Genomic DNA, 162,754 nt, shown 5'->3' on the forward strand with positions numbered 1-162,754 from the left:
CGTTTCCGACTCTATCAGACTCTTTCGTGTCCGATTCCCGGTCGAAGCGGGCCCCCTGCAGAGCAGGAGAATTTTTACTGCGCTTTCCAGTTCTTCGCTTTCGCGTTTCCCTTTCCGGCGGTTCCAACCTTACCAGATTCTTTTTCGTTCCGTTTCCGGTCCGAATTTGAATTCTGATGGCCGTCGGAGTGGCCTTTGCCTTTCGGCTGACTCGACTTTACCAGAAGCATTCAGCCGAGTTAATCGGCCTCGTGATTCGGAATAAGAGAATCAATGGCTCTGCGGAAATTCAATTTCCGGTGGGAGCGAGGAAGACACTAACTGTTGGGATCGGACCTGTCCAGTCCGACGCAACCGTTAAAATCTACCTCCCCTGGCCGACCATGTCAACGGTCTTTCGGGGCGAACAGGAGACTAGCAGGTCAGCGGGGGCGTACGCACATCAGGCAGCGACCGGGAGCTCAGCGCTGCGTTCCGTGGGGTCGACGTCGCCCCGGTCGCCTGCTCGCGCTGCTCGGCCGCCCAGGATGTAGACGTACGCGAGGAAGGCCAGCTCGGCCGCGATGCCGATGGTGATTCGCCCCCAGGTCGGGAGATCGGAGGGGGTGACGAAGCCTTCGATGACTCCCGAGACAAACAGGACCAGGGCGAGGCCGATCGCCATGCCGATCGCGGCTCGGCCCTGTTGGGCGAGGGCTGAGCGGCGGGTGCGCGGGCCCGGATCGATGACTGTCCAACCCAGGCGCAGACCCGTACCTGCTGCGACAAAAACGGCGGTGAGTTCGAGCAGGCCGTGCGGGAGGACCAGCCCGAGAAAGGTGTCGAGCCGGCCGGCTGAGGACATCAGACCGATGCCGACGCCGAGGTTGAGCACGTTGACGAAGAGGATCCAGATCACCGGGATGCCGAGGAAAGCGCCCAGGACCAGGCACATGGCCGCGGCCTGGGCGTTGTTCGTCCATACCTGGGCGGCGAACGATGCAGCCGGGTGGCTGGAGTAGTAGGTCTCGTACTCCCCGCCCGGGCTGGTCAGGCGGCGGAGGTCGTCCGGAGCCGCGATGGCCGACTGAACTTCCGGATGCATGCCGATCCACCAGCCGATGACTGCGGCCAGCAGCGTGGAGAGGACGGCCGTGGGTATCCACCAGTGCCTGGATCGGTAGACCGCGGCGGGGAAACCGGCGGTCAGGAAGCGCGCGGCGTCGCGCCAGGACGCTCGGCGGGTGCCCGTGACCACGGATCGGGCACGGGCCACGAGCTGGGTGAGGCGCGCGGTGAGCATCGGGTCCGGGGCGCTGGACTGGAGGAGGGAGAGATGGGTGGCCGTGCGCTGGTAGAGCTCGACGAGTTCGTCGGCTTCCGCGCCGGTGAGCCGGCGCCCGCGGTGCAGGAGACGGTCCAGGCGGTCCCACTCGGTGCGGTGGGCGGTCACGAAGACGTCGAGGTCCATGGTCGGCTGCTGCTCCAGGCATGGGTGCGTACGGGTTCGTACTACGGCGGCGCGCTGCGGGTCAGCTTGGCAGACTGAGGTCCCGAGGGGCAGGGAAGATCGGCGAAGGATGGGGCGGCGATGAGTGAGCTCGTGACCGGGGACGCGGTCGTGCTGGGGCTGCGGCCGGCGAAATTGCCGAGCCGGGCGCTCGCGCTGGCCATCGATCTTGCCGTGGTGGGGGCGGCGTTCGTCCTGGTGTCGATCGGGCTGGCCATTGCGACGGCGACGCTGGATGACGCGGCACTCGCGGCGATATCCGTCGCGGCCTTCCTGCTGGTGCTGGTCGGAGGGCCGATCGCGGTGGAGACGCTCAGCCATGGGCGTTCCCTGGGGAAGCTGGCGTGCGGGCTGCGGGTGGTCCGGGACGACGGGGGGCCGATCCGCTTCCGGCATGCACTGGTGCGCGGGGCCATGGGAGTCGTCGAGATTCTGATGACGCTCGGGGTTGTCGCCTGTATCGCTTCGCTGGTGTCGGCGCGGGGGCGGCGGCTCGGGGATGTGTTCGCGGGGACGCTTGTCGTACGGGAGCGGGTGCCTGCGGGACGAGCGGCTGCTGTGCCGCCTCCGCCGCCGTGGCTGGTCGGACGGTTCGCGGGGCTGGATCTGTCGGCGGTGCCGGACGGTCTGTGGCTGGCGATACGGCAGTACCTGACGCGGATGCATCAGCTCGACGCGCAGGTGGGCCGGTCGATGGCGGAGCGGCTGGCCGGGGAGCTGGCGACGCGGACCGGGGTTCCGGTGCCCGAAGGGGTGCCCGCAGGGGCGTATCTGGCGGCGGTGGTGAACGAGCGGCAGGCGCGGGATGCGCAGCGAGTGTTCGTCGCTGCTCAGGACGGTGCTGCGCAGGCGGGGAGCGGGGTCACGGGGGCGAGTGGGGTTGATGCTTCTGTGCCGGCGGTGGGGTCCGGGCCGTCCGTGGGGGGCTCGGGGGCGGGTGCTCCCGTGGTCCCGGTGGTGGAGGAGGGCGGGGCGGCTCCTGCTGCGACGGGGTTCGCGCCGCCTGCCTAGCGAGGCGAGGGCGGGGACTCCAGGTCTTCGAGCTCGATCCCGGGGGCCGAGAGGACGACGTCGCCGGCGATGTGAACGGTGTGCTGCTCACCGGTGTCCAGGGCGCTGACCTGGTATTCGTCCACCGTCAGAGGACCGTTGTCAGTGGTGTGCGCTTCACTGTTCATCAGGGCCCAGGACTGGTCGACGGTGCGGGGGGCGAGGACCGGGTCCGTGAAGGCGACCAGGCGGACGCGGGTCGCGGGGGAATCGGGGGTGAGGCGCAGCAGTCGTGAGGTCGCGATGAGGAATGCGGGGGATGTGCCGGCGAAGGCGTGGGCGCGCACATTGCCTTCGGTTGCATGAGTGCCGGTCGGGTCGGTACGGACCCAGGTGACGCCTTCCAGGGCGGCGCCGCGGACCTGCCAGCTCGCGGCGTGGAGTTCGAGGCGGATGGGGCGGCCCAGTTCGTCGAGGGTGAGGTCGACGGAGCCGAGGTGGTCGCCGGAAGGGGCGGTGGTCTGGGAGACGTAGCGCCAGCCGGAGGGGCCGGGGGCGCACTGGAAGTGTTCTTCGCCGAGGAGGGTGTGATCGTGAAGATCATGGAGCGAATATCGGCCGCGGGGCATGGGGTCCTTCGAGGTTCCTCGGGCTGAGCGGTGCGGTACGGGGCAGGCCCCCGACACGGGGGTGCGGGGGCCTGCGCTCGTAGCTGCTGCTGAGGCTGTTCCGTCTGTCAGCGGCCGGTCGTCACTGACCGGTGGTGATGTGCGCGGTCGCTGACGGGCGGGATCAGTAGCGGTAGTGGTCGGGCTTGTACGGGCCTTCGGTCTCGACGCCGATGTAGGCGGCCTGCTCGGGGCGGAGCGTCGTCAGCTTCACGCCGAGCGCGTCGAGGTGGAGACGGGCGACCTTCTCGTCCAGGTGCTTGGGCAGCACGTAGACGTCGGTCGGGTACTCCTCGGGCTTGGTGTACAGCTCGATCTGGGCCAGGGTCTGGTCCGCGAACGAGTTGGACATCACGAACGAGGGGTGGCCGGTGGCGTTGCCCAGGTTCAGCAGGCGGCCCTCGGACAGCACGATGAGGACCTTGCCGTCGGGGAACTTCCAGGTGTGGACCTGCGGCTTGACCTCGTCCTTGACGATGCCGTCGATCTTCGCCAGGCCGGCCATGTCGATCTCGTTGTCGAAGTGACCGATGTTCCCGATGATGGCCTGGTGCTTCATCTTGGCCATGTCGGTGGCCATGATGATGTCCTTGTTGCCCGTCGTGGTGACGAAGATGTCGGCCTTGTCGACGACCTCGTCGAGCGTGGTCACCTGGTAGCCGTCCATCGCCGCCTGCAGCGCGCAGATCGGGTCGATCTCGGTGATGATCACGCGGGCGCCCTGGCCGCGCAGCGACTCCGCGCAGCCCTTGCCGACATCGCCGTAGCCGCAGACGACCACGGTCTTGCCGCCGATGAGGGTGTCGGTGGCGCGGTTGATGCCGTCGATCAGGGAGTGGCGGCAGCCGTACTTGTTGTCGAACTTGGACTTGGTGACGGCGTCGTTGACGTTGATCGCCGGGAAGAGGAGGGTGCCGTCGCGGTGCATCTCGTACAGCCGGTGCACACCGGTCGTGGTCTCTTCGGTGACACCGCGGATCTCGGACGCCAGCTGGGTCCACTTCTGCGGGGACTCGCCGAGGGTGCGGTTCAGCAGGGTGAGGATGTGGCCGTACTCCTCGCTGTCCGCGGTCGACGGGTCCGGGGCCGCTCCGGCCTTCTCGAACTCGACGCCCTTGTGGACGAGGAGGGTGGCGTCACCACCGTCGTCGAGGATCATGTTCGGGCCGCCGGTGGGGGTGTTCGGCCAGGTCAGGGCCTGCTCCGTGCACCACCAGTACTCTTCGAGCGTCTCGCCCTTCCAGGCGTAGACCGGGACGCCCGCGGGGGCGTCCGGGGTGCCGTTCGGGCCGACGGCGATGGCCGCGGCGGCGTGGTCCTGGGTGGAGAAGATGTTGCAGGAGGCCCAGCGGACCTGGGCGCCGAGGGCGACCAGGGTCTCGATCAGCACGGCTGTCTGCACGGTCATGTGCAGCGAACCGGTGATGCGGGCGCCGGCCAGCGGCTGCGTGGCGGCGTACTCCTTGCGGATCGACATCAGGCCGGGCATCTCGTGCTCGGCGAGGGTGATCTCCTTGCGGCCGAAGGCCGCGAGGGAGAGGTCGGCGACCTTGAAGTCCTGTCGATTGGCGACCGTCGTCATAACGGGCTGCTCCTCGTGGTGGGTGTCGAGGTGGGCACGGCTGGCTCTGCGGCGGCGGGCACACGAATGCCCGGGCGCTCGCAGCGCAGTCCGTCGGAGGCCCTCTCTCCCTCGGCCGGTCCGCGTATACGGACCGATCGACCGCCATCAGCAGCGACGTCTGACACTGCCATCGAATCTACACCGATCGGCCCAGTCGCTCCCAGCCCGCCCACGGTGGGAGTGGCTGGGGCGGGCATACCGGGGGTCGGCGGGAGGGTCTGTGAGGGGTGGTTGGGAGAGGTGTACGTGGGTGGGTCAGTGGCCGGAAGCCGTCGGGGTGTCCGGGGTTCCGTCGGAGGTGTCCGAGGTCGTGCCGGGAGCGGTGTCGCCAGTCGTGTCGGGGGCTCCACCTTGGGTCTTGCCGGGGTTGGTACCGGCTGCGGCGGCGGCCTCGCTGTAGATGTCCGGTTCCAGATAGATGACCCGGGCGATCGGGACGGCTGCGCGGATGCGGGTCTCGGCGGCGTTGATGGCATTGGCCACTTCGGTGGCTGTGTCGTCGTGCTGCACCGCGATCTTGGCGGCGACGAGCAGCTCTTCCGGGCCGAGGTGGAGCGTACGCATGTGGATGACGCCGGTGACCGTGTCGCCGTCGACGACCGCGGCCTTGATCTTCTCGACCTGGTCGGTGCCGGCGGCCTCGCCGAGCAGCAGGGACTTCGTCTCGGCGGCCAGCACGATCGCGATGACGATCAGCAGGACGCCGATGCAGAGGGTGCCGATGCCGTCCCAGACGCCGTTGCCGGTCCCGATGGCCAGGCCGACACCGGCGAGGGCGAGGATCAGGCCGATCAGGGCGCCGAAGTCCTCCAGGAGGACGACGGGGAGTTCGGGGGCCTTCGCGCGGCGGATGAACTCCTTCCAGGAGAGCGATCCGCGGGTCTCGTTGGACTCCTTGATGGCCGTACGGAAGGAGAAGCTCTCGGCGATGATCGCGAAGACGAGCACACCCACCGGCCAGTACCAGGCCTCGATCTCGTGCGGGTGCTTGATCTTCTCGTAGCCCTCGTACACGGCGAACATGCCACCGACCGAGAACAGCACGATGGAGACGAGGAAGGCGTAGATGTAGCGCTCGCGGCCGTAGCCGAAGGGGTGCTGGGGGGTGGCCTCGCGCTGGGCCTTCTTGCCGCCGAGCAGCAGCAGGCCCTGGTTGCCCGAGTCTGCGAGCGAGTGGACGCTCTCCGCGAGCATCGATGACGAGCCACTGAACAGGAACGCCACGAATTTGGCCACTGCGATCGCGAGGTTGGCTCCGAGTGCCGCCACGATCGCCTTGGTTCCGCCTGACGCACTCATGGGTGCCTGGTGTCCCTTCTTCGGTGCTGCGGCCCTGGCGCCGCGGTACGGCCGGACATTGTTGCAGCCGCTGGTGCGGACGGTACGTCAGGCCACCACTGTGGCGCGGAACAGAGTTCCCGTACCGGACACTTCGACCTTCTCGCCGGAGGGTACGAAGACCGAGGCCCCGGGTGCGAGACCGAGCGTGCCCGCCTTCGGGGCGCCCGCGGTGCAGAGCAGGATCTGCGGGGTGTCCCTGGTCAGGTCGACGGGGTCGGCGCCGGGCGACAGGTCGAAGCGCGAGAGCCGGAATTCGTCCACGGGCGTCTCGTACAGCTCCTCGCCGGACGGGGACGCCTCGGGGCGCAGGACGCCGGGGTCGGTCGCCTCGAAGCGGACGATGCGCAGGAGTTCGGGTACGTCGATGTGCTTGGGCGTGAGTCCGCAGCGCAGCACATTGTCCGAGTTGGCCATGATCTCGACGCCGAGGCCGTCGAGGTAGGCGTGCGGGACGCCCGCACCGAGGAACAGGGCTTCGCCGGGCTGGAGTTCTACGTAATTCAGCAGCATCGCCGCAATGACACCGGGGTCGCCGGGGAAGTGGTGGGCGATCCGGGCGTACGGGGCGTGGGCACCGCCGAGGCGTTCGGCGGCAGCGGCCGCCCGGTTCACCGTTTCGGCCATCTCAGCCGGGTCGGCGCTGAGGATCGCGGTGAGGACCTCGCGCAGGGCTGCCTCTTCGGGGTGGGCGCCGAGGAGGTCGACGTACGGCTTGAGGGAGTCGACGCCGAGTGCCGCCATCGCCTCGGCCGCCTCGGTGGGCCTGCGGAAGCCGCACAGGCCAGCGAAGGGGGTGAGCGCGCAGATCAGCTCGGGCTTGTGGTTGGCGTCTTTGTACGTGCGGTGGGGTGCGTCGATCGGGACGGATCGGCGCTGCTCGTCCTCGTAACCCTGCTTGGCCTGTGCGAGGTCGGGGTGGACCTGGAGGGAGAGCGGGGCGCCCGCGGCGAGCAGTTTGAGCAGGAAGGGCAGGCGGGGGCCGAACTTTTCGACGGTGGGCCGGCCCAGTTCGCGCTCCGGGTCGGCGGCGATGACGTCGGTGAGGGGCTGCTCGGGGGCGGCCTCTCCGGTGCCGGTTGCACGGGTGAGGCGGGAGGGGGCTCCGGGGTGGGCGCCCATCCACATCTCGGCCTGGGGTTCGCCGGTGGGGGCGATGCCGAGCAGCTCGGGGATGGCGGTGGTGGAGCCCCAGGCGTAAGGGCGCACGGTGTTGGAGAGCCGGTCCATGAGTTCGTCCTTGTGAGATGCGTGGATCGGGAGTGACGTATCGGGGGGCTTATCGGGGGGGGTGTGGTGCGGGCGTGCTCGGACCGTCAGGCGCGGGCTGCCGACGCGAGTGCCAGGTAGACGGCGGCGAAGTCGGTGACCGCGAGGAGTTCGGCGAGGGCTTCGAGCTCGGTGCCCTCGTCCGGTTCGAGTTCGCTGATCGCCGTGTCGTGGCCGAGGGCCAGTTCGCGGGCGGCGGGGCCGGCGCTCAGGCCGCCGGTGGGACGGTCGCGGAGCAGTACGACGCGGGCGTGCAGGGGCTCCGGCTCGTCGACCCGGTCGCGGAAGAAGTCGTCGGGGTCGGCCCCGGCGGCGAATGTGCCCGCCAGCAGCGCGCCGTGGGCGGGAAGCGCCTCGGGGAGCTCGGCGGCGAGGGCCGGGCGGCCGGACAGCTCGGCCAGGACGGCGGCGAATCTGCGGCCGACCGGGGCCGCGGCGTCGCCCTCCGTCCAGATGAGGGGCAGGCTGTCGGCGAGTTCGGCAGCGAGGGTCTTGGCCGGGTTGCTGTACGTGGCGATGGCCGGACCGCAGCGTTCCGCAGTGCGGTCGAGGCGGTCGGCAACGCCCTGCAGCGCCTCGGCGGGTGCGGTGACCAGGCCGACCCGGTCGAGCAGCACGAGCAGCGGGGTGAACAGGGCCCAGAGCGTGCCGGGGCCCGCGGCCGACGTCTCGGCGTCGTACTCGCCGTGCGGGGCGGAGGCCATCGGTACGACGAGTCCGTGCGCGCCGTCGATCGCCTCGCGCAACGGTGACTGGCGGGGGGCGACGGCGACGACGCTGCAGCCGCGGCGGTACGCCTGTTCGGCGAGGAGGGAGAGGCCCGGCTCGGAACCGTCGGCCGTGACGATGAGCAGCAGGTCCACGGAGCCGGCCCAGCCGGGCAGCGTCCAGCGCATCGCGCCCGCGGCGGGGGCGACCCCGGTGGGGTGGATGCGGGTGACGGGCGCGGAGGCGCCTGCCAGGGCGGTGATCAGGTCGGCGACGCCGGACGCGGCGGTACCGGAGCCCGCGACGAGTACGGCGCGGGGGCGGCCTTCCGGGTTCAGTGCGGCGATCCCGGCCTCCGCCGCGTGCCGGGCGGCGGTACGGACCCGGGCCCCGGCCTCGGCGGCGCCGCGGAGCAGGCCGCGGCGGTCGGCTCGGGCCAGGGATTCCGGGGCGTCGAGCAACGACTCGTCGAGCATGGGGACGGTCCTCCGATCACGTGCTGATCACCGTGCGGGGTGCGGCGCGGATGCCGTTACGCGGGGCGGCGGGCCTCGTCGACGAGGAGGACGGGGATGCCGTCCCGTACCGGGTAGGCCAGCCCGCAATCCGTGCCGGTGCAGACCAGCTCGGGGCTGTCGGCTGCCGACCGGTCGTCGAGCGGAGAGTGACAGGCCGGGCAGGCGAGGATCTCCAGAAGGCCGGCTTCGAGCGGCATGGGGTGAGTCCCTTCAAGCATTCGAACAAGCGGTTCGGGGGCGCGGATCGGGCGACGTCAGCCTACCGCCGGGGGGTGGGGGGCGCGGCCGGGGCCAAGGGGCGGGGTGGGCGCCTGCGGCGGGACTGTCCCCTACGCGCCCCTTCTCGAAGCCGGGGCGCTGCCCCAGGCCCCGCTCCTCAAGCGCCGGAGGGGCTGGGGTGTACGCGGGGTGCTGCCCCGGACCCCGCGCCTCAAACGCCGGCGAGGCTGAAAATGTCCTCAACCGCCGGACGGGCTGGAGGTGCCGGACGGGCTGATATTGCCCTACGAGGCCCGGACCAGTGCCAGCACCTCGTCCCGTACCGCCGTCATCGTCTGCTCGTCGCGGGCCTCGACGTTCAGGCGCAGCAGGGGTTCCGTGTTGGAGGCCCGGAGGTTGAACCACCAGTCCGGGCCCGTGACCGTCAGACCGTCCAGGTCGTCGGTCGTGACGCCGTCGCGGGGGGCGAAGGATTCACGTACCGCTGCCGTGCGGCCCGGCTGGTCGGCGACCGTGGAGTTGATCTCGCCGGATCCGGCGTAGCGGTCGTACTGGGCAACCAGTTCCGACAGTGTGCCCGGCTGGCCGCCCAGCGCGGCCAGGACGTGGAGTGCGGCGAGCATGCCCGTATCGGCGTTCCAGAAGTCGCGGAAGTAGTAGTGCGCGGAGTGTTCGCCGCCGAAGATCGCGCCGTGTTCGGCCATCTCCGCCTTGATGAAGGAGTGGCCCACGCGGGTACGGACCGGCGTGCCGCCGTTCTCGCGGACGACCTCGGGGACCGAGAGGGACGTGATCAGGTTGTGGATGACGGTGCCCTTGCCGCCGTTGCGGGCGAGTTCCCGGGCCGCGACCAGGGCGGTGATCGCGGACGGGGAGACGCCCACGCCCCGCTCGTCGACGACGAAGCAGCGGTCGGCGTCGCCGTCGAAGGCGAGGCCCAGGTCGGCGCCCTCGGTCACGACGCGCGCCTGGAGATCGACGAGGTTCTTCGGGTCGAGGGGGTTGGCCTCGTGATGGGGGAACGTGCCGTCGAGCTCGAAGTACATCGGCACGAGGTCGACCGGGAGGTCCGCGAAAACGGTGGGGACGGTGTGGCCGCCCATGCCGTTGCCCGCGTCGACCACGACCTTCAGCGGGCGGACCGCGGACAGGTCGACCAGGGACAGCAGGTGGGCCGCGTAGTCGGTGAGGGTGTCGCGCTCGGTGACGGTGCCGGGGGTGGCGGCCGGTTGCGGCACGCCGGTCTCGGACCACTTCTCGACCAGGGCGCGGATCTCGAAGAGCCCGGTGTCCTGGCCCACGGGTGCGGCGCCCGCCCGGCAGAGCTTGATGCCGTTGTACTGCGCCGGGTTGTGCGAAGCGGTGAACATCGCGCCGGGGAGGCCGAGGCTGCCGGAGGCGAAGTACAGCTGGTCGGTCGAGCAGAGGCCGATCAGTGTGACGTCCGCGCCGCGCGCCACGGCGCCGCGTGCGAAGGCTCCGGAGAGGCTGGGCGACGAGGGCCGCATGTCGTGGCCGATCACGATCGCGTCCGCGCCCGTCACCTCGACGAACGCCGCCCCGAACTGCTCGGCCAGCGATTCGTCCCACTGGTCGGGTACCACTCCGCGCACGTCGTACGCCTTGACGATCTGCGACAGATCAGCAGCCACGGGCCGGTCCTCCTGAGATTTCTTCGGACCGCCCAAACTACCCGGCGGCCGTTCAGGCGGACCGCGGGGTCTTGAGGTGGTGCGGTGCGGCGGGAAGGCGGGGTTGGGTGCCGGCCGCTCAGGGCAGCATCCAGCCCAGCACCGTCGTGCTCTGTGCCAGCACGATCAGGCACATCACAAGCAGCAGTCCCAAACTCCACGGCAGCACCTTGCGCAGCAGGTCCCCCTCGCGTCCGGCCAGGCCGACCGCCGCGCACGCGATCGTCAGGTTCTGTGGGGAGATCATCTTGCCGAGCACCCCGCCGGAGCTGTTCGCCGCGGCGAGCAGCTCCGGCGAGAGGCCTGATTCGCGTGCTGCCGAGACCTGGAGTGCGCCGAAGAGGGCGTTCGCGGAGGTGTCGGAGCCGGAGACCGCGACGCCGAACCAGCCCAGCACCGGCGAGAGGAAGGCCAGCCCGGCGCCTGCCGCGGCCACGAACTGTCCGATCGTGCCGGCCTGCCCGGAGAGGTTCATGACGTACGCGAGTGCCAGTACGGAGGTCACGGTGAGGATCGCGTACCGCAGTTCATGCACCGTGCCCGCCCACTCGCGCGCCGCCTCCCGGGGCCGTACGCCGAGCACGACGGCGGTGACCAGGCCGGCCAGCAGGACGAGGGTGCCGCCGGTGGCGATGACCGGGAGCGTGAAGAGGTTGGCACCGACCGGTTTGCCCGCCGGGTTCGCAACATCGAGGAAGGGCCAGTCGAAGACCCGGGTCGCCTCGGCCAGCAACTCCTTGACCGGCGGGATCTGGGCGACGGAGAAGACGGCGACGATGAGGGCGTACGGGGCGTAGGCGCGCAGCATTTCGCGGCGCGGGTCCTCGTGGTCGAGGTCCTCGCTCCGTACGCCCGTCAGGACTGCCGTACGCACCGGTTCCTCGGCCGGCCTGCGTGCCCCGGGGACGGCCATCAGCGCTGCCGCGCCCACGAGCGCGGCGGCGATGTCCGCGAGTTGGGCGGAGACGTAGTTGGACACGGCGAACTGGGCCACGGCGAAGGCGACTCCGCAGACGAGCGCGGGCAGCCAGGTCTCGCGCAGTCCGCGCCTTCCGTCCACCAGGAAGACCAGGATCAGCGGTACGACGAGGGCGAGAAGTGGGGTCTGGCGGCCTACGACCGAGGCGACGTCGTCCAGTGGCAAACCGGTGATCTGGGCGAGCGTCACCACGGGGGTGCCCATGGCGCCGAACGCGACCGGTGCAGTGTTGGCCACGAGCGAGACGACGGCCGCCTTCACCGGGTCGAAGCCGAGCGCCACCAGCATCACAGAGGAGATCGCGACGGGCGCACCGAATCCGGCGAGAGCTTCGAGGAGCGCGCCGAAGCAGAAGGCGATGACCAGCGCCTGGATGCGAGGGTCGTCGGAGAGCCTGCCGAAGGAGCGACGGAGGATGTCGAAGTGCTGGGTACGCACCGTCATCCGGTACACCCAGAGGGCGTTGACGACGATCCACATGATGGGGAAGAGCCCGAAGAGTACGCCCTGGGCGCCCGCGGAGAGGATCTGGCCGAGGGGCATGCCGTACGCGAGCGAGCCGACGGCGACCGCGACGGCGAGGCCGATGAGTCCGGCGCGGTGCGCCCGCATCCGGACCGCCCCGAGCAGCACCAGCACGGTGACCAGGGGAAGGGCCGCGACCAGAGCGGACAGGGCGAGCGAATCGGCTACGGGTTCGAGTTGCTGGACAAACACACAGGCCTCCCCGGATTCCGTGATGCGGAAAGCTGTTTCTCACGAGTGAAGAGATAGTCGTGTCCACGACAAGTTTCGGTCAATGACCTGTACGCGAAAACTTGAACGGGAAATCACGAGCGGGGCGCACCGAGCGGCACGCCGTACTCAGGAGTCCGGTGAGCGCAGCACCCGCAGATGGCCGCGGCGCGCGACCCCCATCGGGTTCGCGGCCTGCGGGCCGCCACCCCTGCCGTCGGCGCCACGGTCATGCGGCCGCGCCGCTTCCCGTACGGCATTGGCAAGCGCTTCGAGGTCGTCGCCGCTGGGGCGCGTAGGAGCGGAGGGGTCGGAAAGCCTGACGACCTCCCAGCCACGTGGTGCGGTCAGCCGCTCACTGTGCTCGGCACAGAGGTCGTAGCAGTGGGGCTCGGCGTAGGTGGCGAGCGGGCCGAGGACCGCAGTCGAGTCGGCATAGACGTACGTCAGTGTCGCGACGGCAGGGCGGCCGCACGCGGTGCGCGAACAGCGACGTACAGGGCTCACGATGTTGGACGGTACCGCACTCTTGAGCGGGCTGCGACGACTCTCCCTCAGGTCACCCCACCGTGTCGCCCTGCGACCTCCGGCACAACCGCCTGCCGGGCAGTCCTTCTGACCTGCGCAGGAACCCGGAAGCGCAGTCCGTACCGGCAACGATTCCGGTCACCACTCGGCACAAAAGCTGTCATTCAGCAGGAGATCAATGGTCAGGAGCGGGGCCTGAAACGGGCTCCTGTTTGGCCGGATTGTTCAGGATTGGACATACCGACGCCCTGTCAGGGAACAGCGATCCGCCTGCCCCGCGGAGAGTTACCCTGCGTCAGTGATGGACAGTCCCGTACCTCCCCACCCGTCCGAGCCGCGCCCACACCGTCGTGACCGCCATGGCCGCGGCATGCGCGGGCCCGTCGCCCCGCCCCAGGTGCCGCTCTCGGCCAGCAGGGCGGAGAACTTCCGTGATCTCGTGCAGGACTCGGTGGAACGGCTGGAGCGGCGCTGGCCGCAGCTGGCCGATGTCGACTTCATGGTGCTCGATGTGCCAGGGACGCAGGAGGAGACCGTACCGCTGGGGCATGCGGTCTCCGCGGAGAAGGACCGGCCCGCGCAGATCGTCATCTACCGGCGGCCCGTCGAGATCCGCACCAAGAACCGCGACGAGCGCGCCCTGCTGGTGCACGAGGTCGTGGTGGAGCAGGTCGCGGACCTGCTCGGTCTTTCGCCCGAGTCGGTCGATCCGCGGTACGGACAGGAGTAGGGCCGGTCGCCCCGGCGGACGACCGGCCCCGCCCGTGCCGCCCGCTCAGTCGTCCAGGACCGACAGGTCCTGCTCGGCCGCGGGCACCTCGACCGTTCCGTCGTCGTCCGGCAGGGTCTGCACGGTGAACATCTGGATGCCGTCCTGCGGCAGGGCGAGCGTGCGTGCGGCGTGGACCGGGCCGCCCGACTGCGTCTGGACCGTCAGCGCGTAGCTGCCCTTGAGCCCGGACGGTACGGGCGGGGTGACCGCGAGCGTCGTGCCGCCCTTGACCGTGTACGTCTTGACGGTCTGTTCGCCGCCCTCGCTGCCCGCGGAGGCGGTGACCTTCACGGTGGCTGTGGCGCCCGGCGCGGTGAGCGAGAGGGTGGAGCCCTTGGCCCGGTTGTCGGCCGCGGTCGCCTGTGCGCCCACCGGGCCGGTCGCCGGGATGTAACCGACCTCCTGCCCGTCGCCCTTGCCGCGGACCACGCGCAGCGCGGCCACCACCGGAGTGCCCTTGCCGCCCTGGGCCGGGGTGAGCAGCAGGGAGCCGGCTTCGCCCCTGGTGATGTCCTTCAGGTCGACGCCCGCGGTCATCCCCGACTTGACGTGGAGGTCCTCGTGTCCGGCCGGGGAGATCGCGCCGTTCTTGCCGAGCAGTTTGACCGTCAGATCGGCATCGTCGTCGCCGGGTGCGAAGGCGACCAGGCGCACCGAGGTGGCGTCCGCCGGGATGCCGGGGAGCACCAAGGTGCCCGCCGGGTCGGCCGAGGCGGCCAGCCAGTCGCTGCCGGTCTCCTCGTCCGCGGTCCTGACGACCGCGCCGACGCGTCCGGTACGGGTGGTGACGTGGACGGTCACATCCTCGGCCACCTCGCTGGTCAGCGTGGAGATCAGGACCGGGACGCTGGACCGGGCGGGCACCGTGATGCCCTCGCCCACATCGGACTTGAGGGTGCCGTCCGGACCGTACAGCTCGATGTCGGCGACGGCGGCGGTGTCATCCGGGTTGGTGAGGTGGACGTAGTCCTCGCGGGACTTCGCGGTGCTCGCGGCCGGGAACCAGAAGTCCGTGTCGGGCCCGGTGCAGCTGACGCCGAGCAGGCCGCGGGAGCCGCCCGCCTCGACCGTGGTGGTCTGCTGGGTGGTCCAGCCGGGGGCCAGGCGGCCGGTGGCGGTGCCGACCAGTGCGGGGGCGTCGGCGCCGGACGCGTCGGCGGTGGCCGGTTTGCCGGGCTCCTTGAGGGAGACGACCGGCTTTCCGGAATCCGCCTTCTTCTTGTTTTCCTTGTCCTTCTTGTCCTTGCTGCCGTCCTCGTCCGTGGTGTCGTCGGCCGTCGTGGACGTGGACTGCTTCAGTTCGGCCGTACCGGCCTCGCCGCCACTGCCGCCGGCCGGGGTGAAGGACGTGTACGTCGTCTCCGCGAGTTCCGAGAGACCGGGCGCGGGGCAGAGCAGGCTGGACCGTTCCACCGGCAGCCGGGAGGCGGCCTTCGCCTCCGTCGTGCCCCCGTCGCCGGGCGCGGTGAGCGCGGCGAATCCGGTGACGGCTGCGAGGGCGACGGTGCCCGCGATGAGGGACAGGCTGGTGGACTTCACTCGGACTCGCCTCGCGATGCGTTACCGGTCGGCCACGGGTTCTGGCCCGGGGCGGGGTTCTCGTCGGGGTTGTGCGGGTCGTACTGGCCCTGTTGGCCGCCCTGTTGGCCGTAGTGGGCCTGGGGGTCGTACGGAACCTGCGGGTCGTACTGCGGTGGCTGCGGGGCGTACTGGGCCTGCGGGTCGTACTGCTGCTGCGTGTAGCCGTACGGGTCGTAGGCGTTCTGCTGGTACGGGTCGGCGGTCGCCTGGTGCTCCTGCTGCGTGCCGTACTGGCCGTCCTGGTACTGCTCGCCCTGGTACTGCTGGTAGTCGGCGTCCTGGTACTGCTGCGCGTCCCATTCGCCGTACTGCTGCTGCGGCACCGCCGCGTACTGACCGCTGTCGGTCTGCGGGGCGAACACGTCCTGGCCGTCGGCCTGCGGGGCGAACACGTCCTGGCCGTCGGCCTGCTGCGGATGCGCTTCGGCCGTCTGCTGTGCGGGGATGTACTCCCCCACCGCCTCCTCGGCGCTCCCGGCCTGCTCCGACTCGGCCTCCGCCTCCGCCTGGGCGGCCGCGCGCAGCCTGCGTGCCCGGCGTCCCTCGCCCGCAACCGGTTCCGCGGGAACCGGCATGGCCTCCTCGGGCAGGTCGTCGTCGATCTCCCGGCGGCGGCCGGGCAGGGCGAGGACCACCAGGACCAAGGCCAGCGCGGCCTGGGCCCAGATCCAGGCGGTGTGGGTGAGCGGGGTGTTGTACGTGAGGTCCAGCGTGCCGCCCTCGGCGGGGAGCTCGAAGCCCTGGGCCCAGCCGTCGACGGTCTTCCGGGTCAGGGCGCGCCCGTTGAGCGTGGCCTCCCAGCCCGGGTCGGCGGCGTCGGCGATCCGCAGCACCCGACCGGAGCCGCCTGCCGGAATCCTGGTGTGCGCCTCGATGGGGAGGGAGCCCACGGGCAGCGGTTCGTCGTCGGCGCCGGACGGGATGATCATGACGCGGGCGACCTGCCGGTCGACCCGCCACAGCGCGCTGCCGTCCAGCTGGCTCAGCCGGCTGAGGCCCGGGGTCGCGTCGAGGACCCGGCTCATCTCCTTCGGAGCGCCGTCCCGCACCAGTACGTAACGGATCGCGAATCCGCTGAGCTGGCTGCCCTGGTCGGCGCCGGAGCCCGCGACCAGATTGGCGACGACCTTGTCGAGGTGGCTGTTGCTGCCGCCCGCCTCGGCCAGTTCCGCGTCACCGAGCCGCGCGCCGGAGCCGCGTACCAGGGTGTACGAGACGGCGGCGGGCGATGTGCCGCCGAGGACCAGGGTGCGCGGCTGGTCGCGGGTGGCACTCTCCTCCGCGACGAACGCGGGCACCTGCACCGGGTCACGGCGCTCCAGCGGGCCCGCGGCGCCGCCGATCATCCAGCCCGCGGCGGCCAGCACCGGGGCGAGGCCCGCGGCGAGGGCGATCAGTGCGGCGACGGGCTGGCGCCAGCCGAAGCTGAGCTCGGCGACGCGTACCCGAGCACCGTCCGCGCCGACCAGCGCGGCGACGATCAGCGCGATGCCGTAGACGAGGGTGGCGGGGCCCGCCCATCCCGAACCGTTGGCGAGAGCGGCGAAGACCAGCGCCACGAGCGCGACGGCCCACGCGGTGCGTACCGCGAACTGCCGCTCCCCGCGCAGCAGCGCCGCCAGCGCGGCGAACACGATGCCGAGCAGCAGCACGCCGCCCGCGGCCTTCGGGCCGCCGGGGCTGATGCCGAGCAGGTCGAGTGCGGAGGCCGTGCCCGTACCGAACTCCAGGCCCGCCTCCTTCAGGAAGCCGGACGGGCTGGTGAGGAGCGAGAGCGACCAGGGCGCGAGAACGAGCAGCGGGGTGCCGATCGCGGCGAGGAAGCGGAGCCCGTACGCGGCGATGTCGTCGCGGCGCAGTGCCAGCACACCGATGCCGAGGACCACGGCGAGCGGCCAGACGATGGGTGTGAAGGCCATCGCGAAGGTGAGGAGCAGGGTGTACGCCCAGGTGGCGCGCCAGCTGCCGCGTGCGTCGCCGCCGGCGCGTATGCCGTGCGCGGAGACGGCGGCGCGGGCGATCAGCGGGAGTAGGACGGCCAGTACGGCGGTGCCGAGGCGGCCCGTCGCCAGGGCGCCGGTCGCGGCGGGCAGGAAGGCGTACGCGATGCTCGCCCAGGCCCGCAGCAGCCTTGATTCGAGCAGCGGCCGGGAGACGAAGTACGCGGTGAGTCCGGCGAGCGGGACCGAGCAGACCAGCAGCAGCGTGAGTGCGAAGCCGGTCGAGCCGAGGAACAGCGCGGACAGGGCCGAGATCACGGCGAGGTAGGGCGGTGCGGTCTGTGTGCCGCCGGTACCGACCGCGTGCCAGCCGTCCGCGTACTTGCCCCACAGGTCAAAGACGTCGGCGGGCGCGGGCAGCAGTGCGCCGCCCGCCAGCGCTCCGCCGCCGAGCAGGCCGCGGCAGGCGACGAGCGAGACGAACAGCAGGACGGCAAAGAGCACCGGACCCGGCTTGCGCCCGATCCGCTTCAGCCGCGCGAACTGCTCGATCTCCAGGAAGTCGGCGTCGTCACCGCCGGGACCGGACTCCACGACGCCGTGCCGTGAGCCGCCCGAGTCGGCGTCGGAACCACTGCCGAAGTTTCCGGCGACCTGCTCGACGGTGGCTCGGACGGTGGCGCCGGGCGGCGGGAAGAGGCCGCGCAGTTCGGCCGGGTCGACGGCGCCCTTTCCGCGGCTGCGCCGGGCCGAGAGGATCCGTCCGGGGCGCAGCAGGGTGCCGAAGAGCCCGGCGACCTCGTCGAGGGCCTGGCCTGGCACCTTGCCGACGAGATAGGCGAGGGTACGCAGCAGAGTGCCGAGGACGAGCCGGAGCATCACCCAGGGCAGGGCCTTGGCGTGTGCGTTGACCAGCATCGTGTAGACGGCGCCGGCCTTGTCGACGCGGTGCGGGGAGGCGACGAAGCGTCCTGCGCAGTCGATGGGGCGACGCTCGCGGGCGGAGGCCTCGGCGTGTCTGAGGATGGCGTCGGGGGCGACGAGCACCCGGTGTCCGGCGGTGTGCGCGCGCCAGCACAGGTCGACGTCGTCACGCATCAGCGGGAGCCTGCGGTCGAACCCGCCGAGCTCCTCCCAGACGTCACGGCGGATCAGCATGCCCGCAGTGGAGACGGAGAGCACGGTACGGACCTGGTCGTGCTGGCCCTGGTCCTGCTCGCGCCGGTCGAGTCCGGTCCAGCGGCGACCGCTGTTGGCGATGGAGACGCCGACTTCGAGCAGCTGCTTGCGGTCGTACCAGCCGCGGAGCTTGGGGCCGACGATCGCTGCGTGCGGGTCGGCTTCGACGACGCGCAGCAGCTCGGCGAGCGCGTCGGGCTCGGGTGCGCAGTCGTCGTGGAGCAGCCAGAGCCACTGCACCGGTTCGCCGTGCGGCAGTTCGGGCAGGTCGTAGGCGTCGTCGCGCCAGGTCCTGTTGACGGGATCCCAGCTGCTGGGGCGCTTCAGGTACGGCAGGTCCTCGGGGGTGAGGACGCCGGCCGTGCGGGTCGCCTCGTCGACGGCGGTGCCGAAGCTCGTACGGCGCGCGAGATGCAGGACGCGTTCGGCGCCGAGCGCCTCGGTGACCAGGCGCGCGGAGTCGTCGGCGCTGCCGGTGTCGGCGGCGACGGCGTTCTGTACGGGACGTTCCTGCCCGAGCAGCCCGGCGAGCGCGTCGGGCAGCCAGCGTGCGCCGTCGTGGGAGACGAGCACGGCGGTGACGACATGCCGGGGGAACTCTGGGGCGGCGGCAGCCGCGTACGGCGCCGTCGATTGGCTGTGCACGGACATCGAGGTACGGGCCCTCCGGCCGGGTCCGGGGGGCGTCCCCCCGGGGGCTGCATCGGTGTACACGCGCGCTCCGTCGGGGCGTTGGCGCGTCTCGGACGGGGCCCCACACTAACGGTACGGATAACCGCGGTGCCGCCGAGCGGTTGAACGAGGGCGGCGACGGGGGCGGTGGTGGAGCGGCGGCGGGCACAGCGATGGCCCGTCGCCTGCAGGGGGGTGCAGGCGACGGGCCATGGTCGGTCGCGGTCCGGTGGGCGGCCGGTGCGCGCTTCGTGCGCGGTGTTTCAGTTGTTCCGGTGGTCCGCGGTCAGACAGCGGCCTTCTTCAGGCGGCGCCGTTCACGTTCCGAAAGGCCGCCCCAGATTCCGAAGCGTTCATCATTGGAAAGCGCGTACTCAAGGCATTCGGAGCGGACTTCACAGGCGAGACAGACCTTCTTGGCCTCGCGGGTGGATCCGCCCTTCTCGGGGAAGAAGGACTCGGGATCGGTCTGGGCGCACAGTGCGCGCTCCTGCCAGCCGAGTTCCTCGTCCGCGTCCTCGACCAGCAGTTGCTGGAACAGCTCGGTCATGTGCGCCCCTCGTCTGTCTCTTGCGTCCCCGTGATGCAGCCGTTACTGATTGCGGCCGAACGACACGAGTGAAATTACAAGTGTGTAGCTCCAGGCCAGTCAAGCGAAGATCTGCTATTGGCCCCGGTATTCACTCTGCGGAACCAAGGGTATGCGGAAAGTGTGCAAATCACCAAAAACCTGACATATGCCATGGGCCTCACCGCGCCGCCCCTCTCACCGAGTGAGACGACCGGGGCCACCTTCATGTTTCGATTCGATCACCGAAGCGATCAAGATCACAGTCGGGTCACGAGGCTCCAACGGCGTTTACGGACGCGGTTGATGCGCCACATCTCCGCCCCGATGGCTGCACAAACCTTTCTCTGCCTCCAGTAACCGGATGAGGTGAAACATTACCCCCAAATCGGGCACTGGGTTGACAGCTGAGGATCGAGCCGGTCTCCTTGATTGCATGCCAGCGACCGCAGCGATGTACGCCACCCACGTCCGTGGGTTCCGCACCGCTGTCCAGGCGCGCTGTTGCTGTTCCAGCTGTCACAGCTGTTGATGCCACAAGGCACCGGCTCTGATCCAGCTCCTCTTTGCAGAGCTTCTCGCAGAGCGTCTCCGTAGAGCTTCTTCTCTGCCCTTCCGCGGCTCTCCGGTCTCCGAGACACCCCGCACATGCACCCCCCATGCCGAGGAACCACCGTTTCCATGAACAGCGACAGCGACCTTCAGATCGCCGGCGACATCCTTGAGGTCCAGCACCTCCTCAAGCCGGCCCGCGAGCACCCCTCCACCGTGGCCGAGTTCGTCGGACTCGCCCGCAGCATCGCCGCCGACCGCGCCCAGTGGGCGCCGCTCGTCCGGTACGACACCACCACCCGCTGGTACCACCGGCTGCGCACCGTTCCCCAATCTCTCGGCTCCGCTCAAGCAGGGGAGACCCCACTTGGTTACGAGGTCTGGCTGCTCAGCTGGGTGCCCGGCCAGGGCAGCGGACGCCACGACCACGGTCCGTCCTCCGGCGTACTGACCGTCCTGGACGGCCGGTTGACCGAGCACACCGAACGCGGGACACGGGTGCTGGACTCCGGCGCGCAGCGCGTCTTCGCGCCCGGCTATGTGCACGAAGTGGTCAATGACTCCCTCGAACCGGCCGTCAGTCTGCACATCTACTACCCGGGTCTGACCGAGATGCCGATGCACGCGGCGCAATGCGCCCCGGCGGCTGTGGATGTCGTACCCGCCTGACAAACTGCTGTGCATGCGCATTGTGGTTCTGGCCGGCGGTATCGGTGGTGCTCGTTTTCTGCGTGGCCTCAAGCAGGCCGCGCCCGACGCGGACATCACGGTGATCGGCAACACCGGTGACGACATCCATCTGTTCGGACTGAAGGTCTGCCCCGACCTCGACACCGTGATGTACACCCTCGGCGGTGGCATCAACGAGGAGCAGGGCTGGGGGCGTACGGACGAGAGCTTCCAGGTCAAGGAGGAGCTCGCGGCGTACGGCGTGGGGCCCGAATGGTTCGGGCTCGGCGACCGCGACTTCGCGACGCACATCGTCCGTACGCAGATGCTGGGCGCGGGCTATCCGCTGAGCGCCGTCACCGAGGCGCTCTGTGCGCGCTGGAACCCGGGGGTCCGGCTGCTGCCGATGTCCGACGACCGGGTCGAGACGCATGTCGCGGTCGACATGGACGGCGAGCGCAGGGCGATCCACTTCCAGGAGTACTGGGTGAAGCTGCGCGCCTCGGTCGAGGCGCAGGCGGTCGTGCCGGTCGGCGCCGAGCAGGCCAAGCCGGCGCCGGGCGTGCTGGAGGCCATCGCCGAGGCCGATGTCATCCTCTTCCCGCCGTCCAACCCCGTCGTGTCGGTGGGGACGATTCTTGCCGTGCCCGGGATCCGGGAGGCGATCGCCGAGGCCGGGGTGCCGGTCGTCGGCCTCTCCCCCATCGTCGGGGACGCGCCCGTGCGCGGCATGGCGGACAAGGTGCTCGCCGCGGTGGGCGTCGAGTCGACGGCGTCGGCCGTGGCCACGCACTACGGTTCCGGGCTGCTCGACGGATGGCTCGTCGACACGGTGGACGCCGGGGCGGTCGACGAGGTGGAGGCCGCGGGCATCCGCTGCCGTTCCGTGCCGCTGATGATGACCGATGTCGACGCGACGGCGGAGATGGCCCGGCAGGCGTTGGTGCTGGCCGAGGAGGTACGGGCGTGAGCGCCGAGTCCTCCCCTTCCTCCGGTTCCTCCCTTTCCTCCCCGGCGCCGTCCTACCGGGTCTGGGCGCTGCCCGGGATGCCCGAGGTGCAGACCGGGGACGACCTGGCGAAGCTGATCGCCGCCACCGAGCCGGGGCTGGTCGACGGCGACGTCCTGCTGGTCACCTCGAAGATCGTCTCCAAGGCGGAGGGCCGGATCGTCGAGGCCACCGACCGGGAGTCGGCGATCGATGCCGAGACGGTACGGGTGGTGGCGCGGCGCGGCACGCTGCGGATCGTCGAGAACCGGCAGGGTCTCGTCATGGCCGCGGCCGGGGTCGATGCCTCGAACACCCCTGCCGGAACGGTGCTGTTGCTGCCCGAGGACTCGGACGCTTCGGCGCGCGCCATCCGGGACGGGCTGCGGGACACCCTCGGCGTCGAGGTCGGGGTCGTCGTCACGGACACCTTCGGGCGCCCTTGGCGCAACGGGCTGACCGATGTCGCGATCGGGGCGGCCGGGGTCCTGGTGCTGGACGATCTGCGCGGCGGTACGGATGCGCACGGCAATCCGCTGAGCGCGACCGTGGTCGCCACCGCCGATGAGCTGGCCTCGGCCGGTGATCTGGTCAAGGGCAAGGCTTCGGGGCTGCCGGTCGCGGTGGTGCGGGGGCTGGGCCATGTCGTGGACCCGACGGATTCCGCGGGCGGTGCCCGGGCGATGGTGCGGGTCGCGGCCGACGACATGTTCCGCCTGGGTACGTCGGAGGCGGTACGGGAAGCGGTGACCCTGCGGCGTACGGTGCGCGAGTTCACCGACGATCCGGTGGACCCGGGGGCGGTTCGGCGGGCCGTGGCCGCGGCGGTGACGGCGCCGGCGCCGCATCACACGACGCCGTGGCGGTTCGTCCTGCTGGAGTCCGAGGAGTCGCGGACCCGGCTGCTCGACGCGATGCGGGACGCCTGGATCGCGGATCTGCGCCGGGACGGCCGGAGCGAGGAGTCGATCGCGAAGCGGGTGCGGCGGGGCGATGTGCTGCGCCGGGCGCCGTATCTGGTGGTGCCGTGCCTGGTGATGGACGGCTCCCACACGTACGGGGACGAGCGGCGGGACACCGCGGAGCGCGAGATGTTCGTGGTTGCCGCGGGGGCCGGCATTCAGAACTTCCTGGTGGCGCTGGCGGGCGAGCGGCTCGGCTCGGCGTGGGTGTCGTCGACGATGTTCTGCCGGGATGTGGTGCGTGAGGTGCTGGAGCTGCCTGGGTCGTGGGATCCGTTGGGGGCGGTCGCGGTGGGGCGGGCGGCGGCCCAGCCTGTGGCGCGGGTGGGGCGGGGTGCGGAGGGGTTTGTCGCAGTGCGGTGAGGCGGGGGTGGGGTGCGTTTCCGTGGGGGCCGTGGCCAGGGGGTGATTCCCCTGCCTACCCGCCCCTTCCCCTGAACCGGGGCTCCGCCCCAGGCCCCGGTCCTCAAGCGCCGGACGGGCTGGAAATGCCGGACGGGTGCGGGATCACGTGGAGCTCCGCCCCACACCCCGGTCCTCAGGCCCCGGACGGGCTGGGGGTGCCGGGCGGGCTGGGAATCCCTCTCCCGTTACAGGCGGGCGATGTCGCCCCGGGGCATTCGAGGGGCCCGGCGGGGTGGGGTGTGGCCCGATAGGAGGATGAGGCGGGTGGCTCGGTGGCGTTGGCCCTCGTAGGGGGTGAGGAGGGCCAGCATTTCTTCGTCGTCGGCGTTTCTGTTGTCTGCCAGGGCGTGGCCGACGATGCCGGGGAGGTGGAGATCGCCGACCGTGACCGCGTCCGCCGCGCCGTTTGACCGTTGGAGGGTCTCGGCCGAGGTCCAGGGGCCGATGCCGGGGATCAGTTCCAGGCGGGCCATGGCCTCCGGGAGCTCCATGGCGGCCGCCTCCTCCAGGCGGCGGGCCACACGTACCGCGCGCAGGATCGTGGCCGAGCGTTTGGCGTCGACGCCTGCGCGGTGCCATTCCCAGGACGGGATCAGCGACCAGGTGCGGGCGTCCGGCATGACGTGCAGGCCGAGGGCGGTGAACGCGGCGTGGTCCGTGGGGCCGGGCGCCGGGGTGCCGTGCTTGCGGACCAGATAGCGCCAGGCCCGGTATGCCTCGTCCGTGGTGACCTTCTGTTCGAGGATCGACGGGATCAGGGACTCCATGACCAGGCCGGTGCGCAGCAGGCGCAGGCCGGGGCGGCTGTGCCGGGTCAGGGCGAGCAGCCGGTGACGCGGGCGGAAGGCGTCCGGGTCGTCCATCGCGCCGAGCAGCGTCGGGAGCTGGTCCAGCAGCCAGGGTGCGCCCGGTCCCCAGGCCGTCGCCCCGATCCGGCCGTCCCGGGCCGAGACGCGGAGAGTGCCGGGGCCCGCGGGTGTGCGGCCGGCCCGCCAGACCGCGCCGTCCCGGGTCATCCGGAAGGTGGGGTCGGCGGGGCCGCGGCGCAGCGGGCCGAGGACCAGGCGCAGGTCGAGCGGGCCGGGCGGGGTCCAGTCGCGGGTCAGCGCGTCCGTCGCCGGGGCCGCCGTCTGGTGGGGGACGGCCGCGCGAGGGGCGCTGCGGGGTGCGAATCGTCCTGCCACGGTGAGGTCCTCGGTCGTCGGGGGTGCCTGTCGAGGGTAAGCGCAGTGGCGGGTGCCCGGGGTTATTCGTCGGACGAGAAGCGCACCGCGGCGTCCGGCAGGACCGCCCCGCACCAGATGCGGATGCCGTCGCGCAGTTCGTTGTCGGCGCCGATCCGGGCCCCGTCCCCGATGACCGCGCCGGTCAGCACCGTGCGGCTGCCTATCCTGGCGCCGGCTCCGACCAGCGAGTCCGTGATCACGGCTCCTGGTTCGACGACCGCGCCGGCCAGCACCGCGGAGCCGTCGATCCGGGCTCCTTCGCCGATCAGGGCGCCCTCGCCGATGACCGTACCGCCGCTGAGTTTGGCGTCGGCGGCGACGGAGGCCGTCGGCAGGACGAGCTGGTCGCCGCACCGGCCGGGCACGGCCGGGGACGGGGCGCGGCCCAGGACCAGGTCTGCGGAGCCGCGTACGAAGGCCTGCGGGGTGCCGAGGTCCAGCCAGTACGTGGAGTCGACCATGCCCTGGAGGTGTGCGCCGGAGGCGAGCAGTCCGGGGAAGGTCTCGCGCTCGACGGAGACCGGCCGGCCGGCCGGGATGGTGTCGATGACCGACCTGCGGAAGATGTACGCCCCCGCGTTGATCTGGTCGGTGACGATCTCCTCGGGCGTCTCGGGCTTCTCCAGGAACGCGGTGACCCTGCCGCTGTCATCCGTCGGTACGAGGCCGAAGGCGCGCGGGTCCTCGACCCGGGTGAGGTGGAGGGAGACATCCGCTCCGGAGGTGGTGTGCGAGGCGACCAGCGCCCGGATGTCGAGGCCGGTGAGGATGTCGCCGTTGAAGATGAGCACCGGTTCGTCGGGGCCCGCGGTGAGCCGGGACGCGACGTTGCGTATCGCTCCGCCGGTGCCGAGCGGTTCGCGTTCGGTGACGTACTCGATGTGGAGGCCGAGCGACGAACCGTCCCCGAAGTACGGTTCGAAGACCTCTGCCAGATATGACGTCGCGAGCACGATGTGCTCGACCCCGGCAGCCCGGGCACGCGCCAGCTGGTGCGTGAGGAACGGGACGCCCGCTGCCGGAACCATGGGTTTGGGAGTGTGCACCGTGAGCGGGCGCAGCCTGGTTCCCTTGCCGCCGACCAGGAGGATCGCTTCTCTTGCCTCTGTCACAGCGCTGACTCTGCTTCCTGGTGGGGCCTGGCCTGGTTTCGGCTGGCCAGTGTATGCAGACCGGTCCGATCGTCCCCGGTCAGCAGCCCCCAGCGGTCCGCAGCAGCCTTTCGCGGTGTTCTGTTCAGCGGCCCTGCAGATGGGCGGAGCTGGTCCGGGCCGAGCCGAGCTTCTTGTAGAGACGCGCTCCGGGGCATTCGGTTGCGAAGCCGTCCCGATGGCCGGAGATGACGTTGAGTTTGACCTTCTTTCCCTTCTTGAACTTGTTCCCGCCGCCCGAGACGAGCGTGGTCTTGCCGCTCGGGTCGGCCCCGAACAGGCCGAGCTTCCAGGCGGTGAGCTTCGCGACGGCGTCCACCGCGGCGGCGGGAGGGTTCGATGCGGTGAAGGTTCCGAGCACCGCGATGCCCACGGTGTCGGTGTTGAAGCCGAGCGTGTGCGCTCCCAGGACGGCCTTTGTCACGCCTCCGGCACGCCCTTCGTAGATGTTTCCGCACTTGTCGACGGCGAAGTTGTAGCCGATGTCGCGCCAGCCGCCGCTCTTGACGTGGTAGCGGTAGATGCCGCGCAGGACCGAGGGCGCCTGGGAGCACGTGTAGTTGTTGCCCGTGGCGCTGTGGTGGATGAACGCGGCCTTGACGGTCTTGGTGTACACGAAGGCGCGCTCCCTGAGCTTCTCGTCGGCGCCCCAGCCCTTGCGGGTGATGATGCGCGGCCGGGGGCCGATGTACGGCTGGGCGCCGGGCACGAGTCCGGCCTCCTCCTCGCTGCGTGCCTCGGTCTCCGCCTTGCTCAGGGCGGGAAGCACGCTCGCGTCGAGCGGCGCGGTGCGGTCGTCGCCGGTATCCCCGGCATCCCCGGCGCCCTCGGGGCCTGCTGCGGGGAGCTGCTGCGGGTCCTTGCCGGGGTCGACGAGTTCGAGGCGCAGCCCGGTGGGCAGCGGTACGGCGGGGGCGTTCCGGTCCTGCGGGTCGGTGGTGTCCGGGCGTGCGCGGACCGCGACGCCGTCCGAGTCGCCGACCCAGAGCGGGGCGGTGGAACCGCGGACGGTGCCGGATTCGCGCTCGGCGGTCCCTGGGTCGGCGCCGTGCTCGGCGTTGTGCGTCTCCAGGTCCTGCCAGCCCGACCAGCGGGTGGTGCCGGTGGCGCGGGTGCGGACCTGGACGGTGCCGTGGAGTTCGGTGTCCGGGTCGTCCCAGACGACGCCGACCAGGGAGAAGGGGTGGACCTCGCGTTCGGGCAGCCCCTGTTCGGCGGACTCGGCGGTCCGGGTGGGATCGCCGGTGGCCCGGCCGGACGGTGCCGGCAGGTACGACATCGGCAGGGACTGCGTCGAGCCCGCCACATCGGAGGGCTCGGCGGACTCGGCGGGGGCGGTGGGGGTGTCGGGGGCCGCGCCCGCGGGCACGGCCAGCGGCAGTACGAGTACCGCCGCACAGGTGACACCGATCGAGGATGCAAGGAAGGCACGCATACGAACGATCCTGGTCATACTCCGACAACTACGGCTACCGGGGTATCTCCGCACAATTGACGGGCCGTCTGCCGAACCGGTGCATCCGGCGCCTGTTGGCCCCGCCCGGCCCGGCTCCGCCGCGTACCCTTGCGCGGATGAACGCCACCGACCGCACCCCCGCCGACCTGCTGCGTTCCGCGCTCGCCGCGGACCCGGCCCGCCCCTTGGTCACTTTCTACGACGACGCCACCGGAGAACGCGTCGAACTGTCGGTGGCCACCTTCGCCAATTGGGTGGCCAAGACCGCCAACCTTCTGCAGGGCGACCTCGCCGTGGAACCCGGCGACCGGCTCGCCCTTCTGCTGCCCGCACACTGGCAGTCCGCGGTCTGGCTGCTCGCCTGTTCCTCGGTCGGTGTGATCGCCGATGTGCAGGGCGACCCGGCCGGCGCCGACCTCGTCGTCAGCGGCCCGGACACCCTGGAGGCCGCGCGCGCCTGCCGCGGCGAGCGGGTCGCCCTGGCGCTGCGCCCGCTGGGCGGCAGGTTCCCGCAGGCACCCGAGGGTTTCGCGGACTACGCGGTCGAGGCGCCGAGCCAGGGCGACCGGTTCGCCCCGTTCGCACCCGTGGACCCGGAGGCTCCCGCGCTGGCGGTGGGCGGCGCCGAGCTGACGGCGGCGCAACTGGTGGCGCGGGCCCGCGAGGATGCGGCCGGTCTGGGCCTGACCGCCGGGTCGCGGCTGCTGACGGGACGTACGTACGACAGCTGGGAAGGCCTGAGCGCGGGGCTGTTCGCGCCGCTGGCCGCCGGGGGGTCCGTGGTCCTGTGCCGGCATCTGGGGCAGCTGGGCGAGGACGGTCTGGCGAAGCGCGTCGAGAGTGAACGGGTCACCAACACCGCGGTATGACAAGCGCCCTGAGGGCCACTCATACGGCCCATACCGGGTCGAGTCCTCAGGACTGCGCGTCAACTCCGGTACATGATCGGCGGTACAGACCACTCGGGACACAACCAAGCGTGAGGTTCAGCCGTCTACTCCTGCGACCGGCGGCCCAGCGCGCCGCCGAACGTGAAGGATGGACGCAGACGTGAGCGAAAGCGCCGGCCCGCCGGACGACTCCGACGACTCGGCTGCGGGCGAGGGCAAGTCGCAGGCCGGGGACGGCTCCGGCGCCGGCCCGGAGTCCCTCGCCGAGCACCGGCGCCTCTGGCTGCGCTGGACCGCGCTCGGCGTCTCGCTCGTCGTCCTGGCCGCGTCGGGCCTCGGCTGGTGGCTGTACCAGAAGCTCGACGGCAATATCAGGACCGACACCTCGACGGCCGCCGAACTCAAGGCGTACGACCGGGAGCGGCCTGCCACCGTGGTGCACGACGCGGAGAACATTCTGCTCATCGGCTCCGACAGCCGGGCCGGTGACAACCGCAAGTACGGTCATGACGACGGCGGCAGCCAGCGCTCGGACACCACGATCCTGCTGCACCTCGCCGCGGACCGGAAGAGCGCCACCGCGATGTCCCTGCCGCGCGATCTGATGGTGGAGATCCCGGTCTGCCACAAAGCGGACGGTACGTCCACGAAGAAACAATTCGCCCAGTTCAACTGGGCCTTCGAATTCGGTGGCACCGCCTGCACGACCCGTACGGTCGAGAAGTTGACCGGCATCCGGATCGACCACCAGATGGTCGTCGACTTCAACGGCTTCAAGGACATGGTCGACGCCGTGGACGGTGTCGAGGTCTGCCTCAAGAAGCCGGTCAATGACACCGACGCCCATCTGAAGCTCCCCGCCGGGCGCCACAAACTCAACGGCGAGCAGGCGCTGGGGTACGTACGGGCCCGCAAATCCATCGGCAACGGCAGCGACACCGAACGCATGGACCGCCAGCAGCAGTTCCTGGGCGCGCTGGTGAACAAGGTGCAGAGCAACGGCGTCCTGCTCAATCCGACCCGCCTCTACCCGGTGCTGGACGCGGCCACCAAGGCGCTGACCACGGACCCGGGCCTGGACAGCCTCAAGGACCTGTACGAGCTGGTGCGCGGCCTGCGCAACGTACCGACCGACAAGGTGCAGTTCCTGACCGTGCCCCGGCAGCCGTACACCGCCGACCCGAACCGGGACGAACTCGTCCAGCCCGACGCGAAACGGCTTTTCAAGCGGCTGCGCGAGGACACTCCGGTGGCCGTGGTCCCGGCGGACCGGCTCAAGGGCGACGACGGGAAAAACAATGCCGCGACGGATACACCGGACGCCGCGGGCCCGAGTCCCACACCGACCTATTCGGGCAACAACGCGGCGGCGGACCTGTGCAAGCAGTAAAGCAATTCCCAAGCAAAAGCCGGTGATCGGCGCGTAATGAGCAGAATGACCAGTTGTAAGGAGCGTGGAATTTGTCACGCTCGTCGCTCGGCGCCGAACCGGGCCGATAGTGTGACGCGATCCGGTGCTTCCGGCCGCCAGGCCGCGCACTTCGGAGCGAAAGATCGAGCGCCTGATCGGGGGAGGCGCCTCGCGTGGCACCGACGGAGGACTCAAGCAACCGTGGATGCGCAAAGCCGTGGGCGGGCGGATGAATTCGACCCCGCAGACCAGTGGGTCCTCAACCCGCACACCGGTGATTACGAACTGCGACTGAATCATTCCGGAGGGGATTCGACCGGCGTTTCCCAGCCGTCCGGCCCGCGCGTCCCCCGTCGCAGAGAACCGGTCCGCGACGGTGGCGGCGAGCGCCGGGGTCCGGCCCGTGACGGGCGCGGGACCGCTCCGCGCCGCGAGGTGCCGGGGCAGCGCAGCCGCCGTTCGGCCAATGGCCCGCGCGGCCAGGAGGGTTCCGGCCGCGGCGAGACGTCCGGCCGCCGCAGCCGCAAGGCTCCCAAGGCGCGCCGCAAGAAGGCGTTGCTGTGGACGGGCGGCGTGATGGCCTTCGTGCTGGTCGGCCTGTCGGTGGGCGGGTACGCGCTGTACCAGCACTTCAACGGCAACCTGAACACCGTCGACGTCGGCGACGCCGGCAACAAGAACGTCGTCAACGCCGACGCCCCGGTCAACATCCTGATCATCGGGACCGACAAGCGCACCGGTAAGGGCAACGAGGGATACGGCGACAAGGGCAGCGTGGGCCACGCCGACACCAACATCCTCTTCCATGTCTCCAAGGACCGCACCAACGCGACGGCGCTCAGCATCCCCCGCGACATGATCACCGACATCCCGGACTGCACCACCATCCAGCCGGACGGCTCGGAGAAGGTCATTCGGGGTACGCAGAACGTCCGCTTCAACGAAAGCCTCGGCCAGGAGGGCCGCAACCCGGGCTGCACCATGGATACGGTCAAGGAGATCACCGGCCTGAAGGTCGACCACTTCATGATGGTCGACTTCAACGCGGTGAAGGAGCTGTCCACCGCGGTCGGCGGCGTCAAGGTCTGTCTGGCCAAGCCGGTCAAGGACAAGGACTCGCATCTGAACCTGTCGGCGGGTGAGCACAAGATCCAGGGCGAGGACGCCCTGGCGTTCGTGCGGACCCGGCACAGCTTCGGCAATGAGAGCGACCTGGACCGGATCAAGGTCCAGCAGCAGTTCATCGCCTCGATGATCCGGCAGATGCAGTCGGACGACACCCTGACCAGCCCGACCAAGCTGTACAAGCTGGCGGACGCGGCGACCAAGGCGCTCACCGTGGACTCCGGCATCGGCTCGGTGAAGAAGCTGACATCGCTGGCCCAGGAACTCGGCAAGGTCAACACCAAGAACATCACCTTCACGACGGTGCCGGTGCTGGACAACCCGGCCGAGAAGATCCATGCCACCGTCGTGCCGGACCCGGCCAGGGCCGACCCGCTGTTCGCCATGATGCGTGAGGACACCTCGCTGACCGAGGTGAAGTCGCAGAAGAAGGCCGCGAAGAGCAAGCAGGACGCGCTCCTCAAGGGCACCAAGGCCGCCGCGGCCGACGTACGCGTCGATGTGTACAACGGCGGCAAGATCCCCGGTGCCGCGCAGACGACCGTCGCCTGGCTGCAGAACAACCAGGGCGTACTCAAGTCCACGAACAAGGCCAACGCCCCGGCGAAGACCGCCAGGACGACGCTGGAGTACGCACCGAACCAGGCGGACCAGGCCCGTGCGCTGGCCGCCATGATGGGCCTGCCCGGCTCGGCCCTGAAGAAGGGCACCACGGACGCCGAAGGGCTCCAGGCGATGGTGCTGACACTGGGCGCCGACTTCAAGGGCGCGGGCATTCCCATCGCCGGACCGGCAAAGGCGCCGGCAGACATACAGCAGGCAAACGCCGCCAAGGCAGAGTGCGCCAAGTGACACCGGGTCACTGCGCCACACCACGAGTCTGAGCAGCAGGGGGGTCCCGGTGGAACGGAGCAGTACGCCCGGGGAGGGGACGCGACCACGCGTCCGGCACGCCGGCCAACACGGCTGGGACGACGGGCTCTACGAGGATGCCCCGGAGAAGGGGCCGGACTCCGGCACGTCCGGCCGACGGGCCGCCCCGGCGGACAGCGGCCATCGGCGCGGCGGTCCCAAGCGGCGCGGCAAGAAGGGCAAGCGCCGTGTGCTGCGCTGGGTGGCTGCGGTTCTCGCGCTGTTCATACTCGGCGGCGCGGGCGCCGGATACCTCTATTACGAGCACCTCAGCGGGAACCTCAAGAAAGAGGACCTGAACATCGGCGACAAGAAGATGGCCGAACACAAGGCCAATGCCGCCGGTCAGACCCCGCTGAACATCCTGCTCATCGGCTCGGACGCGCGGGACTCCAAGGAGAACCAGAAGCTCGGCGGGGCCAAGGACACCTTCGGGGCGCCGCCGCTGGCCGATGTGCAGATGCTGCTCCATCTCTCCGCCGACCGCAGCAACATGTCGGTGATCAGCATGCCGCGCGACACACTGCTGAAGATCCCGAAGTGCACCGACCCGAAGACGAAGCATGTCTACCCCGCGACCACGGGCCTGGCGATGACCAACGCGACGCTCGGCCGCGGCGGTCCCGGATGCACCGTGGCCACCTGGTACGAGCTCACCGGCATCACCATCGACCACTTCATGATGATCGACTTCGCCGGTGTGGTCTCGATGGCCGACGCGATCGGCGGCGTCCCGGTCTGTGTCAAGGGCAACGTCTACTCCCACACGAGCACCGGCAAGGGCTCCGGGCTGAAGCTGGAGAAGGGCACCACGAAGGTCAAGGGCAAGCAGGCCCTTCAGTGGCTGCGGACCCGCTACGGCTTCGAGGACGGCACCGACCTCGGCCGCACCCACGCCCAGCACATGTACATGAACTCGATGGTCCGTGAGCTGCGCAAGGGCACCAAGCTCACCGACCCGGGCAAGCTGACAGACCTCGCCGAGGCGGCGACCAACGCGCTGACGGTCGACAAGGGCGACAAGGGCCTCGGCAGCCCCAAGAAGCTGTACGACCTCGCGGGCGAGCTCAAGAAGCCGCCCACCAAGCGCATCACGATGACGACGATGCCGAACGTCTACGGAACGGGCGTGAACAAGGGCCGGGTGCTCCCCAAGCCCGGCGAAGCCGATCAGCTGTTCCAGATGGTCCGCGACGACATCCCGCTCGACGGCAAGGCGTCCAAGCGCAAGGCCCCGGCCGCCAAGAAGCCCACGTCGCCCGTCGCCGAGATCCCGGTCAGCATCCGCAACGGAACCCGCACCGACACCGAGTACCCGGTCAAGGGCCGCGCGACAGCGGTCAAGGAGCTGCTGACCGGAAAGGGCTTCACCCAGACCACGGTCGACACGCAGAACACCGCGGCGGCGGCGCGCACCGGGGTGCTCTTCCCCAGCGTGGACATGGAGGGCAATGCCCAGGCCGTCGCCAAGGCGCTCGGTATCCCGCTGACGGCGGTGAAGAAGTCGACCGACGTCTCGGGCATCACGCTGACCGTGGGGGCCGACTGGCGCGAGAACGGGGACTACCCCGCGTCCAGCGCCAAGGAGAAGACTCCGGAGAGCGCCCGCGCCCTGAACGGCGACGACGAAACGGCCTGCATGGACATCCAACCGGGCTTCGGCTGGTAGCTCGGGACCGGGCACAACGCACTGTGGGGGCCTTCCGGCACATCGGAAGGCCCCCACACCGTGTCGGCAGCTACACCGTGACGGCCGGGCGCCGGCTGGCGATGACCTTCTTCGCGAGCGAGCGCGGGCTCGTCAGGAAGCCGTACCCCCACGACATGTGCATGGTCGCCAGAGCCACCGGGATCTGTGCCCGCGCCTTCAGCGACAGACCCTTGCCTGCCGGTACGGACCCGGCGACGATCGCCGCGGCGTACCCGGCGGGGACGACGAACGCCCACGGGGTGACGGCCGCACCGACCACGATGCCCGCCGCGATCGCGCAGACGGCGGCGGGCGGCGCCAGGTAGCGCAGATTGATCGAGCCGGAGTGGTAGCGGGCGACGACGTGCCGCCAGCGGCCGTAGTCCTTGTACTGCTTGGCCAGCGCCTTGATGGAGGGCCGCGGCCGGTACTGCACCTTCAGTTCGGGCGAGAACCAGATCAGACCGCCCGCCTCGCGGATGCGGAAGTTCAGCTCCCAGTCCTGGGCGCGGATGAACTCCACGTTGTAGCCGTCCGCCTTCTCCAGGGCCTCACGGCGGAAGACACCGAGATATACGGTCTCCGCCGGGCCCGCCTGGCCGCCGGTGTGGAAGGCCGCGTTGCCGACGCCGATCTTCGACGTCATGGCCGCGGCCACGGCGTCCTCCCAGGCGTTCTCGCCCTCGGCGTGCATGATGCCGCCGACGTTCTGCGCACCCGTCTCCTCCAGGAGGCGGACGGCCGTCGCGATGTAGTTCGGCGAGAGCATGCCGTGACCGTCGACCCGCACGACTATGGGGTGGCGAGAGGCCTTGATCGCGGCGTTGAGAGCGGCGGGGGTGCGGCCGGTCGGGTTCGGGACGGTGTGGACGCGGGGGTCCTCGCGTACCAGCTCCGCGGCGATCTCGTCCGTACGGTCCGTGGAGGGGCCCAGCGCGATCACCACCTCCATCTCACCTGCGTACTCCTGCTCCAGGATGTGCCGGACGGAGTTCCTGAGATGGCGTTCCTCATCGAGCACCGGCATGATCACGGAGACGGCGGGGTGCTGCGCGGCAGACATGATGGTCCTCGGGTGGTCCTCGGGGGCGCCGGGGGTTCGCACCCCACCAGGCGGCGTTATTCGGCCGCCACGTTACCGCGAATGGGGGACACCGGCGCGCGCCACCGGGTCGCTTCGCGGAGTGCAGATCATATGGGCCTACTGTGCGAACGGTCCCCCTTGCACCGCGGAGGTTCCCCCCGTGCCCACGCCGCACCCCTCCCCCCGTTCGCCGCGCTCCCGCCCGGTTCCGCCGCAGCGCAGGTCCAGAAAGCAGGACGAACGGCCACGCTGGGGCATGCGGGTGGTGACCGGTCTCTCCGTGCTGGTGCTCGGGGCCGGCGGCATCGGCCATGCGGTGGTGACCAGCCTGGAGACCGGGATCGACCGGGTCGACCCGTTCAAGGACATGAAGAACCGGCCCCGCGGGGGCAATGGCATGAATCTGCTGCTCGTGGGCACCGACGGGCGCGACAAGATCACCCGGGAGGAGAAGGAGAGGTACCGGCTGGGCGGTGCGCCCTGCAACTGCACCGACACGATCATGCTGGTGCATCTGTCGGCGGACAAGGAGCGCGCGAGCATCGTCTCGCTGCCGCGGGACAGCTACGCCGAAATCCCCGAGCACAAGGACCGGAGCACCGGCCGGATCCGCGCCGCCCACCCGGTGAAGCTGAACGCCGCCTACGCCGAGGGCGGGCCGGGTCTGACCGTGCGGGCCGTCGAGCACATGACGGGCGTCAAGATCGACCACTACCTGGAGGTCGACTTCACCAGCTTCATGAAGACGGTGGACACCCTGGGCGGGGTGCAGATCTGCACGGCCCGGCCGCTGAAGGACTCGTACACCGGTCTCGTTCTCCCCGCGGGCACCCATGATCTGAACGGCGGGCAGGCGCTCCAGTACGTGCGCTCCCGGCATGTCGACGGGGCCGCCGACCTGGGCCGGATGCAGCGCCAGCAGAAGTTCCTCGCCTCGCTGATCAAGCAGGCGACCCGCAGCGGTGTGCTGCTGAATCCGGTGAAGTTCCGGGACGTCGCCTCGACGATGCTGAGGTCGGTCCGGGCCGACAAGGGGTTCGGTACGGAGCAGATGCTGGAGCTCGGCCAGGCGATGCGCGGCTTCTCCCCCGCCTCGTCCGAGTTCGCCTCCGTACCGATGGGGAACGTCGCCTATCCGGTCAAGGGCATCGGCACCACAGTCAGGTGGGACGAGCGGAAGTCGAAGAAGCTCTTCCAGGCACTGCGCGACGACCGGCCGCTCGCCCCGGAGCGGCCCGAGCAGCCGAAGGACGTGGTGAAGGTCGGTGTCGCCCCGCGGCAGATCCGGGTCCAGGTCTACAACGGGACCTCGAAGGACGGGCTCGGCAAGGCGGTCGACGACGCACTGCACGCCACCGGTTTCAACACCACGCGGGCCCCGCTGAACGGGAAGCCGCAGGATCTCAAGCGCACCCTGATCACCTACGACCCGCGCTGGGACCTGTCCGCGAAGTCCCTGGCCGTGGCGTTGCCCGGGGCCGAGCTGCGGGTGGTGCGGGGGCAGGGCCCCACGATGAAGGTGACGGCGGGCCCGGACTTCGAGAAGGTGCAGCGCGTGCGGGCCGAAGAGACGAACCGGGGCGAGTTCGGCACGGTCACGGGCGATCAGGTGGCCTGCCCGTGACCGCGGGCGCGTCTGCCCGTGACCGCGGGTGAGCCGGGGCTCAGTCCTCGATGCCGTCCGCTATGCGCTTCTCGCGCAGTTCCTTGATCGCGCGGCGTCGGGCGAGGCGGTGGGTGCGCCGGATCTGCGCCTCCTGGTAGCGCCGCTTGTCGCGCCCCGTCTCCGGGATGACATGCGGTACGGGGCGCGGCTTGCCGTCCGCGTCGACCGCGGCGAACACCAGATACGCGCTGCCGACCTGCTGGGCGGGGGTGGATTCGTTCCACCGCTCGGCCATGACCCGGACGCCGACCTCCATCGAGGAGCGGCCCGTCCAGTTCACCTGGGCGCGGACGTGAACAAGGTCACCCACGCGGACCGGCTCCAGGAAGACCATCTCGTCCATCGAGGCCGTCACCGCGGGTCCGCCGGAGTGCCGGCCGGCCACGGCGCCCGCCGCGTCGTCGACCAGTTTCATGATCACGCCACCGTGCACCGTGCCCAGCAGATTGGTGTCGTTGCCGGTCATGATGTGGCTGAGGGTGGTCCGGGAAGCGGCGGTCGGCTTGCCCGGAATGTTGCCCTCCGGGCGCGGGGCCTGATCTGTCATGACGTCCACCTTATTGCGGGGCCGCGGAGCCGCAGACATTGCATCAGCTTGGCAACAGCCGTGGCCCGATATCTCACACCCTCTGTAATACCGGCACGCCCTGACTGCACACTGGACCACATGAGCGACAGGCCCGGTGGATGGACCGACGACAACCGCGATGACCGCTACGGGCGGGGCAGCGACAGCGCCCAGCCCGAGGGCGCCCGCGTCATGCGGAACGTCCAGCGGAACCCCGTACCGCCCCAGCAGCGTCCCGCGCCGCCTCAGCAGTATCCGACGGCGCCGCGGCAGCGCCGGCCCGAGGCACCGCAGTACCCCGGCGGCTACGACGAGGACCCGGGGTACGACAGCGGTTACAACACCGGCCAGGTCTACGGCGGCGGCCACGGTGGCGGTGGTCAAGGTGGCGGCCGGGGTGACAGCGGTTACGTCCAGGGCCGGCCCGCGCCGGACTGGCGACGCCGAATAAAGGTGGGCGCCCTGACCCTCGTGGTCGTGGTGCTGGCCGTCTCCGTCGGCACGTACTTCTGGGCCGACTCCAAGCTCAAGCGCGAGGTGGACCTCTCCAAGGTCATCGAGCGGCCGAAGGGCGGCGACGGCACCAACTATCTGATCGTCGGCTCCGACAGCCGCGCGGGCATGACGGCCGAGGACAAGAAGAGACTCCACACCGGCTCCGCCGAGGGCAAGCGGACCGACTCGATGATGATCCTGCACGACGGATCGAACGGGCCGACGCTGGTCTCCCTGCCGCGTGACTCCAACGTCGAGATCCCTTCGTACAAGGGCTCCGACTCCGGCAAGCTCTACCCGGCCCGCGGCCGCTTCACCAAGCTGAACGCCGCGTACGCCGAGGACGGGCCCGAACTTCTCGTCCGTACCGTCGAGTTCAACACCGGACTGCACATCGACCACTACGTCGAGATCGGCTTCGGCGGCTTCGCCAAGATCGTGGACGCGATCGGCGGGGTGGAGCTCGACATCCCCAAGGCGTTCAAGGACAAGTACTCCGGCGCCGACTTCCAGGCGGGCAAGCAGACCCTCGACGGCCAGCAGGCCCTCGCCTTCGTCCGCACCCGGCACGCGTTCGCGTCCGACCTGGACCGTACGAAGAACCAGCAGAAGTTCCTCGCGGCGCTGGCGAGCCAGACGGCGACGCCGTCCACGATCCTCAACCCGTTCAAGCTGTACCCGACGATGAGCGCCGGGCTGGACACCCTGACCGTGGACAAGGACATGTCGCTGTGGGACCTGGGCCAGATGTTCTTCGCGATGAAGGGCGTCACCGGCGGTGACGGCACGTCGATGAACATGCCGATCTCGGGATCCACCCACGGGAACCTGGTCTGGGACAAGGCCAAGGTCAAGCAGTTGGTGGAACAGCTCGACAACGACGAGAAGGTCACCGTCTCCGACAACTGACGGCAGGCAGGTGCAGGGCCCGGACGGTTCGCCGTACGGGCCCTGCTCCATGCCGGGTCCGGGTCCGGGAAGCCCGGCCCGTCCGCGCCGTCACTCTTGCGGCCTGCGCCCCTGGGCCAGCACGGCCACATGCGGCAGCGCCAACCGGCCGTCGTCCGCCACGAATTCGGTGCACAGCGCGTCGTACTCCCGCTTGGCCGCGGCCACCCCCGCCGGCCCGCGGCTGTTGACCAGCTGCCCGATGGCGGCCACACCGGCGGCCGGCCCGGCCCACCAGTCCTCCGCCCCGACGCGGTGGTCCCAGGCCAGCGCCTCACTCCGTACGCCCCCGAGACCCGCCGCCTCCAGCAGCACGCCCAGACCTTCCCGGGTGCGCGGGAAGTTGTGCTCGGGATCGACGGTGGCCAGCCACTGGGGCCGGGTCAGCCCCGCCGCCTCGGCGGCCCGCCCGATCAGAGCCTGGCCGGGCGCGCCCGGCACCTGCCAGATGGTGACGGCAACCCGGCCGCCGGGCCGGGTGATCCGGCGCAGCTCGGCCAGGGCGTCCAGCGGACGGCCGACGTGGTTGAGCACGAAGTTCGCCACGACGGCATCGAACTCGCCATCGCGATAAGGGAGTTGCGGAAGCACCCCGCACCGGACATCGGCCCCGGGTACGGCACGCCGGGTCAACTCCACCATTCCGGGATCGGCGTCCACGGCCCGTACGACCGCACCGCGCCCGACGGCCGCCGCCGTCACGCTGCCGCTGCCGCACCCCACATCGAGCACCCGCGTTCCCGGCCCGACCCCGGCTCCGTCCAGCAGCGCGGGCACCGCATGGGCGCACAGCCGCGCGAAGGTCCGCGCATAGCTCTCGGCCCGCCCGTCCCAGATCCGCCGCTCGCTCACGTCGAACGCGGTCATCGCACACCTCCCGCGGGCCCCTGCGGCTCGACCTCGTCCAGATCCTCGTACAACGCGTCCAGGACCCGCCCCGTGGGCTCGCCCTCCGGTGTCAGCTCGGCCAGGCACCAGCCGGGCAACTCCTGCTCGATCTCGGGCGGAAGGTCGTCGTCGGCCGGGTCGGCCAGTCCGTAGAGAAGGCCGAACGCGGTCTCCTTCGCCACCTCGCGGGCTATCTCCCCCAGGTCGCCGGGGCTCAGACCGAGAGCCAGCGCCCGCTCGACGGCACCACCCGCGAGCCCGTCCTTCCGGTAGGCCTCGACCCAGTCGGGGGCCGCCGTACTCCACCCGTCGATGTCCTGCCAGACCATGCGCAGGAACCGGTAGCGGGCGAGCTGCGGAATGTTCTCCTCGGCCTCGGAGCCGGCCCAGCCCTCGGCGTCGTCGGCGCCGAGCGCGGTGAACAGGCCGGTGAGTTTGTCGATGTCGGTCATGGAAGGGGAAGGTACGCCACGAGGCCGCAGAGCCGGGCCGCCCCCGGCCGCAAGTGCTCTACCGGAGAAGAAGCTCCACGGCGTGGACCATCCGCCTGAACGATCTGCTCCCCTCCGCCACTGCGCGCAGGTCCATCACGCCCGAGAACTTGGCCTGATGCAGCGTCTCCTTGCAGGACTCCCGCATCAGTCCTTCCAGCTGACTCCTGGCCCCTCTTCTGGCTTCGGGATCAGCCGGCGCCACCGCGTCGTCCTTAGCCGCCACCGCGGCCGCTCGCCGCGGCGCTGCTCAGCAATACCGAAGAGCGGGCCCCGGGCCGCGATGTTCCCGTACGTCCGGGCCGCGGCGAACGCGTCCGCCTCAGTGACCAGGGACACCGGATCGTCCCGGTGCTGCACATTGATGACGAGGTGATCCGGCGGTGCCTGATGGTGATCACTCATGCACCCGGTGCGCCGAGACCGCCGGTGGAAGGTGCGGTAAATACGGGAAACCGGTCATCCCGGCGCCGGTGGTCGGCACCGGGACGACCGGTCTCCCTGGTACGCGTTACGGACTGCGGGTGCCGGTTACGGCAGGTTCCGCGCCATGACGATCCGCTGGACCTGATTCGTGCCTTCATAAATCTGCGTGATCTTCGCGTCGCGCATCATCCGCTCCACCGGGTAGTCCCGCGTGTAGCCGTAGCCGCCGAGCAGCTGGACCGCGTCCGTGGTGATCTCCATCGCGACGTCGGAGGCGAAGCACTTGGCCGCGGCGCCGAAGAAGGTGAGGTCGCTGTCGAGGCGCTCGGACTTGGCGGCGGCCGAGTAGGTGAGCTGGCGGGCCGCCTCCAGCTTCATGGCCATGTCGGCGAGCATGAACTGGACGCCCTGGAAGTCGCCGATCGGCTTGCCGAACTGCTTGCGCTCCTGGACGTAGCCCTTGGCGTAGTCGAGGGCGCCCTGGGCGATGCCGAGGGCCTGTGCCGCGATCGTGATGCGGGTGTGGTCCAGGGTCTTCATCGCGGTGGCGAAGCCGGTGCCCTCCTCGCCGATGATGCGGTCGGCCGGGATCCGGACGTTGTCGAAGTAGACCTCGCGGGTCGGGGAGCCCTTGATGCCGAGCTTCTTCTCCGGGGCGCCGAAGGAGACACCCTCGTCCGACTTCTCGACGACGAAGGCGGAGATGCCCTTGGAGCGCTTGGTCGGGTCGGTGACGGCCATGACCGTGTAGTACTCGGATTCGCCCGCGTTGGTAATCCAGCGCTTCACACCGTTGAGCACCCAGAAGTCGCCGTCGCGCACGGCCCTGGTCTTCATGCCCGCCGCGTCGGAACCCGCGTCGGGCTCGGAGAGGCAGTACGAGAACATGCCGTCGCCCTTGGCGAGCGGGCCCAGGTACTTCTTCTTCAGGTCCTCGGAACCGGAGAGGATCACGGGGAGCGAGCCGAGCTTGTTCACGGCCGGGATGAGGGAGGAGGAGGCACAGACGCGGGCCACCTCCTCGATCACGATGACCGTGGCGAGGGCGTCGGCGCCCGCGCCGCCGTACTCCTCGGGTACGTGCACCGCGTGCAGGTCCGCGGCGGTCAGGGCGTCCAGCGCCTCCTGCGGGAAGCGCGCCTCCTCGTCGACCGCTGCCGCGTGCGGGGCGATCTTCGCCTCGGCGAGCGCACGCACCGTCTCGCGGAGCATCTCGTGCTCCTCGGCCGGACGGTACAGGTCGAAATCGGTCGAACCCGCCAAGACGCTCACTCCCCATAAATGCTAACTACCGTTAAGTAACCCAATTTTAGGGCGCCGCTCCCGCAATGGCCTATGCAAAGCGTGCGTGAGCTTCACGACAGGGGTGGGAGAAGCTGCGCAGGCAGCCGGAAACCGGGCCTTCGGGGGTCCGACTATGCTCGTTCACCGTTCGTCTGTCCGCATCTCTCAGGAGCATTACATGGCCCTCAGGATCACTGTGATCGGCACCGGCTATCTCGGCGCCACCCATGCCGCGGCCATGGCGGAACTGGGCTTCGAAGTGCTCGGCCTCGATGTCGTGCCCGAGAAGATCGAGATGCTGAGCGCCGGCAAGGTCCCGATGTACGAGCCGGGCCTCGAAGAACTGCTCCGTAAGCACGTGGAGGGCATCGAGGGAGCCACCGGACGGCTGCGGTTCACCACCTCGTGGGAAGAGGTGGCGGCCTTCGGCGATGTGCACTTCGTCTGCGTGAACACTCCGCAGAAGCACGGCGAGTACGCCTGCGACATGAGCTACGTCGACAGCGCCTTCGAGTCGCTGGCACCGCATCTGACCCGGCCCGCCCTGGTCGTCGGGAAGTCGACCGTGCCGGTGGGTTCGGCGGCCCGGCTCGCGGCGCGGCTGGCGGAGCTGGCGCCGGTGGGTGCGGATGCGGAACTGGCCTGGAACCCGGAGTTCCTGCGCGAGGGCTTCGCCGTGAAGGACACCCTGCATCCGGACCGCATCGTCGTCGGCGTGACGAGCGAGCGGGCCGAGAAGCTGCTGCACGAGGTGTACGCGGTGCCGGTCGCCGAGGGGTCGCCGTTCGTGGTGACGGACTTCCCGACCGCCGAGCTGGTGAAGACCGCGGCCAACTCCTTCCTGGCCACGAAGATCTCGTTCATCAACGCCATGGCGGAGGTCTGCGAGGCCGCCGACGGCGATGTGAAGAAGCTGGCCGAGGCGATCGGGCACGACGAGCGGATCGGATCCAAGTTCCTGCGGGCCGGGATCGGCTTCGGCGGCGGCTGTCTGCCGAAGGACATCCGGGCCTTCATGGCGCGCGCCGGCGAGCTGGGCGCGGACCAGGCGCTGACCTTCCTCCGCGAGGTCGACTCGATCAACATGCGGCGTCGCGGCCACATGGTGGAGCTGGCCCGGGAGGCCGTGGGCGGCGATTCGTTCCTCGGCAAGCGGGTGGCGGTCCTGGGCGCGACGTTCAAGCCGGACTCGGACGACGTACGGGACTCGCCGGCGCTGAACGTGGCCGGGCAGATCCATCTGCAGGGCGGCCAGGTCACGGTCTTCGACCCGAAGGGCATGGGCAACGCCCGGCGGCTCTTCCCGACCCTCGGCTACGCGGACTCGGCGCTGGACGCAGTGCGCGGCGCGGATGTGGTGCTGCATCTGACGGAGTGGCGCGAGTTCCGCGAGCTGGACCCGGCGGCGCTCGGCGAGGTCGCGTCCCGCCGGATCATCCTGGACGGCCGCAACGCGCTCGACAGCGAGCTGTGGCGCGAGGCCGGCTGGACGTACCGGGCGATGGGCCGCCCGAAGGCCTGACGCCGTCTCCTAGCCGCGCTTCGCGCGATAGGTGCGCATTTTGGCGCGGGCGCCGCACACCGACATGGAACACCAGCGGCGGCGCCCCGCCGGGCTGCGGTCGTAATAGGCCCATTGGCAGTCCTCGGCCTCGCACGCCTTGAGCCGGGCCCAGGTGCCGTCGGCCGCCGCGGTGGCGATGGCCGCCGCGACGCGGGCGGTCAGGCCGGCCGGTTCGGCGGCGGGCCGCAGTGAGGCGCCGCCCGCCGCGTCCACGGTGACGCGCAGGGGCGCTTCGGCGAGGAGCCGGTCGAGCGGGGGCGCTGCGGCGCCGTCCGGCGGGCGGTGGCCGGCATGGGCGAGGCAGGCGGTACGGAGCGCCTCGCGCAGGGCGCGGGCGTCCGGGACATCCGGCTCGGCGAGAGAGAAGGCGGCACGCCCGTCCGCCGTATCGAGAGTGTCCGCACCGGTCTCGATGTCCAGTGTGTTGACCAGGGCCTCGATCAGCGCGAGTCCACCGGGCGCGGAATCCTTCGCATTCATGGTTGCGACGTTACCTCTAGTGCGGCAGCATGCAGTAACGGTTACCTGTTGACGCGAAATAAGGGTAACCCGCCCGTGCTCGAAGGACTCGAAGGAGGAAGTGTCATGGCTGTCGCCACACTGGGTGCCGTCGTTCTGGACTGCCCCGACCCCGTTGCGCTCGCCCGTTTCTACGCCGGGCTGCTCGGCGGGAAGGTCGAGGACGGCGGCGAGGACTGGGTGGAGCTGACCGGCGGCGCGGCCACACCGCTCGCGTTCCAGGCCGCGCCCGGCTTCGTACCGCCGCGGTGGCCGCGTCCGGACGCCTCGCAGCAGTTCCATCTGGATCTGACCGTGCCGGATCTGGACGCGGCGGAGCGGGAGGTGCTCGCGCTGGGTGCGACCGTGCTGGATGCAAAGGACCGGGAGCGGAGCTTCCGGGTGTACGCGGATCCTGCGGGGCACCCGTTCTGTCTGTGTGCGGGTTAGTTACCGGGGGCGTCCGGTGGCGTCTTTGTCCTCAGTTGCCGGACGGGCGTGAAGGGGCCCGGCCGTCCAGCTGCTCGATCGTGGCGTGGGACGGGGCCCGGTGCGTGCTCAGCTCGCGTGCGACGTCCTCGGCGTCACGCAGCACCCGTACCGCGTTCTGCCAGGTGAGCTTGGCGAGATCGGCGGTGGACCAGCCGCGGCCGAGCAGCTCCGCGATCAGGTTCGGGTAGCCCGCGACGTCCTGGAGGCCCTCCGGGAGGAAGGCGGTGCCGTCGTAGTCGCCGCCGATGCCGATGTGGTCGATCCCGGCGGCCTCGCGCATGTGGTCGAGGTGGTCGGCGATCGTCGCCACGGTGGCCATCGGGCGCGGGCTGGCCGCTTCGAAGGCGGCGTGGATCTTCATGGCCTGCGCGGTGGTGTCGAGGTGATGCAGGCCGTGGGCGCGCATGTTCTCGTCCGCGGCGTGGGTCCAGGCGACGGCCGCCGGGAGGACGAACTTCGGTACGAAGGTCGCCATGGCGATGCCCCCGTTGGCCGGGAGCCGGCCGAGGACGTCGTCGGGGATGTTGCGCGGGTGGTCGCAGATCGCGCGCGACGAGGAGTGCGAGAAGATCACCGGCGCCGTGGAGGTGTCGAGCGCGTCGCGCATCGTGGTGGCCGCCACATGGGAGAGGTCCACCAGCATGCCGGTGCGGTTCATCTCCCGTACGACCTCGTGGCCGAAGGGCGAGAGACCGCCGACGCCCGGCTCGTCCGTCGCCGAGTCCGCCCACGCGATGTTGTCGTTGTGGGTCAGCGTCATGTAGCGGACGCCCAGGGTGTGCAGGGCGCGCAGGGTGCCCAGCGAGTTGTTGATGGAGTGGCCGCCCTCGGCACCCATCAGGGAGGCGATACGGCCCTCGGCGCGGGCCGTCTCCATGTCGTCGGCGGTCAGGGCGCGCCGCAGGTCCGCGGGGTAGCGCTCCAGCAGCTCGGTGACCACGTCGATCTGTTCGAGGGTGGCGCTGACGGCTTCGTCGCCCGCGAAGTCGGACCGTACGTAGACGGACCAGAACTGGGCGCCGACGCCGCCCGCACGCAGCCGCGGGATGTCGGTGTGCAGATGGGCGGACTGGTCGGTGGCGATGTCACGGGCGTCCAGGTCGTAGCCGACCTGTTCGCGCAGCGCCCACGGCAGATCGTTGTGGCCGTCGACGACGGGGTACTCGGCAAGGAGTTCCGCGGCCTGTTCCAAATGACCCATAGACGCCACGCCTACTTCCCGAAACCGAAGGAGTCGGCGCCCTCGACCTTGCTGCGCAGCCGCTTGCCCTTCTCCGTCGCCTGGTCGTTCAGCTCCTGCAGGAACTCGTTCATACGGGCCTGCAGCTCGCTGTCGTGGGCGGCGAGGATGCGTGCGGCGAGCAGGCCCGCGTTGCGTGCGCCGCCGACCGAGACGGTCGCGACCGGGACACCGGCGGGCATCTGCACGATGGAGAGCAGGCTGTCCATGCCGTCCAGGTACTTCAGCGGGACCGGCACGCCGATGACCGGCAGCGGGGTGACGGAGGCGAGCATGCCGGGCAGGTGGGCAGCACCGCCCGCACCCGCGATGATCGTCTTGAGGCCGCGGTCCGCCGCGTTCTCCCCGTACGCGATCATTTCGCGCGGCATGCGGTGGGCGGAGACGACGTCGACCTCGTAGGGGATCTCGAACTCGTCGAGGGCCTTGGCCGCTGCTTCCATGACGGGCCAGTCGGAGTCCGAGCCCATGACGATGCCGACGACCGGCGCGGCGGTGGCGGGGGAAGTCATTCGGTGATCGTTCCTCGCAGGTAGTCGGCCGCGTGCCGGGCGCGCTCGCGCACGTCCGCCAGGTCGTCGCCGTAGGTGTTGACGTGTCCGACCTTGCGGCCGGGCTTCACGTCCTTGCCGTACATGTGGATCTTGAGCTGCGGGTCGCGGGCCATGCAGTGCAGATACGCCTGGTACATGTCCGGGTAGTCGCCGCCGAGCACATTGGACATGACCGTCCAGATGGCGCGGGGGCGCGGGTCGCCGAGCGGGAGGTCCAGGACGGCCCGGACGTGGTTGGCGAACTGCGAGGTGATCGCGCCGTCCTGGGTCCAGTGCCCGGAGTTGTGCGGGCGCATGGCCAGCTCGTTGACCAGGATGCCGGGCTTCCCGTCGGGTCCACGTGTCTCGAAGAGTTCGACGGCGAGGTGGCCGATGACGCCGAGCTCGGAGGCGATACGGAGAGCGAGCTGCTGGGCCTCGCCCGCGAGCCGCTCGTCCAGCTCCGGGGCCGGGGCGATGACCGTGTCGCAGACCCCGTCGACCTGGATCGACTCGACGACCGGGTAGGCGACGGCCTGGCCGTGCGGCGAGCGGACGATATTGGCCGCCAGCTCCCGTACGAAGTCGACCTTCTCCTCGGCGAGGACCGCGACGCCGGCCCGGAAGGGGCCGGCCGCGTCCGCCTCGGAGCGGACCACCCAGACGCCCTTGCCGTCGTAGCCGCCGCGGACCGTCTTGAGGATGACGGGGAAGCCCCCGACCTCTTCCGCGAAGGCCACGACGTCGGCCGGGTCCTTCACGATGCGGTGGCGGGGGCAGGGCGCGCCGACCTCGGTGAGCTTCGCACGCATCACCCCCTTGTCCTGGGCGTGCACCAGCGCATCGGGTCCCGGGCGTACGGGAATGCCGTCCGCCTCCAGGGCCCGCAGGTGTTCGGTCGGTACGTGCTCGTGATCGAAGGTGATCACGTCACAGCCGCGCGCGAAGGCACGCAGCGTGTCCAGGTCGCGATAGTCGCCGACGACGACTTCGCTCACCACCTGGGCCGCCGAGTCCTGGGGAGTGTCACTGAGGAGCTTGAACTTGATGCCGAGGGGGATGCCCGCCTCGTGGGTCATACGGGCGAGCTGACCGCCACCGACCATGCCGACTACCGGGAACGTCACTCCTCCAGGGTATCCGCCGCCCCGGTGATCTTCCGACGATGCCCTCCGCCTGCCCCGCAGCGGCGGGCACGTCACAGCATCGCCACACCTGACAGGGCATCCACAGGCAACCCCTGGACGGGCTGGATAGCATGACTGGGTTGACGTAACCGACAGATGGGCTGAGCGATCACCATGAGCGAACGGGGCGCACTGCGGACCCGGCTGGATCTGCTGGCCCGGGAGGTCGCCAAGTTCGGCGCGGTCGGCGCACTCGGCCTGGTGGTCAATATCGCCGTATCCAACCTGCTCTGGCGCACCACCGACCTTCAGGTGGTGCGGGCAGGTCTGCTGGCGACGCTCGTCGCCATCCTCTTCAACTACGTCGGCTTCCGCTACTGGACGTACCGGGACCGTGACAAGAGCGGACGGGCCCGCGAGCTGACGCTGTTCCTGCTGTTCAGTGCGGTGGGTGCGGTCATCGAGACCGGTGTGCTGTACGCGGCGACGTACGGGTTCGGGTGGACCAGCCCGGTCCAGAGCAATGTCTTCAAGATCCTCGGGATCGGCATCGCGACGCTGTTCCGGTTCTGGTCCTACCGGACGTGGGTGTTCAAGGCGCTGCCCGCGAAGGAGACCGTGCTGAGCGCGGAGGGGTTCCTGAAGCAGGGGCGTACGGAGCAGGCGCCGCGGGTCGAGGTCGATTCGGTGCGGCGGTAGCCGCCCGCCGCACACGCTCACCGCACCGGGCGTTCCGGTTCCTGTCTGCTCAGGGCCACCCGGCTCAGGAACAGGGCGAAGACCGCCGGCTGCTGCTGGAGCAGTTCGAGGCGTCCGCCGTCCGCCTCCGCGAGGTCCCTGGCCACCGCGAGGCCGATGCCGGTGGAGTTGCGGCCGCTGATCGTCCGCTCGAAGATCCTGGCGCCGAGGTCGGGGGGCACGCCCGGACCCTCGTCCGTGACCTCGATCACCGCCTGATTGCCGGTGACCCGGGTGCGCAGCGCGACCGTACCGCCGCCGTGCATCAGTGAGTTCTCGATCAGTGCGGCCAGTACCTGGGCGACCGCGCCCGGCGTACCGACGGCCCGCAGCCCCTGCTTTCCGGAGCGGACGATGGCACGGCCCTCGCTCCGGTAGGCCGGGCGCCACTCCTCGATCTGCTGCTTGACGACCTCGTCGAGGTCGAAGACGACGGCGGAGCCGGTACGCGGATCGCGGGCGTTGGTCAGCAGCCGCTCCACCACGTCGGTGAGCCGCTCGACCTGGGTGAGGGCGATGTTCGCCTCCTCCTTCACCGTGTCCGGGTCGTCGGTGACCGAGATCTCCTCGATCCGCATGGAGAGCGCGGTCAGCGGCGTACGGAGCTGGTGTGAGGCATCGGCGGCCAGCCGGCGTTCCGCGGTCAGCATCCGGGCGATCCGTTCGGCGGAGGAGTCCAGGACGTCGGCGACCCGGTCCAGTTCCGGCACTCCGTACCGCTTGTGGCGCGGGCGCGGATCGCCGGAGCCCAGGCGTTCGGCGGTCTCGGCGAGGTCGGTCAGCGGCGAGGTCAGTTTGTTTGCCTGGCGTACGGCGAGGAGCACGGCCGAGACGATGGCCAGCAGCGCCACGGCACCGATGATCATCAGGGTGCGGCCGACCTCACGGGTGACGGCGGAGCTGGACTCCTCGACGGTGACGCGCTCGCCCTGCTCCCCCTCGGCGGTGCTGGTGATCACCCTGCCGGTGGGACGTGTACCGACTTCGAGGGGGGCGCGTCCGGGGATCTTGACCAGTGCGTAGCGCTTGCTGGAGATCTGCCCGGCCAGCAGAGTGGAGTTGATCCGCTCCGCCCCCAGGAGCCGGCTCTCGACGACGCTGATCAGCCGCAGCGCCTCGGAGTCGACGCTCTCCTGGGCGCTGTTGCTGATGGTGCGGCTCTCGACGATGACGAGGGAGACGCCGAAGACGGCGATCACCACGAGCACCACGGCGAGCGTGGAGTTGATCAGTCTGCGGCGCATGAGTGCTTCTGTACGTCAGCTCTTCTCGAAGCGGAAGCCGACGCCCCGTACGGTCGCGATGTAGCGAGGGTTGGCCGCGTCGTCGCCGAGCTTCTTGCGGAGCCAGGAGATGTGCATGTCGAGGGTCTTGGTCGACGACCACCAGGTGGTGTCCCAGACCTCGCGCATCAGCTGGTCACGGGTGACGACCCGGCCGGCGTCGCGGACCAGGACCCGCAGCAGGTCGAACTCCTTGGCGGTGAGCTGGAGTTCCTCATCGCCCATCCAGGCCCGGTGCGACTCGACGTCGATCCTGACGCCGTGGGTGGCGGGCTGCGGAGCGGGCTCGGTGGCGCCGCGGCGCAACAGGGCCCGGACGCGGGCGAGCAATTCGGCCAGGCGGAAGGGCTTGGTGACGTAGTCGTCGGCGCCCGCGTCCAGGCCGACGACGGTGTCCACCTCGTCGGCGCGGGCGGTCAGCACCAGGATCGGCACGGTGTGGCCTTCGGCACGGAGCCTGCGGGCAACTTCGAGGCCGTCCATCCCGGGCAGGCCCAGGTCGAGTACGACCAGGTCGATTCCGCCCTGGAGGCCGGCGTCGAGAGCGGTCGGACCGTCTTCGCGGACCTCGACCTCGTAACCCTCCCGACGCAGGGCGCGGGCCAGCGGCTCCGAGATGGATGCGTCGTCCTCGGCGAGCAGTACACGGGTCATGGAGTGATGGTAGTCCGCGCAGGGCGGGTGCTGTGAGGTGATCGAAAAGCCCTGCGGGTCCGCAAGGAAAACGGAGAGGGACCTTCGAATATGGGAGTGTGGCTCCACCGCTACCTGTGATCCATCTCTCAAGTCCATTCATATCCGGCTGTGTCGTGTCGTATGGTTGCTCGACGCCTGTAGCACTACTCAAGGACCCTTGGGCAGCTTTTAGCGCCGAGGGTCTCTTTTGTTCTGCCGGCTGGTACCCGCCAGCCGTGAATTCAGTGAATGACCTGTGGCCGGGCCCGGAGCGCGAGGATGCGCACCGGGCGTGGATCCCGATGCGGTCGGTCCCCCGTCTCCTTCAGCCGGCTCCTCGATGAGTCCGGCGGTCGGGACGAATCCCCTGTCAGGCGTGGGGGTGGGGCGTGGCCGTGCCGGTGCCGGCCTCCCCCCACCGGGCGCGTAACGCTCACGAGGCGTCGCGTCCCGAGCAAGCAAGGATCGACCATGGCGTCCAGCCTGACGAAGGACTCGGCCAGTACTTCCGGTTCCGAGAAGACCTTCTTCGGCCACCCCCGCGGCCTGGCCACTCTCTTCATGACCGAGATGTGGGAGCGTTTCAGCTACTACGGCATGAGGGCCCTGCTCCCCCTCTACCTGATCGCCCCCAACGGGCTTCACATGAACCCGGCCACGGCCACGGCGATCTACTCGGTCTACCTGTCGCTGGTCTACCTGCTCGCCATGCCCGGCGGCTGGTTCGGCGACCGTGTCTGGGGTCCCCGCAAGACCGTCGCCGTCGCCGGTACGATCATCATGATCGGCCACCTGGCGCTGGCGCTGCCCTCGCAGGGCACCTTCTTCGCCGGTCTCGGACTGGTCGCCATCGGCTCCGGTCTACTGAAGTCCAACATCTCGACGATGGTCGGCCACCTCTACGACGGCCCGGACGACCCGCGCCGCGACGGTGGCTTCACGATCTTCTACATGGGCATCAACGCGGGTGCCTTCGCGGCGCCGCTGATCATCGGCACCGTCGGTGAGAACGTCAACTGGCACCTGGGCTTCGCGCTCGCCGCGGTCGGCATGGGGCTGGGCCTCGCCCAGTTCATGATGGGCACCCGCCACCTGAACGAGCGCAGCCTCGTCGTCCCGAAGCCGCTGTCCGCCGCCGAGCGGGCGAGCACGCTGCGCAAGGGCATGATCTGGCTGGCCGTCGCGGCCGTCTTCTACATCATCACGGTCGTCACCGGCGTCTACACGCTCAACTGGATCCTGGTCCCCATCACCGTCGCGGGCCTGATCATTCCGGTCGTCGTCCTGGCGCGCATCAAGCGCGACAAGGAACTCAGCGCCACCGAGCAGTCGAAGATGTCCGGCTACATCTGGTTCTTCGTCGCCGCCGCCATCTTCTGGATGATCTACGACCAGGGCGGTTCGACGCTCGCGATCTTCGCCGACTCCTCGGCCGAAAACAGTGTCCTCGGCTGGAACTTCCCGGTCTCCTGGTACCAGTCGGTCAACCCGGTCCTGATCATGGCGCTGGCGCCGCTCTTCGCCGCCTTCTGGCTGTCGCTGAACCGCCGCGGCAAGGAGCCCAGCACCATCGTGAAGTTCAGCTCCGGCCTGGTGCTGGTCGGTGCGTCGTTCTTCCTCTTCCTGATGCCGCTGACGATCGCGACCGACGGCCACAAGGCCGCCGCGATGTGGCTGGTCGCGATCTACTTCGTCCAGACGGTCGCCGAGCTGACACTGTCCCCGGTGGGTCTCTCCGTCACCACGAAGATGGCTCCGGCCAAGTACGCCAGCCAGATGATGGGTGTCTGGTTCCTGGCCGTCACCGCCGGTGACTGCACCACGGGTCTGCTCTCCATCGCGGGTGTGGAGCTCAACGGCACCGGCGTGGTCGCACTGCAGGCCGCCCTCGCCGTGGCCGCGGGTGTCGCGATCTTCATGTACCGCGGCAAGGTCAAGCAGCTCATGGGCGACGTGCACTGACGCACTGAACCCGGCTGTACGAAGGGCCGCTGCACCGACACGTCGGCGCAGCGGCCCTTCGCATGTGTCCATCCCTACGCGTGTATCCGTACGGAGCTCAGCTCACCGGGTGCCGCGCAGCCTGCGCCACGGGGTGAAGGTGAACACGGCGCCGCCCAGCAGGATCGCCGTCCCCGCGACCAGGCCGAGTGCGCGCAGGGTGCCGTTGTCCTCGGCCCCGGTGGCGGCCAGTCCGCCGCCGGAGTCCGTGCCGCCGGCCGTGGAGCCGGTGGAGCCCGTGGTGGTGCCACCGGTGGCTCCGCCCTGCTGAGCCGTGGTGTCGAGTTCCAGCGACGGGGTCACCGAACCCTTGACCTTGCAGGGGATGTTGATCTTCGAGGAGCCCAGGGTGACATCGATCGTCAGGGTGCCGGGGCTGAGCGTGGACTTCCCGGACGCGCCCGGCTTGTAGGTGCCGGTCATGTCGGACAGATCGACCGGCTTGCCCTGCTCCAGCGGTTCGGCGTTGGCGGGTCCGGTGACCTTCACCGAGCCCTTGTCGGCGCCGCCGATAACGACGTCCATGGACGGCTTGAGCGCACCGGCGGGCAGCGCGGCGGGGCTGTCCATCACACCCTTGGCCGTCTTGACCGTGAGCGCGTAACTCCCGCCGCTCTTCTTGGCGTTGATCGTCACCTTGGAGGCGATGTCGGGCGGTCCCGGGGACGTACAGGTGAAGTTGACCGAGACCTCCTTGCCGGGGAAGTCGGTCTGGCCGCTGCCGCCGCCGGAGCCCGAGGTGGTGCCGCCCGCGTCGGTACCGCCCGCGGTCGTGCCCCCGGAGTCCGTGCCACCGGCGGTCGTACCGCCCGCGGTCGTCGTACCGCCCGCGGTGGTGGAACCGGTGGTGGAGCCGCTCGTCGTACCACCCCCGGTCGTGGATCCGCCGCCGTCCGTGACCTTGATGGTGGCGCCCGGCTGCACCGTCTCCTTCGGGGTGCACTTGGTGTCCGTGGAGATCGGCTTGGAGACGTTGATGTTGTACGCGTCCGGTGTCAGCGTGATCTCACCGGCCTTCTCCAGCTTGAGCGTGCCCTTCATGTCGGGCAGCACCATGGCGCTGTTCTTGGGGATCGGCGGGTTCTGCCGCGGCCCTTCCATCTGCAGGGTGCCCGTGGCCGCGCCGCCCACCTTGATGGTGCCGGTCGGCTTGACCGTGTCCTTCTCCAGGTCGAGGACGTCGGGGTTCCTGGAAGCGGCCTCGACCGTCTTCCACACCACCTCGACGCTGTCCCCGACCTTCGCCTCGGCCGGCGCGGTCAGCTGCACCTTGGTGGTGCCCTGCACGGGAGGCAGTCCGGAGATGGGCGGGGGAATGCACTCCGTCTTGTACGAGATGTCGGCGGCCTGCGCCGGGCTCGCGGCCAGCAGCATGCCCGCGCCGCCGAGCATCATCGCGACTCCCGCCGCGACCGTCCTGCGTTGCGTACTCACGAATGTCCCTTCGTCGTCGGTCTGTTCTCTGACGGTGCGGAATCAGGTGTGAACCACGGCAGCGCGGCCGTGGTCGTGGGCGGAGCCGTGGGGCTCTCGGCGGGCGCCGGTGCGCGGCGCAGCTTCGGAAGCCTGGCGGTCACATCGGCCAGTTGTGGGTGGCGGTGGCGCCCGGCGCGGACCGGGGTGCGCGAGGTGCGGGGCCGTACCTTGTCGACGATCGTCATGCCGATCCGGAACACCGCGGCCGGTACGACGACGCACAGCAGGATCCAGAAGAGCGTGACGCCCCAGGGGCGGCCGACCCCCCACGGCTGTTCGGCCAGCACCTTGCTGCCGTACTTCAGCGAGACCTGGTAGTCGCCGTGGGCGCCCGCCGTCAGTTCGACCGGCAGCTTGATCTGCGCCTTGCGGCCGGACTCGATGGTGCCGCGCCACTGCCGCTCCTCCCACTGCGGGGCGAAGACGCCGTGCGCGGTGCCGACCTGGAAGACCGGGTCCTTGACGGGAGCGGAGCCGAGGTTGCCCACGGTGAAGACCAGCTGCCGGGAGGGCGGGGCGCCGAACCAGGTGAGGATTCCGCTGTCGCCCTCCAGCCGGGTGGTGGCCAGCACCGCGAGCCTGCCGCCCTCGGTCTCCTTCGGCAGCGCGGCCACCGGGTGGCCGGCGACGGCGAACACGGCGTCGGCGGTGGCCTGTTCCCCGGTGACGGTGGCGACATGCACCACGCAGGGGCAGGGTGCGGGCGGCTCGGCAACCGGCATCTTCTTGCTGAAGTCGCCCTTGGTGCCGGTGGTGACGGCCCGGCCCTCGGCGTTGGCGCAGGAGTTGGTGCCGCCGATCACACCGCGGTCCGGCGTGGACTGTCCGCAGACCAGCAACATCAGCAGCGTGTCCGGGCGCCATCCGCTGCCCTTGGCGGTGATCTCACCGCCCTTGCCGGCCTGCTGCTTGGAGAGGGTGACCACGGGCTTGGCGTCCGCGGCCCTCGTGCCCGTCGCGTCGGCGCCGGTCGCGGAGAGCATCAGCAGGGCGGGCAGCAGTGCGCCGAGCAGCGCGGCCGCCCACCGGTGGCTGCCGCTCCAGTGTGATGCCGGTCCGGCCTGTCCAGTCACGATTCCGCTCCCGCCTTCACCAAGTGCCTTCTTCCGAAGTGCTGTTGATCTCCCGAGGACGGTCCGGACCAGCCGCCGTCGCCATCGCCCGCCGGCCGTCTGCGTGAGCGCCGGAGCCGGTACGCGTACGCGCCCGCGGCAACGGCGGCCAGGAGCAGCAGCGCGCCGCCGGTCACCGGCGCCCACGGGACGAAGACCGCACGGGCCGTCGCCTCGCTGTGCGCGCCGCCCGCCGCCGTGACGCGCAGCCGTACGGTCACCGAGTCGAGGGCCGGGGCGTCCCGCCAGGGTTCACTGAGCCTGACGCGCTGTCCGGGCAGCAGTTCCACCGGCAGCGTCCGGGCCTCGCGCCGCAGCAGCGTCCCGAACACCCCGTCGGCGGCGACGGCAAGGCGCGGGGTCAGGACCGCGTTGCCGCGGTTGACCAGCGTGTAGTGGATGGTCCGCCCGGACACGGTGACGTCCTCGACGGTGAGCGCGGCCAGCGTCGGCCCGCCGACCCGCAGTTGGACTCGTACGCCCACCGAGCGGTCGCCGCTCTGCACGACGATGGCGCCGGGGTGGTCGCCGGGCGTCGCGGTCATGGGCACCGTGACGGAGAACGGCACATCGGCGCGGGTGCGGGCCGGCACGGTCACTTCGGCGGCGGCCGTACGCAGCCAGGCGCCGGTCCCGGTGGAGCCCTTGCCGCCGCGTACCGCGAAGCCGCCGTCCTCGGCGTTGTACGCATCGGCGCCGCGCAGCCGCACGGTGACCGGGGCCCTGCCGGAGTTGGTGACGGAGAGCCGGTCCTGGAGGACGGTGCCGGGCGCGCCCTCCAGGTAGAAGTACGGTCTGCCGCCGTCCGTGCCGAAACCGCTCACCACGGGCTGCGCCGTCCACGACGTGGTGCTCGCGGGCGTCGGCGTCCGGGCCGCGGCACCGGCCACCGGGGTCATGGCCAAGGTGAACAGCAGTACGGCGAGGGCGAGTCGGGCGGCGTGGCCGGTCGACGACGGCATGGGCGGCTCCCTGGTGCGTGACGGCGGCGGGATCGTGGGACGCGGCCTTTCTTGCGGATCCGGCGGAATCGTGGGCCGGGTGTTTCTTCCGGATGCGGCCCGGTCCGGAGGAAACGCCCTATCGGCCCACGGCTCCCTGCCCGCGCCTGGTCAGCCAGAGCACCCCGGCCGCACCGGTCAGCAGCACCGTGCCGCCGAGCGTGCCGAGCGCCACGGCCGAGTCGAGCGGACCGGTCTTCGGCAGCTGCCCGCCGTTGTCCGGGGTGCTCTGTGCGTTGCCCGCGGCCGTCACATCGAGCTGGAGCGATGGCCCCGGGTTGTTGGAGGGGGTGCAGGTCGTGGTCGTGCCGAGCGCCTTGATGGTCAGCACACCGGCGGTGAAGTCGACCTTGCCGCTCTTCTTCGGGGTGTACGTACCCGACAGGTCACTGATCTTGATGGGGGTGTTGGCGGGTATGGCCGCGGAGTTCGGCGCGCCGGAGACCTGGACCTGGCCCGGGTCGGCGCCCCCCACCTTGATGACCGCGCTGGGGTTCATCGCACCCTTGCCCAGTTCGACGGGGCTGGACGAGACGCCCTTCTGGAAAGACATCGTGAGCTTGTAGCCGCCGCCGCTCTTGACGCTCTTGATGTCGATGGGAGACACGGCACTCTTGTCCCCGATCGGGGTCTTGCACTGATAGTCGACGTCCACGACCGTGGCGTGGGCGGCGGGCGCGGCCATCAGCACCACCGTGCCCGCCAGCGCGGACGCCAGCGCGAGAGCTGTTCGCTTCTGGTAGGACACCTTGAGTTCCCCTCATGCCGGAAGTCGCCGCGCGCCGGCTCTCACCGACGCAAGTTACTGACGACACATCAGATCGGGCGCTCAAGGTACGCCTGGGGCCTTGTGGAGGGAAGACAAAGAGCGCGCCGATCCGGCGCGCTCTTCAAAGGTGCAAATGCGGGGCCGTGCGCCCCATGTCCCGAACGAGGGACTACGCGGGGGCCGCCAGTTCCGCCCAGACGGTCTTGCCTGCTCGGCCCGCCACCCGCAGGACGCCCCAGTCCAAACAGAGTCGCTGCACGATGAACATGCCGTGCCCACCGGGCCGGCCGGCCCGGTGCGGGGTGCGCGGCGCGGGCTGTCCCGCACCCGAGTCGACGACCTCCACCCGGAGCACCTTCGCCGTGCAGGCGATACGCAGTTCCTCGGGGCCGTCCGCGTGCAGACAGGCGTTGGTGACCAGCTCGGAGACGACCAGCAGGACGTCCTCGGCTGCGGCCCGTCCGTCGGCGCTCGTGGCGGGGAGCCAGCCCCAGTCGTGAAGCGCCTGGCGGGCGAAGTCGCGGGCCGTCGGCACGATGCCGGCGACTCCCCTCAGCGACAACGTGCGCCACTGCCGCTCGGCCGGCTCGGGGGAGGCCGCACCGGCGCCCGCGTCCGCGCGTGCGCCCACGCCGGCGTCCTCCGGCTCGCGGCCGCGGTCGCCCGGCGGATGCTGCCGGGTGGTGCTCATCAGCGCTTCACCTCACCGATTCACCATGTCGCCATTGAACAGTTACAAGTACAGATACAGAGTGCGCGGGGCGCCCACGGCTCCGCCGGATGTCTTCTGCCCGGCCGAATCGTGACAACACCCACTTCATCTACGCGGATCGCGTGACACGGGCAACACATGAGGCACCCGGGGCCGCGAAACGCGCCACGATCACGTATCCAGGGCCGCTTCGAGGGAGTCGTGGACGGTGAAGACCGCCTCGGCCCCGGTGATCTCGAAGACCCGCGCCACCACCGGCAGCATTCCGGCCAAATGGACCCCTCCCCCGGCCGCCTCCGCCTTGAGGCGGGCACCGAGCAGCACATTGAGCCCGGTGGAATCACAGAATTCGAGTCGCGAGCAGTCGACCACCAGGCGCACTCGCCCTTGCTCGACCGCGCTCTCCAGGGGTTCCCGCAGCAGATCCGCCGTGTGGTGATCCAGCTCACCCACCGGCGTCACGACCTCGCTGCGCCCCTCGGTACGGGTCTCGACATGAAGTCGACCCCGGTTCGCACTGCCGACCGTCCCGCGGTCCATGCCCGTCCCTCTTCGCCGTCGTCACTGCCTGCGTCACTGTCTGCGTCTTAGCGTGCGCAGATTCGATGTAGCCGTCGCTGACGTTCTTGAAACAGTACGCGTTCCGTACGCCACGTGGTACCCGAAGACCTCAACAAACAGGACAAATAGCCACAATTAGAGCTTGTAACTGCCCGTCCGGACCGGGTAAGGGTAGGGGGACACCCAAAACACGGCCGGCTTTGGAGGCGCCGCTTCACCGCAGGAAACACGTATGGGCATCGGCAGCCATATGCCGAGAACGATGGAGGCGACCATGTCACCCCGGCTCGACGGACCGCGTACCCACGATGCGACGTCAGCATGTCCTCAGGGACTGACCCACTCAGACTCCCCTGCCGCGAACGCCGGAGACGGCACGCGCAGCAGCAGCACCGACGTCATCGGCGTCGATGATTACGGCATCACCGACGGTCTCGAAGGACTTCCCGAGATCCCGCCCTACAACGAGGTGGGGCCGCTGGATGCCAGGGCCCTGTCGAAGACGCTCTTCGGGCGGCTCGAATCCCTCGAAGAGGGCACCCACGAGTACTCGTACGTCCGCAATACGCTCGTCGAACTGAACCTGGCCCTGGTCAAGTTCGCCGCCTCCCGGTTCCGCTCCCGCAGCGAACCGATGGAGGACATCATCCAGGTCGGCACCATCGGCCTGATCAAGGCGATCGACCGCTTCGAGCTCAGCCGGGGCGTCGAGTTCCCGACGTTCGCGATGCCGACCATCGTCGGTGAGATCAAGCGCTTCTTCCGCGACACCAGCTGGTCCGTGCGCGTCCCGCGCCGACTGCAGGAGCTGCGGCTCGACCTGGCCAAGGCGGGCGACGAGCTCGCCCAGAAGCTGGACCGTTCACCCACCGTGGGCGAGCTCGCCGACCGCCTCGGCATCACCAATGACGAGGTCGTCGAGGGCATGGCCGCGAGCAACGCGTACACCGCGAGCTCGCTGGACGCCAAGCCCGAGGAGGACGAGCACGAAAGCGCGCTGGCGGACCGTATCGGCTACGAGGACCACGGACTCGAGGGCATTGAGTACGTCGAGTCCCTGAAGCCGCTGATCGCCTCACTGCCGCGCCGCGACCGCACGATCCTCTCGCTCCGGTTCGTCGCCAACATGACGCAGTCGGAGATCGGTGAGGAGCTGGGCATCTCCCAGATGCATGTGTCGCGGCTGCTCTCCCGCACGCTGGTCAAGCTCCGGAGGGGCCTGACGCTGGAGGAGTGAACGGGACCGTCGCGTGCCCGTGGAACACCTGCGCGGCGCACCGCGAGCCCCTTGCGGAAGGACCCGCCCGGTAAAGGGCGGGTCCTTCCGCATGTTTGACGCCGCGTCACGGGCACCGTGTCATGGGCGCCGCGTCACAGGCACCGTGTCACGGGCGCCGCGTCACAGGCACCGTGTCACGGGCGCCGCGTCACAGGCACCGTGTCACGGGCGCCGCATCACGGGTTCCCGGCCGTAGTGACCAGGGATCAGACGACGCGTCGGCCGTGCTGCCAGACCGCGTGGACCAGCGGAACGCCGGGCCGGTAGGCGAGGTGGACGTGGCTGGGCGCGTCGAGGAGGACCAGGTCGGCGCGGGCGCCGGGGGCGATGCGGCCGATGTCCGTACGGCGCAGGGCCGCCGCGCCGCCCGCGGTGGCGGACCAGAGGGCTTCGTCCGGGGTCATGCCCATGTCGCGTACGGCGAGGGCGATACAGAAGGGCATGGACGACGTGAACGACGAGCCCGGGTTGCAGTCGGTGGAGAGCGCGACGGTGGCGCCCGCGTCGAGGATGCGGCGGGCGTCCGGCCAGGTGGCGCGGGTGGAGAACTCGGCGCCGGGGAGCAGGGTGGCGACGGTGTTGCCCTGGGCCAGGGCATCGACGTCCGCGTCCGTGAGGTGGGTGCAGTGGTCGGCGGACGCGGCGTCGAGCTCGACGGCGAGCTGGACGCCGGGACCGTAGCTGAGCTGGTTGGCGTGGACGCGGGGGTGCAGGCCCTTCGCCATGCCCGCGGTCAGGATCGCGCGGGCCTGGTCGCCGTCGAAGGCGCCCTTCTCGCAGAAGACGTCGACCCAACGGGCGTACGGGGCACAGGCGTCGAGCATCGCTCCGGTGACCAGGCCGACGTAGCCGGCCGGGTCGTCGGCGTAGTCCGGGGAGACGATGTGGGCGCCGAGGTAGGTGACCTCTTCGGTGTGCCGGGCCGCGATGCGCAGGGCGCGGGCCTCGTCCTCGACGGTGAGGCCGTAGCCGGACTTGGTCTCGAAGGTGGTGGTGCCCTGGCGCAGCGCCTCGGCGAGGTAGCGGGCGACGTTGGCGGAGAGTTCGTCGTCGGTGGCGGCGCGGGTGGCGGCGACCGTGGTCCGGATGCCGCCCGCGCTGTAGGGGCGGCCGGACATCCGGGCGTTGAACTCCTCGGTGCGGTCGCCCGCGAACAGGAGGTGGGAGTGGGAGTCGACGAAGCCGGGGATCGCCGCCCGGCCGCCCGCGTCGACGGCGTTGTCAGTGGCGGGTGCTTTGCTTGACTCACCGGTCCAGACGACCCGGTCGCCCTCGATGACGACGGCCGCGTCCTGGATCAGACCCAGGGGGGAATCCGCGCGGAGGGAGGGGTCGTTGGTGACCAGACTGGCGATGTTGGTGATGGCGGTCGTCGTCATCGGGAGACTGCTCTCCTTGTGTATCGGCTTGCGGGGCGGCCTGTCGTCGGGCTTGCGGGGCGCCGGTCAGGGCGCCCCGCACGGTGGTCTCCGGATCGACGGTCTCCGGGTCGGTGCGCTCAGCGGTGCAGTGCGCCGATGGCCGAGGCGAGCGCTGCGGGGACGTCCTCGACCAGCGTGTGCTGCCCGTCGCGGACGATGTGCCGGCCTGCCACGACCGTGTGCCGCACATCAGCTGCGGAGGCGGCGAATACGGCTGCTTCGGCAGCAAGCCGGGGCACCGGTCCCGCTGTTCTGACGGAATCCAGGGCGACGGTCGCCAGATCGGCGGGTGCACCGGGTTCGAGGGTGCCCGCCCGGGGCCGGCCGAGCGCGGCATGTCCGTCGACGGTCGCGGCGCGCAGCAGCGCGGCCGCCGTCCAGTGACCGCGCACCCGGGTGCGCAGGCGTTCGTTGAGCTCCATCGCCCTGGCCTCTTCGAAGAGGTCGATCACGGCGTGACTGTCGCTGCCGAGGGAGAGCGGCGAGCCGGCGCGCTGGAGGGCGACGGCGGGACCGATTCCGTCCGCGAGGTCGCGTTCCGTGGTGGGGCACATGCAGGTGCCGGTCGCCGAGGAGCCGAGGAGCGCGATGTCCTCGCCGGTGAGGTGGGTGTTGTGGATGCCGGTGGTGCGCGGGCCGAGGACCCCGTGGTCGGCGAGGAGCCGGGTGGGCGTGCAGCCGTGGGCGGCAAGGCAGGCGTCGTTCTCCGCGGTCTGCTCGGAGAGGTGGACATGGAGCGGGGCCTGCCGCTCCTCGGCCCAGGCGGCCACGGTGGCGAGCTGTGCGGCGGGGACGGCGCGTACGGAGTGGATGGCCGCGCCGATCAGGGCGTGGTCGCCGCCCTTGAGGAGGGAGGCGCGTTCGGCCCAGGCATCCGCGGTGGTGTCGGAGAAGCGCAGCTGATGCGGGTCGGGCTCCTGGTACTGGGTGGGGCGCCGGCCGAATCCGGCGGAGAGATAGGCGGTGTCCAGCAGCGTGATCCGGATACCGGCCTCGCCCGCCGCCGCGATCAGCGCCTCGCCCATCGCGTTCGGGTTGCTGTACGGGGTGCCGCCCGGCGCGTGGTGCAGATAGTGGAATTCGCCGACCGCGGTGATGCCGGCCAGGGCCATCTCGGCGTACACGGCACGGGCGAGGTCGTAGTACGAATCGGGGGTGAGCCGGGAGGCGATCTGATACATGGTCTCGCGCCAGGTCCAGAAGGTGCCGGAGCCGACCTGGACGGTGGAGCGCAGGGCGCGGTGGAAGGCGTGCGAGTGGGTGTTGGCGAGCCCGGGAAGGGTGAGCCCGCGCAGCACGGTGGCGCCCGGCGGCGGGGTGGCGACGCCGGTACGGACGCCCGCGATGAGTCCGCCGGACACGTCCAGGGCGACGCCCGGCTCGACATGGGTGCCGAGCCAGGCGTGGGACAACCAGTACGTCACGGTGACGGGCCTGCCCGTCGGCTCCGTTGTCAGCTGCACGCGAGACCTTCCAGTACATCGGCGAGAGCGATCACCCCGGCCACGCAGTCGTCCTCGGCGGCGTGTTCGGCCGGCGAGTGCGAGATCCCGGTGGGGTTCCGTACGAACAGCATGGCGGTAGGGACCGAAGCGGACAAAATACCCGCGTCGTGTCCGGCGCCGGTACCGAGGACGGGTACGGCGCGGTCGGCGTCGCCCCGGCCCGTCAGGATCTTGCCGAGCTCGTCGCGCAGGGCGTGCTCGAACTCCACGACGGGCGTGAAGGACTCCCGTACGACATCGAGGTCGATCCCGGCCCGCTCGGCGTGTTCCCGGGCGGCCCGCTCGATGCCGCCGACCACGGCGTCGAGGCGGTCCTGGTCGGCGGCGCGGGAGTCGAGCCAGCCGCGGACGAGGGAGGGGATGGCGTTGACACCGTTCGGTTCGACGCTGATCTTGCCGAAGGTGGCGACGGCTCCGGCGAGCTCCGCCTCGCGGCGGGCGGCCAGCACGGTCTCGGCGTACGTGAGCATCGGGTCGCGCCGGTCGGCCAGCCGGGTGGTGCCCGCGTGGTTGGCCTCGCCCCGGAAGTCGAACCTCCAGCGCCCGTGCGGCCAGATCGCGGAGGCGATGCCGACCGGGTCGCCGGTGAGGTCGAGGGCGCGCCCCTGCTCGACATGGAGCTCGACGAACGCACCGATACGGGCGAGCCGTTCGGGGTCCGGGCCGATGGCGTCGGGGTCGTATCCGGCCGCCTCCATGGCCTGCGGCAGGGTGATGCCGTCACCGTCGCGGAGCCGGTGCGCCGCCTCGGCGGTCAGCTGTCCGGCGGCGAGCCGGGAGCCCACACAGGCGAGCCCGAAACGGGCTCCCTCCTCGTCGCCGAAGTTGCTGATGGCCAGCGGCCGGGTGAACTCCGCTCCCCTGCGGCGAAGTTCGTCCAGCGCGGCGAAGGAGGAGATCACACCGAGCGGCCCGTCGAAGGCGCCGCCGTCCGGTACGGAGTCGAGATGCGATCCGGTGACGACGGCATCCCCGGCGAGGGGGTCACCGAGCCAGGCCCACTGATTGCCGTTCCGGTCGACCTCGTAGGTGAGCCCGCGCGCCTCGGCCTGCGCCCGGAACCAGGCGCGGCAGTCGGCATCGGCCCCGGTCCAGGCGTAGCGGCGGTAGCCGCCGCTGTCCTGGTGCAGGCCGACCGGCAGGAGTTCGCGCCACATGGCCTGGAACGACGGTGCGCCGTTCCCGGCTCCGCCCCTTTCCCGGGTCACTGCCCCACCGCCGTCCTCCCGGGTCACTGCCCCTCCGTCATCGGCACGCGCACGCCCTTGTCCGCGGCGACGGACTCCGCGATGTCGTACCCGGCGTCGACATGCCGGATGACGCCCATGCCCGGGTCGTTGGTGAGCACCCGGCGGATCTTCTCGCCCGCCAGCTTCGTACCGTCGGCGACGGTCACCTGCCCGGCGTGGATGGAGCGCCCCATGCCGACGCCGCCGCCGTGGTGGATGGAGACCCAGGAGGCCCCCGACGCCACATTGACCATGGCGTTCAGCAGCGGCCAGTCGGCGATCGCGTCGGACCCGTCGAGCATGGCCTCGGTCTCCCGGTACGGGGAGGCCACGGAGCCGCAGTCCAGGTGGTCGCGCCCGATGGCCAGCGGAGCGGCCAGCTCGCCGGAAGCCACCATGTCGTTGAACCGCTCGCCGGCCCGGTCGCGCTCGCCGTAACCAAGCCAGCAGATCCGGGCGGGCAGTCCCTGGAAGTGGACGCGCTCGCCGGCCATCTTGATCCAGCGGTGCAGCGACTCGTTCTCCGGGAAGAGTTCGAGCATCGCCTTGTCGGTCTTGTGGATGTCGGACGCCTCACCGGACAGCGCGGCCCAGCGGAACGGCCCCTTGCCTTCGCAGAAGAGCGGCCGGATGTAGGCGGGAACGAAGCCCGGGAAGTCGAACGCCCGGTCATAGCCGACGAGTTGGGCCTCACCGCGGATCGAGTTGCCGTAGTCGAAGACCTCGGCCCCGGCGTCCATGAAGCCGACCATCGCCTCGACGTGCTTGGCCATCGACTCCCGCGCGCGCTGCGTGAAGTCGGCGGGCTTCTCGGCGGCGTACGAGGCCATGTCGTCGAAGTCGACACCGAGCGGGAGGTACGCGAGCGGGTCGTGCGCGCTGGTCTGGTCGGTGACGATGTCGATCGGCGCACCCTCGGCGAGCATCCGCGGCAGCAGCTCCGCCGCGTTGCCCAGCAGACCGATGGAGAGCGGCTTGCGGGCGTCCCGGGCCTCGGTGGCCAGCTGGAGCGCGTGCTCCAGGGAGTCGGCGCGCACATCCAGGTAGCGGTGCTCGATGCGGCGCTCGATGGCGCGCGGGTCGCAGTCGATACAGATCGCGACGCCGTCGTTCATGGTCACCGCGAGCGGCTGGGCGCCGCCCATGCCGCCGAGTCCGGCGGTCAGGGTGATCGTGCCGGCCAGCGTCCCGTTGAACTTCTTGGCCGCGACGGCGGCGAACGTCTCGTACGTGCCCTGCAGGATGCCCTGCGTACCGATGTAGATCCACGATCCGGCGGTCATCTGGCCGTACATGGTGAGCCCGAGCGCCTCCAGGCGGCGGAACTCCTCCCAGTTCGCCCAGTCGCCCACCAGGTTGGAGTTGGCGATCAGTACGCGCGGCGCCCACTCGTGCGTCTGCATGACGCCGACCGGGCGCCCGGACTGGACGAGCATCGTCTCGTCCTGCTTGAGCGTCTGGAGCGTGCGCACCATCGCGTCGAACGAGCGCCAGTCCCGGGCCGCCTTGCCGGTGCCGCCGTAGACGACGAGCTTGTCGGGGTGTTCGGCGACCTCGGGGTCGAGGTTGTTCTGCAGCATGCGCAGGGCGGCCTCCTGCTGCCATCCCAGGGTGCTCAGTTCCGTACCGCGCGGTGCCCGTACGGGGCGGGGTCCTGACATGGCAATGCCTCCTCGCAACTTGTAAATCTTCTATTCACATCCTGCTGGTCTGAATACTCGTAGTCAACAGCCCCGCGCCGATGCTTGGACGAACAGCACCGGACCGCCCCGCGCACAGGGCGCCCCGACGCAGCTCCGGCGCGCACTTCGAAGATCCCTTGCGCATGTACCTATGGAAAATGCCAGAACCCCTACCTGGGACGAGCACGTTGCGTAGCCTCGGGGTCACAGCCGTACGCCACGTCGGGAGGGGAGTGCGCGTGCCCGGAATCGACGAGTGCCTGCTCGAAGTCATGAGGCTGCCCGGCGCCCGCGGCGCCGCGGTGGTCGACTGGACGAGCGGCCTCGCCCTCGGCACCATCGGCGAATCGCCGAACGGCGACCACGAGGCCACCGCCGCGGAGACGGCCGAGGTCGCGAGAATGGCGGCCGAGCAGCCCGCCTTCGCGGTGGAGGCCATCGGACCGTCAGCCGAGTTACCGGAAAAGGCCGTTACGGGAGCGCCGCCCCCGGTGGAGGACGTCATCGTCACCACCCGCGCCGGGTACCACGTCCTCCGCTTCGTCGAGACGGCCTTCGACAGCAGCGTCTTCGTCCATCTCTGGCTCGACCGCTCGGAAGGCAATCTGGCCCTCGCCCGGATACGGCTGGGCGAGATGGCCGAGCGGCTGGTCCTGGCATGAGAACGACCGCCCCCGCCCCGGTCACGGCCCTCTCGCCCATGCTGCAGCGCCTCGCCGCCGAACGCGCCACCGGCGCCCTGATGCGCGACCGCGGCACCCTCTATCTCGCAGAGGGCCAGGTGGTGCACGCCGAGAGCCCGGCGACGCCCGGCATCGACGTCCTGCTCACCACGGGCGGCGCCCTGCACCGCGACGGCTGGTGGGAGGCGGTCGCCAGGGCGGGCGCCGGGCAGCGGGTCGGCCGCTATCTGGTGGACAGCGGGCGGGTGCCCGGCGGGGCGCTGGAGCTGTGCCACCTGGGCGCGCTGTACGACGCGGCGTTCTTCGCGCTCGCCCCCACCCGGACCCCGGCCCGCTTCCGCTACGGGGTCTCCCACTGGATCGGCCCCGTCCGCCCCGTCCCCGTCGATGCCGTGCAGCGCGAGACGCTCCGGCGCCGGGAGCTGCTGGAGCGGATCTGGCCCGACGCGGTGACCGACAGCGCACCGCTCGTACGGACGGCCCATCGGGTCGACGCACCCGTCCCGCCCGGCCGGCGCCGCGTGCTCGATCTCGTGGACGGGGCGCGTACCGCATCGGACATCGCCCAGGAGCTGGGCAGGCCGGCGTTCCACGTCCTGGTCGATCTGCGGCGCCTGGCCGCGGCCGGACTGGTCGAAGCGGCAAGGGAGTCGCCGGCCGCGGCCGACTCCGGCCGGATCGCGCTCCCCGAGGTCACGGCCGACTCCGACGTTGCGCTGCTGCGCCGGCTCCGAGACGCATTGGAGGCCCTGTGATACGCGCGCTCAGACAGCGTGCCGGAAGGAGACAGTTGATGGTGCCCGAGGCCGAAGCGCAGGATGTCCTGGCCGAGCTCCAGCGGTTACGGGCCCGGGTCCCACTCCTCTCCGGCGCTCTGGCGGCCAGCACCGACGGTCTCGTCCTGGCCCATGACACCCCGGGCGTGGAGGCGGAGGGCGTCGCCGCGCTGACCGCGGCCGGGCTCGGCGTCGCGATCCGGATGGCGGAGGCGACCGGCCGGGGCGGCTTCCGTGAACTTCTCGTACGGGGCGAGACCGGCTACATCGCGACCTACGCCGCAGGCTCCTCGGCCGTCCTCACGCTGCTGGCCGAGGACCGGATCAACGTCGGCAGGCTCCATCTGGAGGGCCGCCGGGCCGGCACCCGCATCGGTGAACTGGTCGACACCGCACTGGAACGCGCCGCACACCCGGCGCCCCCGGCCCGCGCCCCCGAGCAGCACCCCTCGCAGCCCGGACCGCTGCCGCACCGCACGTAACACCACATGCCCCGTAAACAACCGACGGATCCGGTCACCTCGGCCGGCCACCAGGAGAGGAAACGAGCACTCATGGCGAACACCGAAGCGTCATTGAAGGAAGCGATGACGTCCATCGAGGGCACCCTCGGTGCCGCCCTCGTCGACTACACCAGCGGAATGGCGCTGGGCACCGTCGGCGGCGGCAAGGACTTCAATCTGGAGGTCGCGGCCGCGGGCAACACCGATGTCGTACGCTCCAAGCTCCGCACCATGGAACACCTCGGCCTCCAGGACGAGATCGAGGACATCCTGATCACGCTCGGCACCCAGTACCACCTGATCCGGCTGCTCAAGGCCCGCGGAAGCAACGGCCTGTTCCTGTACCTGGTGCTGGACTCGGGCCGCGCCAACCTGGCGATGGCCCGCCACCAGCTGAAGCGGATCGAGGCCGAGCTGGAGGTCTGACCCGGCGGCCTCAGCGCAGGCGCCGTGCCCCGCCGGGCGCGGCGTCACCCGCCATCGGACCGGTCGTCCGATACCCCTTCACCTGCTTGCCCGCGGGCCGCCCGCGCTCCGCCCAGTCGGTCCGCACCCAGTACAGGGCGTCGTCCCGGCGCTCACGCTGCCCGATCCTGACGGCCTTGATCCAGAGCCCGGCCCCCGCGCCCGCGAGCACCAGCCCGCCGGCCCCGGGCAGCGCGAACGCGCTCGCCACCGCTACGAGGAACGCCCCGAGCAGCCACCACCGGTGCCCGCGCCGCCAGTTGCGTACGGTCACGGCCCGGTCCTGGAGAAAGTCGGACCGCCCGGCGCGGGTGGCGCCCCTGGCCAGTTCCGCGTACCGCCGGCTGCGTACGAGCGCCACCACGGCCGCGGTGATCAGGAACAGCGCCGCTCCGGCCAGCAGCCCGATCCGGCGTCCGGTGAGCCCCGGCACCAGTGCGCCGATCGCCGCGGCGAGCAGTCCCGGCCACCACAGCGGTGCCGCTCCGGCCCGTACGATCACGGCCACCCTCGCCAACGACTGCGCTTCGCGCCCCACGTCCGTGCCCCTTCCGGCAGCTCCTCTGATCCTTCTGGGCCCGGAGGTTAATAGCCGTAGATGAGCGACGCCTGAGAATCGTCGAGGGTGGTGGGGCGGCTCACTCGACGAACAGCCCCCGCGCCGCAGCCCTCGCGTCGAACTCCTCCAACCGCGCCTGCGCATCGGGCAGGTCGTCGCACATCGCCTCCAGCAGCACCCGGCCCAGCAGCATGGGCGCGCACGCGGTGTCGAAGGCGAGCCCGGTGCCGACGGCTGCCGGGATCAGCAGGTCACTGTGCTTGGCCACCGGAGCGAACGGCGAATCGGCGACCGACACCACGGCCAGCCCTTGTTCCTGGGCGTACGCGAGGGCGTCCACGACCTCCTTGGGATGCCGGGGCAGCGCGAAGCAGATCAGAGCGGTGGCGCCCGCCCGCCGCGCGGCGTCGATCCGGTCGTGCAGCATGCTGCCGCCCTCGTCGAGCACCCGGACATCGGGATGGACCTTGGCCGCGAAGTACCCGAACCCGCGCGCCTGCGACGATGCCGCGCGCAGTCCGAGCACGGGGAGCGGCCGGGAGGCGGCGAGCAGCCGCCCCGCCCGCTCGACCGGCCCGGGGTCGGCAAGCAGCTCGGCGAGGTGCTGCAGATTCTCGATCTCGCCGAGAACGGCCTGCTGGTACTCGTTGTACGTACGTTCGCCCACCCCCTCACCCGGCTCGGCGGGCCCCGGCGCGACATCCCGCAGATACCTCCGCAGCGCCGGATACCCGTCGAACCCGAGGGCGACGGCGAACCGGGTGACGGACGGCTGACTGACCCCGGCCAGCTCGGCCAGCTCGACACTCGACAGGAACGGCACCTCGGCGGCCCTGCGCACCATGGAGTGCGCGATGCGCCGTTGCGTCGGCGTCAGCCGGTGCCCCTCGAAGAGCTGCTGCAGTCGTGCGGCAGGGCTGCTCTCGCTCATACCGTCCCCCTCCAAAGTCCTGTGTACTGGTCGATCAGCTCCCCGGCCGCGACTTTTACATCATCGGTGAGCGGCCGGTCCGCGAGGTCGTCGTTGAGACAGGAATCGGCGAGCGCGAAGGCACGGCCCACCGGAAGATCCGGATCGGGACGCAGATCCCGCTGGCGCAACGCCCTTACGGCGGCGACCAGTTCGCAGCCCACGACGTGCCGGTACGCGCCGCAGGCCCGCAACGTCTGACGGGCGGCGAGCGAGGCGAAGCTGGCCTGCTCCTCGACACCGCGGGACAGGACGGCATGGCCGAGCGATGCGGGGGCGGAGTAGGTGCGCAGATCTCCGAGGGCTGCCCCGGCCGCGTACTCCAGGATCATCACGCCGGACGAGGCCGGTTCGCCGTCCGCGAGGAAGGGCCGCAGACGGGTGAGGGCCGGCTCGTTGAGCGCCGAGAGCCGGGAGGTGGAGAGCCGGGCGACCTGGGTCACGGCGAGCCTGAAGTGGTCGAGTGCCAGGGCGAGCTGGGCCAGGTAGAAGCCGCCGTGGTGGTAGGCGGCCGGGCTGTCGTTGGCACCGGCGTCCGGGCAGATGAGCGGATTCTCGGCGGCGGCGTTGATCTCGACGGCGAGAACCCGTTCGAGGGCGTCGGCGGCGTCCTGTGCGGGCCCGTGGATCTGCGGCAGGCAGCGGAAACCGTACGGGTCCTGGATCCGGCCGAGCGGTGGTCCGGGGCGCTCCGGGACGCCGAGCAGCTCCCGCATCCGGGCCGCGACATCGTAGGAACCGGGGTGGGGGCGGGCCGCGTGGACCGGTTCCGCGTAGGCCTCGTACGAGCCGTCGACGGCGAGCAGGGAGAGCGCGGCAACGACCTGGGTGGCGGTGACCAGGCGGCGCAGCTCGTCGAGGGCGAGTGTGGCCTGTCCGAGGGTGAGGGCGTTGCTGCTGATCAGGGCGAGGGCGTCGTTGTTGTCGAGCGGCTGGGGCTCGGGGGCGGCGCCGGGGCCCTGCCAGGGGTGTTCCCCGGCGAGGGCGAGGCCGGCCTGGGCAAGGGCCGCGATGTCGCCGGTGCCGACCGAGCCGAATTCGTTGACGACCGGGTGCGCCCCGGCCTCCAGCGCCTCGCAGAGCGCGGTGACGACGCTGGGCCGCAGCCCGGCGCCGCCCGCGAGCAGCTGGTTGGCGCGTACGGCGAGCATGGCCCGGACCTCGCGGGCGGGCAGCGGTTCACCGATCGCTCCGGCGTGACTGCGCAGCAGCCGCAGTCCGTGGCCGGCTGCCGCCTCGGTGGGGACGGCCTCGTTCCGGTTGGCCCCGACGCCGGTGGAGCGTCCGTAGACCCGCCCGGTGGCGGCAAGCTCCCGGGCGGCGCTCCAGGACCGGTCGACGCGCTTCATCGCCTCACCGTCGGGGACGGGACGGGCGGTGCCGTGGGCGAGCCGGACGACATCGGAGACCGGGAGGGTCTGGCCGTCGAGGACCACGACGCCGACGGAACCGGGAGCTCCGGGAGAGCCGACGGTCCCGGACACGGAGTCCTCGGAGTCCACCAGGTGGGACGACATCATGCGCGAACTCCTCCTATCCGGACACTTTGTCTCGCTCTTCGGGTCTCTGTAACCAGTGTTTTACCCCGAGGCATTGACAACCTATTCAGTAACGAAGAACTCTGCATGACTATATGCAGCCGGGGCAAGGGACGACTGATGATCAAATTCGACGCAGTGAACAAGCGCTTCCCGAACGGCACGACGGCAGTTCACGACCTCAGCCTCACCATGCCGGAGGGCGGCATCACCGTCCTCGTCGGCTCTTCCGGCTGTGGTAAGACCACCACCCTGAGGATGATCAACCGGATGGTCGAGCCGACCTCCGGCACCATCCGGCTCGGCGGCAAGGACATCCTCGAATCGGACGCCGCCGAGCTGCGGCGAGGCATCGGGTACGTCATCCAGCAGGCCGGCCTCTTCCCGCACCGCACGGTCCTCGACAACATCGCGACGGTCCCTCTTCTGCTCGGCCGCGGCCGCAGGGCCTCCCGCGCCAGGGCCGCCGAACTCCTGGAGACGGTCGGGCTGCCCGCCGAGGCCGCCAAGCGCTATCCGCACCAGCTCTCCGGCGGCCAGCAGCAGCGGGTCGGCGTGGCCCGCGCACTCGCCGCGGACCCGCCGGTGCTGCTCATGGACGAGCCGTTCGGCGCGGTCGACCCCGTCGTACGGACCCAGCTCCAGGACGAGCTGCTGCGCCTCCAGAAGGAGCTCGGCAAGACCATCGTCTTCGTCACCCACGACATCGACGAGGCGGTACGGCTCGGCGACCGGATCGCCGTCTTCCGTACCGGCGGCCATCTGGTGCAGTGCGCACCGCCCGCCGAGCTGCTCGCCCGCCCGGCCGACGACTTCGTCGCCGACTTCCTGGGTGCCGAGCGCGGACTGAAGCTGCTGTCGCTGAGCACCCTCGCCGATCTGCCGCGCCGGCCCTCGGCGACGGTGCGGGCCGACGAACCGGCCGCCGCCGGGGACAACGGCTCCGACTGGCTGCTGGTCGTCTCCGCCAAGGGTGAGCCGCTCGGGTGGCTCGACAGCCGGACCGCACCGGCGGGCCCGGCGGGCGACGCCCCGCTGCTCCCCGTACGCCCCCTGCGCGACACGGACTCGCTGCTCTCGGCACTCAACGAGTCGATCGCCTCACCGACCGGTCTGATCGCCCGGATCGACACCGCCGGCGTACTGACCGGGGTCACCACGCGCGAGGCCATCCACGACCTTGCGGGCGCGGCCCACACCACCGCCGCCGCGCAGAAGGCCGTCACACAGAAGACGGCCGTCGCGACATCGGCCGTGGACGGCAGCTCATGACCATCGAGTGGGCGTGGATATCCGACCACGCGAACGACCTGGTCTCCCTCAGCGCCTCCCATCTGCAGGCCGCGCTGACCGCCGTCCTCCTCGGGCTGCTGATCTCCCTGCCGCTGGCCGTGCTCGCCCACCGGGTGCGCCCGCTGCGCGGAGCCCTGCTCGGCCTCTCGAACGTCCTGTTCACCATCCCCTCCATCGCGGTCTTCGTCCTGCTGCTGCCGGTCTCGGGGCTGACCCGCACCACCACCGTCATCGGCCTGACCATCTACACGCTGGTCGTGCTGTTGCGGAACACCGTCGAGGGACTGGACTCCGTACCCGTGAAGACGCGTGAGGCCGCCAGGGCGATGGGGGCCCGCCCGCTGCGGATCCTGCTGACGGTCGAGCTGCCGCTCGCCCTCCCGGTGATCATGGCGGGCGTGCGGATCGCCACCGTCATGTCGATCTCGCTGGTCAGTGTCGCCACGTACATCGGCGACGGCGGTCTGGGCCAGCTCTTCACCGACGGCTTCCAGCGGAACTTCCCCACCCCGGTGATCGTCGGTGTGGTCCTGACCCTGCTCCTCGCGCTGGTCGCGGACGCGGCGCTGGTCGCGGTGCAGTACGCGCTCACCCCGTGGACACGGAAGCAGAGGGCCTGACATGTACGAACTCTTCGCGGACCTCGGCCACTGGCTGACCGGCAGCGAGCAGTGGACCGGCCAGGACGGCATCGCCCATCGCCTCGCCGAGCACCTCCAGTACTCGCTGATCGCCACGCTGATCGCCACGGCGATCGCGCTCCCGGTCGGTCTGCTCATCGGGCACACCGGGCGCGGCGCCTTCCTCGCCATCAATCTGTCGTCCTTCGGCCGGGCCCTGCCGACCGTCGGTCTGGTAGTGCTGGTCTTCCTGGCCGGCGGCCTGTCCATGACCCCGGTGTACGTGGCGCTGGTCGCCCTCGCCGTCCCCTCGATCGTCACCAACACCTACGCCGGGATGACCGCCGTCGACCCCGATGTGAAGGACGCGGCCCGCGGCCAGGGCATGCGCGGTCTCCAGGTGCTGTGGCACGTCGAACTCCCGCTCGCCCTCCCGCTGATCATGACCGGGCTGCGGCTGGCGCTGATCCAGGTCGTGGCCACCGCCACCATCGCCGCCTACGTCAGCTTCGGCGGACTCGGCCGCTATGTCTTCGACGGTCTCGCACAGCGCGACCTCGTTCAGGTGCTGGGCGGCGCGGTCCTCGTCGCGGTCGTCGCCGTCGTACTCGATCTGGCGCTGTCCGGGCTCCAGCGCGTCCTCTTCCGCCACCGCTCCGCCTGAGGAGAACCACCACTCATGACCTCCATGAACCGAAGGACCCTGCTCGGCGGCCTCCTCGCCGCGGCCTCCGTCCCCGCACTCGCCGCCTGCAGCAGCGGAATCACCTCGCTCGACGGACAGGGCGGCAGCGGCGGTGGCGGTGGCGGTTCGAGCTCCGGTGGCATCACCATCGGCACCGCCAATTTCACCGAGAACCAGATCCTCGGCCATCTGTACGCCGCAGTCCTCGGCGCCGCCGGCGTGAAGACGACGGTCCGCGCCAACCTGGGCACCCGCGAGATCCTCATCCCCGCGCTGAAGGGCGGCGACATCGATCTTTTGCCCGAGTACCAGGGCGCCCTGCTGCACTACCTCGACCCGAAGGCGACCGCCACCGAGGAGGGCGAGATGCAGAACGCGCTCGCCGTCGCCCTGCCCGCGGGTCTGCAGATCCTCCCGTACGGCATGGCCGAGGACTCCGACGCCTTCGCCGTCACCCGCGAGACCGCCCGGAAGTACGGCCTGTCCTCCCTCGCCGATCTGGCGAAGCACAACGGAAAGCTGGTCATCGGCGCGGCCCCCGAGGTCAAGAAGCGGACCGTCGGGGCCGTGGGCCTGAAGGACGTGTACGGCGTCACCTTCAAGGAGTTCAAGTCGCTGGACTCCTCCGGCCCCTTGGTGAAGGGAGCCCTGCGAAAGGGCGATGTCGATGTCGCCAACCTCTTCACCACGGACACGGACATCGCGGCCGAGGGCTGGGTGGTCCTCTCCGACCCCAAGAACCTGGTTCCCGGCCAGCACATCGTCCCGCTGATCGCCGACCGGGCCGCGGACTCCACGGTCCGTAAGGCCCTGGCCCGGCTGGGCGCCGCACTCACCACCGAGGACCTCACCGCACTCAACCGCCTGGTCGACAAGGACAAGAAGGACCCCGAGGACGTCGCACACGACTGGGCGAAGCAGCACGGCCTCGTCAAGAAGGGAAGCTGACCGATGGCTGGACTGCTCGAACAGCGCTCCATCGATGTCGTGCCGGACAACGAACGTCACGGCACCGCCTTCAGCCAGTTCACGCTCTGGCTCGGCGCGAACCTCCAGATCACCGCCGTCGTCACCGGCGCGCTCGCCGTCGTCTTCGGCGGTGGCGCGTTCTGGTCGGTCATCGGCCTGGCGCTGGGCAATCTGCTCGGCGGAGCCGTGATGGCCCTGCACTCCGCGCAGGGCCCGCGCCTGGGACTGCCGCAAATGATCCAGTCCCGCGCGCAGTTCGGGGTCAAGGGCGCAGTGGTCCCGCTGGCCCTGGTGATCGTGATGTACGTCGGCTTCTTCGCCAGCGGCAGCGTGCTGGCAGGTCAGGCGGTCGGGGAGCTCACCCACCTCGGCGAGACGCCCGGCATCGTCATCTTCGCGCTGGTCACCGCCGTGATGGCAGCGATCGGCTATCGCGTCATCCATATGCTCGGCCGGGTCGCCGGCGTGATCTGCGCGGTCGCTTTCGTCTATCTCGGCATCCGGCTGCTCGACCGCATCGATCTCGGCGCCGTCCTCGCCGACCGCGCCTTCGATCTGCCGATGTTCCTGCTCGCGGTCTCGCTCGCCGCGTCCTGGCAGCTGGCGTTCGGCCCGTACGTCGCCGACTACTCCCGCTATCTGCCACGTACGACCAGCACCCGCGCCACCTTCTGGTGGACGCTCTCCGGCACGGCGGTCGGCTCCCAGTGGTCCATGATCTTCGGCGTGCTGGTCGCGGCCACCGCCGGGGACGCCTTCCTGGCGGGCCAGGTCGGCTATGTCGTCGCCCTGGGCGGGACCGGCCTGATCGCCTCGTTCCTGTACTTCGTGATCGCGCTCGGCAAGCTGACCATCAACGTCCTCAACACCTACGGCGGCTTCATGTCGTTGGTGACCAGCATCAGCGGTTTCCGTGGTCAGAAGACCCTCTCCCCGCGCGGCCGGGCTCTCTACATCACGGGCATCATGCTTGTCGGCACGGCCGTCGCCCTGCTCGGCAAGGACAGCTTCCTCACCTCCTTCAAGGACTTCCTGCTCTTCCTGCTGACCTTCTTCACCCCGTGGTCGGCGATCAACCTGGTCGACTACTACCTGATCTCGCGGGAGCGGTACGACATCCCTGCCCTTGCCGATCCGCGCGGACGGTACGGCGCATGGCGCTGGGACGCCCTGGCGGTCTACGGGATCGGGCTGGTCGCCCAGCTGCCGTTCCTGGCGACACACTTCTACACCGGCCCGCTGGTCGGGCCGCTGGGCGGCGCCGACATCTCATGGGTGATCGGCCTGGTCGTACCGGCACTGCTGTACTGGCTGCTCGCCCGCCGCAACACCACGCACATCCCGGAACATACGATCCTCCCCGCCCAGGTACCCGCAGGCGAGAGCAGCGGGGCCGGCACCACCGGCGCGGCGGCCACCCGCCCCTAGGACCTCTCGTTCGGATCATGCCGGGCTCGGCGAAAGAGGGGGGGTAGCCCCACTGCCCGCGACGCCCCCGATTCGTACGGTAAAGGACATGGAAACCCCTGACCCTGAGCTGAAGAGCGAGCTCGATGCCACCCTGCATGCCCGTAGTGAACTGGGGTCGGATTACGAGTCCGCGCTCGTCGAGTCATTCCTGGAGAAGGTCGAGCAGCGTCTCGACACCACGCTCGACCGCCGTGTCCGGCGCCATCTCGCCGAGCAGCAGGTGAGCGTCGCCAGGGGTGCACGCCCGTCGCAGCCCATGGCGAATTTCGGCGAGCGCTACGGCTTCGGGATCATCTCGCTGATCCTGGCCATCCCGCTGTCGGCGATCGGCTCCGCGACCGCGGGTACCAGGGGCCTGGTCGTCGCCTGGCTCGGCATCGTCGCGGTCAACGCCGTGCACGCCGCCCGCAACTGGCCCTGGTTCCAGCCGCGTTCGGGGCGCACGGAGTCCGACTGGGAGGACTGAGGGCCGCGGGCCGCGGGACGCGAGGCACTACGCCTGGCGGGTGGGCAGCACGATCAGCTGGCGCAGGTTGATGTGGCGCGCGCGACTGGTGGCGTAGGCCACGAGGTCGGCGATCTCGTCGCTCGACAGCCCCCCGAGCGCGTCGAACATGCCGTCGAGCTGCCCGCTCAGCTCGGCGTTGTCGATGTGGCCGCCCAGTTCCGTGTCGGTGAGCCCCGGCTCGATGTTCGTGACGCGGACATCGCGCGGTCCGAACTCCGTGCGCAGCGACGCCGACAGATACGTGAGTGCGGCCTTCGTCGCCCCGTACACCGCGTAGTTGGGGAACGTGACGTGCGCGCCGATGGACGAGATGTTCACCAGGTCCGCGGTGCGGCCGTCGGCGGCCGCCGCCACCAGGTCGGATGTGAAGGCCCGGATGATCCGCAGGGCTCCCGTCACATTGGTGTCGAGCATCCGCTGCCACTCGTCCGTCCGGCCGGCGTCCACCGGGTTCGGCAGCATCACACCGGCGGCGTTGACCACCAGGTCCACCTGCCCGAACGTGCTGTGCACCCGCTCGGCCGCGGCGTCCACGGACGCCTGGTCGGTGACATCGGCGGTGACGGCGAGCGCCTCACCGCCCTCCGCCTTGATCGTGGCGGCCAGCTCCTCCAGCCGCTCCGCGCGCCGGGCCAGCAGTGCGACCCCGACTCCCTGGGCGGCGAGCAGCCGGGCGGTCGCGGCACCCATGCCGCTGGCGGCTCCGGTGATGACGGCGGTGCGGCCTGCGAGGGTCTCGTACGACATGTCCGTACTCCTTGCGCTCTTCAGGACCGGGGCGTTTCCCCGGGCCCGGTGCCACTCTGCGCGGCTGCCGCCCGGCTACCCAGGGATGCGTTGTTCCTGGGTCTGCCAGTACCAGGTTCGGCGCCCGCGCTTCTTCTACGATCGGTGTCATGGACGGCGACCTCGGTGATTTCCTCCGCTCACGGCGAGCCCGCATCCAGCCCGAGGACGTGGGGCTGAACGCGTACGGCGGCCGACGGCGGGTGCCCGGACTCCGGCGCGAGGAGGTCGCGCAGCTCGCGGGGGTGAGCGTCGACTACTACATCCGGCTGGAACAGGGGCGCGGCCCGAGCGTCTCGGACGCCGTGCTCGACGCGATCGCCCGGGTGCTCCAGCTGGACGAGACGGAGCACACGTATCTGCGTACGGTGGCGCGCCCGAAGCCGCGCGCCTCGGCCCCGGCCGCCACCCAGCGGGTCCGCCCCGGTCTGCGCCTGCTGCTGGACACGCTCGGCGGGGCCCCGGCGTTCATCCTGGGCCGCCGGATGGACGTCCTGGCGTGGAACGCGCTGGGGGACGCGGTCGTCGGCTACTCGCGGATGCCCGTGGCAGAGCTGAACATCCCGCGCCAGGTCTTCCTCGACCCGGCGACGCGCGAGCTCTATCCGGAGTGGGCCGCGGTGGCGGCGGAGACGGTCGCACATCTGCGACTGGACGCGGGACTGCACCCCGATGACAAACAACTGGCCACGCTGGTCGGCGAGTTGTCCATGAAGAGCGAGGACTTCCGCCGGCTGTGGGCGGACCACCAGGTGAAGGCGAAGACGTACGGCGTCAAGCGCATCGACCACCCGGTCGCGGGCGCGCTGACCCTCCCGTACGAGACGCTCGGCGTGCCCGGCGACCCCGGCCAGTCCCTGGTGGTCTACACCCCGGAGCCCGGCAGCGAGACCGCGGAACGCATCGCGCTGCTGGCGAGCTGGGCTGCCGCACCGGCCGGGTGAAGCACCGCCGGGGGCGCGAACGGCGCCCTGCCGGTCCTCGCACATGTCTGCGCGTATGTCCGCGCACATGGGTGTCGCACATGTCCGCGTGTATGTCCGCGCACGCGGATGCCGTGCATGTCCTCGCACATGGTTGTATCGCGGGGACCGCCGCACCCCCGGTTTCCCAGGGGGCGGGACGACGACGGTCCCCGCGAGGGACACGGTCCGGGTCAGGGCCGGTCACCGCGTCCTGGCGACGGTGGAGGTCCGGGAGCCGCTCCGTAGTCCGTGTCGCCGTATGGGTGCCGGCGGGTTTCCCTGCCGACACCCATCAATGTGCCGGACTCGTGTTAAGCGGGTGCTGCGGGTACGTGTCGCGCTCGTACCGTTTTCGCGAAGCCCGGCCTCCCGGACCGCTACGGCTTGCCGGCCGCCGCGTCCTTGGCGAGGAACGCCAGCAGGTCCTGCCTGCTGACCACGCCCTTCGGCTTGCCCTCCACCAGCACGATCGCCGCGTCCGACGCGTTCGTGCCGCCGAGCACCGACATCAGGTCCTCGACCGGTTCACCGGAGCCGACCTGCGGCAGCGGCGGCGACATGTGCTTCTCCAGCGGGTCGGAGAGCGAGGCGCGCTGCGCGAACAGCGCGTTCAGCAGCTCCCGCTCCACCACCGAGCCGATGACCTCGGCGGCCATCACGTCCGGGTGGCCCGCGCCCGGCTTCACGATCGGCATCTGCGAGACGCCGTACTCGCGCAGGACGTCGATCGCCTCGCCGACGGTCTCCTCGGGGTGCATGTGGACGAGCGTCGGGATCGGGCCGTCCTTGTGGTCGAGTACGTCCCCGACGCGCGCGGACGGGCCGGTGTCCTCCAGGAAGCCGTAGTCGGCCATCCACTCGTCGTTGAAGATCTTGCTCAGGTAGCCGCGGCCGCTGTCGGGCAGCAGGACGACGACCACATCGTCCGGGCCCAGTCGCTTCGCGACCTCCAGGGCGGCGACGACCGCCATGCCGCAGGAGCCGCCGACCAGCAGGCCCTCCTCCTTGGCGAGGCGGCGGGTCATCTGGAAGGAGTCCTTGTCGGACACGGCGACGATCTCGTCCGTGACCGTGCGGTCGTACGCGCTCGGCCAGAAGTCCTCGCCGACGCCCTCGACGAGGTACGGACGCCCGGAGCCGCCGGAGTAGACCGAGCCCTCCGGGTCCGCGCCGACGACCTTGACCGAGCCGCCGCTGGTCTCCTTCAGATAGCGGCCGGTGCCGCTGATCGTGCCGCCGGTGCCGACGCCCGCGACGAAGTGGGTGATCTTCCCGTCCGTCTGCTCCCACAGCTCCGGACCGGTGGTCTCGTAGTGCGAGCGCGGGTTGTTCGGGTTGGAGTACTGGTCGGGCTTCCAGGCTCCCGGTGTCTCGCGGACCAGCCGGTCCGAGACGTTGTAGTACGAGTCCGGGTGCTCGGGGTCAACGGCCGTCGGGCAGACGACGACCTCGGCACCGTAGGCGCGCAGCACATTGATCTTGTCCGTGGACACCTTGTCCGGGCAGACGAAGATGCACTTGTATCCCTTCTGCTGGGCAACGATCGCCAGACCGACGCCCGTGTTGCCGCTGGTCGGCTCGACGATCGTGCCGCCGGGCTGCAGCTCGCCGCTCTGTTCGGCGGCCTCGATCATGCGCAGGGCGATGCGGTCCTTGACCGAACCGCCGGGATTGAAGTACTCGACCTTGGCCAGGACCGTCGCCTGGATGCCGGCCGTCACACTGCGCAGCCTCACCAGCGGGGTATTGCCTACGAGGCTGATCATCGAATCGTGGAATTGCACCGTGTACTCCGGGGTCTCCGAGATGGTGCGGCCAGCGTATGCGTACGGGGACGGGATTGGGCGAAGCGATTGAGCGACGGTCGCCGCGGGGCAGTTAGCTGTATGTACGGCGGTACGGCAACGAGGAGGTGGACCGGACTGTGTCAAGGGCAAGGGTGGCACGGCGGATCGCAGCGGGCGCGGCCTACGGCGGCGGCAGCATCGGGCTGCTCGGCGCGGCGGCGGTAGGCGTACTGCTGGCGGAGGTCCAGCTGGCGAAACGGCAGGTGGGCGGCGGTATCGCACCGGTTCCGCCGAGTGCGGACGGACGGTACGGGGTGGCGTTCACCGGCCCCGCCGACCCGTTGCGGCTGGGGTTGCTGGGTGATTCGACGGCGGCCGGGCAGGGGGTGCACCGGGCCGGGCACACACCGGGGGCGCTGCTCGCATCGGGGCTGGCGGCGGTGTCCGAGCGGCCGGTGGATCTGCGCAATGTGGCGCAGCCGGGTGCCCGGTCGGACGATCTGGAGCGGCAGGTCTCGCTGCTGCTCGCCGACCCGTCCAGTACGCCCGACGTCTGCGTGATCATGATCGGGGCGAACGATGTGACGCACCGGATGCCGGCCACCCAGTCGGTGCGCTGTCTGACCACCGCGGTGCGCAGGCTGCGTACGGCGGGTGCGGAGGTGGTGGTCGGCACGTGCCCGGATCTCGGCACGATCGAGCCGGTCTACCAGCCGCTGCGCTGGCTGGCCCGGCGGGTGAGCCGGCAGCTGGCGGCGGCCCAGACGATCGGTTCGGTGGAGCAGGGCGGGCGCACGGTGTCGCTGGGCGATCTGCTGGGGCCGGAGTTCGAGGCGAATCCGCGGGAGCTGTTCGGGCCGGACAACTACCACCCGTCGGCGGAGGGGTACGCCACGGCGGCGATGGCGCTCCTGCCCACGCTCTGTGCGGTGCTCGGGCTGTGGCCGGAGTCCGATCGTCTGGACGGGGCCCGGCGCGAGGACATGCTGCCGGTGGCCAAGGCGGCCTCCCAGGCGGCCAGGGAGGCCGGTACGGAGGTCACGGGGGCCCGGGCGCCCTGGGCACTCCTCAAGCACCGCAGGCGGCGGCGTCTGCCCGCGGCCACGGATCCCCGTCCGCACCCGGAGACGCACGAGGAGCCACGGGGGGATTCGCAGGCGGACGCGCACAAGGAGCCGCGCAAGGAGCCTTATGGAGAGTCGCACGGGGAGTCGCACAACCTCCCGGCCAATTGATCGACTGAGCGGTCGCTTAGAAAAGAGGTCGGCGTCACATGCGCTGCCCGGTGACCCAGCAGCTACGTACAGGTAACTTCCAAGTCAGAACCTGCCAGAACCCGCCTTCCAGCCCTCATGGAGCCGCGTGATGCCCGAAGCCGTGATCGTCTCTGCTGCCCGTTCCCCCATCGGCCGGGCCTTCAAGGGTTCGCTGAAGGGTCTGCGCTCGGACGACCTGACCGCCACGATCATCCAGACCGCGCTGGCCAAGGTGCCCGAGCTGGACCCGAAGGACATCGACGACCTGATGCTCGGCTGCGGCCTCCCGGGCGGCGAGCAGGGCAACAACCTGGGCCGCATCATCGCCGTACAGATGGGCATGGACCACCTTCCCGGCTGTACGGTCACCCGCTACTGCTCGTCCTCCCTCCAGACCAGCCGGATGGCGCTGCACGCCATCAAGGCCGGCGAGGGCGATGTCTTCATCTCGGCCGGTGTCGAGATGGTGTCCCGCTTCACGAAGGGCAACTCCGACAGCCTGCCGGACACGCACAACCCGCTGTTCGCCGACGCCGAGGCCCGCACCGCGGCCCGCGCCGAGCGGGGCGGCGACGACTGGCGCGACCCGCGCGAGGACGGCCTGGTCCCGGACGCGTACATCGCGATGGGGCAGACCGCGGAGAACCTGGCCCGGCTCAAGGGCGTCACCCGCCAGGACATGGACGAGTTCGGCGTCCGCTCGCAGAACCTCGCCGAGGAAGCCATCAAGAACGGCTTCTGGGAGCGCGAGATCACCCCGGTCACCACCCCGGACGGCACGGTCGTCTCGAAGGACGACGGCCCGCGCGCGGGCGTCACCGTGGAGGGCGTGCAGGGCCTGAAGCCGGTCTTCCGCCCCGACGGCATGGTCACCGCGGGCAACTGCTGCCCGCTCAACGACGGCGCCGCCGCGCTCGTGATCATGTCCGACACCAAGGCGCGCGAGCTGGGCCTGACCCCGCTGGCCCGGATCGTCTCGACCGGTGTCTCCGGCCTCTCCCCCGAGATCATGGGATACGGACCGGTGGAGGCCAGTAAGCAGGCGCTGAAGCGCGCCGGGCTGACCATCGACGACATCGACCTGGCCGAGATCAACGAGGCGTTCGCCGCCCAGGTGATCCCCTCCTACCGCGACCTCGGCCTGCCGCTGGAGAAGGTCAACGTCAACGGTGGCGCCATCGCCGTCGGCCACCCCTTCGGCATGACCGGCGCCCGGATCACCGGCACGCTGATCAACAGCCTGCAGTTCCACGACAAGCAGTTCGGCCTGGAGACCATGTGCGTGGGCGGCGGCCAGGGCATGGCGATGGTCATCGAGCGGCTGAGCTGAGCTGCAGCGGAGGGTAGGGGTCGCCTGAGGTACGAAGGCGGCACCTGCCCGCAGCGGAAGCGAAGCGAACGCGACCACACGTCCGAGCGGCTGAGCTGAGCTGCAGCGGAGGGTAGGGGTCGCCTGAGGTACGAAGGCGGCACCTGCCCGCAGCGGAAGCGAAGCGAACGCGACCACACGTCCGAGCGGCTGAGCTGAACGGGTCCTGACATAGCCGTCAGCCGGCTCCCGGCCGGCGACGTGGCCGGTTCCGAGCCCCGACCGTGACCGAATCTCCCCCAGGATGTGACCTATCTCCTGGGGGAGAGTCATTCCCGCAGGTCACACCCGTAACAGGGTTAAACCCCAGGCCCAAAGACCTGTCCAATTCGTGACGTAATGCACTGACACCGGGCGCAGGTAGAGGACAAGCTGAGGTAGGAAGTCGGGGGATCGATTGAAACCGGGAGTATGTCAGTGAGCGCCATGTCTCTTGCCCTGTTGCTGACCACCGCCGCTGCCACGGCCGTCGGCGCTGCTGCTCTGCACGCTGCTCACGGGCTGCGCAAGCAGATCACGGCCCTTCGTACGGAGCTGACCACGGCCCGCATCCACGGCGCCACCGTGCCCGCGCAGAGCCGCAACGACGCGACCCCGGCCGCCGAGATACGCGCGGCCGTAGCCGAAGCACTTGCCGAGGAGCGGGAGCGCGAGCTCGCCGAGGCCCGTGCCTTCTGGGCCACCCAGGAAGCGCGCGATGCCGCCGACGCCCCGTCCCTGCTGGGCGGCCTGGCCGGGATCGGTGAGGATGCGCCGTTCTTCATGCCGCGCCAGGCCGACTTCGCGGGCCTTGAGGCGATGGACCTCGACGCCACCGAGGCGCTCGAAGAGCTCACGGAACTGGCCGAGCTGGCGGACATGACCGAGCTGCCCGAGACGGCGGAGTTCGCCGAGGACTCCCCCGAGCTGGCCGCGGCCCGTCGCCGTCACCCCTCGCACCCCGACTTCGTACCGGTGCAGACCCCGGTCGTCACCGACCACGAGCGCACCGTGAACCGCCTCGAGGAGCTCGCCGACAGCCGTACGGAACTCGCCGATGTGCGCCCCGGCCCGCTCGGCACTCTCGATGTCTATGTCTTCGCCGACGGCACCACGCTCTGTATGACCCCCGGCCACCGCGAGACGGCCGAGCGCCTCGCCGAGTCGCTGCTCGCGGGTGAGCACCCGGTACTGCTGGGCGGCTCCGGTGTCTCCGGCGCGTACGCCCTGACCTTCTCCTGCGGCAAGGAGAACGTCTACATCCTCGCCGACCGCGTCATCGCCTCGTTCTAGCCCCCGGGGCATTCGGGCAGAGCGGCTCTCGCCGGCCGCCGCCCGCCCGCCGCTACGCGAACGCCCGCGCAGCCGCCTCCGTCACGAATTGCACGGCCTCGTCCAGCTCAGCCGACGGGGCCGTTTCCAGTGCCACCGCCAAGTCGCGCCCCGCTACGGTGAGTTGGTCGGCGATCGCGAAGATCCCGGCGTCCGGCATGATCCGCGGCTCCCGGTCCGGCGCCTCGATGCGCTGGGCCCGCAGCGCCAATTCCCTGGCCGTTGCCAGCCCTTCGGCAGCCGCTCCGCGCTGCAGACGGCTCTGCGGGGCAGCGCGCAGCCGGTCGGCGAATCGGTCCACGGCGGTGGTCAGCGGGGTCGTATCGAGCACTCCGCGACCCTACGCGCCCTCCCGGGATGGTTGCCAACGGGCCGATGCTCGGGCACGGTGTCGGGAAGGACCAGCAACGCGCAATGCGTCGGAGGCGCCGATGTCCCAAGTCTTCTCCGAAGAGACCCATCGCAATCTGCTCTCCCGAATCCCCCGCTGCACCGGTCGTGAAGTCTCCGACTGGCTCCGCACCGTAGAGGAAGGCCCCGCTCTCCGCTTCGAGGAGAAGGTCAGCTGGCTGCGGAGCGAACACGACCTCGCTTACGGACACGCGAAGGCGATCATCCACGAGTACGACCTCAGAAGGGCCGCGCGCAAGCTGCTCTAGGCACACGTGAGAAAGGGGAACGGCCCGCAGGCGCTGCCTGCGGGCCGTTCCGTTCCCGTTCTGTCCCCCTTGCGGGGGCTGTGCGTCAGTCGTCGCCGCTGAGGATGGAGAGCAGACGCAGCATCTCCAGGTAGATCCACACCAGGGTCATGGTGAGGCCGAAGGCCGCCAGCCAGGACTCCTCGCGCGGGGCGCCGAACGCGATGCCGTCCTCGACCTGCTTGAAGTCCAGGGCCAGGAAGCACGCACCGAGGACGATCCCGATGACGCCGAAGAGGATGCCGAGGCCACCGCTGCGGAAGCCCAGGCCGTCGCCGCCGCCGAAGACGGCGAACAGCAGGTTGACCACCATCAGGAGCATGAAGCCCATGGCGGCGGCCATCACGAAGCCGTAGAAGCGGCGGGTGACGCGGATCCAGCGCATCTTGTACGCGAGAAGCACACCGGCGAAGACACACATGGTGCCCATCACCGCCTGCATCACGACGCCCGGCCCGATGTACGTGCTGACCGCGCTGGAGATCACTCCGAGGAAGACACCCTCGAAGGCCGCGTACGAGACGATCAGCGCCGGGACCGGCTTGCGCTTGAAGGACTGGACTAGCGACAGGACGAACGCCACCAGGGCGGCGCCGATCGCGATGCCGTAGGACTTGCCGAGGTTGGCCTCGTCGACCGGCAGCAGGGCCCAGGCGAGCGCGGCGCCGAGCACCACGGTGCCCAGCGTGATCCCCGTGCGCGTGACGACATCGTCGATCGTCATCGCGCCGGTACGCGCCGGTGCCTGCGGGACGCCGTACTGGGTGTCCTGCTGGGCGTAGGGGTTGGTGGCGTACGGGTTGGCGGCGGTGCCCTGCGCGTACGGGTTGGCACCCGCTGCGGGGGCCCCGGCCTGCGGTGCCGCGTTGAAGCCCGCGTATCCGTTGTCGCGGCTGAAGCCCCGTCGCGAGAAGACCGGGTTGCTGCTCCTCATCTCACTCCTCCATGGCCACCCTGCGCGGCCTTCCCACAAGAGTAATGGGTAGGCAAAAGAATCAGACTAGTGCTTGGGGAGGATCTTTGCGGAAGCCGTCCGGGGCCGGACAGGACACCAGGGCCTGTCCGGGTCGGTGGCGGGTAACGGGATGGAGCGCCGTGGGTGTGTGCGGGTGAGGGAAACCACTCTCGCGAGCGCGTGAACGATCAAGGGCATCGAGCCGTCTCGCCCGCTCGGCCTCATGCGCGAAGTGGTGCCCGGAACCGGACTCGAACCGGTACGCCCCCGAGGGGCAGCGAGGTTTAAGCTCGCCGTGTCTGCATTCCACCATCCGGGCCTGGCGCGCGGCTCCGCGTTGGCACATGACCCTATCCGGGGACTTCCTCCGATCAGCGGATCAGTGGCGCGATGTTGTCTTATTTTATTGACCGTTTGAGGGGTCGTCAGCACTCACGAGAGGGCATCACCACATGCCTGGGCGGGATAGCGGGTGCGGCGACCGGCAATCAGGTTTGACGGAAAGTCGCCGCACCCGGACGGCGCATTCGCCAGGCGCGCGCCAGTGATCGCCATGGGCACGCCACCCGGCTGAGCGACGGGGCCGGGCGATGCGACCGGGCAACAGGGCCGGGCGGATGGTCCTCAGGGTCGGTGTCATACCGCAGGAGGACGCAGGGGCCCCTCGGTGCGACTCAAGACGGCCCCTGGAACGGGCACGGGGGCTGACGACCCGCGGCGGTACGGCGGTGACGATGGAGGGGTTCCCAAGGCAACCGAACGCCACCCCGGACGAAGCCCTCGGCCGGAGCCCGAATCAGGAGATTCCCGTGACCACCACTTCCACCGCACACCGCGTCACCACGGTGGCTGCCCGCGCCACGGATCTGTCGAAGGTCTACGGAGAGGGCGAGACCAGGGTGACGGCCCTGGACCGGGTCTCCGTGGACTTCCCGCGAGGCGAGTTCACCGCGATCATGGGCCCGTCCGGCTCCGGCAAGTCCACGCTGATGCACTGCGTGGCCGGCCTCGACAGCTTCAGCAGCGGTTCGGTACGGATCGGCGAGACGGAGCTGGGCTCCCTCAAGGACAAGCAGCTCACCCAGCTCCGCCGGGACAAGATCGGCTTCATCTTCCAGGCGTTCAACCTGCTCCCGACCCTGACGGCGCAGGAGAACATCACGCTCCCCATGGACATCGCGGGCCGCAGGCCCGACGCCGAGTGGGTGCGCAAGGTCATCGACATGGTGGGCCTCTCCGACCGGCTGACCCACCGGCCGACCGAACTCTCCGGCGGCCAGCAGCAGCGCGTCGCGGTGGCCCGCGCCCTGGCCTCGCAGCCGGAGATCATCTTCGGCGACGAGCCGACCGGAAACCTGGATTCCCGCTCCGGCGCCGAGGTCCTCGGCTTCCTGCGCAACTCGGTGCGCGAGCTGGGGCAGACCGTGGTGATGGTGACCCACGACCCGGCGGCGGCCTCCTACGCGGACCGGGTCATCTTCCTCGCGGACGGCCGGATCGTCGACCAGATGATGCACCCCACCGCGGACGGGGTCCTCGACCGGATGAAGGCGTTCGACGCCAAGGGCCGCACCAGCTGAAGCCCGCCCTTCCCCGCGCCCCTTTCCGGAACCCCTCCCCATCCCAGGACTGACAGACATGTTCCGTACCGCCCTGCGCAATGTGCTCGCGCACAAGGCCAGGCTGCTGATGACCGTCCTCGCCGTGATGCTCGGCGTGGCCTTCGTCTCCGGCACGCTGGTCTTCACCGACACCCTCGGCAACGCCCTTCGCAACCAGTCGGCGAAGAGCTACGACGACGTCGCCGTGGCCGTCACCACCTACGCCGACCAGCGCGACGAGAAGACGCCCGGCATCACCGCCGCCACCCTGAAGAAGATCCAGGGCCTGGACGGCGTCGACACCGCCACCGGCCGGGTCTCCGGCTTCGCCGGGGTCGCCGACCCCGACGGCAAGCTGATCGGCAACGGCTGGTCGAACACCGGCGGGAACTACTCCCCCGGCAAGAACGGCAAGGACTCCGCGTACACCTTCGTCGACGGTACGGGCCCGGTCGCGGCCGACCGGATCGCGCTCGACAAGGAGACCGCGAAGCGTGGCGAGTACCACGTCGGTGACCGGGTCCGGGTCGCCACGAACGGGCCGGTGAAGGAGTACACCCTCTCCGGTGTCTTCACCACCGAGGACGGCGCGGTCAACGCGGGCGGCAGCCTGGTCCTCTTCGACACCGAGGTCGCCCAGAAGCTCTACCTCAGGCCCGGCATGTTCAGGGACGCCAACGTGTCCGCCGCGCCCGGAGTCTCCGCCGAGAAGCTGCTGGCCGGAGTGAAGCCGCTGCTGCCCAAGGACGCCGAGGCCAAGACCGGCCAGGCGCTCGCGGACGATCAGGCCAAGCAGATCGAGAACGGTCTGAGCGGTCTCAACGGGATGCTGCTCGCCTTCGCCGGCATCGCCCTGTTCGTCGGTGTCTTCCTGATCGCCAACACCTTCACCATGCTGGTGGCCCAGCGCACCAAGGAGCTGGCACTGATGCGCGCCGTCGGCGCCTCCCGCCGCCAGGTCAAGCGTTCGGTGCTCCTCGAAGCGGCCGTCGTCGGCATGATCGCCTCGGTCGTCGGCTTCGCCCTCGGCCTCGGCCTCGCCACCGGACTGCGCTCCGCGATGGGCCTGTTCGGCGGGAAGATCCCGGCCGGACCGCTGATCATCTCGCCCACCGCGGTCATCGCCGCGTTCGCCGTCGGTGTCCTGATCACCGTGCTGGCCGCCTGGCTGCCCGCCCGCCGGGCCGCCAAGATCCCGCCGGTCGCGGCGATGAGCAGCGTGCACGCGACGGCCACCGTCAAGTCCCTGGTGCTGCGCAACTCGATCGGCGCGGTGCTCACCCTGCTGGGCGGGGCGGCGATCGTGGCGGGCGCGGCCAAGTCCGGATCGACCGGCCGGACCGTCATCGCCGTGGGTGCCTTCCTCACGCTGATCGGTGTCATCGTGCTGATCCCGCTGCTGTCGCGGCCGGTGATCGCGCTGGTCCGCCCGCTGCTGAAGCGGCTGTTCGGGGTCTCCGGCAAGCTGGCCGCGCAGAACGCGGTCCGCAACCCGCGCCGTACCGGTGCCACCGCCTCCGCGCTGGCGATCGGCCTCACCCTGGTCACCGGCATCTCGGTCCTCGGCGTCACCCTCGGCCAGGCGGTCGACCGGATGACCACGGACAACATCAAGGCCGACTACATGGTGACGATGGCGAGCGGCGGTCCGCTCGACGAGTCGGCGCTCACCGCCCTGCAGAAGGCCGACGGGGTCTCGGCGGTCTCGCCGCAGCAGGCCACCTCGCTCGAGGTCAAGGGCGAGTACCACTCCGCGTCCGCCGTCACCCCCGGCGATGTGCAGAAGCTCTTCGCGCTGCCGACCGTCTCCGGCTCGATCGACGCGCTGGACAAGGGCGAGATCGCCGTCGACGAGAAGACGGCCAAGTCCAACGGCTGGAAGACCGGCGACACCCTCCGAGTGAAGTTCGACGACGACAAGAAGGGCGAGCTGAAGGTCGGGGCGGTCTTCGAGGGGAACGAGCTCCTCTCCCCGGTCCTGGTCCCGAAGAACGTCGCCGATGCACACGGCAGCGTGTCGGACATCCGCGAGATCTGGCTGAAGATGGACGGCGGCGCGAGCGAGGCCAACGAGCAGGCCCTGGTGAAGGCTCTGGGTGACAACCCGGGGATGAGCATCATGGACCGCCAGGACATCCGTGACATGTTCGGCGGCTCGGTCAACCTCGCGATGAACATCATGTACGGGCTGTTGGCGATGGCCCTGATCATCGCGGTGCTCGGGGTCATCAACACCCTGGCGATGTCGGTCTTCGAGCGCCAGCAGGAGATCGGCATGCTGCGGGCGATCGGCCTGGACCGGCGCAGGGTGAAGCGCATGATCCGGCTGGAGGCCGTGGTCATCTCGCTCTTCGGTGCGGTGGTCGGTGTCGTGCTCGGCATGTTCCTCGGCTGGGCGATCGGGCAGACCCTGGCGTCGGACATCCCGGAGTACGCGCTGGTCATCCCGTGGGACCGGATCGCGGTCTTCCTGGTGCTGGCAGGGGTCGTGGGTGTGCTGGCCTCGCTCTGGCCGGCCCGCAGCGCCGCGAAGCTGAACATGCTGACGGCGATCAAGACCGAATAGCGGCCGTCCGAGACCGGGACGGGATGGCCGAGGGCCGGTACGCGCAGCGCGAAGCTGCGGGTACCGGCCCTCGGTGCTTCCCATCCCGGTCTCGGACGGTGCCGGTGTCAGCCGGGTGCTGACGCCGTCCAGTCGCGAGCCCGCAGCGGCATGCGGGCGGCCCCGCCCTGTGCCGGGCGCACCACGAGGATCTGGTTGACGCCGATCTTGTTGTGCTCGAAGGAGAGGGCGGAGGCGGCCATGTAGAGGCGCCAGACCCTGGCCCGTCCCGGCGAGCTCATCCGGACCGCGCGGTCCCAGTTCTTCTCCAGGTTGGCGACCCAGCTGCGCAGGGTCAGTGCGTAGTGTTCGCGGATCGACTCGACGTCACGTGCCTCGAAGCCGGCTTCTTCGAGGGTGGCCACAGTCCGTCCCACCGGGGCCAGTTCGCCGTCCGGGAAGACATAGGCGTCGATGAACTCGTCCACGTGGTACGCGGACTCGTCCTTCTCGGGGCGGCGGGCGATCTGGTGGTTGAGCAGCCGGCCGCCGGGCTTGAGGAGTGCGTAGAGGGCGTCGGCGTATTCGCGGAAACGGACGGAGCCGACGTGTTCCGCCATGCCGATGGACGAGATGGCGTCGTACGGGCCATCCCTGACGTCCCGGTAGTCCTGGACCCGGATCTCGATCCGGTCGGTCAGGCCCTCTTCCGCGATGCGCTTCCTGGCGTAGGCGGCCTGCTCGACGGAGAGGGTCACTCCGGTGACCCGGGCGCCGTACTCGCGGGCCGCGTGGATGGCCATGGAGCCCCAGCCGCAGCCGACGTCGAGGAGGCGGTCGCCCTCCTTCAGCGCGAGCTTGCGGCAGACCAGGTCGAGCTTGTCGCGCTGGGCGTCCTCAAGACTCCCGTCGTCCTCCCAGTAGGCGCAGGAGTAGACCATGGACGGGCCGAGGACCAGTTCGTAGAAGTCATTGCCCACGTCGTAGTGGTGGCTGATGGCCTCCTTGTCGCGGCGCTTGGTGTGGAGGGTGCCGGTGCGGCGGCGTACCTCCTCGGGCGGTGGGGGCGGCGGGGGCCAGGGGCCGGCGAGCTGCAACAGCCCCTTGCCGAAGGCCCGCACCTTCGGGTCGCGGACCGGGTGGACGCTGTCCTTGGCCTCCGCGCCGCGGTCCCAGATCAGCGAGGCCATCAGATCCAGGCCCTCGTACAGATCGCCTTCGATATCGAGCTCGCCCGCCACCCAGGCGCGGGCCAGGCCCAGTTCACCCGGCTTCCAGAGCAGCCGGCGCAGCGCGCGGCGGTTCCGGATGACGAGGACAGGGGCATCGGGCGGTCCTGATTCGCTGCCGTCCCAGGCCCGGATACGGACCGGCAGCCCTTCTCCCAGCAACTCCTCGGCGAGAGCGGTCAGCCGCATTGCGGCGTCTGCCATGGCGCACACCTCCGTGATGGTGTTCCCAATGTGCCCAAACATGCCCAAACATGCCTGCAACCACGCCGGACACCCGCGGCGCCACGACGAGGTACTTCCCCGTCAACAGTCTGCGAAGCGCACCCCATCCCGCTACAGCGCAACGGAACGGCAAAATACCTGCATGACACACGTATCTGCTGATGCGCCGCCCGCGAGCCCCGCACGGTGGCCGGATACAGCCGAAGGGGCCGCCCGCACCACGGATGGCGGACGGCCCCTTCGGGCGTTGTGCACGTACAGCGCGGGCGAGTGGACCCGCGGGCGGGCTAGGAGGCCTTGGCCTTCTCGCCCTCGGCCTTGGCGACGGCCGGTGCCGGGGCCGGCTTGGCGGCCTCGTAGAACTCCTCGCGCGGCGTCTCCATGGCGCCGAGCGAGACGACCTCGCGCTTGAGGAACATCGCAAGGGTCCAGTCGGCGAAGATCCGGATCTTACGGTTCCAGGTCGGCATCGCCACGCCGTGGTAGCCACGGTGCATGTACCAGGCGAGACGTCCCTTGAGCTTGATCTTCATCTTGCCCATGACGATCATCGCAACGCCCTTGTGCAGTCCCAGACCGGCGACCGCACCCTTGTTGGCGTGGCTGTATTCCTTCTGCGGGAAGCCGCGCATCCCGGAGATGACGTTGTCGCCGAGGACCTTGGCCTGACGCAGCGCGTGCTGGGCGTTCGGCGGGCACCAGGCGTTCGGGTTGCCGGCCCTGCGGCCGACCATGTCCGGAACCTGGGCGTTGTCGCCCGCGGCCCAGATGTAGTCGGTGCCCTGCACCTGGAGCTTCTCGGAGGTGTCCACGTGACCGCGCGGACCGAGCGGCAGACCGAAGCGGGCCAGCGCCGGGTTCGGCTTCACGCCGGCCGTCCACACGATCGTGTTGGAGTCGACCTCGAGGCCGTTCTTCAGCACGACATGACCGTCGACGCAGGAGTCCATGGAGGTCGAGAGGAAGACCTCGACGCCACGGGACTCCAGGTGCTCCCGGCCCCAGGTGCCCAGCTTCGGGCCGACCTCGGGAAGGATCTTGTCGGCGGCGTCGACGAGGACGAAGCGCATGTCCTCGCGCTTCACGTTCGTGTAGTACTTCGCCGCGTCGCGGGCCATGTCCTCGACCTCGCCGATGGTCTCCGCGCCGGCGAACCCGCCGCCCACGAAGACGAACGTCAACGCCCGGCGGCGGACGTCCTCATCGGTCGTCGAGTCGGCCTTGTCCAGCTGCTCGAGGACGTGGTTGCGCAGGCCGATGGCCTCCTCGATGCCCTTCATGCCGATGCCCTGTTCGGCGAGGCCGGGGATCGGGAAGGTGCGGGAGACCGCGCCCATCGCGATGACCAGGTAGTCGAAGGGCAGCTCGTAGGCCTCGCCGACGAGCGGCGCGACCGTGGCGACCTTGCGGTCCTGATCGATGGTCGTGACGCGGCCGGTGAGAACCTCGGCCTTCGGCAGTACGCGTCGCAGCGGGACGACGACATGCCGAGGCGAGATGCTGCCGGCGGCGGCTTCGGGGAGGAAGGGCTGGTAGGTCATGTACGACCGGGGGTCGACGACCGTGACGGTCGCCTCGCCGTAGCGCATCTTCTTCAGAATGCGCCGAGCTGCGTACAGGCCTACGTACCCACCGCCTACTACGAGGATCCTGGGACGCTCCGTGGTGCTCATGCCATCGAGTATCCACCCCCCTCGGGGGGCACGCTCGTGAGCCCCTTCACAAGGTATGGCCCACCCTCTGCTACACTTCGCCGCCCACGTGACCGAGGTCATGGCGCCGGAGGGGAACCACAGTGTGGTGGCGGACGTTGTTCACCGCCTGTGAGCTGGCCCTTGAGCCTCCGGGCCGGGTGAACCACCGCCCTGATTCACACTCCGGCAACGCGTCCGGAACAGTCCCGTATCGACACGGAACGACCCCGCGAGCGACCCTGGATGCCCATACGGACCAGAACTGCCCTCCACGGGGCCGAATTCCTTGTGAAGAAGTTCACGAACTTCGTTGCGACGTGTCTCGCGGGGCACCCCCCGGGTGGCCCACGAGGGCTCAAAAGTGCAGGCCGGAGTGCGCATGAGCGCCGTTCCCGCACCCTGCGGAAGGCCCGCCGCACACCGCCCCCGCACGAGCGGACCTACGCGATCGACCAGCCGATTCCGTCGAGGATGTCGTGCTCGCTGACGACGATCTCCTGGGCCCCGGTCCGCTTCATCACGGCGAGCAGGATCAGCGCCCCCGAGGTGATCACATCGACCCGTCCCGGATGCATCGCGCCGATCGCGGCCCGCTCGGCGTGGGTGGAGGTGAGGAGCCGTCCGGTGATCTCCTGGACCTGGTCGAGGGAGATCCGGGAGTGGTGGATCGCCTCGGAGTCGTACTCATCGAGCCCCAGGGCGATCGCGGCGACCGTGGTGACCGTCCCGGCGAGGCCGACGAGGGTGGCGGCCCCGGTGAGCGGGACGCTCTCCTCGGCGAGATCGAGAGCGGCGTCGATGTCGGCGCGGATCTCGGTGATCTGACCGAGGGTCGGCGGGTCGCTCACGACACCGTCGTGCACGAGGTGCCGCTCGGTCATCCGTACGCAGCCGATGTCCACGGAGCGCGCGGCCTGCACATGGTCGTCGCCGACGACGAACTCGGTGGAGCCGCCGCCGATGTCCACGACGAGATACGGCTTCGCGAGGTGATCGCGGCCCGCGAGCTCCTTGGTGGCGCCGGTGAAGGAGAACTCCGCCTCCTGGTCGCCGCTGATCACCTCGGGCTCGACGCCCAGGATGTCCAGCACGCCACGGACGAACTCGTCCCTGTTCTCCGCATCGCGGGAGGCGGAGGTGGCGACGAAGCGTATCTTCTGCGCCCCGTGCTCCTTGATCACCTCCGCGTACTGGCGGCATGCGGCGAACGTCCGCTCCAGGGCCTCGGGCGCGAGCCGGCCGGTGCGGTCGACGCCCTGGCCGAGGCGGACGATCTCCATCCGACGGTCGAGCTCGACGAGCTCACCGGTGGACGGATCCGCGTCGGCGACGAGCAGACGGATGGAGTTGGTACCGCAGTCGATGGCGGCCACGCGGGTCATGAATGCTCCTGTGGAATCAAGCCCCTCCGGCGATTGAGGAGCGGGGGTCCGGGGGACGGAGGCCCCCGGGGACGGTCAGGCCTCGTCGCCCGCGTCCGCGGACTGGCAGGGCGTCACGCACGGCCCCTTGCGCCACCACTCCGGCAGCATCGCGATCGCCTCGTCGCCGAGCGGATTCACCCCCGGCCCCGCGGCCAGCGAGTGCCCGACCAGCACGTGCAGGCACTTCACCCGGTCCGGCATGCCCCCCGCACTCGGGAAGCCCTCAAGCACCTCGATGGCGTCGCGCCGGGCGATGTAGTCCTCGTGCGCCACCCGGTACGCGGCGGCCAGCTCGGGGTCCGTACCGAGGCGCTCGGTCATCTCCTTCATGACGCCGTTCGCCTCCAGCGTGCCGATCGCGGACGCGGCACGCGGGCACGTCAGGTAGTACGTCGTCGGGAACGGCGTACCGTCCTCCAGCCGGGGCTGCGTCTCGACCACGTCCGGGTTGCCGCACGGGCAGCGGTGCGCGATCGCGCGCAGGCCGCGCGGCGGGCGGCCCAGCTGCTGCTGGAACGCGGCGATGTCCGCCTCGGTGGGAGCGGTGGACTCGGTCTGCGGAGGGGGGGTTTCCATGCCTGCCTAGGTTCTGATCGGGCTGCTCGAACTGCGGTTCTGCAGATGGATGAAGAGAGTCAGTCGCGGTCGGCGCTGTCGACGCCGTCCCAGAGGTTGGAGTGCCACGGCCGGCCGGACTCGTCCGTCTCGCCGTTGCGCTCCTTGACCGCGTCGGGGTCGATCACCGTGTAACCGGTCTCCCCGGGGAGAAGGTAGTGCAGGTGCTTGCGGGCCAGCTGCCTGATGTACGCATCGTCCTGGAGGCGCGCCTTCTCGTCGCGCAGCTCCTCGGTGCGGGCCTGGGCCTCCTGCGCCATACGCTCCTGGTCGGCGATCTCGTCCCGCTGCGACACGTACTGCCGCATCGGATACGCGAGCGCGACCACCAGGGAGCAGACGACGAGGGCGAGGAAGGCCGCCCGGCCGGTGAGCCGGGAGCGGCGGGCCTGACGGCGGTTCTGCGACCGGTAGACGCGGGCGGCGGTCTGCTCGCCGAGCAGCCGCAGCCGGGTCGCAGTGGAGAACCGGTCCCGGTCCTTCGCGGCCATGTCTCCGCCTCCCCATTACGCACGTCCGTCCCCGCACACGGTACGGGACCGAGTGCGGGGACGGACGGAGGCCGGTGCCTGCGGCCCGTGACGGGCCGTTGAATCAGCCCTTGAAGCGCGGGAACGCCGAGCGGCCCGCGTACACCGCGGCGTCGTCGAGGATCTCCTCGATGCGCAGCAGCTGGTTGTACTTGGCGACGCGGTCCGAGCGGGCCGGGGCGCCGGTCTTGATCTGGCCGCAGTTCACCGCGACGGCGAGGTCGGCGATGGTGACGTCCTCGGTCTCGCCGGAGCGGTGGGACATCATGCACTTGAAGCCGTTGCGCTGGGCCAGCTCGACGGCGTCCAGGGTCTCGGTCAGCGAACCGATCTGGTTGACCTTGACGAGCAGGGCGTTGGCGGAGCCCTCCTCGATGCCGCGGGCCAGGCGCTCCGGGTTGGTGACGAACAGGTCGTCGCCGACGATCTGCACCTTGGCGCCGAGCTTCTCGGTGATGACGTTCCAGCCGGCCCAGTCGTCCTCGTACAGCGGGTCCTCGATGGAGACGAGCGGGTACGCGGAGACGAGCTCCTCGTAGTACTCGGTCATCTCGGCGGCCGAGCGGGACTTGCCCTCGAACTCGTACTTGCCGTCCTTGTAGAACTCGGACGCGGCGACGTCGAGCGCGAGCGCGATGTCCTTGCCCGGGGCGTAGCCGGCTTCCTTGATGGCCTCAAGGATGAGGTCGAGCGCGGCACGGTTCGACTCCAGGTTCGGCGCGAAGCCGCCCTCGTCGCCGAGACCGGTCGAAAGACCCTTGGTCTTCAGGACCTTCTTCAGCGTGTGGTAGACCTCGGCGCCCCAGCGCAGGGCCTCGGAGAAGGACTCCGCGCCGATCGGGGCGATCATGAACTCCTGGATGTCCACGTTGGAGTCTGCGTGCGACCCACCGTTGAGGATGTTCATCATCGGGACGGGCAGCAGGTGCGCGTTCGGGCCACCGAGGTAGCGGAACAGCGGCAGGTCCGAGGCCTCGGAGGCGGCGTGGGCGACGGCCAGCGAGACGCCGAGGATGGCGTTGGCGCCGAGCGAGCCCTTGTTCTCGGTGGCGTCCAGGTCGAACATCGCCTGGTCGATCAGCCGCTGCTCGGTCGCGTCGTAGCCGACGAGCTCCGGACCGATCTGCTCGATCACGGCGAGGACGGCCTTCTCCACGCCCTTGCCGTGGTAACGGTTGGGGTCACCGTCGCGAAGCTCAATGGCCTCGAACGCACCGGTGGAGGCGCCGGACGGCACGGCAGCACGACCCGTGCTGCCGTCGTCGAGGCCAACCTCGACCTCGACCGTGGGGTTCCCCCGGGAGTCGAGGATTTCCCGGGCTACGACGACGTCGATGGACGGCACGAGGCATCTCCTTCTGGGATATGACACTGGTTGTGCAGGGTCACTTTGGCCTTGCGACAAGAGCCTAACCGGCCCGGCCCGCTCAGTCGGACGACCGCCCGTCCCCTGGGACGAAAAAGGACCCAAGAGCGCGCAGTACCGGGCAAACAGCCAGAATTTTACTGGCCAGTAACTACAACAGTTGAACGATCACCCATAGTCGCGCTCCCTACATAGGGGGTACCGCGTCACGCAGAAACCCCGGCCCGGCGCGTACGGGGGATTGCGCGCCGGGCCGGGGTGCTCGGGGAGGAGTGAGCCTGGACTACTTCGTCAGGTGCAGCTGCTGACCCGGGTAGATCAGGTCGGCGTCCTTGACGATGTCCTTGTTCAGCTCGAACAGCTGCTGCCAGCCGCCCTTGACCTTGTGGTCGGCGGCGATCTTGCTCAGGGAGTCGCCGGAGGCGACCTTGTACTCGCCGTCGCCCCTCTTGACCTTCTCGCCGGTCGGCGTGGTGACGGTCTTCTTCGACTCGGCCTGCGGGGCGGCGGAGCGGTCCGAGCGGGAGGCGGCGGGGGTCTCGGTGCGCTCGGCCTTCTTCGGCTGAGCCTGCTGCTTCGGCGCGGCCGGGGCGCTCTTCTGCTCGGTGGCGCCGGAGCCGGTGTCGACACCCGGGTCGACACCGTCGTTGGTCAGATTGCCGGCACCGGCGCAGCCCCAGGCACCCGGACCCTGCATGTCGAGAAGCTTCTCGGCGATGGCGATCTGCTGAGCCTTGGTGGCCAGGTCGGCACGGGAGGCGTACTGCGTACCACCGGCGGCGGCCCAGCTGGACTGCGAGAACTGCAGACCGCCGTAGTAGCCGTTGCCGGTGTTGATGGACCAGTTGCCACCGGACTCGCACTGAGCGACGGCATCCCAGGTGGCGACGGAGGCGGCGGAGGCGCCGGTCGCGCCCATCAGCGGAACGGCGACGGCGGTACCGGCGACACCCGCGAGCGTGACGATACGGACGGCCTTGGACGGGCGGCGGTGCTTGCCCTTGCTGGAAAACAGCATGGAACTTCTCCTCACCGACGCCTACGAGGTGAGCTGTCGGGTTCGGGCCAAGTGAGTTGCCCGGTCGCACGTCCTAGCACGCGACTTCACCCCAAGCCGGTCCTGATGCGTCTCTCGACGATCGGGCCCGGCGCTTACCTGGGTCCCCCGCTCCTGCCTACGGCGCTTTACGCGTCTGTTCCCTTCGACCGACGGCAGGATTCGGCGTGACGGTCGACGGGGCCCGCGGTGCGAGCGGTTCCGACCGTAAACATACGCAACCCTCACATTCAAAGACGGACACATCGGGCAATTCGCCCTTACTTGCATCTGGGGAACTGTCGTTTTCGCAGGTGAGGGCGGTGCGGAAGGGTCCCCTGGGCGCGACACGCCAGTTGACGCAAAGAGACCCATGTCTCACTTACGCATAAGCGGACATAGGTCCCTGAACTACCCCGGTTTTTGAGGCTCTTTTAGCTGATTTTCAGACCGCTCTCACTCGGCCTTCACGCCGAGATCGAGGCTCTGGCCAGGGAGGATGAGATCCGGGTCGGAGCCGACGACATCCTTGTTGGCCTCATAGAGCGCGGGCCAGCCACCAGGAACCTTCTGTGCATCAGCAATCGCCCAGAGGTTGTCGCCTGGGTGCACGGTGTACGTACCGTCGGCGACGGAAGCGCCCGCGTCGCGTGCGTCGGCGTCACCACGGGAGGCGTGACGACCCGCCTCGCGGCCACTGCCGCCGTTCGCGTCCTGGCTCCCCTCGGGGGCCGGCGCGCCACGGTGCTTGCCACCGACACCGTCGGACGAGTCAGATGAATCGGATGAATCAGACGCCTCGGAGGACGGCGTGGCCGACTCGGTTGCCGAAGGCTTCGGGGACGGCTTGGCCTTGCCTGCAGGCTTGTCGGTGCCGCCCGAGCCCTTCGAGCCGTCCGTGCCGTCCGAGGCGCTGTCCGACGGCGTGGCGTCATCGGACGGGGCCGCCGACGCGCTGTCAGCCGGCTCCGTGCCCTCTGTCGGCTCGGCGGAGGGCGCGGAGCCCGGGTCGACACCCGGCAGCGTCCCGTCCACCGCGAGGCCGGAGATGACCGCACAGCTGGGCCACGCCTGCGGGCCCTTGTCGTCCAGGACCTTCTCGGCCACGGCTATCTGCTGCGAGCGGCTGGCGAGGTCGGCACGCGAGGCGTACGACTCGCCGCCGTACGCCTTCCAGGTCTCCTGCGAGAACTGCAGGCCGCCGTAGAAGCCGTTGCCGAGGTCGGCGCTCCACATGCCGCCGCTCTCGCACTCGGCCACCCGGTCCCAGGTCGTGGCGTCGGCCGCGTGCGCACCGGCCGCGCCGAGCAGCGGGATGGCGATGGCCGATCCGGTCACGCCCGCGGCGACGACGATGGCGGGTGCCTGACGAGGGCGACGGTGTCTGCCGTTCGCGGAGCCCATGGGGTTGCCTTCCGTGTGACTGACGAGTGACTGGTGAGTCGAACGGTGAACCTAGCGGGACTCGAACGTGTGTCACAAGTCGATGCAGCGCAGATCACGTGAAAGTCACAGAGTTGACAGAGTGTCACCTTGCGTCGGGGCGCCCCCTGGTTCGAACTCCACGGGCAGCGTGCGCAGTCCGCGCATGATGAGTCCGCCACGCCACCGCAAATCGGTAGGTTCCACCGCAAGGCGCAGGTCCGGAAGGCGCCTCAGAAGCGTGGCGAGCGCGGTCTGTCCCTCCAGCCGGGCGAGCGGTGCTCCCAGGCAGTAGTGGAGGCCGTGCCCGTATCCGAGGTGCTGATTGTCACGCCGTGCGAGGTCGAGCGTGTCGGGGTCCTCGAAGCGTTCCGGGTCGCGGTCGGCGGCGGCGAGCACGACGAGTACGGGGTCGCCTGCCGCGATGTCCTGTCCGCCGAGCGTCAGCGGCTCGGTGGCGAACCGCCAGGTCGCCAGCTCCACCGGGCCGTCGTACCGCAGCAGTTCCTCGATCCCGGCCTCCAGCAGATCGCTCTCCCCCGCGTCGAGGGAGCGCTGCAGCCGCTCGCGCTGTGCGGGGTTGCGCAGCAGCGCGTACATCCCGTTGCCGATGAGGTTGACCGTCGTCTCGAACCCGGCGAAGAGCAGGATGAAGGCCATGGCCGCGGCCTCGTTCTCGGTGAGGTGCTCGCCGTGGTCGCTGGCCCGGATCAGCCCCGAGATCAGGTCGTCCCCCGGGTTCTCCCGCTTGCGGTGGATCAGTTCGGCGAGATAGCCGCGCATCTTCTTCACCGACCTGGCCACCCCGCCGCGCGGCCCGCCGCCGTGGCGGATCATCATGCCCGCCCAGTCCCGGAAGTCGTCCTGGTCCTCGCGCGGGACGCCGAGCAGATCGCAGATCGCGTAAATGGGAAGCGGGAACGCGAAGTCATGGATGAGGTCCGCCTTCCCCTCCGCGATGAAGCGGTCGATGAGGCGGTCCGTCAGTTCCTGCACCCGCGGCGCGAACTCGGCGACCCGGCGCGGAGTGAACGCCTTGGACACGAGGCGGCGAAGCCGGGTGTGGTCGGGCGGGTCGATGTTCAGCAGATGCGTCATCAGCTCCGCCTTGCGCTCGCCCGGGATGCCCGTCTTCCCCTTGGCGTGTGCCGGCTCGGCGTGGTGCGCCGGGTTCTTGGAGAGCCGCATGTCGGCGAGCGCCTGCCGGGCATCGGCGTACCGGGTCACGAGCCAGGCCTCGACTCCGCTGGGCAGCGCGGTCCGGTGCACGGGGCTGTGCTCGCGCAGCCAGGCGTAGGCGGGGTACGGGTCGGTGGCGAACTCCCAGGTGAAGAGTTCGGGGGCGGCGGGCTGATCGGCAGGGCAGGCGGCGGGGGGATCGGCTGGGCGGTCGGCGGGGCTGTGGTTCACCCCCCGACGTTATCCGTTGCCCTCCGCCGCCCGGATGGCGTCCCGGTAGACGCGGCCCGCGGCCCGCAGCGCGGCCTCGGGGTCGATGCCGTCCTGTTCGGCGCGTACGGCGAGGGCGAGGAGCTCGTAACCGATGCCGTCGCCCGTGGGGAGCGCCACATCGAGCCCTGCGGTACGGACCCGGCCGGCCAGTTTCGCCGCGAGCGCCAGACCGGGCTGGCCGAGCGGGACTCCGTCGGTGACCGAGTCGCGCTGCTTCTCGATGGCCTTGGTCCGCAGCCAGTGGGCGTGCACGTCCTCCGGGGTCTCGGCGGTCTCGTCGCCGAAGACGTGCGGGTGGCGGTGGATCAGCTTCTCGACGAGGGTCGCGGCCACGTCGTCGACGGAGAACGGCTCGTCCCCATCCTCGGGTCGGCCTTCCTCCGCGATCCGGGCATGGAAGACGACCTGGAGGAGTACGTCCCCGAGTTCCTCGCGCAGCTCGTCGCGGTCGCCGTCCTCGATCGCCTCGACGAGTTCGTACGCCTCCTCGATGGCGTACTTGGCGAGGCCCTTGTGGGTCTTCTGCGAGGTCCAGGGGCATTCGATGCGGATCCGGTCCATGACCTGGACCAGATCGAGGAGCCGGGCGCCCGGCAGATCGTACGAACCGGGCAGCAGCTCCAGATTCGGCATCTGCACCCGCCCCGAACCGGCGAGCCGGGCCAGCCCGTCGGTCAGCGGCTGATTGCCCTCGCCGCTCGTGAGGACGACGACGCTCCGGCCGCCCGCGCACGCGTCGACGAGCTCCTGCGCGGTGGGCGCGGAATGCTCGACGGTGACGCCCGCCTCGCGCAGATACGGCAGCTGCGGGTGGTCCTGCTCGGCACAGAGCACCCGGTCGGCGGCGTGCAGCGTCTGCCATGCGGGCCAGGACAGGAGTCCGGGCGCGACGCGGTGGCTGGCGGTGAGCAGGACGATACGGCCGGGGTCTTCAGCGTTCACCGTTCGAATCTACCCCGGTCGGTCCGGTCGCCGTTTTCCGCAGTCTTCTAGGCGCCGGCCTCGGCGCCGGCCTCGGCGGGCTTGGTGACCTGGGTGATCCAGGGGGCCTTGTAGTTGGCGAGCTGGGTCTGCTTGTCGTCCCAGGCGCCGTAGCGCGGATTGACGTCGACCTTCAGTGCCTTCGACGCCTTGCTGAGCGCATCGCCGACGGCCTTCTGCCCCTCGGGCTGCTGCAGGTCGGCGCCGAGCGCCTGGGCCAGCTTCGTCAGCTGGACCTGCTCGCGCAGGACGGCGTCGATCTGGTCGGGGGCGACCCAGCTCTGCTGGAGCATCGCCGTCCGCAGCTGTGCCTCTCCCCCGGACTGGGCGGCCGCAGCCTTCCGCATCTGCTGGATCTCGTTGCGGTTGACGCTCACGCCCGCGTCCTGCGCGGCCCGGTCCAGGACCCGGTCGAAGATCAGGCTGTGCAGCTTGGCCCGGCTGAGCTGCCCGGACTTGTCGATGAGCTGCGAGGCGTCCTTCGAATCGCGCTGGGCCTCGCGTACCGCCGCCACCTGGCCCTGCAGCGTCGACACCTCGATCCGGTCCCCGCCGACGAGGGCGGCGGCGCCCGGGTGGGCCTGGCTGCCGCAGGCGGTCAGGAGTGGGGCGCCGGCGAGCAGGGCGGCGGAGACGGTGAGCGCGGTGCGACGGCGGCGGTGCAAAGGAACCTCCCGGGGAGAGTTTGTGCATCAGTGCACAAGACCTTGCGGTGATCGATGTTAGGCAGTGGATGTGGTTGGGGCCACTGGTTCGACCAACGATTCGGAAGGAGTTGGGGATGTGGGCCCCTCAGGGGCACCCGGCGATGCCCGGCAGCGATGCCCGGCGGGCAACGCCTTGGGGCGCTCAGGACACGCGTTCGGCCGCCGGGGCCCCGCTGTCCGGGCGCAGCATGATCGTGCGCGAGACGACGAACGTGATCGGGATGGCCGCCGCGGCCGCGACCAGCGGCGCGTACCGGCTGCTGAACCCGGCGAGGTCGACCAGCAGATAGACACCGCCGGTCGTGATGACGAAGTTGGCGGCGTTGGTGAGCGGGAAGAGCAGGAACTTCCGCCAGGTGGGGCGGGTGCGGTAGGTGAAGTAGGAGTTCAGGAAGAAGGAGCCGGTCATGCTCAGTGCGAAGGCGACCACATGGGCGGCGATGTACGGCAGCCAGGTCAGCAGGACGAGGTAGCAGCCGTAGTACGTGCCGGTGTTCACGACTCCCACGAGGGCGAATCGGACCATCTGTGCCTTGACCGTCATCGGCGTACGAACTCCTGGGGTTCCCGTATCGACTGCGGCGCCGCCCGGGTGTTCGTGGCCTTCACCAGGAAGTGCGGGCGCCGCTTCACCTCGTAGTAGATACGGCCGACGTACTCGCCGACCACCCCGACCATCACCATCTGGACCCCGGCGAGGGCGGTGACCACGACGAGCAGGGTGACATAGCCGGGGGTGTCGACCCCTCTCACCAGCGCGACACCGACGATCCACGCCGCATAGGCGAAGGCGACGGACAGCAGCAGCATGCCCAGATAGAGCGCGGCGCGCAGCGGTTTGTTGTTGAAGGAGAGAAGCCCGTCGAGACCGTAATTGAGAAGCTTTCCGAAGGTCCAGGCGGAACGGCCCTGTTCACGGACGGCATTCTCGTAACTGAATGTCGTGGTACGGAATCCCACCCAGGCGAAAAGGCCCTTGGAGAACCGGTTGTATTCGGTGAGTTCCAGTACGGCGTCGACGGTGCGGCGGGACAGCAGCCTGAAGTCGCCGACGCCGTCGACCAGTTCCACGTCCACCAGCCGGTTGATCAGCCAGTAGTAGGCGCGGGCGCTGACGGTGCGGGTGACACGGTCGCCCTTGCGGGTGCGGCGGGCGATCACCTGGTCGTAGCCGTCCGCGTGCTCCTTGAGCATCCGGCCCACGAGCTCCGGCGGGTGCTGGAGGTCGGCGTCCATGATGACGACCGCGTCGCCCTCGGCGTGCTGGAGGCCGGCCAGCATGGCGGCCTCCTTGCCGAAGTTGCGGCTGAAGGAGACATAGCGGGCCCGCGGATCGGCGGCGGCCAGCTCCTGGAGGATCACCAGGGTCCGGTCCGCGCTGCCGTCGTCGACGTACACCAGCTGGAATTCATGTCCCAGCCGGGTCATTTCGTCCGTGACTCGTTCATGGAAGCGTTCGAGGATCTCTTCCTCGTTGAAACAAGGCACCACCAGCGAGATCAGCACGGATGTACATCACCCCGTCCACGTGTCGGAATCCGATGCTTCATGTGGCCGTTGGGCGTCCATCAAGTGAACTGACCCATTTCGACCGGAATTTATACGTTCGAGGCTGGCATATTCCTGCGTATGCCGACTTTCCGTCCCCGCCTGCGTGCGGGCTCGCTCGCCGCACTGCTCACCGTCGCCGCCGTCTGTGCGGGTGACGCCTGGGCGCGCAGCTTTCCGTTCGGTCCGCACACCCGGAGCGTCAACGACCTGGGCAATCAGTTCGTCCCGTTCCACGCCCGGCTGTGGGACCTGCTGCACGGGAGCGCCGACGGCGGGGTGCTGCTCAACTGGTCGTCCGGGTACGGGACAAGCTTTCTGCCGGATCTCGGCACCTATCTGACCAGCCCGTTCGCCCTGCTCGTCGGGGTCTTTCCGCGCGACCGGATGGATCTCGCGGTCTATGTGGTGACGGTCCTGAAGATGGCGTCGGCCGCGGCGCTCATGGCCTTGTTGCTGCTGACGCTGCGCGGCGGGAGCTGGTGGGCGGCGGGGGTGCTCGGTGGTTCGTACGCGCTGTGCGGCTGGTCGGTCGTCGAGGCGTCGTACAACCCGATGTGGCTGGACGGTCTGGTCGCCCTGCCGGTGCTCTGTCTGGCCGCCGAGTGGGCCAGGGCGGGGCGGCACCGGATCGCCGCGCCGCTGCTCGTCGCGGTGATGTGGGCGGCCAACTTCTACACGGCCTACATGGCGACGCTCGGGGCCGCGCTGGTGCTTGCGGTGCGGCTCTTCACGGAGCGGGACGACCGGCGGGCGGTGGGCCGGGGGCTGGTGCGGGCGGTCTGCACGGTCGGGATCGGTATCGGTCTCTCCGCGCCCGTCCTGATTCCCGTCTACCTGGGGACGAAGCATGCCTACCCGGGCTGGGACCGGACGTTCGCGCCGGCCGCCTGGCCCGATGTGCTCGCGCGGCTGCTGCCCAACACGTACAGCTTCTTCACCCCGGCGCTCTTCCTCGGCACGGGCACCCTGCTCCTGGCCTGTGCGCTGGCGTTCCAGCGGTCCGTGCCGCGGCGCGAGCGGTGGGCGTGGGCGGGGCTGGTGGCGGGCGTCGCGCTGTCGTTGCAGTGGGGGCCGACGCATCTGCTCTGGCATGCGTTCGCCACGCCCAACGGCAGTCCGTACCGGCAGACGTTCGTGCTGGCCGGGCTGGTGGTGATCGCCGCCTGGATCTCGGTCTCGTACGACTGGCCGGGGTGGCGGGCGCTGCTCGGCGGGGGCGCGGTGCTGGTGCTGATCGCGGCCGGGGCGGGCTTCAGCGGTCTGGTCACGCGGTGGACGTATCCGCTGTTCGCAGCCGGTCTGGTGGCGGCAGCGGTCGCGCTGCTGCTGGTCGGCCGTGGCCGGAGGTTCGCGGTGCTCGCCGCCGTGCTGCTGATCGGCGCACAGGCCGGTCAGGCCGCCGCGACCACCGCGTTCGCCGACCGGCAGAAGCTGTACCGGCTCGACCACTACGCGCCCTGGGGCGAGCGGCAGCGGATACAGGCGGCGGCGGTCGCGGGCGCCGATGGCTGGCCGCGCTATCGCACCGACCCCGGCCGGGAGCAGACCACCGCGAACGATCCGCTTCTGGTGGGCGGGCAGGGCGCCGCGTACTACAGCAGCCATACGCCGGCCGTGCTGACCCGCACACTGCGTGCGCTGGGCGGCGGGTGGACGTCGGGCGGCCGGGCCGTGCAGAGCCTCGACAACCCCGTCACGGACGCGATCTTCTCGGTCGGCGCTCGGGTGCGCGGGCCGCGCGATCCTCACCAGACGTGGAACGCCCCGGACGACCGGCCGGTGACGGTGAGCCGTGAGGAGGCACCGCCGCTGGTGACGGTACGGCGGTCGGTCGGGCCCGTTGCGTTCGGCCGGTCGCCGTTCCGCAACCAGGAGGAGCTGCTCGGTTCGACGGTCTATACGGTGCCGTCGACGGTGCTGCGCGCGGCTGGGGGTGGCGCGGTGGCGGACCGGGGTGCGTACGACTACCGGGTGGGACGCGGTACGTACACGCTGACCGCCCACTGTCCGGCCGCCTCGGAGGCGTATCTGTGGACGCCCGACCTGTTCGGCTCGGCGCGGCTCGGTGCGGGCCCGGAGATCGGACTCAAGGGGCAGCTCCCGGCCCGGCGCGCCCCGGTGGAGCGCCTGGGGACGGCGGGCGGGAGCGCGCCGGTGGTGGTCACGCTGACCTCCGTACGCGAAGGAACCGTGCCGCACGAGGCGATCGGCTGCCTGGACCGGGCCCGGCTGGCCTCGGCGGTCGACGGGCTGAAGCGCACGGGTGCGACCGCCGTCCATGTCACCGCCGACGGTATACGGGCCGAACTGCCGCCCGGCAGCACCGGAACGGTCGTGATCGCCGCGCCCCGCATCGCGGGCTGGAGCTGCCAGGGGCGCCCTGCCGGCAGCTACCTGGGCCTGGTCTCCGCACCGGTCCCCGCCAACGGCACCTCCGTCGACTGCACGTTCCGGCCCCCCGGCCTGCGGGCGGGTGCGACGGTGGGCGCGGGCGCGGGCGCCGTGCTCGCGCTCGGCGGGGCGGCGCTCGCGTACCGGCGGCGGGGGGACCGGGACCGGGCGGAGAGGACCTAGCTAGCTGCCCACGATCGCGACCGGGGCGTCCCAGGCGTTCCGGTCGATCGTGAGCGTGCCCCCGGTGTGCGTCACCTTCTTGTTGACGGCGTACTGGTGGCCACGGCGGTGCCCGGTGTACAGCGTCGAGGCGTACGGGAAGCCCGTGGTAGTGGAGTACACGTCGTCGTAGCGGGCGTACCAGAGGATCTCCGGCAGGTCCGTGCGGTTCGTGGCGTTGGCCACGACGGCGGCGCTGGAGTTGCTGAAGCCGTAGAAGCCGGACCAGTACCCCTTGGCCTTGACCGTCTTGTCGAACGACCGGATGTAGGCGAGCACCGTGTTCACGCAGGAGGTGTTCTTCGGGTCGAAGTACTCCATGTCGAGGTAGACCGGGCTGCCCGGCTTCATGCCGAGCGCGGCCTCCTTCGCCACGGCGTCGTTGGCGTCGGTGACGGCCAGCGAGGTGGCGTTGGCGGCGGTCATCTTCTCGGGGTTGGCGCTCGTCTGGCACGGCGGCTGCGCGCCGACGTACAGCGGGACCAGCTTCCATCCGGTGGCGCTGACGGACTTCACCCAGGAGGCGGTGAGGTTGGGCTGTGCGCAGCCGCGGTTCTTCCCGCCGACATACACGGCGGCACCGTGGTAGACGGAGGAGCTGTACCAGCCCTTCATGGTGGTCAGCGAGGGTGCGGTGCAGGTGTCGAAGACATGCCCCGTGTAGATCTTCGGCGCGGGCCTGGAGACCGTGGTGGCGGTTGCGGCCTCGGCGGCGAACGCGCCACCGGCGAGAACGGCCACGCCTGCCACGGCCATGGAGATGCGGCGGCGCTTCTTGGATATGCGGTGAGAAGGCACAGAGACCTCGACAGTGCTCGAAAGAAGTGAGAGGCCGACGGGGCAGGCGAGTTGTCAGCCGCCCCGGCGGCAGATCACAGTCTCACGTCGCAGTCGGCCTTCGCCCCCGACTGCGGTCTCCGTGGCAATCCATTGCGGAAGCTTGGCGTGTCCATTACCTCGCTGCTCGCCTCGTCGCGACCATCAACGGCTCCACCGCTCCCTCAGCCGCCGTGTACCTCCACCTGGCGGTCGAGGCGGCGGCGCAGCTCCACCGGCAGCGGATGGTGCGGTCCGTACGCCCGCTCCGTGTCGTACAGCAGCCCCTGCAGCTGTACGCGCGCCGCCACATGGTCGCCGACCGCGAGCAGCAGGTGCCCGATCCGGTTGCGGATCTCGAAGGAGCGGGCCGGGTCGTTGCCCGTGGCGTGGTGGTTCTCGTAGTACGGGAGAACCGCGCGGTACTCCGCGAGCGCGGCGGCCGGTTCGCCGAGCTGCTCCAGGCACTGGGCCGCGTCGTAGCGGAACTGGAGGGTCTGCGCGTCGGCCGGGCCTGCCTCCGCCGCGCGGTCGTCGGCGAGGCGGCGCAGTTCGGGCAGGGCGCGGCGGTACTGGCCGTCGTCCATCAGCGTCGCCGCGTACTGCTTGCGCAGGATGCGGACCACGGCGGAGTCCTCACCGTGCTGTTCGGCCGCGGCCGGGAGGATGGAGCCGAGGATGTCCACGGCCTGGGTGATGCGGCCCTCGCCGAGCAGCTTCTTGACGTCGTCGACGGCGGCGGCGACATCGGGCCGGTTGGCCGCCGGGGAGGGCGGGGCCGGAGGCGGGGGCGGGGTGGTGGCGCGGTCGGGCCACGGGGCGTGCGGGCGCAGGAAGGGGCGGGTCGGGTCGAGCGGTCCTGTGGGGAGCCCGGCGCCCCGGGTGGGGAGCAGCGGGGCGAGGTGTTCGTACACCTCCTGGGCGCCGGACGGGCGGTGCTGCGGGTCCTTGGCCAGCAGCCGCAGCACCAGCGCTTCGAGCGGCTCGGGGATGTCGGGCCGGATCCGGCGGACCGGGAGCGGTGGCTCGTAGAGGTGGCGGTGCAGCACACCGAGGGCGGTCGATCCCGCGAACGGCACGTCGCCGCTGAGTAGTTCATGGAGGAGCACGCCGAGTGCGTACAGATCGGTGTACGGGCCGACGGCGCCGCCCATCGCCTGCTCGGGGGCCATGTAGGCCGGGGAGCCGATCGGCGAACCGGTGTGGGTGAGACGGGTGGTGTCGGTGTCCAGCACGGAGGCGACGCCCAGGTCGAGGACGGTGACGGTGCCGTCCGGACGCACCATCACATTGCGGGGCTTGAGGTCGCGGTGGACGATCGGCACCGCGTGCACGGCACAGAGGACGGCGCAGAGCTGGGCGGCGACCGCGACGGACCACTGCCAGGGGTACGGGTCGTGCTCGGCGAGATGGTCGGCGAGGTCGGCGCCCTCGACGTACTGCATGACGAGGTACAGGTCGTCGCCGTCGCTGCCCGCGTCGTGGACGGTGACCAGGCCCGGGTGGTCGACCTGGGCGGTGACCCGGCACTCGCGGACGAAGCGGCGACGCAGCTCGTCCGCGGCCTCGCTGCCGATGGGGCCGGTGACCCGGTCGGGGCGGAGCAGCTTCACCGCGACCCGGCGGTCCAGGCGCTGGTCGTAGGCCGTCCAGACCTGGCCCATGCCGCCCTGGCCGAGGATGGTCGCCAGCTGGTACCGCCCGCCGATGAGGCGTCCGCTCACCGTCCCTCCTCCTTGCGGAGGTAGTCGCTCAACTCATCGAGTTCGGCGCGAACCTGGTCGATGCGCTGGGGCTGGGTCTGGGGCTGGGGCTGGGGCTGCGGGTGCGGGTGCGGCTGGGGTGAGGGGTGTGGTTGGGGCTGCTGGTATTGCTGCGGTAGTGCGGCAGGCGGCTGCATCGACTGCCCTGCCTGCATCGGCTGACGCAGTGGCGGCTGTTGTACGGGCATGGGCGCGGAGGCGGGCACGTGCACCGGCACCGTGGGCGCGTATCCATACCCTGGCGCCGAAGGCGCGTACCCGCCCATGAGGTTCCGCTTCGTGAGCTGTTCGTAGTGACGGATGTCCCCGACCAGGTAGTACGCGGGAGCGGCCACCATCACCAGCAACAGCAGCGGTATGAGGACGTTGTCGATGCCTGCGGGCTCGTCGTTGCCGTCCCTGCCGAGGATCGGCAGGAGTACACAGACGAACACGAAACCGGCCCCGGTAAGCCACCAGTCGGACGTCCGGCGGCGCACGATCGCGAGACGGAGCAGCGGGCTCCACAGCAGCAGTCCGAGCGAGCACACCGAGAGCACGATGAACAGCACACGCATCGAGACGATCCAGGCCCTGCTGGGAACCCGGCGCGGCGGCGTCGGCGGATGACCCGGGGCGTACATGGCTGCTCCTGGAGACCTGGTCGTTGAACGTCCGCGCACACGCTCCGTGTGCACAGATCCGAGCGTAAAGGGCGACACCGACAACGGGCCCCGGGTTGTACGGAACCGTTGTGGTTCAGCTCACTTCGGCGTGACCGTGCCGTCCGTCAGCCCGTCGTACATCCCCTGGACCAGCTGTCCGCCGAGCCGGCCGGCCAGCCGCAGCGCGTCCTCGAACTCGGCCAGGGCGCGGAACCGTTCCCCGTACCGCTGCTGCTCCGCCGGCGGCAGCCGGGGCAGTTGGAGGCGGCGGGCGTCCAGCCGGGTGGCGGTGGAGGCGTAGCTGCTGGCCTGGCGGTTGTTGGCGGTGCCGCGCAGGAAGCCGGCAAGGAACCAGGGGTCGAGGGCGGCCGGATCGGGGCGCAGCAGCTGGAGGTTGCGGCCCAGTGCGGCGCCCGCGGTGGCGTCGTCGATGACGCGGGCGACGGAGCCGCCGCCGAGTACGGGGACGACGACATCGCCCGGTTCGACGAGGACCGGCTCCTCGGGGGGCCCGTCGGCGGGGAGGCTTCCCGAAGGGGCGGTGGAGCCAAGGACGTCGTGTTCCGTGAGGACGGGGGTCGGGCCGGTGCCGGAGCCGCCGGTGCGGAGCTGGAGTGCGCCGGCGCGGGCGAGTTCGCCGACGGTGGTGAGCGGCCAGTGGGCCGGGTCGGAGAGGGTCACGGCCGGCGGGGTGAGGGTGCCGGTGAGACCGAGCGTCTCGGTGAGCCGTTCCCGTACGCGGATCAGTTCGGCCGGTCCGCCCACGGCTGCCGGGGGCGGCAGATGGCGGGCGGGGGCCAGGTCCACGTCGTCGTCGAGGAGTTCGATGACGGGGACGGCGCGGCTGACGCCCGGGCGGGCCCCGAGCGGATGGCCGGGGTCGGTCCGGTCCGCCCGGCCGGGCCTGCCTGTACCCGTGCCTGCGCCCTCGCCCTCGCCCTCGCCCTCGAACGACTGCCAGGCGTCGAGCACGGCGCTGCGCACCGCCTGCCAGTCGAGCCGGTCGCGCCCGCCCGACGGGGCGGCGGCCGCCGGGCCCGACGAGGGGGATTCTGCGGGTTCGGCGGTGTCGACCAGCAACAGTTCGGGCGAGGGATGCAGGCCGCTGCCCGGCTTGCGCAGCACCCAGAGGTGGAGCGGGATGCCGTACGGGGGTGCGGCGCCGGCGGGGAGCGCGATGACGGCGCGCAGGGCTCCGCGGCGCAGCAGATCGGCGCGGATCCGGCGGCCGGAACGGCGCGAAGCGGCGGCCGGGGGCATCAGCAGTACGGCGGTGCCGCCCTCGCGCAGATGGGTCAGGGCGTGCTGGACCCAGGCCAGTTCGGACTCGGTACGGGCCGGGAAGCCGTACTCCCAGCGCGGGTCGTAGGCGAGCTCGTCGTGGCCCCAGTTGCGTTCGTTGAACGGCGGGTGGCAGAGCACGGCATCGGCGGCGAGCTGCGGGAAGGCGTCGGCGCGCAGGGTGTCGCCGGTCCGTACCGCGAGGGCGCAGCTGTTGTCGGTGTCGGTGTGCAGGGCGAGCCTCAGTGCGGTGAGCGCGGCGAGGTCGGGGTCGGTCTCCTGTGCGTACAGGGCGGTCGGGCGGCCGACGGCACGCAGCAGGGCGCCGGTGCCCGCGGCGGGGTCGAGGACCGTGCGGGCGGGCTGTTTCCCGGTCTCCACCAGGGCGGCCATCAGTTCGGCGAGTCCGGGCGGGGTGAGTGTGTACTGGCGCGGGTTGGCATCCAGTTGGCGGCCGAGCAGGAACTCGAAGGTCTGCCGGGCCCCGGTCTCGGCGGCGAGTTCCGCGGCGCCGCGGAGCAGCGGAATGGACGGAAGCAGTTCCGCGCGGCCGGGGGTGTGAACAGCCCGTCCGGCTTCCGCGGCCGGCCCAAAGCGGGCGGCGAGCACGTCGTTGAGGGCGAGGGACAGCACCCCGGCCATCCGCTCGTCCGACACGGCGGTGATCTCCGGCCAGGCGGTGGGGCTGTTCCGCAGGAGCAGCAGGGCGCAGCCCGCGTGGACCAGGGCGGGGACCGCACCGGCCGGGTGTCCTGCGAGCTGCTGCCAGACCCGTTCACGGAGTGGGACCTCGGCGAGTTTCCCCTGGTCGCGCAGCCACTGCTCGACCTCGGGCAGCGCAAAGGACGGGCTCGTCTCGGTGCCGCCGACGGGCTTGGGGAAATCGGCGTGGCGACGGCGCCAATTGCTGACGGCCGCGCGCCCCACGCCCGCGAGCCGTGCGATCCCGGCCGCGGTCACCTCTGTCGAGTTCTCCGGCACTGACTGTCTCCCTGGTCCTGGCACTCGCCTTGTGCGGTGTCGGCGAGCATACCGACACCGTTCACGCGACATCGATTCACAGCGTGCATCAACCCGTCCATCGTGAACCGTGTTGACTCGGTTCACAAGCTCTGCTGTTATTGACCTGTCGCTACACGAGAGCGACGCACGGAACCGCTCACCACCCATCTCTGCATTTGCCGGAGGGCACAGCCATGTCCCAGTTCACACAGCCGCCGCAGTCCCCGCAGCCGTACGCCCCCGCCCAGACGCCGGGCATGCGCCCGGCCCGCAACGGACTGGGCATCGCCGCTCTCGTCCTGGGTGTCATCGGCGCCGTCTCGGGCCTGATCCCGTTCCTGTTCTGGCTGGCGGGCATCCTCGGCGTCATCGCCCTGATCCTGGGCCTGGCCGGCCGGGGCCGGGCCAAGCGTGGCGAGGCCACCAACAAGGGCATGGCGACCTTCGGCGCCGTCCTCGGCCTGATCTCGCTGATCCTCGCGGTGGTGGGCGCGGTGATCACGTTCAAGGCCGTGGACGATGCGGTGAACGACCTCAACAAGGCGGTGTCGGACACCACGGCCTCCGCGAAGCCGAAGCCCGGCAGCGACAGTTCCGCCAAGAACGAGGGCGCGGACAAGAAGAAGGACACCGGCAAGGCGCTGGAGGCCGGTGACTCGGCCGTGTACGACGACGATCTGACGGTCACGGTCGGCGACGCCACGTCGTACACCCCGGACACGTACGCCGCCGGACACACCAAGGGCAACAAGGCCTACCGGGTCGCCGTCGTCATCGAGAACGCGGGCAAGGAGAAGTTCGACTCCGCGCTCGTGAACGTCACGGCCCGCGCCGGCCAGGACGGTGTGGACGCCGAGCAGATCTTCGACGGCAAGGTCGGCAAGGGCTTCAGCGGCACGGTCCTGCCGGGCAAGAAGGTCACGGTCCAGTTCGCCTTCGACGCCCCCGCGGACGCCAAGAACCTGACCGTCGAGGTCAACCCCGGGTTTACGTACGACGCCACCCAGTGGGACCTGAAGCTCTGACCTTCCCCCTCGACCGGAGCCGACCACCATGCGCCCACTCGTCCGCACCGCGGCAGCCGCTCTCTGCACCGCGACAGCACTCGGCCTCACGGCGGCCTGTGACACGCTCTTCGACGATGCACGAAGCGCCGCTCCCTATGCACGGCTGACCGGCCCCGAGGTCGTCAACAAGGCCCTCGCGGCGACCCGGGGCGCCAAGTCGGTACGTATGACGGTGGAGACAACCTCCCCCGAGGGCCCGGTCGAGGCGTACGTCGCCACGGACATCAGGGGCGAGTGCACGGTCACGCTGTCCATGGGCGCGGCGGGCACCATGGAGCTGGTGCGGACGGGCGGCACGGTCTACACCCAGTCCGACGCCGCGATGCTGCGGGCGGTCACCGCTCCGGACGACCCGCACCGGAACACCGCCGCCGACATCAAGAGGCTCACGGGCCGCTGGGTGAAGCCGCCCGCCGGAGACCGGCACACGAAGCCGGCCCTGCGCTACTGCGACCGGGAGGTGCTCCTCGGCCTCCTAGCGCCGAAGAGCGGAACGGCCCGCAAGGGAGAGACGGCGACGCTCGACTCCGGCGTACGTACCCTGACCGTCACCGGCAGGGCAGACGACGGGAAGTGGACGGCAAATGTCGCGACGGACGGCAGGCCGTATCTGATGAAGCTGCATTTCCCGCAGGGCGGAGCAGGACGCAACACCGGCCCCGTAACGGTCGAGTTCTCCGCCTTCGACAAGCCGTTCACGGCAAGAAAGCCAAAGATCTGAAGCACCCGAAGCAGACGACAGGACAACGGAACCCGCCCCACCCCGGGGCGGGTTCCGTCCGCGGATTCACCCGCCGCACTGCTCCAGCATGGCCTTCTTGTCGGCGGTGGTGACGGGAAGTCCGTACTTCAGGGACACCTGCGCGAACCGCACCGCGTACGAACAGCGGACCGGCTTGTACGGCGGCAGCCAGGACGCGGGCCCCGAGTCCCGCTTGGCGTTGTTGGCCGGGCCGTCCACCGGGATGAGGTTGAGCGGGTCGTTGGCGATCTGCTGCCGCTTGGCCTCGTTCCAGCGCGCGGCGCCCATCTGCCAGTCGTACGACAGGGGCATGACGTGGTCGATCTGGACCTTGGTGGCCTGCTGCTTGCGCCAGTCGATGACCGAGCCGGTGTACGGGTCCTTGAGAGTCATCGACACGACCACACAGTCCGAACCGGAACGGAACTTCACGTCCTTGCCATCCCTGGCGAGGAGGTCATTACGGGTTATCTCTACCTCCTTCCCGAGTGCGATGCACATGAGGCACAGCCATAACCCCTTTCTGTCCCTCGCCGTTATCAGTCATGCCATGAGGCACATGAGTGACACCGGAGACAGGAAGCAGATCCCTTGACGTTACGTACAGAGAAGGCCGTCTCGCCTACCACCGGAGAGATCACCTGGCTCCTGGTCGACGAGGAGACCTACACGCCTCATCCCGAGGCCCGCGAGTTCTCCCTGTATCTACGCGGAGCCGGGCGGTCACCGCAGACACAGCGCGCGTACGTCCCCAGAATCGGTCGCTTCCTCAATTGGTGTGCAGAGCGGGGCACCGAATGGAAGACCGTCCGGCTCGGGGACATGAGCCTGTTCAAGTTCCACGTCGAGCGGACACCGACCCAGTACGGGCGGCCTCCGTCCGGCAAGACGGTCAACGCCACGCTCACTGCGGTGTGCGAGTTCCTCCGCTTCTGCGCCGTCCAGGGGCACGTGGATCACGAAATCGCCGCGCGTCTCAGCGAGCCGCGCTTCCTCGCACACGCCCCGGCCGGCTTCGATCCCGGCGAGGGCGGCCAGCACCTGATGGTCAAAACCCGCGTCCTGAAGGCGCCGGAGATCGAGCGGGCACCACAGACGCTCACCGGCGCCCAGACGAAACAGGTCCTCGACGCCGCTCGCACCGCGCGTGACCGGCTGCTGCTGACCGTCCTGGTGGAAGCGGGCCTTCGCATCGGCGAGGCGCTCGGACTGCGGCGTGAAGACATGCATCTGCTCCCCGACTCCACACACCTCGGCTGCCGGACCGGCGGTGCGCACCTGCATGTCAGGCCCCGTCAGGACAACGTCAACGGGGCGCGGGCCAAGGCCGGGCGCCCTCGCATGGTTCCGCTCACACCGGAAGTGGTGCACCGATACCGCGATCACCTCGCCGAGCGTGAACAGGTAGTCGACTCCGCCGACTGTGACTACGTCTTCCTCAACCTCGTCGGCGTCCACGCGGGGCGTCCGCTCTCGTACTCCAATACCAAGCAAGTGATTGAACGGATCGGGAGGCGCTGCGGTCTGACCGCCCGGCCGCACATGATGCGGCACACAGCCGCCACCCGCTGGATCCGCAACGGGGTCACCCCGGACGTCGTACAGACCCTCCTGGGGCACGCCTCCTCGGCTAGCACGGCCGTGTACCTGCACGCCCAGGACGAGGATCTCCGCGCAGCCGTCGCGGCCGTCGAAGGTCTCGCGCCGGAGCTACTGCGATGACCATCGTGCTCCTCCGATCCACTGCCGTTCCCCCCGTCCCCGTTGATCCTGAGTGGCCGTCGTGGCTCGCGGCACGTCTCCCCTCGGGCTGGCGCACAGATGAATGGGACCCCGTTCAGGCACTGTTCACTGCCGATCCCGGCAACCCGACAACCAGCGTGTTCATCTGCTCCGTGGTCGCCTGTGCCACTCATGTGGCGAGCAACGGATCCCGCTGCGACGCCTGTCGGAAAGCCCGGTATCTCCTGGGGAACCCCGCGGACTTCGACACCACGCACACCCCAGACCTGTCCCGCCGCAGGCCCAACACCTCCGGGTCGAGGCCGGGCGTCTCCCAGTTCTCGCTCGCGGATGTGAGCCCTGCGGTCCGCCAGGAGCTCCTGTACGGGCTCCAGCAGCGCGACGACGCCGGGATCAGCCTGATCCCCCAGCGGGTACGCCGCATTCTGGCCGGCCTCCCCGCCGGACTCGGCTCTCTCCTCGACCTGGACGCCTCCTTCCCCTCCGGGCTTCCGGCTGCGACCGCCGGTGTCCTGAACGGTGTTCTCCTGCACGTCCGCCGCGCACGCGTCGAGTTCGAGGGCACCGATCCGACCTCGGGCGACGTATGGGAGTGCGCCCTCATCGGGCTGACGGCAGGGCGCGGTCGCAAGTACGCCGCTGTCCACGGCGACATCGACTTCCGCCCGGTACGGCAGCGTTGGCTGCGGGAACTGGTCAAGGAGTACGGCCGCACGGCACGCCCCAACGTCATGGATCTACGGCAGACCGTTTACGCGGCGACCATCGCGTCCTCCGCGCTGGCAGGCCGCCCCCACGGGAATGAGCCGGGGCTTCTCGCCATGGCTGACATGAACGCCGTAGTGGACATGTTCCGAATCACCAAGCGTCCCGAGGACGGTCACGACTACTCCACCAGCCACCGCAGAGCCCTGCTCCGCCACTGGCGCACGTTCCTGGAATACGCCCGTCAGGCCGGGATGATGGACCATGTGCCCGGCGGATTCGCGCTCAACCCCCGCTTCCACAGCATCGCCGCCGTGGAAGTGACCGAGGACGATCTCAGCCGCGCGATCCCCGAGCACGTCATCGCCCAGCTCGACGTGCACCTCGGTCTGCTGGGCACCTCGACGGGATACGCGAGCGGCGGCTGGACGGCCGCCGACTTCGCGCGGATGTACCAGGTGGTCTACGCGGTCCTCCGGGACACCGGCCGACGTCCGGGCGAGGTCACCAGCCTGCACCGCGACTGCTTGGAGCGGGTCGACGGCAAACCGACGCTGATCTACGACAACCACAAACGGCGACGCCACGGCCGTCGGCTGCCGATCTCGGAGAGCACCGCCCAGTTGGTCGAAACCTGGCAGAAAGAGCTCGATGCGCTACCGGCCGTGCCAGCCTGCGCCCAGTGGCTTTTTCCCTCACCGGGACAGCGCAACCGTCCACGCCGCGGGCATCTGAACACTTCGCATTTCTGCAACCGGATCTTCCGGAACTGGGTCGACGAGCTGATCCCTGACCTTGTGGACGACCGGCTCGACGAGGACGGCACCCCGCGCGCCTACGACCGGACCCGGGTCGTCCCGTACGGCTTCCGGCACGCGTACGCCCAGCGCCATGCGGACGCGGGCACCCGCCCGGACGTCCTGCGGGAACTCATGGACCACCGTTCGCTGGACGTGACCATGGGCTACTACAAGGTCTCCCTCAGCCGAAAGCAGGAGGCCGTGCGCACGGTCGCGGCACTCGCCGTCGACCGGCACGGAGCAGCCCGCGGATTCGGCGATCCCCTCGCCTACGAGGTGGAAAGCGTCGGGGTTCCCTACGGCGGCTGCACCGAGCCGAGCAACGTCAAGGCCGGCGGCGGGCACTGCCGCATCCGCTTCCAGTGCGCCGGATGCGACTTCTACCGACCTGATCCCTCCTACCTCCCCGCCCTGGAACAGCAGATCGCGGACCTGCGGGCCGACAAGGAAGCCGCCCTGGCGATGGAGGCCGCCGACTGGGTCGTGCGCAATCTCGACGACCAGATCCGCGCCTACTCGAAGTCGGCCGACGAGATGCGACGAAAGCTCGACGCGCTGCCCGCCGAGGAGCGGGCCGCCGTCGAATCCGCCTCACGCGAGCTGCGCAAGGCACGTTCGGCAGCGGCCTTCATCCCTCTGCAGGCGCTGACGACACGGAGCTCCGAATGAAAATCCCTGCTGCTTCCAGCGGCAACGACCGGAACGCCCGGGTCGAGCGCCTGCGCGTCAGCCGTGCCAAGGACAGCGAAGACAAGACCAGGCGTGCACTGGACGCCGTGGACGGCCTTCTCCGCTCGGGACGACGGATCACCGTCACCCAAGTGGCACGGGAAGCCTCGGTGTCCACGTGGTTCGTCTACAACCAGCCTCAGGTGCACCAGGCCGTTCAGGACGGCATCACCGCCCAGCGAGCGCGGGGGCGCCAGAACTCGCTCATTCCGGAGGCATCTCAGGTGTCTCAGGCCGGGTTGCGGACGGATCTTGCGCTGGCCCGCGAAGAGATCAAGGACCTCAAGAAGGAGCGCGATCGGCTCCGTAACCGGGTCAGGCTGTCTCTCGGCGCCGAGTTGGAGGGCGTGAACCGGAATGAGCTGATCGAGCGGGTACAGCAGATCGAGCAGCGGAATACCGCGCTGGAGCAAGCGTTGTCAGAGGCCAGGGATCAGATCGCCGCCCTGGAGGGCCAACTGCGTGAGGCGGAGGACGACCTCACCGCCGCGCGAGCCAGTCTTCGCCGTGCCATGCGGTCCGTTCCGGCCCCGTAGCCCGCGCTCTACTGCCGCCCGCGGCTGTCCGGCTTGAGTGTCGTCTGCCGGACAGCCGTGAGAGGCGGAGTCAGAATGGGGGATCGTTGAAGAGCGAGCCGGTCCAGACAGGTGAGACCGGCTCGGAATCGCGCTGCTGAAGGAGTACGACGGCGTCGTCGACGCGACCCAGGTCGATGAGGTGGCCGGCAAGGTCGTTGCTGTTCGCAGGGGCGTGCTGTTCGAGAACGGCAACAGCCTCCTCGGTGCGTCCGGCGCCGGCGAGCAGCTCAGCGATGTGCGGCGCCGCGTACGAGGTGGCGCCCTCGGGGTGGGAGCGGGCCCGTGCGATCGCTTCGTCGACGCCGTCGCGGGCGGCGATCAGCGGCAGCCGTATCCAGTACAGGTCCCAGTGCTCCTCGCCCCCGCGGGGGGCGGCGAGGGCGTCGAGGTGCGCCAGGCCATCCTCGGGGCGGCCCTGGTCGAGGCACAGGTCGGACAGAGTGTGGAGGATCCAGTCGTCCCCATTGTGGGCATCGGCCTGAACACGCATCACATCGATCGCTTCGTTCCCCCGACCGTGCCGTGCCAGGAGCTGCGCCAGTTGCACCGCGCCGTGGCACTGGTGGGCCTGTGAGTCGCCCGACTGCCGGTACACGGCGATCGCGCCTTCCACGTCACCGCGCTCCTCCAGCACCTCGGCCAGGCGCCGCGCGGCAAGGTACTCGGTCAGCGCGTACGCACGCAGTTCCTCGATCCGATCGTGTCTCGCCAGCAGGTCGGCCAGCTGATCTCGGTTGTTGACGGAGGTGATGTGCCGAGTGTGCAGCAGGGCGATCGCTTCGTCGATGCGGCCCTGGCGTTCACGGATGGTGGCAAGCAGCCCGATTGCGTTGTCGGGGTCGAGACCGCGGCAGCACCATGGGCTGTCACACCGGTGCTGGGCCGGGATCCGGGCAGCAAGCAGCGCGGCGATGTCTTCGTCCCGGCCTGCCCCTTCGGAGATGTCGACCAGAGCGGTGGCAAGAAGCCGGTCCTCGATCCCGGCGCTCAGCCGAGTGACCGCCTCGTCCGTACGCCCGTGCCGGGCCAGCAGGCGCGCGAAAAACTCCAGCGGGAGCCCTCCCGTGCTCGCGTACGGGCGGGCCAGCGCGATCGCCTCCTCTGCCCGCCCCCAGCTCTCCAGCAGTTCCGCCTGGGTCCGGGCTGCCGGCCACCAGCCCGTGGCAACGTATGGAGCAAGCACCTCCAACGCCTCGGCTTGCCGACCCTGGTCACCGATCAGCCGCGCCCATGCCCGTGCGCAGAACCATTCCCCACAACGGGCCTGGACCTCCACCTCCTCACCGTGGCCGAGCTCAAGAAGCCGGGAGACCAGGAGAGGAGGAATGCAGCCGGACAATGTCCGGGCCTGATGGTCGAGATCGGCAGCGTCCATGACTGCGCACCTTAGCCACCGCGTCCGACATCGCCCCCTGCAGCCCCTGGCCGGGACGGTCATCGGGATGCTGTCAGCCTTGGCACTGCTTCAACATCGTCGCCCTATCCGCCGTCGTCACCGCGAGGTCGTACTTGAGGGCCACCTGTGCGAAGCGGACCGCGTACGAGCAGCGGATCGTCTTGTTCGGCGGCAGCCAGGACGCGGGCCCCGAGTCCCGCTTCGCCGAGTTGGCGCGCCCTTCGACGGGAAGCAAATTGAGCACGTCGTTCGCCAGTTGCTTGCGCTTGCTCTCCGGCCATCGGGCGGCGCCCATCTGCCAGCTGTAGGACAGCGGGACCACGTGGTCTATCTGCACCTCGGTGGCCTTCGCCTTCTTCCAGGCGATGTCCTTGCCGGTGTAGGGGTCGTACAAGTCCATCGAAACGACCACGCAGTCGGAACCAGCTCGGAACTGGACGTTCCGACCGTGGAGTTTCAGCAAGTCGTTGCGCGTGTCACAACCATTCCTCGCCAGCGGTACCCCGTCCGCCGTATCCATCCACGCATAGCCGTACTCGTCCCGGTCGTAGCCCGTCTTCGGCCCACGGCCCTTCGTGGTGAGCTCTTCGATGGTCTTGCGCGCCTTGGACTTGTCCGCCTCCGATGTGAGGGCGGCGAGCCCCGGCTTCGTCCCGTCGGGATTCGTCAGTGGGCTCACCGCTCGCCCGGCAGCGGCGTCCGGTCCAGATCCTGCGGAGGTTCCACCCGGCTCCAGGTCGTCGCAGCCCGCGACAAGCACGGCGGCAACAGCGACCGTAAGCACGGCTTTCTTCCCGCGAGTCCGCAGGAGCCCGTGACCCATGTGCCTCTCACTATGCACAGCCGATCACACCCTGCATACGCTGCGAGAACAGCCCCATCACAGCGCGAACCATAGAGATAATACGGGTGTCGCAGCCGTTCCTCGCCAGCGGTATCCCGTCGATCGAGTCCTTCCACGCGTAACCGAACTTGTCGCGCGCGTACCCGGTCTTCGGCCCCCGCCCCTTCGTCGCCACCTTCTCGATGATCTTCCGGCCGGCCGCCTTGTCCGCCTCGGAGGTGAGCGGCGCGAGCCCCGGCTTCGTACCGTCGGCGTTGTCGAGCGGGCTGGCCCCGAGGCCAGTGACGGCCTGTCCGCCGCCCTCCGCCCCGCTGCCCTTCTGCCCGGTCCCGGAGGCCGCCTGCTCGGGGTCGCAGCCGGCCAGGGCCAGCACCGCCGCCACGCCGAGGGCGGGCAGCATCACTCGGTACGTGCGGGGAGATATCACTCGAAGCCGTCCTGACGGGGAGAAAGCCGAACTCGGGAATCGTACGGATGTCTTCCCCGCTGACGGGCGTTCATGAGTGCGCTTCCGTCAGGATGCGGCCGGAATCACACCGCTCGCCCTCTCACGCCTTCCCGATGCCCAGCGTCGTTTCGGACGGCAGCAGTCCGGAGCCGATCGCCGCCACCCAGAGCGGCCCCAGCAACTCGACGAGCCGCCCCCGCGCCTCCTCACCGAGCGCCCGCCACGGGGCGACGGCCGCCTCGTCCGTACGCCGCTCGACTTCGGTACGCAACGCACGCCCCGCCTCGGTCGCCGTACCGTCCTCCATCAACAGCCCACGCTTCACGAGCCGCTGACGAGCGGCCCGCCACTCCGCGTCGCCCCACCCCCGGCTCGCGAACACCTCCGGGCGCGCCGCGCCGATGGCCGCGAATGAGACCAGGGACTCGACGGGATCGAGCTCTGCATCGCCGAGCGCGGCAACATGCCCGTCCCCGCGATGCTCCCGCAGGATCGTCGCCGCCTGCCAGAGCACCAGATGCGGTTCGTCCGGCCAGGGCAGGACGGCGTTGGCCGCGGCGAGCGGCCGGCCGGCCACGTCTGCGGCCTCGGCGGCACGTCGCACAAGCGCGGCAGCCTCGGCAAGCTCCGGACCGGCAGCCTGCTCCCCCAGCAACGCCCGGTACACACGGTCGACCGCTCGGGTCCGGGCCGCGAGCACCACACCGGGAGAGGCGACGGACCAGGCAGCGGGGACGTACTCACGCACCATCCCCGGACTGAAGCTGTAGAAGGTGTCGACCACCCGGCCGGCACCGACCTCCCCGAGCGGCGCGGCGCGCCAGGCGAAGTAGCTCGGCCAGCGCTCATCGGTGCGGCAGCCGAGCGCGGCGGCCTCCTCGAATGCCTCCGGCGCGTAGTACAGAACAGCGTGCAGGGGTTCCAGGAGGTGCCACATCCGACGCACCCGGCCCAGCTCCTCGGACATGTCTCCGCCCTCCGCAGTGTCACGCATCTTGTCGCTGACTAGATGCCCAGAGTGCCCTTCGTCCATCGAACTTGTCAATGACTAGATTCCGCGTAATCTGCTGCACATGACCAGCGAGCGCACCTACCACCACGGCGACCTGCGGCGGGCCGTCCTCACCGCCGCACTCGACGTCATCCGCACCGAGGGCCCGGGCGCGCTGAGCCTGCGCGACCTGGCGCGCCGGGCCGGCGTCTCCCACGCGGCCCCCGCCCACCACTTCAAGGACCGCACAGGCCTGCTCACCGCCATCGCCACCGAGGGCTACACCCTCTTCGCCGACGCACTGGCCGACGCCCCGGACCTGAGGGAGCGCGGCGTGCGGTACGTACGGTTCGCCACCGACCACCCGGCCCACTTCCAGGTGATGTTCCAGCCGGACCTCTACCGCGCCGACGACCCCGAACTGCTCGCAGCAAAAGCCCGTGCTTCGGTGGAGCTGCGTGCGGGCGTCACCGGCCTCCCCGCCGCCGGACGCGGCGACGACGCCCGGCTCGCGGGCGTGGCCGCCTGGTCCCTGGCCCACGGTTTCGCCACCCTGCTGCTCAGCGGCAACCTGAGCGGCCCGGTGGGCGCGCGGGATCCCGAGGCGGTCTTCCGATCACTTACGGGGCTGTTGTTCGCGCCGACGAATCCTGCCAACGAGTGACCGGCCAGGGCGGTGAGGCGTGTTTCGGCCATCGGAGAGCCTGTACCTGACGGGATCCGGAGGGCTGGGGGCCCTCGTGGTCTGGCCAACGGTCTTGCCGTTCCGGCCTGATCGGGTGCGTCGCTGAGCGGTGGAGTCGTAGAGTCCACGGCCATGTCCATCGACTTGAACCGGCCGCCGTTGTGGCGGAACCGGCAGTTCGCTCTCCTGGCTTCCGCGCGAGCCATTTCGGTTCTGGGCAACGGCTTCGCCCGCGTGGCGCTGGCGTTCGCAGTGCTGGCTCTGCCGGGTGCCGGTCCAGGGCGATTGTCGTTGGTCCTGGCTTGTCAGGCGGTGCCACAGCTGGTTCTCATCTTGTTGGGCGGCGTGATCGCGGATCGGATGTCACGTTCCCGGCTGATGGCGATGGCCGATGTGGTCGGTGCTGCGGCATACGGCGGGTTGGCGGCCCTGGTACTGGCAGGCCATGCCCCGCTGCTGCTGATGTGCGTGCTGGCTGTGGCTGCGGGCACGGCTACGGCGCTGTTCGCTCCGGCGATGGACGGGGTGGTGCCCCTGGTGGTGCCGGCCGAGCAGCTTCAGCAGGCCAACGGATTGCTGCGTGTGGGTATGAACATCTCGTTGCTGTTGGGCTTGGCCCTGTCGGGGGTGACGGTGGCTTGGCTGGGCGCCGGCTGGGCACTGGCGTTGAATGCCCTCTCATTCGTGGTCAGTGCGGTGCTGACGTCGTTGCTGGGAATCGGTGAGCGTCCGAGGAAGAGGTCCTCCGGCTGGGCGGATCTGCGAGAGGGGTGGCGGGAGTTCTCCTCCCGGCAGTGGCTCTGGGCCGTGGTCTGCCAATACGCCGTCGTTATAGCCGCGTTGAACGCCAACGTCGGCGTGCTGGGTCCGCTGGCGGCCGAGCATCATCTCGGTGGCGCTCGCGCCTGGTCGGTGATCGTCGCTGCGCAAGCCCTCGGAGCTGTCGCGGGCGCGGGTCTGGCGGCCAAGGTGCGGGTTGAGCGGCCGATCCTGGTGGCGGTTCTGGCCACATTGCCGTCGGCCGTGCCGATTGTGCTGTTGGGGCTCGGGGCTCCGGTGTGGCTGATCGCGGTGGCGATGTTCGGGTCGGGCGTCTCCTCCGATGTCTTCGGGGTGCTGTGGTCCACCACGATTCAGCGGGAAGTGCCGGAGGAGGCTTTGTCCAGGGTCAGCTCGTACGACTGGTTCGGTTCGCTCGCGTTCGCTCCGCTGGGCTTGCTGGTAGCGGGGCCGGCTGCTGATGCATGGGGTACGGACCGGATGCTGTTTACTTGCGCCGCTCTGATTGTCGCGGCGACCTTGGGAGCCTTGCTGGCTCCGCAGGTGCGCACTCTTCGTGCCCCGGCGCGGGCTGAGCGACCTACGGCAACGGATCACTCGGTGATCCGCGGGGCTGTAGACACGGAAGCCACGGGCGAGGAAGCGGCGGGTTAGCCCGCCGGCCGAGGGTCGGCCGTCCCGCCGCACTCAGGCGTTACTCAGGCGTTGCGGCCCTCTGGTCGAGGACATAAAGCTGTGCGTGTCGGAACTCGCCACCAATGCGTTGCTGCATGGCGCGCCACCCTGGCGCGAGTTCTGCGTCGGCCTCCACCGGGGCAAGGAGCTGGTCCGGCTGGAGGTCCGTGACAGCGGGCCCGGTCAGCCGGCGGTCCAGCGCCCCGGCGACGACGCCTGCTCGGGGCGCGGGTTACGCCTCGTGGGCGAGCTCGCCGACGACTTCGGGGTCGATGATCACGTCGTCGGCAAGACCGTGTGGCTGGTCTTCAAGACCGTAGCCGCGCCCGATCCGGCGCCCCTCACGACCCCAGAATCGTCGTGAGGAACTCCCCCGTCCACGCCAGCAGTTCGCGGCCGACGACCGGCTTGCCACCGATCTTTCCGGTGGTGGGGCGTGGGACCAGGATCTGGTGGATGGCCGGCTTGATGATCGTCTTCGGGTAGAGGCGCTTCAGGCGGAGCTCCTGCGATTCGCGCAGCTCGACCGGGGCGAACCGGATGTTGGAGCCCTGGAGCACGATCTCGCCGACGCCGCAGGCACGGGCCAGCATGCGCAGGCCCGCGACCAGGAGCAGGTTCTCGACCGGCTCGGGGAGCTTGCCGTAGCGGTCGGTGAGTTCCTCGCGGACCGCCCTGATGTCGTCCTCCGTGTTGGCCGCGGCGATGGCGCGGTACGCCTGGAGGCGCAGCCGCTCGCCGGGGGCGTAGTCGTGGGGGACGTGCGCGTCGACCGGGAGCTCGATCTTGACCTCCAGGGGCGGCTCCTCCTCCACGCCGCCTTCGAGGGAGGCGCGGTAGTCGGCCACCGCCTCGCCGACCATGCGTACGTACAGGTCGAAGCCGACGCCCGCGATGTGGCCGGACTGTTCGCCGCCCAGGAGGTTTCCGGCGCCGCGGATTTCGAGGTCCTTCATCGCCACGTACATGCCCGCGCCCATCTCGGTGTGCTGCGCGATCGTGGCCAGACGCTCGTGGGCCGTCTCGGTGAGGGGCTTCTCCGGGGGGTACAGGAAGTAGGCGTAGCCGCGCTCGCGGCTACGGCCGACGCGGCCGCGCAGCTGGTGGAGCTGCGACAGGCCGAAGTTGTCGCCGCGCTCCACGATCAGGGTGTTGGCGTTGGAGATGTCGATCCCGGACTCGACGATCGTCGTGGACACCAGGACGTCGAACTTCCTCTCCCAGAAGTCCACCACCACCTGCTCCAGGGCCTGTTCGGACATCTGGCCGTGGGCGGTCGCGATCCTCGCCTCGGGGACGATCTCGCGCAGGCGCGCGGCGGCGCGGTCGATCGACTCGACGCGGTTGTGGATGTAGAACGCCTGGCCCTCGCGGAGCAGTTCACGGCGGATCGCCGCGCCGATCTGCTTCTCCTCGTACGGGCCGACGAAGGTGAGGACCGGGTGGCGCTCCTCGGGGGGCGTGGTGATCGTCGACATCTCGCGGATGCCCGTCACGGCCATTTCGAGCGTACGGGGGATGGGTGTCGCGGACATGGTGAGGACGTCCACGTTGGCGCGGAGTTTCTTCAGCTGTTCCTTGTGCTCGACGCCGAAGCGCTGCTCCTCGTCGACGATGACCAGGCCCAGGTCCTTGAACCTCGTCTCGGAGGAGAAGAGGCGGTGGGTGCCGATGACCAGGTCGACGGAGCCCTCGCGGAGTCCTTCGAGAGTTGATTTGGACTCGGAGTCGGACTGGAAGCGGCTCAGCGCCCGTACGCTGACCGGGAATTGGGAGTAGCGCTCGGTGAACGTGCCGTAGTGCTGCTGGACAAGGAGGGTGGTCGGGACGAGGACAGCTACCTGCTTGCCGTCCTGGACCGCCTTGAAGGCCGCCCGTACCGCGATCTCCGTCTTGCCGTAGCCGACGTCACCACAGATCAGCCGGTCCATCGGGACGGACTTCTCCATGTCCTCCTTGACCTCGGCGATGGTGGTGAGCTGGTCGGGCGTCTCCGCATACGGGAAGGCGTCCTCCAGTTCGCGCTGCCAGGGGGTGTCGGGGCCGAAGACATGGCCGGGCGCCGCCATCCGCGCCGAGTAGAGCTTGATCAGGTCGGCGGCGATCTCCTTGACGGCCTTCTTGGCGCGCGCCTTGGTCTTCGTCCAGTCGGCGCCGCCGAGCCGGTGCAGGGTGGGTGCCTCGCCGCCGACGTACTTGGTGACCTGTTCCAGCTGGTCGGTCGGGATGTAAAGGCGGTCGCCGGGCTGGCCTCGCTTGGCGGGGGCGTACTCGACGAGGAGGTACTCGCGGGTGGCGCCCTGCACGGTGCGCTGCACCATTTCGATGTAGCGGCCCACACCGTGCTGTTCGTGGACGATGTAGTCGCCCGTCTCCAGCGTCAGCGGGTCGATCGTCTTGCGGCGGCGGGCCGGCATCCGGCCCAGGTCCTTGGTGGCGGTGCGCTGACCGGTCAGGTCCGTCTCGGTGAGTACGGCGAGCTTGAGCGCCGGGTCGACGAAGCCGTGGTCGATGGCGCCGCAGGAGACATGGACGAGGGACGGGGAGATCTCCGCCAGGTCCGGGTCGAGGCGGGCCGCGATGCCTTCGCCGCTCAGCACCTCGACGGTACGGGAGGCGAGTCCCTGGCCCTCGGTGACGTACACCGTGCGCCAGCCGTCGGCGATCCAGCCCTTGGTGTCGGCGAGCGCGCGGGCGGTGTCGCCGCGGTACGACTCCGGGGCGTGCATCGTGAGCTTGAGGGTGTCCTCGTCGAGCTCGTCGTCCGCGGCGAACGGGGAGACCGACCACCACATCATCTCCAGCTCGCGGGCCCGGTCGCGGACGTCCGCGATGCCCCACAGGGAGGCCGCGCCGACATCGATCGGAGCCTCCCCGCCGCCCGCGGTCGCCGCCCAGGACGCCTGGAGGAACTCCTGGCTGGTGGCGACCAGGTCGGCCGCCCTGGTGCGGACCCGCTCCGGGTCGCAGACCAGCGCCATCGAACCCTTGGGCAGTACGTCGAGCAGCAGCTCCATGTCGTCGACGAGGACCGGGGCGAGGGACTCCATGCCCTCCACCGCGATCCCCTCGGCGATCTTGCCGAGCAGCTCGCCCAGCTCCGGGTGGAGTTCGGCGAGGGCCGCGGCCCGCTCGCGCACCTCGCCGGTCAGCAGCAGCTCACGGCAGGGCGGCGCCCACAGCCCGTGCTCGGCGATCTCCAGCGACCGCTGGTCGGCGATCTTGAAGTAGCGGATCTCCTCGACGTCGTCGCCCCAGAACTCCACCCGAAGGGGGTGCTCCTCGGTCGGCGGGAAGACATCCAGGATGCCGCCGCGCACAGCGAACTCGCCGCGCTTCTCCACCAGTTCGACCCGGGAGTACGCGGCTGCCGCGAGCGCGTCGACCGTCTTGCCGAGGTCGGCGCTCTGCCCGATGCGCAGCGCTACGGGTTCCAGGTCGCCGAGCCCCTTGACCTGTGGCTGGAGCACGGAGCGGACCGGTGCGACGACGACGCTGACCGGGCCGGTCTCCGGGTCGTCCTTCCTCGGGTGCGCCAGGCGCCGCAGCACGGCGAGGCGGCGGCCCACGGTGTCGGAGCGGGGCGAGAGCCGCTCGTGCGGCAGGGTCTCCCAGGACGGGAACTCGGCGATCGTGTCCGGCGGCAGCAGGGTGCGCAGCGCGGCCGCCAGGTCCTCGGCCTCCCGGCCGGTCGCGGTGACGGCGAGCACGGTCCGCCCGGCCTCACGGGCCAGCGCGGCCACGGCGAAGGGACGGGCGGCGGGCGGGCCGACGAGGTCGACGTGCATCCGGTGGCCGTCGGTGGCGGCCTTCACCGCTTCGGAGAGTGCCGGGTCACGTACGACGACATCCAGCAGGCCGTGCAGGCTCATGAAGGGCTTCCGTCCGGGTAACGAGGGCGAGGTCTGACAGCCGGCTGCTGCCAGGGGGCAACGCGAAGGGGCAACACGAAGGACCCGACACGTCTCACGGGCCGGGGGTTCCCAGCGTACGACTCCCATGTGACAGCCGCGTGCGCAATCCGGCTCAGCGGGTCGGATCCAGCCCGGCGGGCCGGATCCGACCCGGCCCGTGCAGCGGGCACGCGCCGGGCCGGCAGCTCTGCCCTGCGCCCATGGTCCGCGCGCCCCGGGCCCGGGGCCCGGGGCGCGGGGCCCGGCAACTCCACCCCGCGCCCCGCGCCGTACGGACACGAATCCGGCCCCGGAGTGTTTGGAGGAACACCCCGGGGCCGGATCCAGTCATCCTACGTCGGCCGTCACCCTCGCTATTCCGTGGCGATCGCGTTCAGGACGTTCATCCTGCCCGCCCGGAACGCCGGGACCAGGGCCGCGAACAGGCCGACGAAGGCCGAGGCGACGAAGACCGTGAGGATCGTCGGCCACGGGATCTCCAGGACGCCGAGGCCCTCCAGAGCCAGCAGCTTCTGGGCCGCCGTGCCCCAGCCCATGCCGAGGCCCAGGCCCAGCAGGGCGCCGAAGACCGCGATGACCACAGACTCCAGGCGGATCATCCGGCGCAGCTGGCGGCGGGAGAGGCCGATGGCGCGCATCAGGCCGATCTCGCGGGTCCGCTCGACCACCGACAGGGCCAGGGTGTTCACCACACCGAGCACGGCGACGATGATCGCGAGTGCCAGCAGGCCGTAGACGATGTTCAGCAGCCGGCCGATCTGGTCCTTCAGCTGCTGCTTGAAGTCGGCCTGGTTCTTCACCTCGTACTGCGGGTACTTGGCGAGGGCGTCCTTGAGCGCGGCGTACGCCTCCTTCTCCTTGCCGTCCGCAGCCTTCGCGAACATGATCATGTTGTCCGGCAGGGCGTCGGCGGGGACGTACTGCGCGGCGGTCGTGATGTTGGTGTACATCGCGCCCTTGTCGATGTTCACGTCGTCCGAGGTGATCGCGGCGACCTTCAGCTTCGCGCTCTCGCCGCCCTTGAACGCGACGGTGAGCCGGTCACCGACCTTGATGTGGTGGCGGGTGGCGTAGCCGTCGCCGACCGACATGGCGTCCTTGCCGTAGGCGTCGGCCAGGTTGCCGGAGACGGCCTCGCGGCGGACGTCGTCCTTGTACGTCGGGTCGGCGGCGACCAGGCCCTCGTCCTCGGTGGTGCCGTCGGGGGCGGTCAGCTCGGCGCTGACGACCTTGTAGTCGGTGAGGTGCTCGATGTCCGGCACGGTCTCCAGGGCCTTCACGGCCTGGTCCACGATCAGTGTGGGCGTGTTGCCGGACGCCTGGACGATGAAGTCCGCGCCGACCGACTTGTCGAGTTCCTCCGTGGCCGAGGCGACCATGGAGGAGCCGACGACGGAGAGGCACGCCACCAGGGCGAGGCCGATCATCAGGGCGGCGCCGGTCGCTCCGGTGCGGCGCGGGTTGCGCAGGGCGTTGCGCTCCGCGAGCCGTCCGACGGGGCCGAACATCCGCAGCATGACCACGCTCAGCACCCGGACCACGAAGCCGGCCAGCAGTGGGCCGATCACGATGAAGCCGATCAGGGTGAGGACCACGCCCACCCCGAGGAAGAGCGAGCCTTCGCTCGACTTGTCGGCCCGCGTCGCGGCGAGGAGCGCGGCGCCACCGGCGAGGGTGAGGACCAGGCCGATCGCGGCCCGGACCCGGCCCGCGCGGCCGTCCGCCGGGGTTCCGGCGTCGCGCAGGGCGGCCATCGGGGAGATCTTCCCGGCCCGGCGGGCCGGGATGTACGCGGCGACGACGGTGACGATGATGCCGAGCGCGAGGCCGACCACCGGGGTCGTCCAGGCGACCGTGAGGTCCTTGGTGGACAGGTCCATGCCCATGGCGCCCATGAGCTTCATCAGGCCGACGGCGAGGCCGACACCGGCGCCGACGCCGAGGACGGAGCCGACGATGCCGAGGAACAGCGCCTCGATCAGCACGGACCGGTTGACCTGCTTGCGGCTGGAGCCGATGGCCCGCATCAGGCCGATCTCGCGGGTGCGCTGGGCGACCAGCATCGAGAAGGTGTTGACGATCAGGAAGATGCCGACGAGGAAGGCGATCCCGGCGAAGCCGAGCATCGCGTACTTCATGACGTCGAGGAAGGAGCCCATGGAGTCCTTGTTGGCGTCCGCGGCCTCCTTCTGGGTCTGGAGCTTGTACGCGGAGGTGTCGCCGAGCGCCGTGGCGACGTGTCGCTTCAACTGCGTGTCGGTGACGCCGGATTCGGCGGTGACGGAGATGAGGCTGAAGACGTCGGGCCTGCCGAGCAGCTTCGTCTGCGCGGTGGCGGTGTCGAAGTAGACGATCGCCGCACCGGGGTTGGTGACCTTGAAGGTGGCGATGCCGCTGATCTTCGCGTCGATGTCGCCGGTGGCGGCGATGGTGCGCAGCTCGTCACCGATCTTCAGGCCGTGCTTGTCGGCGGTGTCGGCGTCGACCATCACCTCGGTCGGGCCGCGCGGTGCGTGGCCGGAGGTGATTTCCATCGAACGCAGGTCGTTCTTCGTCCAGTTGCCCGCGATCGTCGGGGCGCCCGTCGTCGAGCCCATGTTCTTGTTGTGGCTGTCGACGACGGTGACGGACATGCTGCTGACCGCGCCCTCGGCGTCCTTCACACCGGTGGCCTTGCCGACCTGCTCGACGGCGGAGGCGGGGAGCGTGACGGGCTTGCCGTTCTCCGGGAGCCGGTCGTTGTCCTCGGGGCTCTTGGGGCTGACGGTGACATCGGCCGACGTCGCGGCGAAGAGCTTGTCGAACGTGGTGTTCATGGTGTCGGTGAAGACGAGCGTGCCGCACACGAACGCCACCGACAGCAGGACGGCGACGGCGGAAAGCGCCATTCGTCCCTTGTGCGCGAAGAAGTTGCGCCTCGATGTCTTCCAGACGGTCATGACGTCCGCCCGCGCGAGTCGAAGTCCTTCATGCGGTCGAGGACCTGGTCGGCCGTCGGGTCCAGCATCTCGTCGACGATGCGTCCGTCGGCGAGGTACAGCACCCGGTCCGCGTAGGAGGCGGCGACCGGGTCGTGGGTGACCATGACGATGGTCTGGCCCAGCTCGTCGACCGACCTGCGCAGGAAGCTCAGCACCTCGGCGCCGGCCCGCGAGTCCAGGTTTCCGGTGGGCTCGTCGCCGAAGATGATCTCCGGCCGGGCGGCGAGCGCCCTGGCCACCGCGACGCGCTGCTGCTGGCCGCCGGAGAGCTCGGTGGGCCGGTGCTTCAGCCGCTCGGCGAGACCGACTGTCTCCACGACCTGCCGCAGCCAGGCCGCGTCGGGCTTGCGGCCCGCGATGTCCATCGGCAGCGTGATGTTCTCCAGCGCGTTGAGCGTCGGGAGCAGGTTGAACGCCTGGAAGATGAAGCCGATCCGGTCCCGGCGGAGCTGGGTGAGCTTCTTGTCCTTGAGCCCGGTGATCTCGGTCTCGTCGAGGTGGATCTGACCGGAGGTCACGGTGTCCAGGCCGGCCAGGCAGTGCATCAGGGTCGATTTGCCGGAGCCGGACGGACCCATGATCGCCGTGAACTGCCCGCGGGCGATGTCCACATCGACATGGTCGAGCGCGACGACCCGGGTATCCCCCGCCCCGTACGCCTTGACGACCTGCCGCGCTCGCGCAGCGACGGCCGTACGCCCTCCAGTGCCCCCGTGCCTGGGAATGGTTACAGCCGATGTCACGGTTTTTCTCCTATGCCGGTCAGTGTCTGCCGGTCGGCGTTTGCCGGTCGGCGTTCGGGATGTCGCGGGTGCACCTGCGAAGTGTGGTGTTCCGAGGGAGCCCGGCGCGCTGGTGCACAGCGCAGTCTTCGGGTGGGGTTTTCCCCACCGCGCCCCCTGCGGTCAGCCGCATTCACGGTGGGAATCAGCCGCTTTTCGCGGTGTAGGAACACGGTAAGGAACGGGCCCGGGCCGTCACGTCCTCCGCCGGGAGGAACCGCCCCTGGGCAAAACTGAGGACCGTCCCCTAGGGGTCTCGGCCCCCGGGTGGAGACCCGCCTCAGGGACTGGACCCATGGGTGCACGCGCCGGAGCCCGCAGCGACCTTCAAAACCGTCCGCCGGCTGCGGCATCCTCCCCGCCGGGATCCACGGGTGAGACAGTGTCCCGAGAAAATACATGCAGGGGGAAGGAATCTTGGTGAGCGGCGCGGGCGGCAATGCGGGCGGCAGTACCGAAGCGGTATCCGGGTCCGGGGTCGGCCGGGCCCCCTCCCCCGCGACGCCGCCCGGACGCGGCCCGGTGGTCGCCGCCCTGATGCTCGGGATGGCTCTGTCGGCCATCGACGGCACCATCGTCTCCACCGCGGTTCCGCAGATCGTCGGCGACCTCGGCGGCTTCTCCGTCTTCTCGTGGCTGTTCTCCGGCTATCTGCTGGCCGTGACGGTCTCCCTGCCGGTGTACGGGAAGCTCTCCGACACCTTCGGCCGCAAGCCGGTTCTGATCGCCGGCATCGCCCTCTTCCTGTTCGGCTCGGTGCTCTGCGCCGCCGCCTGGAACATGGCCGCGCTGATCGCCTTCCGGGTCGTCCAGGGCCTGGGCGGCGGCGCCCTGCAGGGCACTGTGCAGACCATCGCCGCGGACCTCTATCCGCTCAAGGAACGCCCCAAGATCCAGGCCAAGCTGTCGACCGTATGGGCCACATCGGCGGTCGCGGGGCCGGTGATCGGCGGACTGTTCGCGGTGTACGCCGACTGGCGCTGGATCTTTCTGATCAATCTGCCGATCGGAGCCCTCGCGCTCTGGCTCGTCGTACGTCACCTCCACGAGCCGTCCCGCACCCGCCGGGCGGCCGGCGCGCCCCGCCCCCGTATCGACTGGGCAGGCGCCCTCGCCGTCTTCGCGACCGGCGCCCTGCTGCTGACCGCGCTCGTCCAGGGCGGGGTCGCCTGGCCCTGGTTCTCCGCCCCGTCCCTCGGGCTGCTGGCCGGCAGTGTCGTGCTCGGCGCGCTGACCGTCGTCATCGAGCGGCGGGCCGCCGAGCCGATCATTCCCGGCTGGGTCTGGCGTCGGCGGACCATCGCGTCGGTCAATCTGGCACTGGGCGCGATGGGGCTGCTGATGGTCGCCCCCACGGTCTTCCTGCCGACGTACGCCCAGTCGGTGCTGGGTCTCGGCCCGATCGCCGCCGGTTTCGTGCTGTCCGTGATGACCCTGAGCTGGCCGGTGTCTGCGGCGTTCTCCAACCGCGTCTACAACCGCATCGGCTTCCGCCACACCGCGATCATCGGCATGAGCTGCGCCCTGCTGATACTGCTCGCCTTCCCGTTGCTGCCGTATCCGGGCGAGCCCTGGCAGCCCGCCCTGATCATGCTGCTGCTGGGCGCGGCGCTCGGGCTGTTCCAGCTGCCGCTGATCGTCGGCGTCCAGTCGACGGTCGGCTGGGCCGAGCGCGGTACGACGACCGCCTCCGTACTCTTCTGCCGCCAGGTCGGCCAGAGCGTCGGCGCCGCGCTCTTCGGGGCCGTCGCCAACGGGATCCTCGCCTCCCGGCTGGCCGCCGCCCCGGTCCCCGGGCTGCCGGACGACCTGGATGCGATCTCGCACGCCCTGGACGGCCCGGGCAGGCTCTCGGCCGCGGCGACGGACTATCTGCGGCGGGCCGTCGACGCCGCCGTCGACCACGTCTACCTCGGCGCCGCCGGGGCCGCGGCGCTCGCCCTGCTGGTGCTGGTCTTCGTGGCCCCGCGCCGCTTCCCGGTCCTCACCGAGGAGCCGGACAGCGACGCCCCGGCGGCGTAGCCGTCCGCATCGCGCTGGGGACAGAGGTACTCCACTCGGCGAGACCTCACGCAACTGAGCCATTACCGTGGGTAGTTCAGGCCAATGTCTCCCCAACTGCCATACCCGCGAGTAATGTTCGCGCTTCCGACAGCACACCCGCACTCCTGCCTTGCCGTCCAGCCCAGGACCCGAGCCATGCAAGGAGCAGCACCCAGATGTCGTACGGAAGCCCGCCCCCATCCCCGTACTCCTCCTGGCCCGGACGGCTGCCGAAGCCGTCCCGGCGGCATCAGCCCCCGCCTCCGCATGACCCCGAATACCTGCTCCCCTGGCAGAGTTCGGAGCCCTCACCGCCCCCGGAGCGGCCGGCCGCGCCCACCGCTCCCGCGCCCGTCCCGGGCCGCCACGGCGATCTGCGCCGGCTGCGCACCGCGTACCGGCTGCTGCGGCGCATCGCGACCCTGACCGCACTCGGCTACTTCGTCGCCTTCCTGCTGCTCTCCGGATTCGCCAAGGACCTGATGGACCGCCCCCTGTTCGGCGGTCTCAACATCGGCCTGGCGCTGGGGCTCTGTCAGCTCCCCGTGACACTGCTCGCCATCGTCCTGTACGAGCGGACCGCCCGGAGCACGGTCGATCCGCTCGCCGCCCGGCTCCGAAGAACAGGAGCGGCCCGGTGAACGGATTCGACGATTCTGCACAGTCGATGTCCCTGGTGGCCTTCCTGGCCGTGGCCAGCATCGCCCTGCTGCTCTGTGTGATGACCGGCCCGGACCGCGACGACCTCGACGAGTTCTACACCGGTTCCCGCACGCTCTCGCCCCTGCAGAACGGCCTCGCACTCGCGGGCGACTACCTCTCCGCGGCCACGGTTCTCGGCACCACCGGCATCATCGCCCTCACCGGCTACGACGGGATGATCCTCGCCCTGAGCATCACCCTCTCGCTCGTCCTGCTGATGTTCCTGCTGGCCGAACCGCTGCGCAACGCGGGCGGGTTCACCATGGGCGACCTGCTCGTACGCCGCGCCCCCGGCCGCGCGGTCCGTATCACCGCCTGCGCGGCCACCATCGCCGCGCTCGTTCCGATGATGGTCGTCCAGCTCGCGAGCAGCGGCGATCTGCTCTCCTTCATCCTGGGGTTCGACAGCTCCGGGTTCCGCACCGGCGCCATCATCGGGCTCGGCATCCTGATGATCGGTTACTCGGCGATCGGCGGCATGAAGGGCACCGCGCTGATCCAGATCGTGAAGACCGTGGTCCTCTTCGTCGCCGCGTTCACCATCTCCGTACTGATCATGAACCGCTTCGACTGGGACACCGGCGCCCTGCTCTCGGCCGCCCAGGCAGGCAGCGGCGCGGGGGCCGCGTATCTGCGCTCGGGGCTCCAGTTCGACGGCAGCGGACTCGACATGGTCAGCTCCGAACTGACCGTGGTGCTCGGCGCCGCCTGTCTGCCGCACGTCACCATGCGCATGACGAGCGCCCGCTCCACACAGGCCGTCCGCCGCTCACTGTCCTGGGCGGTCGCCGTGGTCGCCGGGCTCTGTCTGCTGCTCGTCGTGATCGGTTTCGGTACGGGGGCGCTCGTCGGCCACGACCGCATCACCGCCGCCGGAGCGTCCGGAAACAGCTCGATCCTGCAGGTCAGCGGGGTGGTCGCGGGCGGTGGACAGCTGGGCGCGCTGGTCGTCACAACGATGACGACGGCGATCTTCCTGACTCTGCTCGCCTCGGTCGCCGGAATGATCCTGGCCTGCGCCAACTCCCTCGCGCACGATCTCTTCGCCCACGGCCTGCACGGGGTGCGCGACCCGGACAGGAAGCCGCTGCCGGGACTGTCCGAAATGCGTACGGCACAGGCCTCGGCGGTCGTCGTCGGGCTGCTCGCCACCACACTCGCCGTCGTGGCCAGGCACTGGAACGTACAGGCGCTGGCGACGCTCTCGTTCTGTGTCGGTGCGTCGGCGCTGGCCCCGGCGCTCGTCTACAGCATGTTCTGGCGGCGCTTCACCCGTACCGGCCTGCTCAGCACCCTGATCGTCGGCACCGTCACCGTCATGGTGCTGATCACCGGCACCAATCTGGTCTCGGGCTCGCCCTCTTCGGTCTTCCCCGAATACGACTTCAACTGGTTCCCGTACACCACGACCGGGCTCGTCTCCATCCCGGCCGGTTTCCTGGCGGGATGGCTGGGAACGGTGCTCCCCCGTTACACGGCGGCCGAGGCCCGCCGCCGGTATGACGGGGAGGAGTCGCGAATCCTGGCGGGCGCCCCGCAGAAAACGGCGACCCGCCCCTGAAACACCCCCGTGCCCGAAGGCCCTGGCGGTCGGTCTCAGTCCTCCGTCGGGGCCCCCCGCCCGGTGAGCGCCGCGAGTGAGTTCCGTACGTGCGTCATGTGTGCCTGGACCTCCTCGCGGCCCTCCTCGTGCTCCCGCAGGATCCGCTCCGTCTCCCGGACCACCCGCTCCTCACGGACCCTGGCCGCCGCGATCAGCTCCGCACCCTGCGCCTCGGCGTCCTCCTGGCCGTGCCGTGCGGCCTCCTCGGTCTGAGCCAACGCCCGCCGTGCCTCGGCCAGGCGGGCCTCCGCCTGCTCGGTCAGCTCGTCGTGGTGCACGGCCTGCGCGGCATCGGCCTCCGACACTTCACGTTCGGCCGTCTTCCACCGCTCGGAGTGCTCCTGCTCCTGGTGCGCGACGACGCTCGCGGTACGGCGACGCGTCTCAGCCATCACGGACTCCGCCTGCTCCCGCACCTCCACGGCCTCCTTGCGGGCCTCGGCGACGGTCTCCTCTGCGGTGCCCCCGGCCGTGGCCAGCGTCTCGTCGGCGTGCTTCCCGGCCGCCGCCCGCATCGCCTCGGAGTCCGCGCGCGCCGACTCGCGGAGCCGGCGGCCCGCCTCGTCCGCCGCGTCCCGCAGCGCCTGCGCCGCTTCCTGGGCGGCGCCCCGTACGGCCCGGTCCTCGCTCTCGGCCAGCGCCAGGATCTGCCGGGCGCGCTCACCGAGCGATTCGTAGTTCTGCGGGGCCAGCTTGACGACGGCCTCGCTCAGCCGGACCGATTCGGCCGAAAGCTCCTCCACCAGCTCGGTCAGCCGGGACACCTGCTCCCACGCCACGTCCCGCTCGGCCGACAGCTCGGCCACGGTGCGGTCCACCTGCTCCGGACGGTAGCCACGTCCCCGTACGCCGACGAAGCCATGCGCGGGCACCGGTGCAGAACTCATCCTTGAAGCCTCTTTCCGACTCTCCGACCACCAGCAATATGTCAAGGATGCGGCAATCGGTACAGAAGTCGGAATCGTTTCGCTGCTTTCCGGACGGAAGCGATGGGCATCACAGACGGCAAAAAGCGCGGCGCCCGGCCCCCCTGTCGGGAGCCGGGCGCCGTCCGCAGAGGCTGCCGGGTCAGATCAGCCCGTCCCACATCTGCTCAAGGAGTACGGACCACCAGCTCTCCGGCGACGCCAGCGCCGCCGCGTCCAGCGCCACCAGCTGGGCCTGGAAGTCGACCGTCCAGCGGCCCGCCTGCTCCGGGTTGAGCCCGAAGCGCAGCCGCCACATCCGGCCGAGCAGCGCCATCGAGCGCTGGAACTCCGGCAGCCCCGTGTTCACGAACTGCGGCGCCACCGACTGCCCGCCGGGTCCTGCCTCGACCGGTACGGCCACGATGTTCGCCGTGCCGTACTGGACACAGATCGCCCGCCCGAAGTCGGACCCCATCACGAGGTACGACCCCGCGTCGGGTGCGGCCTGCACCTGCCGCTGTGCGGCCAGCTCGGCCAGCGTCGGCACCACCGGCTGGCCCGGCTGCGCCCAGAAGAACGGCCCGAAGTCGGCGGGCAGCCCCGCCCACACCAGCGTCCGTGCCACGGTCTCGGGCACACCCTGACGGGACACCGCGCGCTGGTCGAAGCGGAGGATGCCCTGCGGCCCGAAGGTCTGCAGCAGTTCCTCGGCGATGGCCTCCGACGGCACCGGCATCGCGGGCGGCATCTGCGGCAGCGGAGCCCGCACCGGCGCGGGACGGGCCGGCCCGTCCGCCACCTGATGCAGCTCACCCTGATGAGTGAGCAGATGCTGCATGCCCTGCTGGCGGCTGGCGTGATCGGTGCCGTACGGGGCGACGCTGGTGATCCGCACCTGCGGCCAGGTCTCGCGGATCATCCGCGCGCAGTAGCCACCGGGCAGCTCGCAGGACTCCAGCTCGGTGTGCAGCTCGATGACCTGCTGCGGCGGCACGTTCATGGCCCGCAGCTCGTGCAGCATCTGCCACTCGGGGTGCGGGGTGCCGGGCGCCGAGCGGCGGATCAGCTGCTGCTCGCTGCCGTCGGGCGCGCGGTAGCGCAGCACGGCCTGGTAGCCGGGGCCGATGGTCGGCTGACCGGTCGGCGCCTGCGGGTATCCGTACGCCGGGGGCGGCGGGGTGTGCTGATTCGGCGGTACGGGGCCAGGGGCGCCGCCCTGCGGCGTTCCCGGCGGGCCGGGAGGACCGGGCGGCTGCGGCGCGGACGGCCCGACCTGACCGGGGCCCGCGAGCATCGTCGCGGCATGGTGCACACCGCCACCGGGCGGCGGCGGCGTCGAACCGGGAGGCGGCATCGGCGCACCGGGCGGACCGGGAGGCGCGGGCGGCTGGGGTGCTCCGGGGCCGCCCATGCTCGGGTCGGCAAGCATCGTCGCCGCATGGTGCACACCGCCACCGAGCGGCGGCGGCGTCGAACCGGGAGGCGGCATCGGCGCACCGGGCGGACCGGGAGGCGCCGGCGGCTGCGGGGCTCCGGGGACTCCGGGCGGCCCCGGAGGCGCGGGCGGCTGCGGTGCACCCGGACCGCCCATGCTCGGGTCGGCAAGCATCGTCGCCGCATGGTGCACACCGCCACCGAGCGGCGGCGGCGTCGAACCAGGAGGCGGCATCGGCGCACCGGGCGGACCGGGAGGCGCCGGCGGCTGCGGGGCTCCGGGCGGGCCCAGCTGGGAGACGAGCTGCGTCGGCAGGTACCCGCCCGCCGGGGCACCGGGCGCACCTGGTCCCGAGGGCGGCGGCACGGGCGCACCCGGCCGGGCACCCGGGGTGCCGGGGGCACCGGGCGGCGGCGGGGTCGTAGAACCGGCCCCGCGCGAACCGCGCGCACCGCGCGGCGGCACCACGGCCTTACTGGTGGCCGCATCCGCGATGTCACCGGCCCCGGGGCCAGGAGCACTCGGTCCACCCGGCCCACCCGGAGCAGGTGCTCCGGGTGCGGGTGTGCCGATTCCCTGCTGGTCCAGGCCGGGGACGATCGCCGTCCGGGGCAGGCGGCTGCCACCGGACATCAGGGCGGTCGGCGCATCGGCCGGTACGACCGGCGGCGGGGTGCCGTCGTCGTCGGCGCCCGAGAGCGGCGGTGCGAACACCGTGGCCGGCAGGGGCACCGCACCGTCGTCGGAGCCCGCGTTGGTGTCGGTGCCGGCCCAGGGGGTGGCCCCGGCGGGCACGTTCGGCGGGGATGCCGGAACGCCGTCGTTGGCGGTGGGCTCGTACGCGACCGGCCCGCGAGCAGCGGGGGCGACGGGAGGCGGAGTGGCCGAAGGGACCGACGGGGCTGACGGGGCTGACGGGGCCGAAGGGACCGCGCCCGTGTCCCGGTCCGCCCGCCGGTCCGGGATGCCCAGCTTGTCGGCCGCTTCCTGGAGCCACTCCGGGGGGCTCAACAGGAAGGACGTCTGGTTCAGATCGATGCGCTGCGGCGGCTCCGGAGCGGCCGGTGCCGCATCAGGTGCGCCGTACTCCTCCTCGTACCGCCGGATCACCTCGCCCACCGGCAGTCCCGGCCACAGGGTGGCCTCACCGCTGTCCCTGGCGATCACCAGCCGCTGCCGGCCACCGTCCGAGACCGGACCCTCGGCGCGGTCCTCGCCCCACACCACGAAGCCCAGCTCGAACTCCCGTACCCGCACTTCGCGGTGCTGGTACGCGGGCACGTCGCCGTTGATCCACTCGTCCGCGCGCTCCTGCGCCTGAGCAAAGGTCACCATCGCGCTCACCCCTCCACCGGGACGGCCCGCGCGAAGCCGCCGTCCACCATCAGGTTCGCCACGGTCTCCAGCTCCGGCGGGTTGCCCGCCAGACGCTGCAGGAAGGCGTCGAAGTCGCCGCCGCACGGCAGCAGCAGCCGGTCCACCCGTTCCTGCACGTTCCATCCGTCCTGGTCCCGGGCGTCGTCGTACGCGCAGAACCAGACCGAGCCGACACCGTTGCCCCTCACCTTCACCGCGAGGATGCCGCCCTGGACGAAGCCGACGCCCAGGTAGTCCTTGGTGAGGTGGTCCCGCAGGCACTTGTTGACGTACACCAGGTCGTTCACGGCGGCCTCCTCGCGCACCGTGAAGAACGGCTGGTCGACCAGGAGACCGAGCTCCGCGTCGAGCGCCGCACCGACCGGGGCCGAGCCGCCCGCCGCCTTGAGGAACGAGCGGTAGGCACCGGGCAGCCGGTAGCCGAGGTCCTCCTCGACGCCCAGGATCTGCTGCTCGCTCACCGCGACGGCGCCCTTGGGCAGCCGGAAGTGCGCGGGCCGGGTCTCCTGCAGCGGGCGGGTGCCGCGCTTGTTCTGGTCGACCGCGGTGGCGGCGAGGCCGCCGTGGTGCCTGAGCAGCGCCTTGACCTCGACCGGGACCAGCTCCATGCGCCGGCCGCCGGGGGCGTGGTGCCAGGTCCAGCCGTGCGGGGTGGCGACCGCGGGGATCGTGTCCCACAGCTCGTGGCCGCTCGCCGCCAGCGCCGCGTTGGCCGAGACGTAGTCGGTGAGCCGCAGTTCGTCGACGCCGAAGCCCTGCGGGGGCTCGGCGATCTCGGCGGCGGCGCGAGCGTACGGCGCGAAGTCCGGGCTGCCGTTCTCGTCCATGCGCACACCTCTGGGGTGGCGGGACGCCCGGACCGGGTCCGGGAAATGCACGAGCTGCCCGGCGTAGGCCGCGTTCGGTGGCGCGGCTTGCTGCCCGAGCCGACCTGTCGTCATGGCGGTTGCCCCCTGCTGCGTCTGACTGGTGAGGACCGACCTGCCCAAGGGGGGCGGTCCGGGCACAGCCTATGCGGTGGCGCAAGAGCGGGTCTCGCCCGTACGCCACCCCTCTTCTCTTCCGTCACGAACCGTCACAGCGGCGTGACGGACAAGCGATGCTCCTGCCACCGCGGCGCGACACGGAGGCGCGTTTCCCCGCCCCAGCTTCCCCACCAGCCGGGACATTTGGCAGGCTGTCACCGCAACTCGGGGGCGTGCACATCGCGCAGCTACCGCTGCGGGCACGGGAGGGAAAAGCACCATGCACAGCGCACGAACAGTCACATCCGGGGATCCGCGCCTCAGCTGGAGCAGCACCGGGACCAGCCGCACACCCCGTCTGCACCACCGCCGCGACGGCATCCTGCCCGCGGTGGCCGCGGCGCTGTCCGTACGCGGTGAGACGCTCACCTGCACGGCGGGCAAGGGCGACCAGCCGCCCGTACTGCACCCGCTGGTCCAGGACTTCCTCGATACCCTCACCAGCGGCCAGCGCGAACGCTTCACCGGCCGCTGCCCCGAGGCGATACTGCTCTCCCGACAGCTCACCGCGGCGGAAGCCGGCCGTTCCAAGCGGGCCCAGCGCAAGCCGCTGACCAACGGCGAGGCCCGCCGCGCCCTGAAGCACTCGCGGCTCACCGCACGGCGCATCCGTGAGGACGGCGACCCGTTGCACGGCAGTTACGCGCCGCCGTGCCGCTCCTGTACGGCGATGCTCGCCCACTTCGGCGTACGTCCCGTCGACCTCACGACCACCGGGGCGGCGACCACCGCCGAGAAGGGCTGACCGCGCGCCGATGCACGACCGAACCGACCTACCCGAACAGGCGGGCCCCGCGGACCGCGACCGCCATGCCTCGACCCGCTTCCCCGTCGACATCGACGCCGCCCTGCGCGCCGCGGGCTGGCAGCCCGGCCGCTGGGACATCCGGCAGGCCGAGGAGTGGGCCGACGCCCTGCGCTCGCACGCGTCGCCCGCCGGTCATCAGCACGCGGTCTTCCCGGCGGCCGTGGAGGCGTGGGCGGAGTTCGGCGGACTGCACATCACGGCGTCCGCGCCGGGCCGGCAGATCGCACCGGCCTCGGTGCGCATCGACCCGCTGAGCGGGCTGCATCTCGCCCGCACGCTCGGCGACCTCGGCCGGGCGCTGGAGACCGAGGTCAGCCCGCTGGGCGAGGAGGGGGACGGGCAGGCGGTCCTCGCGATCGACACGGCGGGACGGGTGTACAGCATCGATCACACCGGGGACTGGTACCTCGGCCCGGACATCGACCAGGCGCTGGCGACGCTGGTCGGCGGCATCCAGCCGGAGCGGCTGATCTCGGGCTGAGCCCGCCTCCCCCATCCGTCCGGTCGACCGGTCTCCACCGCAGCGGTTCCGTCCTCAAACGCCGGACGGGCCGGGGCTGTCCGCCCGGCACGATCGGGCCCGGCCGTGCCCGGTGACCATTTTGTCCTCGACCGCCGGACGGGCTCGATGCTCAAGCCCGTCCGGCGATCGAGGACAAAACCGTTGCCCACGGGGCCGGCACACATCGCGGGCCGGGCCGCAAAATCAGGCCGCCCCCCGGTCCGGCAGCACCGCCGACACCCGGAAGCCCCCCGCATCCGTCGGCCCGGAGACGAAGACTCCGCCGAGTCCCAGCACCCGCTCCCGCATGCCGACGAGCCCGTTGCCCCCGCTCGGCAGCCCCGCGTCCGCCGTGGTGGCGTCCGACGGGCCGTTCTCCACCTGCATCGCGACTTCCGAGCCCCGGTGCGCGAGCCGCACCCACGCCTTCGCACCCGCCGCGTGCTTGTGCACGTTCGTCAGGGCCTCCTGCACCACCCGGTACGCGGTCTGCTCGACCTCGGGGGCGTACGGGCGGGCCTCGCCGTCCACCGAGAGTTCCACGGTCATGCCGGCCGCCCTGGACTCCCCGACCAGGGTCTCCACCTCGTGCAGCCGGGGCCCGTCCTCCGTGGCGGCGGCCGCCGCGGCTGCCGCCGCCCGGCCGACCGAGGCGAGCGGCACCTTCGCGGACCGGGGCGCCATGACCTCCCCGCTCCGCAGCACGCCGAGCATCTCGCGGAGCTCGGTCAGCGCCTGGCGGCCCATGTCGCCGACCAGGGCGGCGTTCCGTACCGCTTTCGCCGGGTCCTTCGGCGCGACGGCCTGGAGCGCGGCGGCGTGCACGACCATCAGGCTGACCCGGTGGGCGACCACGTCATGCATCTCGCGGGCGATCCGGTGGCGCTCCTCCGTACGTGCCCACTCGGCCCGTTCCTCGGCCCGGTCGGCGAGCAGCGACAGCTCCCGCTCCAGCGAGTCCGCCCGCTCCCGCAGGCTCTCCATCAGCCGCCGCCGGGCCCCTATGTAGAGGCCGAACAGCACGGGCGGTGCGGTGAGCCCGAGCGACATGAAGAGGGAGAGCAGCGGTACGTACCAGTCGTCGCGGCCGAAGTCGGTCTGCTGGGAGACGCTCTGCTGCAGCCGTACGTACGTGACGATGAACGTCCCCATGAAGGACATCCCCATCAGCACCGCGGTGATTCTTCGCGGTACGTCGGAGGCGGCCAGCGTGTAGAGGCCGACCAAGCCCATCAGGAAGCCCATCTCGGCGGGCGTCGTCGCGATCGACACCAGCACCACGGCGATCGGCCGGCGCCGCCGCACCACCAGTACGGCCCCCGCGAGCAGCCCGAACACGACGCCGACCGGCACCGGCAGCCCGGTGTCCCCGGCGAACTCCACCCCTTCCAGTGCGCATTCCAGCGCCGACAGGAGCGCGAGCCCCACGTCCAGGGCGACACTGCGCCGCCGTTCCCACCACCAATAGTCGCGGGTGGTCGCACCCGCGGCTTCCCGGTATGCCCCCGTTGCGGTCATGCCGTCCAGCCTACGGGCGGGCGCACCTCATTTTCGGGCGACCTGGACAGCACGCACGGATCGGGGCACCGTGACCCGTCGCGTCCGGGGCCGGTGGTACGGCATAGTGTTGTCTGCCCGGTCGACGACCTGACGGTATGTCCAGTCGATCGGCTTTGCTGTCCCCTGTGGTGTAACGGCAGCACAGTGGCTTTTGGTGCCATTTGTCCGGGTTCGAATCCTGGCAGGGGAGCTTCTGCGAGCGGGCCCCGACCAGTGCGGTCGGGGCCCGCGCCCATGTCGGTCCAGAGGTGCCCCGGTATCCTTCGGGTGTCCACCACCCGAAGCCGAAGGGCATTTCCGTGAGCTCCGAACGCCCGGCAGCCGTCGTAGTCCTCGCAGCGGGTGAGGGCACCCGCATGAAGTCGAAGACCCCCAAGGTTCTGCACGAGATCTCCGGGCGCTCGCTCGTCGGACATGTCGTCGCCGCCTCCCGCGAACTGGAACCAGAGCACCTCGTCGTGGTCGTCGGCCACGAGAGCGAGCAGGTCAGCGCGCATCTCACCGCTGTCGACGACCGCCTGCGGACCGCCTACCAGGCCCAGCAGAAGGGCACCGGAAACGCGGTGCGCGTCGGTCTCGACGAGCTCGGCGGGACCGTCGAGGGCACCGTGATCGTCGTCTGCGGCGACACCCCGCTGCTCTCCGGCGAGACGCTCACCGCGCTCGCCGCCACCCACACGGCCGACTCCAACGCCGTCACCGTGCTGACCGCCGAGGTCCCGGACTCCACCGGCTACGGCCGGATCGTCCGCGACCCGGCCGACGGAGCGGTCACCGAGATCGTCGAGCACAAGGACGCCACCGACGCCCAGCGTGCGATCCGGGAGATCAACTCCGGGGTCTTCGCCTTCGACGGCCGGCTGCTCACGGACGCCCTCGGCAAGGTCCGTACCGACAACAGCCAGGGCGAGGAGTACCTCACCGATGTGCTCTCCATCCTGCGCGAGGCCGGACACCGGGTCGGCGCCTGCGTCGCCGACGACCACCGCGAGATCCTCGGCATCAACAACCGGGTCCAGCTGGCCGAGGCCCGGCGCCTGTTGAACCAGCGGCTGCTGGAGCGGGCCATGCTCGCCGGTGTGACCGTCGTGGACCCGGCGTCCACGCTGATCGACGCCACCGTCACCTACGAGCGGGACGCGATCGTGCACCCGGGCACCCAGCTGCTCGGCACCACGCACCTCGCCGAGGACGCCGAGGTCGGCCCCAACACCCGGCTCACGGACACCGTCGTGCGCGCGGGCGCACGCGTGGACAACACGGTCGCGGACCTGGCCGAGGTCGGCGAGGGCGCGACGGTCGGCCCGTTCGCCTATCTGCGGCCCGGCACCAAGCTCGGCCCGAAGGCCAAGGCCGGTACGTACGTGGAGATGAAGAACGCCACGATCGGCGAGGGCACCAAGGTCCCGCACCTGAGCTACGTCGGCGACGCGACGATCGGCGATCACACCAACATCGGTGCCGCCAGCGTCTTCGTGAACTACGACGGTGTGGCCAAGCACCACACGACGATCGGCTCACACTGCCGTACCGGCTCGGACAATATGTTTGTGGCGCCCGTCACGGTCGGGGACGGCGTCTACACCGCGGCCGGCTCGGTCATCACCAAGGACGTACCGCCCGGTTCGCTCGCCGTCGCCCGCGGCCAGCAAAGGAATATCGAGGGCTGGGTGGCCCGCAAGCGTCCGGGAAGTGCCGCCGCACAGGCAGCTCAGGCCGCCACCTCGGAGCACGACGGCGAAAGCTGACCGGAAACGGGTACGCCGCGCACGGCGTACCGTGATAGATGCTCACCCCATTTCGGCTGGCTCGTTGCACATCGGGACACATGCGTGCAGCGCCAGGAACACGTCTGAGGAGACTGTGCTGTGACCGGGATCAAGACGACCGGCGAGAAGAAACTGATGTTCTTCTCCGGCCGCGCCCACCCCGAGCTGGCCGAGGAGGTTGCACACCAACTGGGTGTCGGCCTCGTGCCGACGAAGGCCTTCGATTTCGCCAACGGTGAGATCTACGTCCGCTTCCAGGAGTCCGCCCGCGGCGCCGACTGCTTCCTGATCCAGAGCCACACCGCTCCGATCAACAAGTGGATCATGGAGCAGCTCATCATGCTGGACGCGCTGAAGCGCGCCTCGGCCCGCTCCATCACGGTGATCGTGCCGTTCTACGGCTACGCCCGCCAGGACAAGAAGCACCGCGGTCGCGAGCCGATCTCGGCCCGTCTGGTCGCCGACCTGATGAAGACGGCGGGTGCCGACCGCATCCTCACCGTCGACCTGCACACCGACCAGATCCAGGGCTTCTTCGACGGCCCGGTCGACCACCTCTTCGCGCTGCCGATCCTGGCCGACTACGTCGGTGCCAAGGTCGACCGCTCGAAGCTGACGATCGTCTCCCCGGACGCCGGCCGCGTGCGCGTCGCCGACCGCTGGTGCGACCGCCTGGACGCCCCCCTCGCCATCGTCCACAAGCGCCGTGACAAGGACGTCGCCAACCAGGTGACCGTCCACGAGGTCGTCGGCAACGTCAAGGGCCGGGTCTGTGTCCTGGTCGACGACATGATCGACACCGGCGGCACCATCTGCGCCGCCGCCGACGCCCTGTTCGCGCACGGCGCCGAGGACGTCATAGTGACGGCCACGCACGGTGTGCTCTCCGGTCCGGCCGCGGACCGTCTGAAGAACTCCAAGGTCAGCGAGTTCGTCTTCACGGACACCCTGCCGACCCCGGGCGAGCTGGAGCTCGACAAGATCACGGTGCTCTCGATCGCCCCGACGATCGCCCGCGCGGTGCGCGAGGTCTTCGAGGACGGCTCGGTCACCAGCCTCTTCGAAGAGCAGTAAGCAGAGCAGTAAGCAGCACCGCCCAGAAGATCCACTTTGGGTGCGGCCTCCCCGCCGGGTAGACTCAGCGAGTTGCTCGGCGAGGGAGGCCGTACTCATATGTACGGCGGTCCGTTATCGACGCGCTCTTCGTAGCAGGCCTGTCGTGGGCCGGGTGACCATCCAGTTTTCGTCATCCCACGAGGAGTGCAGTCATGGCCGAGATCAAGCTCGCCGCCCAGCCCCGCACCGAGTTCGGCAAGGGCGCCGCCCGCCGCGCCCGTCGTGACAACCAGGTCCCCGCGGTCGTCTACGGCCACGGCGCCGAGCCGGTCCACGTCACCCTGCCGGCCCACGAGCTGCTCCTTGCGCTCCGCACCGCCAACGTCCTGATCGGTCTGGAGCTCGACGGCAAGGACGCCCTGGTCATCCCCAAGGCCGTGCAGCGCAACCCGCTCAAGGGCAGCATCGAGCACGTCGACCTGCTGACCGTCAAGCGCGGCGAGAAGGTCAACGTCGAGATCGCCGTGCACGTCGAGGGCGAGCTGGCCCCGGGCGGCAACCTCCTTGAGTACGTGCAGAACACCCTGCTCGTCGAGGCCGAGGCCACCCACATCCCCGAGTCCGTCACGGTCTCCATCGCGGGCCTGGACGCCGGCGACTCGATCCTCGCCAAGGACGTCCCGCTGCCCAAGGGCTCCGTGCTGGCCGGTGACGAGGAAGCCGTCGTGCTCCAGGTCGTCGCCGCGCAGGCCGAGGAGCCGACCGCCGAGGCCGCCGAGGCCGCGGGCACCGAGGCCTGAGCCTCGCCTCCCTGCTTCACTGACGGGGCGGCGGTTCCTTTTTCGAGGGCCCGCCGCCCCGTTTCCCTGTAACCGGGCCATCCGGAACCATCCGTACGCGAGGAGACCGAGCGCAGATGTCCGACGCCACCGAACCCTGGCTCATCGTGGGCCTCGGCAACCCCGGTCCCGAGTACGCGGCGAACCGGCACAACGTCGGCTTCATGGTCGCCGACCTCCTGGCCGAGCGGATCGGCGGGAAGTTCAAGCGGGCGCAGAAGGCCCAGGCGCAGGTCGTCGAGGGCCGCATGGGCCCGCCCGGACCGGAGAACCGCCGGGTGATCCTGGCCAAGCCGATGTCGTACATGAACCTCTCCGGCGGCCCCGTCACCGCGCTGCGCGACTTCTACAAGGTGCCGACCGACCACATCGTGGCGATCCACGACGAGCTGGACATCGACTACGGGACGCTCCGGCTGAAGCTGGGCGGCGGCGACAACGGGCACAACGGGCTCAAGTCGATGACCAAGTCGATGGGCGCCGACTACCACCGGATCCGGTTCGGGATCGGACGGCCACCGGGCCGGATGCAGGTCGCGGACTTCGTGCTGAAGGACTTCTCGTCCACCGAGCGCAAGGAGCTCGCCTACCTCGTGGACCGGGCCGCCGACTCGGTGGAGTGCCTGCTCGCGGAGGGTCTGGAGCGCGCGCAGAGCGCGTACAACTCCTGACTTCCACAACATTCGCAGCGCGCACAACTCTGACATTCCCGCCGGTACCCCGGCGATTTTCGGCCACAAGTTGACCAGGGGCGCCGCTCTGCCCAAAGATCGCTCCCCATGAAGCGGAGCTCCTCCCACCGCGCCCTGGTCTACGCCCGCAGCGCCGCCATGGGCTGTGTCGTCCTGCTGCTGCTCGTCGCGGGCGTGCTCTCCTCCTGGAGTTCGGCGCACCACATCGTTCTGGCCAAGGGCCGCGAGCACGGCACCATGACGGTCACGGGCTGCGGCGCCGATGTCTGCACCGGACCTTTCGCGCCGTCCGGGCAGGCCGCCGCGCGCCCCCGGGTGACGATCGAGAAGTCCGTCGCGGCGCGGCGGGGCGACAGCTTCCCCGTCGTCGTGAAGCCCGGCACGGACGATGTCGTACGCACCGGACCACCCGGCTTCCTGCATGCCTGGGTGCCACTAGGCGGTGCGCTGTTGCTGGCCGCCCTGGTGATCGGCGGCGGTCTGCGGCTGCCCCGGATCGCCTGGGGCACCGGAATCGCGGGCGCGACCCTGCTGGTGGCGACGTTCATCGCCCTCTGAGCAGGGCCGCACCCGCGCCCCGGCGGCTCAGCCGGTGTTGCGCAGACCCGCGGCCACACCGTTCACGGTGAGCAGCAGGGCCCTGGCGAGCAGCGGGTCCGCTTCCTCGCCGCGTGCCGCCGCCTCGCGCTGGCGGGCCAGCAGCGAGACCTGGAGATAGGAGATCGGGTCCAGGTAGGCGTCCCGGATGGCGAAGGTCTGCTGGAGCACCGGGCTGGTGCCGAGCAGCTCGGTCCCGCCGGTGACCCTCAGGACCTCCTGGACAGTGAGTGCGTGCTCGGCCTCGATGTCGGCGAAGACATGCTTCAGCTCGTCCGGGACGAGCGTGTCGACATAGTGGCGGGCAATCCGCAGATCGGTCTTGGCGAGCGTCATCTCCACGTTCGAGATGAAGTTCCGGAAGAAGTGCCACTGCTCGTGCATCTCGTCCAGAACGGTGTCCGGACCGGCCTCGCGCAGCGCCTTGAGCCCGGAGCCGACGCCGTACCAGCCGGGCACGATCTGCCGTGACTGGGTCCAGCCGAAGACCCACGGGATGGCCCGCAGTCCGTCCAGACCGGCGCCGGAGTCCGGGCGGCGCGACGGACGCGATCCGAGGTGGAGCTCGGCGAGCTGGTCGACCGGGGTGGCCGCGAAGAAGTACGCGGGCAGGTCCGGGTCCTCGACAAGCTTGCGGTACGCGTCGTGCGCGGCGTCGGAGACGGTGTCCATCGCCGCGTCCCAGCGTGCGAGGGCCTCGTCGGACTGGCGGGGTGCGGTGTGCAGCGCGGAGGCCTGGAGGGTGGCCGCGACGGTCAGCTCCAGGTTCTCCCTGGCGAGCGCCGGGATGAGGTACTTGTCGGAGATGACCTCGCCCTGCTCGGTCACCTTGATCTCGCCTTCGAGGGTGCCCCACGGCTGCGCGAGGATCGCGTCGTGCGAGGGACCGCCGCCGCGGCCGACGGTGCCGCCGCGGCCGTGGAAGAGCCGCAGCCGTACGCCGTAGCGGTGCGCGACGTCACGCAGCCGGCGCTGCGCCCGGTGGATCTCCCACTGCGAGGTGGTGATGCCGCCGAACTTGGAGGAGTCGGAGTACCCGAGCATGACCTCCTGCACATCGCCGCGCAGGGAGACGAGACGGCGGTACGACGGGTCGGCGAGCATCTCGTCGAGGATGACGTCGGCGGCGCGCAGCTCGTCGGTGGTCTCCAGGAGCGGCACGATGCCGATCTTGGCCCAGCCGCCGTGCAGGTCGAGCAGTCCGGCCTCACGGGCGAGGACGGCGGCGGCGAAGACGTCGTCGGCGCCCTGGCACATCGAGATGATGTAGGACTCGATGACCTCGGGGCCGAAGCGCTCGAAGGCTTCCTTGACGGTGTGGAAGACGCCGAGGGTCTTCTCGCCCGCGGCGTCCAGCGGGGCCGGGGTCGGGGCGAGCGGGCGGCGCGAGCGGAGCTCCTTGGCGAGGAGCTTCTGCCGGTAGTCGCGCGGCATGTCGGCGTAGCGCCAGGATTCCTCGCCGAGCCGGTCGAAGAGCTGGCCCAGCGCGTGGTGGTGGGCGTCGGCGTGCTCGCGTACGTCCATGGTGGCGAGCTGGAGACCGAACGCGGAGAGCGTGCGGATCGTGCGGTCCATCCGCCCGTCGGCGAACAGTCCGCCGCGGTGCTCGCGCAGCGAGGTCTGGATGAGTTCCAGGTCGGCGATGAGCTCGGCGGTGCCGAGGTAGTCGCAGCCGGGGCGGTGCGGGGTCCCGCTGGCGAGGCGCTCGCGGGTGTTGACGAGCTTCTGCCGGATGCAGGTGGCCTTGAGGCGGTACGGCTCCTCGGCGTTCAGCCGCTTGTAGCGCGGGCTGATCTCGGGGAGGTGTTCCAGGTCGGCCTGGAGCGAGATCAGCAGCTCGTCGGTGGCGCCCGTGTAGCGGATGGAGTTGGAGAGCTGTCCGCGCAGGTGGTCGACGAGCTCCAGCGCGTCGGTGATGCCGTGCTCGTGCTGGAGGATCAGCACTTCCCGGGTGACGTCGGGCGTCACGTTGGGGTTGCCGTCGCGGTCGCCGCCGATCCACGTACCGAAGGTGAGGGGGCGGGTGCCCGCGGGCAGCTCGACGCCGACCCGCTCCAGCTCGGCCGCCAGGTCTTCCAGTACGTCTCCGACGGCGCCCGTGTGCAGCTCGTCGAGGTAGTAGATGGCGTTACGGGCCTCGTCGGCCGGTTCGGGCCGGACCACGCGCAGCTCGTCGGTCTGCCAGATGAGGTCGATGTTCTCGGCGAGCCGCAGGTCCTGGCGGCGCCGGTCGGCGTCGATGACGGGCGTGTCCAGCAGCTCGGCGATGCGGCGGAGCTTGTTCAGCACGGAGCGCCGCGCGGCCTCGGTCGGGTGCGCGGTGAAGACGGGCCGTACGTTGAGGTTCTTGACGGTCTCGCGCAGGTGGACCGGGTCCGCGTCCTTCAGCCGGTCGGCGGTACGGGCGAGGAGACCGCCCTCGGCGGCTCGCCGGTCACGCATCTCGTGGGCGCGGTGGACCTGCTCGGTGACGTTGGCGAGGTGGAAGTAGGTGGAGAAGGCGCGCACGAGCTGCGCGGCGGTCTCCAGGTCCGTTTCGCCGAGGAGTTCGGCCGCGGCCTCGCCGTCGGTACGGGTCAGGGCGCGGACCCGCTCGACGAGGTCGAGGAGTTCCTGGCCCTCCTGGCGTACGAGGGTCTCGCCCAGCAGATCGCCGAGGCGGCGGATGTCGGCGCGCAGCTCGGGGCTGGCGGCGGGGGTCTGGTCGGCACTGCTCACAGTGTGCGGCTCCTTGCAGTGAATGAGAAGGTGCGTCGCATAGCGACTCCCAACAAGGGTGGCGGTGAGAGACGGGCGGGCGGGGATCTCCGGGGCCCGACGCTGGCAGCGGTGCTGACGCCACCCCCGGGAAAGCAGAGTGCGGACCGCGCTGTCCGACCCCACCAGGATAGGTGTCCACTCCGTCGGCGCCGCTCGCGCCCCGATCGGGTTTCCCCTTCATGGGCAGCCCGTCGCGGTCTCGTGCTGCGGGCCTCCGCGCTGCCATACTTACGTAGCCGTAGGTTACGGATGCGTAGCCAGAGCTATCCGTCGTACTCCTCATCCCCAGGGGACTCCCCATGAACACCAGCCCCGCTGCGATCGACGACGCCCAGCCACCGGCGGCCGCCGGTCAGGCCCCTCCCTCCGCCACGCTCGGCGGGGACAACAAACGGTCGATCGAACAGATCGCCCTTCTGCTGTTCATCGTGGTGCCGTTCGTGGCGCTGGTCGCGGCGGTGCCGCTGTCCTGGGGCCGAGGCGTGAGCTGGCTCGATCTGGGTCTGCTCGTGGCGATGTACTACATCGGCTGCCACGGCATCACGATCGGCTTCCACCGCTACTTCACCCATGGCTCCTTCAAGGCGAAGCGCCCGCTCCGCATCGCCCTGGCCGTCGCGGGTTCGCTGGCCGTGGAGGGCCCGCTGGTGCGCTGGGTGGCCGACCACCGCAAGCACCACCGCTTCTCCGACGCGGAGGGCGACCCGCACTCGCCGTGGCGTTTCGGCGAGACCCTCCCCGCCCTGATGAAGGGCCTGTGGTGGGCCCACATCGGCTGGATGTTCGACGAGGAGCAGACCTCGCAGCAGAAGTACGCCCCCGACCTGGTCAAGGACCCGGCGATCCGCGGGATCTCCCGTCACTTCCTCACCTTCACGATCGCGTCGCTGGCGCTCCCGCCACTGGTCGGCGGTCTGGTGACGATGTCGTGGTGGGGCGCGGCGACCGCCTTCTTCTGGGGCTCTCTCGTACGGGTGGCCCTGCTGCACCACGTCACCTGGTCGATCAACTCCATCTGCCACGCGGTCGGCAAGCGCCCCTTCAAGTCCCGTGACCGGTCCGGCAACGTGTGGTGGCTCGCGGTCCTGTCCTGCGGCGAGTCCTGGCACAACCTGCACCACGCGGACCCGACGAGCGCGCGGCACGGCGTACTGAGGGGCCAGATCGATTCGAGCGCCCGGCTGATCCGCTGGTTCGAGAAACTGCGCTGGGCGTACGACGTGCGCTGGCCGGACTCCGCCCGGATCGACTCCCGCCGTATCGACTCCCGGCGCGACCCCGCGCGCGCCGACGCGGCATGATTGACGACGTGGCGACCGACTCCAGCACCAGCAGCGAGAACAACCGTCCCTCCTCCGCCCGGCGCACCCGCCGGGTGAGGATGACCGGCAAGGAACGCCGCGAGCAGCTGCTGGACATCGGCCGCACCCTCTTCGCCGACAAGGGCTTCGAGGGCACCTCGGTCGAGGAGATCGCGGCCCGGGCCGGCGTCTCCAAGCCGGTCGTCTACGAGCACTTCGGCGGCAAGGAGGGCCTGTACGCCGTCGTGGTCGACCGCGAGATGCGCCAGCTCCTCGACATGGTCACCGGCGCCCTGACCGCGGGCCACCCCCGCGAACTCCTGGAACAGGCCGCCTTCGCCCTGCTCGACTACATCGAGACGTACACGGACGGCTTCCGCATCCTGGTCCGCGACTCCCCCGTCGCCCAGTCGACGGGCACCTTCGCCTCGCTCATCAGCGACATCGCCACTCAGGTGGAGGACATCCTGGGCCTGGAGTTCAAGGCCCGCGGCTTCGACCCGAAGCTGGCCCCGCTGTATGCCCAGGCACTGGTCGGCATGGTCGCCCTGACCGGCCAGTGGTGGGTCAACGCCCGCAAGCCGAAGAAGGCGGAGGTCGCGGCGCATCTGGTGAACCTGGCCTGGCACGGCCTGGAGAACCTGGAGTCGAAGCCGCGGCTGATCGGGCACCGCAAGAGCTGAGCGGGCGACTGAGGGGTCGGCGCCCAAGGACTGGCCCGACTGGTCGGCCGGATCGGTTCGTACGGGGCAACCGGGGCGGGCGAACTCTCGGAAGCAGATCTCCGCGTCCACGTCCTCGGCCTGCCGCAACAGTGCCTGGCAGACGTCGGCGTCCAGCACATCGCCACTCTGCTCACCGACACCGGCCGGGCCGCGGTGATCCTCCCCGGCAACGTGCTCTACGAGGGTGGGCGTGGCACGGAGATCCGCCGCCAGTTGCTGCTCCGCTACGACCTGCATACCGTCCTGTGCCTGCCCCCAGGAATCTTCTACGCGGGCGGGGTGAAGGCCAACGTCCTCTTCCTGGCTGGTCGAGACGGCCTGCACCGACCAGCACCCGGTGGTGCGGGTCTACGAGCTGGACCCGGTGTCCAAGACCTATGCCCTGACCGGGATCCACCACGACCGGCACAAGACGGGTGCCCCGTTCCCGGTCGACATCGACATCACACCGGGCGCCCTGAACGAGCTGTAGAACTCACCCAGCCACCGGCTCCAGGAACTCCAGCCGGTTGCCCACCGGGTCATGGCTGAAGAAGCGCCGGTGCCCCGGCAGTTCGCCGTCCCAGTGCACCTCTGCGCCGCGCTCCTCCAGTCGTGCCGCGTAGGCCTCGATGCCCGTGACGCGCAGGCCCGGGTGGGCCTTCTTCGCCGGGCGGAAGCCGGGCTCGATGCCCAGGTGGAGCTGGACCGGGCCGGCCTGGAACCAGCAGCCGCCGCGGGCCGCGAGTGCGGGGGGCTTGGCGAGTTCCGTCATGCCGAGGGTGTCCACGTAGTACGTGCGCAGCGCGTCCTCCGAGCCTGCCGGAGCGGCCAGTTGGACGTGGTCGACGGCAGTGATCATCACTTCTCCTTGCGGGCCACGGCGAAGACGCGGCGGAACGGGAAGACCGTGCCGTGCGGGCCCCTGGGGTAGGCGGTGCGCAGCCGGTCGCGGTATTCGGTGAGGAATGCTTCGCGGGCCTCGGGGTCGTCGGCCAGGGCGGCCAGGACGGGGCGCAGGCCGGTGCCCTTCACCCAGTCGAGTACCGGGTCCTCACCGTGCAGCAGATGCAGATACGTGGTCTCCCAGACGTCCGCCGTGACGCCGGGGGCCGTCAGCGCATCGAGGTAGGCGGCAGGGCTGAGCACCGCGTCGGCGTGGCGCAGCTCGCCGGCCAGACGGTCGCGCCAGCGCGGGGACTCGGCGAGTTCCCGCATCAGGACATGGCTGGGCCGGCCGAAGTTGCCGGGGACCTGGAAGGCGAACGTACCGCCGGGGGTGATCGCGTCCAGCCAGAGCGGGAAGCGGGCGGTGTGGTCCGGGACCCACTGGAGCAGGGCGTTGGAGACGATCAGGTCGTACGGCTCCGCGGGGGTCCAGGTCGTGGCGTCGGCCTCGGCGAAGTCCAGGAGGGGGCCGGCGTGTGCGCGGGCCTGCTCCAGCATCTGCGGGGAGTTGTCGTAGCCGGTGATCCGGGCCTTCGGCCAGCGGTCGGCGAGGAGGGCGGTGACGTTGCCCGCTCCGCAGCCGAGGTCGGCGATACGGGGTGCGGGGGCGGCCGGAGGCTCTGCGATGCGGGCCAGGAGGTCGCGGAAGGGGCGGGTGCGGTGGTCCGCGTGGCGCAGGTACTGCTGCGGATCCCAGGTGGGTGCGGTCATGGGACCAGGATCACGCCAGAAGTATCTTGATGTCAAGACACTTGAATTCAAGAGACTTCATGTCGACAGACCCTCTACACTGATCCACATGGAGGACGAGGTCGACCGACTGGTCGCTGCATGGCGCCGAGAGCGCCCCGACCTCGACGTGGAACCACTCGAGGTGCTCAGCCGCGTCTCCCGCCTGGCCCGCCATCTGGACCGGGCGCGCCGGATCGCCTTCTCCGAGCACAATCTGGAGCCGTGGGAGTTCGACGTACTGACGTCCCTGCGCCGCGCAGGCGCTCCCTACCAGCTCTCCCCCGGCCAGCTGCTCACCCAGACCCTGGTCACCTCGGGCACGATGACCAACCGCATCGACCGGCTGACCAAGAAGAACCTCGTCGAGCGGCTCCCCGACCCCAGCGACCGCCGCGGCGTGCTGGTCCGGCTCACCGCCGAGGGGCGCGACAGGGCCGACCAGTCGCTGGCCGGCCTGCTCGCTCAGGAACGCGCCATTCTGGGCGAGCTCTCCGGCCACCAGCGTGGCGAACTGGCCTCGCTGCTACGCCAGTTGACCGCCCCGTTCGACAACATCCCCGGCTAGCTCGGCCGGTCCGACACCCGCCCGTCGGGCCAGTGCGACCGCGGCCAGCGTCGAGTGCACGCCCAGCTTCCCCAGCACGTTCTGCATATGCGTACGCACCGTGTGCGGGGAGAGGTAGAGCCGCTCCGCCACCGCCTTGCGGCCCAGACCCGCCACCATGCAGCGCAGCACCTCGCGCTCGCGCGGGGTCAGCGACTCGACCAGTTCCTCGCTCTCGGTGCGGTGCTTGCGCGCCGCCGTCAGCTCCCGCAGCACGCCCGTGAGCAGGGCCGGGGGCAGATGCGTCTCGTCCCGCAGCACCCCCCGGATGACCGTGAGCAGCCGTTGCAGCGAGCAGTCCTTGGCGACCCAGCCCGAGGCCCCGGCCTGCAGCGCCAGCGCGGCCCGGAGCGGGTCGTCCTTCTCGGCGAGCACCACCGTGTGCACCGAAGGCTGGCCCGAACGGACCCCGGCGACCAGCGAGATGCCGTCCACCGGGCCGTCCTCCCCGCTGCGGGGGACCGGGACGGGTGCCCGGCGGCCTCCCGCCGCGGCCAGGATGCCCAGTTCGGCATCGATCAGCATCACGTCATAGCCGCGTCCCTCGGCGGCCGCCCGTTCCAGACATCGCAGCGCGGCGGGGCCACTGCCCGCCGCCGCCACTTCGACGTCCGGCTCGGCCGCGAGCGCCGCTGCGAGCGACTCGGCGAAAATACGGTGGTCATCCACCACGAGAACCCGGATACGAACCACAGGCACCCCCATGCCGCCTCTGTTGCTGGGCCACCCCCGGCCCGACGAAGGGACGGAACGGCGCGGGTACGGCCGCCCGGATCGGGAAAATGAACCGCAGTCCCACGGCCGCCGCCGTGTTTCGACTGCAACCCACCCCGGGCGCCGTACCCGACTGTCTCGTACCCCTGAATCAGCACCGGCCCCCACCGGTGCTGTGCATCAGGGTACGGCCGGGGCGTCGGTGCGGAAGGCAATTCGCAGAACTGACCGGCTCTGCTCCGTAGGCTCTGGTACATGTTCCGTCTTGAGACAGAAGTGGACAAAGGGCGGCGCACCCTGCTCGGCCGACGACTGCGCGACGACAACACAGCCGGCTCCCCGCAGCTCCGCGCGCTGCGCTCCGACCCCGCCGGGCAGGAACTCCCCCTGGAAGTATGGGTGCTGGACGAGCAGGGCGCCGTCGCCGGTGGTCTGACCGGCCGCACCTGGGCGCACTGGCTCCATGTGGACCTTCTCTGGGTCGACGCCCGCCATCGCGGCTGCGGCCTCGGCTCACGGCTGCTCGCCGAGGCGGAACGGGTGGCCGGGGCCGACCGGGCCTGCACCCGCTCCCGGCTGGAGACCTGGGGTTTCCAGGCCCCGGACTTCTACCGGAAGCGGGGCTACGAGGTGAGCGGGCAGGTCGAGAACTACCCGCCCGGAGTCACCGAGTTCATCCTGACGAAGCACATCGGCTGAGGCACCGGGCAGAAAACCTCAGCCGATGCACCGGGCAGAGAACCTCAGCCGATGCGTCGGGCACCCGCCGAAGGAACGGCGGGGAAGATCCGCGGCGCCGCGTACCCCGCCGAAGCGAACGCCTCCAGCACGGACTTGGCGACCGTGTCCGCCTGCGCCTCGTCCACCAGCACGATCGCCGAGCCGCCGAAGCCGCCGCCGGTCATCCGCGCACCGAGCGCCCCGGCCTCGCCCGCCGCCGACACCACCAGGTCCAGCTCCGGGCAGGAGACCCGCAGATCGTCGCGGAGCGAGGCATGCCCCGCGTCGAGGACCGGGCCCGCGGCCCGCACATCGCCCGCGTCGAGCAGCGCGATGACCTGCTCCACCCGCTCGTTGTCGCTGACCACATGGCGTACGTAACGCACCACGGACTCGTCCGCACCGGCCTCGGCCAGGGTGTCCAGGGCCGCGCCGAGACCCTCGTACGGCAGCTCGCGCAGCGTCCGCAGGCCGAGCGCGGCGGCCCCCGCCTCGCAGCCGGCCCGCCGCTCGGCGTACGCGCCGTCGCCGAGCGCGTGCTTGACCTGGGTGTCGACGACCAGCAGTCGCAGCCCGTGGGCGGCCAGGTCGAAGGGAACCTGGCGCTGGGTGAGGTCGCGGGTGTCGAGGTACAAGGCGTGGCCCTCGGTGCAGCAGGCGGAGGCCATCTGGTCCATGACCCCGCACGGCACGCCGACGAACGCGTTCTCGGCGCGCTGGCCGATGACCGCCAGCTCCGACGCGGAGAGCCCCAGTTCGAAGAGGTCGTTCAGAGCCAGCGCGGTGACGACTTCGAGGGCCGCGGACGAGGAGAGCCCGGCGCCGGTGGGAACGGTGGAGGTCAGCTGGATGTCCGCCCCGGTGACCGGGTGACCGGCCTCGCGCAGCGCCCAGACGACTCCGGCCGGGTACGCCGCCCAGCCGTGTCCCTGGTGCGGGGCCAGCTCGTCGACGCGGAGCCGGACGACACCGCCCGGTACGTCGGTCGAGTGGAGCCGCAGCTCGCCGTCGGTGCGGCGGGCGACGGCGGCCCGCGCGGTGTGCGGCAGCGCGAGCGGCATCACGAAACCGTCGTTGAAGTCGGTGTACTCGCCGATCAGGTTGACCCGGCCGGGCGCCGCCCAGACTCCTTCGGGGGCACTCCCGTACAGCTCGGTGAAGCTGGCGGTCAGCTCACTGTTCTCGGTCATGGGGTGGTGGGCTCCTCTCGGCGGGCGAACGTCCAGGCGTCGGAGACGATTCCGGTCAGGTCGGCGCGCGACGGCGTCCAGCCGAGCCGCTCCCTGGCGGTGGTGGCGGAGGCGACCAGCACGGCGGGGTCACCGGCGCGGCGCGGGGCCGCGGTCTCGGGGACCGGGTGGCCGGTTACCTCGCGTACGGTCTCGATGACCTCGCGCACCGAGAAGCCGTTGCCGTTGCCGAGGTTGCAGATCAGGTGCTCGCCCTCGGTGGCCGCGTCCAGGGCCAGCAGGTGGGCCTCGGCGAGGTCGGCGACATGGATGTAGTCGCGGACGCAGGTGCCGTCGGGGGTCGGGTAGTCGTCGCCGTACACGGAGATCGACTCGCGCTGCCCGAGGGCGACCTGGAGGACCAGCGGGATGAGGTGCGACTCGGGGCTGTGCCGCTCCCCGCAACTGCCGTACGCCCCGGCCACGTTGAAGTAGCGCAGCGAGACCGCGGCCAGTCCGTGCGCGGCCGCCTCACCGGTGATCATGTGGTCGACGGCGAGCTTGGTGGCGCCGTAGGGGTTGGTGGGTGCGGTCGCGTCGGACTCGGTGATGGGGGTGGTGACCGGTTCGCCGTAGGTCGCGGCGGTGGAGGAGAAGACCAGGGTCCGTACCCCGGCGTCCCGCATCGCGGCGAGCAGCGCCATGGAGCCGCCGACGTTGTTCACCCAGTACTTCTCCGGGTCCGTGACGGACTCGCCGACCTGTGAGTACGCGGCGAAGTGCAGCACCCCGTCGTAGGAGGGGTCCAGCCACTTCGCCGCGTCCTGGATGCGGCCCTCGATGAACTCGGCCCCGGCCGGGACGCCCTCCCGGAACCCGGTGGAGAGGTCGTCGAGGACGGTGACCGTGTGACCGGCCTCCAGCAGATGCTGGGCGACCACGCTGCCCACATAACCCGCGCCACCCGTGACCAGGTACTTCTTCTGGGACTTGCTCACTCGCTCGCTACCTCTCGCAGTCGCTGGGCCGCGGCCTCCGGCGGCACATCGTTGATGAACACATTCATGCCGGATTCGGAACCCGCGAGGAACTTCAGCTTGCCGGAGGTGCGTCGGATGGTGAAAAGCTCCAGATGGAGCCCGAAGTCCTCCCGCCCGGGGACTTCGAACGGGGCCTGGTGCCAGGCCGAGATGTACGGGGTCGGCGGCTCGCCGGGGCCGAAGATCCGGTCGAATCGCCTCAAGAGTTCCAGATAGATCTGTGGGAACTCTGTGCGCGCGGCCTCGTCGAGTTCCCGCAGGTCGGGAACGCGGCGGCGGGGGTGGAGGTGGACCTCGTACGGCCAGTGCGCCGCGTACGGCACGAAGGCGACCCAGTGCTCGCCGCTGATGACGATCCGCGAGCCGTCCTTCTCCTCGCGGGCCACGACGTCGTCGAAGAGGTTGCGGCCGGTCTCGGCGCGGTGGGCCTCCATCGAGCGGAGCATCAGCTCGGTGCGCGGGGTGACGAAGGGGTAGCCGTAGATCTGTCCGTGCGGGTGGCCGAGTGTGACGCCGATCTCGGCGCCCCGGTTCTCGAAACAGAACACCTGCTTGACCTGCGGCAGTTCGGCGAGTTCGGCGGTGCGGTCGGTCCATGCCTCCAGGACCAGGGCGGCCTGGTCCTCGGTGAGGTCGGCGAACGACGCGTCGTGGTCGGAGGTGAAGCAGACGACCTCGCAGCGGCCGGAGTCACCGGCGAGCGAGGGGAAGCGGTTCTCGAAGACGGCGACGTCGTAGTCCGCCTCGGGGACCTCGCTCAGCCGGCCGTCCCGCGAGGGGCAGAGCGGGCACTCGTCGGCCGGCGGGTGGTAGATGCGGCCCTGGCGGTGCGAGGCGATGGCGACGCTGTCGCCGAGGAACGGGTCACGACGGATCTCGGACGAGGTCGACACGGCATCGAGGGGCCGCCGGTCGACGGCATCGCGCACGACATCGTCACGGCTGTCGTAGTAGAGCAGCTCCCGGCCGTCGGCGAGCGTCGTAACCGTCTTCTTCACCAGGTTCCTCCAAACATAACCAAACACAATGAACCACAAGCCAACAGACGCGTCAATGAGCCGGTCCCGAACGATGCCCTCCTGCACCGCTTTCCAGCTCAGTGCCGCACGCCAGAACAGCTTCACCGCGAGTCGGCCTCAGCAGCGAGGCATCCCCTTCCTGTCCGACCGGGGCCATGTCTTCCGCGCCATGGAGGACGAGGATCCCGGCCCCACCGAACACCGGCCGGGATCCGCAGCAGGTGAACAATTCGCACCATCGATGGCCCTGACAGTCGCACTCATATGCGACAGTTAGTGCAATATCGATCAACTGGAATCGTGCTGCGGTCAGTCATCGACGGGCGCCCCACCGTCGACGTTGTGCAGCTCCGCTATGCGTTTCGTCTCGAACCTGGGCCCGGTCAACGCCTCGCGTTGCAACGGGCGTTCGGCTGTGCGCGAGTGGTGTTCAACGACTGCCTGCGGGCCCGGAAACAGGCCCACGAGCAGGGCCTGCCGTATCCGACCTCGGGAGAGTTGTCGAAGCGGTTCATCACCGAGGCGAAGAAGACTCCCGAGCGGTCGTGGCTCGGGGAGGTCTCATCGGTGGTGCTCCAGCAGTCGCTGCGGGACCTCGATACGGCGTACCGCAACTTTTTCGCAAGCGTCAAGGGAACCCGTCGGGGTCCGAAGGTCGGCGAACCGCGGTTCAAGTCGAAGCGAGACAGCCGCCAGTCCGTGCGGTTCACCGCGAATGCCTGGTGGTCGATCACGCCGGACGGGAAGCTGAACCTGCCGAAGATCGGCCCGGTACGGGTCCGCTGGTCCCGCACCCTGCCCTCGGTCCCCTCCACTGTGACGATGATCAAGGACGCGGCCGGCCGCTACTGGGCCAGCTTCGTCGTGGAAACCGACCCGGCAGCGGAGGCCCTGCCTCCGCTCGACCGGGACCAGGGCATCGACCTGGGGCCCACTCACTTCGCCAGGGAGAAAAGCGCCCCCGCTCGCGGCGGCGAGGATGCCAATCGTTCTGATCGGAGGAACACCATGTCCGACCTGCGCAAGGAAGTCTCCGAACTGGAGCAGAAGTCCGCGACCGCGGCCCGTCTCTTCGACATCCGACGGATCATCGGCGGCCTTTTCGTGATCTACGGCGTGATCGTCACCATCGCCGGGATCAACCCGTCCGACGCGGACCTGAAGAAGGCCCAGGGCGTCCACATCAACCTGTGGACCGGCCTGGCCATGCTGGTCCTCGGGCTGTTCTTCCTGGTCCGGCTCAAGCTGCGCCCGGCGCAGGCGCCGGCTGACGGCCCGGACCCGGCCGACGGCTGACATACCGCGTTCAGCAGGGGCCCGGCGGCATCACCCGATGCCGCCGGGCCCCTGCTTGTCGAGCGGCACCGCCCGGTCCAGCAGCCCCGTGCGGGCCGCGAGCGCCGCGGCCTCCAGCCGGGAGCCGACGCCCAGCTTCATCAGCACCCGCTGCACATGCGTACGCGCGGTGCTCGACGCGATCCGCATTCCGGCCGCGATCAGCCGGGTGTCCTCGCCCTCGGCGACCCGCACCAGGACCTCGACCTCGCGCGGGGTGAGCATCTGCAGCAGCCGCTGTCCCTCGTCGTCCGGCGCCGCGGCCGGATTGAGCAGCTCGGCGAAGGCGCCCTGGAGCAGTTGCGGCGCCACCGCGGCCTCCCCGGCACGCGCCTTGACCATCGCCCGTTCGACGCCCTCCATGCGCTCGTCGTGCCGGACATATCCCGCGGCGCCCGCCGCGAACGCCGCCGCGATCCCGCGCGGGCTGGGTACGGGGCCGAGCACCACCACGGCCACCTGAGGGCGCTCGCGCCGGATCCGAACGATCGGGTCGAAGGCGCCGGGTTCGGCCGGTGCCGCGGTGCCGAACAGGCAGACGTCGGGAGCCCTGCTGACCACGAGCTCCGCCGCTCCCGTGGTCGGCGCGGCCGCCGCGAGCACCCGGTGGCCCCGCAGTTTCAACGCCGAGGCGAGCGCCTCGGCGAGCAGTCGGTGATCATCGACCACCATGAGCCGCACGCCCATCGAGCACACCCCCATAGCACCGGCGCCAGGCCCCCCGGCCCGCCCTGACCCGGCAAGCTACACGCTTGTTCGACGTTCCGGACCCCTTACCCGGCAGAAGACCCCAGGAGTGTCGGATTATGTGCCGTTGGGCTGTTCTACGGGCGGAAAACGATCGGCCCTGCCGGTCGAATGATCGACCGGCAGGGCCCGGGTGACAGGTACTGCGTACGGATCAGCTGGTGACGAAGGAGACGGCGAGGTATTCCCTGCCGTCCAGCGAGCTTCCCGTCGTTTTGCTGACCAACGTCTGGGAGATGTACAGCCGGCCGGCGGAGTAGAGCATTTCGGAGTAGTCCCCGGAGAAGCTGCTCTCCGCGTCACGGACGGACTCCTCGCTCGGGTTCTCCATCAGCACGGTCTGCTTGAAGGTGGCGCCGTCGATGGAGACGATCTGGCCGCCCTTGTCGTACGGGGGCGTCTTGTACGCGATGATGTTGCCGCCGTCCATGCGGATGGGGAACATCGTGTAGCGGTCGCCCGCATCGGCCCGGTCACTGGTCGGCTTGCCCGTGGTGAGGTCGAAGGAGACGATCTCGTTGGTGTCGCCGTACTCGCCGGTGCCCTCGTGGTCCTCGGTCGGCACATAGATGCGGTTGTTGCCGACGGCCAGCTTCTGGCAGCTCTCGACCTCGGTGGAGGCGCAGCGCGCGGCGTACTTCTCGCCGTCCGCCGCGATCCGGGTGAGCAGCTTGCCGGTGGAGGCGTCGATCGAGAAGAAGTCGGAGATGCCGCTGCCGTCACCGGCGGTGTCGCCGACGTCGGCCGCGACGACCAGCGGCTTGGTGGAGACGATGCTCGCGTAGTCGACACCGGGCGGCATCTTGTACGAGGAGAGCGGGGCGCCGGTGGTCGGGTTCAGCGCCTGGATGACGAGCTGCGGGTCGTCGTACGTACCGCACTGGCGAACGACGGCGAGCGCCTCGCCACCGGCGTAGCCCGAGTCGTAGCAGCCATCGGTGGAGACCTTGGGCTTCCAGCGCTCGGCGCCGGTGTTCAGGTCGAACGCCGCGCCGCCCTCGGTGCCGGCCGCGGCGACCGTGGCGCCGCTGAGCGTGATCTCGGAGTACCTGAGCGGCGCGTCACCGTTGCTGGCGGTGGTCACCGACTTGCTCCACATCAGCTTGCCGGTGTTCAGGTCGATCGCACCGACCTGGTTGCACGGCTGGTACTTATTTGCCTTGGTCGGCTTGGCCGCCTCGAAGGCGATGGCCGTCTTGTAGTCCTTGGACATGTGCCGGGAGGCGGCGCAGAGCTGGCCTGCCAGCGGGATGGACCACAGCTTGGTGCCCTTGACCGCGTCGTAGCCGACGATCTCGTTCAAGCCGGTCTTCACATACGCCTTGTCGGTCATCCAGGAACCGTCGACCTTGGTGACGTCGGTGACCTTCGGCTCCGGCAGCTGGAAGGCGACCTTGGACTTGGGGTCCGCCGGTGCCTTCTCCTTGCCGCCGCCACCGACAGCGCCGCCCTGACCGCCCTTGCCCTCGGTGGTGCCGCCGCTGGACTGGGACGCCTTGTCCTGCTTGCCGTCCCCGCCGCTGGAGGCGAACCATATGCCCCCGGCGACGATCAGTACGACGGCGACCGATGCGGCGACGATGATCTGCATCTGGGTGGTGAACTTCTTGCCCCCGTTCCCGTTCTGCTGCGGCGGGTACGGCTGCTGCATCGGGGCGGTCGGGTAGCCGTACCCCTGCTGCGGCGGCTGGCCGGGCGGCAGGCCCTGCGGGACGCCGTAACCCTGCTGCGGCTGGCCGGGCACGGGCGCCTGCGGGTAGCCGTAACCGGGCTGGGGGGGCTGACCCTGCGGGTAGCCGTAGCCCGGCTGCGGGGGCTGGCCCTGCGGATAGCCGTAACCCGGCTGCGGGGGCTGGCCCTGCGGATAGC

General features: G+C 70.3%; 137 protein-coding genes, 2 tRNA genes, 6 pseudogenes and 1 riboswitch. Of the genes and pseudogenes, 61 read left to right on the forward strand and 84 right to left on the reverse strand.

Going from position 1 to position 162,754, the window contains the following annotated elements:
- Positions 1-442: 442 nt before the first annotated feature.
- Positions 443-1,450, reverse strand: coding sequence for a stage II sporulation protein M (locus tag ACGFU7_RS27655; protein ID WP_393699172.1), 1,008 nt, complete (start codon positions 1,448-1,450; stop codon positions 443-445).
- 120 nt (positions 1,451-1,570) lie between these two features.
- On the opposite strand from ACGFU7_RS27655, the gene ACGFU7_RS27660 reads away from it, so the two are divergent.
- Complete coding sequence (locus ACGFU7_RS27660; protein WP_393699174.1) at positions 1,571-2,500, forward strand: RDD family protein; 930 nt, start codon at positions 1,571-1,573, stop codon at positions 2,498-2,500.
- Here ACGFU7_RS27660 and ACGFU7_RS27665 read toward each other — a convergent pair.
- From ACGFU7_RS27665 to ACGFU7_RS27705, 9 genes are all read right to left on the reverse strand, one after another.
- Complete coding sequence (locus ACGFU7_RS27665; protein ID WP_393699176.1) at positions 2,497-3,108, reverse strand: hypothetical protein; 612 nt, start codon at positions 3,106-3,108, stop codon at positions 2,497-2,499. The genes ACGFU7_RS27660 and ACGFU7_RS27665 overlap by 4 nt on opposite strands.
- A 163-nt stretch (positions 3,109-3,271) precedes the next feature.
- Positions 3,272-4,729 carry an adenosylhomocysteinase gene (gene ahcY, locus ACGFU7_RS27670; protein ID WP_393699178.1) on the reverse strand — a complete coding sequence of 486 codons (1,458 nt, stop codon included), beginning with the start codon at positions 4,727-4,729 and terminating at the stop codon, positions 3,272-3,274.
- Positions 4,730-5,026: 297 nt separating this feature from the next.
- Entirely contained in the window at positions 5,027-6,070 is a 1,044-nt protein-coding gene (locus ACGFU7_RS27675) for a cation diffusion facilitator family transporter (RefSeq protein WP_393699180.1), read from the reverse strand.
- A gap of 87 nt (positions 6,071-6,157) precedes the next feature.
- Positions 6,158-7,339, reverse strand: coding sequence for a mannose-6-phosphate isomerase, class I (gene manA / locus ACGFU7_RS27680; RefSeq protein WP_393699182.1), 1,182 nt, complete (start codon positions 7,337-7,339; stop codon positions 6,158-6,160).
- 86 nt (positions 7,340-7,425) lie between these two features.
- A complete protein-coding gene (locus tag ACGFU7_RS27685) occupies positions 7,426-8,562 on the reverse strand; it encodes an SIS domain-containing protein (protein WP_393699184.1) in 1,137 nt (378 codons plus the stop codon).
- A gap of 56 nt (positions 8,563-8,618) precedes the next feature.
- Entirely contained in the window at positions 8,619-8,801 is a 183-nt protein-coding gene (locus ACGFU7_RS27690; protein WP_030927015.1) for a Trm112 family protein, read from the reverse strand.
- Between the two features lie 306 nt (positions 8,802-9,107).
- A complete protein-coding gene (locus ACGFU7_RS27695; protein WP_393699186.1) occupies positions 9,108-10,475 on the reverse strand; it encodes a phosphomannomutase/phosphoglucomutase in 1,368 nt (455 codons plus the stop codon).
- Between the two features lie 118 nt (positions 10,476-10,593).
- Entirely contained in the window at positions 10,594-12,210 is a 1,617-nt protein-coding gene (locus tag ACGFU7_RS27700) for an L-lactate permease (protein WP_393699188.1), read from the reverse strand.
- Positions 12,211-12,357: 147 nt separating this feature from the next.
- Positions 12,358-12,735, reverse strand: coding sequence for a DUF3499 domain-containing protein (locus ACGFU7_RS27705; protein ID WP_393699189.1), 378 nt, complete (start codon positions 12,733-12,735; stop codon positions 12,358-12,360).
- 322 nt (positions 12,736-13,057) lie between these two features.
- Here ACGFU7_RS27705 and ACGFU7_RS27710 point away from each other — a divergent pair, with 322 nt between their 5' ends.
- Positions 13,058-13,486 carry a metallopeptidase family protein gene (locus ACGFU7_RS27710; RefSeq protein WP_393699361.1) on the forward strand — a complete coding sequence of 143 codons (429 nt, stop codon included), beginning with the start codon at positions 13,058-13,060 and terminating at the stop codon, positions 13,484-13,486.
- 45 nt (positions 13,487-13,531) lie between these two features.
- Here the strand turns inward: ACGFU7_RS27710 and ACGFU7_RS27715 are convergent, their stop codons facing one another.
- From ACGFU7_RS27715 to ACGFU7_RS27725, 3 genes are all read right to left on the reverse strand, one after another.
- Positions 13,532-15,067, reverse strand: a complete 1,536-nt coding sequence (locus ACGFU7_RS27715) for a DUF5719 family protein (RefSeq protein WP_393699191.1) — start codon at positions 15,065-15,067, stop codon at positions 13,532-13,534.
- On the reverse strand, positions 15,064-18,879 hold the full coding sequence (locus ACGFU7_RS27720) for a glycosyltransferase (RefSeq protein ID WP_393699192.1): 3,816 nt from the start codon (positions 18,877-18,879) through the stop codon (positions 15,064-15,066). Before ACGFU7_RS27720 ends, ACGFU7_RS27715 begins: the two co-directional genes overlap by 4 nt.
- Positions 18,880-19,186: 307 nt before the next feature.
- Positions 19,187-19,450: a WhiB family transcriptional regulator gene (locus tag ACGFU7_RS27725; protein ID WP_030927001.1), complete on the reverse strand. Its 264-nt coding sequence runs from the start codon at positions 19,448-19,450 to the stop codon at positions 19,187-19,189.
- 699 nt (positions 19,451-20,149) lie between these two features.
- On the opposite strand from ACGFU7_RS27725, the gene ACGFU7_RS27730 reads away from it, so the two are divergent.
- The 3 genes from ACGFU7_RS27730 to ACGFU7_RS27740 are packed head-to-tail and all read left to right on the forward strand — an operon-like array spanning position 20,150 to position 23,002.
- Positions 20,150-20,689 (forward strand): cysteine dioxygenase, encoded by a 540-nt coding sequence (locus ACGFU7_RS27730; protein WP_393699194.1) that lies wholly within the window; start codon positions 20,150-20,152, stop codon positions 20,687-20,689.
- A gap of 13 nt (positions 20,690-20,702) precedes the next feature.
- Positions 20,703-21,659, forward strand: coding sequence for a 2-phospho-L-lactate transferase (gene cofD, locus ACGFU7_RS27735; protein ID WP_393699196.1), 957 nt, complete (start codon positions 20,703-20,705; stop codon positions 21,657-21,659).
- Positions 21,656-23,002: a coenzyme F420-0:L-glutamate ligase gene (locus ACGFU7_RS27740; protein ID WP_393699197.1), complete on the forward strand. Its 1,347-nt coding sequence runs from the start codon at positions 21,656-21,658 to the stop codon at positions 23,000-23,002. Before cofD ends, ACGFU7_RS27740 begins: the two co-directional genes overlap by 4 nt.
- A gap of 227 nt (positions 23,003-23,229) precedes the next feature.
- On the opposite strand, the gene ACGFU7_RS27745 is transcribed toward ACGFU7_RS27740, so the two are convergent.
- From ACGFU7_RS27745 to ACGFU7_RS27755, 3 genes are all read right to left on the reverse strand, one after another.
- Entirely contained in the window at positions 23,230-24,228 is a 999-nt protein-coding gene (locus tag ACGFU7_RS27745; protein WP_393699199.1) for a DNA-3-methyladenine glycosylase family protein, read from the reverse strand.
- A gap of 62 nt (positions 24,229-24,290) precedes the next feature.
- A complete protein-coding gene (locus ACGFU7_RS27750; protein ID WP_393699200.1) occupies positions 24,291-25,382 on the reverse strand; it encodes a sugar phosphate nucleotidyltransferase in 1,092 nt (363 codons plus the stop codon).
- A 124-nt stretch (positions 25,383-25,506) separates the two neighbouring features.
- Positions 25,507-26,856 (reverse strand): peptidoglycan recognition protein, encoded by a 1,350-nt coding sequence (locus tag ACGFU7_RS27755; protein WP_393699202.1) that lies wholly within the window; start codon positions 26,854-26,856, stop codon positions 25,507-25,509.
- Between the two features lie 137 nt (positions 26,857-26,993).
- Here ACGFU7_RS27755 and ACGFU7_RS27760 point away from each other — a divergent pair, with 137 nt between their 5' ends.
- The 4 genes from ACGFU7_RS27760 (at position 26,994) to ACGFU7_RS27775 (ending at position 32,884) form a co-directional block, all read left to right on the forward strand.
- A complete protein-coding gene (locus ACGFU7_RS27760) occupies positions 26,994-27,746 on the forward strand; it encodes a TIGR03089 family protein (RefSeq protein ID WP_393699204.1) in 753 nt (250 codons plus the stop codon).
- 169 nt (positions 27,747-27,915) lie between these two features.
- Positions 27,916-29,157 (forward strand): LCP family protein, encoded by a 1,242-nt coding sequence (locus tag ACGFU7_RS27765; RefSeq protein WP_393699206.1) that lies wholly within the window; start codon positions 27,916-27,918, stop codon positions 29,155-29,157.
- 222 nt (positions 29,158-29,379) lie between these two features.
- The gene (locus ACGFU7_RS27770) at positions 29,380-31,155 is read left to right on the forward strand and encodes an LCP family protein (RefSeq protein WP_393699208.1); all 1,776 of its coding nucleotides are present in this window, start codon (positions 29,380-29,382) and stop codon (positions 31,153-31,155) included.
- Between the two features lie 49 nt (positions 31,156-31,204).
- Positions 31,205-32,884 (forward strand): LCP family protein, encoded by a 1,680-nt coding sequence (locus ACGFU7_RS27775; RefSeq protein WP_393699210.1) that lies wholly within the window; start codon positions 31,205-31,207, stop codon positions 32,882-32,884.
- Between the two features lie 70 nt (positions 32,885-32,954).
- On the opposite strand, the gene ACGFU7_RS27780 is transcribed toward ACGFU7_RS27775, so the two are convergent.
- A complete protein-coding gene (locus ACGFU7_RS27780) occupies positions 32,955-33,968 on the reverse strand; it encodes a glycosyltransferase family 2 protein (protein ID WP_393699211.1) in 1,014 nt (337 codons plus the stop codon).
- Between the two features lie 277 nt (positions 33,969-34,245).
- On the opposite strand from ACGFU7_RS27780, the gene ACGFU7_RS27785 reads away from it, so the two are divergent.
- Positions 34,246-35,613 (forward strand): LCP family protein, encoded by a 1,368-nt coding sequence (locus ACGFU7_RS27785; RefSeq protein ID WP_393699363.1) that lies wholly within the window; start codon positions 34,246-34,248, stop codon positions 35,611-35,613.
- A 40-nt stretch (positions 35,614-35,653) separates the two neighbouring features.
- On the opposite strand, the gene ACGFU7_RS27790 is transcribed toward ACGFU7_RS27785, so the two are convergent.
- Complete coding sequence (locus ACGFU7_RS27790) at positions 35,654-36,202, reverse strand: acyl-CoA thioesterase (RefSeq protein WP_393699213.1); 549 nt, start codon at positions 36,200-36,202, stop codon at positions 35,654-35,656.
- A 120-nt stretch (positions 36,203-36,322) separates the two neighbouring features.
- Here ACGFU7_RS27790 and ACGFU7_RS27795 point away from each other — a divergent pair, with 120 nt between their 5' ends.
- Complete coding sequence (locus tag ACGFU7_RS27795) at positions 36,323-37,627, forward strand: LCP family protein (RefSeq protein ID WP_393699215.1); 1,305 nt, start codon at positions 36,323-36,325, stop codon at positions 37,625-37,627.
- Positions 37,628-37,717: 90 nt separating this feature from the next.
- On the opposite strand, the gene ACGFU7_RS27800 is transcribed toward ACGFU7_RS27795, so the two are convergent.
- From ACGFU7_RS27800 to ACGFU7_RS27815, 4 genes and pseudogenes are all read right to left on the reverse strand, one after another.
- Positions 37,718-38,533, reverse strand: a complete 816-nt coding sequence (locus tag ACGFU7_RS27800; RefSeq protein WP_393699217.1) for a class I SAM-dependent methyltransferase — start codon at positions 38,531-38,533, stop codon at positions 37,718-37,720.
- Positions 38,530-39,006, reverse strand: a complete 477-nt coding sequence (locus ACGFU7_RS27805) for a hypothetical protein (protein ID WP_393699219.1) — start codon at positions 39,004-39,006, stop codon at positions 38,530-38,532. The genes ACGFU7_RS27800 and ACGFU7_RS27805 overlap by 4 nt, the downstream gene beginning before the upstream one ends.
- A 255-nt stretch (positions 39,007-39,261) precedes the next feature.
- Positions 39,262-39,450 (reverse strand): annotated as a pseudogene (locus ACGFU7_RS27810) (DUF5954 family protein); the annotation flags it as partial.
- A gap of 126 nt (positions 39,451-39,576) precedes the next feature.
- Positions 39,577-40,734 carry an acyl-CoA dehydrogenase gene (locus ACGFU7_RS27815; protein WP_393699220.1) on the reverse strand — a complete coding sequence of 386 codons (1,158 nt, stop codon included), beginning with the start codon at positions 40,732-40,734 and terminating at the stop codon, positions 39,577-39,579.
- Between the two features lie 199 nt (positions 40,735-40,933).
- Between ACGFU7_RS27815 and ACGFU7_RS27820 the strand changes: the two genes are divergently transcribed.
- The gene (locus ACGFU7_RS27820) at positions 40,934-42,277 is read left to right on the forward strand and encodes a UDP-glucose dehydrogenase family protein (protein WP_393699222.1); all 1,344 of its coding nucleotides are present in this window, start codon (positions 40,934-40,936) and stop codon (positions 42,275-42,277) included.
- Between the two features lie 9 nt (positions 42,278-42,286).
- Here ACGFU7_RS27820 and ACGFU7_RS27825 read toward each other — a convergent pair whose 3' ends face one another.
- Positions 42,287-42,799: a CGNR zinc finger domain-containing protein gene (locus ACGFU7_RS27825; RefSeq protein ID WP_393699223.1), complete on the reverse strand. Its 513-nt coding sequence runs from the start codon at positions 42,797-42,799 to the stop codon at positions 42,287-42,289.
- 105 nt (positions 42,800-42,904) lie between these two features.
- Here ACGFU7_RS27825 and ACGFU7_RS27830 point away from each other — a divergent pair, with 105 nt between their 5' ends.
- Positions 42,905-43,267 (forward strand): VOC family protein, encoded by a 363-nt coding sequence (locus tag ACGFU7_RS27830; RefSeq protein ID WP_393699225.1) that lies wholly within the window; start codon positions 42,905-42,907, stop codon positions 43,265-43,267.
- 31 nt (positions 43,268-43,298) lie between these two features.
- On the opposite strand, the gene ACGFU7_RS27835 is transcribed toward ACGFU7_RS27830, so the two are convergent.
- The 3 genes from ACGFU7_RS27835 to ACGFU7_RS27845 are packed head-to-tail and all read right to left on the reverse strand — an operon-like array spanning position 43,299 to position 46,209.
- Positions 43,299-44,510, reverse strand: a complete 1,212-nt coding sequence (locus ACGFU7_RS27835; protein WP_393699226.1) for a dipeptidase — start codon at positions 44,508-44,510, stop codon at positions 43,299-43,301.
- Between the two features lie 11 nt (positions 44,511-44,521).
- On the reverse strand, positions 44,522-45,061 hold the full coding sequence (gene purE / locus ACGFU7_RS27840; RefSeq protein ID WP_393699228.1) for a 5-(carboxyamino)imidazole ribonucleotide mutase: 540 nt from the start codon (positions 45,059-45,061) through the stop codon (positions 44,522-44,524).
- Entirely contained in the window at positions 45,058-46,209 is a 1,152-nt protein-coding gene (locus tag ACGFU7_RS27845) for a 5-(carboxyamino)imidazole ribonucleotide synthase (RefSeq protein ID WP_393699230.1), read from the reverse strand. The genes purE and ACGFU7_RS27845 overlap by 4 nt, the downstream gene beginning before the upstream one ends.
- Before the next feature lie 174 nt (positions 46,210-46,383).
- On the opposite strand from ACGFU7_RS27845, the gene ACGFU7_RS27850 reads away from it, so the two are divergent.
- Complete coding sequence (locus tag ACGFU7_RS27850; RefSeq protein WP_393699231.1) at positions 46,384-46,908, forward strand: GtrA family protein; 525 nt, start codon at positions 46,384-46,386, stop codon at positions 46,906-46,908.
- 17 nt (positions 46,909-46,925) lie between these two features.
- On the opposite strand, the gene ACGFU7_RS27855 is transcribed toward ACGFU7_RS27850, so the two are convergent.
- Complete coding sequence (locus ACGFU7_RS27855) at positions 46,926-48,191, reverse strand: ATP-binding protein (RefSeq protein ID WP_393699233.1); 1,266 nt, start codon at positions 48,189-48,191, stop codon at positions 46,926-46,928.
- Positions 48,192-48,206: 15 nt separating this feature from the next.
- Complete coding sequence (locus tag ACGFU7_RS27860) at positions 48,207-48,884, reverse strand: response regulator transcription factor (RefSeq protein ID WP_327367803.1); 678 nt, start codon at positions 48,882-48,884, stop codon at positions 48,207-48,209.
- 492 nt (positions 48,885-49,376) lie between these two features.
- Here ACGFU7_RS27860 and ACGFU7_RS27865 point away from each other — a divergent pair, with 492 nt between their 5' ends.
- The gene (locus ACGFU7_RS27865) at positions 49,377-50,867 is read left to right on the forward strand and encodes an oligopeptide:H+ symporter (protein ID WP_393699235.1); all 1,491 of its coding nucleotides are present in this window, start codon (positions 49,377-49,379) and stop codon (positions 50,865-50,867) included.
- Positions 50,868-50,969: 102 nt separating this feature from the next.
- Here the strand turns inward: ACGFU7_RS27865 and ACGFU7_RS27870 are convergent, their stop codons facing one another.
- The 6 genes from ACGFU7_RS27870 to ACGFU7_RS27895 all read right to left on the reverse strand — a co-directional run bounded on the left by ACGFU7_RS27870 (position 50,970) and on the right by ACGFU7_RS27895 (position 56,516).
- Positions 50,970-52,298 carry a hypothetical protein gene (locus tag ACGFU7_RS27870; protein ID WP_393699365.1) on the reverse strand — a complete coding sequence of 443 codons (1,329 nt, stop codon included), beginning with the start codon at positions 52,296-52,298 and terminating at the stop codon, positions 50,970-50,972.
- A 38-nt stretch (positions 52,299-52,336) separates the two neighbouring features.
- Positions 52,337-53,455, reverse strand: a complete 1,119-nt coding sequence (locus ACGFU7_RS27875) for a hypothetical protein (RefSeq protein ID WP_393699237.1) — start codon at positions 53,453-53,455, stop codon at positions 52,337-52,339.
- Positions 53,452-54,456 carry a hypothetical protein gene (locus ACGFU7_RS27880; RefSeq protein WP_393699238.1) on the reverse strand — a complete coding sequence of 335 codons (1,005 nt, stop codon included), beginning with the start codon at positions 54,454-54,456 and terminating at the stop codon, positions 53,452-53,454. The genes ACGFU7_RS27875 and ACGFU7_RS27880 overlap by 4 nt, the downstream gene beginning before the upstream one ends.
- A gap of 118 nt (positions 54,457-54,574) precedes the next feature.
- Positions 54,575-55,243, reverse strand: coding sequence for a peptidase (locus tag ACGFU7_RS27885; protein WP_393699239.1), 669 nt, complete (start codon positions 55,241-55,243; stop codon positions 54,575-54,577).
- A gap of 190 nt (positions 55,244-55,433) precedes the next feature.
- Complete coding sequence (locus ACGFU7_RS27890; protein WP_393699241.1) at positions 55,434-55,955, reverse strand: ATP-binding protein; 522 nt, start codon at positions 55,953-55,955, stop codon at positions 55,434-55,436.
- A gap of 192 nt (positions 55,956-56,147) precedes the next feature.
- Complete coding sequence (locus tag ACGFU7_RS27895) at positions 56,148-56,516, reverse strand: STAS domain-containing protein (RefSeq protein ID WP_393699242.1); 369 nt, start codon at positions 56,514-56,516, stop codon at positions 56,148-56,150.
- Between the two features lie 295 nt (positions 56,517-56,811).
- On the opposite strand from ACGFU7_RS27895, the gene ACGFU7_RS27900 reads away from it, so the two are divergent.
- Positions 56,812-57,774, forward strand: coding sequence for an RNA polymerase sigma factor SigF (locus ACGFU7_RS27900; RefSeq protein WP_393699367.1), 963 nt, complete (start codon positions 56,812-56,814; stop codon positions 57,772-57,774).
- Positions 57,775-58,022: 248 nt separating this feature from the next.
- Here ACGFU7_RS27900 and hutI read toward each other — a convergent pair whose 3' ends face one another.
- From hutI to hutU, 4 genes are all read right to left on the reverse strand, one after another.
- Positions 58,023-59,195, reverse strand: a complete 1,173-nt coding sequence (gene hutI / locus ACGFU7_RS27905) for an imidazolonepropionase (RefSeq protein ID WP_393699244.1) — start codon at positions 59,193-59,195, stop codon at positions 58,023-58,025.
- Between the two features lie 119 nt (positions 59,196-59,314).
- Positions 59,315-60,700 (reverse strand): formimidoylglutamate deiminase, encoded by a 1,386-nt coding sequence (locus tag ACGFU7_RS27910; protein WP_393699245.1) that lies wholly within the window; start codon positions 60,698-60,700, stop codon positions 59,315-59,317.
- Positions 60,691-61,899: an allantoate amidohydrolase gene (locus ACGFU7_RS27915; RefSeq protein WP_393699368.1), complete on the reverse strand. Its 1,209-nt coding sequence runs from the start codon at positions 61,897-61,899 to the stop codon at positions 60,691-60,693. Before ACGFU7_RS27915 ends, ACGFU7_RS27910 begins: the two co-directional genes overlap by 10 nt.
- 74 nt (positions 61,900-61,973) lie before the next feature.
- Positions 61,974-63,632 carry a urocanate hydratase gene (hutU, locus tag ACGFU7_RS27920; RefSeq protein WP_393699246.1) on the reverse strand — a complete coding sequence of 553 codons (1,659 nt, stop codon included), beginning with the start codon at positions 63,630-63,632 and terminating at the stop codon, positions 61,974-61,976.
- 260 nt (positions 63,633-63,892) lie between these two features.
- Here hutU and ACGFU7_RS27925 point away from each other — a divergent pair, with 260 nt between their 5' ends.
- From ACGFU7_RS27925 to ACGFU7_RS27940, 4 genes are all read left to right on the forward strand, one after another.
- On the forward strand, positions 63,893-64,315 hold the full coding sequence (locus ACGFU7_RS27925; protein WP_393699248.1) for a hypothetical protein: 423 nt from the start codon (positions 63,893-63,895) through the stop codon (positions 64,313-64,315).
- Positions 64,312-65,091 (forward strand): winged helix-turn-helix domain-containing protein, encoded by a 780-nt coding sequence (locus ACGFU7_RS27930; protein WP_393699249.1) that lies wholly within the window; start codon positions 64,312-64,314, stop codon positions 65,089-65,091. Before ACGFU7_RS27925 ends, ACGFU7_RS27930 begins: the two co-directional genes overlap by 4 nt.
- Positions 65,092-65,129: 38 nt before the next feature.
- Positions 65,130-65,594 (forward strand): roadblock/LC7 domain-containing protein, encoded by a 465-nt coding sequence (locus tag ACGFU7_RS27935; protein WP_393699250.1) that lies wholly within the window; start codon positions 65,130-65,132, stop codon positions 65,592-65,594.
- Between the two features lie 72 nt (positions 65,595-65,666).
- Positions 65,667-66,041: a hypothetical protein gene (locus tag ACGFU7_RS27940; RefSeq protein ID WP_393699251.1), complete on the forward strand. Its 375-nt coding sequence runs from the start codon at positions 65,667-65,669 to the stop codon at positions 66,039-66,041.
- A gap of 10 nt (positions 66,042-66,051) precedes the next feature.
- Here the strand turns inward: ACGFU7_RS27940 and ACGFU7_RS27945 are convergent, their stop codons facing one another.
- The 3 genes from ACGFU7_RS27945 to ACGFU7_RS27955 form a co-directional block, all read right to left on the reverse strand.
- Complete coding sequence (locus tag ACGFU7_RS27945) at positions 66,052-66,588, reverse strand: hypothetical protein (protein ID WP_393699370.1); 537 nt, start codon at positions 66,586-66,588, stop codon at positions 66,052-66,054.
- A 130-nt stretch (positions 66,589-66,718) separates the two neighbouring features.
- Complete coding sequence (locus ACGFU7_RS27950; RefSeq protein ID WP_393699252.1) at positions 66,719-67,570, reverse strand: MurR/RpiR family transcriptional regulator; 852 nt, start codon at positions 67,568-67,570, stop codon at positions 66,719-66,721.
- Entirely contained in the window at positions 67,567-69,126 is a 1,560-nt protein-coding gene (locus ACGFU7_RS27955; protein ID WP_393699371.1) for an aromatic amino acid ammonia-lyase, read from the reverse strand. Before ACGFU7_RS27955 ends, ACGFU7_RS27950 begins: the two co-directional genes overlap by 4 nt.
- A 141-nt stretch (positions 69,127-69,267) precedes the next feature.
- Here ACGFU7_RS27955 and ACGFU7_RS27960 point away from each other — a divergent pair, with 141 nt between their 5' ends.
- The 6 genes from ACGFU7_RS27960 (at position 69,268) to ACGFU7_RS27985 (ending at position 74,650) form a co-directional block, all read left to right on the forward strand.
- Positions 69,268-70,419: an ABC transporter ATP-binding protein gene (locus ACGFU7_RS27960; RefSeq protein WP_393699253.1), complete on the forward strand. Its 1,152-nt coding sequence runs from the start codon at positions 69,268-69,270 to the stop codon at positions 70,417-70,419.
- Positions 70,416-71,060, forward strand: coding sequence for an ABC transporter permease (locus ACGFU7_RS27965; RefSeq protein ID WP_393699254.1), 645 nt, complete (start codon positions 70,416-70,418; stop codon positions 71,058-71,060). Before ACGFU7_RS27960 ends, ACGFU7_RS27965 begins: the two co-directional genes overlap by 4 nt.
- 1 nt (position 71,061) lies before the next feature.
- Entirely contained in the window at positions 71,062-71,724 is a 663-nt protein-coding gene (locus tag ACGFU7_RS27970) for an ABC transporter permease (RefSeq protein WP_393699256.1), read from the forward strand.
- Positions 71,725-71,748: 24 nt separating this feature from the next.
- The gene (locus ACGFU7_RS27975) at positions 71,749-72,693 is read left to right on the forward strand and encodes an ABC transporter substrate-binding protein (protein WP_393699373.1); all 945 of its coding nucleotides are present in this window, start codon (positions 71,749-71,751) and stop codon (positions 72,691-72,693) included.
- 3 nt (positions 72,694-72,696) lie between these two features.
- Positions 72,697-74,142: a purine-cytosine permease family protein gene (locus tag ACGFU7_RS27980; protein ID WP_393699258.1), complete on the forward strand. Its 1,446-nt coding sequence runs from the start codon at positions 72,697-72,699 to the stop codon at positions 74,140-74,142.
- An 88-nt stretch (positions 74,143-74,230) separates the two neighbouring features.
- Positions 74,231-74,650 (forward strand): hypothetical protein, encoded by a 420-nt coding sequence (locus ACGFU7_RS27985; RefSeq protein ID WP_393699260.1) that lies wholly within the window; start codon positions 74,231-74,233, stop codon positions 74,648-74,650.
- 27 nt (positions 74,651-74,677) lie between these two features.
- On the opposite strand, the gene ACGFU7_RS27990 is transcribed toward ACGFU7_RS27985, so the two are convergent.
- The gene (locus tag ACGFU7_RS27990) at positions 74,678-75,439 is read right to left on the reverse strand and encodes an SDR family oxidoreductase (protein ID WP_393699261.1); all 762 of its coding nucleotides are present in this window, start codon (positions 75,437-75,439) and stop codon (positions 74,678-74,680) included.
- A 149-nt stretch (positions 75,440-75,588) separates the two neighbouring features.
- Between ACGFU7_RS27990 and ACGFU7_RS27995 the strand changes: the two genes are divergently transcribed.
- Positions 75,589-76,422 (forward strand): helix-turn-helix transcriptional regulator, encoded by an 834-nt coding sequence (locus ACGFU7_RS27995; protein WP_393699263.1) that lies wholly within the window; start codon positions 75,589-75,591, stop codon positions 76,420-76,422.
- A 398-nt stretch (positions 76,423-76,820) separates the two neighbouring features.
- Here the strand turns inward: ACGFU7_RS27995 and ACGFU7_RS28000 are convergent, their stop codons facing one another.
- On the reverse strand, positions 76,821-78,227 hold the full coding sequence (locus ACGFU7_RS28000; protein ID WP_393699264.1) for a cystathionine beta-synthase: 1,407 nt from the start codon (positions 78,225-78,227) through the stop codon (positions 76,821-76,823).
- A 155-nt stretch (positions 78,228-78,382) separates the two neighbouring features.
- Here ACGFU7_RS28000 and ACGFU7_RS28005 point away from each other — a divergent pair, with 155 nt between their 5' ends.
- The 3 genes from ACGFU7_RS28005 to ACGFU7_RS28015 all read left to right on the forward strand — a co-directional run bounded on the left by ACGFU7_RS28005 (position 78,383) and on the right by ACGFU7_RS28015 (position 82,127).
- On the forward strand, positions 78,383-79,465 hold the full coding sequence (locus ACGFU7_RS28005) for an SGNH/GDSL hydrolase family protein (RefSeq protein ID WP_393699374.1): 1,083 nt from the start codon (positions 78,383-78,385) through the stop codon (positions 79,463-79,465).
- Positions 79,466-79,595: 130 nt separating this feature from the next.
- The gene (locus tag ACGFU7_RS28010) at positions 79,596-80,816 is read left to right on the forward strand and encodes an acetyl-CoA C-acetyltransferase (RefSeq protein WP_393699266.1); all 1,221 of its coding nucleotides are present in this window, start codon (positions 79,596-79,598) and stop codon (positions 80,814-80,816) included.
- Positions 80,817-81,296: 480 nt separating this feature from the next.
- Positions 81,297-82,127 (forward strand): hypothetical protein, encoded by an 831-nt coding sequence (locus ACGFU7_RS28015; RefSeq protein ID WP_393699376.1) that lies wholly within the window; start codon positions 81,297-81,299, stop codon positions 82,125-82,127.
- 52 nt (positions 82,128-82,179) lie between these two features.
- Here ACGFU7_RS28015 and ACGFU7_RS28020 read toward each other — a convergent pair whose 3' ends face one another.
- Entirely contained in the window at positions 82,180-82,497 is a 318-nt protein-coding gene (locus ACGFU7_RS28020; RefSeq protein WP_393699268.1) for a hypothetical protein, read from the reverse strand.
- 100 nt (positions 82,498-82,597) lie between these two features.
- Here ACGFU7_RS28020 and ACGFU7_RS28025 point away from each other — a divergent pair, with 100 nt between their 5' ends.
- Positions 82,598-82,825, forward strand: coding sequence for a DUF4287 domain-containing protein (locus tag ACGFU7_RS28025; protein WP_393699270.1), 228 nt, complete (start codon positions 82,598-82,600; stop codon positions 82,823-82,825).
- A gap of 85 nt (positions 82,826-82,910) precedes the next feature.
- Here ACGFU7_RS28025 and ACGFU7_RS28030 read toward each other — a convergent pair whose 3' ends face one another.
- Positions 82,911-83,798 (reverse strand): Bax inhibitor-1/YccA family protein, encoded by an 888-nt coding sequence (locus ACGFU7_RS28030; protein ID WP_393699271.1) that lies wholly within the window; start codon positions 83,796-83,798, stop codon positions 82,911-82,913.
- A 254-nt stretch (positions 83,799-84,052) separates the two neighbouring features.
- Positions 84,053-84,138: transfer RNA gene (locus tag ACGFU7_RS28035), tRNA-Leu, on the reverse strand.
- A gap of 490 nt (positions 84,139-84,628) precedes the next feature.
- On the opposite strand from ACGFU7_RS28035, the gene ACGFU7_RS28040 reads away from it, so the two are divergent.
- On the forward strand, positions 84,629-85,399 hold the full coding sequence (locus ACGFU7_RS28040; RefSeq protein ID WP_393699272.1) for an ABC transporter ATP-binding protein: 771 nt from the start codon (positions 84,629-84,631) through the stop codon (positions 85,397-85,399).
- Positions 85,400-85,457: 58 nt separating this feature from the next.
- On the forward strand, positions 85,458-87,986 hold the full coding sequence (locus tag ACGFU7_RS28045) for an ABC transporter permease (RefSeq protein WP_393699274.1): 2,529 nt from the start codon (positions 85,458-85,460) through the stop codon (positions 87,984-87,986).
- Between the two features lie 107 nt (positions 87,987-88,093).
- On the opposite strand, the gene ACGFU7_RS28050 is transcribed toward ACGFU7_RS28045, so the two are convergent.
- The 13 genes from ACGFU7_RS28050 to ACGFU7_RS28110 form a co-directional block, all read right to left on the reverse strand.
- Positions 88,094-89,398, reverse strand: coding sequence for a class I SAM-dependent methyltransferase (locus ACGFU7_RS28050; protein WP_393699275.1), 1,305 nt, complete (start codon positions 89,396-89,398; stop codon positions 88,094-88,096).
- 308 nt (positions 89,399-89,706) lie between these two features.
- Positions 89,707-91,092, reverse strand: coding sequence for an NAD(P)/FAD-dependent oxidoreductase (locus ACGFU7_RS28055; protein ID WP_393699277.1), 1,386 nt, complete (start codon positions 91,090-91,092; stop codon positions 89,707-89,709).
- A 461-nt stretch (positions 91,093-91,553) separates the two neighbouring features.
- Positions 91,554-92,495, reverse strand: coding sequence for an exopolyphosphatase (locus ACGFU7_RS28060; protein WP_393699278.1), 942 nt, complete (start codon positions 92,493-92,495; stop codon positions 91,554-91,556).
- 75 nt (positions 92,496-92,570) lie between these two features.
- The gene (locus ACGFU7_RS28065; protein ID WP_393699279.1) at positions 92,571-93,113 is read right to left on the reverse strand and encodes a DUF501 domain-containing protein; all 543 of its coding nucleotides are present in this window, start codon (positions 93,111-93,113) and stop codon (positions 92,571-92,573) included.
- 59 nt (positions 93,114-93,172) lie between these two features.
- Positions 93,173-93,643: a septum formation initiator family protein gene (locus ACGFU7_RS28070; protein ID WP_393699281.1), complete on the reverse strand. Its 471-nt coding sequence runs from the start codon at positions 93,641-93,643 to the stop codon at positions 93,173-93,175.
- 103 nt (positions 93,644-93,746) lie between these two features.
- A complete protein-coding gene (gene eno, locus ACGFU7_RS28075; protein WP_393699283.1) occupies positions 93,747-95,027 on the reverse strand; it encodes a phosphopyruvate hydratase in 1,281 nt (426 codons plus the stop codon).
- A 304-nt stretch (positions 95,028-95,331) separates the two neighbouring features.
- On the reverse strand, positions 95,332-96,066 hold the full coding sequence (locus ACGFU7_RS28080) for a transglycosylase family protein (RefSeq protein ID WP_393699285.1): 735 nt from the start codon (positions 96,064-96,066) through the stop codon (positions 95,332-95,334).
- Positions 96,067-96,069: 3 nt separating this feature from the next.
- Positions 96,070-96,241: riboswitch (cyclic di-AMP (ydaO/yuaA leader) on the reverse strand.
- A gap of 299 nt (positions 96,242-96,540) precedes the next feature.
- The gene (locus tag ACGFU7_RS28085; RefSeq protein WP_393699287.1) at positions 96,541-97,488 is read right to left on the reverse strand and encodes a transglycosylase family protein; all 948 of its coding nucleotides are present in this window, start codon (positions 97,486-97,488) and stop codon (positions 96,541-96,543) included.
- Positions 97,489-97,593: 105 nt separating this feature from the next.
- Positions 97,594-98,916 carry a cytochrome P450 gene (locus ACGFU7_RS28090; RefSeq protein ID WP_393699289.1) on the reverse strand — a complete coding sequence of 441 codons (1,323 nt, stop codon included), beginning with the start codon at positions 98,914-98,916 and terminating at the stop codon, positions 97,594-97,596.
- Positions 98,917-98,925: 9 nt separating this feature from the next.
- Entirely contained in the window at positions 98,926-99,900 is a 975-nt protein-coding gene (locus tag ACGFU7_RS28095) for a nucleoside triphosphate pyrophosphohydrolase (protein WP_393699291.1), read from the reverse strand.
- A gap of 47 nt (positions 99,901-99,947) precedes the next feature.
- Positions 99,948-100,604 carry a SurA N-terminal domain-containing protein gene (locus ACGFU7_RS28100; protein WP_393699292.1) on the reverse strand — a complete coding sequence of 219 codons (657 nt, stop codon included), beginning with the start codon at positions 100,602-100,604 and terminating at the stop codon, positions 99,948-99,950.
- Positions 100,605-100,788: 184 nt separating this feature from the next.
- Positions 100,789-101,190 (reverse strand): GtrA family protein, encoded by a 402-nt coding sequence (locus ACGFU7_RS28105; RefSeq protein ID WP_393699294.1) that lies wholly within the window; start codon positions 101,188-101,190, stop codon positions 100,789-100,791.
- Positions 101,187-102,152: a glycosyltransferase family 2 protein gene (locus ACGFU7_RS28110; protein ID WP_393699296.1), complete on the reverse strand. Its 966-nt coding sequence runs from the start codon at positions 102,150-102,152 to the stop codon at positions 101,187-101,189. The genes ACGFU7_RS28105 and ACGFU7_RS28110 overlap by 4 nt, the downstream gene beginning before the upstream one ends.
- A 123-nt stretch (positions 102,153-102,275) precedes the next feature.
- Here ACGFU7_RS28110 and ACGFU7_RS28115 point away from each other — a divergent pair, with 123 nt between their 5' ends.
- The gene (locus tag ACGFU7_RS28115; protein ID WP_393699297.1) at positions 102,276-104,771 is read left to right on the forward strand and encodes a YfhO family protein; all 2,496 of its coding nucleotides are present in this window, start codon (positions 102,276-102,278) and stop codon (positions 104,769-104,771) included.
- Here ACGFU7_RS28115 and ACGFU7_RS28120 read toward each other — a convergent pair whose 3' ends face one another.
- From ACGFU7_RS28120 to ACGFU7_RS28135, 4 genes are all read right to left on the reverse strand, one after another.
- Positions 104,772-105,608, reverse strand: a complete 837-nt coding sequence (locus ACGFU7_RS28120; protein WP_393699299.1) for a glycoside hydrolase domain-containing protein — start codon at positions 105,606-105,608, stop codon at positions 104,772-104,774.
- A 203-nt stretch (positions 105,609-105,811) separates the two neighbouring features.
- Complete coding sequence (locus ACGFU7_RS28125; protein ID WP_393699300.1) at positions 105,812-107,350, reverse strand: protein kinase; 1,539 nt, start codon at positions 107,348-107,350, stop codon at positions 105,812-105,814.
- Complete coding sequence (locus tag ACGFU7_RS28130; RefSeq protein ID WP_393699302.1) at positions 107,347-108,012, reverse strand: hypothetical protein; 666 nt, start codon at positions 108,010-108,012, stop codon at positions 107,347-107,349. The genes ACGFU7_RS28125 and ACGFU7_RS28130 overlap by 4 nt, the downstream gene beginning before the upstream one ends.
- A gap of 120 nt (positions 108,013-108,132) precedes the next feature.
- Positions 108,133-110,295: an N-6 DNA methylase gene (locus ACGFU7_RS28135; protein WP_393699303.1), complete on the reverse strand. Its 2,163-nt coding sequence runs from the start codon at positions 110,293-110,295 to the stop codon at positions 108,133-108,135.
- A 215-nt stretch (positions 110,296-110,510) separates the two neighbouring features.
- Here ACGFU7_RS28135 and ACGFU7_RS28140 point away from each other — a divergent pair, with 215 nt between their 5' ends.
- On the forward strand, positions 110,511-111,341 hold the full coding sequence (locus ACGFU7_RS28140) for a DUF4190 domain-containing protein (RefSeq protein WP_393699304.1): 831 nt from the start codon (positions 110,511-110,513) through the stop codon (positions 111,339-111,341).
- A 28-nt stretch (positions 111,342-111,369) separates the two neighbouring features.
- A complete protein-coding gene (locus tag ACGFU7_RS28145) occupies positions 111,370-112,104 on the forward strand; it encodes a hypothetical protein (protein WP_393699306.1) in 735 nt (244 codons plus the stop codon).
- Between the two features lie 66 nt (positions 112,105-112,170).
- Here the strand turns inward: ACGFU7_RS28145 and ACGFU7_RS28150 are convergent.
- Positions 112,171-112,593: pseudogene (locus ACGFU7_RS28150) on the reverse strand (HNH endonuclease family protein); the annotation flags it as partial.
- A gap of 123 nt (positions 112,594-112,716) precedes the next feature.
- Between ACGFU7_RS28150 and ACGFU7_RS28155 the strand changes: the two are divergent.
- The 3 genes from ACGFU7_RS28155 to ACGFU7_RS28165 all read left to right on the forward strand — a co-directional run bounded on the left by ACGFU7_RS28155 (position 112,717) and on the right by ACGFU7_RS28165 (position 116,638).
- A complete protein-coding gene (locus ACGFU7_RS28155) occupies positions 112,717-113,847 on the forward strand; it encodes a tyrosine-type recombinase/integrase (RefSeq protein ID WP_393699308.1) in 1,131 nt (376 codons plus the stop codon).
- 158 nt (positions 113,848-114,005) lie between these two features.
- Positions 114,006-116,042, forward strand: a complete 2,037-nt coding sequence (locus ACGFU7_RS28160) for a tyrosine-type recombinase/integrase (RefSeq protein ID WP_393699309.1) — start codon at positions 114,006-114,008, stop codon at positions 116,040-116,042.
- A complete protein-coding gene (locus ACGFU7_RS28165; protein WP_393699311.1) occupies positions 116,039-116,638 on the forward strand; it encodes a DUF6262 family protein in 600 nt (199 codons plus the stop codon). The genes ACGFU7_RS28160 and ACGFU7_RS28165 overlap by 4 nt, the downstream gene beginning before the upstream one ends.
- A gap of 70 nt (positions 116,639-116,708) precedes the next feature.
- Here ACGFU7_RS28165 and ACGFU7_RS28170 read toward each other — a convergent pair whose 3' ends face one another.
- The 4 genes and pseudogenes from ACGFU7_RS28170 to ACGFU7_RS28185 form a co-directional block, all read right to left on the reverse strand.
- Positions 116,709-118,055 carry a tetratricopeptide repeat protein gene (locus ACGFU7_RS28170; RefSeq protein ID WP_393699313.1) on the reverse strand — a complete coding sequence of 449 codons (1,347 nt, stop codon included), beginning with the start codon at positions 118,053-118,055 and terminating at the stop codon, positions 116,709-116,711.
- A 73-nt stretch (positions 118,056-118,128) separates the two neighbouring features.
- Positions 118,129-118,899, reverse strand: a complete 771-nt coding sequence (locus tag ACGFU7_RS28175; protein ID WP_393699314.1) for an HNH endonuclease family protein — start codon at positions 118,897-118,899, stop codon at positions 118,129-118,131.
- 82 nt (positions 118,900-118,981) lie between these two features.
- A pseudogene (locus ACGFU7_RS28180) lies at positions 118,982-119,347 on the reverse strand (HNH endonuclease); the annotation flags it as partial.
- 121 nt (positions 119,348-119,468) lie between these two features.
- Positions 119,469-120,335 carry a hypothetical protein gene (locus tag ACGFU7_RS28185; RefSeq protein WP_393699377.1) on the reverse strand — a complete coding sequence of 289 codons (867 nt, stop codon included), beginning with the start codon at positions 120,333-120,335 and terminating at the stop codon, positions 119,469-119,471.
- 106 nt (positions 120,336-120,441) lie between these two features.
- Here ACGFU7_RS28185 and ACGFU7_RS28190 point away from each other — a divergent pair, with 106 nt between their 5' ends.
- From ACGFU7_RS28190 to ACGFU7_RS28200, 3 genes are all read left to right on the forward strand, one after another.
- A complete protein-coding gene (locus ACGFU7_RS28190; protein WP_393699316.1) occupies positions 120,442-121,023 on the forward strand; it encodes a TetR/AcrR family transcriptional regulator in 582 nt (193 codons plus the stop codon).
- Between the two features lie 153 nt (positions 121,024-121,176).
- Positions 121,177-122,478, forward strand: a complete 1,302-nt coding sequence (locus ACGFU7_RS28195; protein ID WP_393699317.1) for an MFS transporter — start codon at positions 121,177-121,179, stop codon at positions 122,476-122,478.
- 61 nt (positions 122,479-122,539) lie between these two features.
- On the forward strand, positions 122,540-122,863 hold the full coding sequence (locus tag ACGFU7_RS28200; RefSeq protein WP_393699379.1) for an ATP-binding protein: 324 nt from the start codon (positions 122,540-122,542) through the stop codon (positions 122,861-122,863).
- Here the strand turns inward: ACGFU7_RS28200 and mfd are convergent.
- The 3 genes from mfd to ACGFU7_RS28215 all read right to left on the reverse strand — a co-directional run bounded on the left by mfd (position 122,841) and on the right by ACGFU7_RS28215 (position 130,137).
- Positions 122,841-126,371 (reverse strand): transcription-repair coupling factor, encoded by a 3,531-nt coding sequence (gene mfd, locus ACGFU7_RS28205; RefSeq protein WP_393699319.1) that lies wholly within the window; start codon positions 126,369-126,371, stop codon positions 122,841-122,843. The genes ACGFU7_RS28200 and mfd overlap by 23 nt on opposite strands.
- Positions 126,372-126,766: 395 nt before the next feature.
- Complete coding sequence (locus ACGFU7_RS28210) at positions 126,767-129,352, reverse strand: ABC transporter permease (RefSeq protein ID WP_393699321.1); 2,586 nt, start codon at positions 129,350-129,352, stop codon at positions 126,767-126,769.
- Positions 129,349-130,137, reverse strand: a complete 789-nt coding sequence (locus ACGFU7_RS28215) for an ABC transporter ATP-binding protein (RefSeq protein ID WP_393699322.1) — start codon at positions 130,135-130,137, stop codon at positions 129,349-129,351. Before ACGFU7_RS28215 ends, ACGFU7_RS28210 begins: the two co-directional genes overlap by 4 nt.
- Positions 130,138-130,575: 438 nt before the next feature.
- Here ACGFU7_RS28215 and ACGFU7_RS28220 point away from each other — a divergent pair, with 438 nt between their 5' ends.
- From ACGFU7_RS28220 to ACGFU7_RS28230, 3 genes are all read left to right on the forward strand, one after another.
- A complete protein-coding gene (locus ACGFU7_RS28220) occupies positions 130,576-132,198 on the forward strand; it encodes an MFS transporter (RefSeq protein WP_393699324.1) in 1,623 nt (540 codons plus the stop codon).
- A gap of 197 nt (positions 132,199-132,395) precedes the next feature.
- A complete protein-coding gene (locus ACGFU7_RS28225; protein ID WP_393699325.1) occupies positions 132,396-132,860 on the forward strand; it encodes a DUF485 domain-containing protein in 465 nt (154 codons plus the stop codon).
- A gap of 26 nt (positions 132,861-132,886) precedes the next feature.
- On the forward strand, positions 132,887-134,482 hold the full coding sequence (locus ACGFU7_RS28230; RefSeq protein ID WP_393699380.1) for a cation acetate symporter: 1,596 nt from the start codon (positions 132,887-132,889) through the stop codon (positions 134,480-134,482).
- A 35-nt stretch (positions 134,483-134,517) separates the two neighbouring features.
- Here the strand turns inward: ACGFU7_RS28230 and ACGFU7_RS28235 are convergent, their stop codons facing one another.
- The 3 genes from ACGFU7_RS28235 to ACGFU7_RS28245 form a co-directional block, all read right to left on the reverse strand.
- Positions 134,518-135,411: a cellulose-binding protein gene (locus tag ACGFU7_RS28235; RefSeq protein WP_393699327.1), complete on the reverse strand. Its 894-nt coding sequence runs from the start codon at positions 135,409-135,411 to the stop codon at positions 134,518-134,520.
- A gap of 181 nt (positions 135,412-135,592) precedes the next feature.
- Positions 135,593-138,202, reverse strand: a complete 2,610-nt coding sequence (locus ACGFU7_RS28240; RefSeq protein ID WP_393699329.1) for an SUKH-4 family immunity protein — start codon at positions 138,200-138,202, stop codon at positions 135,593-135,595.
- A gap of 5 nt (positions 138,203-138,207) precedes the next feature.
- Positions 138,208-139,185: an SMI1/KNR4 family protein gene (locus ACGFU7_RS28245; protein ID WP_393699330.1), complete on the reverse strand. Its 978-nt coding sequence runs from the start codon at positions 139,183-139,185 to the stop codon at positions 138,208-138,210.
- A 304-nt stretch (positions 139,186-139,489) separates the two neighbouring features.
- Between ACGFU7_RS28245 and ACGFU7_RS28250 the strand changes: the two genes are divergently transcribed.
- Both ACGFU7_RS28250 and ACGFU7_RS28255 read left to right on the forward strand, forming a co-directional pair.
- Positions 139,490-140,014, forward strand: a complete 525-nt coding sequence (locus ACGFU7_RS28250; protein WP_393699332.1) for a YwqJ-related putative deaminase — start codon at positions 139,490-139,492, stop codon at positions 140,012-140,014.
- Positions 140,015-140,024: 10 nt separating this feature from the next.
- A complete protein-coding gene (locus tag ACGFU7_RS28255) occupies positions 140,025-140,558 on the forward strand; it encodes an SUKH-3 domain-containing protein (RefSeq protein ID WP_393699334.1) in 534 nt (177 codons plus the stop codon).
- 225 nt (positions 140,559-140,783) lie between these two features.
- Here the strand turns inward: ACGFU7_RS28255 and ACGFU7_RS28260 are convergent, their stop codons facing one another.
- On the reverse strand, positions 140,784-142,097 hold the full coding sequence (locus tag ACGFU7_RS28260) for a sensor histidine kinase (RefSeq protein ID WP_393699336.1): 1,314 nt from the start codon (positions 142,095-142,097) through the stop codon (positions 140,784-140,786).
- A 161-nt stretch (positions 142,098-142,258) separates the two neighbouring features.
- Between ACGFU7_RS28260 and ACGFU7_RS28265 the strand changes: the two genes are divergently transcribed.
- The 6 genes from ACGFU7_RS28265 (at position 142,259) to ACGFU7_RS28290 (ending at position 147,053) form a co-directional block, all read left to right on the forward strand.
- A tRNA-Gln gene (locus tag ACGFU7_RS28265) sits at positions 142,259-142,329 on the forward strand.
- 109 nt (positions 142,330-142,438) lie between these two features.
- Entirely contained in the window at positions 142,439-143,887 is a 1,449-nt protein-coding gene (glmU, locus tag ACGFU7_RS28270; RefSeq protein WP_393699337.1) for a bifunctional UDP-N-acetylglucosamine diphosphorylase/glucosamine-1-phosphate N-acetyltransferase GlmU, read from the forward strand.
- A 120-nt stretch (positions 143,888-144,007) separates the two neighbouring features.
- Positions 144,008-144,982 (forward strand): ribose-phosphate diphosphokinase, encoded by a 975-nt coding sequence (locus ACGFU7_RS28275; RefSeq protein WP_267004755.1) that lies wholly within the window; start codon positions 144,008-144,010, stop codon positions 144,980-144,982.
- Between the two features lie 194 nt (positions 144,983-145,176).
- Positions 145,177-145,764, forward strand: a complete 588-nt coding sequence (locus ACGFU7_RS28280) for a 50S ribosomal protein L25/general stress protein Ctc (RefSeq protein ID WP_393699339.1) — start codon at positions 145,177-145,179, stop codon at positions 145,762-145,764.
- Positions 145,765-145,880: 116 nt separating this feature from the next.
- Positions 145,881-146,474: an aminoacyl-tRNA hydrolase gene (gene pth, locus ACGFU7_RS28285; RefSeq protein WP_327367879.1), complete on the forward strand. Its 594-nt coding sequence runs from the start codon at positions 145,881-145,883 to the stop codon at positions 146,472-146,474.
- Between the two features lie 108 nt (positions 146,475-146,582).
- Positions 146,583-147,053, forward strand: a complete 471-nt coding sequence (locus tag ACGFU7_RS28290; RefSeq protein ID WP_393699341.1) for a hypothetical protein — start codon at positions 146,583-146,585, stop codon at positions 147,051-147,053.
- A gap of 27 nt (positions 147,054-147,080) precedes the next feature.
- Here the strand turns inward: ACGFU7_RS28290 and ppc are convergent, their stop codons facing one another.
- Positions 147,081-149,810 carry a phosphoenolpyruvate carboxylase gene (gene ppc / locus ACGFU7_RS28295; protein ID WP_393699343.1) on the reverse strand — a complete coding sequence of 910 codons (2,730 nt, stop codon included), beginning with the start codon at positions 149,808-149,810 and terminating at the stop codon, positions 147,081-147,083.
- A 341-nt stretch (positions 149,811-150,151) separates the two neighbouring features.
- Between ppc and ACGFU7_RS28300 the strand changes: the two genes are divergently transcribed.
- The 4 genes and pseudogenes from ACGFU7_RS28300 to ACGFU7_RS28315 form a co-directional block, all read left to right on the forward strand.
- Positions 150,152-151,153, forward strand: coding sequence for an acyl-CoA desaturase (locus tag ACGFU7_RS28300; protein ID WP_393699344.1), 1,002 nt, complete (start codon positions 150,152-150,154; stop codon positions 151,151-151,153).
- On the forward strand, positions 151,150-151,836 hold the full coding sequence (locus ACGFU7_RS28305; protein ID WP_393699345.1) for a TetR family transcriptional regulator: 687 nt from the start codon (positions 151,150-151,152) through the stop codon (positions 151,834-151,836). Before ACGFU7_RS28300 ends, ACGFU7_RS28305 begins: the two co-directional genes overlap by 4 nt.
- Positions 151,837-151,986: 150 nt before the next feature.
- Positions 151,987-152,190: pseudogene (locus ACGFU7_RS28310) on the forward strand (N-6 DNA methylase); the annotation flags it as partial.
- Positions 152,180-152,350 (forward strand): annotated as a pseudogene (locus ACGFU7_RS28315) (Uma2 family endonuclease); the annotation flags it as partial. The pseudogenes ACGFU7_RS28310 and ACGFU7_RS28315, both read left to right, overlap by 11 nt.
- Positions 152,351-152,353: 3 nt before the next feature.
- On the opposite strand, the gene ACGFU7_RS28320 reads toward ACGFU7_RS28315, so the two are convergent.
- Both ACGFU7_RS28320 and ACGFU7_RS28325 read right to left on the reverse strand, forming a co-directional pair.
- Positions 152,354-152,719 carry a VOC family protein gene (locus ACGFU7_RS28320; RefSeq protein ID WP_393699347.1) on the reverse strand — a complete coding sequence of 122 codons (366 nt, stop codon included), beginning with the start codon at positions 152,717-152,719 and terminating at the stop codon, positions 152,354-152,356.
- The gene (locus ACGFU7_RS28325) at positions 152,719-153,516 is read right to left on the reverse strand and encodes a trans-aconitate 2-methyltransferase (RefSeq protein ID WP_393699349.1); all 798 of its coding nucleotides are present in this window, start codon (positions 153,514-153,516) and stop codon (positions 152,719-152,721) included. Before ACGFU7_RS28325 ends, ACGFU7_RS28320 begins: the two co-directional genes overlap by 1 nt.
- 88 nt (positions 153,517-153,604) lie before the next feature.
- Here ACGFU7_RS28325 and ACGFU7_RS28330 point away from each other — a divergent pair, with 88 nt between their 5' ends.
- Positions 153,605-154,102, forward strand: coding sequence for a MarR family winged helix-turn-helix transcriptional regulator (locus ACGFU7_RS28330; protein WP_393699350.1), 498 nt, complete (start codon positions 153,605-153,607; stop codon positions 154,100-154,102).
- Here the strand turns inward: ACGFU7_RS28330 and ACGFU7_RS28335 are convergent.
- Positions 154,061-154,834 (reverse strand): LuxR C-terminal-related transcriptional regulator, encoded by a 774-nt coding sequence (locus ACGFU7_RS28335; RefSeq protein ID WP_393699381.1) that lies wholly within the window; start codon positions 154,832-154,834, stop codon positions 154,061-154,063. The two genes, ACGFU7_RS28330 and ACGFU7_RS28335, sit on opposite strands and share 42 nt — an antisense overlap.
- 276 nt (positions 154,835-155,110) lie before the next feature.
- On the opposite strand from ACGFU7_RS28335, the gene ACGFU7_RS28340 reads away from it, so the two are divergent.
- The gene (locus ACGFU7_RS28340) at positions 155,111-155,554 is read left to right on the forward strand and encodes a GNAT family N-acetyltransferase (protein WP_393699351.1); all 444 of its coding nucleotides are present in this window, start codon (positions 155,111-155,113) and stop codon (positions 155,552-155,554) included.
- Positions 155,555-155,598: 44 nt separating this feature from the next.
- Here the strand turns inward: ACGFU7_RS28340 and galK are convergent, their stop codons facing one another.
- The 3 genes from galK to galT are packed head-to-tail and all read right to left on the reverse strand — an operon-like array spanning position 155,599 to position 158,782.
- A complete protein-coding gene (gene galK, locus ACGFU7_RS28345) occupies positions 155,599-156,765 on the reverse strand; it encodes a galactokinase (protein ID WP_393699353.1) in 1,167 nt (388 codons plus the stop codon).
- The gene (galE, locus tag ACGFU7_RS28350) at positions 156,762-157,742 is read right to left on the reverse strand and encodes a UDP-glucose 4-epimerase GalE (RefSeq protein ID WP_393699354.1); all 981 of its coding nucleotides are present in this window, start codon (positions 157,740-157,742) and stop codon (positions 156,762-156,764) included. The genes galK and galE overlap by 4 nt, the downstream gene beginning before the upstream one ends.
- Positions 157,739-158,782 carry a galactose-1-phosphate uridylyltransferase gene (gene galT / locus ACGFU7_RS28355; RefSeq protein ID WP_393699355.1) on the reverse strand — a complete coding sequence of 348 codons (1,044 nt, stop codon included), beginning with the start codon at positions 158,780-158,782 and terminating at the stop codon, positions 157,739-157,741. The genes galE and galT overlap by 4 nt, the downstream gene beginning before the upstream one ends.
- 285 nt (positions 158,783-159,067) lie before the next feature.
- On the opposite strand from galT, the pseudogene ACGFU7_RS28360 reads away from it, so the two are divergent.
- Positions 159,068-159,688 (forward strand): annotated as a pseudogene (locus ACGFU7_RS28360) (RNA-guided endonuclease InsQ/TnpB family protein); the annotation flags it as partial.
- Positions 159,689-159,811: 123 nt separating this feature from the next.
- Entirely contained in the window at positions 159,812-160,099 is a 288-nt protein-coding gene (locus ACGFU7_RS28365) for a hypothetical protein (RefSeq protein WP_393699383.1), read from the forward strand.
- A 30-nt stretch (positions 160,100-160,129) separates the two neighbouring features.
- Here the strand turns inward: ACGFU7_RS28365 and ACGFU7_RS28370 are convergent, their stop codons facing one another.
- Together ACGFU7_RS28370 and ACGFU7_RS28375 are read right to left on the reverse strand one after the other, a co-directional pair.
- Positions 160,130-160,825, reverse strand: a complete 696-nt coding sequence (locus tag ACGFU7_RS28370) for a LuxR C-terminal-related transcriptional regulator (RefSeq protein ID WP_393699357.1) — start codon at positions 160,823-160,825, stop codon at positions 160,130-160,132.
- A 214-nt stretch (positions 160,826-161,039) separates the two neighbouring features.
- On the reverse strand, positions 161,040-162,754 hold a 1,715-nt coding region (locus tag ACGFU7_RS28375; protein WP_393699359.1), incomplete at its 5' end, for a PQQ-binding-like beta-propeller repeat protein.

It is taken from the genome of Streptomyces sp. NPDC048473, from assembly GCF_043200155.1.
GTDB lineage: Bacteria > Actinomycetota > Actinomycetes > Streptomycetales > Streptomycetaceae > Streptomyces.

Bases quoted from the DNA above. Each gene is read 5' to 3' on its own strand.
- ACGFU7_RS27655 (WP_393699172.1), bottom strand. From the start codon at position 1,450: ATGGACCTCGACGTCTTCGTGACCGCCCACCGCACCGAGTGGGACCGC.
- ACGFU7_RS27660 (WP_393699174.1), top strand. From the start codon at position 1,571: ATGAGTGAGCTCGTGACCGGGGACGCGGTCGTGCTGGGGCTGCGGCCG.
- ACGFU7_RS27665 (WP_393699176.1), bottom strand. From the start codon at position 3,108: ATGCCCCGCGGCCGATATTCGCTCCATGATCTTCACGATCACACCCTC.
- ahcY (WP_393699178.1), bottom strand. From the start codon at position 4,729: ATGACGACGGTCGCCAATCGACAGGACTTCAAGGTCGCCGACCTCTCC.
- ACGFU7_RS27675 (WP_393699180.1), bottom strand. From the start codon at position 6,070: ATGAGTGCGTCAGGCGGAACCAAGGCGATCGTGGCGGCACTCGGAGCC.
- manA (WP_393699182.1), bottom strand. From the start codon at position 7,339: ATGGACCGGCTCTCCAACACCGTGCGCCCTTACGCCTGGGGCTCCACC.
- ACGFU7_RS27685 (WP_393699184.1), bottom strand. From the start codon at position 8,562: ATGCTCGACGAGTCGTTGCTCGACGCCCCGGAATCCCTGGCCCGAGCC.
- ACGFU7_RS27690 (WP_030927015.1), bottom strand. From the start codon at position 8,801: ATGCCGCTCGAAGCCGGCCTTCTGGAGATCCTCGCCTGCCCGGCCTGT.
- ACGFU7_RS27710 (WP_393699361.1), top strand. From the start codon at position 13,058: ATGGACAGTCCCGTACCTCCCCACCCGTCCGAGCCGCGCCCACACCGT.
- ACGFU7_RS27720 (WP_393699192.1), bottom strand. From the start codon at position 18,879: ATGTCCGTGCACAGCCAATCGACGGCGCCGTACGCGGCTGCCGCCGCC.
- ACGFU7_RS27725 (WP_030927001.1), bottom strand. From the start codon at position 19,450: ATGACCGAGCTGTTCCAGCAACTGCTGGTCGAGGACGCGGACGAGGAA.
- ACGFU7_RS27730 (WP_393699194.1), top strand. From the start codon at position 20,150: ATGAACAGCGACAGCGACCTTCAGATCGCCGGCGACATCCTTGAGGTC.
- cofD (WP_393699196.1), top strand. From the start codon at position 20,703: ATGCGCATTGTGGTTCTGGCCGGCGGTATCGGTGGTGCTCGTTTTCTG.
- ACGFU7_RS27755 (WP_393699202.1), bottom strand. From the start codon at position 26,856: ATGCGTGCCTTCCTTGCATCCTCGATCGGTGTCACCTGTGCGGCGGTA.
- ACGFU7_RS27760 (WP_393699204.1), top strand. From the start codon at position 26,994: ATGAACGCCACCGACCGCACCCCCGCCGACCTGCTGCGTTCCGCGCTC.
- ACGFU7_RS27765 (WP_393699206.1), top strand. From the start codon at position 27,916: ATGGACGCAGACGTGAGCGAAAGCGCCGGCCCGCCGGACGACTCCGAC.
- ACGFU7_RS27780 (WP_393699211.1), bottom strand. From the start codon at position 33,968: ATGTCTGCCGCGCAGCACCCCGCCGTCTCCGTGATCATGCCGGTGCTC.
- ACGFU7_RS27785 (WP_393699363.1), top strand. From the start codon at position 34,246: ATGCGGGTGGTGACCGGTCTCTCCGTGCTGGTGCTCGGGGCCGGCGGC.
- ACGFU7_RS27790 (WP_393699213.1), bottom strand. From the start codon at position 36,202: ATGACAGATCAGGCCCCGCGCCCGGAGGGCAACATTCCGGGCAAGCCG.
- ACGFU7_RS27795 (WP_393699215.1), top strand. From the start codon at position 36,323: ATGAGCGACAGGCCCGGTGGATGGACCGACGACAACCGCGATGACCGC.
- ACGFU7_RS27800 (WP_393699217.1), bottom strand. From the start codon at position 38,533: ATGACCGCGTTCGACGTGAGCGAGCGGCGGATCTGGGACGGGCGGGCC.
- ACGFU7_RS27805 (WP_393699219.1), bottom strand. From the start codon at position 39,006: ATGACCGACATCGACAAACTCACCGGCCTGTTCACCGCGCTCGGCGCC.
- ACGFU7_RS27820 (WP_393699222.1), top strand. From the start codon at position 40,934: ATGGCCCTCAGGATCACTGTGATCGGCACCGGCTATCTCGGCGCCACC.
- ACGFU7_RS27825 (WP_393699223.1), bottom strand. From the start codon at position 42,799: ATGAATGCGAAGGATTCCGCGCCCGGTGGACTCGCGCTGATCGAGGCC.
- ACGFU7_RS27830 (WP_393699225.1), top strand. From the start codon at position 42,905: ATGGCTGTCGCCACACTGGGTGCCGTCGTTCTGGACTGCCCCGACCCC.
- ACGFU7_RS27835 (WP_393699226.1), bottom strand. From the start codon at position 44,510: ATGGGTCATTTGGAACAGGCCGCGGAACTCCTTGCCGAGTACCCCGTC.
- purE (WP_393699228.1), bottom strand. From the start codon at position 45,061: ATGACTTCCCCCGCCACCGCCGCGCCGGTCGTCGGCATCGTCATGGGC.
- ACGFU7_RS27850 (WP_393699231.1), top strand. From the start codon at position 46,384: ATGAGCGAACGGGGCGCACTGCGGACCCGGCTGGATCTGCTGGCCCGG.
- ACGFU7_RS27855 (WP_393699233.1), bottom strand. From the start codon at position 48,191: ATGCGCCGCAGACTGATCAACTCCACGCTCGCCGTGGTGCTCGTGGTG.
- ACGFU7_RS27860 (WP_327367803.1), bottom strand. From the start codon at position 48,884: ATGACCCGTGTACTGCTCGCCGAGGACGACGCATCCATCTCGGAGCCG.
- ACGFU7_RS27865 (WP_393699235.1), top strand. From the start codon at position 49,377: ATGGCGTCCAGCCTGACGAAGGACTCGGCCAGTACTTCCGGTTCCGAG.
- ACGFU7_RS27870 (WP_393699365.1), bottom strand. From the start codon at position 52,298: ATGCTCGGCGGCGCGGGCATGCTGCTGGCCGCGAGCCCGGCGCAGGCC.
- ACGFU7_RS27880 (WP_393699238.1), bottom strand. From the start codon at position 54,456: ATGCCGTCGTCGACCGGCCACGCCGCCCGACTCGCCCTCGCCGTACTG.
- ACGFU7_RS27890 (WP_393699241.1), bottom strand. From the start codon at position 55,955: ATGAGCACCACCCGGCAGCATCCGCCGGGCGACCGCGGCCGCGAGCCG.
- ACGFU7_RS27895 (WP_393699242.1), bottom strand. From the start codon at position 56,516: ATGGACCGCGGGACGGTCGGCAGTGCGAACCGGGGTCGACTTCATGTC.
- ACGFU7_RS27900 (WP_393699367.1), top strand. From the start codon at position 56,812: ATGTCACCCCGGCTCGACGGACCGCGTACCCACGATGCGACGTCAGCA.
- hutI (WP_393699244.1), bottom strand. From the start codon at position 59,195: ATGACGACGACCGCCATCACCAACATCGCCAGTCTGGTCACCAACGAC.
- ACGFU7_RS27915 (WP_393699368.1), bottom strand. From the start codon at position 61,899: ATGTGGCGCGAACTCCTGCCGGTCGGCCTGCACCAGGACAGCGGCGGC.
- hutU (WP_393699246.1), bottom strand. From the start codon at position 63,632: ATGTCAGGACCCCGCCCCGTACGGGCACCGCGCGGTACGGAACTGAGC.
- ACGFU7_RS27930 (WP_393699249.1), top strand. From the start codon at position 64,312: ATGAGAACGACCGCCCCCGCCCCGGTCACGGCCCTCTCGCCCATGCTG.
- ACGFU7_RS27935 (WP_393699250.1), top strand. From the start codon at position 65,130: ATGGTGCCCGAGGCCGAAGCGCAGGATGTCCTGGCCGAGCTCCAGCGG.
- ACGFU7_RS27940 (WP_393699251.1), top strand. From the start codon at position 65,667: ATGGCGAACACCGAAGCGTCATTGAAGGAAGCGATGACGTCCATCGAG.
- ACGFU7_RS27950 (WP_393699252.1), bottom strand. From the start codon at position 67,570: ATGAGCGAGAGCAGCCCTGCCGCACGACTGCAGCAGCTCTTCGAGGGG.
- ACGFU7_RS27955 (WP_393699371.1), bottom strand. From the start codon at position 69,126: ATGTCGTCCCACCTGGTGGACTCCGAGGACTCCGTGTCCGGGACCGTC.
- ACGFU7_RS27960 (WP_393699253.1), top strand. From the start codon at position 69,268: ATGATCAAATTCGACGCAGTGAACAAGCGCTTCCCGAACGGCACGACG.
- ACGFU7_RS27965 (WP_393699254.1), top strand. From the start codon at position 70,416: ATGACCATCGAGTGGGCGTGGATATCCGACCACGCGAACGACCTGGTC.
- ACGFU7_RS27970 (WP_393699256.1), top strand. From the start codon at position 71,062: ATGTACGAACTCTTCGCGGACCTCGGCCACTGGCTGACCGGCAGCGAG.
- ACGFU7_RS27975 (WP_393699373.1), top strand. From the start codon at position 71,749: ATGAACCGAAGGACCCTGCTCGGCGGCCTCCTCGCCGCGGCCTCCGTC.
- ACGFU7_RS27980 (WP_393699258.1), top strand. From the start codon at position 72,697: ATGGCTGGACTGCTCGAACAGCGCTCCATCGATGTCGTGCCGGACAAC.
- ACGFU7_RS27985 (WP_393699260.1), top strand. From the start codon at position 74,231: ATGGAAACCCCTGACCCTGAGCTGAAGAGCGAGCTCGATGCCACCCTG.
- ACGFU7_RS27990 (WP_393699261.1), bottom strand. From the start codon at position 75,439: ATGTCGTACGAGACCCTCGCAGGCCGCACCGCCGTCATCACCGGAGCC.
- ACGFU7_RS27995 (WP_393699263.1), top strand. From the start codon at position 75,589: ATGGACGGCGACCTCGGTGATTTCCTCCGCTCACGGCGAGCCCGCATC.
- ACGFU7_RS28010 (WP_393699266.1), top strand. From the start codon at position 79,596: ATGCCCGAAGCCGTGATCGTCTCTGCTGCCCGTTCCCCCATCGGCCGG.
- ACGFU7_RS28025 (WP_393699270.1), top strand. From the start codon at position 82,598: ATGTCCCAAGTCTTCTCCGAAGAGACCCATCGCAATCTGCTCTCCCGA.
- ACGFU7_RS28030 (WP_393699271.1), bottom strand. From the start codon at position 83,798: ATGAGGAGCAGCAACCCGGTCTTCTCGCGACGGGGCTTCAGCCGCGAC.
- ACGFU7_RS28045 (WP_393699274.1), top strand. From the start codon at position 85,458: ATGTTCCGTACCGCCCTGCGCAATGTGCTCGCGCACAAGGCCAGGCTG.
- ACGFU7_RS28050 (WP_393699275.1), bottom strand. From the start codon at position 89,398: ATGGCAGACGCCGCAATGCGGCTGACCGCTCTCGCCGAGGAGTTGCTG.
- ACGFU7_RS28055 (WP_393699277.1), bottom strand. From the start codon at position 91,092: ATGAGCACCACGGAGCGTCCCAGGATCCTCGTAGTAGGCGGTGGGTAC.
- ACGFU7_RS28060 (WP_393699278.1), bottom strand. From the start codon at position 92,495: ATGACCCGCGTGGCCGCCATCGACTGCGGTACCAACTCCATCCGTCTG.
- ACGFU7_RS28065 (WP_393699279.1), bottom strand. From the start codon at position 93,113: ATGGAAACCCCCCCTCCGCAGACCGAGTCCACCGCTCCCACCGAGGCG.
- ACGFU7_RS28070 (WP_393699281.1), bottom strand. From the start codon at position 93,643: ATGGCCGCGAAGGACCGGGACCGGTTCTCCACTGCGACCCGGCTGCGG.
- ACGFU7_RS28080 (WP_393699285.1), bottom strand. From the start codon at position 96,066: ATGCTGTTTTCCAGCAAGGGCAAGCACCGCCGCCCGTCCAAGGCCGTC.
- ACGFU7_RS28085 (WP_393699287.1), bottom strand. From the start codon at position 97,488: ATGGGCTCCGCGAACGGCAGACACCGTCGCCCTCGTCAGGCACCCGCC.
- ACGFU7_RS28105 (WP_393699294.1), bottom strand. From the start codon at position 101,190: ATGACGGTCAAGGCACAGATGGTCCGATTCGCCCTCGTGGGAGTCGTG.
- ACGFU7_RS28115 (WP_393699297.1), top strand. From the start codon at position 102,276: ATGCCGACTTTCCGTCCCCGCCTGCGTGCGGGCTCGCTCGCCGCACTG.
- ACGFU7_RS28130 (WP_393699302.1), bottom strand. From the start codon at position 108,012: ATGTACGCCCCGGGTCATCCGCCGACGCCGCCGCGCCGGGTTCCCAGC.
- ACGFU7_RS28140 (WP_393699304.1), top strand. From the start codon at position 110,511: ATGTCCCAGTTCACACAGCCGCCGCAGTCCCCGCAGCCGTACGCCCCC.
- ACGFU7_RS28145 (WP_393699306.1), top strand. From the start codon at position 111,370: ATGCGCCCACTCGTCCGCACCGCGGCAGCCGCTCTCTGCACCGCGACA.
- ACGFU7_RS28165 (WP_393699311.1), top strand. From the start codon at position 116,039: ATGAAAATCCCTGCTGCTTCCAGCGGCAACGACCGGAACGCCCGGGTC.
- ACGFU7_RS28170 (WP_393699313.1), bottom strand. From the start codon at position 118,055: ATGGACGCTGCCGATCTCGACCATCAGGCCCGGACATTGTCCGGCTGC.
- ACGFU7_RS28175 (WP_393699314.1), bottom strand. From the start codon at position 118,899: ATGGGTCACGGGCTCCTGCGGACTCGCGGGAAGAAAGCCGTGCTTACG.
- ACGFU7_RS28185 (WP_393699377.1), bottom strand. From the start codon at position 120,335: ATGTCCGAGGAGCTGGGCCGGGTGCGTCGGATGTGGCACCTCCTGGAA.
- ACGFU7_RS28190 (WP_393699316.1), top strand. From the start codon at position 120,442: ATGACCAGCGAGCGCACCTACCACCACGGCGACCTGCGGCGGGCCGTC.
- ACGFU7_RS28195 (WP_393699317.1), top strand. From the start codon at position 121,177: ATGTCCATCGACTTGAACCGGCCGCCGTTGTGGCGGAACCGGCAGTTC.
- mfd (WP_393699319.1), bottom strand. From the start codon at position 126,371: ATGAGCCTGCACGGCCTGCTGGATGTCGTCGTACGTGACCCGGCACTC.
- ACGFU7_RS28210 (WP_393699321.1), bottom strand. From the start codon at position 129,352: ATGACCGTCTGGAAGACATCGAGGCGCAACTTCTTCGCGCACAAGGGA.
- ACGFU7_RS28220 (WP_393699324.1), top strand. From the start codon at position 130,576: ATGCAGGGGGAAGGAATCTTGGTGAGCGGCGCGGGCGGCAATGCGGGC.
- ACGFU7_RS28225 (WP_393699325.1), top strand. From the start codon at position 132,396: ATGTCGTACGGAAGCCCGCCCCCATCCCCGTACTCCTCCTGGCCCGGA.
- ACGFU7_RS28230 (WP_393699380.1), top strand. From the start codon at position 132,887: ATGTCCCTGGTGGCCTTCCTGGCCGTGGCCAGCATCGCCCTGCTGCTC.
- ACGFU7_RS28235 (WP_393699327.1), bottom strand. From the start codon at position 135,411: ATGAGTTCTGCACCGGTGCCCGCGCATGGCTTCGTCGGCGTACGGGGA.
- ACGFU7_RS28240 (WP_393699329.1), bottom strand. From the start codon at position 138,202: ATGGTGACCTTTGCTCAGGCGCAGGAGCGCGCGGACGAGTGGATCAAC.
- ACGFU7_RS28245 (WP_393699330.1), bottom strand. From the start codon at position 139,185: ATGACGACAGGTCGGCTCGGGCAGCAAGCCGCGCCACCGAACGCGGCC.
- ACGFU7_RS28250 (WP_393699332.1), top strand. From the start codon at position 139,490: ATGCACAGCGCACGAACAGTCACATCCGGGGATCCGCGCCTCAGCTGG.
- ACGFU7_RS28255 (WP_393699334.1), top strand. From the start codon at position 140,025: ATGCACGACCGAACCGACCTACCCGAACAGGCGGGCCCCGCGGACCGC.
- ACGFU7_RS28260 (WP_393699336.1), bottom strand. From the start codon at position 142,097: ATGACCGCAACGGGGGCATACCGGGAAGCCGCGGGTGCGACCACCCGC.
- ACGFU7_RS28280 (WP_393699339.1), top strand. From the start codon at position 145,177: ATGGCCGAGATCAAGCTCGCCGCCCAGCCCCGCACCGAGTTCGGCAAG.
- pth (WP_327367879.1), top strand. From the start codon at position 145,881: ATGTCCGACGCCACCGAACCCTGGCTCATCGTGGGCCTCGGCAACCCC.
- ACGFU7_RS28290 (WP_393699341.1), top strand. From the start codon at position 146,583: ATGAAGCGGAGCTCCTCCCACCGCGCCCTGGTCTACGCCCGCAGCGCC.
- ACGFU7_RS28300 (WP_393699344.1), top strand. From the start codon at position 150,152: ATGAACACCAGCCCCGCTGCGATCGACGACGCCCAGCCACCGGCGGCC.
- ACGFU7_RS28305 (WP_393699345.1), top strand. From the start codon at position 151,150: ATGATTGACGACGTGGCGACCGACTCCAGCACCAGCAGCGAGAACAAC.
- ACGFU7_RS28320 (WP_393699347.1), bottom strand. From the start codon at position 152,719: ATGATCACTGCCGTCGACCACGTCCAACTGGCCGCTCCGGCAGGCTCG.
- ACGFU7_RS28325 (WP_393699349.1), bottom strand. From the start codon at position 153,516: ATGACCGCACCCACCTGGGATCCGCAGCAGTACCTGCGCCACGCGGAC.
- ACGFU7_RS28330 (WP_393699350.1), top strand. From the start codon at position 153,605: ATGGAGGACGAGGTCGACCGACTGGTCGCTGCATGGCGCCGAGAGCGC.
- ACGFU7_RS28340 (WP_393699351.1), top strand. From the start codon at position 155,111: ATGTTCCGTCTTGAGACAGAAGTGGACAAAGGGCGGCGCACCCTGCTC.
- galK (WP_393699353.1), bottom strand. From the start codon at position 156,765: ATGACCGAGAACAGTGAGCTGACCGCCAGCTTCACCGAGCTGTACGGG.
- ACGFU7_RS28365 (WP_393699383.1), top strand. From the start codon at position 159,812: ATGTCCGACCTGCGCAAGGAAGTCTCCGAACTGGAGCAGAAGTCCGCG.
- ACGFU7_RS28370 (WP_393699357.1), bottom strand. From the start codon at position 160,825: ATGGGCGTGCGGCTCATGGTGGTCGATGATCACCGACTGCTCGCCGAG.